General features: G+C 71.8%; 140 protein-coding genes, 4 tRNA genes and 1 pseudogene (1 of these 145 running past the window's edge). 64 read left to right on the forward strand and 81 right to left on the reverse strand.

The features are described 5' to 3' along the window. From ACIODU_RS22825 to ACIODU_RS22835, 3 genes are all read left to right on the forward strand, one after another. On the forward strand, positions 1-1,946 hold the 3' portion of the coding sequence (locus tag ACIODU_RS22825) for an FAD/NAD(P)-binding protein (protein ID WP_401769680.1). The gene continues 160 nt to the left of window position 1, outside the view; only the last 1,946 of its 2,106 coding nucleotides appear in the window; its start codon lies beyond the left edge, outside the window; it ends in the stop codon at positions 1,944-1,946. Between the two features lie 64 nt (positions 1,947-2,010). Beyond that, positions 2,011-2,484, forward strand: coding sequence for a DoxX family protein (locus ACIODU_RS22830; RefSeq protein ID WP_401769681.1), 474 nt, complete (start codon positions 2,011-2,013; stop codon positions 2,482-2,484). A gap of 235 nt (positions 2,485-2,719) precedes the next feature. Further along, entirely contained in the window at positions 2,720-3,457 is a 738-nt protein-coding gene (locus ACIODU_RS22835) for a DedA family protein (protein WP_401769682.1), read from the forward strand. Positions 3,458-3,508: 51 nt separating this feature from the next. Here the strand turns inward: ACIODU_RS22835 and ACIODU_RS22840 are convergent, their stop codons facing one another. Further along, positions 3,509-3,784, reverse strand: a complete 276-nt coding sequence (locus ACIODU_RS22840) for a DUF2277 domain-containing protein (RefSeq protein ID WP_401769683.1) — start codon at positions 3,782-3,784, stop codon at positions 3,509-3,511. Positions 3,785-3,879: 95 nt separating this feature from the next. Between ACIODU_RS22840 and ACIODU_RS22845 the strand changes: the two genes are divergently transcribed. Continuing rightward, positions 3,880-4,380 (forward strand): PaaI family thioesterase, encoded by a 501-nt coding sequence (locus ACIODU_RS22845; protein ID WP_356422603.1) that lies wholly within the window; start codon positions 3,880-3,882, stop codon positions 4,378-4,380. A gap of 22 nt (positions 4,381-4,402) precedes the next feature. On the opposite strand, the gene ACIODU_RS22850 is transcribed toward ACIODU_RS22845, so the two are convergent. Continuing rightward, positions 4,403-4,846 (reverse strand): helix-turn-helix domain-containing protein, encoded by a 444-nt coding sequence (locus ACIODU_RS22850; RefSeq protein ID WP_161308572.1) that lies wholly within the window; start codon positions 4,844-4,846, stop codon positions 4,403-4,405. A 143-nt stretch (positions 4,847-4,989) separates the two neighbouring features. On the opposite strand from ACIODU_RS22850, the gene sigJ reads away from it, so the two are divergent. After that, positions 4,990-5,925: an RNA polymerase sigma factor SigJ gene (gene sigJ / locus ACIODU_RS22855; RefSeq protein WP_401769684.1), complete on the forward strand. Its 936-nt coding sequence runs from the start codon at positions 4,990-4,992 to the stop codon at positions 5,923-5,925. 61 nt (positions 5,926-5,986) lie between these two features. On the opposite strand, the gene ACIODU_RS22860 is transcribed toward sigJ, so the two are convergent. From ACIODU_RS22860 to ACIODU_RS22870, 3 genes are all read right to left on the reverse strand, one after another. After that, positions 5,987-6,259, reverse strand: coding sequence for a DUF4873 domain-containing protein (locus ACIODU_RS22860; RefSeq protein ID WP_161308570.1), 273 nt, complete (start codon positions 6,257-6,259; stop codon positions 5,987-5,989). Between the two features lie 261 nt (positions 6,260-6,520). After that, entirely contained in the window at positions 6,521-7,642 is a 1,122-nt protein-coding gene (locus tag ACIODU_RS22865) for a hypothetical protein (protein ID WP_401769685.1), read from the reverse strand. Positions 7,643-7,914: 272 nt separating this feature from the next. Continuing rightward, positions 7,915-7,989: transfer RNA gene (locus ACIODU_RS22870), tRNA-Val, on the reverse strand. A gap of 197 nt (positions 7,990-8,186) precedes the next feature. Here ACIODU_RS22870 and ACIODU_RS22875 point away from each other — a divergent pair. The 4 genes from ACIODU_RS22875 to ACIODU_RS22890 all read left to right on the forward strand — a co-directional run bounded on the left by ACIODU_RS22875 (position 8,187) and on the right by ACIODU_RS22890 (position 11,546). Beyond that, positions 8,187-8,987 carry a DUF4097 family beta strand repeat-containing protein gene (locus ACIODU_RS22875; protein WP_401769686.1) on the forward strand — a complete coding sequence of 267 codons (801 nt, stop codon included), beginning with the start codon at positions 8,187-8,189 and terminating at the stop codon, positions 8,985-8,987. A 73-nt stretch (positions 8,988-9,060) separates the two neighbouring features. Beyond that, positions 9,061-10,425 (forward strand): hypothetical protein, encoded by a 1,365-nt coding sequence (locus ACIODU_RS22880; protein ID WP_356422594.1) that lies wholly within the window; start codon positions 9,061-9,063, stop codon positions 10,423-10,425. Positions 10,426-10,754: 329 nt separating this feature from the next. Continuing rightward, positions 10,755-11,306 carry a DUF4383 domain-containing protein gene (locus ACIODU_RS22885; RefSeq protein WP_356422752.1) on the forward strand — a complete coding sequence of 184 codons (552 nt, stop codon included), beginning with the start codon at positions 10,755-10,757 and terminating at the stop codon, positions 11,304-11,306. An 18-nt stretch (positions 11,307-11,324) separates the two neighbouring features. After that, complete coding sequence (locus tag ACIODU_RS22890) at positions 11,325-11,546, forward strand: zinc ribbon domain-containing protein (RefSeq protein ID WP_356422591.1); 222 nt, start codon at positions 11,325-11,327, stop codon at positions 11,544-11,546. 84 nt (positions 11,547-11,630) lie between these two features. Here ACIODU_RS22890 and ACIODU_RS22895 read toward each other — a convergent pair whose 3' ends face one another. The 3 genes from ACIODU_RS22895 to ACIODU_RS22905 form a co-directional block, all read right to left on the reverse strand. Beyond that, positions 11,631-12,515, reverse strand: a complete 885-nt coding sequence (locus tag ACIODU_RS22895; protein WP_401769687.1) for an HAD family hydrolase — start codon at positions 12,513-12,515, stop codon at positions 11,631-11,633. Continuing rightward, the gene (locus tag ACIODU_RS22900; protein WP_401769688.1) at positions 12,512-15,127 is read right to left on the reverse strand and encodes a phosphoribosyltransferase; all 2,616 of its coding nucleotides are present in this window, start codon (positions 15,125-15,127) and stop codon (positions 12,512-12,514) included. Before ACIODU_RS22900 ends, ACIODU_RS22895 begins: the two co-directional genes overlap by 4 nt. 92 nt (positions 15,128-15,219) lie before the next feature. Further along, the gene (locus ACIODU_RS22905) at positions 15,220-16,383 is read right to left on the reverse strand and encodes an HpcH/HpaI aldolase/citrate lyase family protein (RefSeq protein ID WP_401769689.1); all 1,164 of its coding nucleotides are present in this window, start codon (positions 16,381-16,383) and stop codon (positions 15,220-15,222) included. Positions 16,384-16,560: 177 nt separating this feature from the next. On the opposite strand from ACIODU_RS22905, the gene ACIODU_RS22910 reads away from it, so the two are divergent. Next, a complete protein-coding gene (locus ACIODU_RS22910) occupies positions 16,561-17,442 on the forward strand; it encodes a TerD family protein (RefSeq protein WP_401769690.1) in 882 nt (293 codons plus the stop codon). A gap of 53 nt (positions 17,443-17,495) precedes the next feature. Here ACIODU_RS22910 and ACIODU_RS22915 read toward each other — a convergent pair whose 3' ends face one another. From ACIODU_RS22915 to ACIODU_RS22940, 6 genes are all read right to left on the reverse strand, one after another. Beyond that, a complete protein-coding gene (locus tag ACIODU_RS22915; protein WP_356422577.1) occupies positions 17,496-18,236 on the reverse strand; it encodes a Tellurium resistance in 741 nt (246 codons plus the stop codon). A 205-nt stretch (positions 18,237-18,441) separates the two neighbouring features. Then, positions 18,442-19,590 carry a DUF475 domain-containing protein gene (locus ACIODU_RS22920; protein ID WP_356422574.1) on the reverse strand — a complete coding sequence of 383 codons (1,149 nt, stop codon included), beginning with the start codon at positions 19,588-19,590 and terminating at the stop codon, positions 18,442-18,444. Between the two features lie 50 nt (positions 19,591-19,640). Continuing rightward, positions 19,641-20,216, reverse strand: a complete 576-nt coding sequence (locus ACIODU_RS22925; protein WP_161310873.1) for a TerD family protein — start codon at positions 20,214-20,216, stop codon at positions 19,641-19,643. 181 nt (positions 20,217-20,397) lie between these two features. Continuing rightward, positions 20,398-20,973 carry a TerD family protein gene (locus tag ACIODU_RS22930; RefSeq protein ID WP_161310879.1) on the reverse strand — a complete coding sequence of 192 codons (576 nt, stop codon included), beginning with the start codon at positions 20,971-20,973 and terminating at the stop codon, positions 20,398-20,400. 166 nt (positions 20,974-21,139) lie between these two features. Continuing rightward, positions 21,140-21,628, reverse strand: a complete 489-nt coding sequence (locus tag ACIODU_RS22935) for a peroxiredoxin (RefSeq protein WP_401769691.1) — start codon at positions 21,626-21,628, stop codon at positions 21,140-21,142. A 119-nt stretch (positions 21,629-21,747) separates the two neighbouring features. After that, on the reverse strand, positions 21,748-22,185 hold the full coding sequence (locus tag ACIODU_RS22940; protein WP_161310881.1) for a DUF3052 domain-containing protein: 438 nt from the start codon (positions 22,183-22,185) through the stop codon (positions 21,748-21,750). A 392-nt stretch (positions 22,186-22,577) separates the two neighbouring features. Here ACIODU_RS22940 and aceE point away from each other — a divergent pair, with 392 nt between their 5' ends. Beyond that, on the forward strand, positions 22,578-25,322 hold the full coding sequence (gene aceE / locus ACIODU_RS22945) for a pyruvate dehydrogenase (acetyl-transferring), homodimeric type (RefSeq protein WP_356422568.1): 2,745 nt from the start codon (positions 22,578-22,580) through the stop codon (positions 25,320-25,322). A 193-nt stretch (positions 25,323-25,515) separates the two neighbouring features. Here the strand turns inward: aceE and ACIODU_RS22950 are convergent, their stop codons facing one another. Next, a complete protein-coding gene (locus ACIODU_RS22950; protein ID WP_401769692.1) occupies positions 25,516-25,947 on the reverse strand; it encodes a peptidase inhibitor family I36 protein in 432 nt (143 codons plus the stop codon). Between the two features lie 179 nt (positions 25,948-26,126). Next, positions 26,127-27,734, reverse strand: a complete 1,608-nt coding sequence (locus ACIODU_RS22955; RefSeq protein WP_356422562.1) for an MFS transporter — start codon at positions 27,732-27,734, stop codon at positions 26,127-26,129. 126 nt (positions 27,735-27,860) lie between these two features. On the opposite strand from ACIODU_RS22955, the gene ACIODU_RS22960 reads away from it, so the two are divergent. The 3 genes from ACIODU_RS22960 (at position 27,861) to ACIODU_RS22970 (ending at position 30,878) form a co-directional block, all read left to right on the forward strand. Beyond that, the gene (locus tag ACIODU_RS22960; RefSeq protein WP_356422559.1) at positions 27,861-28,517 is read left to right on the forward strand and encodes a TetR family transcriptional regulator; all 657 of its coding nucleotides are present in this window, start codon (positions 27,861-27,863) and stop codon (positions 28,515-28,517) included. Positions 28,518-28,692: 175 nt separating this feature from the next. After that, the gene (locus ACIODU_RS22965; protein WP_401769693.1) at positions 28,693-29,913 is read left to right on the forward strand and encodes an alpha/beta hydrolase; all 1,221 of its coding nucleotides are present in this window, start codon (positions 28,693-28,695) and stop codon (positions 29,911-29,913) included. A 56-nt stretch (positions 29,914-29,969) separates the two neighbouring features. Continuing rightward, complete coding sequence (locus ACIODU_RS22970; protein ID WP_401769694.1) at positions 29,970-30,878, forward strand: DUF4429 domain-containing protein; 909 nt, start codon at positions 29,970-29,972, stop codon at positions 30,876-30,878. A 472-nt stretch (positions 30,879-31,350) separates the two neighbouring features. Here the strand turns inward: ACIODU_RS22970 and ACIODU_RS22975 are convergent, their stop codons facing one another. Both ACIODU_RS22975 and ACIODU_RS22980 read right to left on the reverse strand, forming a co-directional pair. Then, positions 31,351-32,376 (reverse strand): aldo/keto reductase, encoded by a 1,026-nt coding sequence (locus ACIODU_RS22975; protein WP_401769695.1) that lies wholly within the window; start codon positions 32,374-32,376, stop codon positions 31,351-31,353. 6 nt (positions 32,377-32,382) lie between these two features. Beyond that, positions 32,383-32,847 (reverse strand): MerR family transcriptional regulator, encoded by a 465-nt coding sequence (locus tag ACIODU_RS22980; protein ID WP_401769696.1) that lies wholly within the window; start codon positions 32,845-32,847, stop codon positions 32,383-32,385. A gap of 87 nt (positions 32,848-32,934) precedes the next feature. Here ACIODU_RS22980 and ACIODU_RS22985 point away from each other — a divergent pair, with 87 nt between their 5' ends. Both ACIODU_RS22985 and ACIODU_RS22990 read left to right on the forward strand, forming a co-directional pair. Continuing rightward, entirely contained in the window at positions 32,935-33,432 is a 498-nt protein-coding gene (locus ACIODU_RS22985) for a GNAT family N-acetyltransferase (protein ID WP_401769697.1), read from the forward strand. Positions 33,433-33,449: 17 nt separating this feature from the next. After that, positions 33,450-34,268, forward strand: coding sequence for a serine hydrolase domain-containing protein (locus tag ACIODU_RS22990; protein WP_401769698.1), 819 nt, complete (start codon positions 33,450-33,452; stop codon positions 34,266-34,268). Positions 34,269-34,307: 39 nt separating this feature from the next. Here the strand turns inward: ACIODU_RS22990 and ACIODU_RS22995 are convergent, their stop codons facing one another. Then, positions 34,308-34,964, reverse strand: a complete 657-nt coding sequence (locus tag ACIODU_RS22995) for a pirin family protein (RefSeq protein ID WP_356422749.1) — start codon at positions 34,962-34,964, stop codon at positions 34,308-34,310. 75 nt (positions 34,965-35,039) lie between these two features. Here ACIODU_RS22995 and ACIODU_RS23000 point away from each other — a divergent pair, with 75 nt between their 5' ends. The 5 genes from ACIODU_RS23000 (at position 35,040) to fabF (ending at position 39,924) form a co-directional block, all read left to right on the forward strand. Further along, positions 35,040-36,221 carry a CdaR family transcriptional regulator gene (locus tag ACIODU_RS23000; RefSeq protein ID WP_161311900.1) on the forward strand — a complete coding sequence of 394 codons (1,182 nt, stop codon included), beginning with the start codon at positions 35,040-35,042 and terminating at the stop codon, positions 36,219-36,221. An 89-nt stretch (positions 36,222-36,310) separates the two neighbouring features. Then, a complete protein-coding gene (locus tag ACIODU_RS23005) occupies positions 36,311-37,252 on the forward strand; it encodes an ACP S-malonyltransferase (protein WP_401769699.1) in 942 nt (313 codons plus the stop codon). A gap of 14 nt (positions 37,253-37,266) precedes the next feature. Continuing rightward, positions 37,267-38,268, forward strand: a complete 1,002-nt coding sequence (locus ACIODU_RS23010; protein ID WP_356422535.1) for a ketoacyl-ACP synthase III — start codon at positions 37,267-37,269, stop codon at positions 38,266-38,268. 65 nt (positions 38,269-38,333) lie between these two features. Then, a complete protein-coding gene (locus tag ACIODU_RS23015) occupies positions 38,334-38,582 on the forward strand; it encodes an acyl carrier protein (protein WP_327236784.1) in 249 nt (82 codons plus the stop codon). Between the two features lie 79 nt (positions 38,583-38,661). Beyond that, a complete protein-coding gene (gene fabF / locus ACIODU_RS23020; RefSeq protein ID WP_356422532.1) occupies positions 38,662-39,924 on the forward strand; it encodes a beta-ketoacyl-ACP synthase II in 1,263 nt (420 codons plus the stop codon). An 83-nt stretch (positions 39,925-40,007) separates the two neighbouring features. Here fabF and ACIODU_RS23025 read toward each other — a convergent pair whose 3' ends face one another. Then, positions 40,008-40,883 carry an NAD(P)-dependent oxidoreductase gene (locus tag ACIODU_RS23025; protein WP_401769700.1) on the reverse strand — a complete coding sequence of 292 codons (876 nt, stop codon included), beginning with the start codon at positions 40,881-40,883 and terminating at the stop codon, positions 40,008-40,010. Positions 40,884-40,929: 46 nt separating this feature from the next. Then, positions 40,930-41,424, reverse strand: coding sequence for a DUF3145 domain-containing protein (locus tag ACIODU_RS23030; RefSeq protein ID WP_327236782.1), 495 nt, complete (start codon positions 41,422-41,424; stop codon positions 40,930-40,932). A gap of 355 nt (positions 41,425-41,779) precedes the next feature. On the opposite strand from ACIODU_RS23030, the gene ACIODU_RS23035 reads away from it, so the two are divergent. Together ACIODU_RS23035 and ACIODU_RS23040 are read left to right on the forward strand one after the other, a co-directional pair. Next, positions 41,780-42,775, forward strand: a complete 996-nt coding sequence (locus ACIODU_RS23035; protein WP_356422526.1) for a GDSL-type esterase/lipase family protein — start codon at positions 41,780-41,782, stop codon at positions 42,773-42,775. Positions 42,776-42,807: 32 nt separating this feature from the next. Beyond that, the gene (locus ACIODU_RS23040; protein ID WP_356422525.1) at positions 42,808-43,800 is read left to right on the forward strand and encodes an aldose epimerase family protein; all 993 of its coding nucleotides are present in this window, start codon (positions 42,808-42,810) and stop codon (positions 43,798-43,800) included. 94 nt (positions 43,801-43,894) lie between these two features. On the opposite strand, the gene ACIODU_RS23045 is transcribed toward ACIODU_RS23040, so the two are convergent. Next, positions 43,895-46,378: a glycoside hydrolase family 3 protein gene (locus tag ACIODU_RS23045; protein ID WP_401769701.1), complete on the reverse strand. Its 2,484-nt coding sequence runs from the start codon at positions 46,376-46,378 to the stop codon at positions 43,895-43,897. A gap of 148 nt (positions 46,379-46,526) precedes the next feature. Between ACIODU_RS23045 and ACIODU_RS23050 the strand changes: the two genes are divergently transcribed. Next, the gene (locus ACIODU_RS23050; RefSeq protein WP_356422521.1) at positions 46,527-47,111 is read left to right on the forward strand and encodes a TetR/AcrR family transcriptional regulator; all 585 of its coding nucleotides are present in this window, start codon (positions 46,527-46,529) and stop codon (positions 47,109-47,111) included. 123 nt (positions 47,112-47,234) lie between these two features. Then, on the forward strand, positions 47,235-48,518 hold the full coding sequence (locus tag ACIODU_RS23055; RefSeq protein ID WP_401769702.1) for a pyroglutamyl peptidase: 1,284 nt from the start codon (positions 47,235-47,237) through the stop codon (positions 48,516-48,518). A gap of 20 nt (positions 48,519-48,538) precedes the next feature. Here the strand turns inward: ACIODU_RS23055 and ACIODU_RS23060 are convergent, their stop codons facing one another. Beyond that, positions 48,539-49,447: an EI24 domain-containing protein gene (locus ACIODU_RS23060; protein WP_401769703.1), complete on the reverse strand. Its 909-nt coding sequence runs from the start codon at positions 49,445-49,447 to the stop codon at positions 48,539-48,541. Positions 49,448-49,561: 114 nt separating this feature from the next. On the opposite strand from ACIODU_RS23060, the gene ACIODU_RS23065 reads away from it, so the two are divergent. Continuing rightward, positions 49,562-52,141, forward strand: a complete 2,580-nt coding sequence (locus tag ACIODU_RS23065) for a M14 family zinc carboxypeptidase (protein WP_401769704.1) — start codon at positions 49,562-49,564, stop codon at positions 52,139-52,141. 134 nt (positions 52,142-52,275) lie between these two features. Here the strand turns inward: ACIODU_RS23065 and ACIODU_RS23070 are convergent, their stop codons facing one another. Then, positions 52,276-52,704, reverse strand: coding sequence for an organic hydroperoxide resistance protein (locus ACIODU_RS23070; RefSeq protein WP_356422510.1), 429 nt, complete (start codon positions 52,702-52,704; stop codon positions 52,276-52,278). Between the two features lie 79 nt (positions 52,705-52,783). After that, the gene (locus tag ACIODU_RS23075) at positions 52,784-53,824 is read right to left on the reverse strand and encodes an NADP-dependent oxidoreductase (RefSeq protein WP_401769705.1); all 1,041 of its coding nucleotides are present in this window, start codon (positions 53,822-53,824) and stop codon (positions 52,784-52,786) included. Positions 53,825-53,942: 118 nt separating this feature from the next. Between ACIODU_RS23075 and ACIODU_RS23080 the strand changes: the two genes are divergently transcribed. Then, the gene (locus tag ACIODU_RS23080; protein ID WP_356422504.1) at positions 53,943-54,377 is read left to right on the forward strand and encodes a MarR family transcriptional regulator; all 435 of its coding nucleotides are present in this window, start codon (positions 53,943-53,945) and stop codon (positions 54,375-54,377) included. Positions 54,378-54,424: 47 nt separating this feature from the next. Here ACIODU_RS23080 and ACIODU_RS23085 read toward each other — a convergent pair whose 3' ends face one another. Continuing rightward, complete coding sequence (locus ACIODU_RS23085) at positions 54,425-55,219, reverse strand: hypothetical protein (protein WP_401769706.1); 795 nt, start codon at positions 55,217-55,219, stop codon at positions 54,425-54,427. 183 nt (positions 55,220-55,402) lie between these two features. On the opposite strand from ACIODU_RS23085, the gene ACIODU_RS23090 reads away from it, so the two are divergent. The 3 genes from ACIODU_RS23090 (at position 55,403) to ACIODU_RS23100 (ending at position 58,922) form a co-directional block, all read left to right on the forward strand. Beyond that, entirely contained in the window at positions 55,403-55,978 is a 576-nt protein-coding gene (locus ACIODU_RS23090; RefSeq protein ID WP_356422498.1) for a hypothetical protein, read from the forward strand. 239 nt (positions 55,979-56,217) lie between these two features. Next, positions 56,218-57,261 (forward strand): rod shape-determining protein, encoded by a 1,044-nt coding sequence (locus ACIODU_RS23095; RefSeq protein WP_356422497.1) that lies wholly within the window; start codon positions 56,218-56,220, stop codon positions 57,259-57,261. Positions 57,262-57,371: 110 nt separating this feature from the next. Then, on the forward strand, positions 57,372-58,922 hold the full coding sequence (locus ACIODU_RS23100; protein ID WP_356422746.1) for a GAF domain-containing protein: 1,551 nt from the start codon (positions 57,372-57,374) through the stop codon (positions 58,920-58,922). Positions 58,923-58,961: 39 nt separating this feature from the next. On the opposite strand, the gene ACIODU_RS23105 is transcribed toward ACIODU_RS23100, so the two are convergent. The 7 genes and pseudogenes from ACIODU_RS23105 to ACIODU_RS23135 all read right to left on the reverse strand — a co-directional run bounded on the left by ACIODU_RS23105 (position 58,962) and on the right by ACIODU_RS23135 (position 65,266). Beyond that, positions 58,962-62,111: a ThuA domain-containing protein gene (locus ACIODU_RS23105; protein WP_401769707.1), complete on the reverse strand. Its 3,150-nt coding sequence runs from the start codon at positions 62,109-62,111 to the stop codon at positions 58,962-58,964. Positions 62,112-62,367: 256 nt separating this feature from the next. After that, the gene (locus ACIODU_RS23110; protein WP_401769708.1) at positions 62,368-63,207 is read right to left on the reverse strand and encodes a hypothetical protein; all 840 of its coding nucleotides are present in this window, start codon (positions 63,205-63,207) and stop codon (positions 62,368-62,370) included. A gap of 171 nt (positions 63,208-63,378) precedes the next feature. Then, positions 63,379-64,407 (reverse strand): LLM class flavin-dependent oxidoreductase, encoded by a 1,029-nt coding sequence (locus ACIODU_RS23115; protein WP_401769709.1) that lies wholly within the window; start codon positions 64,405-64,407, stop codon positions 63,379-63,381. A gap of 66 nt (positions 64,408-64,473) precedes the next feature. Further along, positions 64,474-64,566: pseudogene (locus ACIODU_RS23120) on the reverse strand (metallophosphoesterase); the annotation flags it as partial. A 308-nt stretch (positions 64,567-64,874) separates the two neighbouring features. Further along, positions 64,875-64,948: transfer RNA gene (locus ACIODU_RS23125), tRNA-Ile, on the reverse strand. A 167-nt stretch (positions 64,949-65,115) separates the two neighbouring features. After that, positions 65,116-65,188 (reverse strand) — tRNA-Asn (locus tag ACIODU_RS23130). A gap of 5 nt (positions 65,189-65,193) precedes the next feature. Then, positions 65,194-65,266 (reverse strand) — tRNA-Asn (locus tag ACIODU_RS23135). 210 nt (positions 65,267-65,476) lie between these two features. Here ACIODU_RS23135 and ACIODU_RS23140 point away from each other — a divergent pair. The 4 genes from ACIODU_RS23140 to ACIODU_RS23155 all read left to right on the forward strand — a co-directional run bounded on the left by ACIODU_RS23140 (position 65,477) and on the right by ACIODU_RS23155 (position 71,378). Beyond that, on the forward strand, positions 65,477-65,806 hold the full coding sequence (locus ACIODU_RS23140) for a YtxH domain-containing protein (protein WP_356422452.1): 330 nt from the start codon (positions 65,477-65,479) through the stop codon (positions 65,804-65,806). Between the two features lie 139 nt (positions 65,807-65,945). After that, positions 65,946-67,391, forward strand: a complete 1,446-nt coding sequence (locus ACIODU_RS23145; protein WP_356422449.1) for an FGGY family carbohydrate kinase — start codon at positions 65,946-65,948, stop codon at positions 67,389-67,391. 322 nt (positions 67,392-67,713) lie between these two features. After that, on the forward strand, positions 67,714-69,447 hold the full coding sequence (locus ACIODU_RS23150) for an ABC transporter ATP-binding protein (protein WP_401769710.1): 1,734 nt from the start codon (positions 67,714-67,716) through the stop codon (positions 69,445-69,447). Continuing rightward, complete coding sequence (locus tag ACIODU_RS23155; RefSeq protein WP_356422444.1) at positions 69,447-71,378, forward strand: ABC transporter ATP-binding protein; 1,932 nt, start codon at positions 69,447-69,449, stop codon at positions 71,376-71,378. The genes ACIODU_RS23150 and ACIODU_RS23155 overlap by 1 nt, the downstream gene beginning before the upstream one ends. Positions 71,379-71,436: 58 nt before the next feature. Here ACIODU_RS23155 and ACIODU_RS23160 read toward each other — a convergent pair whose 3' ends face one another. The 4 genes from ACIODU_RS23160 to ACIODU_RS23175 all read right to left on the reverse strand — a co-directional run bounded on the left by ACIODU_RS23160 (position 71,437) and on the right by ACIODU_RS23175 (position 77,791). Then, complete coding sequence (locus ACIODU_RS23160) at positions 71,437-72,681, reverse strand: RNA polymerase sigma factor (protein WP_401769711.1); 1,245 nt, start codon at positions 72,679-72,681, stop codon at positions 71,437-71,439. A gap of 297 nt (positions 72,682-72,978) precedes the next feature. Further along, positions 72,979-74,922 carry a DNA primase gene (gene dnaG / locus ACIODU_RS23165; protein WP_401769712.1) on the reverse strand — a complete coding sequence of 648 codons (1,944 nt, stop codon included), beginning with the start codon at positions 74,920-74,922 and terminating at the stop codon, positions 72,979-72,981. Between the two features lie 80 nt (positions 74,923-75,002). Continuing rightward, on the reverse strand, positions 75,003-76,289 hold the full coding sequence (locus ACIODU_RS23170) for an NAD(P)/FAD-dependent oxidoreductase (RefSeq protein WP_401769713.1): 1,287 nt from the start codon (positions 76,287-76,289) through the stop codon (positions 75,003-75,005). A gap of 131 nt (positions 76,290-76,420) precedes the next feature. Further along, complete coding sequence (locus tag ACIODU_RS23175) at positions 76,421-77,791, reverse strand: deoxyguanosinetriphosphate triphosphohydrolase (RefSeq protein WP_401769714.1); 1,371 nt, start codon at positions 77,789-77,791, stop codon at positions 76,421-76,423. Positions 77,792-78,190: 399 nt separating this feature from the next. On the opposite strand from ACIODU_RS23175, the gene ACIODU_RS23180 reads away from it, so the two are divergent. The 8 genes from ACIODU_RS23180 to ACIODU_RS23215 all read left to right on the forward strand — a co-directional run bounded on the left by ACIODU_RS23180 (position 78,191) and on the right by ACIODU_RS23215 (position 95,439). Next, positions 78,191-79,237, forward strand: coding sequence for a hypothetical protein (locus tag ACIODU_RS23180; RefSeq protein WP_401769715.1), 1,047 nt, complete (start codon positions 78,191-78,193; stop codon positions 79,235-79,237). A gap of 203 nt (positions 79,238-79,440) precedes the next feature. Further along, the gene (locus ACIODU_RS23185) at positions 79,441-80,892 is read left to right on the forward strand and encodes an amino acid permease (RefSeq protein ID WP_401769766.1); all 1,452 of its coding nucleotides are present in this window, start codon (positions 79,441-79,443) and stop codon (positions 80,890-80,892) included. Positions 80,893-81,006: 114 nt separating this feature from the next. Further along, complete coding sequence (locus tag ACIODU_RS23190) at positions 81,007-81,903, forward strand: DUF4132 domain-containing protein (protein WP_401769716.1); 897 nt, start codon at positions 81,007-81,009, stop codon at positions 81,901-81,903. Then, positions 81,900-87,008, forward strand: coding sequence for a hypothetical protein (locus ACIODU_RS23195; RefSeq protein WP_401769717.1), 5,109 nt, complete (start codon positions 81,900-81,902; stop codon positions 87,006-87,008). Before ACIODU_RS23190 ends, ACIODU_RS23195 begins: the two co-directional genes overlap by 4 nt. Next, on the forward strand, positions 87,005-88,165 hold the full coding sequence (locus ACIODU_RS23200) for an AAA family ATPase (protein ID WP_401769718.1): 1,161 nt from the start codon (positions 87,005-87,007) through the stop codon (positions 88,163-88,165). Before ACIODU_RS23195 ends, ACIODU_RS23200 begins: the two co-directional genes overlap by 4 nt. Next, the gene (locus tag ACIODU_RS23205; protein ID WP_401769719.1) at positions 88,152-92,669 is read left to right on the forward strand and encodes a DUF5682 family protein; all 4,518 of its coding nucleotides are present in this window, start codon (positions 88,152-88,154) and stop codon (positions 92,667-92,669) included. Before ACIODU_RS23200 ends, ACIODU_RS23205 begins: the two co-directional genes overlap by 14 nt. Next, the gene (locus ACIODU_RS23210) at positions 92,666-94,666 is read left to right on the forward strand and encodes a hypothetical protein (RefSeq protein WP_401769720.1); all 2,001 of its coding nucleotides are present in this window, start codon (positions 92,666-92,668) and stop codon (positions 94,664-94,666) included. Before ACIODU_RS23205 ends, ACIODU_RS23210 begins: the two co-directional genes overlap by 4 nt. Positions 94,667-94,749: 83 nt before the next feature. After that, entirely contained in the window at positions 94,750-95,439 is a 690-nt protein-coding gene (locus ACIODU_RS23215; protein ID WP_401769721.1) for a vancomycin high temperature exclusion protein, read from the forward strand. Positions 95,440-95,473: 34 nt separating this feature from the next. On the opposite strand, the gene ACIODU_RS23220 is transcribed toward ACIODU_RS23215, so the two are convergent. The 4 genes from ACIODU_RS23220 to ACIODU_RS23235 all read right to left on the reverse strand — a co-directional run bounded on the left by ACIODU_RS23220 (position 95,474) and on the right by ACIODU_RS23235 (position 98,535). After that, positions 95,474-96,226, reverse strand: coding sequence for a class I SAM-dependent methyltransferase (locus tag ACIODU_RS23220; RefSeq protein WP_356422410.1), 753 nt, complete (start codon positions 96,224-96,226; stop codon positions 95,474-95,476). Between the two features lie 80 nt (positions 96,227-96,306). Beyond that, entirely contained in the window at positions 96,307-96,792 is a 486-nt protein-coding gene (locus ACIODU_RS23225) for a gamma-glutamylcyclotransferase family protein (protein WP_401769722.1), read from the reverse strand. Between the two features lie 155 nt (positions 96,793-96,947). Continuing rightward, complete coding sequence (locus ACIODU_RS23230; protein ID WP_401769723.1) at positions 96,948-97,619, reverse strand: NADPH-dependent FMN reductase; 672 nt, start codon at positions 97,617-97,619, stop codon at positions 96,948-96,950. A gap of 196 nt (positions 97,620-97,815) precedes the next feature. After that, positions 97,816-98,535 carry a hypothetical protein gene (locus ACIODU_RS23235; RefSeq protein WP_401769724.1) on the reverse strand — a complete coding sequence of 240 codons (720 nt, stop codon included), beginning with the start codon at positions 98,533-98,535 and terminating at the stop codon, positions 97,816-97,818. Positions 98,536-98,787: 252 nt separating this feature from the next. Between ACIODU_RS23235 and ACIODU_RS23240 the strand changes: the two genes are divergently transcribed. Both ACIODU_RS23240 and ACIODU_RS23245 read left to right on the forward strand, forming a co-directional pair. Continuing rightward, a complete protein-coding gene (locus tag ACIODU_RS23240) occupies positions 98,788-99,525 on the forward strand; it encodes a hypothetical protein (protein ID WP_401769725.1) in 738 nt (245 codons plus the stop codon). A 142-nt stretch (positions 99,526-99,667) separates the two neighbouring features. Then, positions 99,668-100,342 carry a class F sortase gene (locus ACIODU_RS23245; protein WP_401769726.1) on the forward strand — a complete coding sequence of 225 codons (675 nt, stop codon included), beginning with the start codon at positions 99,668-99,670 and terminating at the stop codon, positions 100,340-100,342. A 59-nt stretch (positions 100,343-100,401) separates the two neighbouring features. On the opposite strand, the gene ACIODU_RS23250 is transcribed toward ACIODU_RS23245, so the two are convergent. Next, positions 100,402-101,181 carry a sulfite exporter TauE/SafE family protein gene (locus tag ACIODU_RS23250; protein ID WP_401769727.1) on the reverse strand — a complete coding sequence of 260 codons (780 nt, stop codon included), beginning with the start codon at positions 101,179-101,181 and terminating at the stop codon, positions 100,402-100,404. A 268-nt stretch (positions 101,182-101,449) separates the two neighbouring features. Here ACIODU_RS23250 and ACIODU_RS23255 point away from each other — a divergent pair, with 268 nt between their 5' ends. Further along, entirely contained in the window at positions 101,450-102,604 is a 1,155-nt protein-coding gene (locus tag ACIODU_RS23255; RefSeq protein ID WP_356422387.1) for an alkaline phosphatase PhoX, read from the forward strand. On the opposite strand, the gene ACIODU_RS23260 is transcribed toward ACIODU_RS23255, so the two are convergent. From ACIODU_RS23260 to ACIODU_RS23290, 7 genes are all read right to left on the reverse strand, one after another. After that, the gene (locus ACIODU_RS23260) at positions 102,574-103,629 is read right to left on the reverse strand and encodes a helix-turn-helix domain-containing protein (RefSeq protein ID WP_356422384.1); all 1,056 of its coding nucleotides are present in this window, start codon (positions 103,627-103,629) and stop codon (positions 102,574-102,576) included. The genes ACIODU_RS23255 and ACIODU_RS23260 overlap by 31 nt on opposite strands. A 556-nt stretch (positions 103,630-104,185) precedes the next feature. Then, positions 104,186-106,837: a pyruvate, phosphate dikinase gene (gene ppdK, locus ACIODU_RS23265; protein WP_356422738.1), complete on the reverse strand. Its 2,652-nt coding sequence runs from the start codon at positions 106,835-106,837 to the stop codon at positions 104,186-104,188. A 442-nt stretch (positions 106,838-107,279) separates the two neighbouring features. Continuing rightward, positions 107,280-107,972, reverse strand: a complete 693-nt coding sequence (locus ACIODU_RS23270) for an HAD family hydrolase (protein WP_401769728.1) — start codon at positions 107,970-107,972, stop codon at positions 107,280-107,282. 74 nt (positions 107,973-108,046) lie between these two features. Further along, positions 108,047-109,165: an ABC transporter ATP-binding protein gene (locus ACIODU_RS23275; RefSeq protein WP_401769729.1), complete on the reverse strand. Its 1,119-nt coding sequence runs from the start codon at positions 109,163-109,165 to the stop codon at positions 108,047-108,049. Between the two features lie 2 nt (positions 109,166-109,167). Then, entirely contained in the window at positions 109,168-110,163 is a 996-nt protein-coding gene (locus ACIODU_RS23280; protein ID WP_401769730.1) for an ABC transporter permease, read from the reverse strand. After that, positions 110,151-111,044, reverse strand: coding sequence for an ABC transporter permease (locus ACIODU_RS23285; RefSeq protein WP_401769731.1), 894 nt, complete (start codon positions 111,042-111,044; stop codon positions 110,151-110,153). The genes ACIODU_RS23280 and ACIODU_RS23285 overlap by 13 nt, the downstream gene beginning before the upstream one ends. Continuing rightward, a complete protein-coding gene (locus tag ACIODU_RS23290) occupies positions 111,044-112,210 on the reverse strand; it encodes an extracellular solute-binding protein (protein WP_356422373.1) in 1,167 nt (388 codons plus the stop codon). Before ACIODU_RS23290 ends, ACIODU_RS23285 begins: the two co-directional genes overlap by 1 nt. A gap of 317 nt (positions 112,211-112,527) precedes the next feature. Between ACIODU_RS23290 and ACIODU_RS23295 the strand changes: the two genes are divergently transcribed. Beyond that, entirely contained in the window at positions 112,528-113,295 is a 768-nt protein-coding gene (locus ACIODU_RS23295) for a GntR family transcriptional regulator (RefSeq protein ID WP_401769732.1), read from the forward strand. Here ACIODU_RS23295 and ACIODU_RS23300 read toward each other — a convergent pair. The 3 genes from ACIODU_RS23300 to ACIODU_RS23310 all read right to left on the reverse strand — a co-directional run bounded on the left by ACIODU_RS23300 (position 113,282) and on the right by ACIODU_RS23310 (position 116,157). Continuing rightward, entirely contained in the window at positions 113,282-114,922 is a 1,641-nt protein-coding gene (locus tag ACIODU_RS23300) for a hypothetical protein (protein WP_401769733.1), read from the reverse strand. The two genes, ACIODU_RS23295 and ACIODU_RS23300, sit on opposite strands and share 14 nt — an antisense overlap. Positions 114,923-115,117: 195 nt before the next feature. After that, positions 115,118-115,585, reverse strand: coding sequence for a GNAT family N-acetyltransferase (locus ACIODU_RS23305; protein WP_356422366.1), 468 nt, complete (start codon positions 115,583-115,585; stop codon positions 115,118-115,120). A gap of 98 nt (positions 115,586-115,683) precedes the next feature. Then, a complete protein-coding gene (locus tag ACIODU_RS23310) occupies positions 115,684-116,157 on the reverse strand; it encodes a GNAT family N-acetyltransferase (RefSeq protein ID WP_356422363.1) in 474 nt (157 codons plus the stop codon). A 968-nt stretch (positions 116,158-117,125) separates the two neighbouring features. Here ACIODU_RS23310 and ACIODU_RS23315 point away from each other — a divergent pair. Genes ACIODU_RS23315 through ACIODU_RS23325 form a run of 3 tightly spaced genes read left to right on the forward strand, consistent with a single transcriptional unit; the run spans position 117,126 to position 118,373 of the window. After that, a complete protein-coding gene (locus ACIODU_RS23315; RefSeq protein WP_401769734.1) occupies positions 117,126-117,953 on the forward strand; it encodes a helix-turn-helix domain-containing protein in 828 nt (275 codons plus the stop codon). Continuing rightward, complete coding sequence (locus ACIODU_RS23320) at positions 117,950-118,150, forward strand: DUF397 domain-containing protein (RefSeq protein ID WP_401769735.1); 201 nt, start codon at positions 117,950-117,952, stop codon at positions 118,148-118,150. The genes ACIODU_RS23315 and ACIODU_RS23320 overlap by 4 nt, the downstream gene beginning before the upstream one ends. A 22-nt stretch (positions 118,151-118,172) precedes the next feature. Further along, a complete protein-coding gene (locus ACIODU_RS23325; RefSeq protein WP_401769736.1) occupies positions 118,173-118,373 on the forward strand; it encodes a DUF397 domain-containing protein in 201 nt (66 codons plus the stop codon). Positions 118,374-118,393: 20 nt separating this feature from the next. Here ACIODU_RS23325 and dusB read toward each other — a convergent pair whose 3' ends face one another. Next, the gene (dusB, locus tag ACIODU_RS23330) at positions 118,394-119,575 is read right to left on the reverse strand and encodes a tRNA dihydrouridine synthase DusB (RefSeq protein ID WP_401769737.1); all 1,182 of its coding nucleotides are present in this window, start codon (positions 119,573-119,575) and stop codon (positions 118,394-118,396) included. 64 nt (positions 119,576-119,639) lie between these two features. Between dusB and ACIODU_RS23335 the strand changes: the two genes are divergently transcribed. After that, on the forward strand, positions 119,640-121,136 hold the full coding sequence (locus tag ACIODU_RS23335; protein WP_401769738.1) for an MFS transporter: 1,497 nt from the start codon (positions 119,640-119,642) through the stop codon (positions 121,134-121,136). Between the two features lie 61 nt (positions 121,137-121,197). Here the strand turns inward: ACIODU_RS23335 and ACIODU_RS23340 are convergent, their stop codons facing one another. Together ACIODU_RS23340 and ACIODU_RS23345 are read right to left on the reverse strand one after the other, a co-directional pair. Continuing rightward, complete coding sequence (locus ACIODU_RS23340) at positions 121,198-121,680, reverse strand: hypothetical protein (protein ID WP_401769739.1); 483 nt, start codon at positions 121,678-121,680, stop codon at positions 121,198-121,200. A 143-nt stretch (positions 121,681-121,823) separates the two neighbouring features. Next, on the reverse strand, positions 121,824-122,765 hold the full coding sequence (locus ACIODU_RS23345) for a helix-turn-helix transcriptional regulator (protein ID WP_401769740.1): 942 nt from the start codon (positions 122,763-122,765) through the stop codon (positions 121,824-121,826). Positions 122,766-122,866: 101 nt separating this feature from the next. On the opposite strand from ACIODU_RS23345, the gene ACIODU_RS23350 reads away from it, so the two are divergent. Together ACIODU_RS23350 and ACIODU_RS23355 are read left to right on the forward strand one after the other, a co-directional pair. Next, the gene (locus ACIODU_RS23350) at positions 122,867-124,366 is read left to right on the forward strand and encodes an MFS transporter (protein ID WP_401769741.1); all 1,500 of its coding nucleotides are present in this window, start codon (positions 122,867-122,869) and stop codon (positions 124,364-124,366) included. A 74-nt stretch (positions 124,367-124,440) separates the two neighbouring features. Next, on the forward strand, positions 124,441-124,755 hold the full coding sequence (locus ACIODU_RS23355) for an enoyl-CoA hydratase-related protein (RefSeq protein WP_401769742.1): 315 nt from the start codon (positions 124,441-124,443) through the stop codon (positions 124,753-124,755). Positions 124,756-124,902: 147 nt separating this feature from the next. On the opposite strand, the gene ACIODU_RS23360 is transcribed toward ACIODU_RS23355, so the two are convergent. Beyond that, positions 124,903-125,241, reverse strand: a complete 339-nt coding sequence (locus ACIODU_RS23360; RefSeq protein ID WP_161308939.1) for a MerR family transcriptional regulator — start codon at positions 125,239-125,241, stop codon at positions 124,903-124,905. 712 nt (positions 125,242-125,953) lie between these two features. After that, positions 125,954-126,241, reverse strand: a complete 288-nt coding sequence (locus ACIODU_RS23365; RefSeq protein WP_401769743.1) for a DUF6243 family protein — start codon at positions 126,239-126,241, stop codon at positions 125,954-125,956. Positions 126,242-126,475: 234 nt separating this feature from the next. Here ACIODU_RS23365 and ACIODU_RS23370 point away from each other — a divergent pair, with 234 nt between their 5' ends. Both ACIODU_RS23370 and ACIODU_RS23375 read left to right on the forward strand, forming a co-directional pair. Beyond that, the gene (locus ACIODU_RS23370; protein WP_401769744.1) at positions 126,476-127,519 is read left to right on the forward strand and encodes an aldo/keto reductase; all 1,044 of its coding nucleotides are present in this window, start codon (positions 126,476-126,478) and stop codon (positions 127,517-127,519) included. A 100-nt stretch (positions 127,520-127,619) separates the two neighbouring features. Continuing rightward, positions 127,620-128,204: a TetR/AcrR family transcriptional regulator gene (locus ACIODU_RS23375; protein ID WP_161308942.1), complete on the forward strand. Its 585-nt coding sequence runs from the start codon at positions 127,620-127,622 to the stop codon at positions 128,202-128,204. Positions 128,205-128,247: 43 nt separating this feature from the next. On the opposite strand, the gene ACIODU_RS23380 is transcribed toward ACIODU_RS23375, so the two are convergent. The 3 genes from ACIODU_RS23380 to ACIODU_RS23390 form a co-directional block, all read right to left on the reverse strand. Next, positions 128,248-129,147 carry a virginiamycin B lyase gene (locus ACIODU_RS23380; protein WP_401769745.1) on the reverse strand — a complete coding sequence of 300 codons (900 nt, stop codon included), beginning with the start codon at positions 129,145-129,147 and terminating at the stop codon, positions 128,248-128,250. A gap of 127 nt (positions 129,148-129,274) precedes the next feature. Beyond that, the gene (locus ACIODU_RS23385) at positions 129,275-129,481 is read right to left on the reverse strand and encodes a hypothetical protein (RefSeq protein WP_161308943.1); all 207 of its coding nucleotides are present in this window, start codon (positions 129,479-129,481) and stop codon (positions 129,275-129,277) included. 120 nt (positions 129,482-129,601) lie between these two features. Beyond that, positions 129,602-130,984 (reverse strand): glycine--tRNA ligase, encoded by a 1,383-nt coding sequence (locus ACIODU_RS23390; protein WP_161308944.1) that lies wholly within the window; start codon positions 130,982-130,984, stop codon positions 129,602-129,604. A 144-nt stretch (positions 130,985-131,128) separates the two neighbouring features. Here ACIODU_RS23390 and ACIODU_RS23395 point away from each other — a divergent pair, with 144 nt between their 5' ends. The 4 genes from ACIODU_RS23395 to ACIODU_RS23410 all read left to right on the forward strand — a co-directional run bounded on the left by ACIODU_RS23395 (position 131,129) and on the right by ACIODU_RS23410 (position 134,354). Continuing rightward, positions 131,129-132,103 (forward strand): metal ABC transporter substrate-binding protein, encoded by a 975-nt coding sequence (locus ACIODU_RS23395; RefSeq protein ID WP_401769746.1) that lies wholly within the window; start codon positions 131,129-131,131, stop codon positions 132,101-132,103. Next, a complete protein-coding gene (locus tag ACIODU_RS23400) occupies positions 132,100-132,897 on the forward strand; it encodes a metal ABC transporter ATP-binding protein (protein WP_356422326.1) in 798 nt (265 codons plus the stop codon). The genes ACIODU_RS23395 and ACIODU_RS23400 overlap by 4 nt, the downstream gene beginning before the upstream one ends. Before the next feature lie 2 nt (positions 132,898-132,899). Beyond that, on the forward strand, positions 132,900-133,841 hold the full coding sequence (locus ACIODU_RS23405) for a metal ABC transporter permease (protein ID WP_401769747.1): 942 nt from the start codon (positions 132,900-132,902) through the stop codon (positions 133,839-133,841). Positions 133,842-133,913: 72 nt separating this feature from the next. Next, the gene (locus ACIODU_RS23410; protein WP_356422320.1) at positions 133,914-134,354 is read left to right on the forward strand and encodes a transcriptional repressor; all 441 of its coding nucleotides are present in this window, start codon (positions 133,914-133,916) and stop codon (positions 134,352-134,354) included. An 88-nt stretch (positions 134,355-134,442) separates the two neighbouring features. On the opposite strand, the gene ACIODU_RS23415 is transcribed toward ACIODU_RS23410, so the two are convergent. The 4 genes from ACIODU_RS23415 to leuA form a co-directional block, all read right to left on the reverse strand. Next, positions 134,443-135,288, reverse strand: coding sequence for an isoprenyl transferase (locus ACIODU_RS23415; RefSeq protein ID WP_401769748.1), 846 nt, complete (start codon positions 135,286-135,288; stop codon positions 134,443-134,445). A gap of 79 nt (positions 135,289-135,367) precedes the next feature. After that, entirely contained in the window at positions 135,368-136,117 is a 750-nt protein-coding gene (gene recO / locus ACIODU_RS23420; protein ID WP_356422314.1) for a DNA repair protein RecO, read from the reverse strand. 46 nt (positions 136,118-136,163) lie between these two features. Beyond that, entirely contained in the window at positions 136,164-136,859 is a 696-nt protein-coding gene (locus tag ACIODU_RS23425) for a TerB family tellurite resistance protein (protein ID WP_401769749.1), read from the reverse strand. Positions 136,860-137,034: 175 nt separating this feature from the next. Then, positions 137,035-138,804 carry a 2-isopropylmalate synthase gene (gene leuA, locus ACIODU_RS23430; protein WP_356422308.1) on the reverse strand — a complete coding sequence of 590 codons (1,770 nt, stop codon included), beginning with the start codon at positions 138,802-138,804 and terminating at the stop codon, positions 137,035-137,037. A 280-nt stretch (positions 138,805-139,084) separates the two neighbouring features. Here leuA and ACIODU_RS23435 point away from each other — a divergent pair, with 280 nt between their 5' ends. Both ACIODU_RS23435 and ACIODU_RS23440 read left to right on the forward strand, forming a co-directional pair. Beyond that, complete coding sequence (locus ACIODU_RS23435) at positions 139,085-140,167, forward strand: M4 family metallopeptidase (protein WP_401769750.1); 1,083 nt, start codon at positions 139,085-139,087, stop codon at positions 140,165-140,167. Between the two features lie 100 nt (positions 140,168-140,267). Then, positions 140,268-140,534: a protealysin inhibitor emfourin gene (locus tag ACIODU_RS23440; RefSeq protein WP_401769751.1), complete on the forward strand. Its 267-nt coding sequence runs from the start codon at positions 140,268-140,270 to the stop codon at positions 140,532-140,534. Here the strand turns inward: ACIODU_RS23440 and ACIODU_RS23445 are convergent. The 4 genes from ACIODU_RS23445 to ACIODU_RS23460 all read right to left on the reverse strand — a co-directional run bounded on the left by ACIODU_RS23445 (position 140,508) and on the right by ACIODU_RS23460 (position 143,379). Further along, positions 140,508-140,993, reverse strand: a complete 486-nt coding sequence (locus tag ACIODU_RS23445) for a TetR-like C-terminal domain-containing protein (RefSeq protein ID WP_356422299.1) — start codon at positions 140,991-140,993, stop codon at positions 140,508-140,510. The two genes, ACIODU_RS23440 and ACIODU_RS23445, sit on opposite strands and share 27 nt — an antisense overlap. Before the next feature lie 92 nt (positions 140,994-141,085). Continuing rightward, a complete protein-coding gene (gene era / locus ACIODU_RS23450) occupies positions 141,086-142,057 on the reverse strand; it encodes a GTPase Era (protein ID WP_356422297.1) in 972 nt (323 codons plus the stop codon). 84 nt (positions 142,058-142,141) lie between these two features. Further along, positions 142,142-142,507: a cytidine deaminase gene (locus ACIODU_RS23455; protein ID WP_356422294.1), complete on the reverse strand. Its 366-nt coding sequence runs from the start codon at positions 142,505-142,507 to the stop codon at positions 142,142-142,144. 50 nt (positions 142,508-142,557) lie between these two features. Continuing rightward, positions 142,558-143,379, reverse strand: a complete 822-nt coding sequence (locus ACIODU_RS23460; protein ID WP_401769767.1) for a helix-turn-helix transcriptional regulator — start codon at positions 143,377-143,379, stop codon at positions 142,558-142,560. Positions 143,380-143,526: 147 nt separating this feature from the next. Between ACIODU_RS23460 and ACIODU_RS23465 the strand changes: the two genes are divergently transcribed. Together ACIODU_RS23465 and ACIODU_RS23470 are read left to right on the forward strand one after the other, a co-directional pair. After that, positions 143,527-145,020 (forward strand): MFS transporter, encoded by a 1,494-nt coding sequence (locus ACIODU_RS23465; RefSeq protein WP_401769752.1) that lies wholly within the window; start codon positions 143,527-143,529, stop codon positions 145,018-145,020. A gap of 206 nt (positions 145,021-145,226) precedes the next feature. Beyond that, positions 145,227-146,636, forward strand: a complete 1,410-nt coding sequence (locus tag ACIODU_RS23470) for a polysaccharide pyruvyl transferase family protein (RefSeq protein WP_356422290.1) — start codon at positions 145,227-145,229, stop codon at positions 146,634-146,636. Positions 146,637-146,664: 28 nt separating this feature from the next. Here ACIODU_RS23470 and ACIODU_RS23475 read toward each other — a convergent pair whose 3' ends face one another. From ACIODU_RS23475 to hrcA, 11 genes are all read right to left on the reverse strand, one after another. Beyond that, positions 146,665-147,024 carry an MmcQ/YjbR family DNA-binding protein gene (locus tag ACIODU_RS23475; protein ID WP_401769768.1) on the reverse strand — a complete coding sequence of 120 codons (360 nt, stop codon included), beginning with the start codon at positions 147,022-147,024 and terminating at the stop codon, positions 146,665-146,667. A 44-nt stretch (positions 147,025-147,068) separates the two neighbouring features. Then, a complete protein-coding gene (locus ACIODU_RS23480; RefSeq protein ID WP_356422287.1) occupies positions 147,069-148,358 on the reverse strand; it encodes a hemolysin family protein in 1,290 nt (429 codons plus the stop codon). Beyond that, positions 148,355-148,852 carry an rRNA maturation RNase YbeY gene (gene ybeY / locus ACIODU_RS23485; RefSeq protein WP_161312613.1) on the reverse strand — a complete coding sequence of 166 codons (498 nt, stop codon included), beginning with the start codon at positions 148,850-148,852 and terminating at the stop codon, positions 148,355-148,357. The genes ACIODU_RS23480 and ybeY overlap by 4 nt, the downstream gene beginning before the upstream one ends. 42 nt (positions 148,853-148,894) lie before the next feature. Beyond that, on the reverse strand, positions 148,895-149,926 hold the full coding sequence (locus tag ACIODU_RS23490; protein ID WP_356422284.1) for a PhoH family protein: 1,032 nt from the start codon (positions 149,924-149,926) through the stop codon (positions 148,895-148,897). 187 nt (positions 149,927-150,113) lie between these two features. Then, positions 150,114-151,235, reverse strand: coding sequence for a PfkB family carbohydrate kinase (locus ACIODU_RS23495; RefSeq protein WP_356422281.1), 1,122 nt, complete (start codon positions 151,233-151,235; stop codon positions 150,114-150,116). 238 nt (positions 151,236-151,473) lie between these two features. Then, positions 151,474-152,382: a ribonuclease Z gene (locus ACIODU_RS23500; protein ID WP_401769753.1), complete on the reverse strand. Its 909-nt coding sequence runs from the start codon at positions 152,380-152,382 to the stop codon at positions 151,474-151,476. Between the two features lie 5 nt (positions 152,383-152,387). Further along, positions 152,388-152,747, reverse strand: coding sequence for a histidine triad nucleotide-binding protein (locus ACIODU_RS23505; RefSeq protein WP_161307886.1), 360 nt, complete (start codon positions 152,745-152,747; stop codon positions 152,388-152,390). 79 nt (positions 152,748-152,826) lie between these two features. Continuing rightward, positions 152,827-153,576, reverse strand: a complete 750-nt coding sequence (locus tag ACIODU_RS23510; protein WP_401769754.1) for a 16S rRNA (uracil(1498)-N(3))-methyltransferase — start codon at positions 153,574-153,576, stop codon at positions 152,827-152,829. Further along, complete coding sequence (locus ACIODU_RS23515) at positions 153,573-154,649, reverse strand: nitronate monooxygenase (RefSeq protein ID WP_401769755.1); 1,077 nt, start codon at positions 154,647-154,649, stop codon at positions 153,573-153,575. Before ACIODU_RS23515 ends, ACIODU_RS23510 begins: the two co-directional genes overlap by 4 nt. A gap of 144 nt (positions 154,650-154,793) precedes the next feature. Beyond that, positions 154,794-155,933: a molecular chaperone DnaJ gene (gene dnaJ, locus ACIODU_RS23520; protein ID WP_356422271.1), complete on the reverse strand. Its 1,140-nt coding sequence runs from the start codon at positions 155,931-155,933 to the stop codon at positions 154,794-154,796. Next, entirely contained in the window at positions 155,934-156,950 is a 1,017-nt protein-coding gene (gene hrcA / locus ACIODU_RS23525) for a heat-inducible transcriptional repressor HrcA (RefSeq protein WP_356422269.1), read from the reverse strand. A gap of 186 nt (positions 156,951-157,136) precedes the next feature. Here hrcA and ACIODU_RS23530 point away from each other — a divergent pair, with 186 nt between their 5' ends. Next, positions 157,137-157,874: an MBL fold metallo-hydrolase gene (locus ACIODU_RS23530; protein ID WP_401769756.1), complete on the forward strand. Its 738-nt coding sequence runs from the start codon at positions 157,137-157,139 to the stop codon at positions 157,872-157,874. 30 nt (positions 157,875-157,904) lie between these two features. After that, positions 157,905-158,726: a DUF3097 domain-containing protein gene (locus ACIODU_RS23535; protein ID WP_401769757.1), complete on the forward strand. Its 822-nt coding sequence runs from the start codon at positions 157,905-157,907 to the stop codon at positions 158,724-158,726. A 19-nt stretch (positions 158,727-158,745) separates the two neighbouring features. Here the strand turns inward: ACIODU_RS23535 and ACIODU_RS23540 are convergent, their stop codons facing one another. Both ACIODU_RS23540 and hemW read right to left on the reverse strand, forming a co-directional pair. Beyond that, the gene (locus ACIODU_RS23540) at positions 158,746-159,888 is read right to left on the reverse strand and encodes a serine hydrolase domain-containing protein (RefSeq protein ID WP_401769758.1); all 1,143 of its coding nucleotides are present in this window, start codon (positions 159,886-159,888) and stop codon (positions 158,746-158,748) included. Positions 159,889-160,076: 188 nt separating this feature from the next. Beyond that, complete coding sequence (gene hemW / locus ACIODU_RS23545; RefSeq protein ID WP_401769759.1) at positions 160,077-161,309, reverse strand: radical SAM family heme chaperone HemW; 1,233 nt, start codon at positions 161,307-161,309, stop codon at positions 160,077-160,079. Positions 161,310-161,605 lie beyond the last annotated feature (296 nt).

A 161,605-nucleotide genomic window follows, 5' to 3' on the forward strand; every position in this document is an offset into this window, starting at 1 on the left:
CCGTGCCCGAACTCGCCCCGGACGTCCCGCTGACGGTGCACGTGGTCGACCCGGAGCCGCCGGGCGCCGGGCGGGTCTGGCGCACCGACCAGCCCGCCGAGCTGCTGATGAACACGGTCGCCTCGCAGGTCACGGTGTTCACCGACCCGACCGTGGCGTGCGAGGGGCCGATACGGCCGGGTCCGAGTCTGTACGAGTGGGCCGTGGACCGGCCCGGTGAGCGCCTCGGCCCCGACGACTACCCGAGCCGGGCGTCGTACGGCCGCTATCTGGAGTGGGCGTTCCGGCGTACGGCGGACCACGCCCCGGAGAACGTGACGGTGGTGGTGCACCGGGCGCGGGCGATCCGTCTGGATGACGACCTCACGGATCTGGCGGACCCGGCGGCCTCGACGGACGCGACGGACTTGTCCACTGCGAAGAACGCGGACGCGAACGTCCCGGGCGGCCCAGGACGCCCCGCCCTCCGCCGCCCCCGCCAGATCCTCACCCTCGACAACGGGACGACGCTCTCCGGGCTCTCCGCCGTGGTGCTCGCCCAAGGTCACCTACCGGTGATTTTCGGTCAGACCCAGGCCGTACTCGCGGAGTATGCGGAGCGTCACCGTCTGCGCTACGTCCCGCCCTCGAATCCCGCCGATGTCGACCTCTCCGGGATCGCTCCCGGCGCACCGGTGCTCCTGCGCGGGCTCGGCCTCAACTTCTTCGACCACATGGCGCTGCTGACGGCGGGCCGCGGCGGGATCTTCGCTCGCGACACCGAGGGTGTCCTCGTATACCACCCGTCGGGCCGCGAGCCCGAGTTGTACGCGGGATCGCGGCGCGGGATCCCGTACCAGGCGCGCGGGGACAACGCGAAGGGCCCTTCCGAGCGGCACCGCCCGCTGGTGCTGACGCCGGACGTGATCGCGGCGTTCCGCAAGCGCGCGGACGACGGCGACCGGCCGGACTTCCTGACGGAGATATGGCCGCTGGTCGCGAAGGAGGTGGAGGCGGTCTACTACGCGACGGTCCTGGCCACGGGCGCGGGCCCCGCCTCCCCCGTCCCCCTGCCCGCCTTCCTGGACCGCTTCCTCGTGGCGCCGCACGGCAGCCCGCAGGAGTCCGCCGTCCTGGAGGACGCCGGATTCGAGGCCGCCGCGCGCTGGTCCTGGGACCGGATCTCCCGCCCGTACGGCGGCCGGGTCTTCCTCGATCCCGCCGATCACCGCGCCTGGTTGCTGACCCATCTGCGCAAGGACGCCGCCGAGGCCGCGCTCGGCAATGTCGCGGGCCCGGTCAAGGCGGCCCTGGACGTCCTGCGCGACCTGCGCAACGAACTGCGGCTGATCGTGGACCACGCCGGCCTGTCCGGTTCCTCGCGGCGTGATCATCTCGACCGCTGGTACACGCCGTTGAACGCGTTCCTCTCCATCGGGCCGCCCCGCCGCCGCATCGAGGAGATGACCGCCCTGATCGAGGCGGGCGTGCTCGACGTGATCGGGCCGCGGATGAACGTACGGGTGCAGGACGGGGTGTTCGTGGCCGAGTCCCCCGAGGTGCCGGGATCGGCCGTACGGGCCACGACCCTCGTGGAGGCCAGGCTCCCGGAACCGGATCTGCGGCGCGGCTGCGACCCGTTGCTCTCGCGGCTGCTGAAGACGGGTCAGTGCCGGCCGCACACCGTCGGTGGTTACGAGACGGGTGGCCTGGATGTAACACGTCGCCCGTACCACCTGATCGACCGTCAGGGGGAGCCCCACCCGCGGAGGTTCGCGCTGGGCGTGCCGACCGAGGGAGTGCACTGGGTGACGGCGGCGGGCGCGCGGCCGGGTGTCGACTCCGTGATGCTCTCGGAGACCGACGCGGTGGCACGTGCCACCTTGGACATCCTGGTCAGAGGCGCGAAACAGGACGCGGCGCGAATTGATCGCCGCCCAAATGTTGAACTTGCAAGCATTGATTAGGGATACCTAACGTGAGGGAGCCACTCATCGGTCCAGACCATTGATCGAAGGAGTACAACCCCCCATGAATGCACGCCTCAACCACGCACAGCCCTACGCACTCGGACTGTTCCGGGTGGTCGTAGGACTCCTCTTCGCGTTCCACGGCGCGTCCTCGGTCTTCGGACTCTTCGGCAAGGACGCCACCTCGGCCGGTACGTGGCCGGGCTGGTACGCCGCCCTCATCGAGCTGGTCGGGGGCGCGCTGATCCTGCTCGGCCTCGGGACCAGGACCGCCGCGTTCATCTCCTCGGGCTCGATGGCGTACGCGTACTTCACCGTGCACCAGCCGGAGGCGCTCCTCCCCATCCAGAACCAGGGCGAGGGCGCGGCCATCTTCTGCTGGGCGTTCCTGCTGATCGTCTTCACCGGCCCGGGCGCCTTCGCCCTGGACCAGCTCTTCACCTCGCGCGGGTCCGGCGGCGCGGGTCGCGGATCCGGGTCCGGGTCCGGTTCCGGGGAGGAGCGGAAGGAACAGTCGGCGCCGGTGGCCGCCTGACCTCGTACCGACTTATCCCTTTCATGCGCTTTTGACGGTGCCCCGGCCTCCCCTGGCGGCCGGGGCACCGTCAAGGCCGTAAGAGCATGCTCCCGGGAAAGGCTGGAAATTCCGGGCGCCCCGGCGCGTCGGCCCGTACCCTTCAGGCGTACGCTGTATGGCTGGCAAGCTGCTCCTGTCTGCACTCCTGCGACTACGCGGCGTTGTTCACAGGATCGGGCGGGGAGTCGGAAAAGTGTTGGACAGTTTGGGGTCGCTGACGGGCAGCCCATGGATCTACGCCGTCGTGGCTCTCTCCGTACTCCTGGACGTGTTTCTGCCCGTCCTACCCAGCGGCGTGCTGGTGATCACGGCCGCGACGGCGGCGGCCGCCGGTACGAGCACGGTCGTCAACGCGGCCGACCAGGTGGCCCGCGTCCCGCGCGAGGTGCCCTCGCTCCTCATCCTGATGTTCTGCGCGGCGGGCGCGTCCGTCCTCGGTGACCTGGCGGCGTTCCGGCTCGCGTGGCGCGGCGGCGACCGGCTGGACCGGGCCATCGCGCGCTCCCGCCGGCTGACCACCGCCCAGAAGCGTCTCGGCGGCGCGCTCGGCGCGGGCGGCGGCATCCTGGTCGTCATCGCGCGCTTCGCGCCGGCGGGCCGCTCGGTGGTGTCCCTCGGCGCGGGCGCGGCGCACGGCAAGGTGAAGGAGTTCCTGCCCTGGTCGGCGCTGGCGGCGGTCGCGTGGACGGGGTACAGCGTGGGCCTCGGCTACTTCGGCGGCCAGTGGCTGGGCGCGAGCTGGGTGGGCGCGGCGCTGTCCGTACTGGCGCTGTTCGCGGCGGGCTCCCTGGCCGCGTACCTCATGCGCCGGCCGGCCCAGGAGGCGGCGGAGGCGAGCCGGGCGAAGGCGGCCCTGGCGGACCTGGCGGAGTCCGTACAGGTGCCGGTCCAGGCGCAGCCGGCGCCGTCCGAGCCGGTACCGGCGTCCTAGGGCGGCGGGCGCGGGCTCCTCTTGCGACTCGGGGGGCGGACGGCTCAGGGGTCAGGCGTCCGCGGTCTCCTTGACGGCCTCGGTGGCCTCGGTGGCCTCGGTGGTCGCCCGCTTGGAGCCGCCCCGGACCTCGATGCCATGGAGCAGCCTCGCCGTGGCCTCCGCGATCTCGTCCACGGCCTGCGCGAAGACCTCGCGGTTGTGGGCGGCGGGCTCACGGAAGCCCGACACCTTGCGTACGTACTGGAGGGCGGCGGCCCTGATGTCGTCCTCGGTGGCCTCTTCGGGGAGGACGGGCGGGCGGAGGGTCTTGATGCTGCGGCACATGCCTCCAGTGTGCCGCGTCCGGCCTTCCGGTGTCCCGCGTTCGGCGGCCGGGCGGCACTGGTCAGTCACAAAACCGAACTGATAAGTTCGCCCGCATGACTCTCCTCGACCCGGCCGATCCGCTGCACGGACCCGATCCGGTGACCGGACCCGATCCGGTGGATCTCGCCACCCTGACCGGCCTGGAACTCCTCCGCCGGGCCCAGAAGCGGCCCGACGCCGTGCCGTCCATCGGGCGGCTGCTGGGGATGACGTTCGACGAGGTCGAGGAGGGACGGGTGGTCATGTCCCTCACCACGCGCCCGGACTTCGCCAACCCGCTCGGCTCGGTGCACGGCGGTATCGCCGCGGCGCTGCTCGACTCGGTCGTGGGCTGCGCGGTGCACTCGACGCTTCCCGCCGGTGTCGGGTTCACGACGCTGGAGCTGAAGGTGAACTACATCCGTACGGTCGCCCTGGACGCGGGCCGGCTCACGGCGGAGGGCACCACGATCCACGTGGGCCGGCGCACCGCGACCGCCGAGGGCCGGGTCACGGACGAGCGCGGCAAGCTGGTCGCCCACGCGACGACGACCTGCCTGATCCTGCGCCCGTAGGGCGCCCCGGAGCGGGGACCGGTCAGGCCCGGACCGAGGGGATCATCCGGCGCGGGTCGATGGCCTCGCCGCAGTCGGGGCAGGACAGTTCGGGCGCGATGGTGTGCCCGCAGGTCTCGTGGCGCAGCCGTACGGGCGGGCCGTCGTCGCCCGCCATCCACCGGTCGCCCCAGGTGAGCAGCGAGACGATCACGGGGTAGAGGCCGACGCCCTTCTCGGTGAGCCGGTACTCGTACCGCTCCGGCCGTTCCTGGTACCGCACCCGCCGCAGCACCCCGTGCTCGACGAGCGTGCCGAGCCGCTCCGTGAGCACCGGCCGGGAGGCGCCGGTACGGCTCCGGAAGTCCTCGAACCGCCGTACCCCCGCGAAGGCGTCGCGCAGGACGAGCAGCGTCCAGCGGTCCCCCACCACGGACAAGGCCCGGGCGATCGAACAGTCCACCTCACCGATCTCGCTCCAGCGCATTCCCCGAGTGTAGAAGGACGGCACGCGCGGTCGGCCGGTCGCGCGCGGCCACTCGCGCACGCCCGCTCCCGCGCGGCCGGGATGTCACACTCCGGGGCGCCGGCGGCTCTCAGGACGGGAACGGAGCGAAAGAGGAGGCCACGATGCCCGACACGACGAACGAAGAGCCGCCGAAGGAAACCCCCTCCACGCCCACGGAGGTGTTCACCGACCACCGCGAACTGCTCTTCTCCCTCGTCTACAACATGCTCGGCAGCGTGGCCGACACCGAGGACATTCTCCAGGAGACCTGGCTCGCGTGGGCGTCCAGGAGCGCGGCCCCGGACGCGGCCCCCGTGGAGCATCCGAGGGCCTATCTCGTACGGATCGCGGTGAACGGGGCCGTGGCCCGCCGCGCGGCCATCACCAGGCGCCGTGAGACGTACGTGGGCTCCTGGCTGCCGGAACCCCTGGTCGCCACGCCTACGACGGACACCGGGGACGCGGCGGAGGCGGTCGAGCGCACCGAATCCGTCTCGCTGGCGATGATGGTGGTGCTGGAGACGCTCACCCCGCTGGAACGCGCGGTGTTCGTGCTGCACGAGGTGTTCGGCTACGCGCACACCGAGACCGCCGGCATCCTGGGCCGTACCCCCGCCGCCGTACGCCAACTCGCCCACCGCGCGCGGGAACACGTCCACGCCCGGCGCCCCCGCTACCGCGCCGACCCGAAACTGCGGCAGCAGGTCACCGAACGTTTTGTGGCCGCGGCCTTCGGCGGCGACCTGGCGGCGCTGCTGCGCCTCCTCGCCCCGGACGTCACACTCTGGAGCGACGGCGGAGGCAAGTCCAGGGCCGCGGGCCCCCGCCCGGTCCACGGCAGCGACAACGTGGCCCGCCTACTGGTCGCCCGCGCCACGCACGCGCCCGAGGACCTCAGCATCCGCTACCGGCGGGTCAACGGGGACCCGTCGGCGGTGCTGTTCAGCGGGGAGTCCCCGTTCGCGGTGCTGGTGGTGGACCTGACCCCGGAGGGGGACCGGGTGAGCGACATCTACAACATCACAAACCCAGACAAACTAACGACCCTGACCAACTGACCCAGAACCGAGGGACCCAGAACCAACCGAACCGGAACCGACCCAACCACAACCAACCGCACTAAAAAGGAATGACCCCATTCCCAGAAATCCGCAGCCTCCCGCTCCCGATGGCGGTGGTCGTGGCGACGACGACCCCTTCCTGCCCGTCGGGCAGCCGGATCGTCACGTCCCCGCTCTCCATGGCCGCGAGGAAGCCCTCCGCCACCTCCCCGGTCTGCGCACTGCCGCCCCACTGCCTGACGTCACCGCTCCGACTGCCGCTCAACGTCGCGACGACCTCGATGGCGGAGTCCCCGGCGATGAGGGTCGCGGGCCCCTGATAGTTGCTCATCCCCCCAGTGTGCGCCCCACCGCACCCACCCCCCGCCACCACGCACCCAAAAGCCCCCCGGCCCGGACGAAGCGTCCCATGGCCCGTCACCGGAGTCGCAGGACGCCAGGAGCGCGATCTTCGAAGATTTTGAGCAGCCAGTCACCGTCTCCGGGTAGCCGAGAGTCTCGCGAAGGCGTCGAGGTTTCGACCGAAGTAGCCCTCGGGACCGGAGGACACGCGCGGCTCCGCGCCGGACCATCAGCTGGTCTCTTGGGGCAATCAGCCATCGAAGCGGTTCCAGTCGACAGGGAGGTCGGCCAGCGGGTCCAGGGCGCTTCGGTGGGTGGCGCCGGCCCAGGCATCAAATGCTTCGCCATCCTCGCTGCTGACATGCATGACGAGGCCGGGGGCCACATAGAAGCGGGTGGGCGCCCAGGGCCAAAAGGGACGCAGGGGCACAAGGTGGAGGGCTTCCGTGAGTTGCTCGACCTGTGGTGCGGTGAGTCTGCGGGGCAGGGCGAGGTATTCGGCGCCCATGGAGGCCTCGAAGAGGGAGAACTGGATCAGGAAGCCGCTGAGCGGTTCCTGTTCGGCGATCGGCTCCTCGTCGAATTCACGGAACCAGACAGTCGGATCGGCTTCAGGTCCCTCAAGCGTCCACAGGAGTGACCAGAAGAAGCCTCCTTGGTTCTCGACGCCGAAGACGAGCATCTCCCCGAGGTGGTCGGTGGGCAGGTCTGGCTCGGGCAGGATCCTGTTCTGGATTCCGAGGGCACGCGGCCGCTGCTTCGCGAGCCGGTACAGCTGTCCCAGTCCACCGGGAAGGCGTGACGCGGAGTCACCGGTGGGCGATTCGGTGGCGTCCGCGGTGGGGTACCAGCCGGTGACGAACTGCTCGAGAGCTGCCGCACGGTCACCGTCCACATTCCCCAGCCACTCCAAGTCCGGCAAATGCTCAGGTGGAAGTGGTGGCCGTACTCGGTTGAGGAGTTCTCTGCTCAAGGGTGCCTCAAAGCGCAGCTCACAGTCGGTGAGAACACCGTCGGAGGTGCCGGCCTGGCTCACTTGAGCGGTGCCCAGGTACAAAACCTCACCTCCGACGCGGGCCGCGATGTGGATGGGCAACGAGCCTTCGTCCACCCCCCAGGGCACCCCCACGAGTCGCTCCGTGACCGGCGCCGGTGCGGGCCCGATCAAGCGGACCTCCTCAGCGTTCCACACACCGCTTTTGGCGCGTGCGTCACTCGCTTCCGCGATGATCACCATTCCGGCCGGGCCTATGACGACACTGGCACCGCCCACCGTGAAGCGCCTGGGTACTACCGAGCCGCCGACGAGCACGGGCACGTACTCCCGATCGAACACCAGCGCTGGAAGGACAGCGGGAACCTGATCATTCATTCGCGCATCATCCTCAAGGGCGCGGGGGTGGCCAGGACAGCAAGCGACTGTTCCTCGATGTCATCGAGCGCCGCGTACGCCGAGCCGGGTCGTACCGGGCCGCGATCCGCGCCACCGCCCCGCACGTCGGCGAGCGGGTCAGGAAAGTCCGGCCGGCAGAGCCCGGCAAACGCGTCCGGCACGTGAGTGGCACGACGTCGCGGCTCAGGAACGGACAAGCCCCAGGATCCCGGTTCCGTACCGGTGACCTGGGGCTTCGTCGTGCTTCTTGCTGGTGGGCGCGGACGGGTTCGAACCGCCGACATCTGCTTTGTAAGAGCAGCGCTCTACCCCTGAGCTACGCACCCGTGGATGAGGCAACAGCGTACATGGACAAGGGGGCCGGGCCGCAAACCCATTGGGGTCGGGCGCGGAGGGGACGGGGGGTGCGGGGGTTAGCCCCACCCTCGAGACGGTGGGCCGCCGGATCGGCTTGGGTGGGGTGGCGTTCGTACGGTGGGAGGGCAGGCCGGACCTGCGCAGGATCTATGGGGGGACGATCATTGTGGACGCTTTCGTTGACCGCGCCGACCGCCGCACCCGCCGGGGTGTTCGCGCGCTGCTCGCGGTCGGGGGCGGGGCGCTGCTCGCGCTCGCCGTCACCGGGTGCGGCGGTGGGTCGGACGTGTCCGACGCGCCCGTCGAGCACCGGTCGTTCGCCTTCTCCGGCAAGAAGCTGACCATCGACGCGGGGAACTCGTCGGTCACGCTCGTCCCCGCCGACGTGAAGACCGTGGACGTCACCCGGCAGGTCGACGGCTGGGTGTTCCTGGGGAACGGGCCCGACGCCGAGTGGCGGATGTCGGGCGGGACGCTCACGCTCCGCGTGAAGTGCGACGCCGTCGCCAGCGACTGCGAGGCGCGGCACCGGGTGAAGGTGCCGCGCGGCGTCGCCGTGAGCGTCGAGGCGGACAACGGGAAGGTCCTCGCGACCGGCTTCGACACCGCGCTGAGCCTGGTGGCGCGGAACGGCTCCGTGACCGTCCGGGACTCCGGGGGGACGCTCGACCTGGGCAGCGACAACGGCAGGATCGTCGCCGAGGGCGTCCGCGCCAGGACCGTCACCGCCAAGGCGGACAACGGCTCCGTCCACCTCGCCCTCACCGCCGTACCCGACTCCGTGGACACCTCCAGCGACAACGGCAGGATCGTCATCGATCTCCCCAGGTCGAAGACCGCCTACGCGGTGACCGCCGACAGCGACAACGGCAGGGCCGACGTCGACGTACCGACCGACAGGAACAGCACGCACGTGGTGAAGGCGCGCAGCGACAACGGACAAGTCACGGTCCGAAGCGCGAACTAACGGGCCCGTGTGTTCGTCCTTACCTGGTGGGAGAATGGACCAGGGCAGGGCGGACTCGGCACGGGAGAGGGATGTGACGGCGACACACGCGCAGCCGCACGTAAGAGCGAAGGCGAGTGCCGTCCGTGATGTCCTCACGGTGCTGCTGCTGCCGTTGCCCCTGGCGATCGCGATCCTGCCGGGGGCGTTCGCCGGCGGGGGCACGCGGCGCTGGTTCGGGGGCCGCGGCGAGAGCCAGCGGGCCGACGCGCAGGCGGCGAAGGACGCCGCCGCGGCCGCCTTCTACGAGCTGGACACCGCCCAGCGCGACCTGCGGATCTCCATCGAGACGATCACCGCCGTGGACAGCTCGCCCGGCGCGCGACGCGCCGTGAGCGACTTCACCGCCCTCGGCCACCGCATCGACGAGGTCAGCAGCGGCTACATCAGCGCGGTCGACGCCCACGACCTCGACCGGGACGACCTGGACCCGTCGAGCGTCGCCAAGGCGCGTACGGAACTGACGAAGGCCAAGGACGAGCTGGACCGGGTCAAGGGCGACCTCGACCGGTTCGAGCAGGGCCTCGGGCCCCTCCTGGACAAGGCCGAGACCCAGCTCGCCCGCCTCGCCCCCGCCGTGGAGCGCGCCCGGCAGGGTCTCCTCGCCGCCAGCAACGCGCTCGACGCCGTACGGGCCTCGGGCCTGCGCGCGGACGACCTCGCCGCCCGGCTCGCCCAGCTCGGCCCCGAGCTGACCAAGCTGAACCAAGGCGCCGGGCAGCACGGCGTCACGCAGACCCTCCAGCGCGCGGACCAGGTGCTGCGGGACGCCGAGGCGGTACGGGCCGAGGCGGACCGCCTCCCCGAGCGGGCCAGGGAGATAGACCGCCGGCTGGTGTCGCTCCGTACCCGCGCCCAGGCCCTCACCACCCGCTCGGGCGCCGTGGAGCCGGTCCTGAGCGAGCTGCGCCGCCGGTTCACCGCCGAGTGCTGGCAGGACCTCCAGCACGTCCCCGAGCACGCGGCGACCACCGTCCGCCAGGCCGAGGAGAAGCTCAAGGAGGCGGGCAGGGCGCGCGAGGAGCAGCGGTGGCCGGACGCGACGGCCCTGCTCGGTACGGTCAGGGCGCTGCTGAACAGTACGGACGAGGCGGTGTCGGCCGCCGGTGACCGGTTGCAGCGGCTGAACGCCGTGTCGAAGGACCCGCAGCACGAGATCGACCGCACCCGGTTCGCGATCCGTGACGCGCAGAGGCTGGCGATGGCCGGCCGCAGCGTGCCGGAGCCGCGCCACGCCCGGCCGCTGGACGAGTCCGTGGCCCGGCTGGACCGGGCGGTGGCGGGCCTGGAGGGCCGGCATCCCGACTACTGGCACTTTCTTACGGAGACCGAGGCGGTACGGCAGTCGGTGGCGCATGTGGTGGCCGACATCCGCGAGGAGCGCGGGGCGGGCGCCTGACGGGCGGCGCGCACCCGACACCGCCCGACTTGTGGGGCGGGTGGGGCGGGCGGATCGTGGAGGGAGAAAAGACACGATCCCCCTGGGTACGTACGGCCTGAAGGAGATCCCCCATGACTCTCCCCTCGCTCCGGTCCCTGCACCCACACGCGCCGCCGAGGTTCCGGAGGCCGAGGTCGGGGCCGCCCGAATCCCAGCAGCCGAGGTCCAGACGGCGCGGATCCCGGCAGCCCAGGTCCAGGCCGCCCGAATCCCCACAGCCGAGGTCCGGGCCGCCCCGATCCCAGCAGCCGAGGTCGGAGCCCCCCGAGTCCCGGCGGCCCAGCACGCTGCCGCTCCCGTCCCGGCCGCGGCGGCGCGTACGGATCGACGAAGCCCTCCCCGTGGATCACAAGCTCAACCAGGTCTACCGCGTCGGCGCCGGACTGATCGGCCTCGCGCTGCTGGTCTTCGGGATCCTCGGGCTGATCGACCAGCTCGGCTTCTTCACCACGGGCAGCGACACCGTCGCGGGCCTGAACACCAACGGCACGCTCAGCGTCATCTCCCTCTGCGTCGGTCTGATCCTCTTCGCGGGCATGGTGATCGGCGGCAACGTCGCCTCAACCCTGAACGCGTTCTTCGGCGTGGTCTTCATCGGCAGCGGCTTCGTCAATCTCGCGCTGCTCGACAGCGGCCACAACTTCCTCGCGTTCCGCATGCAGAACGTGCTGTTCAGCTTTGTGGTCGGCATCCTGCTGATGTTCTTCGGGATGTACGGGAGAGTCAGCGGCGGCCTCCCCCACGACAACCCGTACTGGCGGGCCCGCCACCCGGAACAGGCCGAGCGGGAACAGCGCCGGCGGGCCAGGGGCGGCCGGAACCGGGTGGGCGTGGGCTGACACCGATACCCTGGGCGCATGCCTCGCTACGAGTACCGCTGCCGCTCCTGTGGGACCACCTTCGAACTCCGCCGGCCGATGTCCCAGTCCGCCGCCCCCGCGATGTGCCCCGCGGGCCACGAGGACACCGTGAAGCTGCTCTCCACGGTCGCCGTCGGCGGAGCCGCGAAGGGCGGCGACGCCCCGGCCCCCTCGGCGGGCGGCGGGGGCGGCTGCTGCGGTGGCGGCTGCTGCGCCTGACGCCCCCGGGGCGGAGCCGGGGACTCCCCCGGGCCCGCTCCGGACACGGACACGCTCAGCGCCCCCTCGGCCCGCCCGGCCCCCTCACCCCGCCCGGCGCTCCAGCACCGGCCGCGGCCCCGCCTCCGCCGCCGCGAGCAGGCGGCGGAGGATCTCCTCGCCCGCCGCCACCCCCGCCTGCGGAAGGTTCTCGACGTGCGGGGCCGTCCAGCCGGAGTCGGCCAGTTCGCCGTGGCCCGGCCGCCAGCCGTGGTCGGCCGCCAGCAGCAGGTCCGCGTCGAGCAGCGAGTCCCCCGCCGCCAGGGTCAGTCCGGCCCCGGTACGGCGCGCCACCTCGCGCATCGCGGCGCTCTTCGTGAGCGGTCGCGGTACGGCGTAGATCTTGCGGCCCTGGAGGGACACCGACCAGCCGCGCGGCCCGGCCCACTCCGCCAGCGCCTTCACCCAGCCCTCCGGCAACAGCGTCCGGTCCACGACGAGATACGCGAACAGGTCTTCCGCGACCCGCTCCTTGAGGAGCCAGGCGGGATCGGACACGGCGAGCAGATGCGCGCGCACCTCCGCCAGGGACGCGCACTCGTCCGCCAGCCGCTCCGCGACCCGCGCCTGCCAGTCGGGGTCGGACACCCCGTCGACCAGCAGATGCCCCCCGTTGGCGCAGATGGCGAACTTCGGTGGGGGGCCGGGCAGTTGGACCCGGCCGTACTGCTCGCGGGTACGGGTCGTGGTCGGTACGAACACGGTGGTACGGGCGAGTCGGTCCAGCAGCCCGGCCGCCGTCTCCGTCATGTACGACAGCGGCTTGCTCCCGTAGACCTCGACGCAGAGCAGCCGGGGAGCCAGCGCGTCGGGCATCGTGAGCTGGAGGGCCCCGGTCGAGTAGATCAGGGTCCTGTCGAGGTCGCTGGCGACCAACGTGGCCGCGTTTCCGGGCGAGTTCACCACGGAGGACGTCACCGAGGCGTTCATCGCGCCGCCACCGCCGTACCGTCCGCACCCGTCGCGCCCCGCGTGAACCGCGGGTGGATCAGGCCGACACAGGTGTACGGCAGCCCCTCGACCTCCTCGACCGGTACCCCGCGCTGCTCGGCCAGGAGCCGGACGTGGTGGAGGTCCGCCCCCGCGCCGGTCCTCGCCAGGATCTTCCAGGGAACGCGGCGCAGCAGCACGCGCGTCGTCTCCCCGACGCCCGGCTTCACCAGGTTCACGTCGTGGATGCCGTACTCCTCGCTGATGCGCTCGACGGCCGCCCAGCCCTCCCAGGTGGGGGCGCGGTCCGCCGAGAGCAGTTCCTTGACCTCCGCGTCCACGGCGGGCACGACCTCGTCGAAGCGGGCCGCGACGCTGTCCAGGAAGAGCCCGGAGACGTCCGCTCCGGCGAGTTCGCGGTAGTACTTCGCGCCGTGGAAGTCGTCCGGCCCGACCAGGTCGGAGCGGAGGACCGTACGGGAAATCAGGCCGGAGACCGTCGAGTTGAGGCACGCGGAGGGGATGAGGAAGTCCTCCCGGGTGCCGTACGTCCGTACGCAGCCGCCCGGGTCCGCGAGGACGGCGATCTCCGGGTCGAAGCCCTCGAACGCCCGCAGCGCGTCGGCCAGTTCGCGTGTGATGGCGCCCTTGCCGGTCCAGCCGTCGACGAACACCACGTCGGCCGGGTCGTGGTGGGCGGCGAGCCAGCGGACGGCGTTGGCGTCGATGCCCCGGCCGCGCACGATGGACACCGCGTAGTGCGGCAGGTCCAGGCCGTGCCGGTGCTGGGCCCAGCGGCGCATCAGGACGCCGACGGGGGTGCCGGCGCGGGCCAGGGAGACCAGGACGGGGTGCGGCGAGCGCTCGGCGAGGACGGTCTCGGTGACCGTGCCGACGGCGCGGGCGATCCGGGCGGCCGAGGTCTCCAGGGCGGCCTTGAACAGTTCCTGGTACTGCTCGCTGGGCTGGTACTCGACGGGGAGGGATTCGGCGTAGTGCGCGCCACCGCTCTGTATCGCCTCTTCCCGCTCCTCCGTGGGGGCCTCCAACTCGACGTCGGACAGGTCCTGGAGGAGCCAGCCGACCTCGTCGGCCGCGTACGAGGAGAAGGCGGGGCCGCGCAGGGGCTCGGGCAGCATGGGGTGTTCCTGCCGTTCGGGGTGGTTCGTGGGTGGGGGGAGGTGGCTCGCGGGCGGAGTCGCAGACGCGGGGAGGTACGTGGGGACCACGGCCAGCACCACCCGCGGGACGTGCGCCGCGAGGCGGGCCAACAGGCCGTCGGGGGCGTGCAGTTCGGCGGAGTCGGCCAGGGAGTCGACCACCGCGACGACGGCGTCGAAGCCGCCGCCCGCGACGTTGTACGCGTACCGGTCGCCGCGTCCGTCGCCGTGCCCGGCGTCGCGTCCGCCGCCGGTCTCGCCGGTCTCGTCGCCCTCGCCTGCCGGGAAGGCGGCGGTGTCGTGCGCCGGGAAGACCAGCCGGGTCCGTATCGCGTACCCGGGATCGTCCACGGCCAGGACCGGCGAGCGGGTGGTCGTCGAGTACCGCACCTCGGCGGGGGCGGGCAGGATCCGCTCCAGCTCCCCGGCCAGCCGCAGCGGCGCGTACATCAGCTCTTCGAAGCCGAGGACGAGCACGTTCCCGGCGCCGCCCAGCTCGGCGGCGAGGGTGGCCGCCATGCCGGGCAGGGCGGTCTCCAGCCGGGCGCGGTGGGCGGGGGTGAAGCCGTGCCGGCCGCCGTCGGGCAGCCCCTCGGGCCAGCCGAGATCGACCCGGGTCACCGAGCGGCCCGGCACGGCGGCACCGGAGGCACCGGACGCGGCGCGAGACTCACCGGCGGCGGACCCGACGGCACCAGCCGCAGCCGCACCGGCGGCCCCCGCCGCCACCCCCGCCTCGTACTCCGCCACCAGCGCCTGCCCCTTCTCCAGCACGCCCTCCGGCAGCACCACCGTGCCCGAGGCCAGGGCGATCAGGTCGACCCGCGCCCCGATCTCCGCCGCGAACTCCGCCAGCCGCCCCCGGTCGGCGGCCGAGCGCATGTCGACCAGGGCCACGATCACGTACCAGGAACGGGGATAGCGCTCGTGCAGGGCCCTGATGGTGTTCAGGACGGTGTTCCCGGTCGAGAACTCGTCGTCCACCAGCACCAGCGGACCGTCCCCGGCGAACGCCTCGGGGTCCTCCGGCAGCAGCAGGTGCGAGGTCGCGTGCGAATGCGACTCCTCGAAGCCGCCCGCCCGCGCGACGCCCGGCACCGGACGGCGGGTGGAGTGCAGGTACGGCGCGTCCCGCACCCCGTCCGCGACCGCGTGACCGAGACCGGTCGCGGTCTCCGCGTACCCGAGCACCAGCGCGCGGGCGACGTCGGGGCCGAGGAGCGTACGGACCCGCTCGCCGAGGGCGACACCCGTGCCGTATACGAGTCCGGGGTGCTGCGGCACGTGTTTGCCGAGGACGTTCGAGACCAGGAGATGGGCCCGTTTCGGGTTGCGCCGCAGGGCCAGACCGAGCAGATCCCGCAGGGTCTCACCGCCCTCGGGACCGTCCCCGGCGCCGCCCGCGAGTTCGACTCCCAGCCGTTCGGCGACCCATGTACCCGACCACACCATTCCGGCGACCGCTTCCTTCCCCGTCGGACTCTCTGTCGGCGGACTCTCTGCCGGCTTTCCTGTCGGCACTTCCATCGTTTCGTACCGCCCGCTCACTCCGCGAGGCCGGCCGTGAGCAACTCCACGAAGCCGACGTCCTCGCGCGCGACACCGAAGACCTCGGCGCGCTGGAGGGTGCGTTCGGCCCACGCGCGGTGGGGCTTCACCTCGTTCATCTTGTTCGTGTACGCCGACCGCAGCACCCCGCCCCCGCCCCGCTCGGGCCGCAGGATGTCCTGCGCGTCCGAGAACTCCTCGTGACTGACGACCGACAGCGCGTGCACGGGCAGGACGTGCGAGGGGTGGATGCAGGTCTTGCCCTGGAGCCCGTTGGCCCGGTCCAGCTCGATCTCGCGCAGCAGCCCGTCCAGGTCGTGCTCGATCAGGGCCGTACGCAGCTCCTCGGCGCGCCCCTCCTGGAAGGGGCTGCGGCGCAGCTGGGGCTTGAACATGCGCTCCTGGGTCCTGAAGTACTCCCAGACCGGCCCGGTGACCGTGAAGCCCGTACCGTCCGCGCGGCCCAGGACGTTCACGACGTCCTCGATGATCCCGGCGACGATCCGTACGTCGTACGCGGTCATGTCGGGCGAGCGCCGGAGGCCGTACGCCGAGCAGAAGTCGGTGACGCCCAGGCGCAGTGCGAGGACCCGCTCGCGGTACTTGTCGACGACGCCCGCGATGCCGGTGAGCGTCTCGGTCCTGGTCTCCAGGTGGAGCAGCTCGGGGGATTCGAGGACGGGCATGGCGAAGAGCCGGTGGCCGGTGCGTTCCTCGGTGTCGGTGATCGCTTCCAGGAACGGGGTGCCGCGTTCGGCGGTGAACTTGGGGAGTACAAATCCGGACAGCAGCGCGGCGGCGGGTCCGATCCGCGCCACGAGGTCCGGAATCTGCTCCGGTTCGCGGACCCGGATGAAGAGCAGGGGCAGTTCTTCCCCGCGTGTGTCAAGATCGGCGAACTGCCGGACGAGGTTGTCCTCGCCGGCCTCGACCTCCGAGTCGTCGATGGAATCCTCCAGGCAGAGCACCATGGAGACCACTCCGGAGCGGTGCTGTTTGATCACGTCGTCGGCGAGGCGCGGGCGCGTCGCCGGGCTGTAGAGCGTCGCCCCGAGGGCGGCCGACATGATGCGGGCCGGGGAGTCGGCGGTGAACTCGCACGGCTCCTGATGGAAGAGGCCCTCGCGGGCAGTGGGCGGGATATGCCCGAAATGACGCATGTGAATCCCCCGTACTGCCGGTGTGGCCGGTTGGACATGTGGCCGGTAATAGTACGTATGGACAGGTGTCAAGAGTTCCCCGCGCGCGTGAAATCCAGGTAACCCGTCCGCTTCACCCCTGTGTCCTGGACATGGAGCACGGCCCCACGTTGTCCCTACTGCCCTGGGGAAGGCAGGATGACCCGCATGACGCACGCGATGCTGAAGGGCTCGAACGTCCCGCTCGACGCCACCGCCGTACGGGCCGTGCTGCGCTGGTCCCCGGGCACCGGAGTCCCCGACGTGGACGCCTCGGCCCTGCTGCTCGGGACCGACGGCCGGGTGCGTTCGGACGACGACTTCGTCTTCTACAACCAGCCCCGCCATCCGTCCGGGCTGGTCAGAAGGCTGTCCAAGAAGCAGGTCAGCGAGGGGCTGACCGATTCCGTCGAGGCGGACCTCGGCGCGCTCGACCGCACGGTGGACCAGGTGGTCCTCGCGGCGTCCTGCGACGACGAGGGGGAGGACGCGGGCACCTTCCGGCAGGTGCGTGACCTGCGGATCCTGCTGTACGACGCCCAGGTGGCCGACGGCGAGCCGCTGGCCGTGTTCGACGTGCAGCCGGAGACCGGCGACGAGACCGCCGTGATCTGCGGCGAGCTGTACCGGCGCGGGGACGGCTGGAAGTTCCGGGCGGTGGGCCAGGGCTATCTCAGCGGTCTGATCGGCCTGGCCACGGCGTTCGGCGTCTCCGTGGACGACACGGCCGATCCCGCCGACCCGGCCGCGCCCTCCCCCGACGACCAGGCCACCGCCGCCTGGCCCGGCCCGGGGCCGGTGACGGCCGTACAGCCGCCCGCCCCCGCCGCGTACGTACCGCAGCCGCCGCTGCCGTCCCAGCCGCCCGCGTACGGCTACCCGCAGCCCGCCGCGGGCGACCCGTCCGGCTACGGCTACCCGCAGCCGGCGGCGGCGCCGCGGCCGGCGTACGGATATCCGCAGCCCGCCGCGGCGGCCGCCCCGGCCCCCGACCCGAATTTCCGGCTGCCCCCGATGGGCCCCCAGTTCCTCGGCTCCTAGGAGCCGGGGAACACGCCCCGGGACGCGCCGGGGTCTCCGTACGGGGGCCACGCTCAGGTTTTCGTCTTGTAGCCGCGCCCCCATTGCAGCCCCCAGCCGTACAGCCGGTCCAGCTCCGCCTGGAAGCCGTAGACGAACTTCACCTCGCGCCGCACGATCAGCTCGCCCTTGACGGTCTCCAGGGAGAAGACCGCGCAGGAGCGGGCCTGCGGCGCGTGCTCGTCCAGTTCGATCTCGACGCGGGGGCCGTTGCTCGGGTAGAGCGTGATCGTGGCGTGCGTACGGTCGAAGGCCGGCGTCTGGTCGTAGATGTAGACGAACACCAGGAGCCGCTTGATCTCCTCGCGGTGATCGAGGTTGATGAAGATCGTCTCGCCCGAGGAACCGCCGAACCGGTCGTCCCCGCTGAGCTTGATGTACGGCGCCGCGTTGAGGTCGCCGAAGAAGCCGCCGAGCGGCTGGACCACGCCCTTGCTGCCGTCGGCCAGCTCGTACATGCAGCCCAGGTCGAGGTCCACGTTGACGAACCCCTGGGTGTGCGCCTGCACCACCTCGGGCTGGAAGAACTTCAAGGGGTGGCGCAGCAGCTGGCCGCTCTGCTTGGAGCGGCCGCCGATGTCGGAGGTGCGCATCCGCCAGGAGAGGTTCACCCGCAGATTGCCCGCCGCCGCGCCCTGCTTGGAGAGCGAGACCGACGGGCGGCGCTTGGTCAGTTCGATGGAGTTGGTGTGCGAACTCCCCGAATCGAACTGCGAAGCGCGTCCCCCCTGCCACAGGTTGTCCCAGAACGCCATGTCCCACCCCAAACGTCGTCGTCGACTCACCGGCACCGCACCGGACAACGGGGCGGCCGGGAGGCTTCCGCCTGCCGGCCGCCCCGTCCGGAGCGTTCCCTCGTACCCCGTCCTGTCACACCCGGCGGGCCCGGGCTCACCACGGGCTCACCGGAGCACGGTCCCGCGCGGGTCAGGTACGGATCAGATGCGGATCAGGTACGAATCAGACACTCACCGCGGTTTTGTCCCCGTCCGGATCCTTGCGGTCCTCGTCACCGCCCGCTGCCTCCAGCGCCCTGTTACGGCGCACGGAGGACCAGAAGGAGGCGGCGATCAGAACAATCCCGACAAGTCCGGTGATCACTTCGTTGATCGAGTGCTGGATGGTGACCAGCAGGATCACGGAGAGCGCACCGATCGCGTAGTGCGCGCCGTGCTCCAGGTAGACGTAGTCGTCCAGGGTGCCCTGGCGGACCAGGTAGACGGTGAGCGACCGGACGTACATCGCGCCGATGCCGAGGCCGAGCGCCATCCAGAAGATCTGGTTGGTGATGGCGAAGGCGCCGATGACCCCGTCGAACGAGAAGGAGGCGTCGAGGACCTCGAGGTAGAGGAAGAGGAAGAACGCGGCCTTGCCGGCCAGGCCGATCGCGGAGATCTCCTTGCCCTCGGCCCGCGCCTTCTCCTCCTCTTCCTGCTCGTGCTCCTCCTGCTCCTCCAGGCGGTTCTCGAAGAACGAGGAGAGACCGCCGACGACGAGGTACGTGATCAGGCCGGCGACCCCGGCGAGCAGGACGGTCGCCGCCTTGTCCTGCGTGCCGGTGCTGGTGTGGGCGTGGGTGGCGAAGGTCAGCGCGGTGCCGAGCAGGGCGATCAGCGCGACGCAGACGGACAGCATGTCGACCTTGCCGAGCTTGGCCAGCGGGCGCTCCAGCCAGGCGAGCCACTTGACGTCCCGGTCCTCGAAGATGAAGTCGAGGAAGATCATCAACAGGAACATGCCACCGAAGGCGGCGATGCCCGGGTGTGCGTCGGTGACGAGGTCCTTGTACCGGTCGGGGTCGTCGAGCGCGAGCTGGACGGCGTCGATGGGACCGACCTTGGCGCTGATGGCGACGATGACGACGGGGAACACCAGCCGCATGCCGAACACCGCGATGAGGATGCCCACGGTGAGGAAGATCTTCTGCCAGAAGGCATTCATCTTCTTCAGGATCCCGGCATTGACGACCGCGTTGTCGAACGACAGGGAGATTTCGAGGATCGACAGGATCAGTACGATCCCGAACGCCTCCCACCCCCACTGCCAGGCCGCGAAGGCCAGGCCGACCGCCGTGATGGCGAACGACCAGCCAAAGGTTTTCAGGATCACTGGCTACCCCATCTGGTTTAACGAGGTTTTCCCCCGCGCAGAGCTCTGCTTTACGAAACGTTGACCCCGAAGTCTAGAGCGATGCCCCGCAGACCGGACGCGTACCCCTGTCCTACCGCGCGGAACTTCCATTCCCCGCCGTACCGGTAGAGCTCCCCGAAGATCATCGCGGTTTCGGTGGAGGCGTCCTCGCTCAGGTCGTACCGGGCGAGTTCCTGCCCGTCCGCCTGGTTGGCCACGCGGATGAAGGCATTGCTGACCTGACCGAAGGTCTGGCCGCGATTGTCGGCGTCGTGGATCGACACCGGGAAAACGATCTTGTCGCAGTGGGCCGGCACCTTGGAGAGATCGACCAGCAGCGATTCGTCGTCGCCGTCCCCCTCCCCGGTCAGGTTGTCGCCGGTGTGCTCGACGGAGCCGTCCGGGCTCGTCAGGTTGTTGTAGAAGATGAACCATTCGTCGCCCAGCACCCGCCCCGACTGGCAGAGAAGTGCGCTGGCGTCCAGGTCGAAGGGCGCTCCGGTGGTGGAGCGCGCGTCCCAGCCGAGACCGACCAGCACCTGGGTGAGGTCGGGTGCGGCCTTGGAGAGGGAGACATTGCCTCCCTTGGCGAGCGTGACGCCCATGATGGTGAGTCCTCCCCGAGGTGGTGTGATGCGGTACTGCCTGCCATGACGCGCCTGACGTCATGCCCGTTCCCACCCTGTTCATGCCGTTCGGGCCAGACGTGTCCGGCGCCGCACGGGAGGGTGCGGCGCCGGACACGGGTGGAGCGGGTGGCCCGGACTGTTCGAAGGGCCGGACTGCTCAGACGTTGACGCCGAAGTCCTGGGCGATGCCGCGCAGGCCTGAGGCGTAGCCCTGGCCGATGGCGCGGAACTTCCACTCCGCGCCGTTGCGGTACAGCTCGCCGAAGACCATCGCGGTCTCCGTCGAGGCGTCCTCGCTCAGGTCGTAGCGCGCCAGCTCGCTGTTGTCGGCCTGGTTCACGACGCGGATGAACGCGTTGCGGACCTGGCCGAAGGACTGCTGGCGGCTCTCGGCCTCGTAGATCGAGACGGGGAAGACGATCTTGTCGACGTCGGCGGGGACGGCGGCCAGGTTGACCTTGATCGCCTCGTCGTCGCCCTCGCCCTCGCCGGTGAGGTTGTCACCGGTGTGCTCGACGGAGCCGTCCGGGCTCTTGAGGTTGTTGAAGAAGACGAAATTGCCGTCGGTGGCGACCTTGCCCTCGGCGTTCGTCAGCAGGGCGCTGGCGTCGAGGTCGAAGTCACCGCCGGTGGTCGTACGGACGTCCCAGCCCAGACCCACGGTGACCGCGGTCAGGTTGGGCGCGGCCTTGGTCAGCGAGACGTTTCCGCCCTTGCTGAGGCTGACTCCCACGAGTCCTCCCTATGTGTTCTCGGGGCCGGGCAACCATGGTCGGCGACTCACGCCGCGGGCCGCGCGCCCCCTGGAGCGTTGGCATCGGATCAACGACTGGATCCTAGTGACCGGTTCCCGGCGGCTGTGCGATTTCCCGGGGTCCTGACCGATTCACCGGACGGATTCAGAGGGCGTCGAGTGCCTGGACGTACTGCGCGAGGTCCCTGGCGTCCGGCAGACCGTTGACGATCTTCCAGCGCACCACGCCCTCCTTGTCCATGATGAACGTCCCGCGCACGGCGCACCCCTTTTCCTCGTCGAAGACGCCGTACGCCCGCGAGACCTCGCCGTGCGGCCAGAAGTCCGACAGCAGCGGGAACTCCAGCCCCTCCTGGTCGGCGAAGACGCGCAGGGTGTGGATGGAGTCGTTGGAGACGGCGAGCAGGACGGTGTCGTCGGCGGTGAGCGCGGGCAGGCCGTCGCGCAGGGCCCGCATCTCGTCCGTGCAGACGCCGGTGAAGGCGAAGGGGTAGAAGACCAGCACCACGTTCACGGCGTCGGCGTCAGCGCCGGCCTCGCGCCCGTGCCCGCACAGGTCGGAGAGCCGTACCGTCCGCCCGTGGTTGTCCCGCAGCTCGAAATCCGGGGCGGTGTCGCCCACCTCGATGGCCATGGCGTACAGCCTACGGACGCACGGGGCCCCCGCCGACCGGGGTCGGCGGGGGCCCTCAGGGCTGCCTCGAAGGCTGCTGACTGCTGCGGCTTGCGCGCTCGGATGCGGCGCTCGGAGTGTCAGCGCTTGGACTTCGCCGCCTTGGGCGTGACGAGCCTGCTGCCTGTCCAGTCCTTGCCGGCGCTCACGCTCCGGGTCTGGGACAGGCCCGCGGTCTGGCCGGCCTCGTTGATGTCGCTCGGCTCGACATAGCCATCACGGCCGGTCTTCGGCGTCATCAGCCAGACCGCACCGCCGTCCTCGATCAGACCGATGGCGTCCACCAGCGCGTCCGTAAGGTCGCCGTCCTCGTCACGGAACCAGAGCAGGACGGCATCCGCCACATCGTCGTAGTCCTCGTCGACGAGGTCCTGGCCGATGAGTGCCTCGATGGACTCGCGGAGCTCCTGCTCGACGTCGTCGTCGTAGCCGATCTCCTGGACCACCTGTCCGGGTTCGAACCCCAGCCTTGCGGCAAGGTTGGTCCGTTCCTCCGCGTGGTCCGCGGTCGCGCTCACGGATTGCCTCCTGATCATGTTTTGGGAAATGCGTCAGCCGCGCGCGTACGCGGGGCATTGGCCGTAGTCCACACGGGCGGGACGGATCGCGCAAGTACCCGGAGGTCGAGACCGCCGAAACGGTGACGTTCCGGGCCCCTTCGTCGCATCTCCTGCCACTTCGACACCGCTTCCTATGATGCCCGCCACACTTTCCGTCCTTCTTTGCCATGTTATGCCGGATCGGTACGCCATTCGGGTCCCGCTCATCGAACAGAACACGGGGACGGAGCGGGCGTAAGCTTGCGGTTCGACGGGTTACCCCACAGTAGAGATGACGTTTCCGCCGCCGCGGTACACGATGGATCGACCCCGTGCAGCGGCACGCCCCGACCGAACAGCGAAGGAACAGCGTGGCTTCCGGATCCGATCGCAACCCGATCATCATTGGCGGCCTTCCCAGCCAGGTCCCGGACTATGACCCCGAAGAGACCCAGGAGTGGCTCGACTCGCTCGACGCCGCCGTCGACGAGCGCGGGCGTGAGCGCGCCCGTTACCTGATGCTCCGGCTGATCGAGCGGGCCCGCGAGAAGCGGGTGGCTGTGCCGGAGATGCGCAGCACGGACTACGTGAACACCATCGCCACCAAGGACGAGCCGTTCTTCCCCGGCAACGAGGAGATCGAGCGCAAGGTCCTCAACGCGACGCGCTGGAACGCGGCCGTGATGGTCTCGCGCGCCCAGCGCCCGGGGATCGGCGTCGGCGGCCACATCGCCACGTTCGCCTCCTCGGCCTCCCTCTACGACGTGGGCTTCAACCACTTCTTCCGGGGCAAGGACGACGGCGACGGCGGCGACCAGATCTTCTTCCAGGGCCACGCCTCCCCCGGCATCTACGCCCGCGCCTTCCTGCTCGACCGGCTGAGCGAGGCGCAGCTCGACGCGTTCCGCCAGGAGAAGTCGAAAGCGCCGTACGGCCTGTCCAGCTACCCGCACCCGCGGCTGATGCCGGACTTCTGGGAGTTCCCGACCGTCTCGATGGGCCTCGGCCCGCTCGGGGCGATCTTCCAGGCCCGGATGAACCGCTACATGGAGGCGCGCGGCATCGCCGACACCTCCGCCTCGCACGTCTGGGCCTACCTGGGCGACGGCGAGATGGACGAGCCGGAGTCGCTGGGCCAGCTGTCCATCGCCGCCCGTGAGGGCCTGGACAACCTCACCTTCGTCGTGAACTGCAACCTCCAGCGGCTCGACGGCCCCGTCCGCGGCAACGGCAAGATCATCCAGGAGCTGGAGTCGCAGTTCCGGGGCGCCGGCTGGAACGTCATCAAGCTCGTCTGGGACCGCTCCTGGGACCCGTTGCTCGCGCAGGACCGGGACGGCGTGCTGGTCAACCGGCTGAACACGACGCCGGACGGCCAGTTCCAGACGTACGCGACCGAGACCGGCGCGTACATCCGCGACCACTTCTTCGGGGACGACCAGCGGCTGCGCGCCATGGTCGAGAACATGACCGACGAGCAGATCCTGCACCTGGGGCGCGGCGGCCACGACCACAAGAAGGTGTACGCCGCGTACGCCGCGGCCAAGGCCCACAAGGGTCAGCCGACGGTGATCCTGGCGCAGACCGTCAAGGGCTGGACGCTGGGGCCGAACTTCGAGGGCCGCAACGCGACCCACCAGATGAAGAAGCTCACGACCGCCGACCTCAAGGGGTTCCGCGACCGGCTGCACCTGCCGATCCCGGACAAGGAGCTGGAGGACGGCGCGCCGCCGTACTACCACCCCGGCAAGGACTCGGAAGAGATCCAGTACATGCACGACCGGCGGCGGGCGCTGGGCGGGTACGTGCCCACGCGGGTCGTCCGGGCGAAGCCGCTGGCGCTGCCCGAGGACAAGACCTACGCGGCGGTCCGCAAGGGCTCCGGGCACCAGTCGATCGCCACGACGATGGCGTTCGTACGGCTGCTCAAGGACCTGATGCGGGACAAGGAGATCGGCAAGCGGTTCGTGCTGATCGCGCCGGACGAGTACCGCACGTTCGGGATGGACTCGTTCTTCCCGAGCGCGAAGATCTACAACCCGCTGGGGCAGCAGTACGAGTCCGTGGACCGCGAGCTGCTGCTCGCGTACAAGGAGTCGCCGACCGGCCAGATGCTGCACGACGGCATCTCCGAGGCGGGCTGTACGGCTTCGCTGATCGCGGCGGGCTCGGCGTACGCCACGCACGGCGAGCCGCTGATCCCGGTCTATGTCTTCTACTCGATGTTCGGTTTCCAGCGGACCGGTGACCAGTTCTGGCAGATGGCCGACCAGCTCGCGCGTGGTTTTGTGCTGGGCGCGACCGCCGGCCGTACGACTCTGACCGGTGAGGGGCTCCAGCACGCGGACGGGCACTCGCACCTGCTGGCGTCGACGAACCCGGCGTGTGTCGCGTACGACCCCGCGTACGGCTTCGAGATCGCGCACATCGTCAAGGACGGCCTGCGCCGGATGTACGGCCCGGCCGTGGAGGGCGAGAGCCAGGACGTCTTCTACTACCTGACGGTCTACAACGAGCCGATCCAGCACCCCGCCGAGCCGGCCGACGTGGACGTCGAGGGCATCCTCAAGGGCATCCACCGCTTCAAGCAGGGCGAGCGGGGCGAGATCCCGGCGCAGATCCTGGCGTCGGGCGTGGCCGTGCCGTGGGCCGTGGAGGCGCAGCGGCTGCTCGCCGAGGAGTGGAACGTACGGGCCGACGTCTGGTCCGCGACGTCGTGGAACGAGCTGCGCCGCGAGGCGGTCGACGTGGAGCGGCACAACCTGCTGCACCCGGAGGAGGAACAGCGCGTCCCGTACGTGACGCGGAAGCTGTCCGGCTCGCAGGGTCCGTTCGTGGCGGTGTCCGACTGGATGCGGTCCGTTCCGGACCAGATCTCGCGCTGGGTGCCCGGGACGTACCAGTCGCTGGGCGCGGACGGGTTCGGCTTCGCGGACACGCGGGGCGCGGCGCGGCGCTTCTTCCACATCGACGCGCAGTCGATCGTGCTCGGGGTCCTCACGGAGCTGGCGCGGGAGGGCAAGGTGGACCGCTCGGTGCTCAAGCAGGCCGTGGACCGCTATCAGCTGCTGGACACGGCGGCCGCGGACCCGGGCCCTGAGGGCGGCGACGCGTAGCCCGTACGCGTGGCGAATACGCCGAAGGGCGGCGGGACTCCGGTCCCGCCGCCCTTTGTGTCGCCGAACCCGGCTTCCGTGCTACGCCGGGCGTTTCCCGCGAGCCGGCCCGGTCCGCGACCTCCGCGGCCGCACGAGCGGGGGCCCGCACCCTGCGGGTACCCCCGCTCAGCGACTCAAACACGCGTTCCCGTCAGGTCTCCCAGACCTTGAACGCCCGGACGCGGTACGGCGAGCGCGGCACCCACGTGCCGCCGCCGGGGTACGTCTCGAACTCCCCCGTCTCTCCGCACTCCGCGGACTGGTAGGTGGTCACGGGCCGTCCGGTGCGGTTGGCCAGCGAGGCGGCGGTGGCTCCCGGCGGGAGCGGTACGCAGCTGTCGATGTCGAGTCCCGACAGCTCGTGGATCCACCGGGAGCCGGTGAAGTCGTCCTTCCCCCAGAGGCACAACTCGCCCGCCGCGCAGGTCCCCAGGCGGGGTGGTGCGGCGGTGGCGCTGCCGGCGGGCAGCAGGGTGGCGGCGAGGAGCGCCCCCAGGGCGAACAGGCTGGTGCGTGTGATGGTGCTGAAGCGGTTGGTTCGGTTGGTTCGGTTGGTTCCGGTGCTTCCGTTGGTTCCGCGCATGCGGATCATCCCCCGTCGTCGTACGTGTTCGTGCCGGTCATCCGTACCCTGACCTGCGCGGGACCCGCCGGGGAAGGGGTCCGGGGGCGTACCACCCGGATAGGCGACGGCCCCGCCGGAAGGTTCCGGCGGGGCCGTGTGGGGAGCGGAATTGACGTCGGGTCAGCCTCGGGCTGACATCAGATGTGCACCCCCGCGTCGGCGGCGTCCGCGTTGACGCCCCGCTTCGTCAGCAGCGCGACGAAGACCGCCACGGCGCCGACGCCGGCGGCGACCAGACAGGCCAGCCCCATGCCGGACATGAAGGTGTCGTGCGCGACGGTGGTGATCTTCGCGGCGATCTCGGCGGGGGTGCCGGGCGCCACCGGGGGCACGCCGACCTGGACGGCCTCGGCCGCCTTGTCCGCCTGGTCCGGGGTGAGCGGCGGCAGGCCCGCGCCGGTCCAGTTGCCCGGCAGGTCGTTGGAGACCTTCGAGGCCATGACCGCGCCGAGCACGGCCGTACCGAGGCTGCCGCCGATCTGCATGGACGCCTGCTGGAGGCCGCCCGCGACACCGGACAGCTCCATCGGGGCGTTGCCCACGATGACCTCGGTCGCGCCCACCATGACGGGCGCGAGGCCCATGCCGAGCAGGGCGAACCAGATCGACATGACGAAGCTGCTGGTGCCTGTCTCCAGCGTGGACATGCCGAACATGGCGACGGTGGTGAAGATCATGCCGGCCGCGAGCGGGATCCGGGGGCCCACCTTGGTGATGACCACCCCGGCGAGCGGCGAGGCGACGATCATCATGCCGGTGAGCGGCAGCAGGTGCAGACCGGCGTCGACCGGGCTCATGCCGTGCACGTTCTGAAGGTAGAAGGTCACGAAGAACAGGCCGCCGAGGAAGGCGATGGCCATCAGCGCCATCAGCACGACACCGGCGGAGAGCGGTACGGAGCGGAACAGGCCGAGCGGGATGAGCGGTTCCTTGACCTTCGTCTCCCAGAAGGCGAAGAGCCCGAAGGCGACGAGGGACCCGATGATGAAGAGCCAGGTCCGGCCCGAGCCCCAACCCCAGGTCGGGGCCTGGATGATCGCCCAGACCAGGCAGAACATCGCGGTGGAGAGCAGCAGGATGCCGAGGACGTCGAACGACTTCGGCGCGTTCTCGGCGCGGTGGTCCTTGAGGATCACGATGCCGATGCCCAGGGCCACGACGCCCACCGGCACGTTGATGAAGAAGACCGACTGCCAGCTGACGTTCTCGACGAGCAGACCGCCGATGATCGGGCCGCCCGCGGTGGAGGCACCGATGACCATGCCCCAGATGCCGATCGCCATGTTCAGCTTCTCGGCGGGGAAGGTCGCGCGCAGGAGGCCCAGCGCGGCGGGCATCAACAGGGCGCCGAAGAGGCCCTGGAGCACGCGGAAGGCGACCACGAGCGCGATGCTGTGGGAGAGGCCGATGGCCCCCGAGGCGGCGGCGAAGCCGGTGACGCCGATGAGGAAGGTCTGGCGGTGGCCGAAGCGGTCACCGAGCTTGCCGGCCGTGATCAGGGCCACGGCGAGGGCGAGGAAGTAGCCGTTGGTGATCCACTGGACGTCCGCGAAGCTCGCGCCGAGGTCCTTCTGGATGGCCGGGTTGGCTATCGCCACGATGGTGCCGTCGAGCGCCACCATCATCACGCCGATGGCCACCGAGAAGAGAGTCAACCAGGGGTGGCCGCGCAGCCCTTTGGCGGGCGTCGATGCCGGGGGTTCCGGGGTCTGCGGCGCTGTGTCGACGGTGGTCTGACTAGTCATACCGAGAACGCTAGTGTCAGCCACTGACAGTTGACAAACCATTTCACAAGTCGGTAACTGTCACGTAGCTCACAGATACACTGAGCAGGTCAAAGCGGTGTGAAGCGGTGGAACGAGGACCAATCGGTGGTGCATGAAACGGTGACCGGGCATCCGGTCGGGCTGCGCGCCCGCAAGAAACAGCGCACCCGCGACGCGCTGTTGCGCGTGGCACTGGAACTCTTCACCGCCCAGGGGTACGAGCAGACCACGGTCGACGAGATCACGGACGCGGTCGAGGTCTCCCAGCGCACCTTCTTCCGCTACTTCGCCGGCAAGGAGGAGGTCGTCTTCTCCGTCGTACGGATGGTGGAGGGGCGGTTCGTCGAGGCACTGCGGGTACGGCCCGCCGCCGAGGGGCCGTTCGAGGCGATGCGCCGGGCCGTCACCTCGGCCTGGCTGGGTGTCGGCGAGGCGATCGAGGCCGTCGTCCCGGTCGAACTGCACATGCGCACGTACCAGCTGATCGAGTCGACGCCCGCGCTGCTCGCCGCGCACCTGCGGCGTTCGGCCGAGCTGGACGAGGAGATCGCGCGGCTGATCGCGGACCGCGAGGGGCTGGACGTGGACGCCGACCCCCGGCCCCGGGTGGCCGTCGCCGCGTTCACCGGCGTCATGCGGGTGACGGGGCGGCTCTGGGGCCAGGGCCACGACACGAGCGTGGAGTCGCTGGGCGCGCTGTCGGAGACGTACCTGGACCATCTGGGTCCGGCGCTGGCGGAGGACTGGCGGCGGCCGGCCTAGGGCCGATTCGACCTTACGGGACGTCATCTTCGGTGACTTGTACGCGTGTCGCGCGCCGGAGCGTACGCGCCGCGCGTACCCATGGTGACGTTACCGTCGGTTCATTCCTTCGTTGCGCGTGATGTGCCTCACCCTCGCCACGAGGGCACCTACGCGCGTCCTAGGCTGGTAGTTAGTGACTTCCTTCGAAACTGATCCTCCGTTGAGCGCCTGGCGCATGCTTCTCGCGCTCGCCGTCGTCTTCGTCCTCCTGGCCACCACCGGATGGACCGCGGTACGTCATCACCGCGGCCCCGGCGAGCCCCTGGAGATCGCCGTCTCCGCGTGGGAGCGGGGCCGTATAGGAGCACGGGACCTCCCCGACACGGACAGCTCGCCGAAGCGGATCGCGGCGTTCTTCACGTCGCTGACGGCCGTTCAGCAGACCGCGCTGGCGCGCAGATACCCGCTGGTCGTGGGCAATCTGAACGGTGCTCCGGTGACGTTGCGCTACCGCGCCAACCGGCTGGCGCTCCGTCAGGCGCGTGAGGTCGAGCGGCGCCGTACGCACGACGTCCGGCTGTCGCCCGACGGGCGCAGGCGGGCGGGGCGCACGATGAACCGCTACACGTCGATGCTGCACCCGGACCGGCGGATGCTCGCCTTCGACCCGTCGGGCAAGGGCCGCGCCGCCGAGGTGTTCGGCGACCTCGACCGCGCCGAGCGGGTGTCGATCGTGGTGCCGGGCGTCGACACGAACGTCCTGACCTTTGAACGGACCGAACGCAAGTACTCGGCGCCCGCCGGGATGGCCGGGGCGCTGTACACGGCCGAGCGGCTGGCGGATCCCACCGCCAGTACCGCGGTCATCGCCTGGGCCGACTACACCGCGCCCGCCGGTCTCGGCATGGACGCGGCCATCGGGAAGCTCGCGGAGGCGGGCGGCGTACGGCTCACCGCGCTGGTCCGGGCGCTGCCCGGCCGGTCGCCGGTCTCGCTCTTCTGCCACAGTTACGGCTCCGTCGTGTGCGGGGTCGCCGCCGACGACCTGCCGGAGCGGGTCACGGACGTGGCGGTCGCCGGGAGCCCGGGGATGCGGGTCGGCAACGCCGCCCAACTGCACACCACGGCCCGGGTGTGGGCCATGCGGGACCGCGACGACTGGATCCAGGACGTGCCGTACCTGGCGGTCGGCGGCCTGGGGCACGGCGCGGATCCGGTGAGCGGGCACTTCGGGGCGCGGATCCTGTCGGCGGACGGGGCGGTGGGGCACAGCGGGTACTTCGTGCCGGGTACGGAGAGCCTGGACAACTTCGCCGGCATCGGGGTCGGGTCGTACCGCGCGCTGCGGTGCGCCGCCACGGACGGCGACTGCCGGAGTGACCTCCTCCGGGCGGACGGGATCGGACGCGCGTAGAACTCCCCCCGCCGGTGCAGGCGACGCGGCGGCGCGCGGCGCCTACGATGTGCCGTATGGGTGATGTGCTGGGCGGAATTCATGCCACCTGGGAGTTCGAGAGCGATTCCGTGCTGGTCCGCTTCGAACGGGGGATACGGGCGCCGAAGCTCTTCCAGGCCCTCGGTGAACGGCGTGTGCCGCACGCGGCGTTGTCCTCGGTGACGCTCTCCCCCGGCAAGCGCGGGACGGTCGTGCTGCACGCGGTCCCGAGACCGGGCGCCGATCCCCTGATGGAGGCGGCGGCCGGGCAGCTCAGGGGGAGCAGCGATCCGTACCGGCTGGTGCTGCCGGCGGAGCGCGAGACGCTCGCGGAGTACTACGCGGACGAGTTGCGCGGGGCGCTGGCGGACGGGGCCGGGGCGCGGGAGCGCCTGGAGCCCGCCGAGCGGTTCCTGGTGGAGCCGCCGGAACGGCCCAGGACCTTCAAGGCGTTCGACGGCAAGGCCGTCTTCGACGGGGAGCAGGTGTCCTTCCGCTGGTCGTGGACGGGCGCGTCGTCCGCCAAGTGGAAGGCGGGCGACCAGAGTTTCGCGGTCAGGGACCTGCACGGGGTCGAGTGGCGCTCCCCCGAGGTCTTCGACGGCTACCTGCGGCTGCTGCTGCGCGACGGCCAGGGCGCGGAGCTGCCGCGGGCCCCGCAGCCGGCCCAGGCCGACCACGACCCGGCGGCGGTGGTCTTCGGCCTCGGCTACGGCCCGGTGCACGAGTCCCTCCCGTTCGCCGCGGCGGTCCTGCACGCGGTACGGGGCGCGGGGGCGGCCTCCGGGCCGCCCCGGATCCCGGTCCACGCGGCGGCGGCGTCCCGCAGCGACCCGGCGGACGTGGCGGAACGAATCCGCCACCTGGGCGAGCTGCACCAGGCGGGCCTGGTGACGGACGACGAGTTCAGCGCGAAGAAGGCGGAGCTGCTGGCGGAGCTGTAGGGGCCCGACGCCGCGCTGGGGGCCGGCCCATCCCCCCAACGGTCACGACCGCCGCCCGCCACCAGGACGCACGCGATCACGTCCGCCCACAGGACCGCGCCGACACCGGGACCGCCCGGCCGCCCGCCCCCGATCCCGCACAGGCACGACCGCCGACCCAGCACCTACGCCCCAGTGCCACCCGCCAGCAGGGCCGCGCCCGGCAGCGGGGCGACACGGCCACACGCCCCGGGGCCGGGCCGGCGTAAACCGACCTACGCAAGCGCGGCCGTACACAACCCGAACCGCGTCGGGGCGCACCGGCGTACGCCGACCCTCACGGGTGAACCGCGCCTCGGCGCCGGGGCCGCACCGGAGTCGCCGACCCACGCCGGCGCGACCGCCGGTCGGCGCCGCGGTCGTGCGCAATCCGAACCGTGCCGACGGCGTCGGGGTCGTGCCCGCGTGCGCCCCCTCCGGCCGGAGCCCGGGGCTACTCGCGGCCCGCTGAGACGAACGTCAGGTCTGCCGACCTGCCGCCCCTCACGCGGGACGCGATCGGGGCCAGGAGGTCCAGTTCGCTGTCCGTCAGGACCAGGCGGGTGGCGGCGGTGTTCTCCTCCACCCGGGTGCGGCTGCGGGTTCCCGGTATGGGGACCACCGTCAGGCCGTGGATCGCCGAGCGCTGCTGCGCCCAGGCCAGCGCGACCTGGCCGAGCGTCGCGTTGCGTCCCTCGGCGATCTTGCGTACGGGTTCCAGCAGCGCCGCGTTCGCGCGGGCGTTCGGGCCGTTGAAGCGGGGCTGACTGCGACGGAAGTCGCCCTCGCCCAGCTCCTGCTCCGCGTTGACGAACGCGCCTGTCAGGAAGCCGCGGCCGAGCGGGGAGTACGGCACGAGCGCCACGCCCAGTTCGACGGCGGCCGGCACGATCCGCTCCTCGATGTCGCGGCTGAACAGCGACCACTCCGACTGGAGCGCCGCGATCGGGTGCACGGCCTGCGCGGCGCGCAGCTCGTCCGCGGTGACCTCGCTCAGCCCGAGGTGCTTGACCTTGCCCTCGGCGACCAGTTCGGCCATGGCCGACACCGTCTCCTCGACGGGGACCCGCACGTCACGCCGGTGCATGTAGTACAGGTCGATCACGTCGACCCCCAGCCGCGTGAGGCTGCCCTCGACACACGCACGCAGGTACGCCCGGTCGTTGCGGATCGTCCTGGTCCCGTCCTCCGGGGACACGCCGAGCCCGAACTTGGTGGCCAGCACGATCTCGTCGCGGTGCGCCCGGACGAAGGGGGCGATGAACTTCTCGTTCTCCCCCTGCCCGTAGACGTCCGCCGTGTCGAACAGCGTCACGCCCAGCTCCAGCGCGCGCTCCAGCGTCGCCCGCGCCTCCGCCACGTCCGTGGTGGGCCCGTAGGTGTCGCTCAGGCCCATGCAGCCGAAGCCCTGGGCGCCCACCTCGGGGCCCGTGGTGCCGAGCCGTACCTGGGTCAGGGGTGTGATCGTGCTGTCGCTCATGGGTCTTCAGACCCTTTCCGGCGCCCGGCGGGCCCCCGCGTAGAAGCTGATCTTGTGGTCGAGTACGGCGACGGTGTCCTGGAGTTCGCTGATCCGGTCGATCACGTCGCGCCGGGTCCGCTCCAGCAGTTCCTGCCGTTCCTCGAACGTCTCCTCGCCTACCCGGATCAGCTCCGCGTACCGCACCATGTCCGCGACCGGCATGCCGGTCAGCCGCAGCTTGGTGACGAACTCCAGCCAGTCGAGGTCCTGGTTGGAGAACCGGCGCTGCCCGGTGTTCGACCGGTCGACGTGCGGCATCAGCCCGATCCGCTCGTACCAGCGCAGGGTGTGCGCGGTCAGGCCGGTGAAGGCGGCGACCTGGCTGATCGTGTAGCGGTCCTTGCCGTCGGGGCTCGGGTGGGGGCGGGGAGGCGCGGCGCAGACGTCGACAGGTCCTGTCACGGCGGGGCTGCTCTCCATCAGCGTCATGCGTCACACGCTAGAACCTTCGAGTGCACTCCAAGCAAGCGAATAATGCGACGAGATTCACGGCGGCCACGTCCTAGCATCGTCCGCATGACCCTCGCACGACCCGCCACCCCCGCCGACGCCGAGGAACTGGTCCGCCTCCGCACGGTGATGCTCGACTCCCTCGCCGGGGCCGGTACGGACCTCGGCTGGCAGCCCGTCGCAGTGGCGACGCTCCGGCGGAAACTCGCCGACCCTTCGGGCGATTTGGCCGCCTTTGTCGTAGATCGGCCGGACATCTCAGACGCCCCGGACACCCCGTACACCCCCCGCGCCCTCGCCGCGACGGCCGTCGGCGTCATCGAGCACCGCCTCGGCGGCCCCGGCAACCCCACCGGCATCAGCGGCTACGTGTTCAGCGTCGCCACCGACCCCGACCTGCGCCGCCGCGGCTACTCGCGGGCCTGCGTGGAGGCGCTGCTCGACTGGTTCCGCACGCGCGGGGTGCGGAAGATCGACCTGCGCGCGTCCCGCGAGGGCGAACCGCTGTACGCCTCGCTCGGGTTCGTCCGTACCCCCGACCCCGCCATGAGGCTCACGCTCTAGACCTCTACGCTCGTCGCATGCAGAGTCTGGCGTTGATCGACAACTGGCCCGTGCCGACCGCGGCCGCCGCCGTCGTCCGGGCGGACGGCACCGTCGCGGGGTCGCGCGGTCCCACCGCGCACCGCTTCCCCCTGGCCTCCGTCACCAAGCCGCTGGCCGCATACGCCGTACTCGTGGCGTACGAGGAAGGGGCGGTCGAACTGGACGAGCCCGCCGGTCCCGAGGGCTCCACCGTCCGGCATCTGCTCGCGCACTCCAGCGGCCTCGCCGCCGACGAGAACCGCGTGACGGCCCCGCCCGGCACCCGCCGGATCTACTCGAACGCGGGCTTCGAGGCGCTGGGCGACCACGTCGCCAAGGCCACCGAGATCCCGTTCGGGGAGTACGTGCGCCAGGCGGTCTTCGAACCCCTCGGTATGACGTCCACCACACTCGACGGCTCCCCGGCCAGGGCCGCCGTCTCGACGGTCGACGACCTGACGCGCTTCGCCGCCGAACTCCAGGCGCCCCGCCTGCTGGACCCGCGCACGGTGCTGGAGGCCATGACGGTCGTCCACCCGGGGCTGTCCGGCATCCTGCCCGGCTACGGGCGGCAGAAGAACAACGACTGGGGCCTCGGCTTCGAGATCCGCGACACCAAGTCCCCCCACTGGACGGGCGGTTCGTCCTCCCCGCGCACGTTCGGCCACTTCGGGGTGTCCGGTACGTTCCTGTGGGTCGACCCGGACGCGGGAGCGGCCTGCGTCGCCCTGTCCGACCGGGACTTCGGCCCCTGGGCGATCGAGTCCTGGCCCCCGCTCACGGACGCGGTGCTGGCGGAACTGCGCGCGGGCTGAGCGACGCCGGACAACGGACAACGGACGACAAAGCAAGTCCTAGCGCCCGCCCGACATCTCCCACAGCAGGACCTCCGCCGGGCCGCCCGTCACGTCCAGGCCCTCCGCGTCCGTGATCCGCGCCGAGTCCCCCGGGCCCAACTCCTCGCCGTCCAGGCGGACCCGGCCCCGTACGACATGGACGTACACGAACGCCGCGTCCGGTACGGCCGCGCGCTCGCCCTCCCGCAGCCGGCGCACGTGCAGCATCGCGCCGGCCTGCGGGAGGGCGTACGGCGTGGAGTCGGCGATGCCGCGCACGATCTCGTACCCGGGCTCCCCGCCCGGCTCCAGCGGCGCGAGCCACATCTGCACGAAGACCAGGGGCAGTTCCCCGTCGTTGCGCTCCACGTGCCGTACCCCGTCCGCCGCGCTGAGCCGCTGGACGTCCCCGGCCCCGACCACCGTGGCGTGGCCCGCCGAGTCGCGGTGGGTCAGCTCGCCCTCGGCGACCCAGGTGACGATCTCCGTGTGGCTGTGCGGGTGTTCGCCGAAACCGGCGCCCGGCGCGAGCCGTTCCTCGTTGCAGGCGAGCACCGCGCCGAAGCGCAGATTGTCCGGGTCGTAGAACCGCCCGAAGGACAGGGCGTGCCAGGATTCGATACCGGCGGAGGGATCGCCGCCCCGGTAACGCTCCTCTGCGCGCACGACTCGCATCACAGGTCCCACCGTAGGGGATGCCGGGCGCCCCGGCGGCTTCCTCACCCGTACCGATAAGGCAGTCTTGTCCCCGTGCCTGAACCAGCGAACGTAGCCCACTCCCACCCCGCCACACTGCGCCGCCTGGAGCAGTCGGCCGGGCGGCTCGCCGCGAACGCCATCGCGCGCATGGACGCGACGCTGCCGTGGTACCGCGCGATGCCGCCGGAGAACCGTTCGTGGATCGGGCTGGTCGCGCAGGCGGGCATCGCCGCCTTCACCGAGTGGTTCCGTCACCCGGAGACCCCGCAGGCCATCTCCACGGACGTGTTCGGTACGGCTCCGCGGGAGCTGACGCGGGCGATCACCCTGCGCCAGACCGTCGAGATGGTCCGGACGACCATCGAGGTCATGGAGACGGCGATCGAGGAGGTCGCCGCCCCCGGCGACGAGTCCGTGCTGCGGGAGGCCCTGCTCGTCTACGCGCGCGAGATCGCCTTCGCCACCGCACAGGTGTACGCGCAGGCCGCCGAGGCCCGCGGGGCCTGGGACGCGCGGCTCGAATCCCTCGTCGTCAACGCGGTCCTCTCCGGGGAGGCCGACGAGGGCGCGGTCTCCCGGGCCGCGGCGCTCGGCTGGAACGCCCCCGAACACGTCTGCGTCCTGCTCGGCACCGCCCCGGACGGGGACAGCGAGCTGACCGTCGAGGCGATCCGCCGGGCCGCCCGGCACGCCAAGCTCCAGGTTCTCACCGGGGTCCTCGGCGACCGGCTCGTGGTGATCGCGGGCGGGAGCGACAACCCGCTCCAGGTCGCCAAGGCCCTGATCGGGCCGTACGCGGCGGGCCCCGTCGTGGCGGGACCGGTGGCGCCCGATCTGCTGGCCGCGACGAAGTCCGCGCAGGCCGCCGCCGCCGGGCTCAAGGCCTGTTTCGCCTGGCAGGACGCCCCGCGCCCGGTCCTCGCCGACGATCTGCTGCCGGAGCGCGCGATCGCCTCCGACCCGGCCGCCCGGGACCAGCTGGTGGAGGAGATCTACAGACCGCTGGAAGAGGCGGGCTCGGCGCTGCTGGAGACTCTGAGTGTCTATCTGGAGCAGGCGAGCAGTCTGGAGGGCGCCGCCAGGATGCTCTTCGTCCACCCGAACACCGTGCGCTACCGGCTTCGACGAGTGACTGACGTCACCGGATGGTCACCTTCCGACGTACGGTCCGCGTTCACGCTCCGGATCGCCCTCATCCTCGGGCGCTTGGCCGAGCGGGAGGCGCAGTCCTAGACTTTTGTCGTACTCCAACAATTCCCCCGACGGTTCTTCGTCCCTGTCGTCACGGGCGGTGAAGGCCATCCACAAGAGAGAGTGTGAGGGTGCTCGTACTCGTCGCTCCCGGCCAAGGCGCACAGACGCCCGGCTTCCTGTCTCCCTGGCTCGATCTGCCCGGCGCCGAAGACCGGCTGCGGGCCTGGTCGGCCGCCATCGACCTGGACCTCGTCCACTACGGCACGAAGGCCGACGCGGACGAGATCCGCGACACGGCCGTGGCCCAGCCGCTGCTGGTGGCCTCCGCCCTGCTGTCGGCCCGTCAACTCTTCCCCGCCACCGGCGACCTGACGCGTGACGTCGGCGCGGTGGCCGGGCACAGCGTCGGCGAGCTGGCGGCCACCGCGCTCGCCGGTGTCCTCACCGACGAGGCGGCCATCACGCTCGTGCGCACCCGCGGCCTGGCCATGGCCGACGCCGCGACCGTCACCCCGACGGGGATGTCCGCGCTGCTCGGCGGCGACCCCGACACCACCGTGGCGCACCTGGAGAAGCTCGGGCTGACGCCCGCGAACGTGAACGGGGCCGGCCAGATCGTGGCCGCCGGCACGCTGGAACAGCTCGCGGCCCTGGAGGCGGACAAGCCCGAGGGTGTACGGCGTGTCGTGGCGCTCAAGGTGGCCGGCGCGTTCCACACGCACCACATGGCCCCGGCGTCCTCGGTGCTCGAAGAGGCCGCCCGCGCGCTCGACCCGGCGGACCCGGCCGTACCGTACGTCTCGAACAAGGACGGTCTGGTCGTCGCCACCGGCGCCGACGTACTGACCCGTCTGATCGGCCAGGTGGCCAGTCCGGTCCGCTGGGACCGGTGCATGGAGACGTTCCAGGAGCGGGGCGTCACCGCGCTGATCGAGCTCTGCCCCGGGGGTACCCTGACCGGTCTCGCCAAGCGCGCCCTGCCCGGCGTGAAGACCTTGGCCCTGAAGACCCCCGACGATCTCGACGCGGCCCGCACCCTGATCGCCGAGCACTCCTCCACGGCTGACTAAAGGAGCCAGAGAGCATGTCGAAGATCAAGCCCAGCAAGGGTGCTCCGTACGCACGCATCATGGGCGTCGGCGGCTACCGCCCGACCCGGGTCGTGCCCAACGAGGTGATCCTCGAGACGATCGACTCGTCCGACGAGTGGATCCGCTCCCGCTCCGGAATCACGAGCCGCCACTGGGCCTCCCCCGAGGAGACCGTGGCCGCGATGTCCATCGAGGCGTCCGGCAAGGCCATCGCCGACGCCGGGCTCAGGCCCGAGCAGATCGGCGGGGTGATCGTCGCCACCGTCTCGCACTTCAAGCAGACCCCGGCCATCGCCACGGAGATCGCCGACGCGATCGGCGCGGGCAGGCCCGCCGCGTTCGACATCTCCGCGGGCTGCGCCGGCTTCGGCTACGCGCTGACCCTCGCCAAGGGCATGGTCGTCGAGGGTTCGGCGGAGTACGTCCTCGTCATCGGCGTGGAGCGGCTCTCCGACCTCACCGACCTGGAGGACCGGGCCACGGCCTTCCTGTTCGGCGACGGCGCCGGCGCCGTGATCGTGGGCCCCTCGAAGGAGCCGAGGATCGGTCCCACGATCTGGGGCTCCGAGGGCGACAAGTCCGACACCATCAAGCAGACCGTGTCGTGGGAGGAGTACCGCCACGGCACGGTGGAGAAGTTCCCCGCCATCACGCAGGAGGGCCAGGCGGTCTTCCGCTGGGCCGTCTTCGAGATGGCGAAGGTCGCCCAGCAGGCCCTCGACGCGGCGGGCATCACCTCCGCCGACCTGGACGTCTTCATCCCGCACCAGGCGAACATGCGGATCATCGACTCGATGGTGAAGACTCTCAAGCTGCCGGACAGCGTCACGGTCGCCCGTGACGTGGAGACCACCGGCAACACCTCGGCCGCCTCGATCCCGCTCGCGATGGAGCGGCTCCTGGCGACCGGACAGGCGAAGAGCGGCGACACGGCGCTCGTCATCGGCTTCGGGGCGGGTCTCGTGTACGCCGCTACGGTCGTTACCCTCCCCTAGTCACGCCGGACCCTCCGGTACGTGTTCCCATATATCCCTCTGCTCAATATCGAAGGAGCGCCCACATGGCCGCCACTCTGGAAGAAATCGTCGAAGGTCTCGCCGAGATCGTGAACGAGATCGCCGGTATCCCGACCGAGGACGTCCAGTTGGACAAGTCCTTCACCGACGACCTCGACGTCGACTCGCTGTCCATGGTCGAGGTCGTCGTCGCCGCCGAAGAGCGCTTCGACGTGAAGATCCCGGACGACGACGTCAAGAACCTGAAGACGGTCGGCGACGCCGCGAACTACATCCTCAAGCACCAGGACTGACCGCACCGCGCGGCTGACGCCACCCGGTGGTGGCGCCGTATAAAATTCAGCACCCTCTACACGTGGAGAAAGAATTCCAGTGAGCTCGACCAATCGCACCGTGGTCGTCACCGGTATCGGCGCAACCACACCGCTGGGTGGCGACAGCGCATCGACCTGGGAGGGTCTGCTCGCCGGCCGCTCCGGGGTGAAGCCCCTGGAAGGCGAGCGCTTCGCCGATCTGCCGGTCCGTATCGCCGCCGTCGCGGCGGTCGACCCGGGCGATGTACTGCCCCGTCCGCTCGCCCGCAGGCTGGACCGCTCGGCGCAGTTCGCGCTGATCGCGGCCCGCGAGGCGTGGGCGGACGCGGGGTTCACCGCCCGTGCCGGTGACGACACCTCCGTCGACCCCGACCGGCTCGGGACCGTGATCGCCTCCGGCATCGGTGGCGTCACGACCCTGCTCGACCAGTACGACGTCCTCAAGGAGAGGGGCGAACGCCGCGTCTCCCCGCACACCGTGCCGATGCTGATGCCCAACAGCCCGGCCGCCAACGTCAGTCTGGAGGTGGGCGCCCAGGCGGGCGTGCACACCCCCGTCTCGGCCTGCGCCTCGGGCGCCGAAGCCGTCGGCTACGCGGTGGAGATGATCCGCAGCGGCCGCGCCGACGTCGTGGTCGCCGGTGGTACGGAAGCGGCCATCCACCCGCTGCCCATCGCCGCGTTCACGAACATGATGGCGATGTCGAAGAAGAACGACGACCCGACCGGCGCCTCCCGTCCGTACGACACGGGCCGCGACGGCTTCGTCCTCGGCGAGGGCGCGGGCATCGTCGTACTGGAATCCGCCGAGCACGCGGCCAGGCGGGGCGCGCGGGTCTACTGCGAACTGCTGGGCCAGGGCATCTCGTCGGACGCCCACCACATCGCGCAGCCCGAGCCGACCGGCCGGGGCATCGCGAAGGCGCTGGAGAACCTGCTGGCGTCCACGGACCTCAAGGCGTCCGAGGTCATGCACCTCAACGCGCACGCCACGTCCACCCCGCAGGGCGACGTCGCCGAGATCAAGGCGCTGCGCCGGGTGCTGGGCGACGACCTGGACCATGTCGCCGTGTCCGCGACGAAGTCGATGACCGGCCACCTGCTGGGCGGCGCGGGCGGTATCGAGACGGTGGCCACCGTGCTGGCGCTGTACCACCGCACGGCCCCTCCGACGATCAACCTGACCGACCAGGACGAGGACGTGGACGCGGACGTCGTCAAGGGCGAGCCGCGCGCGCTCCCCGGCGGGACGATCTCCGCGATCAACAACTCGTTCGGCTTCGGCGGCCACAACGTGGTCCTGGCGCTCCGTACGGTCTGAGTCCGTACGAGCGGCACGCACCGCCGCACGACGCGAGGCCCGTCCCCCGGGTGGGGACGGGCCTCGTCGCATAAGGACTCACGTCACTCGTCGAAGCTGGCGAAGTACGAGGCCGCCATGTCCTCCTCGCCGTGGCCCAGTTCCCTGGCGCGGCGGAAGCGCTCCGCGCACGCGGCCATGACGTCCAGGTGGACGCCCTCCGCCTCCGCCGCCTCGACGATCAGCCGGGCGTCCTTCGCCCCCGTGTTGACGGAGAAGCTGGGCGTGTAGTCCCCGTCGAGGATCATCTCCGCCTTGGCGTGGAGGTACGGCACGTCCATCGGGCCGCCCGAGGTGAGGTCCAGGAAGGCCCTCGGGTCGGCGCCGATCCCCTTCGCCAGGGCGAGCGCCTCGGCCGCCCCGTTGGTCAGGGTCAGGGTCCAGCCGTTGGCGACGAGCTTGAGGCGGGTCGCGGCGGCGGAGGCACCGTCCTCGCCCAGCCAGAGCGTGCGCCGCCCGATGACGTCCAGGACGGAGTCGAGGCGCTGCCGGTGCTCCCCGGGGCCCGCCACGAGGACCGCGAGCTGTCCGGCCTCCGCCGGGCCCTTCGTACCGACCACGGGCGCGTCGTAGAAGACCACGCCGTACTCCGCCGCGAGGGCCGCCAGCGCGGGCACGTCCGCGAGGCCGACGGTGGTCGACTGGAGCCAGAGGGTGCCGGCACCCAGGCCGGGCGCGGCGGCGGTGAAGGCGTCCCGGACGGCGGCCCCGTCGTACACGACGGTGAGAACGACGTCGGCGCCCATCACCGCCTCGGCGGCGGTGGCCGCGACCCGCGCGCCGTCGGCGGCGAGCGGCTCGGCCTTCGCGGGGGTGCGGTTCCACACCCGGACGTCGTGTCCCGCGCGGCAGAGGGTGCGGGCCATCGCGGAGCCCATGATTCCGGTGCCGAGGACGGCTACTGCGAGATGATCGGTCATGAGTCCACGGTAGGACCCCGGGAGACGCCCCGGTGCGCGGGAGCGCTCAGACGACCTGGTGGAGCCAGCGGACCGGCGCGCCCTCGCCCGCGTACCGGAAGGGCTCCAGTTCGTCGTCCCACGGCTTGCCCAGCAGCTTGGCGACCTCCGCCTCCAGCTGGGTCTCGCCCTGCCGGGAGCGGGCCAGCGCGGCGCGCAGCCGGTCCTCGGGGACCAGGATGTCGCCGTGCATGCCGGTGACCGCGTGGAAGATGCCGAGGTCGGGCGTGGCGCTGTAGCGCTCGCCCTCCGCCGTGGCGCAGGGCTCGGCGGTCACCTCGAAGCGGAGCATCTGCCAGCCGCGCAGGGCGGAGGCGAGCTTGGACGCCGTGCCCGGTTCACCCTTCCAGGAGAACTCGGCTCTCCAGGTGCCGGGTGAGGCCGGCTGCCGGATCCAGTCGAGCTGGACCCGCAGGCCGAGGACTCCGGCCACCGCCCATTCGACGTGGGGGCACATCGCGCGCGGTGCGGAGTGAACGTACAGAACTCCACGTGTCGTCACCGGGACCTCCAGTGTGGGACGAGGTTCGCCTTTCCCAGCGGCCTCAGTAAACAGCATCGGGAGTGAAACTCCACAAAAGGGACAGTATGTGACGTGAGGTAATTTACCGGAGCCACGCGTTCGGGGCCTCTGGTCCGACGTGGGAAAAGCTACCGTGCGGCGGGGTGCCCGGGGTGACGTACCGTCGGTCCTGGGCCCGATATGCGCGAAGCTTTCACTCGCCGGGGCCCGGGCCGGTGCCAGGCGCATGTGCCGGTGGTACGGGGCCCTTCCCGGCCCTCCCCGAGCGGCACGGAAGGACCGGGAGACGGTGGTGGAAGCGACGTCCGACACGAACCGACGGGGAGGACCGCGGATGCGGGAGAGCCGACGGACCGGGAGTGCGATCCCGGCGCGCCGCCGTACGGACGACGGGCGCGCGGGGCGCCGGCGCGGCGCCGGCCGTCCGCGTGTCGGCCGGCGTCCGCGTGTCCTGGTCGCGGCGGTGACCGCCCTGGTGCTCGCCGGTGGCGGGGCGCTGGCCGGCTGTGACGGGTCCGGCGGCTCGTCCGCCGACGGCGCGGCGGGCCGGAGCGCCCCGGCCCCCCGGCCGACGCCCCTCTGGGACCCCTCCCCCGACTCGGTGGCCGCCGTGGGCGACTCGATCACCCGGGGTTTCGACGCCTGCGCGGTGCTCACGGACTGCCCCGAGGCGTCCTGGGCGACCGGGACGGACGGCGAGGTCCGCAGCCTGGCCCAGCGCCTCCTGGGGGCGCCGGGCGCGTCGGGGCGCAGCTGGAACGAGGCGGAGACGGGCGCGAAGGTGTCCGACCTGCCCGCGCAGATGGCCCGCGCGGCCCGGCACGACCCCGGTCTGGTCACGGTCATGGTGGGGTCGAACGACGCCTGCCAGGACTCGGCCGCGCAGATGACCCCGGTGGACGCCTTCCGCGCGTCGTTCGAGGCGTCGATGGAGCGGCTGCGGGCCCGTGCGCCGCACGCGCAGGTGTACGTGTCGAGCGTGCCGGACCTCAAGCGGCTCTGGTCCACCGGGCGCGGCGACCCGCTGGGGCGGCAGATCTGGAAGCTGGGCATCTGCGCCACGATGCTGGGGGACGCGCAGGACGTCAGCGCGAAGGCCTCGGCCAGGCGGAGCCTGGTGTACGACCGGATCGTGGCGTACAACGGCGTGCTCAGGGACGTCTGCGCGGAGGACCGGCTGTGCCGGTACGACGGCGGGGCGGTCTTCGACTTCCGGTTCACCGTCGAGCAGCTGAGCCACTGGGACTGGTTCCACCCGAGCAAGGACGGGCAGCGCCGGCTGGCCGCGATCGCGTACCGGAACGTGACGGCGGCGCGACCGCCGGTCTGAGGGCGGGGCGGGACGGTCTAAGGTGCTTGACCGTGACTGCCATAACCACGGAACACGTCGGCGCGACCGACGAGGGCACGCCCGTCCTGCGCTGGACCCTCGAACGGGCCGGGACCCGGGTGCGCCTGCTCACGTACGGCGGGGTCGTGCAGTCGGTCGAGGTGCCCGACCGGCACGGGACGGTGGCCGACGTCGTGCTCGGCTTCCCGGACGTCGCGGGCTACCTGGGGTCCCGGGGGCCGTACTTCGGCGCGCTGGTCGGCCGGTACGCGAACCGCATCGCGGGCGGGGCCTTCACGCTGGACGGCCGGACGTACCGGCTGGCCCGCAACGACGGTCCGAACAGCCTGCACGGCGGTGAGCGGGGCTTCGACCGGTGGGTGTGGGACGCGGAGCGGGACGGCGACGGCGTACGGCTGTCGCGGGTCAGCCCGGACGGCGAGGAGGGCTTCCCCGGCCGCCTCGCGGTCAGCGCGGCGTACACGCTGGAGGCGGACGGCGCGCTGCGGATCGACTACCGCGCGGAGACCGACGCCCCGACCCCGGTCAACCTGACCAATCACACGTACTGGAACCTGGGCGGCGCGGGCAGCGGCCTCGCGACCGGGCGGCACGTGCTGCGGATCGCGGCGGACCGGATCACGCCGGTCGACGCCACGGGCGTGCCGACCGGGGAGCTGGCGCCGGTCGGAGGGACGCGCTTCGACTTCCGGGAGCCCCGGGCGGTGGGTCCGGGCTACGACCACAACTACGTGCTGGACGCGGACCGGAGCGGTACGGACGTGGCCGCCGAGCTCCACGACCCGGTGTCGGGGCGGGTGTTGACCGTGACGACGACCGAGCCGGGGATGCAGCTGTACACCGGTGACCACTTCGACGGGAAGCCGTACGGGCCCGGGGACGGGATCGCCCTGGAGACCCAGCACTTCCCGGACTCCCCGAACCGCCCGTCGTTCCCGGACACCGTGCTGAGGCCGGGTCAGGTGTTCCATTCCACGACGAGGTACGGGTTCTCGGTGCGCTGAGGCCGCACGACGGGGTACGTACGGCCCCGAGGCGGTGTCAGGTGCCGCCCCGGAGCCGTACGGTCAGTGTGCCCCTCCCCGCGGGCCCTTGCTGTCAGGGCCGTACGTCGATCGTCGTGGTGAGGCGGCGGTCGGCGACCGAGTGGGCCGCCTCGACCTCGTACGATCCGGGGAGCAGCGCCCAGGCGTCGGTCCGCTCGTCCCAGATCTCGAACGCCCGTCTCCGCAGCGGGACATGGACCTCGACCGTCTCCCCCGGACCCGCCTCGGCGGAGGCGAAGCCGGCCAGCCAGCGGGCCGGGCGCTCGGGGGTCCCCGGGGCTGCTCCCCCCGTCGGGGCCAGGTAGATCTGGACGACCTCGCGGCCGGTACGGACACCGGAGTTGCGCAGCCGGACCCGTACCTCGTCCTGGGTCGCGGCAAGCGTCTCGTACACCCAGTCGGTGTAGCCGAGGCCGTGTCCGAAGGGGTACGCCGGTGTCGTGCCGGCCTTCTCCCAGGCGCGGTAGCCGATGAACAGGCCCTCGTCGTAGCGCAGTTGACCATCGGTCGGGGTGGTCGCCGAGACGGGCGCGTCCGCGAGGGCCGCCGGCCAGGTGGTGGGCAGCCGGCCGCCCGGCTCCTCGGCGCCGAGGAGGACGTCGGCGAGCGCCGCGCCACCCTCCTGGCCGGGGAACCAGCTCAGCAGCACCGCCGCGACCTCCTCGCGCCACGGAAGCTCCACCGGGGAGCCGGTGTTGACGACCACGACGGTGCGCGGGTTGACGGCGGCGACGGCCCGTACGAGATCGTCCTGGCGGCCCGGCAGCCGCAGGCTCGTCCGGTCGAAGCCCTCCGACTCGACGCGGGTGGTGGTGGCCACGACCACCACGGCCGTGTCCGCGCCGCGCGCCGCCTCGACGGCCTCCGCGATCAACTCGTCCGGGTCGTACCGGGGTCCGAGGTGGAGGAGCGAGAAGGCGACGGCCCTGATCGGGGCGTCGGGGAGCGCGAAGACGGTGTGCAGCAGCGACACCTCGACCGGCTCGCCCGCCGTGAGCCCGGCGTGGGCGCGCTCCACCGGGGTGCCGAAGAACGCCTCGAACGGGTCGGCGGCGTCGCCCGGTTCCTGGGTCCCGTCGAAGAGCGTCACGCCGTCGACGGTCAGGACGAAGCCGCCGAGACCGCGCGTGCCGAAGGCGTGCTCGCCGCTCTCCCTCGGCACGAAGCGGCCGGTCAGCTCGACGGTGTGGAGCGTGTCGTGGGTGACGCCGTCGGGCAGGTCGCTGCCCGCCCACTGCACCCGGCCGCCGGGGACGCTCGACGTGCCGAGCACCCGGCCGTCCTCGGCGCGGCAGACGGCGGTCAGCTCGAACCCCTGGTCGGCGTCGGCGAGTTCGTCGCTGGGGTCGGCGCCGAGGGTGTAGGTGAGGGCGCCCTCGGTGAGGGCGGCGGTGAGTCCGTCGAGCGGGGAGACGACGTGGTGCGGGAAGACCACGGCGGAGCCGCCGCCGAGGATCCGGGCGTCGCGGGCGGCCGCGCCGCTGAGGGCGACCGTACCGGCGCGGGCCGGGTCGACGGGCAGGACGGGGTGGTCGCCGCGCACCTCGTTCCGTACGAGCACGAAGGAGCGGCGGGCGACCTCGCGGGCCAGCGCGTCGCCGTCCAGGGGCGCGGGGACGTCGGTGACGGCGGGGGGCGCGCCGTCGAGGGCGCCGACGCGGGCGGCGAGCCGCAGGACGTTCCGTACCGCCTCGTCGACGGCCGGTTCGTCCACCTCGCCGGCCCGGACGGCGGCGGCCAGCGCCTCGCCGTACACGGTCCGCGGCCCCGGCATGGCGACGTCGAGGCCGCCGAGGAGCGCCCCGGTGGTGGAGCGGGCGGCGAGCCAGTCGGAGACGATGAAGCCGTCGAAGCCCCACTCGCCGCGCAGCACCTCCTGCTGGAGGTAGCGGTGCTCGGTCATGGTCGCGCCGTTGACCTGGTTGTACGCGGCCATGATGCCCCAGGGGTGGGCGTTGGCGACGATGGTCTCGAAGGGCGCGAGGTACAGCTCGCGCAGCGGCCGGGGAGCGACGACGTTGTCGACGGTGAAGCGGTCGGTCTCGGCGTCGTTGGCCACGAAGTGCTTGACGGTCGTGCCGACCCCGCCGTCCTGGACGCCGAGCACGTAGCCGGTGCCGATCTCGCCCGTCAGGTACGGGTCCTCGCTGTACGCCTCGAAGTGGCGGCCCCCCAGGGGCGAGCGGTGCAGGTTCACCGTCGGGGCGAGCAGGACGTGCACGCCCTTGCGGCGGGCCTCCTGGGCGAGCAGCCGGCCGGCGCGCCGGGCCAGCTCCGGGTCCCAGGTGGCGGCGAGCGCGGTCGGTGAGGGCAGCGCGACCGACGGGTCGTCGGCGGTCCAGCGGACGCCCCGGACGCCGACGGGGCCGTCGGACAGGACGAGGGAGGCGAGTCCGATCTCGGGGAGCGCGGGCAGGGACCACATGTCCTGGCCGGCCAGGAGGCGGGTCTTGGCGTCCAGGCCGAGCTTGCCGAGCGCCGCCTCGACGGCGGCGGTGCGTGCCTGATCGGCCCGGGTCGTGGGGGCGCCTGCCACGGCCGTACCTCCTCGTCGAGTTCGGGTGGACGGTTACATGGTGACCCTGCATTCTGTAAGGAGGTAGGGTCCGTTATTGATTTGTGATATCCACCGTCGTGGGCCGTGCTGTCCGGACGGGGTACGGCGGGGTGGGAGGAGCGGGCCGATGGCGAGAGCCAGGAGCGGGGAGCGGCGGGCGGACATCCTGCGCGCCACCCTCGAAGTGATCGCCGAGCGCGGCTACCGGGGGACCACCCTGGGCGCGGTGGCCGAGCGCGTCGGCCTCACCCAGCAGGGCCTTCTGCACTACTTCCCGTCGAAGGAGGCGCTGCTCGTCGCCGTTCTGGAGGAGCGCGACCAGTGGGACACCGGCGGCGGGGGCCGGGGGCGGCGGGGCTGGCGGCTGGAGCTGCTGACGTCGCTGGTGGAGTACAACGCGATGCGCCCCGGGATGGTGCAGACGTTCTCGGCGCTGCTGGGCGAGAGCGTGACGGAGGACCATCCGGCGCGGGAGTTCTTCACCCACCGTTACGACCAGGTGCGGGGGAACATGACGGCGGTGCTGCGCGACGAGTTCGGCGACCGGCTGCCGGGCGGGCTCACGCCGGAGCAGGCGGCGCCGCTGCTGACGGCCGTCATGGACGGGCTCCAGTACCAGTGGCTGCTGGACCCGGAGTCGGTCGACATGCCGGGAGCGTTCCGGGACTTCCTGACGCTGCTGCGGGCCGGGGGGCCGGCGCCCGGTTCCTGAGCGGGGGTGCCGGCCGGGTATCGCCGGCGGGTGGTTCCGAGGGGTGTCATCGACCGGTTTCGCACCATGGTCATCCGGCCGCCCCGACGCGATACTTCCGCCATCCGACGGAAGGAGCACCCCATGAGGCTCAGGAGCCACACGCGCGTTGGTCTTGTCCTGCTCACCACGGCCGCGCTCGCCCTCGTCGTCCCCGCACCGTCCGCCCTCGCGCAGGCGCGCCCCTCGTCCGGCCAACAGCCGCCCGCCGCACCGGCGTTCACGGTCGAGGAGGCGCGGCTCGACCGGGCCGTACCGCAGGAGATCCTGCGGCGCAGCGGCTTCGACACGGTGGCGCCGGGGCTGGCGCGGGCGCTGGACGGGGCCCGGTCGTACGCCGCCGCCGAGCGGGTGGTCGTACGGCAGGGGCAGCGGTTGTGGCAGCGGGCGGTGGACCGGGTGCAGGGGCGGGGTCCCGCGCGGGGTGACCTGAGCCGGGACGACGACCGGCCGCTGTACTGGGCCCGGTTGGGAATGACCCGCGAACTGCGCGCCTGGCAGCCGGAGTTCCCGCTGTCCGACGCGGCGCGGACGCGGCTGCTCGGGGCGCTGGAGCGCGCGTCGCGCGGCCAGGACTCGATGGAGTTCTCCGGCAGGGACCGGCACGGCAGGGCGGTCAAGCGGATCGTGATGACCGGCTTCGACCCGTTCACGCTGGACCGGGACGTCCGGATCAGCAACCCGTCGGGGGCGACGGCGCTGGCGCTCGACGGCACGGTCGTCACGACGGCCGACGGGCCCGCCCGTATCGAGACGGCCGTCTTCCCCGTCCGCTGGGACGACTTCGCGGCGGGCACGGTCGAACAGGCCCTGCGCGGGCCGCTGTCGCGGGCCGACCTCTTCGCCACCGTCAGTCAGGGCCGGGTCGGCCGGATCGACGTGGAGCGCTTCAACGGCGCCTGGCGCGGCGGCTTCGGGGACAACGAGAACCTCTCGCGGACCGGTCTCGTCCCGGTCTCCGACCCGGCCTCGCAGCCGCAGTGGACGACGACCAGCCTGCCGTACGGCGCGATTCTCGCGGCGGGCACGGGGCGGTTCCCGGTGTACGACAACACGTCGGTGACGGAGGTGCCGGCGGGGGCGACCGCGCCGGTGGTACGGCCGGGCGGCCCGACCCCGGGCTCGGCGGCCCGCGCCGGGGGCGGCGGCGACTACCTGTCCAACGAGATCGCCTACCGGGCGACGCTGCTGCGCGACCGGCTGGGCCGGAACATCCCCGGCGGCCATGTGCACACGCCGGTCCTGGAGTTCGGGCCCGGGAACACCGACCCGGCGACGGGGACGGTGACCGACCCGCAGTTCGTGCAGAACCGGCTGGACATCGTCGCGCAGATCAGGTCGATCATCGTCGTGGCGGCGGGAGCGTAGACCGGGTCACGCGGACCGGGTCAGAACCGGGGCGGGGCCTGCGGCTCCTGTCCCGGGGCCGGGGGCCACACGGTCGTCGTTCCCGGGGCGGTTCCCGGGGTCGTTCCCGGAGCCGTACCCAGGACGAGCGTCGCGTCGGGGGCGGGCACGGCCCCGTCCCCGGGCGCCGGCTCCCTCTCCGGTGCGGTGTGCTCCGGTTCGGTGAGGTCGCGGGCCATCAGCGTCGCGCCCGCCACCGCGCCGGGCATCAGGAAAATCGCCACGACCGGGACCAGGAAGGCCAGCGTCAGCGGGACACCGAAGCCGAGAGTGAGCATCCGGCGGCCGCGGAGCAGCGCGAGGCGCTGCTTGAGGTCGACCCGCCGCCGCTGGAGGGCCACCGCGACCAGTTCCTCCGTCAGGAAGAACCCGGAGACGCAGAAGCCGATCGCGGGCACGACGGTCTGCCCGACGACGGGGATGAACCCGGCGGCGAAGAGCAGCACCCCGTACAGCGCCACCCGTACCAGGATCCGCACGCTGTCGCGGGCCGAGATCCACAGCTCGCGCCAGAGCGGCAGTCCCGACTCGGGGACCACGCCGCCCTCCGCCCGGTCGACGGCCTCGGACAGCGACTCGTAGAAGGGCTGGCCGACCAGGAGGGTCACCGCCGTGAAGGCGATGACCGCGAGGAAGAGGACCAGTGCGAAGAGGAGCACGACCAGGAAACCGCGGAAGAGGCCCTGCCACGGCGAGGACCAGTCGTCGGCGAAGGGGGTCGCCCAGGCCGTCAGGTCGTCCGCGCCGTAGCTGAGGCCGACGAGGACCGCCGCGTAGAGCAGGAGGGTGACCAGACCGGGCAGGAGCCCGAATCCGAACCACCGGCCGTGGCCCGCGACCCACCGCTGGCCCTTCATCAAGTAGCCGAAGCCCACACCGAGATCGCCCATGACTTCCACCCTACCGGCGCTTCCGCGACCCTCTTGTTGTCCGGGGCCGCAACCGGTAGACCCTGCGTCACCGATCACTTCCGTCCACGCGCGTACGCCTCCGGAGGCCCTCGCATGCGCATACCCAGACCGGCCCTGATCACCACCGCCGCCCTGACCGGCGCCCTGCTGCTCGCCCCGCCCGCCGCGTCCGCCGTCCCGGGCGACGGCGGACGGGCGAACGGCCGCGCCGAGGGGCCGCACCACGTCAGGGAGAGCGGGCGGGAGACCGCCCCGGGCGCCGCTCCCGCCACCCGTACCAGCGGCCTGCCTTCCGCCCTCACCGGCCCTGCGGCCTCGCGCCCGGAGGCCGGGTATCCCCGGCGTACGGTCCTCGACGCGCCGCCCGTGGACCCGGCCGACAAGTCGGTCAAGCTGGGCCTGGCGCCGTACCACTCGCTCGCCCCGCGCCTCAACGCCCTCCAGAAGCTGGGCGATCGGGTCAGCGTCGAGGTCGCGGGACGGTCGGCGGGCGGCCATGAGCTGTATCTCGTCACCGTCACCGCCCCGGAGAGCGCGGGTGAGGCCCGCGAGCAGGAGCGGATGCGGGAGCTGATCGAGAACTCCCCCGCGCGGGCCGCGCAGGACCGCCGTATCAAGTCCTCCTACAAAACACCGCTGTTCATCAACAACAACATCCACGGCAACGAGTGGGAGGGCACGGACGCGGCTCTCAAGCTGATCGAGGAGCTGGCGACGGCGCGGGACGCCCGTACCCGCGCTCTGCTGGCCACGAACCGCATCCACATCAACGTCACCGCCAACCCGGACGGCAGGATCGCCGGGACCCGGGCCAACGCGGACGGCTTTGACCTCAACCGGGACATGATCACGGCGTCACAGCCCGAGACCCGCGCGATCCGGCGGATCGCCGTCGACAAGCAGCCCGCCGTCATGCTCGATCTGCACGGGTACGTCAACGGCACCCTGATCGAGCCGACGACCCCGCCGCACGGCGAGAACTACGAGTACGACCTGTTCCTCAAGAACGCCTACGCCAACGCCCTCGGCATGGAGAAGGCGGTGAAGGACCTCGGCTACACGCCCGCGAAGGACGGCGTGGAGCCGCCCGTCATCCCCTTCCGGGACCAGGAGGAGGGCTGGGACGACTGGCCGCCGGTCTTCACCCCGCAGTACATGCCGTTCCAGGGCGCGGTCGCCTCGCACACGGTCGAGTTCCCGATGACCGTCAACAACCGGTCGTACGACACCCTGCCGGTCGAGGAGTTGCGCCGCCGGGCAGCCATCAACACGGACATCGCGGGCGCCGTGATGCGCGCGACCCTCACCTACACCCTGGACCACCGGACTTCGGTGATCGCGGACCAGATCGAGACGTTCCGGCGGGGCGCGGCGGGCGAGGCGCAGCGGCCCGTGTCGGAGGAGACCGTGCCGGGCGTGCCGGGCATCGGCCCCGAGGACGTGTACACCACCGACTTCCCCCGCGCCTTCGTGATCCCGGCCGGGAGCGGACAGCGCTCGGCGACCGCCGCCGCCCGGCTGGTGGACCACCTGACCGCCAACGACGTACGGGTCGAGCGGGCCACGTCCGGCTTCCGGGTCAACGGCCGTGCGTACCAGGCCGGTTCGTACGTCGTCGACCTGCACCAGCCGAAGCGCGGCATCGCGAACGTGATCCTCGGCGAGGGCCGGGACATCAGCGCGGACGTCTCCACGATGTACGACATCTCGGGGTGGAGCCTCGGGCTGCTGTGGGGCGCGAGCGTGGACACCGTACGGACGGTGGCGGGCGAACTGCGCGTCCCGGGGCGCCCGGTGACGGCCGCCTCCCCCACCGGTTCGGTGGCGCGCCACGGCGATCTGCGGCTGCGCCTGGACGACCCGAAGGAACTGCTCGCCCTCAACTCCCTTCTCGCGCAGGGGGTGAAGGTGCGGCGCGCGGCCGACGGGGCGGCGATCGTGCCGTCGTCGGCCCGCCGCCTCGCGACCGTCCTCGCGGAGCGCCACGGGGTGGTGTTCGCCGCGACGAAGGAGCGGGGGACCACGGTCCTCCACCGCACGCGGGTCGCCGCCTCGGTGACGGCCGGGGAGCAGGCCGCCCTGCGGGAGATGGGCTTCGAGGTGGTGCCGGTGTCGACCGCGATCCTGAACGCGGGCTTCGACTGGTCGTCGGCGGACGTGCTGTACGTCTCCACGGGGTTCCAGTACGGCACGCTCACCCCGGCCGCGCGCACGGCGCTGGACGGCTTCCTCGCCGGGGGCGGCGGGGTCGTCGGCCTCGGTTCCGGGGGTACGGCCCTGAACTCCGCGGCGGGGCTGCTGCCCGTGACGGCGGTCGCCGGGAACGGGGACGCCAACGGGGTGGTGCGGGTGGCCAACGCGGGAGGCGCGATCACCGGCGGCGCTCCGGCGCACACCTTCGTCTACGGGCCGCGCTGGTTCACGGCCCTGGGGGCCGGGGTGCGGACGGAACAGTCGTACAGGACCGGGAAGTTGCTGGTCTCGGGTCACTGGCGGGCGAACGAGAGCGGCGCGGGCGGCCCCGCCGACGCGGCGGGCCGGGCGTCGGTCGTGAGCGGGACGTCGGCGTCGGGCGCGGAGGTGGTGCTCTTCGGCACCGAGCCGCTGTTCCGCGACCACCCCAAGGGGGTGTTCGCGCAGGTGGGCCGGGCGCTGCTCGGCGCGGCCGGCTGACCGGGCCGCCGCCGGGGCCGTACCGGACACGCTGACGGACACGCGGGGCCCGTGTCCCCTGAGGGGATACGGGCCCCGCGCCGTGCCGCCTGCGACTACTGACTGCTGACGGCTGACTGCTGACTGCTGTGCGATCAGGCGACGGCGAGCGTCACGCTGATGTTGCCCCGGGTCGCGTTGGAGTACGGGCACACCTGGTGCGCCTTCTCCAGCAGGTCCTTGGCGGTCGCCTCGTCCACGTTCGGGATGACGGCGACGAGTTCGACCTCAAGGCCGAAGCCGCCGGCCTCGGTCTTGCCGATGCTGACCTTGGCGGTCACGGTCGAACCGGATATGTCGGCCTTCGCCTTGCGGGCGACGACACCGAGCGCACCCTGGAAGCAGGCGCTGTAACCGGCGGCGAAAAGCTGCTCCGGGTTCGTACCGGCGCCGCTGCCACCCATCGCGGTGGGCGGGTTGACGATCACGTCGAGCTGACCGTCGTCGCTGGAGACGCGGCCGTCACGGCCGTTCTCGGCGGTGGCGACGGCGGTGTAGAGAGCGTCGATCTTCTGAATGGTCATGCTGGGAAGGTTCCTTCGCTTGTACGCCGTAGCTCGCGCCCACGGACCACGACGGCCTGGGGTCGAGCATAGGGGGTCGTCAACGAGTAAGTCCGACGATCATCTTTCCAGTGTTCTCGCCGCGCAGGACGCCGAGGAACGCGTCGAAGCCGTTCTCGATCCCCTCCACGACGGTTTCGTGGTGCTTGAGTTGACCCGAGGCGAACAGCGGGCCGACTTCCTGGAGGAACCGGGGCTGGAGCTCCCAGTGGTCGGTGACGATGATCCCTTCGAGGCGCAGCCGCTTGGTGACGACCAGGGCCAGGTTGTTCGGGCCCGGCGTCGGCGCGCTGTTGTTGTACTGGGCGACCGCGCCGCACAGGACCGCCCGGCCGTGGGTCCTCAACGAGTTGATCGCGGCTTCGAGGTGGTCGCCGCCCACGTTGTCGAAGTAGAGGTCGATGCCGTCGGGGGCGGCGGCCTTGAGCTGCTTCCTGACGGAGCCGTTCTTGTAGTTGAAGGCCGCGTCGAAGCCGTACTCCTCCACCAGGAGCCTGACCTTGTCGTCCGTACCGGCCGAACCGACGACCCGCGAGGCGCCCTTGAGCCTGGCGAGCTGGCCGACCTGGCTGCCGACCGCGCCGGCGGCCCCGGAGACGAAGACCGCGTCGCCCTCCTTGAAGGCGCCGACCCCGAAGAGGCCCGCGTAGGCGGTGAAGCCGGTCGCGCCGAGGACGCCGAGGTAGGCGGAGAGCGGGGCGACGGACGCGTCGACCTTGACGGCGCGGCCCGGCTCGAACTCGGCGTACTCCCGCCAGCCCAGGTTGTGCAGCACGTGGTCGCCGACGGCGAACCCGTCGGCGCGGGAGGCGATCACCTCGCCGACCGCCTGGCCGGCCAGCGGCTCGCCCAGCTGGTACGCGGCCACGTACGACTTCGCGTCGTTCATCCGGGGGCGCATGTACGGGTCCACCGAGAAGTACAGGTTCCGGACCAGGATCCGGCCCTCCCCCGGCTCGGACACGGGTATCTCGCGCAGGACGACGTCACTGGGCCTCGGCCAGCCGTCGGGGCGGGCGGCGAGATGCCAGGCGCGGCCTGAGGTGGGAAGTGCGGTCCCTGATACGGGAAGTGCGGTCATGGGGCGGGGCCTCCTCGGTGGGTGCGGGTGGCGGGGAGCCGCAAGAAAAGCTTCACCACGTGAAAGAACCATGCCCGTAGATATTTCATGTTGTCAAGCAAATGGGTACGCTGGTCCCATGGCCACCACCCGCAGAGACCCGCTGACCCTCGAAGTCGTCGAACTCATCGGCACTGTCGTGGCCCGCTACTACGAGGAGTACGAGCACGCCGCGGCCCAGTACTCCCTCACCGGCGCCCAGGCGCGCGTCCTGGGACTCCTGTCCCTGGAGCCCATGCCCATGCGCCGGATCGCGCGGAAGCTGAAGTGCGAGCCGTCCAACGTCACCGGCATCGTGGACCGGCTCGAAGCGCGTGACCTGGTGGAGCGCCGGCCGGACCCGGCCGACCGCCGGGTGAAGCTCGCCGCGCCCACGGAGCAGGGGCTGGAGACGGCGGCGCGGCTGCGGGACTCGCTGACCTTCGCGCGGGAACCGCTGGCGTCGCTGTCCGCGGACGAGCGGCGGGTCCTGCGCGACCTGCTCAAGCGGATGCTGGGCGAGGACGTGGTCTGACCGGCGGGGTCACGCCCCGGGTCCGGCTGCCCGTCGCGCTCCGGCCGTCACACGCAGAACCACAGGAACCGGTCGCAGGTCTCGCTCGGCTCGGGCGTCGGTGACGGGGACGCCGAGGTCGGGGACGCCGTCGTGGGCCCGCCCGTGGGATCCGTCGGCGTGCCGGGACCGGACGCGGAGTCCGAGGGGTCCGGCGAGTCCGGTGCCTCGGTACGGGCCGACTCCGTGTCGCCGGGCGTCGGGGGCTCCGGGGCCGACGCCGAGTCGTCCGGGTCCGGGGACTCCTCGCGGCCCGGCTTCCCGCTGCCGTCCGGGCCGGGCGAGCCGCCCTTCCCCGTACCGCTGGACGCGACGGGACCGGGGTCGTCGGGTGCCACCGGCTTCGCCGTGCCGTCCGGGCGCCCGTCGAACTCGGTGGACGCCTCCTCCTTGACCGCCGAGGCGCCGTCGTCGCCGGGCGGCTCCAGCGCCAGCCGGGCCAGGCTCAGCGCCCCCGCCGCGAGGACCACCCCGAGCACGCCGACGACGACCCTGCGGCCGCGCTTGCCGCGTGCCCTGCGGGGCCCGGTGCGGGCCGGGGCCGAGCGGCGGCGGTCGCGGCGGTCGCGGTCGGGGTGCCGGCCGTCGGGGTGATGGCCCACAAGAGGCTCGATCTCACTCTCCGGCGCGTCCGCGAACTCTTCGTGACCCTGGTCGGCCCTGCCGTCCCGACCCGGGGAGCGATTCTGTCGCGGTGCGGGCGGTACGGGGGCGCTCTGCCGCAGCTCCTCGGCGGGGGTGCCGCATCCGGCGCAGGTCAGTGCGCCGTTGAGGTGCCGACGGCACTGATGGCAGTAGTCCATGGCGCCCGCAGATTATGCGGCGGTGGCGTGCCGTGGAGGACCCCGGCTGTGAAGATCTTGTAAGGGGTCGGCGGTTCCTGGTGTGTCATCCCGATTCGGGCGGGTGGCCGCGCCGGGCCGTGGGAGCGGTACGGGCGGTATGCGCCGCGCGGTGCGGTGGGACGTACCGGGCAGGATGGCCGTATGACGTCTGCCGGGCCGTTCGGGCCGCTCCAGTTCCAGCTCGTCCTGCTGCGCAGGATGGCCGACCACCACCCGGAGCTGGTCGCCGACGCCCGGCGCGAACTCGGCGTGTCCCTGGCCGACATGCGCGAGGCCAACCGCCGCTGGCAGGCGATGGTCCGCTCCCCGCGGGCCCGCGGCACGCTCTCCCGCTACCGCTCGGTGCTCGGACCGCCCGAGCGGACCTTCCCCCGCACGATCGGCGACCTGGAGTGCGAGGCCCTTCAGTGGCCCGTACCGCTCTGGCCCGACCTGCGCTTTGAGGCGATGGCCGGGCCGGGCGGGGCCGTATGGAACGAATGGCTGGTCCGTGCCCCGGGGGTGGCCGGGCCCGAGCCGCGTACGGCGGAGGACCTGCGGCCCTGGTCGTGCACGGTGGACGAGGTCGCGCGGGCCTTCCCGCCGGCCCGGCCGATGGAGGGCACCGCGCCGACCCGCCTGCGGCTGGCGTTCACCCTGCCCGGCGACCCGCCCGACGGCGGGGGCGCGGTCGCCGACTTCACGTGGGGGCTGCTCCAGGGCTGGACGAGGGACTGACCGGCCGCATGACACGGACCTGGCGTCCCGTCAGCTCCGTACCCCCGCCGGTCAACCGCCCGTCAGCCGCCCGTCAGCCGCCTGTTGAACCACCCGTCAGCCGCCCCGCCCGCCGCCCCTCAGCCGTCCGTACTCCTGACGGCTCATCCCAGCGCGCGCCCCGCTCCCCCGGGACGCACGATGCGAACAGGACCGGCGGCCGCCGGTGCATCAGATCAGCGCTCTCGGGAGATCCCGCGGTGACCGTCAGTCTTGAGCAGTTGCGCCGTTGCCACATCGCCGTCGACCTGGGGGCCGCCAGGACCCGGGTCTTCGTGAAGGGAGCCGGGCTCGTCGTGGACGAGCCGAGCGTCGCCGCGGTGAACACCCGCACCGGCGCTCTCATCGCCGTCGGCGCGCTCGCCGAGCAGATGACCGGCCGTACCCCCGGCTACATCCGGGTGATGCGCCCCGTACGGGGCGGCACCGTCGTCGACGTCGAGATGGCCCAGCGCATGCTGCGCCACCTCCTCGGCGACAAGCTCCGCCGCCAGCTGCGCCGCAAGCCCCGGCTGCGCGCCGCCGCGTCCACCCCGCACGACAGCGACCCGCTGGCCCAGCGCGCGGCCGTGGAGACGCTCGTCGGCCTCGGCGCGCGCCGGGTCGAGCTGGTCGACACCCTCATCGCGGCGGCCGTCGGCTGCGGACTGCCCGTGGAGCAGCCCACCGCCACCATGATCATGGTGTGCGGGGCGGCGACCACCCAGATCGCGGTGCTCTCGCTGGGCGCGATCGTCACGGCCCAGCGGATCCCCGTCGGCGGCAACGCCATCGACCACGCCGTGATCCAGCACTTGCGCCACCAGCACGAGCTGATGCTGCCCAGCCAGTCCGTACGCCCCCTCCAGCTGGCGCTCAGCGGCAACGGCCTCACCCCGGACGGACCCACCTCCACCGAGATCCACGGCCGGGACGTCGCCACCGGCATCGCCCGCTCGGTGCTGGTCGACACCGCCGCCGTACGGGACGCGATCTACTCCCCGCTGACCGCCGTGCTCGACGGCATCGGCAAGGTGCTGCGCGACTGCCCGCCCGATCTGGTGGCCGACCTCGCCGACCGCGGGATCATGATGGTGGGCGGCAGCGCGCTGCTCCCCGGCCTGGACGAGATGCTCAGGAACGCCACCGGCATGCCGGTCGCCATCGCCGAGCGCCCCGACATTTGCGCCGTGCTGGGCCTCGGGGCGATGCTGGAGGGCAAGATCCGGCCCATGGTCCTGAATCCGCTGGCCGACGCCCACTGAGGTGGAACGACGTTGCGATGAGTGAGGGTGGCGAGGGCGCGGAGACCCCCAGGCACACCGCCGGGGGCCCCGCCGGGGACACCGTCGGGGACACCGACCCCGCGGAGTCGATGCCCCGGCTGCCCATGCTGCTGGAAGCCGTCCTGGGCATCGGTACGGATCTCGAACTGCGTGCCACCCTCCAGCACATCGTCGCGACCGCCACGGAGCTGATCGGGGCGCGGTACGGGCTCCTGGCGGTGGCGGATCCCGGCGGCGGCACGCTCGCGGACCTCTTCTCGGCCGGCCTGAGCCCGGCGGAGCACGAGAGCGTCCTGCGGATCCCGGGCGGCAGCGCCGGCCTGCTGGGCGTGCTGTTCCGGGATCCGCAACCGCTGCGGCTGGACGACATGGCGACCGATCCGCGCGCGCTCTGGGTGCCGCACTCGGATCCGGAGCATCGCAGGTTCCTCGGGGTCTCCATCCAGGTGGACACCGAGATCTTCGGCAGCCTGTGCCTGACGGCCAAGGAGAGCGGCCCCTTCACCGAGGAGGACCAGGCGCTGCTCCAGGTGCTCGCCGCGCAGGCGGGGATCGCGATCGGCAACGCGCGGCTGTACGGGACGGCCCGGCAGCGCGAACGGTGGATCGAGGGCGCCGCCGCCGTCACCACCGCCCTGCTGACCGGCGAGAGCGCGGCCGACGCCCTGATGACCGTGGCCGAGTCGGCCCGCGCGCTCGCCGACGCCGACGCCGGGGTGGTGCTCCTGCCCACCCCCGAGGGCGGGATGGAGATCGTCACGGCGTCGACGGACAACGACCCGGCGGGCATCCTCGGTACGACCATCGCGCCCGGCGCGCCCGTCCTGGTCCAACTGCTCGGCGGTGAGCCGGTGTTCATAGAGGACTCGGCGACCGATCCCCGGATGACCACGCACGTGCGCTCGCGCTTCGGGCCCAGCATGATGCTGCCGCTCCAGAGCGGCGGGAAGCTGATCGGCACGCTGGCCCTGCCGCGCCGCCGGGGCGGACGCCCGTACACGGCGGAGGACAAGCTGCTGGCGACCCAGTTCGCCTCGCAGGCCGCGCTCGCGCTGGTGCTGGCGGACGCCCAGCACAACCGGGAGCAGCTGGCGGTGTACGAGGACCGCGACCGGATCGCCCGTGACCTGCACGATCTGGTGGTCCAGCGGCTCTTCGCCACGGAGATGATGCTGGAGTCGACGCGGCGGCGGGCGGCCACGACGGAGCTGGACGTGCTGCTCGGGCGGGCCGTGGACGAGCTGGACTCGACGATCCAGGAGGTACGGACCGCGATCTTCGCGCTCCAGCAGCCGCCCGCCGACGCCCCGACCAGCGTCCGGGGCAGCGTGCTGCGCGAGACGGACGGGGCGGCGGTCCTCTTCGGCTTCCGGCCGTCGGTGCGCTTCACGGGCGCGGTGGACACGCTGGTGAACGAGGCGGTGGGCCGGCGGCTCCTGGCGGCGCTGCGGAGCGCGCTGGCGGCGGCGCACCGGCGGGTGGGGATGACGGCGATGGAGGTGGAGGTGGACGCGACGGTCCGGCTGCCGGACGGGCACGGGGGCGTACGGCTGCTGGTGACGGACAACGGGGTGCGGGAGGACGGGGAGAGCGGCGGTACGACGGTGACGTGGCAGGCGGCGCGGACGGACACGCTCTAGGGACCGTCCGTTTCGAACGGTCCCTGGAGCGTGCGCCGGTCAGTTCTTCAGGGGTGCCTCTCCCGCCGCGTACCGGATCCCGCCCAGCAGCAACTGCTGGAAGAGGGGATCGGCGTACGACTCCTGGGTGTGGCCGAGTCCGGTGTAGAAGGACCGGCCCTCGCCCTGCGCGTGGTACCAGGTGATGGGGTGGTCCCCGCTCATCTCCCCACCGCTGTACGTGCTTTCGTCCAGGCTCTGGAGCACCGTGACGTCCGCGCGCGGATTGGTGCGGTAGTTGTACCACTCGTCGGTACGGGACCAGGTGGCGTCGAGGTGCGAGGTCGCGGGGTGCGTCCTGTCCTCGTTCTTGACGGTCGCCTGCTGGATCGCCGGGTGGCTCTTGAACCAGGCGCCGACGAGCTTCCCGTACGCGGGCGACTCGTACTCGGCGTCGGCGGCCGCGTGGACGCCCACATAGCCGCCTCCCCCGTCGACGTACCCCTGGAGCGCGTCCTCCTGCGCGTCGGTGAGCATGTCGCCGGTCGTGGAGAGGAACACCACGGCCTCGTACCCGGCGAGGTTCTCCGGGGTGAAGGCGCCGCCGTCCTCGGTGGCGGTGACGGTGAAGTTGTTGCCCTCACCGAGGGTTTCGATCGCCGCGATCCCCGCCGGGATCGAGTCGTGCCGGAATCCGGCCGTCTTGGAGAAGACGAGCACCTGGTACGGATCGGCTTCGGTGGTCGCCGTCGTGGTGAACGTGAAGGCGTCCACGTCGAAGAGGTTCCCCTGGCCCGTCGGGCCCTTGAAGACGAGGAACAACTCCGTCGATCCGGAAGGCGCGTTGCTGAGCTCCGCCGTCACGTCGGCGAAGTTGTCCCAGCCGCCGGTCGGTGCGACGGTCGCCGTGCCCAGCAGGGTGCCGGTGGCCGACCCGGCCCGTACCTCGATCGTCCCGCCGACCCCGCCGGAGGAGACCCGGGCGGTGAAGGCGGAGGCGTTGTCGAGCGCGTACGGCTTGAAGGAGATCCAGTCGCCGTTGTCGGTGAAGCCGACGGTGTTGCCGCCCTCGGCGCCGCCGTGGGCCGCGACCTCAAGGCCGTTCTGCGCCGAGAAGTGCTCCGCCTGCCGGTGCCGGGGCTGGAGGATGCTCTGGCTGTGCGCGGTCAGGCCGCCCGCGTCCGTGTACTCGGCGTCGAAGACCCCGTAGAGGTTTGCGGCGCTGTCGTGCTCGCCGTCGGCCGGGACGACGAGGGAGCCGGTGCAGCCGTCGGCGGCGGTGATCTGGTGCTGGTGGCTGTCGTGCCCCAGCAGGTAGGTCACCTTGACCTTGGCGCAGTCGATCGGGCCGTCCTCGGGGTCACTGCCCTCGACGGAGAACGGCACGGTGTCGCCGAACGAGAACAGCTCGCCGTTGGCGGGCGTGACGAGCTTGACGGTGGGGGCGGTGTTGCCGACCGTCACCACGAGGCTCGCGGTGCCGGTGAGTCCTTCCGGGTCCCTGACGGTGAGCGTGGGCCGGTAGGTGCCTGTCTCCGTGTACGTGTGGCTGGGGTTCGCGTCCGTGGACGTGGCGCCGTCGCCGAAGTCCCAGGCGTAGGTGAGCGCGCCGCTCTCGGGGTCGGAGCTGCCCGCCGAGGAGAAGGCGACGGCGAGCGGCGCCTGCCCGGAGGTCTTGTCGGCGGCGGCCTTGGCGACCGGGTTGCGGTTGCTGCCGGCGAGGTATTCGACGCGGTAGAGCGCCTGGTTGCCGGAGCCGGTGCCGTAGTCGAGGACGTACAGCGCGCCGTCCGGGCCGAAGGCCTGGTCCATGACCTGCGTACCGGTCCAGGGGAAGGTGTCGATGGTTCCCGGGGAGCCGTCCGCCTTGACCTCGATCGGCTTGATCCACTTGCGGCCGTACTCGGCGGCGAAGAAGCGGCCGTCGAGGGACTCGGGGAACTTCACGTTCGAGTCGAGACCGGCGTCGAAGTTGTATACGGGCCCGCCCATCGGGGACTCGGAGCCGCCGCCGAACTCGGGCGGGGAGCCCGCGTCACCGCCGTACTTGATCCAGGCGGCCTTGGGGGCGGGCAGCTTGTCGAGGCCGGTGTTGTGGGGGGAGTTGTTGGTGGGGCCGCCCGCGCAGTCGTACTTCGCGCCCGAGGGGCCGCTGGGGAAGGTGTACTCGCTGTACGTCTCCGCGGCGGTGTTGGTCCCCGTGCAGTACGGCCACCCGAAGTTGCCGGGGCCGGTCAGGCGGTCGAACTCGACCTGGCCGCTGGGTCCGCGCTCCGCGTCGGTGACGCCGGCGTCGGGGCCGTAGTCGCCGACGTAGACCGTGCCGGTGGGCTTGTCGACGGATATCCGGAAGGGGTTGCGGAAGCCCATCGCGTAGATCTCGGGGCGGGTGTTCGCGGTGCCCGGCGCGAAGAGGTTGCCGTCGGGCACGGTGTAGCCGCCGTCGGCGGTGGGCTTGATCCGCAGGACCTTGCCGCGCAGGTCGTTGGTGTTCCCGGAGGAGCGCTGGGCGTCGAACTGCGGGTTGCGGTCGGCCCGTTCGTCCAGCGGCGCGTACCCCTGCGACTCGAAGGGGTTGGTGTCGTCGCCGGTCGAGAGGTACAGGTTGCCCTGCGCGTCGAAGTCGATGTCACCGCCGACGTGGCAGCACTGGCCCCGGTCGTTGGCGACTTCGAGGACGACCTTCTCGCTGGCGAGGTCGAGGGTGCCGTCGGCCTTGAGGGTGAACCGCGAGAGGTTCAAGTGCCCTTTGAACGGGGCGAAGTCGGCGGCGGTGCCGGTCACCGGGGCGTCCCCGGCGGGGGTGTCCAGCTTGGGCGAGTAGTAGAGGTAGAGGAAGCGGTTGTCCGCGAACCCGGGGTCGGCCGCGACGCCCTGGAGACCTTCCTCGTCGTGCGTGTACGTGTCGAGCTTGCCCGCGACCTTGGTGTTGCCCTCGGCGTCGGTGAGCCGGACCGTACCGTCCCTGGCGGTGTGGACGACCGACCGGTCCGGCAGCACGGCGAGCGACATCGCCTCGCCCAACTCGGCCGCTCCGGTGGCGAGTTGGACTTGCTGGTAGTCGGAGGCGGGGATGTCGGCGGGAGCGGGGGCGTCGGCGTGTTCGTGGGCCGGGTGGGCGGTCGCGGTGGCGCTCATGGCGACCGAGCCGCCGAGCGCGAGGGTGAGGGCGACGAGGAGTCTGGACCACACGGGGGGCCGTACTGGCATCGTGTTCCTTCCTGACCTGCTGACTTGCGGTGGGGGGAATGCGTCAGGCAAGGCGCGCGCCGTCGCGCCGTGCTACGGGTGGGGCAGGGGTCCGTTCGTGGGGGTGTCGGGAGCCCTGGTTCCGCGGTAGGCGTTTTGCATGCTGGCAACGTGGAATTAATTTGTCAAGGACGTATCAAAATCCCGGACCGGCCACCGAACGACCCCTGAATCCGGCCAAGTTGGCCCCCCCGGGGGCCCGGACCTGCGAACACGCTCAGGGGGTGCGGCCCCGCAGGAGATCGTGCAGGGAGGCGGTCATCCGCGCGACGAACGCGTCCTGGGTGCCGCTGTCCACCGACTCCAGGGAGAGATACGGGTTGAGATCCTCCAACTCGACCAGCAGCAGCTCCCCATCGGGCGCGCGGCAGGCGTCGACCCGCTGGATCCCGTGCTCCAGGGCGTTCCACTCGACGAAGCGGCGCGCGAAGGCGAGATCGTCCGGAGTGGCGTCGTACGGCACCAGCTCCCAGCGCCGCGCGGGGTCCGGTGCGTGGAGCGCGTACTGGAAGTCGTGGTCCACGAAGTAGAACGAGACCTCGTACCGGAACGGGATCAGGGGCTGCACCAGTACGCCGCCGAAGGCGATCTCCGCGAGCCGCTCCGCCGGGACGGTCTCCATCCCTATCGAGTCCGCGCCCGCCTCGGGCTTGACCACGTAGGCGGGGGCGTCGGGCAGCCGGTCAAGGTCCTCGGCGCGGTCGACGGTCGGGATGACGGGGTACCCGGCGGCGCTCAGCTCCACGAGGTACCGCTTGCCGATCATGTCGGCGCGCCCGGTCAGCGGGTTGTACACCAGGACCCCGTCGGCCGCCGCGCGCTCGCGGAAGTGGTCGTACTGCGCCTGGTAGTGCAGCACGGGTCCGCTGTTGCGGACGACGACCGCGTCGAAGGACCCCATGAGGCGTACGGCGTCGAGGGGGTGGCAGAGCGCGAGGTCGAAGTCGCTCCGCAGCCGGGACGACAGCCGGATGTCCTCGTCGCAGTAGCGGCGCCCCTTGGCCTCGTAGGCGAGGTCGGTGACGTAGAGGAGGCGGGGCGGGTTTTCGGGGCGCATGGGCGGGTCCGGTCTCGGGGGTGACGGCCGGCCCCTTCCGTACGGGCCGGAGAGGGGCCGCTTGCTTCCGCCAGACCTTACGGCGCGGGGCCCGCGCGGCCCACAGGTGCGGTGCCGGTGCCAGTGCCGGCCGGGGTCAGGACCAGCCGGGGTCAGGGCCAGCCGACGGTGTCAGCGCCAGCCGAGGGCGGGGGCGGGCGCGACGTGGGTGAGGACGTTCTCCAGGACGTGGCTGTTGTAGTCGACGCCGAGCTGGTTGGGCACGGTCAGCAGCAGCGTGTCGGCCTCGGCGATCGCCTCGTCCTCGGCGAGCTGCTTCACCAGGACGTCGGGCTCGGCGGCATACGAGCGGCCGAAGATCGCGCGCGTGGTCGCGTCGATGTTGCCGATCTGGTCGGCGCTGTCCCCGTCGCCGCCGAAGTACGCGCGGTCCTGGTCCGTGGTGAGCGTGAAGATGCTGCGCGACACGGAGACACGCGGCTCACGCTCCCAGCCGGCCTCGGCCCACGCCTCGCGGTAGGCACGGATCTGCGCGGCCTGCTGTACGTGGAAGGGCGCGCCGCCCTCGTCGTTCTTGAGGGTCGAGCTCATCAGGTTCATGCCGAGCTTGGCCGCCCACACCGCGGTGGCGTTGGACGCGGCACCCCACCAGAGGCGATCCCGCAGGCCCTCGGAGTGCGGCTCGACGCGCAGGAGCCCCGGCGGATTGGCGAACATGGGCCGCGGGTTGGGCTTGGCGAACCCCTTGCCCTCCAGCACGGACAGCAGCACCTCGGTGTGCTTGCGCGCCATGTCGGCCTCGGTGTCGTCGCCGCTGGGCGCGTACCCGAAGTAGCGCCAGCCGTCGATGACCTGCTCCGGGGATCCCCGGCTGATGCCGAGCTGGAGTCTGCCCCCGGAGATGAGGTCGGCGGCCCCGGCGTCCTCGGCCATGTAGAGGGGGTTCTCGTACCGCATGTCGATCACCCCGGTACCGATCTCGATCCGCGACGTCCTGGCCCCGATCGCGGCGAGCAACGGAAACGGCGAGGCGAGCTGCCGCGCGAAGTGATGAACCCGGAAGTAGGCCCCATCGGCCCCCAGCTCCTCCGCCGCGACGGCGAGGTCGATCCCTTGCAACAGCGAGTCCGCGGCCGTCCTGACCTGGGAGTACCTGGTGTCGGACCAGTGCCCGAAAGACAGAAATCCAATGCGCTTCATGCCCGTACGAACAACACCCACTTTTAGTTGATTCCTCAATCAACCCCCTGATCCACCCCGACGCACCCCGGCCCGCCCGTACGGCATACCGACGCTGCCGGGGTTGGCGACGAGACGGCCGTGCGCGAGGCGTACGAAGGGCATGTGGGTGTGGCCGCAGTTGAGGCCATGAGGCAGGCAGCCGAGGGGGTAGACCCCGAGTCGAGCGATCCGGTCCCGATGCGAGGGTTCATCGTCCCGCCGAAGGACTGAGCGACAGCGGAGCCCCGTCCATCGGACGCCGGTGGGCGCGGCTCTGGCGTGTCATCAGTTCGATTGGGGGGCAGGGCGGGGCCGTCGCGGGCGTCGGGCGCCTGGGCCGGTGGGGGGTGCGGGGGAGAGCTTCGGCGTGTCTGCCGGGGATGAACGGGGGGTGTGTGCATCCTGGTAGTGCCTGGTCGAAACGATCCTGCGCGCAGGGTGCGGGGTGGGGCGGGTGGGACTCGAACCCACGGCCGACGGATTATGAGTCCGCTGCTCTAACCGGCTGAGCTACCGCCCCTTACGGCGCGTCGCGCACATTTGTGCGCGCCCGTCAGCCGCAGCATAGCCGCTCATACGATCTCCTGCCTCGGATGGTCGGCAACGCCTGACCTTGAGGACCGCGTTCGGCGCCGAGCGGTTCCGGGGAAACGAAAAAGGACCCCAAAGGGTCCTTTTTCTTCGCTGCTCCCCCGGCTGGACTCGAACCAGCAACCCTCCGGTTAACAGCCGAATGCTCTGCCAATTGAGCTACAGGGGATCGCGCTCCCCCGACTGGACTCGAACCAGTAACCTGCCGGTTAACAGCCGGCTGCTCTGCCAATTGAGCTACAGGGGATTGCTGTGTTTGCACCGAACGCACCTACCCCGGGCGTCCCGGGCGGCGCACGCTCGCTGCGACACATACATTAGCGCAAGCAGGGGGGTGCTCCGCCAATCGGTATCCCCGGGGTCACGTCGGGTGATGCCAGGTCCTGGCGGGGTACGCGGTAGACAGGGCCCGACGGTCCGACGCTGGGGACTTTGACGCTAGGGAAGGGTGGCAGCCATGCGGTACCGCCTCACGTTCATCGCTGGAGTGGCTTTCGGGTACGTGATCGGCACGCGGGCCGGGCGCGAGCGCTACGAGCAGCTCAAGAAGTCGGCACGTCAGGTGTCGCAGAACCCGGCCGTACGCAACGCCGCCGAGACCGCGAGCACGGTCGGGCGGGAGTACGCGGGCAAGGCGTACCACTCGGTCAGCGCCGTCGTCGGCGACAAGGTCGGGGACAGGATGCCCGGCTCCGTCGCCTCGCGCGTGCGCTCGCTCCGGGAGCGCAGCCAGAACGGCCGCGCGAACGGGACCGGTCAGGACGACTGGGGCAGCAGCGCCACCTGAGGGGAGGGTGGAGTGAGGGGTGGCCCCTGCCGGTGAGGCCTGTCGGCGGGGACGGGCGGGGCCGCCCTCGGCCGCCCCCTCATACCCGGCGCGTCCCGGGATCGTCCCCGGCGGTGCTCGTGGGGCAGAATCGGGTGCCATGGGAATAGTCGCCGGGTTGGACAGTTCGTCCGGGTTCACACGCATCGTCGTCTGTGACGCGGACACGGGCGCCGTGCTGCGCCAGGGTTTCGCCGCGCACCCCGTCGAACCCAAGGCCACCGAGGTCGATCCGCAGGCCTGGCTGCTGTCGCTCGGCGAGGCCGCGTCCGGCGGGTTGCTGGAGGGGGTCCAGGCCATCGGCGTGGCCGCGCAGCAGCACGGCATGGTCGCGCTGGACCGGCAGGGCAATCTCGTACGGCCCGCCCTCCTCAGCAAGGACAAGCGCGCTCAGGTCGCCGCCGCCGATCTGGTCGACGCCCTCGGCGGCCGGCAGGCGTGGGCCGAGGCCGTCGGCTCCGTACCGCAGCACGCGCAGCTGATCTCCAAGCTCCGCTGGATGGCGCGGGCCGAGCCCGAGGCGGCGCAGCGCACCGCGCTCGTCCTCCAGCCGCACGACTGGCTCGTCTGGCAGCTCCTGGGCCGGCCCGCCCGCAGGACCACCGACCGGGGCGCGGCCTCCGGCACCGGCTACTGGTCGGCGCGGACCGGCTCGTACCGTCCCGATCTGGTCGAGCTGGCGCTGGGCCACCAGGCCGCCCTGCCCGAGGTGCTCGGCCCCGCCGACTCCGCCGGCACCACCCCGGAGGGGCTGCTGATCTCCGCCGGCACCGGCGAGACCATGGCCGCCGCCTTCGGCCTGGGCGTCGGGGTCGGGGACGCTGTCGTGTCGCTGGGCGCGTCGGGGTCGGTGATGGCCGTCCACCACGAGGCGCTGGCCGATCCGTCCGGGATGATCACGTCGTTCGCGGACGCCACGGGGATGCACCTCCCGGTCGTGCACACGCTCAACGCGGTACGGGCCCTGCGGGGCACGGCGGAGATGGTGGGCGCCGGCGACCTCGCCGAGCTGTCCGCCCTGGCGCTCAAGTCCACGCCCGGCGCCTCCGGGCTGGTGATGCTCCCGTACCTGGAAGGCGAGCGGACCCCCCAGCTGCCGCACACCGCGGGCACGCTGACCGGGCTGCGCCGCGAGTCGATGAAGCCGGAACACCTGGCGCGGGCCGCCTTCGAGGGCATGCTCTGCTCGCTCGCCGACGCGATGGACGTACTGCGCGGGCGCGGGGTGGAGGTCCGGCGGGTGTTCCTGCTGGGGGCGGCCGCCGAGCTGCCCGCCGTACAGGCCGCGGCTCCGGCGATCTTCGGCGCGCAGGTCGTCGTACCGCAGCCCGCCGACTACACCGCGCTCGGCGCGGCCCGTCAGGCGGCCTGGGCGCTGGGGGTCTCGCGGGGGACGCTGGACCCGCGCACCCCGCCACTCTGGCAGGGCGCGGCGGCGCAGGTCTTCGAGCCGGGCGAGGACGCGGCGGTCGGGACGGCCGTACGGCAGCAGTACGCGGCGACGCGCGAGCAGATCCACCCGGGCGCGTTCGGCCCGGGAATGTGACGGGCGTACGAAAGGCGCGGGACCGACGTACGAAGGGCGGGACCGACGTACGGAAGGCGCGGGACCGACGTACGGAAAGCGCGGGACCGACCCGTTCGTGCGGGACCCTTCTGGTACGGGGTGACCCCGCCGCTCCCGTACGGGACCGGCGCCCGGCGCCTCCCGGTGTGAGACAGCGCACACTTGGCGCCTCCCCGTACGCCACATGCCCAGTACAGCGCGCTTCTTGACCCGGCCTTGGACGTAAATCCATACGGTTCCGCCGCCCGGGTGTCGCAAGATGGGTCCGACCCCCGATCTTGCCGACTCCGAGAGACTCCGCGTGCTGCTACGACTTCTGCGTACCCATCTCGCCCCGTACAGAAAAGCGATAGGTCTGCTGATCGCGCTCCAGCTGCTCCAGACCGTCGCCACCCTCTACCTGCCCACGCTCAACGCGGACATCATCGACAACGGTGTCGTGAAGGGGGACACGGGCTACATCCTGCGCTTCGGCGGGATCATGATCGCCGTCAGCATCGGCCAGGTGATTTGCAACATCGGCGCGGTCTACTACGGCTCCCGTACCGCCTCCGCCCTCGGCCGGGACGTCAGGGCCGCCATATTCGGGCGGGTGCAGAGCTTCTCCGCCCGCGAGGTCGGGCAGTTCGGGGCCCCGTCGCTGATCACCCGTACCACCAATGACGTCCAGCAGGTCCAGATGCTGACGCTGATGTCGTTCACGCTGATGGTGTCGGCGCCCATCATGTGTGTCGGGGGCATCATCATGGCGCTCGGCCAGGACGTGCCGCTGTCGTCCGTCCTGCTGGCCGTCGTGCCGGTGCTCGGGATCTCGGTGAGCCTCATCGTCAAGAGGATGCGGCCGCTCTTCCGTACCATGCAGACCCGGCTGGACTCGGTGAACCGGATCCTGCGCGAGCAGATCACCGGCAACCGTGTGATCAGGGCGTTCGTCCGGGACGACTACGAGAAGAAGCGCTTCGGAGAGGCCAACACCGAGCTGACCGACGTCGCGCTGTCGACCGGCCGGCTGATGGCGCTGATGTTCCCGACCGTGATGACGGTCGTCAACGTCTCGTCGATCGCGGTCGTCTGGTTCGGGGCGCACCGCATCGAGAGCGGCGGGATGCAGATCGGCGCGCTGACCGCGTTCCTCGCCTACCTGATGCAGATCGTGATGGCCGTGATGATGGCCACCTTCATGTTCATGATGGTGCCGCGCGCCGAGGTGTGCGCAGAGCGCATCGAGGAGGTGCTGGACACGCGGTCCAGCGTCGTACCGCCGGAGGCTCCCGTGACGGAGCTGCGGCGGCACGGTCATCTGGAGGTACGGAGCGGCGAGTTCCGGTTCCCCGGGGCCGAGGAGCCGGTGCTCAAGGACGTCTCCCTGGTGGCACGCCCGGGTGAGACGACCGCCGTCATCGGGTCGACGGGCAGCGGCAAGTCGACGCTGCTGAGCCTGGTCCCGAGGCTGATCGACACCACCGGCGGGGAGGTGCTCGTGGACGGCCAGGACGTACGCGGCCTCGATCCGGCGCTGTTGGCGAAGACCGTGAGCCTGGTCCCGCAGAAGCCGTACCTCTTCTCGGGGACGGTGGCGACCAATCTGCGGTACGGCAAGCCGGACGCGACCGACGAGGAGCTGTGGCACGCGCTGGAGGTGGCGCAGGCCAAGGACTTCGTCTCCGCGCTGGACGGCGGCCTGAACGCCGCGATATCCCAGGGCGGTACGGACGTCTCCGGCGGACAGCGCCAGCGCCTGGCCATCGCCAGGACGCTGGTGCAGCGCCCGGAGATATACCTGTTCGACGACTCGTTCTCGGCGCTGGACTACGCGACGGACGCGGCGCTGCGGCGCGCGCTCGCGCGGGAGACCGCGGAGGCGACGGTGGTGATCGTCGCCCAGCGGGTGTCCACCATCCGTGACGCGGACCGGATCATCGTCCTGGACGAGGGCCGGGTGGTCGGCAGCGGCCGGCACCACGAGCTGATGGCGGGCAACGAGACATACCGGGAGATCGTTCTCTCCCAGCTGACCGAGGCGGAGGCTGCCTGATGAGCGGTCCTGGCGGACGCATGATGATGGCCGCGGGCCCCACGCAGCGGTCCATGGACTTCAAGGGATCGAGCAAGCGGCTGCTGAGGCTCCTCGCCGTGGAGAGGACCACCCTCTGGTGGATGCTCGGCGCCGGTGTGCTGAGCGTCGCCTTCTCCGTGACGGGCCCGAAGATCCTGGGCCGGGCCACCGACCTGATCTTCGCGGGGGTGGTCGGCGGGCAGATGCGGGAGGGCACCACCAAGGCGCAGGCCGTCGACTCGCTGCGGGACAAGGGCGACAACGGTCTTGCCGACGTGCTCTCGGGGGTGGACTTCACCCCGGGCCACGGCATCGACTTCGACGCGATCGGCGAAGTGCTGCTCGTGACGCTGCTGATCTACCTGGGCGCCGGGCTGCTCATGCTGGTGTCCACGCGCCTCTCGATCCGGGTCATCAACGGCACGGTCTTCCGGATGCGCGAGGCCGTGCAGGCGAAGATGTCGCGGCTGCCGCTCTCGTACTTCGACCAGCAGCCGCGCGGTGAGGTGCTCAGCCGGGCGACGAACGACGTCGACAACATCTCGCAGACCATGCAGCAGACGATGGGGCAGCTGATCAACTCGCTGCTGACGATCGTCGGCGTGCTGGGGATGATGTTCTGGATCTCGCCGCTGCTGGCCCTGGTGGCGCTGGTGACCGTACCGGTGTCGATCTTCGTGGCGACGCGGATCGGCAAGCGGTCGCAGCCGCACTTCGTGCAGCAGTGGAAGGTCACGGGCACGCTGAACGCGCACATCGAGGAGATGTACACCGGGCACGCGCTGGTGAAGGTCTTCGGGCGCGCCGAGCAGTCCGCGGAGGCGTTCCGCGAGGAGAACGACAAGCTGTACGAAGCCGGGTTCAAGGCGCAGTTCAACAGCGGGATCATGCAGCCGCTGATGCTCTTCATCTCGAACCTGAACTATGTGCTGATCGCGGTCGTCGGCGGGCTGCGGGTCGCCTCGGGCACCCTGTCGATCGGGGACGTACAGGCGTTCATCCAGTACTCGCGGCAGTTCTCGATGCCGCTGACGCAGGTCGCCTCGATGGCGAACCTGGTGCAGTCCGGGGTCGCCTCGGCCGAGCGGATCTTCGACCTGCTGGACGCGCCGGAGCAGGAGCCCGACACCCCGGCGGTGGAGCGGCTGCGCAAGGAGTCGCTGGGCCGGGTGGCGCTGGAGCACGTGTCCTTCCGGTACGACCCCGAGAAGCCGCTGATCGAGGATCTGTCGCTGTCGGTGGAGCCGGGTCAGACGGTGGCGATCGTGGGACCGACGGGCGCGGGCAAGACCACGCTGGTGAACCTGCTCATGCGGTTCTACGAGGTCACCGGCGGGCGGATCACGCTCGACGGGGTGGATGTGGCGCGGATGTCCCGGGAGCAGCTGCGCTCCGGGATAGGCATGGTCCTCCAGGACACCTGGCTGTTCGGCGGGAGCATCGCCGACAACATCGCGTACGGATCGTCCCGTGAGGTCACGCGCGAGGAGGTCGAGGAGGCCGCGCGGGCCGCGCACGCGGACCGGTTCGTCCGGACCCTGCCCGACGGGTACGACACCGTCATCGACGACGACGGTACGGGCGTCAGCGCCGGCGAGAAGCAACTGATCACCATCGCGCGGGCGTTCCTGTCCGACCCGGTGATCCTGGTGCTGGACGAGGCGACCAGCTCGGTCGACACCCGCACCGAAGTCCTCATCCAGCGGGCGATGGCGCGCCTGGCCCACGGCCGTACGAGCTTCGTCATCGCGCACCGGCTCTCCACGATCCGGGACGCCGACGTCATCCTCGTCATGGAGAACGGCTCGATCGTGGAACAGGGCACGCACGACGAGCTGCTGGCGGCGGAGGGGGCGTACGCGCGGCTGTACGCGTCGCAGTTCGCCCAGGCGGTCGCCGAGGTCGACTGAGGCCGACGTCTCCATCGACGCGGCGCCGCACCCGGGTTGACGGGGTGCGGCGCCGCTGTCAGTCCAGATAGCCGCGCAGCTGGTCCGCGTAGGTGTGGTTGCGCAGTTTGCCGAGGGTCTTCGCCTCTATCTGGCGTATGCGCTCCCGCGTGACGCCGAAGAGGCTGCCGATCTCCTCCAGGGTGCGGGGCCGCCCGTCGTCCAGCCCGTACCGCAGCTGTACGACCTTGCGTTCGCGCTCGCCGAGGGTGGAGAGGACCGCGTTCAGGTGCTCGCGCAGCAGCAGGAAGGCGGCGGACTCGACGGGGGACGCGGCGTCGCCGTCCTCGATCAGGTCGCCGAGCGCCACCTCGTCCTCCTCGCCCACCGGGGTGTGCAGGGAGATGGGCTCCTGGGCGAGGCGCAGCACTTCGCCGACGCGCTCGGGCGAGACGTCCAGCTGGGCGGCGACCTCCTCGGCGGTGGGCTCGTACCCCCGCTCCTGGAGCAGCCGCCGCTGGACGCGGACGACCCGGTTGATCAGCTCGACCACGTGGACGGGGACCCGGATGGTACGGGCCTGGTCGGCCAGCGCCCGGGACATGGCCTGGCGGATCCACCAGGTCGCGTACGTCGAGAACTTGAAGCCGCGGGCGTAGTCGAACTTCTCGACAGCCCTGATCAGTCCGAGGTTGCCCTCCTGGACGAGGTCGAGCATGGTCAGGCCGCGGCCGATGTAGCGCTTGGCGACCGAGACGACGAGGCGCAGGTTGGCCTCGATCAGCCGGCGCTTGGCCATCCGGCCCATGACCACGAGGCGGTCGAGGTCGTGGGCGAGGCGGGAGTCCAGGTCGGTGGCGGTGCCGAGCTTCTCCTCGGCGAAGAGGCCGGCCTCGACGCGGCGGGCCAGCTCGACCTCCTCGGCGGCGGTGAGGAGCGGGATGCGGCCGATCTCGCGGAGGTACTGGCGGAACAGGTCGGAGGTGGGGCCGCTGTCGGCGCGGCTGCCCCGGCGGGGCTCGGGCACGTCGTCCACGGGGTCCTCGGTGAGGGTCTCCACGACGGTCACCCGGCCCTCGGCGTCGGACTTCCCTCTGGTGAGGTGGAGGCTGTCGGGGTGGAGGGTGCGGACCACCTCGGGGTGGTGCGCGACGCGGTTCTGGGGCGGGACGGCCGGGGAGAGGGGGACCGGCGGTGACAAGGGCGGGACCGCCGCGGACAGGGGCGGGACGGCCGGTGACAGGGGCGATTGGTCGGTCAGGTACGCCGTGAGGTCTGTGGTCAGCGTCAAGGCCGGGCTCACGGACTGGGTCTGGGTCTGCACGGGGGGCGACCTCCAGGGTGATCACTGCCGGTTCGGGGGCGTGCGGCAGCGGGACGCAAACGGCCGGGCCGCATCCGTCCCGTACACGATGAGCGGATCCCGCGGGGGGTGCGGCGCCCGGCGCGCGTGGCCGGGCCGCGCCCCGGGGACTCAGGCACCGCAACCAGTGTGGGGTACGACACATCGCCGCCACGAGGGGCGTGCGGTGTTTTTCTGAGTCCCGTGCGTGACCGGGCCGTTACGGAAGGGTGTCGTCCGGGATGACGGCGGGCGGGCCGGGTCAGGGCCGCCGGGTCGTCAGAGCGCGGCCGCGCCCTGGTTGCGCAGGGACTGGCCGTACTGCTGGAGCACCCACAACTCGTTCTGTACGGCGGCGTAGTGCTCCGGGTCGGAGTGGGTGCCGAGGCGGGTCAGGGTGCCCGTGACGTCGCGGATCCGCAGGTCGACCGCGCGCAGCCGGACCTGGACGAGCTGCTCCCCCGCGTAGGTCTCGTCGATCGTCTTGCCGTGGAAGACCTCGACCGCCAGCTCCGTGACCATCGCGCGCACCGCGTCGTTGGGCGCGGCGTCGCGGACCCGGGCCAGGTACTCGAAGGGGGCCCCCACGCCCTGTTCGGCGCCGCCCGCGTCCTCGATGGCGCGGCGCACGGCCGCGTACGGCTGGGCGGTGAACTCGTCGCCGCCGTACGCGTCGAAGGCCGGGGAGACCAGTTCCGGCCGCTGGAGGGCGAGTTTGAGCAGCTCGCGCTCGGTGCGGTGGGCGGGGCTGCGGAGGTTCAGCGCGGGTCCTGAGGGGCCTCGGCCGACCGCGCCCTGGCCGTCGTGGGACCCCTGCGCTCCCCGGGGACCCTGCGGGCCGTTGCGCCGGGCGCCGCGCTCGGGGGGCGCCGCCGGGCCGCGTCCGCCCCGGTCGCGCGCCCAACGCGCCACCTGCGCCACCCGCTTGACCACGAACTGGGTGTCCAGGATGCCGAGGATCCCGGCGAGCTGGACGGCGACCTCGTGCTGCGACGCGCCGTTCTTGATCCGGGCCACGATCGGCGCCGCCTCGTCCAGGGCGGCGGCGCGCCCCGCCGGGGTCTCCAGCGCGTACCGCGAGACGATCTGGCGGATCGCGAACTCGAAGAGCGGTGTGCGCGGTTCGACCAGGTCCTGGACCGCTTCGTCGCCCTTGGCGAGGCGCAGGTCGCAGGGGTCCATGTTGTCGGGGGCGATGGCGATGTACGTCTCGGCGGCGAACTTCTGGTCGTCCTCGAAGGCGCGCAGCGCGGCCTTCTGGCCCGCCGCGTCCCCGTCGAAGGTGAAGATCACGCGCGCGCTGCCGTTGTCCATCAGCAGCCGTCTGAGGATCTTGATGTGGTCGGCCCCGAAGGCGGTGCCGCAGGTGGCGATGGCGGTGGTGACGCCGGCCAGGTGGCAGGCCATCACGTCCGTGTACCCCTCCACCACCACGGCCCTGCTCGCCTTGGCGATGTCCTTCTTGGCCAGGTCGACGCCGTACAGCACCTGGGACTTCTTGTAGATCGCGGTCTCGGGGGTGTTGAGGTACTTCGGGCCGTTGTCGTCGTCGCGCAGCTTGCGCGCGCCGAAGCCGACCACCTCGCCGGAGATGTCCCTGATGGGCCACATCAGCCGGCCGCGGAAGCGGTCGATCGGGCCGCGGCGGCCGTCCTGGGAGAGACCGGAGAGCAGCAACTCCTTGTCGGTGAAGCCCTTGCCGCGCAGATGGCTCGTGAGGTGGTCCCAGCCGGCCGGGCTGTACCCCACGCCGAAGTGCTCGGCCGCCGCCTGGTCGAAGCCGCGCTCGGCGAGGAACGTGCGGCCGATCTCGGCCTCGGCGCCCGACAGCTGCTCGGCGTAGAACAGCGCGGCGGCCTTGTGGGCCTCCACCAGGCGGGTGCGCTCGCCGCGCTGGCCCGCCGGGTTGTAGCCGCCTTCCTCGTACCGCAGCGTGATGCCCGCCTGGGCGGCGAGGCGCTCGACCGTCTCGGAGAAGGAGAGGTGGTCGAGCTTCATCACGAAGGCGATGGTGTCCCCGCCCTCCTGGCAGCCGAAGCAGTGGAAGAGGCCCTTGCTCGGACTGACCTGGAAGGAGGGGGACTTCTCGTCGTGGAAGGGGCAGAGCCCTTTCAGGTTTCCGCCGCCCGCGCTGCGCAACTGGAGGTATTCGGACACGACGGCGTCGATCGGGACCGCGTCCCGAACCGCCTTCACGTCGTCATCGTTGATCCTGCCGGCCACGCGTGGATTCTACGGTGGCGCTACGACACCGGCGGACAGGGCGGTCCGGGGGCCGGTCGGGGGCAGGACCTTCGCGGGCGTCAGGTGCCGTCGGCGGCCAGCGAGGCGAGCGGCACCGACGGGTCGGCGAGCGCCTCCGGGTCCAGCCGGGCGCCGGAGCGGATCAGGCGCTGGATGTCCTCGGTGACGTCCCACACGTTGACGTTCATCCCGGCGAGCACCCGGCCGTCCTTGGTCCAGAAGGCGATGAACTCGCGCTTCCCCGCGTCGCCCCTGACCACCACCTGGTCGTACGAGCCGGGCGGCGCCCAGCCCGAGTACTCCAGGCCCAGGTCGTACTGGTCGGAGAAGAAGTACGGGATCCGGTCGTACGTGACCTCCTGGCCGAGCATCGCCCGCGCGGCGGCGGGCCCGCCGTTCAGGGCGTTGGCCCAGTGCTCGACGCGCACCCGGTCGACGGGCAGGCCCTCGCCCCAGCCGGAGACCGGGAACGCGGCCACGTCCCCGGCCGCGAAGATGTCCGGGTCCGAGGTGCGCAGCGAGGCGTCCACGGCGATGCCGCCGCCGGTGGCGCGGTCGGCGAGCGTGAGGCCGGCCGCCTCGGCGAGGGCGACCCGCGGGGCGGCGCCGATCGCGGCGAGCACGTCGTGGGCGGGGTGCTCCTCCCCGTCGTCCGTACGGGCCGCCAGGACCATGCCGTCCTGGCCGACGATCTCGGTGAGCCGTACCCCGAAGTGGAAGCGGACTCCGTGCTCGCGGTGCAGGTCGGTGAAGAGCTGGCCCAGCTCGGGGCCGATGACCTGGTGCAGCGGGGTGGCCGCGGACTCGACGACGGTGACCTCGGCGCCGTACTCCCGGGCCGCCGCGGCGACCTCCAGGCCGATCCAGCCGGCCCCGGCGATGACGAGGTGGCCGTTGTCCCGGCCGAGGGCGGAGAGCACCTGGCGCAGCCGGTCGGAGTGGGCGAGGCGGCGCAGGTGGTGGACGCCCGCCAGATCCGTACCGGGGACGTCGAGGCGGCGCGGTTCCGAGCCGGTGGCCAGCAGCAGCTTGTCGTAGGGGACGGACGTACCGTCGCCGAGGTGCACGCAGCGGGTGCTGCGGTCGATCGAGGTGACCGTCTGGCCCAGGTGCAGCTCGACCTGGGACCGCGCGTACCAGGCGGGCTCGTGCACGAAGACGCTGTCCCGCTCGTCCTTGCCGGACAGATAGCCCTTGGAGAGGGGTGGGCGCTCGTAGGGATGGTCGCGCTCGTCGCCGATCAGGATCACCCGGCCGGTGAAGCCCTCCGCCCGGAGGGTCTCCGCGGCCTTCGCCGCGGCGAGCCCGCCGCCGACGATGACAAATGTCCGATGTGCGTCGACCACTTGAAGCCTCCTTTTTGCTCAGCCGCCATCTGCGAGCGTCCCGTACGGAGCGTAATGGGGGAAGAGGGGGCGCGCCGGTGCTGTGCGGCGGGCGGGGGGTACGGGGCCCCGTCCGCCGCGCTCCTCCGCCGTCAGCGCCCTCTTCTGTGGAGGCCGCTGTACAGGCCGCTGTGCAGGGAGCGCGCCGCCGCGTCCGTGAGGGAGGCGATCTGGTCGACGATCACCCGCTTGCGGGCCCGGTCGTCCCCGGCCGTGTCGAAGAGCGCGCGGAACTGCGGGTCCAGCCCCTCCGGCGCGCCGGCCGTGAGCGCCTCGGCCAGCTCGGCCAGGACGATCCGCTGGTCGGCGCGGAGGGTCTCCTGCTCGGCCCGCTGCATGACGTAACGGTCGGCGACGGCCTTGAGGACCGCGCACTCGTGGCGCGCCTCGCGCGGGACGACCAGCTCGGCGCCGTACCGGGTGAGCGGGCCCGTACCGTACGCCTCGCGGGTGGCGCCCTCCGCGGCCAGGCAGAAGCGGCCGATGAGCTGGCTGGTGGCGTCCTTGAGGCGGCCCTGGGCGACGGCGGAGCCGTCGTAGCCGTGCGGCCACCAGCGCTGTCCCATGAGGCGGTCCAGCGCGGCGGACAGCTCGGCCGGGTCGGTGTCGGCGGGGACGTACCGGCCTATCGCGACCGCCCAGATCGAGTCGCGCTCGGTCGCGGAGGAGAGTGCGGCCGGGTCCACATGGCCGGCGTGCAGCCCGTCCTCGAAGTCGTGGACCGAGTAGGCGACGTCGTCGGACCAGTCCATGACCTGCGCCTCGAAGCACGTACGGCCCGCCGGGGCGCCCTCCCTGGCCCAGGCGAAGACCGGCAGGTCGTCCTCGTACACGCCGAACTTCGCGGAGGCGGGCTCGGTGGGGTGGGCGCCGCGCGGCCAGGGGTACTTCGTCGCGGCGTCCAGGGCGGCCCTGGTCAGGTTGAGGCCGACGCTGACCGGCTCGCCCGTCTCCTCGGACACGACGAACCGCTTGGGCTCGATGCGGGTCAGCAGGCGCAGCGACTGCGCGTTCCCCTCGAAGCCGCCGCAGTCCTCGGCGAAGTCGTTGAGGGCCTGCTCGCCGTTGTGGCCGAACGGCGGGTGGCCCATGTCGTGCGACAGGCAGGCGGTCTCGACCAGATCCGGGTCGCAGCCGAGGGCCGCGCCCAGCTCGCGGCCCACCTGGGCGCACTCCAGGGAGTGCGTGAGGCGGGTGCGGGCGCTGGCGTCCCAGTCCTGGTTACGGGTGCCCGGGGTGACCACCTGCGTCTTGCCCGCCAGGCGGCGCAGCGCCGCGGAGTGCAGCACGCGGGCGCGGTCGCGCTGGAACGCGGTCCTGCCGGGCCGTTTGTCGGGCTCCGCGGCCCAGCGCTCGGTGGCGGCGCTGTCGTAGGGGGTCGAAGGGGTGGAGGGGACGGAAGAGGTCGAGGGGGTCGAGGGGGCCGGGGAGTGGGACGAGGTCGTACCGGTGGTGCCTGCCATGTATCGAAGGTAACCGGAGGGACCGACAGCGGGTCCCCCCGGGCCACGGCATATCGCCCGGACGGCCCGATCGGGGTGGAAATGGAATAGTGAGTGGATTTCCCCAATGCGGCGGTGTGCATTGTGCGCACATTGTGGGCGAGTTGCGATTCTTAATTTGCGAAAAGATTCCGTAAGGGCTCGAACACGCCGTGTAGTGTGCAATGGACCGCGGTGGGGGCTGCTTCATGGAAAGCCTCACGCTTCACGGGAAAGTCCCGTGGAGGAAGGGGGATCTGTGGAGACGATGTTCGCTGCCGCGTTACAGGCCCGCCCGGCACGTCCCGCGGGCCGTGCGCCCCGTACCACCGCTGTGTCCGCGGCTCCCGTCCGCGGCACCGGCGTCGCGAGGGGCTGAGCGTGGCGGACGGCGACTGGCGCCCGGTGATGCATCCGGCGGGCGCCGACACCGAGTTGAGGGTGGCCCTGGAGGAAGTCGCGCTGGGCCGGTGGATGTCCATGCGGACGCTGCTCGCGCGTACGGACACCTCGCGCTCCTGGGCGACCTGGACGTACCGCAGTCAGGTCCTCGCGGCCTCCGCCGCCGGCACCGACGTCGTCGAGGCGTGGGCGGACGACGAACCCGACGCCACCGCCACGGTGATGCTCGCGCGCGTCGCGTCCGAGCGGGCGCTCCGGGCGTTCCGGGGCGGGTATCCGAACGCGGACGGCCTGTGGCACACGGCCCTCGGCGCCTGCCGTACCGCCGTACACGCGGCGATGGACAACCCCGTGCCCTGGACCTGCTTCCTGGCCCTCGCCGTCATCGACGAGGACCAACAGGCGGGCGAGCACCGGGTGAAGGCCGCCGACCCCATGCTGCCGGCCGGACCCTGGGGGCTGTTGCGGCGGGCGGACGCCCTGGACCCGTACAACCGCGAGGCGTACCACCGGATGCTCCAGTACTGGCTCAGCCGGCCCGACGCCGCCGCGGTCAGCCACGCGGACGGCTACGCGCGGTGGGTGCTCAGCCGGGCGGAGCAGCCCGCGGCGGCGGCGCTGCTGATGCTGCCGGTGTACGTACGGGTCGAGCGGTGGCTGCGGCTTCCCAGGGAAGCGCTCGACATGCACTGGCTGAACAGTTACGCGATCCAGGACGCGCTGTCCGCCTTCCACGGATGGTTCGCCCTCCGTACGGAGGGCGAGCGTTCCGTACAGGACCTCAACTACCTGGCGCACGCTTTGTGGGCCGGACAGCAGTACGAGGAAGCGGGAAGGGTGTTCCGGGCGATGGGGCGTCACGTCACGCCGCGTCCCTGGCAGTTCCGGCTGGCCGACCCGGGGGACAAGGACGCGCTCCTCGATCACATCACGCGCTGCCGCAGCCAGTGCCTGGGTGTCGCCGGGTCGTCCGCGCGGACGGGACCGGCGCGGTTCGGCAGACACCGGCACCGGCCGGCCACCTGACCGGGGCCGTCCGCCCCCGTTCTTCCTCGCCCCCCTCCGTTCCCGGCACCCCCCGACCCCCCACCACCACGGCAGAAGGACGACCGTTGTCTTCCTCGACAGGCACCTCACCGACCGGTTCGCCCGCCGGCACCTCCCGGACCTCCGCCCTCGGCGACCGGGGCGACCGGGGCGACACTCCGGACGCGCAACGCCTCAAGGAGTTGGGCTACCAGCCCGTTCTGGCCCGGCGCATGGGCCCGTTCGGGAACTTCGCCATCAGTTTCAGTGTCATCTCCGTGTTGACGGGTTGCATGACCCTCTACGGATACGGCATGGGCCACGGCGGCCCCGCCGTCATGATGTGGGGCTGGGTGGGCGCCGGGGCCATGGTCCTGGTCATCGGGATGGCGCTGGCGGAGGTGACCAGCGCGTACCCCACCTCGGGGGCCATGTATTACATGGCCCGCATCCTCGGCGGACCGCGCTGGGGGTACTACACCGGGTGGATCAACCTGCTCGGCATGCTGGGCGGTCTGGCCGGCAGCGGCTACGGCGCCGCGGCCTTCCTCGGCGCGCTGCTGAGTCTCCAGACGGGCTACGAACCCACACCCGGCTCGACGCTGCTGATCCTCGCGGTCATCCTGATCGCCGTCGCGGCGATCAACCTGTGCGGGGTGCGGATCGCCGCCTTCTTCAACGACCTGAGCGTGTGGTGGCACCTGGTGGGCATCGTGACCATCGTCGGCACGCTCTGGATCCTGCCCGACAGCCACCAGTCGCCCAGCTTTGTCTTCGGTGAGTTCGTCAACGACACGGGCTTCTCGAATCCGCTGTACGTGTGCGCTCTGGGCCTGCTGCTCACCATGTACACCTTCACCGGGTACGACGCCTCCGCGCACCTGTCGGAGGAGACCACCCGGGCCGCCGTCTCGGCGCCGCGCGGCATCATCAAGTCGATTGTGTGGTCGTGGATCGGCGGATTCGTCCTGCTGGCCGGCCTCACGTTCGCCGTCCAGGACTACGCCGCCACCCAGGCGACCGAGACCGGGGTGCCGCCGGCCCAGATCCTCATCGACGCGCTCGGCACCGACGGCGCGACGCTGATGCTGCTCCTGGTGATCGGCGCGATGTTCTTCTGCACGATCGCCGTGACCACGTCGGGTTCGCGGATGGTCTTCGCCGTCAGCCGCGACGGCGAACTCCCCTTCTCGCACCTCTGGCGCCGCGTCAGCCGCCGCACCCTGGTGCCGTACTGGGCGGTGTGCATGACGGTCGTCGCGGCCTTCGCGCTGACCCTGCCGTCGCTGTGGTCGGCCACCGCGTACGGCGCGATCACGGCGATCAGCGTCGTCGGGATCACGCCGGTGTACATCATCCCGGTCTTCCTCAAGCTCGTGCGCCCCGAGCGGTTCACCCCCGGGCCGTGGCACCTGGGCCGCTGGAGCAAGCCGGTGGGCTGGACGGCGGTGGTCTGGGTGGCCTTCTGCACGGTGCTGTTCTGCCTGCCGCAGAGCTACCCCGTCACCGTCGACACGATGAACTACGCGGTGGCCGCGCTGGCCGGGGCGCTGCTGCTGGCGACGGTGTACTGGCCGTTCGCGCGCCGCGTCCAGGAAACCCGTACCCACACCCACTCGCCCCGGGACATCCAGCAGATGGAGGACATCGTCTGACGCGGGGACACCTCGGAATTCCCCCAGCTCACCGGCTCGATCGGGCCGTTGTCAGACCCCCCGCCTAACGTGGTGATCAGTTCGAGAACCAGAAGGTCGGGGAGGGGTCCTGCCATGGGTTGGATCGAAACGGCGGGCGGGTACGCCGTCTCGCTGGAGGGCACGCGGGTGCTGTGCCGCAATGCCGCCGGCAGGGCGCTGAAGCAGGTGCCGCCGAAGCTCAAGGACGACGTCGAGGTGGTCCGGCTGCGGCAGTTGGCCGAGTGGCTGGCACGGCACGAGAGCGAGTGCCGGGAGCAGGTGGACGCCTGGCTGGTGCGGTCGCTGCCGGTGCCGGTCGCGCTGCTGGCGCGGGTGTGGCCGGACGCGGCGTGGCAGGCGGCGCTGCGCGATCTGGTGGTGGCGCCGGTGGGCGGGGACGGGGCGGCGGACACCGCGCGCGCCGGGTTCCTGCGGGACGCGGACCCGGTGAAGGGGCTCGGGATCGTGGATCTCGACGGGGACTCGGTGTGGCTGGACCCGGCGGAGGTGACGTCGGTGCTGATCCCCCATCCGGTGCTGCTCGAAGACCTGGCGGAGCTGCGGGAGTTCGCGGCGGAGCTGAAGGTCGAGCAGGGCGTGGAGCAGCTGTTCCGCGAGGTGTGGCAGCGGCCGGCGGGGGCCGGCGGGGCGACCAGCGCGGACACGGCGTGGAGCGCGTACGCGAACGGAAAGTTCGCCCAGTTGCGGCACGCCACCGGGCGGGCGTTGACGCTCGGTTACCGGGTGCGGGGCGGCCAGGCGCTGTGCCGGCTGGTGGAGGACGGGCGGCAGTTGGAGGCGGCGTACTGGCTGGGGGGCGACTACCCGGACGCGGAGGCGCGGACGGGGGCGCTGGAGTGGCGGGACGGGACGGGGCGGCGGCTGCCGCTCGGTGACGTGGGGCCGGTCGCCTGGTCGGAGGGGGAGCGGATGGCCGCGCTGGTGTTCGCGGGGCGTGTGGTGGAGAGCGAAGAGGAGGGGGCGCTGTGAACGGGGGCGCTGGGAGCGGGGCGTTGGTGAGCGGGGACGTGGTGCGTGAGGGCGTGGCGAGCGGGGGCGTGATGACTGACGGGCGGGTGCTGGAGGCGGGTCCGGTGGAGGCGGGTCTGGCGGCCGCCGATCTGCTGGACGCCGGGGCGGTGCTGCCGCTCGGGGCGGAGGGCGGGGCCGCGCCGGGCGATGTGCTGACGGCGCGGGCGTACGGCCATCCGGTGCTCGACGGGCGCACGGTGGTACGGCTGGTGCCCGGCGCGATCGGGGCCGCCGAGGATCTCTCCGTCGAGTATCTGGGCTTCTCCGCCGCGGAGGTGGCCGAGGTCGGCCGGGTGAAGCGGCAGTCCCTCGGCTTCCCCGCGTGGGCGCTGGTGAACGACCCGGGCAACGGGCATCACGCGCTCGCCGTGGTCAAGGAGATGGAGCGGCTGGCGCGGCTCGTGGCCACCAAGCCGGGGCTGGCCAAGGAGGGGTTCGACGAGATCGGGGAGCGGCTCGACCGTTCCGTACCGCACTTTCTGCCGACCTTCTACGAACAGGTGGCACGGCTCTTCCTGGCCGTGGAGTCCACGGCGCAGGCGGCGACGTTCTTCGGCAAGGCCAGGACGGCCGAGCAGCGGTACGCGCTGGCGGTGGACGAGGAGCGGCTGCGGGAGGTCTTCCTGGAGTTCGCCGCGGCGGGCGCGCTCAGCGGGAAGGCGCTGCGTGAGCATGCCAGGGGGCTGGCGGTACGGCTGTCTCCCGAGGAGGCGCACGCGCAGTTCAGGACCCTGTCCGTGGAACGGTGCGCGGCCGGGCTCGCCCCGTACGCGGGGATGCTGGAGGATCTGCGCCGGCTGTCGAAGGGCGCGGGGCTCGACGCGCGCGCCGAAGAGCGGTCCCTGCTCGCGGAGATCATCCACACGGGCGCGATGAACCGCGCGGCGGTGAGTTTCTGGCAGGCCGCCCTGCCGGCCCTGTCGGAGGTGGCGACCGGGGACCGGGCCGTGCGGGAGCGGCTGTTGACGCTGATGCCCGCTCCGGGCGGCGACGCGGCGGCGTTCGACGAGTCGTGGCTGGCGCTGCTGGAGCGGTGCGGCGCGGTGGACCTGCTGCTGGACGGCTCGGTCCCGGCGGCCGGCTGGGTGTCGTCCTGGGCGGCCCACCGGCAGCGTGGCTGGGGGCAGACCCCGCGGCTCGCCGCCGAACTGACCCTGGTGGAGCGGCTGGTGGACCGGCTGGTCGCGGACGCGGTGCCGGTACGGCTGGGCAGCGGGAGCGGCTGGCGGACCGGAGTGGACCTGGATCTGCTGGACGCCTGTCTGTCCTGGGGCGTGCCGGTCGAAAATCTCTCCGACGAGGGGAGGGAGGTGCACCTGGGCAGTTGGGTGTCCGACGAGCGGGAGGGCCGCAGGGATCTGCTGGCGGTGACCTCGGAGGCGCGGTTCACCGGGGCGCTGCGTGCCGCCGTGGAGCAGGAGGCCGGCCGGGGCGGCGGGCCCGACGTGCTCGAATCGATGGCCCGTCACCCCGCGCTGCGTACGGTGCTCGCGGGTTGGCTGGAGGAGCGGGCCGACGACCTGGGCCGGCCGTTCGGGCTGCCCGAGCTGAACGACAGGCTGCACCGGTTGTCGCGCTTCTCGTCGCCGTCAGTGCTGGCCACCGCGCCGGCGGCGGTCCGGCGGATCGCGGCGGTGTCCCCCGCCCCTGCCCTGGCCAGGACCCTGCGCGCCGGGATCCTCGACGAGCTGGGCCACCGGGGGTTGGAGGAGGCGCTGCCCCATCTGGGGAAGGTCACGAAGAACGCGGCACCGGGCGGCAGGGTCAGGGCGGGCGCGGACGCGCCGTACCGGCTGACGGACGCCTGGCCCGCCCTGCTCGTCCGGGTCGGCCTCCAGGTGGCGGCCGTCGGTCCCGACGAGGTGCTCGACCGGCGGACGCTCACGCTGCCCGCCGTCTCGAAGACCACGTGGGACACGACGCAGCTCGCGTACGTGGACGGTCAGTGGCTCGTCGTCAACGGATGGGGTGACGACCGGCGCGGGGTGTGGTCGGGCCGTCCCACCGAGATCTTCAAGCCCCAGGGCCCGATCCACGGCCAGGGCAACGGGGGCGGCACGCCCTCGCTCCCCCTGGCCGACGGCAGCCGGTGCTACGGCGGCCGGCCGGTCCGTCCGGGCGACATCTCGTTCGCGGACGAGTGCAGGCCGGTCGCCTCGGACGGCATCTCCGTCTGGGTCCTGCACGAGGACCACTGGTGGGAGTACGACCCCGTGTCGGCCCGCCGGGGCCGCGTCTCCGTGCCGGCCTTCTTCGCGACGGCCCTGACCGGCGACGCGATCCGGCTGCGGGAGAGCGCCTGCCACCTGCTTCCCGTACGCCCCGGCCTGGAGTCCTCCCCGTTCGGGACGAAGGACGGGCTGCTGGGCTGGTACGTGACGTACGACCCGGACGGGCGGACGCTGACGGCCTGTTCGGTGGACGGCAGCCGCGGCCCGGACGTCCCGGAGCACGCCGGAATCCCACTGCCGCCGCTGCGGCTGCCGGGCGGAGCCGTCCTGCACCCCCGGGAGAAGGCGGCATACGGCGGGGCGCAGATCGAGCTGTACGACAGCGAGGGGATCTGCCTGGCGCACCACACGACGGGCGGCACGGAGGGGCCGTACGGCGCGGGCACCCCGCTCGTCCCGCCGACGTCGCACTGGCACGCGCTGCGGCCCCGCGACGAGCGGGGATCGGCCGCGCTGCGCGCGGTGACGGACGCGGACGCGGAGGCGCTGCTGTCGGCCGTCGCCGATGGTTCGGAGCCGGAGGCGGCGGTGCGCGCGCTGCTGCCTGAGGTCACCCACCCCGGGCTGGTGGCGGGGGTGGCCGGCGTGGTGAGGGAGGCGGCCCGGCACGCGGAACGCCTGGCGAAGCTCGGGGAGCGGGCGGAGCGGGGTCCCGGGGCGCTGGCGGCGGACGGGCCGACGGTGCGTCATGCGTACGACAAGGTGCTGGAGCCGGCGTTCGAGGGCCTGGCGCCCGACGGGTACTACTTCGGCTACCGGAACAATGCCCAGAACTCGACGGCGATCTTCGACCAGATCGGGCGGGTGTCGGCGCTGCTCGCGGCGGACGGCGTCCCGGGGCGGCGGACCGAGACCACCGCCGAGAGCGGCGGCTGGGTGCCCGTGTACGGATCCACGCTGGTGGCGCTCGCGGTCCGGGCGGCCGTACCGGTGACGCCGGAGCCGCATCGGGAGGCGCTGTTGGAGCTCCTGGACGCGGCGCTGGCCGTACGGGTGGGCGGGGAGGACGCCGGATCCGGCAAGGGCTCTCCCGGCGGGGACGTTCCAGGCGAGAACGATGGCGCCGCGATCATGGTCGATCCGCGGGGGCGGCTGCGGATCGTGGAGCTGCGGATGCCGGTCGGCCCCGAGGAGGACGCGGACGAGGCCGACGACAACGGCGACGACCGCGACCGGCTGCGCGGCGAGGTGCGGCACGCGGGCGCGCGGCGGCTGCTGATCATGGGGTGTTCGCGGGCCGACGTGAAGGAGCAGTTCTGGCAGTGCCTGGAGTACGACCCGGCCGGCGTCTTCGGGGCCTGGGAGGGCACCACCGTCACCCGGTCGCAGGTGCTGGGGGCGGCGGACGACCCGGTGCGGGCGCCGGCGGTGCGCCGTCTGGTGGAGGCGGTGCGTGAGCGTGGACCGCTGCCGTACCGCCCCGAGCAGGGAGTGGAGTTCGCGGAGCGGGTGGGGATCACCCCGTCGGCGGGCGTGCTGTTCCAGCTCGGCTGCCCGGCGCTGAACCGCTACCGGATGGACCAGGTGCCCGCCGAGTACCTGGAGCCGCTGGAGGTGAAGAAGCCCGAGGTGGAGTGGGCGGTGTCCCTGCTGAGCGCGCTGGGCAGCGAGCGGCGGCGGTCGTTCACCGCGCTGCTGCTGCCGGCCGACCCGGAGCGGGTGGCCGATCTGTGGACGACCGGGTTCCCGGTGGAGCCGCTGGTGGGCGAGTGGATCGCGGCACGCGGCAAGCGGCGGGTCCTGCCTCCCGCCGTGATCCGTGCGGTGGCCGCCGAGTTGCACGCGAGCCAGGCGGTGGACGCGGTGCTCAACCCGGCGTGGCAGAGCGAGCTGACGGGCCGTACGGAACAGCGCCTGGTGGAGGGCGAGCTGGCACCGGTCGACGCGGCGCGGCTGCTCACCGGGGACACGCTGGGCAGCTGGGTCGAGGCGCTGCGCTGGCTCGCGTACCGGCTTCCGTTCGGCGATCCGCTGCGGGCGGTGCTGCCGGAGACGGTGCTGAGGCTGCGCGAGCGGCTCGCCGACCCGGGTCTGCTGATGGACCTGGGGGTGGACCGGGACTCCGCCTACGACCCGGTGTCGCCGCGTCTGCGGGAGGCGTACGGACTCGCGCCGAAGAGGGCCGCCGACGACCCCGAGCTGTTCGAGCTGTCGGCGGCGCTGGTCCTCAAGCCGACCCGGTGGGGCACGGGTGAGGAGATATGGGTACGGCCTTCGGCCGTCCTGCCCGAGCCGGGGACCGGTGGCGGGGGCGCCGACCACCCGGACCTCAAGCTGCTGGTGGCCACGGCGGGGAGGGCGTCGGCACTGGAGGCGCTGCTGGCTGTCCTGAGCGACGAGTTGCTGGCGCTGGTCTCGGCGGACGGCCCGGCAGGACCGGCACAGAACCCGCAGCTGAGCGCGGAGGGCCTGGTGGCCGAGGTCGCGCTCCGGTCCGGGATCTCGGAGGACGCGTCGGCCCTCTACCTGATGCTGCTGGCGCTGCCCGATCCGACGGACCGGAACCAGGCGGCGTGGACGGGGTGGAAGCCGGCCCGGCTGAAGAGGGCGCGGGCCGAACTGGCGGCCACGGACCTGGTGGTGGAGGGCAAGCGGGCACGCGCGGGACGCACGCTGTTCCTGCCCGGCGGCTGGCTGGAGGAGAAGGACGCGCCCCGGCTGCCCGTGGAGAGCTGGAAGACGGCGCTGCTGCCGTGGGACAGGCCGGGCTTCGTGGTGCCCGACCTGCCGGTGCCCGCGCTGTTCGAGGCCGCGTGGCGGCGGGTGGGCGACGGCGACGTGCCGGCGTTCGAGGAGTTCAAGGGCCGTGGCGGCCGGGGAGGCAGACGATGAGGGAGCAGACCGTACCGGCGGCGAGGGCGGGCGGCGCCCGGCAGGTGGAGCTGCCGGAGGACCGCTTCGCGGCGGAGCTGGCGTTCCTGGCGTCGTACGACAACGGCCCGCGGCCGCCCGGCTGGCGGCTCACCCCCCGCGCGGTGGTGCTGTTCGTGTGCGGCACGGACGGCGAACAGCTCAGGGCGCCGGACGGCGGGAAGCTCGCGGTGTCCCGGAAGTTCGTGGGCGAGCGCTCGCTCGTGGAGCGGTGTGTGGTGACGCTCGCGGGCGAGCGCGGGCTGCTGCTCGTGGGCGAGCCCGGTACGGCCAAGTCGATGCTCTCCGAGCTGCTGTCGGCCGCCGTGTGCGGTACGAGCACGCTCACGGTGCAGGGCACCGCGGGCACCACGGAGGACCAGCTGCGTTACGGCTGGAACTACGCGATGCTGCTGGCCAAGGGCCCGAGCCGGGACGCGCTGGTCCCCTCCCCCGTCCTGCGGGCCATGACCCGGGGCGCGGTGGCACGGATCGAGGAGGTCACGCGCTGTCTGCCCGAGGTGCAGGACGCGCTGGTCTCGCTGCTCTCCGAACGCCGGATGTCCGTGCCCGAACTGGCGGGCGGGGAGGACGGCGACAGCACGGTGCACGCGGCGCCCGGTTTCACGCTGATCGCCACGGCCAACTTGCGCGACAAGGGCGTCTCCGAGATGTCCGCCGCGCTGAAACGGCGCTTCAACTTCGAGACCGTGGGCCCGATCGACGACCTGGACGCGGAGACGGCGCTGGTACGCAGCCAGGCGACGGCGGCGCTGGTGCGGGGCGGGGCGGAGTTCTCGGTGGACGACACCGTGCTGGAGGCCCTGATCACCGCGTTCCGGGACCTGCGGACGGGGCGGAGCGCGGAGGGCTGGGAGGTGGAGCGCCCCTCGACGGTCATGTCGACGGCGGAGGCGGTCCAGGTGGCCACGGCGATGGGCCTGGGAGCGGCCTACCTCGGCGACGGCCGCGACGTGCTGCGCATGCTGCCCGGCCACTTGCTGGGCACGGTCCAGAAGGACGACCCGGCCGACCACGCGAGGCTGCTCGGCTACTGGGACGGCCCGATCCGCCGCCGCGCGGAGGCGGGGGCGCCGCTGTGGAGGACGTTGTGGGAGCTGCGCGATGAACTGGGGTGAGGGGGCGGGACCCGGGGAGGCGGCCGGGGCGTTCGGCGGGCTTGAGGAAGCGGCCGCGCCGCCCGGCGAGGCGTTGGAGCGGCTGGCCGACTGTACGGAGCCGTACCTGATCGGGGTACGGCACCACTCCCCCGCGCTGGCCGCGGCCGTACCGGCGATGCTGACGCAGGCGGCGCCGGAGGTGCTGTTCGTCGAACTGCCGGAGGAGTTCGCACCCTGGCTGCCGCACCTCGCCGACCCGGCGACGGTCCCGCCGGTGGCCCTGGCGGGCGGCCGGAGCGACGGAACGGGCGGCGGGCTGGTGTTCCTCCCGTTCGCGGAGTTCTCCCCGGAACTGGCGGCGATCCGCTGGGCGCGGGAGGCGGGGGTGGAGGTGGTCGCCTTCGACCTGCCACTGGGCGCACGGGAGGAACGGGTCCGGGGCGGCGGCGCGGAGGGGGACGGCCAGGGCGGGGCGGGGGTCCCGGGTGGCGGTAGCGCGGACGGGGGCAGCCATGGCGGGGCGGGGGTCCCGGGCAGCCGTGGCGGGCGCGCCGAGGACGGCAACACCCGGGTCCCGGCCGACGGCGGCGGGGCGCGGGTCCCTGGCATCGGTGCGGAGAAGGGCGACCGCGGCGGGGCGCGTACGCCGGTCGTCGGCGCGGACGGAGATCGGCAGGTCAGGACGCGGGCTCCGGCCGGTAGCGGGACGGAGAGGGACAGCCCCGGTGCCACGGAGGCGCCCGGCGGCGGTGACGGGGAGGGAGACGGTCCGACGCCGACCCCGGCCAACGGGGGCGCGGACGGGGGCGGTCGCGGGGCGTTGAGTGCCGCGTTGCGGGCGCGGGTCGGGGGGCGGGGCGGGGACGACCTGTGGGATCGGCTGGTCGAGACCATGGCCCCGGGCTCGGGGCCGGAGGCTCTGCGGCGGGCCGCGCTGTTGGTGGGCTGGGCACTGCGGTCGGACGCGGGTGCGGTCGACCCGTACGACCTCCGCCGGGAGGCGAACATGCGCCGCCACCTGGCCGAACGGGCGGGCCGTCGTACCGCTGCGGTGATCGGGGCCTTCCACGCGCCCGCGCTGGTGCGGGGAGGGGCGGAGGAGGCGGCGGCCCAGGCGGGCCGGTCGGTGGGGGCCGACGTGGTCCCGCCCGTGGAGGCCGACGTTCCGGTACCGGCAGGCGTCGACGTGGCGTGTTCCGCCGAGGACGACCTGGCCCAGGCCGAAGGGGCCGACACCTCACGACCTGCGGGTGCCGGCGCGGCGCGGCCCGCGGGGGGCGGCGCGGCGCGGGCCGGCGGGGGCGGCGTGGGGCGGGTTGTGGGGGGTGGCGCGTCCGCGTCCACCACGCGTGGGGGCGTGGTCACCTCGCTCGTGCCGTACTCGTACGCCCTGTTGGACGAGCGGTCCGGGTATCCGGCCGGGATCAGGGATCCGGAGTGGCAGCGTGGCGTGCATCTCGCGGCGGGCGATCCGGTGCTGCTGGACGACCTGTTGACGGCGACCGCCGTACGGATCTGTGCGGCCGTACGGGACGGCGGTCACCCCAGCGGGCCCGCCGATGCCCGTGAGGTGGTCCGGGTCGCCCGGGACCTCGCGGCGCTGCGCGGGCTTCCGGCGGCCGGGCGGGGCGAGTTGGTGGAGGCGGCGCAGACCGTCCTCACTCAGGGGCAGTTGTACGGGCGCGGCCGCGTCGTGGCCGCCGCCATGGAGAAGGTCCTGGTCGGGACCCGGCAGGGACGACTCGCGCCCGGGACACCGCGTTCGGGGCTCGGACCGTCCGTCGAGACGCTCCTCGGCGGGCTGTCGCTGCCCACGCCGACCGCACCGGCCCGCCGGGAGTTGCGCCTGGACGCGCACCGCAGCGACCTCGACCGGCGCCGGGAGCTGACCCTGCGCCGGCTCGCCGCCTGCCGCGTCCCGTACGGGGAGGAGGGCGGGGTCGCGGGAGTGGGCGACGCCGCCCCGCTGACGACACGGTGGACGGTGGCCTGGTCTCCGTCGACGACCGCGATGCTCGATGTCACCGGTGTGCGCGGAGTGACGCTGGAGCAGGCCACGGAGGGAACACTGCGGCAGCGGCGGGCGAGGGAGCGCCTGCTCGGCGGCCCGACGGCCCCGGAGGTGCTGGCCGGGCTGGAGGAGGCGGCGCGTTGCGGACTCCCCGACCTGGCCGGGGAACGCCTCTCGGAGACCGCCGAGTTGCTGCCCGCCTCCGGGACGCTGCCCGAACTGCTGTCCGGGCTGGCCCTGTTGGACCGGATCAGGTCCGGTCATCTGCCGGGCCTGCCCGACGGTTGGGAACGGGCCGGGCTCACCGAGGCGTACGACGACCTCACCGCCGCGGGGGTGCGCGCGCTGGACGGGCTGGCGGGTTCCACCGACGCGGAGGACGCGCGGGCGCTGGTCTCCCTGGCGGGCCGGGCCGCGGCGGCGCTCGGTGGCGGTCTGCGGCTCGATGCCGCGCTGGTCCGGCTGGAGGCCGACGCAACGGCGTTGATCAGGGGCGCGGCGGGGGTGGCCCGGGTGCTGCTGGGGAGCGGGGACGCGACGGAGTTCGGGGTCCGGCTGGCGTCCCGCGTGGACGGCGCGACGACGTCCGCACTCCGGACGGACCTGGGGGGATTCCTGCGCGGGGCGCTGCTCGCGGCGGGTTCGCTGATGGAGACCGGTCCCGCTCTGGACCCCCTGATGGAGCGGGTCGAGGCCCTCCCCGACCGGGACTTCCTGGACCGGCTGCCCGCCCTGCGGGCAGGTTTCGACACGCTCTCCCCGGCGGCGAGAAGCCGCCTCCTGGCCACGGTGGAAGACCGCACGGGCCTGGCGGCGGGCACCTTGCCGGGCCCGATGACGGATCCGACGCTGCTGGCGCTTCTGGCGTCGGCAGACCTGGCGGGCCGGGAGGCCCTGACAGCAAGGGGGTTGGTCCCGGACCTGGCGACCGTCCTGAGGGCCGACGTGCGGACCCCGTCGGAGACGGACCTGGCGACGGGCCTGACGACGAGCGCGGAGACGGGCCCGCCTGGGGACGCACCACCGGCCGCGCCGAGCGGCGCCGTTGGCGCGACGGGCGGTGGGGCGACGGCGGCGGAAGGACGAACGCGGCTGCCCGGCCGTGCGGGCGATGGCGACGGCGGCGAGGCGCAACTGGTCGCGTCCGAGCCGCCCACGGCAGAGCGGACCGGGGAGGAGCCGACGGCAGCAGGTCCGATCACGGTCGTCGCGACAGCTGTGGCCCCGAGCGCCGGGGCCGGGCCCGTGGGGGGCGAACCCATCGGGACCAGGGCTCCTGCGGGCGGGGACATCAGTCGCGTGGTCGCTGTCGGCGGGGGCGGCGTCGCTGGGCGGGGGGTTGGTGGCCGGAGTGGTGTGGGGCGGGATGTGGGGGTGGGGGTGGGTGTGGTCGCTCTCTCCGCCGGGGAGCGGTGGCGGTTGTTGCTCGGGCGGGGGCGGGAGTTGCGGGGTGGGGCCGGGCGGGTCGGCGCCGCGTTGGACGAGTTGTACGGCTTTGGGCGGGGTGAGGGGGCCCGGGGCGAGGACGGGCGGGGTGGTTCGCGGGGCGGGGACGGGGCGCCGTACCCCGATGTGCGGTCCTGGTCCGAGGAGTTGACCGCGCTGTTCGGGCCCGGCGTCCGCGAGGAAGTGCTCGCCGCCGCGGCCGACGCCGGGCGGATCGACGCCGCCATGGAGCTGGACCCCGCCGCGGCCCGCCCCTCCGTGGAACTGCTGCGGACCGTCCTGTCGTACGCGGGCGGCCTCCCCGAGCTCCAACTCGCCCGGCTCCGCCCCCTGGTGGCGAAGCTGGTGGCCGAGTTGACCGAGGCGCTCGCCAACCGGCTGCGCCCCGCGCTCACCGGCCTCTCCCATCCGCGCCCCACCCGCCGCCCGGGCGGCCCGCTGGACCTGGCCCGGACCATCCGCGCCAACCTGGCGACCGCCCGCCGGGACCCGGACACCGGCGCGTTGACCGTGCTGCCCGAGCGGCCCGTGTTCCGTACCCGCGCCCGCAAGACGGCCGACTGGCGGCTCGTCCTCGTCGTGGACGTGTCCGGCTCGATGGAGGCCTCGACGGTCTGGGCCGCGCTCACCGCCGCCGTGCTGGCGGGGGTGCCCGCGGTGAGTACGCACTTCGTGGCGTTCTCCACCGAGGTCGTCGATCTCACCGACCAGGTCGACGACCCCCTGAGCCTGCTGCTGGAAGTCAGCGTCGGCGGCGGGACGAACATCGCGCTGGGGCTGCGCCACGCCCGGCAGCTGGTGTCGGTGCCGTCCCGCACGCTCGTGGTCCTGATCAGCGACTTCGAGGAGGGCGGCCCGGTCTCGCCGCTGCTCGCGGAGGTACGGGCCCTGGTCGACGCCGGGTGCCACGTGCTCGGCTGCGCCTCGCTGGACGACGAGGGCAGGCCGCGTTATTCGACCGGGATCGCGGGCCAGTTGGTCGGGGCCGGCATGCCGGTCGCGGCGCTGAGCCCACTGGAGCTGGCCCGCTGGGTCGGCGAACGCGTAGGAGGTGCGCACCGATGACCCCATCCGCTCCGGTACTGCCACCGGTTGCCGCCGACGTGGCGGCCGCCGCGCTCGATCTGCTGCCCGTACGGCTGCGCAAACGCGTGGACGGGGCGGTGGCGAAGGCGGCCGGCTGGCCGGTGGAGGCGACGGAGGACGGCGTCCTGGTCCGGGTCGCCGAGGACACGGTGGTGACGCTCCGGGTCACGGCGGGGATCGTCGCCGAAGCGGCGGACGCCGTGTGCGGCTGCCTGTTGGCGCCCGCCTGCCTGCATCGCGCGGCCGTCCTGTCGAGCGCGCCCCTCGCGGTGGAGGCGGAGGCCGCGAACGGGACGGTGGGCGAGCCGCCCAGGACGCGGCCGGGGCCGGTCGCGGGTCCGGGTGCGGGTGCGGAGACGGGGACGGGTCCGGGTCCGGGTCCGGAAACTGGGACGGGTGCGCGTCAGGGGGACGCCGTATCGGGCGCGCCCGGCCCCGGTCCCGCCGCCAACGCCGCCCCCGTGGCGCTCACCCCCGTACAGTCGACAGCCCTCGACTCGCTGCGGGAGGCCGCGACGGCCCTGCTGGTCGCCGGTGTCACCGGATCCGGTGCGGTGCACCGGGCCGAGTTGCTCCACGCCGCGCACTCCGCGCGGCTCGCGGGGTTGCACCGTCCTGCCGCCACCGCCGTGCGCGTCGCGCGGCGGCTGGGTGAGGCCCGTTCGGACGACCCGGCGTTCCGGCTGTCCGATCTCTCCGCCGATCTGGTGGAGTTGCTGGATCTGGTACGCGGACCGGCGGCGGCCCTCGCCCCGGCGCGCCGGAGTTATCAGCCCGAGGGCCCGCTCCGGCTGCACGGGCTCTTCACCGAAGCGGTGGTGACCGCGTCCGGCTACGCGGGCGCCACGGTCTACGCCCTGGCCCCCGACGGCAGGCTCAGGACGCTCTCCGACGTGGCTCCGGGCGGTCCGGAGCGGGCGCTCCAGGCGTCGGGGTCGCCCGTGCCCGGCGGCTGCGCGCTGGGGCTGCGTGACCTGGGCGACGGCGGTGGGGTCATCCTCACCTCGCCGACGGTGTCGCCGGACGGCCGGATCGGTGGCGGCGGACAGGTACGTTCGGTACGGGCGACGGGCGCGGGGTGGCACGAAGCGCCCCTGGCCGCGCTCTGGGAACGGTCGCCCGCCGCGCAACTCGCTGCGGCCCTGCGCTGGTCGGCCGAGCCGGCCGACGCCCGGGCGGCGGGCGGTGATCTGCTGTTCCTGGACGGTACGGTCACGGACGCGGGCTTCGTCGTGTCGGGCGGCCCGACCCTCCGCCTGGCCGCCCCGGACGAACGCCCCGACCTCCCGTACGCCGACAACCTCCGGCTGCTGTCCTCCCGTCCGGGCCTCACGCTCCGATTGATCGCCCGCGCGGTACCCGACCGCCCCGACCGGGTGCACGTCCTGGCGGCGGCCTGGCGGGGCCACGGCGACGGAACCGTACGCACGGATCTGGGCCTGCGCCTACTGAACCGTTCACACCTCGGGGCGGTGGAGCCGGCGCCGGTTGCGGTGGCCGCGCCGGTTGATGGGGGTGGGCCGGTTGGTGAGGGTGTGCCCAGGCCCGGGAGGGGGGCGGTTGGCGAGGGGGGACCAGGCGTGGCGACGCCGGGTGGAGTGGGTACGCCCGCTCTGGTGCGCGTCGTTGATGCGGTGCCTGTTGGGCGTCCGCTTCCCGCGTTGCCGGTTGAACTCGACCTGTTGCGGCGGGCGGTGGAGCGTGTGGTCGCGGGTGGGCGGGCGGTGGCCGCGGCGGCGGGGGACGGGGACCTGACACGGCGGCTGCGGGCCGTTGGGCTCACCACCGGTGCGCAGCGCGTCCAGGCGCTCGCCGAAGCGGCGGCGGACCGGCGCCACGACGTGCTGGGGCGGTTGCTGCCCGCCGATCCCGCGAACTTCGCGCTGGCGTGGCTGGCCGCCGCCGTCTACGCGTCGGCGGCGGCCGAGTCCCTGCTGCTCGCCGCCTGGGCACCACCGGAACCGGCCGCGAACTGATCGGCGCCGCCGATCGTCCTCCAGGAAGGGGAACGCGCAGACGAACGACCGCACAGCACCGCACGATCCAGTCAGGGAGACCCATGCCACTGCCGAAGCTGCCGCGCACCCGCCGCGGCCAACGTCTCGCCGTGCAGGCCATGATGGCGGCATGCGTGCTCGCGCTGGCACCGGTGACCTGGATGTACACGGCCGCCGACAGCCACATCCGTACGGTCGCTGACGTCCCGGCCACGGACGTCGCCGTCGTGTTCGGCGCCGGGCTGCGGGAGGGCCGGCCGTCGCCGTATCTGGCCCACCGCCTCGACACGGCGGCCGAGTTGTACCGTACCGGCAAGGTACGGGTCGTACTGGTCACCGGCGACAACAGCCGGGTGGAGTACGACGAGCCCGACGCGATGCGCACGTACCTGACCGGGCACGGCGTGCCGGACGGGCACATCGTCAGCGACTACGCGGGGTTCGACACCTGGGACTCCTGCGCCCGGGCGAAGAAGATATTCGGGGTCGACCGGGCGGTGCTGGTCACCCAGGGCTTCCATGTCCGGCGGGCCGTGGCCCTCTGCCGTTCCGCCGGGGTCGACTCGTACGGAGTCGGGGTCGACGAACGGCACGACGTGACCTGGTACTACGGCGGCGTACGCGAGGTGTTCGCGGCGGGCAAGGCGGCCCTGGACGCCGCGCTGCGGCCGGACCCCCACTTCCTCGGGCCGACGGAACCGGGGGTGGCCGAGGCACTGGCGTCGGCATCGGCGTCGGCGTCGGCGAAGTGAGGTCAGCGCCGGTGGAGGGAGGTGACGTGAACCCTCAGGTGGGCTTGCGCCACACGGAGATGTGCTTGCCGGAGTCCTCGGTGAACGGCGCCCCGTCCCAGTCCGCGACACGACGCTCCAGTTCGAGCCCGGCGATCCGTGCCATCAGGTCGAGCTCCGCCGGCCAGGCGTACCGGTGCCGGGAGTTGTCGCGGCGGTAGCGGACGTCGTCGCCCTCACCGTCGCCCTCGCGGGAGAAGTGGTGCGAGACGAGGATCTGCTCGACCAGGTCGAAGGTGTCGAAGCCGAGATGCCGTTCGGAGACGTCGAACGGCACCGCGACCTGTCCGGGCGGCAGGAACCGCAGCGGCGGCACCCCCAGCTCGATGACAAACCGGCCGCCGGGCTCCAGATGACGTGCGGCGTTGCGGAAGCACTCGACCTGCTCGTCCTGCGTGAGCAGGTTCGAGATGGTGTTGTAGACGAGGTAGACCAGGGTGAACCCGCCGGGGACGACGGTGGTCGCCATGTCCCCGATGGTCACCGGGAGCGTGTCCTCGTCCACCTTGCGCCGCAGCACCGCCGCCATGTGCTCGGACAGTTCGATGCCCACGACCGGTACGCCGCGTTCCCGGAGCGGGACACCCACGCGGCCGGTCCCGATCGCGAACTCCAGTGCCCGGCCGTCCCCGGCCAGCTCGGCCAGGAAGGCGACGGTCGGTCCGAGAACGGCGGGCGAGGACGTTTCGGTCTCCCCGGCGTCGTAGCGGTCGGCGGTCTCGCGGCTCCACAGTTCACTACTCGTCACGGGCGATCACTCTGCCGGGTGCCGAGGGGCGCTGTCGACACCATTATCGGCCGCGCCGATCACAGGGGCCGGGCGCGTTCTCACGGTCCGGGCGGACTGTGGGTGACATGCGCGATCCAGTCACCGCCCGGGATCGGACGGCCCGCCGCTCTCAGCTCACGGGCCACGCGCGGCGCGGCGAAGTACACCCACGCCCGGACCGTGGTGCCGTCCGCGCACCGCACGTCGCGGGGCACGCGCTCGTACAGGTTGCGGGAATCGCCCGGCGCCACGTACTCCTCCAACTCGTCCAGGACGGCGAGCAGTTCGCGGTACGCCCCCGGCCCCGCGCCCGGTCCCGGCTCCGGCAGCGCCGAGACGATCTCCCCGACGATCGCCGCTCCCGGAGTCTCGATCGCGTACGGGTAGCCGGGGCCGTCGTACAGCGCCGCGTTCTCCAGCCGGGCCGGCTCCTCGCCGGTGGTACGGCCGCGAAGGAAGAGTGCGTAGTTGCCCTCGCCCGGCCGCAGGGTGCCGTACACGAAGAAGGGCAGTTCTTTGCCCCGGCGGTGGTCGGGCGGTGACACGGGGGGCGGCTCCTTCGAGGCGGGCGAGGAGGGGAAGGGACGAGGGACGGGACAGGTCGATTGCACGGCACCGACCCACCGGCGTACCGGTGGTTCTACCGCATCCGGCCGCCCCGGCCCTCCCCGCCCCCAGCGGGCAGCAGCCGATCAGCGCGTCATTTCCCGTACGGACGGGCGGACTTGGCGTCCCGGAGGGCGAGGCCCCACCAGGCGAGCTGGTCGAGCATCGCGGTGGCGGCGCTCTCGGCGGCGGACGGGTCCTTGTGCCGGCCCTCGTCGTCGAAGTGGGCGCCCGCGTTGTGGAAGGAGACCGTGTCCCGGACGGTCACGGCGTGCATCTCGGCGAAGATCTGGCGCAGTTGCTCGACGGCCCGCAGACCGCCGGAGATTCCCCCGTACGAGACGAACCCGACCGGCTTCGCCTGCCACTCGCCGTAGTGCCAGTCGATCAGGGACTTGAGGGCGGCGGGGAAGGAGTGGTTGTACTCGGGGGTGATGACGACGAAGGCGTCGGCGTCGGCCAACCGGGGGCTGACCTTGGCGAGTTGGGTCTGTACGGCGGAGCCGGGGCGGTAGGAGAGCGCGGTCGGCAGGTCGATGTCGGCGAGGTCGACCAGATCGGCGGAGAAGCCGGTGTGCCGGTCGGTCCGGCTCAGGAACCAGTCGGCGACGACCGGGCCGAAGCGGCCTTCGCGGGTGCTGCCGAGAATGACGGCGAGCTTGAGAGGGGCGGTCGGGGTCGATTCGGAAGCGGCGGAAGTGGTCGGATCGGAAGTGGTGAGTTGCGCCGTGGCCTGCGCTGAGGGCTGCGCTGTGTCGAGGTTCATGGGACGAGCCTCGTCCCTGAACCTTGGTTGAGGTCAAGCGGACTCACGCGGTCGTACGGTGCGGGCATGACGTTCCCGGCATCTCGTCCGCTCGTCGAGATCGACGGCCGGCCCGCCACCGCCCCAGCACGCCCTGGGTGACGGACGCGCACAAAGGGGTGGAGGGCGAACCCATCCGGCCGCCACCACGGCCGGATCACGACACGTGCAGCCAGATGCGGAGTGGGCCCAGCGCGTCGAAGCCGGTGGCGAGCGCGGGGGCGAGATCGTCGCCCTGTTCGTAGCCGACCAGAGCCAGGCCCGGGTGATAGTCGGCGGCGGCCGTGACCACCGAGGACCAGACGGCGCCCACCACCGCGCTGTCGGCGGCGAAGAGGTTGGAGACGCCGACCACCCCCGCCCCCTCGTTCAGGACCACGCCCCCGGCCAGGTCGTCCCCGTCGCGGAAGGCCAGCACCAGCACGGTCGGATCGTCCAGCAGGACGGGCCGGAACACGTCCGGGGTGTCCTCGCCGCCCGCCCACGCCGCCTGCCACTCACGCAGCCGCTCCGCCGTCAGCACACGTTCGGCGGGCAGGCCCGGCCACTCGGGTACGGGCCGATCGGCCGGACGGTGGATCCACCGCGCGTCCACGATCCCCGAGAAGCCGTCCGAGGCCAGGTCCAGCACGGCGAAACTGTCCTTGACCGAACACCCGGTCGACCCCCGGTCCACCGACGGGAGGAAGTCGGCGGGCGCCGCGTCGGGGCGCAGCGTGACGGCGTCCGGGTAGTACGGCGGCGTCCGGCGCGGGCTCCACCACGCCCGCTCGCCGAACACCCCGGCGATCCCGTGGGACCGCGCGACGGACGCGCACCAGTCGGCGTTGTTCCGGGCGGCGATGGCGCTGAGCGAGGTCATGTCGGTCGTGTTCATCGAGCACAGCGTGACAGCCTCCGGGATCCTCCGCACGTGAGTAAGGCCGCGTGGCGTCACCCGTTCGGCGCGGGCGGGCGGCCGGGCCGGCGACGTGGCCGCCGCTCCCGTATGACCTGCGACAACACCCTCCCGCGGTGGACGGAAGCGGTCCGGGTACGGCGAATCTGATCGGCCATCAGCAGGCGTGCGCGCCGGGCTGCGCCTTACCTCGGAGAAGAAGACCGTCCCGCGCCGCTCCGGAGGACCGCCATGCGCACCACCGCCCGCCTGCTCACCGGCACCGCGCTGGCGGCCGCCGCGACCGTACTGTCGGCGGGAGGAGCGGCCGCCGCGTTCGCGAGCGGTGGTACGGCTCCGGCCGCGCTCGCGGCGCCCTGCGAAACCGTGGACACACGGCTCGGTACGGAGGAAGCGCGTACGGAGGACACGGGTACGGGCGCCATAGGCGCGGCGGACGCAGACGCGAACGTAGACGAAGACGAAGACGCAGACACAGCCGAGCCGCTCGGAACGTACGGCGTCCCCATGAAGTGCGAGACCGGCGCGGCGGCCACCGGGGACACCCCCGCCGACCGGAACGAGTCGGCCGACCTGGACCGCGATCTCGACCTCGGCCTGGACCTCGACCTCCACGAAGACCTCGGCGAGCCCGACGGCCCGGCCGGCGCGGACCCGGCCGGCGACGACCCGGACGGCCAGGACCGGGGCGGCCACGAGCAGGGCGGCCATGAGCAGGGCGGCCACGACCCCGGCCGCCACGAGCCGGACGGCCACCAGCCGGAATGGGAGCACGGGCGCGACGACCCGGGCCGGGAGGGCCACGAGCCGGACGGCCGTACGCCCCGGGGCCACGTGAACACCGGTGCCGGCGGCAGCGTCGCCCCCGACACCACCCAGATCGCGGCGGGCGCGGCCGTTCTGGCCGTGGCCGCCGTCGGCGGGGTCACGCTCCTGCGCCGCCGGGCGAGCGGCGCGCAGGGCAGCTGACAGGGCCGGTCTCCACCGCCCCGTACCCCCGCCCCCGTCCCCGCCCCCGTCACGCTCATCGCTGACGGGGGCGGGGGCACCTTCATCCGGAGCAGCCTCGAGACGTCGGAAGAACGAGCCGGAGGACCGGAGGACCCGTTCCATGAACGCGCAGGTCAAGGGCCAGTTCTGGCTGTTGGTGGTCGCCGTCTTCGCCGGGGTCTGGCTCATCAGGAACGGCTCCGAGCCGGTCACCCCACCCGCGCCCCCGCCCTCCGAGGCCTTCGCGGCCGGCCCGGGCCCGGGCTCGTCCCCACCCCCACCCCCACACCAGAGTCAGCGACCACCGGGGCCCGACCGGACCACCCCAACATCCCCCCTCCCGCCCTCCGCCCCCGAACGGCTGCGCATCCCCGCCCTCCGCGTCGACACCCCCCTGACCGACCTCGCCCTGACCCCGGACGGCAGCCTGGAGGTCCCTCCGGCCGACCACGCGAACCTCGCCGGCTGGTATCGCGACGGCCCCTCCCCCGGCGCCCAGGGCACCGCAATCGTCGCGGGCCACGTCGACAACGCGCGCGGCCCCGCCGTCTTCTACGCCCTGGGCTCGCTCAGGAAGGGCCACCGGATCGAGGTCACCCGGCAGGACGGCCGTACGGCGGAGTTCACGGTCGACGCCGTCGAGGTCTACCGGAACGAGGACTTCCCCGACCGCAAGGTGTACGGAGCCGCCGACCGGCCCGAGCTACGCCTGATCACCTGCGGCGGCGGCTTCTCGAAGCGAACGGGCTACCAGGGCAACGTGGTGGCGTACGCGCACCTCACGAACACCCACTGACCTCACGAGCACCCACGAGCACCCACCAGCACCCCCCGCACCCCGGGCCCCGTCCCCCCTCACGCCGTCCACTGGTCGAACGCCAACTTCGCCACCAGCGAGAACACCACCACCAGCAGCACCCCCCGCACGAACTCGCTGCCCTTCCTGAGCGCCATCCGCGCCCCGAACATCCCGCCCGCCAGGTTGAACACCGCCATCAGCCCGGCCAGCTGCCACATCACCGTGCCCTGGTACGCGAACATCGCGAGCGCCCCGGCGTTGGTGCAGACGTTCACGATCTTCGCGGTCGCCGACGCGGTCACCAGGTCCAGGTGGAGGACGGCGGTCAGCGCCAGCACCAGGAACGTTCCCGTACCGGGCCCGAAGAGCCCGTCGTAGAACCCGATCCCCCCGCCGACCAGCACGATCGCCGTGACGGTACGCCTCCGGGTGACCGGTCCCCCCGCCTCCGCGCGGCCGAAGGAGGGCCGCAGCATCACAAAGGCCGCCACCCCCAGCAGCACCACCATGATCACGGGCCGCAGTACGTCACTGCTGATCCCGGCCGCGAAGAACGCCCCGGTCATGGAGCCCACCAGCGCCGCGCCCCCGATCCTGACGGCGGTCCGCACGTCGACCGGCGCCTTCCGGAGGTACGTCACCGCCGCCCCCGAGGTGCCGACGATCGCGACGGCCTTGTTGGTCCCGAGGATGTGCGCGGCCGGGACGTGCGGCAGCCCGAGCAGCATCGCGGGCAGAAGCAGCAGCCCTCCCCCGCCCACCACGGCATCGATCCACCCGGCCCCGGCGGCGGCGAGGCAGAGCAGAAGCAGCGTGGTCACGGATATGTCAGGCACGCCCGCGACCTTACGACGCGGACGGAAGCGCGACACCGCCCGGGTGCGCCCGCCCCCATCAGAACACGGGTCGAAGGCGCGTCGAAAGCCGGTGGGAGGCCGACAGGAAACTGATCGAACGCCGGTCGAAGACCGGACGGGCACCGACCACTGCACCTCAACTCCCGTTCAGCGCAAGGTCATTCAGAGCACCTAGAATCCGTCGGCGTGCGACCCCGCGTCGCCGGCCGGCGTCACGGGGCGGTACGACACCCCCATGGAGCGACCAGTGGAACGTCGCAGTTTCCTGCGCGGAGCCGTCATCGGCACGTCGGCCGCCGCTCTCGGCGGCACCTTGTGGCGCGGGGCCGCCTTCGCCGCGCCCGCCCAGCCCGGCGCCGGGCCCTACGGAGCCCTCGGCGCGGCGGACGGCAACAACATCCGGCTGCCCGCCGGGTTCACCAGCCGCGTGATCGCGCGGTCCGGGCAGCAGGTGTCCGGTACGTCGTACACCTGGCACAACGCGCCCGACGGCGGGGCCTGCTACGCGGACGGCACCGGCTGGATCTACGTCTCGAACTCGGAGATCGACCCCTCCGGCGGCGCGGGCGCGGTCCGTTTCTCCTCGACCGGGGCGATCACCGGCGCGTACCGCATCCTCTCCGGAACGCACCAGAACTGCGCGGGCGGCAAGACGCCGTGGAACACCTGGCTCTCCTGCGAGGAGGTCGACCGCGGTTATGTGTACGAGACGGATCCGTGGGGGGTGAAGGCGGCGGTACGGCGGGACGCGATGGGCCGGTTCAAGCACGAGGCCGCCGCCGCCGACCCCGTACGCCGGACGATCTACCTCACCGAGGACACCACCGACGGCTGCTTCTACCGCTTCACGCCCACGACCTGGGGCGACCTGTCGGCGGGCCGCCTGGAGGTGCTCGTCGCGGGTACGGCCACCAGCGGGCCCGTCACGTGGCGGACCGTCCCCGACCCGAGCGGCGCCACCGCGACCCGTAACCAGGTGTCGGGCGCCAAGCGGTTCAACGGCGGCGAGGGCTGCTACTACGCGAACGACACCTGCTGGTTCACCACCAAGGGCGACAACCGCGTCTGGCAGTATAACGCGGCCGCCTCCACCCTCGAACTCGCCTACGACGACTCGCTCGTGTCCGGTACGGCGCCGCTCACCGGCGTCGACAACGTCACCGGGTCGGCGTCCGGGGACCTGTTCGTGGCGGAGGACGGCGGGAATCTGGAGATCTGCGTGATCACCCCGGACGACGTCGTCGCGCCGTTCCTGCGGGTCGGCGGACAGTCCGCCTCGGAGATCACCGGGCCCGCCTTCTCCCCCGACGGCAAGCGGCTGTATTTCTCCAGCCAGCGCGGTACGAGCGGGAGTTCGTCGGGCGGCATCACCTATGAGGTGACGGGTCCGTTCCGGGCGTAGCACCCGTCGGCGGAGGCGCCGCCCCGCAGGAGGGCGGCGCCCAGGGGGGTCAGCGTGTGCAGTACGGAGCTGCCGTGCCGCAGCGTGACGACCAGGCCGGCCTCCCGCAGGACGGAGGCGTGCTGGCTCGCGGAGGCGAGGGACACCGCGGTTCTGCGGGCCAGTTCGCTGGTGGTGCATCCGTGTTCGATGGCTTCGAGGACGGCGGAGCGGGTGTGGCCGACGAGCCGGCCCAACGAGAGGCGTGCGTCCGGCCGTTCGTGGGGCACCGGTACGTCGGAGTGCGTGACGGGATAGACGAGGACGGGCGGCAGCGCCGGGTCGTGGAGGACCACCGGGGTACTGCGGCAGAAGAAGGACGGTTGGAGTCTTAACCCCCTTCCGTTTAAATGCAGTTCGCGGTCGACCGGGTAGTCCGCCTCCAGGACCGGGGCGCGCCAGCGCAGCATCGGCGGGAGCGTGGCGAGCAGTTCGTCCGCGCCCCCGTCGAGCAGGGCCCGGCCGCGCAGCGCCCGGTCGGCGTCGGCCCTGGCCCTGATGTGCGGCCAGTACGGCTCGACGGCGGCCCGGTGGTAGGCGCGCAGCACCTCCACGAGGCGGGCCAGCGGGGCCGGTTCGCCGTCGGCGAGGTCGGCGAGGCGGGTGGAGTCGGTACGCCGTGCGGGATCCTTGCGCGCCGGGCGGGCCTTGCGCGCGCCCCGGCCCGTGGCGAGCAGGGCCAGTTCGGCGCGGATGCGCTCGGGGGTGGTGGCGCGCAGGGCCTCCAGGCCGGCGTCGAGGCCGTACCGGGCCTCGGACGGGGTCAGGAAATCGGGGAAATAGCCCCGCTGGGGAACGAGCGCGGAGAGCAGCCGTGTTTCACCATTCAACCGGCTGCGGGTTTCCGTTCGCCATTCTCCGAAGACGAGCGGGCCGCGCCGATCCCGTATTCGGTGAAAGCTGAGAATCGTTTCCCACAGGGGGTCGGGTCCTCCGGCCATCCGGACGCCGCCGAGATCTTTCCCTGTGAAATGAATACGCAGCACTCAAATCCCACCCGTTCACCGCTGGTTGCATCCGCAATTATCCCCATCACCGAGTATGCACGCCATCACAGGCGGTCACCACGGAGTTTCAGCCACAGTTGAAACCTATCGCGGAGGTGCGGTCCCAAGCGAAAAGCTATACCCCGTCGGGCATGAAACCTGAACGAGCGTAAAGCGCAGTGAAGGCCGTGGGGGGCTTTCTGCGCTCGGCGGCGGTCGTTCGCGGTTGCGGCTCCATGTCCGGCCCGGGTAATGGAGCGCGGTCTGTGGGTGGGGATCCGCAGGCCGCGCTCCGCCCGCTGTTGATTTCCATGGTTCCTCGATAATTCTCCGCGGCGGCGAAGAAAGATGACGCGGCCATGACGAGAGTATGGCCGCCGGCCGTACGCGGGGCCGGGGCGCACGACGAAGGGGCGGGCGTCTCCGCACGGGACGCCCGCCCCTTCTCTGTGCCCCGGAACCGCCCCCCGGGTCGGCGAGGGTGGGTGAACCGACGGGCGGTTCCGGTGTCCTGGGGTGTGCCTGAGGGTCTGGGAAGATGTCGGAAAGCAGTCCGTTACCGGGAGTCACTCCCGGCCGAGGCCGCCGCCGCGCGCCCCGCTTCGAGACGGGCGACAGGGATACGGAACGGCGAGCAGGACACGTAGTCCAGGCCCACCTCGTGGAAGAAGTGCACCGACTCAGGGTCGCCGCCGTGCTCGCCGCACACCCCCAGCTTGAGGCCGGGACGCGTGGCGCGGCCGGCCTCGCACGCGCTGCGGACGAGCGCGCCGACCCCGTCGCGGTCGATCGTCTCGAACGGGGAGACCCCGAAGATGCCCTTCTCCAGGTACGCGGTGAAGAAGCTCGCCTCGACGTCGTCGCGGGAGAAGCCCCAGACGGTCTGGGTGAGGTCGTTCGTACCGAACGAGAAGAACTCCGCCGCCTCCGCGATCTGCCCCGCCGTCAGCGCGGCGCGCGGCAGCTCGATCATCGTGCCCAGCGCCAGGCGCAGTTCGACCCCCGTGGCCCGCTCGACCTCCGCGATGACCAGCAGCGCCTCGTCCCGGACGATCTCCAGCTCCTGGACCGTACCGACGAGCGGGATCATGATCTCGGCGCGCGGGTCGCCCTTGGCGAGGGTCCGCGCGGCCGCCGCCTCGGCGATGGCCCGTACCTGCATGGCGAACAGTCCCGGGATGACCAGCCCGAGCCGTACCCCGCGCAGCCCGAGCATCGGGTTCTGCTCGTGCAGCTTGTGGACGGCCTGGAGCAGCCGCAGGTCGTTCTCGTTGTGGTCCTGGCGGGCCTCGGCGAGCGCGACCCGTACCGACAACTCCGTGATGTCCGGCAGGAATTCGTGCAGCGGCGGGTCCAGCAGCCGTACGGTGACCGGCAGTCCGTCCATCGCCTCGAACAGCTCGACGAAGTCCTTCTTCTGGAGCGGCAGCAACGCCCCCAGCGCGGCGTCCCGTTCGTCGTCCGTGTCGGCCAGGATCAGCTTCTCGACCATCGTCCTGCGCTCGCCGAGGAACATGTGTTCCGTACGGCACAGGCCGATGCCCTGGGCGCCGAAGCGGCGCGCGCGCAGGGCGTCCTCGGCGTTGTCGGCGTTGGCGCGCACCCGCAGCCGGCGGCGCCGGTCCGCGTACGCCATCATCCGGTGGACGGCCTCGACCAGTTCGTCGGCCTCGTCGGCGCCCGCGTGCATGCGGCCCTCGAAGTACTCGACCACGGGCGAGGGGACGACGGGCACCTCGCCCCGGTAGACCTTGCCGGTCGAGCCGTCGATGGAGACGACGTCGCCCTCCTCGATGACGAGCGAACCGGCCGCCATCCGGCGGCGTTTGGTGTCGACCTCCAGCTCCTCGGCCCCGCACACACACGTCTTGCCCATGCCCCGGGCCACCACCGCCGCGTGCGAGGTCTTGCCGCCCCGCGAGGTCAGGATGCCCTCGGCGGCGATCATGCCCTCCAGGTCGTCGGGGTTGGTCTCGCGGCGGATCAGGATGACCTTCTCGCCGGAGCGGGACCACTTGATCGCGGTGTACGAGTCGAAGACGGCCTTGCCGACGGCCGCGCCGGGCGAGGCGGCGATCCCGCGCCCGAGCAGCTCTCCGTGCGAGTCCTCGGCGAAGCGCGGGAACATCAGCTGCGCCAACTGGGCGCCGTTGACGCGCTGGAGGGCCTCGGCCTCGTCGATCAGTCCCTGGTCGACGAGCTGGGTGGCGATCCGGAAGGCGGCGCCCGCCGTGCGCTTGCCGACGCGGGTCTGGAGCATCCACAACTGCCCGCGTTCGATGGTGAATTCGATGTCGCACAGGTCCCGGTAGTGGGTCTCCAGGGTCTCCATGATCGCCATCAGCCGGTCGTACGACTTCTTGTCGATGGTCTCCAGCTCGGCGAGGGGGACGGTGTTGCGGATGCCCGCGACCACGTCCTCGCCCTGCGCGTTCTGGAGGTAGTCGCCGTACACCCCCTGGTGCCCGCTGGCCGGGTCCCGGGTGAAGGCCACGCCCGTACCCGAGTCGGGGCCGAGGTTGCCGAAGACCATCGAGCAGATGGTGACGGCGGTGCCGAGGTCGCCGGGGATGCGCTCCTGGCGCCGGTAGAGCTTGGCGCGGTCGGTGTTCCAGGACTCGAAGACCGAGCGGATCGCGAGGTCCAGCTGCTCGCGCGGCTCCTGCGGGAAGTCCCGCCCCGCCTCGCGCGAGACGATCTTCTTGAACCGGCCGACGAGCGCCTTGAGGTCCCCGGCGTCCAGATCCACGTCGGTGGCGGCCTTCTTGGCGTGTTTGACCTCTTCGAGCGCCTCCTCGAAGAGGTGCCCGTCCACGCCGAGCACGGTGGCGCCGAACATCTGGATCAGGCGGCGGTACGAGTCCCACGCGAAGCGTTCGTCCCCGGACTGGGTGGCGAGGCCGGCGACCGAGTCGTCGGAGAGCCCGACGTTCAGGACGGTGTCCATCATGCCGGGCATGGAGAACTTGGCGCCGGAGCGCACGGAGACGAGCAGCGGGTCGTCGGACTGGCCGAGCTTCTTCGCCATCCGCCGCTCCAGGGCGTCGAGATGGGCGCTGACCTCGTCGCGCAGGGCGGCCGGTTCCGTACCGCACCCGAGGTAGACGTTGCACGCCTCCGTGGTGATGGTGAAGCCCGGAGGGACGGGCAGCCCGAGGTTGGTCATCTCCGCGAGGTTGGCACCCTTGCCGCCGAGGAGGCCCTTCATGTCCTTGTTGCCCTCGGTGAAGTCGTAGACGTACTTCTCCGTGCGCTCGCCCTGCTCGGGAAGAGCTTCGTGATCTTCGTTTTCCGACACGGGTCTCGACTCCTCGACGACGCGGTGGCTGCCTTGACGTGGAGGGAACATACCCAGATCGAAGGTGTGGGGGTACGTCCACCTGAGCGTCGTACGGCTTTAACCACCCGTCCGCCAGCAGATCGAAAGCGATCCGCGGAACGCGCCCCCTCCCGCGCCCCTTCACCCTCCGAAGCGGGCATGACCCGCCCATGACCTGTTGCGCTCATACGAGCGATGCTCGGATCGTTTGAGTTCGGGAAGTGAACACGGAAGGGGTGGCACGGGGTGCCACCCCTTCCGGAAGTACAGCCACCTGCGGCGATCTTGATTTCGCTCTTCTGAGCGAGCGCCGCATCAAACGTGGCAAGAATCACTCTGTCCGAGAGCCGTGCGAACCCCCGTCGGGGGCGTTTCCGGCCGCGCAGCCACGCAGCACCTCCAGATCCACGTCCTCCAGGCTCCGCGCGAAGTACCGCCCGGCCGCCGGGGGCACCGGCAGCAGCGACGGCACCACCAGGACCGCGCACCCGGCCGCCTGGGCGGAGGCGCTGCCGTCGGGCGAGTCCTCCACCGCCACGCACGCCCCGGTCGGCACGCCGAGGCGGTCGGCCGCCTCCTGGTACGGGTCGGGGTGCGGCTTGGTCCGTACGGTGTCGTCGGCCGACAGCGTGAAGGCGAACCGCACGTCGGCGAGGGCCCCGCCGACCACGGAGTCCACGACCGCCCGCGGTGACGCGCTCACCAGGGCGAACGGCACCCCGGCGCGCTCCAGCTCGGCCAGCAGCCGCCGGGCGCCGGGGCGCAGCGGGGCGCCCTCCTCGACGCGCCGGAAGAAGGACCCGGCCAGTTCGTCCGCGACGCGTCCGGCGTGGCCGGTGCCCGCCACCCGTACGAGATGGGCGGCGGTGTCCTGGACGGCCCGCCCCACGACCTCGGGCGCGTCGGCGTCACCGAGGCGGTGGCCGAGCCCGGAGGCGACCTCGGCGGCCGTCTCCCACCAGAGCACCTCGGTGTCGACGAGGGTGCCGTCCATGTCGAAGAGGACGGCGGCGGGTGACGACACGGGGGAAGGGGCGGGCGAGGTGGTGGCCGGAAAGGCGGCCGGGGGAACGGCCCGTGGTGGTGGGCCCGGCGTGCTCACGCCGCCTTCCCGGCGGCCGGGGTGGCCGACGCCGCCACGACCAGGACCGGCCGGTCGGCCGGGCGGACGGACGCCCGCACCCCCGGCACCAGCTCGCCCGCGTCACGCGATGCCACGTCGGCCTTGACCGTGCCGCCGCCGGGCAGGTCGAGCAGGACCCGGGTCACCGAGCCGAAGAAGGACGCGGAGACGACCGTTGCCGTACCGTCCGGGTCCACCGTCGCCGTGACGTTCTCGGGGCGCAGCAGGACCTCCACCTCGCGCCCGGCCGGAATCTCGCCGTCCACGGGCAGGACGCTGCCCGCGACCTCGACCCGGCCCCCGTCGGTGAGCCGCCCGGGCAGCCGGTTCATCGTGCCGACGAACTCCGCGACGAACGCCGTCGCGGGCCGCTCGTACAGCTCGGAGGGTGCCGCGCACTGCTCCAGCTTCCCCGCGTTGAGCACGGCCACCCGGTCGGCCATGGACAGCGCCTCCTCCTGGTCGTGCGTGACGAAGATGGTGGTGATGCCCAGCGACAGCTGGAGCCGGCGGATCTCCTCGCGCAGCGAGAGCCGGACCTTCGCGTCGAGCGCCGACAGCGGCTCGTCCAGCAACAGGACACGCGGGCGCAGGGCCAGCGCGCGGGCGAGCGCCACGCGCTGCTGCTGGCCGCCGGACATCTGGTGCGGGAAGCGGCCGGCGTGGGTGGGGAGGCCGACCAGTTCGAGGAGTTCGTCCGCGCGCCGGTGGCGCTCGGCCGTCGACACCTTCCGTACCCGCAGGCCGAAGGCCACGTTGTCGCGGGCGTTGAGGTGCGGGAAAAGGCTGTACGACTGGAACACCATGCCCGCGTCACGGCGGTTGGCCGGCACCCCGGTGATGTCCTTGCCGTCCACGAGCACCTCGCCCGCGTCCGGGTGTTCGAAGCCGGCGAGGACGCGCAGGGCGGTGGTCTTGCCGCAGCCCGACGGGCCCAGCAGGGCGAGGAGTTCGCCCGGCCTGGCCGTCAGGTCGAGCCCGTCGAGGGCGACGGTGGGGCCGAACTCCCGGCGCAGGCCCCGGAATTCGACCAGGGCGCCGGGAGCGGCCGGCTCCTCGGGCCGCTCGGCGGTCGCGGTGGACGTGGAAGACATGACTACTCCTTGGCGGCGGACGAGGCAGGCGAGGCGGACGGGGCGGTGGGCGAGCTGCCGGTCCCGGGCACGGAACCGCCGGCGGGCGCGGACCCCGCGGCGGCGGCGACACCGGCGCCGGCCCCCGAGCGGGACCCCACGCGGGACAGCACCAGCAGCAGGAGCCAGGTGATCAGCAGGCTGAGCAGGGACACCGCGACCGAAGTCTGCGCCTCGGAGCCGGAGATCGAGACGATCCACACCGCGAAGGGCCGGAATCCGAGCAGCGCGGCGATGGTGTACTCGCCGAGCACCAGCGCGAGAGTCAGGAAGGACGCGCTGGCGAGCGCGGAGCGCAGGTTGGGCAGGATGACCCGCAGGACGGTGTACGGGATGCGCGCCCCGCAGTTGCGGGCGGCCTCCACGAGCGTCGTCACGTTGATCGCGCTGAGCCCGGCGTCCAGCGAGCGGTAGACGAACGGCAGCGCCAGCACGGTGTACGCGAAGACGAGCACCAGCGGGAACGACTCGTCCTGCACGGCGATGAACGTCTGGTAGAGCGGCGTGGTGGACAGGTGGTCCGGGCCCCAGCGCAGCACGGTCGTGATCCCGCTGACCAGCGCGATCGGCGGCACCACCAGGGGCAGCATGCAGACGACCTCGACGACGGACCGCAGCCGGGGCGCGCCGAGCCGTACCGCGATCAGCGCGGGCACCGTCAGCAGCAGGACGAGGGCGATGGTCGCGGCGGCCAGGCCCAGGGAGAGGAACAGGCTCTGGGTGAAGCCGTCGGCGGACAGGATGCCGGTGTACGCGTCGAACGACACGCCCTGTCCCGGGGTGTGGACGGTGAAGACGAACGAGGCGAGCAGCGGGACGACGAAGTAGACGCCCGCGACGGCCAGGACCACACCCCGCCAGATACGGCGGCGGGGGCGCCGGGCCCGTACCGTACCGCCCCCGTCGGACGGCGTGTCGTCGCGCGGGGCGGCGGTCGCGGTGGGGGTCAGTGCAGCCATCGGGTGCTCCGTCGCTGGAGGGGCAGATAGACCGCCATGACCAGGCCGGCGATCACGATCATGTCGAGGCTCAGCGCGAGCGCCACGTTCTCCTGACCGACCTGGACGTTGCCGGACAGCGCGTCCGCGATCTTGAGGGTGACGAGCGGGACGGATCCGCCGACGAGCGCGGCGGCGGTGGCGTACGCCGCGAAGGCACTGCCGAAGAGCAGCACGAACCCGCCGAGCAGGGTGGGCGCGAGGACCGGCAGGCCGACGTGACGCCAGAACTGCCCGTCGGTCGCGCCGGCGTTCTGCGCGGCCTCGCGCCACTGCGGGCGCAGCCCGTCCAGCGCCGGGACGCTGATCAGGACCATCAGCGGGACCAGGAAGTAGAGGTAGATCACGGACAGGCCGGTGAAGGAGTAGAGGTTCCAGCCGAGCGAGTCGAGGTGCACCAGCTCGGTGACCACACCGGAGATGCCGAGGGTGGCGACGAAGGCGAAGGCGAGCGGGATGCCGCCGAAGTTGGCGAGCACCCCGGACGCGGTGAGGACGGACTCGCGCAGCGCGCCGCCGCGCGAGGTGACGACGGCCTGGGCGATCAGCATGCCGAGGACGGTGCCGACGAGGGCCGTGAGGGCGGACAACTCCACACTCCCCGTGAGGGAGTTGAGGTACGGCCCTTGCAGGGTCGTGCTGATGTTCTCGCCGGTCAGCGAGGTGGCCTTGCCCGGCTCCTGGTGCGTGACGGCCCCGTACAGCAGGGCGCCGACGGGAAGCCCGAAGCACAGTCCGGCGAAGACGAGCAGCGGCAGCGTACCGAGCCAGGCGCGCGGCGCCCGCCGCCGACGGCGTGTGCCGTCGGCGGCGCCCGGTGCGGGCAGGGTCTGGGTGGGCATCAGGAGACGGCCTTGTCCCAGTTCTTGGCGAGGACGGCCTTGACGGCGTCGAGGTCGGCGGACTTGGGGAACGTCGGCGTGCCGGCGACCTGGGGGAGGTTGGCGACGAGGGTCTTGTCGACCGTACCGTCGGCGGTCATCGAGGGCAGCAGGACCGGCCGGGCGAAGCCCTTGAGCCACAGGTTCTGGCCCTCGGCGCTGTACAGGTACTCCATCCACAGGCGGGCGGCGGCCGGGTGCGGCGCGTCCTTGTTGATGGCCTGGGAGTAGTACTGGGCGTAGACGCCGTCCGTGGGGACGGAGACCTTCCAGTCGAGGCCCTTGGACTTGAACTCGCCCGAGTAGCTGGCGTTCAGGTAGTCCCAGTCGATGGAGATGGGCGTCTCGCCCTTCTCGACGGTCGCCGGGGTGGACTCGACGGGGATGAAGTTGCCGTTCTTCTTCAGCTTGCCGAAGAAGTCGATGCCGGGCTGGATGTCGGTGAAGGAGCCACCGTTGGCGAGGGCGGCCGCGTACACGCCGCCGAAGGCCGAGCCGGACTTGTTCGGGTTGCCGTTGAGGGCGACCTTGCCCTTGTATTCGGGCTTGAGGAGGTCGGCGAAGGTCGTGGGGCAGACCTTGATGCGCGAGGCGTCGCAGCCGATGGAGATGTAGCCGCCGTAGTCGTTGTACCAACGGGCCTGCGCGTCCTTCTGCTCGGCCGGGATCTTGTCGTACGAAGCGACCTTGTACGGCGCGAAGAGGCCTTCGGCGGCGCCGCTCTGGTTGAACGGGACACCCAGGTCGACGACGTCGGGGGCGCGGTCCTGGCCCTTGCGGGACTTGACGGCGTTGATCTCGTCGGCGCTGGCGGCGTCCGGGGTCTCGTTCTTGATCTTGATCTTGTACTTGGCTTCGAAGGCCTTGATGATCTCGCCGTAGTTCGCCCAGTCCGGCGGGAGCGCGATCGTGTTGAGCGTCCCCTCCTTCTCGGCGGCGGCGACGAGGTCGTCCATGCTGCCGAAGTCGGCCACGGAGGTGGCGGCCCCGGCCTTGACGCCGCCGGCCGTGGTGGCGTCGGCGGTGTCGGACTTGGCGCCACAGGCGGTGAGGGCGGTGAGCGCGGCGGTGCTGAGCGCCACGGCGGCTATCAGCCTGCCGTGGGGACGGACGCGGAGTCGGGTCACGCTGGGTCTCCCGGGGAGCGAGGGTGGGTCTCACTTGTTCATACAAGCTGGCATCAGTTCGCACGCTTCAGATGTCCCGTGAGTGAACGTCCGGTGGCCGCGGCCACACGACCCGAGGAAGAGACAAATACCCATAACGACCTGATCACGGTCGCGAGGGAGACACTTTTCGGGACCTAACGAGCCATCTCCTCCCTGGACACGCGGGTTTCACGTGCGGTTAGAGTGAAGAGCGGGTGCGCGACGGGTGGGCGCACCTGCGCACAGTTCGTAGAGCCCAGCTCACTGGGTACAGCTCATCGACCGAGGGGGCAGTCGTGCCGGGTTCGCGCTATCTGGAGATCGCGGAGGCGCTGAGGCAGGCGATCCTGGCGGGTGAGCATCCCGTGGGGGCCCGGCTGCCGTCGGAGAGCGACCTGGCGGCCCGCTGGTCGGTGTCGCGCGGGACGGTACGGCAGGCCGTGGGCCTGCTCGCCTCGGAGGGCCTCATCGGCTCCCGGCAGGGCGCGAGACGTGTCGTACTGCGGCAGGAACTGCGCCACAGCTTCCAGCAGTTGAACAGCTTCGCGCAGTGGGCCCACGCGATGGGCCGCGAACCGTCCAGCCTGATCCTCAGCCGCGACACCCGCCCCGCGAACCCCGAGGAGGCGGCGCGGCTCGGGACCACGCCGGGGGCCGAGGTCCTGTACGTGCTCCGCCTGCGGCGCCTGGACGGCGAACCGGTCCTGGTGGAGCGGACGGCGTACACGGACTGGGTGGCCCCGGCCGTACGGGAGTTGCCCGACGACTGCGTCTCGATCATGAACAGCATCGCGGAGAACGCGGGCATCGTGGCGCACTACGGCGAGCACCTGATAGACGCGGTGGCGGCGGGCAGCGAGGACGCCCGCCTCCTCCGCGTCCGCCGCGGCAGCCCCCTCCTGCGTCAGCGCTACCTGACCTACACGGCGGCGGGCCGCACGATCGAGTGGACGGACGACCGCTACCGCGCGGGCACGGTGGCCTTCAGCGTCTCCAACTCGGCGGCTGCGGCCCCGCTCGCCCGGACGGCGGGGCCGGACATGCCGTTGGCTACAGAGTCCTGACCTGCGGTGCGTCGCCGCCGGTGGTCACGGAGATGACTCCGTCGACCTGGAGGTCGCCGTGGACGCTCAGGCCCTTGGACGCCTTGCTGATCCAGACGGAGCCCGTCTTGCTGTAGGTGACCTCCAGGCCGTCGGCGAAGGTCACCCACTTCTCGAAGTTGTTCATCCCCTGGAACACCATGCGGTCGGGAAGAGTGACGAACAGCGGCCGGCCTTCGTGGCTCAGCTTCATCCCTCCCGCCACGGTGAAGTGCCCCCGCACCTTCCCCTCGCCGGTGACCAGGTCGTCCAGATCGGCCTTGCCGGCCTTGAGGGTGCCCCATTCGTTCTGGCCGTCGGCGAAGACCCGTACCCCCGACTTCGGGAAGTCGATCCAGCCGTCGGTGCTGTCACGCCCCTGCACCCACTTGGTGTTGACACCGTTCACGTCGGCCTTGTCGGCGTGGAGGTTCCCCCAGTCCCGCCCGGACCCGTGGAAGACGTTCAGCCCGGTGTCCGGGAACTCGATCCACCCGTCGTCGGCGTCACGCCCCTGCACCCACTTGGTGTTGACGCCGTTGACGTCCGCCTTGTCGGCGTGAACGGTCCCCCATTCCTTCTGCTGCCCGTGGAAGACGTTCAGCCCGGTGCCGGGGAACTCGATCCAGCCGTCGCCGTCACCACGCCCCCGCACCCACTCGGTCCTGACCCCGTCCACGTCGGCCTTGTCGGCGTGAAGCGTTCCCCACCCCCCGCTGCCGTTACGGACCTCCGCGCCGTCCGCGGAGAAGGTGACGCGGCCCTGGTCGACCGTGCCCTCGACCCACGGCGTACGGGTCCCGCTCGCGAACTCGGGGACGAGCGCGTGAACGGTGGTGGTGAGGAAGTACCCCTGCTCGGGCTGCCCCGTACCCCGTACCCCGGCCACCAGGGTGTACGTGGTGCCCCGCTTCGGGGGGACGATCGGCGACCACATGTAGGGCTGTTGCGTCACCGGAGACCCCGCGGCCGCCGCCGTCCCGACCAGCGTCTCGTTGCCTTCCGGATCGCGGATCCAGTAGTCGAGGTGGTCGGGCCCGTCCCATTTCAGAACGACGTTGCCGCCCGCGTCCACATCGGCCAGCGAATTCTTCTCCGGACGGAAATTGCGCGGAATCCTCGGGGCGGCCTGCTTCACCACCCCGAGCGTGGTGGTGAAATGATCCCGCCGCATCGGTACGTTGTCGTCACCGCCGCCGGACTTCTCCAGTATCCGTAACCGGATCAGCCCCTCCGTACCGGAAACCGGTATGCCGTCCAGTTTCAGCACCAACGACTGGTCGTACGGCAGGGTCAACCGGCCGCCGCCCCCTTGGGGGTGGTGGGCCCGAAAGCGCCCCAGGGCGGCGTCCCAGCTGAAATCGGGCGCGGGCTCCAGCCACGCCGTGTAGTCCGGGTCGGCAGTCGCAGTGATCACCGTGGGATCGTCCGTCAGGTCTGACGGACCGGTGCCGACCGGTATCTCCACATCGATGTACTCCCACCACACGTCGGACTGGTGGGTGTTGGAGACGATCACGTACACCGTCCCCACGGACGGCGCGCCGGGCTGCGAGGCGGGTAGCGAGGTCGGATCGGTGACGACGGCGTAGTGCAACAAGGACGGCACGGACAGGACTCCCTTGCTCGGCGTTCGATGACGGCGGGTCCGGGCCCGAAGCCGGCAGACCCGGCAACAGCACTGTCCCGCCCCCCACCCACCGAATCGCCTTTCAGGGACATCTGACGCAAAGCTCTGCCCCGCTGTCCGGATCGCCGACGCCCCGCCCAATCCGGACGAACACGTTCAGTCCACCCCGGCCACTCAGTCCCCTCGCGGCTCGTCGAGCACCAACCTGACGTGCTCGAACCCGTCGTACCAGACCGTGTCGGTACGGCGGAAGCCGAGCCCCTCCAGCAGCCGCACCGAGCCGGTGTTCCCGACGAACGAATCCGCGTACAGGGGGCGGGTCTTCTCCTGCTCCAGGAACAACGCCACCGCCCGCGACCCGATCCCACGCCCCCAGTACCGCCTGCCCAGCCAGTACCCGAGGGAGCGAGCCCCCTCGTCCCACCAGGCCAGCACGTTGCCCGCCAGCTCCCCGTCCACGGTGACGGCCTGCACGAAGCCCGTGGGATTCCCCAGGACGTTCGTCGTCCAGTGGGCCATGAAGACGTCCCGTTCCCGGGGCGGAAACTTGGACCGCCGCAGAGCCTCAGGATCGTGCTGCTGCACGAAGAACTCCTCCAGATCGCCCGGCCCGACGTCCCTCAAACGCACCTGCTCAGTCATACCGGCGGAGTATGGCACCAGCCACTGACACCCCGGCGGGCCTGCGGCTTTTCTCGGATGCCACCCCCGCGTGCCCGACGGCCACGCGGGCGCCGAGCTCACCGACCCAACTCCAGCTCCCCGACGCGCTCGTCACCGCTCGTCTCCCCGGTCGGCCGAAAGCCGAGCCCCAGGTAGAAGCCCTCAGGGCCGTCGTCTCCGGGATGCCAGGTGACCGTCAGACGGTCCCCACCCCGGCGGCGGATCTCGGCGCCCACAGCCTCCACCGCGAAGCGGCCGTAACCCCGCCCCTGTTCGCCGGCGGCGATGTTGAGGCGCCACAGCCCCGAGCGGATGTCCTTCCCGGTGCCGTCCCCGGCGAAGTCGATGTCGAAGAACGCCATCAGGAACCCGACAATCCGGTCCCCGTCCAGAATCAGTCGCGGCCACGCGACGCCCGGGTGGACGTACGCCTCGGCCAACGACTTCACCACCGGCGCGACCAGATGCTCCTGATCGGGCCGGACCTTCACTGCGATCGCGTCCTCGAAGTTCGCGGCGGTCACCTCGGCGAGGCGGAGAATGGTCGTCATACGGAAACCGTAAGCACGTGCTTCAAGTGGTTTTCCGGGCGGCGAACAGGCCCTTGGAACCGGCGCGTTCGCCGCTCAGCGGCGAGTCCCACGAGGGGTCGTGCCACGATCTGTCCGTCGGGCGGACGAGCAGATACTCCGCGACACCGAGGGCTGAGGCCGGGGGGACCCCCACCGCCGTGAGCGCCGCGCTGATCCTCGCCGGTGCGCCCTCCGGAACGTCCGGGTCGTTGAGAAGGGGCAGGATCAGCAGGAGGCGGGCGTCGGTCCTCGTACCCCTCGATCAGCATGCTGTAAGCCTGACACCTGCTACTGACAACGCCCGGTGAGATGTCAGGGGGCCTCTCCACTCTCCTCCCATGGACGTGGACGATCTTGCGTGGCAGGCGGGCAACTGTCGCGGTATCGCCAAGCCGAGGCCCGCCCCTCTCGGTGAGAACGGGTACTCCCTGGAGCCGCCCTTTTAGGAGTTGCCCCGCGCGGACGGCTCCTTGTAGTCGGGGCAGAGGGAATTTCCGCATTCGCAGGGGGGCCAGCGGAGGGCGGAGCCCGGGATTAGGTCCGCGCCTTCCGCGCCTTCGGCGGTGGGGTCGGACTTTGGGACGATCAGGACGCCGTCCTTGCCGAATTCCTCTGTCAGCCGCGCGAGAACTCGTCGTGCGTTGCTCTTGTCGTTCATTCCGCCAACCGCCTCAGTCCATGGAGCACTCGCTCCAACAGTTCGTCCGTCACCGGGGCGTAGGCCGCCCCGCCGTCCGGTACGAGGCGATGGAAACCCCGGCCGTCCACGGTGGCCTCAAGCTGGGCCGATCCGTCGGGGGCCGGGGGTTCCAGGGCTCGGTCACACATGGGGGTTGGGCCCTCCGTCATCGCTTCATCACCGTCTGTGCAACAAGAATCGGTGTCTGCGGCTAGGCTCAACAGGGGGTAGCCCTTGACGGTCCGAGCGTAAAGAGCGGTGATTTCTGATGCCTGGCAAAGAGTTGGACCCGTACACCAGTCCGGAGGCGTTCCTGGGTGCGGAGTTACGTCTCCGTAGGGAGGCGCGGGGATGGAGCCAGACGAAATTGGCGTCGGTGGCGCATATGACGGGGAGTCGTATCGCTCAGATCGAACTCTGTTTGGTTCCGGCGACCTTGGCCAATGCGACGGCGCTTGACGTCGCGTTGGAGACTGGTGGGTTGTTCGAGCGGCTGCACCGGTTCGCTATCACGTCCTACGTGTTCCCGGACTGGGTGCAGCGGTACGTGGACCTGGAGAGGACTGCCACCTCCATCAGCGTCTATGCGCCAACGGTCGTACCCGGCTTGTTACAGACGGAGGGATACATGCGGGCCCTCATGCGCGAGGGTCGCCCTCGGGACCGCGAGGACGAGGTGGAGAGCCGCTTCCAGGCGCGCCTCCAGCGACAGGAGATCATCCGGCGAGCGAAGCCTCCGGCTCTCTGGTTCATCCTCGAGGAGGAAGTGCTCCGGCGCCCTGTCGGCGGAACCGAGGCCATGGTCGAGCAGCTCAAGTACCTCGCTGAACTGGCCGAGAACCCGGCGGTGGTCATTCAGATCATCAGGACGGGCGTGGGCGCGCACTCGCTGCTGGGTGGGGAACTTTATCTGCTGGACCACGCGGACAAGCCACGAGTAGCGTACGTCGAGGCAACGTTCACTGGGCAACTCCTAGAGGATCCCGACCGGGTCACGGAGTACGCCGTAGCCTACGATCTGTGCCGGACCAGAGCGTGCGACCGCTCGGAGTCTGCCCTTCTGATCCGTGCCGCGATGGAGGATTTGCAGCAATGACCACCACGCGCCGCGACCTGTCGACCGCACATTGGCGAAAGAGCAGTTACAGCAACGCCTCCGGCGGGGCGTGCCTGGAAGTGGCCGATGGCTTCGCCGGGGTCGTGCCTGTCCGCGACAGCAAGAACACCGATGGCCCCGCGCTCACGCTCTCCGCAACCGCCTGGGCCAAGTTCGTGACCCACGTCGCCCGCTGACACGCGAGAGGAGACGCAGCTCATGAGCAACGTCCGACCCGATCTCAGCACCGCCCAGTGGCGCAAGAGCAGCTACAGCAGCGGCGACGGCGGGGAGTGCCTCGAAGTGGCCGATGGGTTCGCCGGGGGCGTGCCTGTCCGTGACAGCAAGAACCCCGGCGGGCCCGCCCTCACGGTCAGCGAAAACGCCTGGGCCACGTTCGTGGCCCACGTCGCCCGCTGAGGCGCACGCCAACCACCGCGTCAGCCGCCGGACGTGTCCACTTCCGCGTCCGCGCTCACGCCCGAGCAGTCGTACGGGTCCTTGAGCCAGCCGTCCGGCAGGACCACCCGGTTGTTGCCCGACGTGCGGCCCCGGGGGCCATCCGCGCCGTCCGGCCACGGCTGGTCCAGGTCCAACTCGGAGAGCAGCGCGTCCAGTTCGGCCAGGGACGAGGTGATCGCCAGGCGGCGGCGCATCTCGGAGCCGACCGCGAAGCCCTTCAAGTACCAGGCCACGTGCTTGCGGAAGTCGATCACGCCGCGTGCCTCGTCGCCGATCCACTCCCCCAGCAGCTCCGCGTGACGGAGCATCACGACCGACACCTCGCGCAGCCCGGGGCGCGCCGGGGCCCCCGTACCCTCGAAGGCGGCCACCAGGTCGCCGAACAGCCACGGCCGGCCCAGGCAGCCACGGCCGACGACCACGCCGTCGCAACCGGTCTCGCGCATCATCCGCAGCGCGTCGTCCGCCGACCAGATGTCGCCGTTGCCGAGGACCGGGATCTCCGGCACGTGCTCCTTGAGGCGCGCGATCGCGTCCCAGTCCGCCGTACCGCCGTAGTGCTGCGCCGCCGTCCTGCCGTGCAGGGCGATCGCCGTGACGCCCTCCTCGACCGCGATCCGCCCCGCGTCGAGGTAGGTGATGTGGTCGTCGTCGATGCCCTTGCGCATCTTCATCGTGACGGGGAGGCCGCCGGCGTTCGAGACCGCCTCGTGGAGGATCGCGCGCAGCAGGGGCCGCTTGTACGGGAGCGCCGAGCCGCCGCCCTTGCGGGTGACCTTGGGGACCGGGCAGCCGAAGTTCAGGTCGATGTGGTCGGCCAGGCCCTCGTCCACGATCATGCGGACCGCCTTGCCGACGGTGACCGGGTCGACTCCGTACAACTGGATCGAGCGCGGCGTCTCCGACGCGTCGAAACGGATCAGCTGCATCGTCTTCTCGTTGCGTTCGACGAGCGCGCGTGTGGTGATCATCTCACTGACGAACAGCCCCTTGCCCCCGCTGAACTCACGGCACAGCGTCCGGAAGGGCGCGTTGGTGATCCCGGCCATGGGCGCGAGCACCACCGGCGGACGCACTCCGTACGGGCCGATGACCAGCGGAGACAGCGTCGCGGACGCCGGGGCGGAGGGAGACGCGGACGGGGACAGTGCTGCGGTCATTCCACCATTGTGGCCCACGCCCCCCTCCCCGCGAGAATGGTTAGTTAGACGTACTATCGTGCGCATGCCCGAGCTCAGCCGCCGGCGGCGGACGCTGGTGCTGGTGATCTGCTGCATGAGCCTGCTGATCGTCAGCCTCGACAACACCATCCTGAACGTCGCGCTGCCCACGTTGCAGAAGGAACTGCACGCGTCGGTCGCGGGGCTCCAGTGGACCATCGACGCGTACACGCTCGTCCTGGCCTCGCTGTTGATGCTCGCGGGTTCCACCGCCGACCGGATCGGGCGGCGCAAGGTCTTCATGACCGGGCTGGTGATCTTCACGGTCGGCTCGGCGCTCTGTTCCGCCGCGCCGAACCTGGAATCGCTCGTGGCGTTCCGGATCCTCCAGGCGGTCGGCGGCTCGATGCTCAACCCGGTCGCGGTGTCGATCATCACCAACACCTTCACCGAGCGGCGGGAGCGCGCCCGGGCCATCGGGGCGTGGGGCGCGGTGGTCGGGATCTCCCTGGCGCTGGGGCCGATCATCGGCGGGCTGCTGGTGGACACCATCAGCTGGCGGGCGATCTTCTGGCTGAACATCCCGATCGGGATCACCGCGCTGATCCTGACCTGGCGGTACGTCCCCGAGTCCCGCGCGCCCAAGGCCCGCAGGCCCGATCCGGTGGGCCAGCTGCTGGTCATCGGGGTGCTCGCGACCCTCACGTACGCGATCATCGAGGCGCCCAAGGCCGGCTGGACCTCGCCGGAGATCCTGTCCTTCGTGGGCTTCTCGATACTGTCGCTGATCGCGCTGATCCTGTACGAGCCGAGGCGCGACGAACCCCTGATCGACCTGCGGTTCTTCAGCAGCGCGCCGTTCAGCGGGGCGACGCTGATCGCCGTGTGCTCGTTCGCCGCGCTGAGCGGGTTCCTCTTCCTGAACACGCTCTATCTCCAGGACGTACGGGGACTGTCGGCGCTCAAGGCCGGGCTGTACATCCTGCCGATGGCGGCCATGACATTCGTGTGTGCGCCGGTGTCGGGGCGGCTGGTGGGCAACCGGGGGCCCCGGCTGTCGCTGCTGGTCGCCGGGATCGCGATGACGGCGAGCGGGGTGCTGTTCGCCGTGTTCGAGGCGGAGCAGCACACGCCGCTGCTCTTCACCGGGTACGTGATCTTCGGCATCGGCTTCGGCATGGTGAACGCGCCGATCACCAACACCGCCGTCTCCGGCATGCCCAACGCGCAGGCGGGGGTGGCCGCGGCCGTCGCCTCGACCAGCCGTCAGATCGGGCAGACGCTGGGAGTCGCGGTGATCGGGGCCGTACTGGCGGCGGGGGTGTCGCTGTCGGTCACGGGCCGGATGGCCTCGGCGGCGGAGAAGCACAACTTCGCGGACGCGAGCCGGCCGGCGTGGTGGATCATCACGGGGTGCGGAATCGCCGTGCTGCTGGTGGGGATGCTGAGCAGCGGGCGGTGGGCACGGGGGACGGCAGCGCGCACGGCGCAACGGCTGGACCCGGCGGGGGCCCAGGCGGCGGAGGCGGGCGGGATGTCGTCCCCGCCGGCTCGGTCCTGACGACGGGGCGGCACGAGGGCGGCATCCGGACCGACGAGGGCTTCGCCCTCCGGACGGCCTGTCAGTCTCCCGACGCCCCGAAGAAACCGACGTGGGAGGGCTCGTCGCCACGGTTCTTGTCGTCACGGTTCTTATCGCCACAGTGCTCGTCGTCACGGTGCAGGAGCACGTAGAAGCCGGTCCAGCGCACCGTGTGCTCGCCGAGCAGACTCGTGTTCCGGTCGCCCGGGCGCCGAGCCCGTATGAGCGCGTCGGACCGGTCGATCGCGTCCTCGTACTGCTGGACCGTGGGCCGATCCGTACCGAAGTGGGTCAAGAGCCGAGCGAGAGCCAGCGGCCGTACGGTGAAGCGGTCCGCCGCGCGGGACTCCCTGGGCGGCTTCGTGGATTCCACGACGCTGCGAACGTCCAGAATCGAGTGTGTTCCCTCTTCCTCCATGAACTCGTCGTCGGCGTACAGCTCCTCGATCGTGCTGTACTCCTCGCCGTCGCCGTACTCCTGCGCGAAGACCTCTTCCTGGAGAGCCGCCAGGCTCGCGCCCACGCTCCCACGGTACGGAGTCACGTAACTCCATCCGCTGGCACCCATCCGTCGAACCCCCTCCGCCGCTTTATCGAGTCACCACGCTCAACCTAGCCGTGGGCACTGACAACGGAGGTGTCAGAAGCACGTCCGGAAGCGGCTTCTCAGATCGCCGCCGGCTGCCGCGCCTCAAGTGTCTTCAGCAGGAGCAGCTTCTCCAGGCGGGCCTGCGACTCGTCGTCCTCGGGGACGTAACTCACCAGCCGGGGGCCGGACGTCGGGCCGAGCCAGAGGTTCGTGTGGACCACGTTGAGCCTGCCGACCTGGGCGTTCACGAAGCGCTTGCTCCGGCCCGTGTTGCCGATCACCTCGTGCCGCTCCCAGATCTCGCAGAACTCCGGCGAGGCGTTCCGCAGCCGCGCGAGCAGGGCCTTCCAGGGCGGCTCGGCGAGGTGCTCGGCCATGTCGGAGCGGAAGCGGGCCACCAGGGTCTGCTTGGTCTCACGGGGGCTGGTGAGGGCGGCCTGCCACTGCGCGTTGGTGAAGGCGAGCCAGAGGCAGTTGCGGTCCTCGGGCGGCAGGGCGTCCAGGTCGCACATCATCACGGAGTACGTGCGGTTGTACGCGAGGATGTCGTACCGGCTGTTCTGCACACAGGCCGGGAACGGCTCCAGGCGCTCCAGCATCCGCCGTACCGACGGGGTGATGGTGGGGCTCGGCGCGCCGGGCGCGGGGTCCACGGCGCCGGCCAGGGCGAAGAGGTGGGAGCGCTCGCTGGGGTCGAGGAGCAGGGCGCGGGCGAGGGCGTCGAGCACCTGGGCGGAGACCTGGATGGGCCTGGCCTGTTCGAGCCACGTGTACCACGTGACGCCCACGGCGGAGAGCTGGGCGACCTCTTCACGGCGCAGTCCTGGCGTACGGCGGCGGACGCCGCGCGGCAGGCCGACCTGTTCGGGCATGATGCGCTCGCGGCGGCTGCGCAGGAAGCCGGCCAGTTCGTGACGGCGGATGTCGGGCTCCCGGAGGGCGGGGCCGGCGGGGGCGGATCCGCCCGGTACCGCTGCCTGGGGGGTCACTGTGCCGGGTTCCTGCACCATCGTTGCCATTCCTCCAGGTTGCAGGAGGGCTCAGCCCATTGCCAGGTACTCCTTGTACCAGGATAAAGACACTCTGGTACCAGGCTTCGTCCGGGGTGACTCTGGCTCTCGTGAGTACCGCATCCCGTCCTCAGTCCGGCGTTCCGGCCCCGGCTCCTTCCGTTTCCTCTCTCCCCGCTTCTTCCTCCCTCCCCGCTTCGGGACCCGCTCCGGCCGTCCATGACCACGGTCCGGTCCTCGGCACCCTCGGTCTCTTCACCGTGCTCCTCGGAGCGGCCCTTCCCCTGATCGACTTCTTCATCGTCAACGTCGCCCTGCCGACCATCGACAAGGACCTGTCGGCGGGCCCCGCCCTGCTCGAACTGGTCGTGGCCGGTTACGGAGTCGCGTACGCCGTCCTCCTCGTCCTCGGCGGACGGCTCGGCGACACGGTCGGCCGCAGGCGCCTGTTCATGGCCGGCATCGCGGCCTTCGGCATCACCTCGCTGGCCTGCGGCCTGGCGCCCAACGCCTGGACGCTGGTGGGCGCGCGGGTCGCCCAGGGCGCGGCGGCCGCGCTGATGCTGCCGCAGGTGCTGGCCACCATCCACGCGACGACGGCCGGGGAGCGGCGGGCGAAGGCGATCAGCCTGTACGGCGCGACCGCGGGGCTCTCCATGGTGGCGGGCCAGATCCTGGGCGGCGTGCTGGTGGCGGCGGACATCGCGGGCAGCGGCTGGCGGGCGATCTTCCTGGTGAACGTACCGGTCGCGCTGGTCGGGCTGTTCCTGGCGTTCCGTACGGTGCCCGAGACGAAGTCGCAGAAGCCCGCGCCGATCGACGTACCGGGCACGCTGCTGCTGACCACCGCGCTGGTGACGCTGCTGGTGCCGCTGACCGAGGGGCGGGCGGCGGGGTGGCCGCTGTGGACGTGGATCACGCTGGGGGTCTTCCCGGTGGCCACGGCCGCGTTCCTGTGGGTGGAGCGGCGGGAGGACCGGCAGGGGCGGATACCGCTGCTGCCGCCGAGCCTGTTCCGGCTGGTGTCGCTGCGGCGCGGGGTGGGACTGACCGTGCCCTTCGCGATCTGCTTCGGCGGGTTCATGTTCGTGCTGGCGATCGCCCTCCAGCAGGGCCTGCGCATGAGCGCCATCGGGTCGGGGCTGGCGCTGGTGCCGCTGGCGGTGACGTTCTTCGCGGCGTCGCTGGCGGGTCCGCGGCTGCTCGGGCGCTTCGGGACGCGGGTGCTGACGGTCGGCGCGGCGATCCAGTTCACCGGGCTGGGGCTGCTGGCCCTGCTCGTCTGGCGGGACTGGCCGTCGGTCGGGGCGCTGGACCTGCTGCCGGGGGTGGCCGTGGCCGGTCTGGGCGGCGGCCTCCAGCTGCCGAACCTCTTCCGGATCGTGCTCTCGGACGTGCCGCCCGAGCGGGCGGGGGTGGGCAGCGGCGTGATGGTCACGGCGCAGCAGGCGTCGCTGGCGCTGGGGGTGGCCACGCTGGGGACGCTGTTCCTGAGCCTGACGGACTCCGACGGCATGGGGGACGCGCTGACGGTGACGCTGGTGGCGATGATGGGGCTGATCCTGCTGACGGGGCTGCTGAGCTTGCGGCTGCCGCGGACGGTGAGCTGAGGGCTTGGGGTTGGGGGCTGAGGGCTCGGGGCTGAGGGCTCGGGGTTGCGGACCAGCCGCGGCTGCTGGAGGGCATGTCGCCGTTCACGTACATGCTGATCCGCCTGAGCAAACTCCCCGCGCTCACCGTGAGCGCGATTCGCGGACGGGTACGGGGAGCGGGCAGCGAGTTCGTCCTCGCCACCGACATCCGGTTCGCGAGCCTGGAGCGGGCCGTGCTGGGCCAGTTCGAGATCACGGGCGGCGGTCATCCCGGGCGGTGGCGCCGTCGCGCGGCTGCCGCGCCCGGTGGGGCGGGGGCGGGCGCTGGAACTCGCCACCCGGCCCGGCCTGTTCTCCGCCGCGCCGGCCACTCCCGAGGTGCAGGAGTGGGCGAGGCAGGCGTTTGAGAACGGTCTCCAGAAGGACGGGCCTTTCGGGGCGAACCTCGCGGAGTACTCGGCGAGGTTCGCCCGGAAGCGCTGAACCGGCGGGACTCCGGATCATGGAGCGGTGGCGGCGGCCGGGAGGTCACGGGTCGCCGCCGCCGTCTCGTCTCAGACTGCGGTCTTGGGGTCCGTCGGCTGGGCGGTGCGCCGGTACTCGGCGTTGATGCGCCGGGCTTCTTCCAACTGGTCTTCGAGGATGACGATGCGGCAGGCGGCCTCGATGGGGGTGCCCTGGTCGACGAGCTCCCGGGCACGGGCGGCGATGCGCAGTTGGTAGCGGGAGTAGCGGCGGTGTCCGCCCGCGGAACGGAGCGGGGTGATGAGGCGGGCTTCGCCGATGGCGCGGAGGAAGCCCTGGGTGGTGCCGAGCATCTCGGCGGCCCGGCCCATGGTGTAGGCGGGGTAGTCGTCGTCATCAAGACGGCCGAACGAGTCGTCCGCTGTCATTGCACCTCTCTCATGGCACGCGTGGAGGGGCCTTGGTGCCAATGGCACCAAGGCCCCGAAGGAACTGCTACACCATCTGCCGGCCTCAGTCGTGCGCCGGCCTTCTGTGTCCGCACACCCACCCGGGAGAGGATGGGAACTGCGGGGATCGCGGTTGCTTGACCGGAGACCACCTCACTATCGATGTCCTGCGGTACCCGGGCCCTGTGAATCCGCCCGGGCGATCCTGATGGCGCTCGGCCCCTCCGTTCTTCCCTCTGGGATCAGTTACTTGCCTACTGCTACTTGCACTTGCCTACTGCTGTCGAACCTCCCGGTGCGCGCGCCCGCAGCCGACGCCTTCACCGAGGTACTGCTCATCCACTCTCACTGCTGGGGTACTGCTCACGGCGGCCCCTGATCACCTCGGGCCACCCGGTCCGGTCGTCAGCCTCGTCACCGTCCTGCGAACGCTGGCTTCGCGACTCCACCACCGAACCGTCGTGCGTACCGCAACTGCTGTACCGCTGACCGGCAGTTCGTGTCTGCCAGGCCTTGCTGTCCTTCTGGCTACGAGAGAAACCATAACCACACCAGCACCCAATGTCTACTCCAGCCGACATAGATTTCCGCGTGTCCGGCCATGAGACAACCAGGGGCCGCCGGGCCGGGAACGACGAAGCCGACCTGCCCTGTCGTGCCGGGCAGGTCGGCGTCATCACCGGACGCTGGATCAGGACGCGGGCGTACCCGTCGTCCCGTCCGCCGCGCCGGCCTCGCTGTCGGCGGCGGCACTGATGGTGCCGGGGGTGCCTTCGGTGCCTTCGGTGTCTTCGGTGTCGGTCTGCTGGTCGTCGTCGCCGCCGGCGCGCTCGCGCATCTTGCGCAGCAGCTCCTGCTTCTGGTCGGCGGCGATCGCGCGGTCGGCGTTACGGGCGGGGCCGTTGCCCTGCTGGTCGGCGCGGGACAGCTTCTTGCGCTGTCCGCCGACGCCGAGAAGGTTGTTGCGGCTCTTTGCCACGGGGTTCTCCCGAAGTGATGTGAGGTGATCTGCGGAATCGTCGGTGGGGGGCGGGCCGTGGCCGCCGCGCTCTCACTCGTAGATCTGGAAGAACATGCCCGTGACGCTACCACCGGGTGGGGGGCGGTCGTCACGCGGTTATTCACCCACATCGGCCGAAACCCCCGAGGGGATCCCTCGAAGTAGTGAATGACAGTTATTGAAATCTGTCATCGGTCATGCCAAGCTTGAAGCATGACATCTTCCGAGAAGGTCCCCACGACCAGCACTCCCGTCCCCACCCGCGCGCTCGGTTCGACCGGCCCCCGGGTCTCCGCGCTCGGCCTGGGCGCGATGGGCATGTCCGCGGTGTACGAAGGGGGTGACCGCGCCGAATCCATCGCCACGCTGCATGCCGCGCTGGACGCCGGGATCACCTTGATCGACACGGGCGACTTCTACGGCATGGGCAGCAACGAGATGCTGATCAACGAAGCGCTGCGCACCGCCCCCGCCGGCGCCCGTGAGCGCGCGGTGATCAGCGTGAAGTTCGGCGGCATGCGCGACCCCGACAACGGCTGGGGGCCCATCGACGGCCGCCCGGCCGCGGTGAAGAACTTCGCGGCGTATTCGTTGCAGCGCCTCGGCACGGACCACATCGACGTCTACCGGATCGCGCGCGTCGACCCCGCCGTGCCCATCGAGGAGACGGTCGGCGCCATCGCCGAGCTGGTCCAGGCGGGCCATGTGCGACACGTCGGCCTCTCGGAGGCGGGCGCGGACACGATCCGCCGGGCGGCGTCCGTCACCTCGATAGCCGACCTCCAGATCGAGTACTCGCTGATATCGCGCGGCATCGAGGACACGATCCTCCCGGCCGTCCGGGAGCTGGGCATAGGCATCACGGCGTACGGCGTGCTGTCGCGCGGCCTCATCAGCGGCCACTTCACCCCGGACCGCGAGCTGGCGGCGACCGACTTCCGGGCGATCAGCCCCCGCTTCCAGGGCGACAACCTCCGCCACAACCTCGATCTGGTCGAGTCCCTGCGCAAGGTCGCCGAACAGAAGGGAGTCACGGTCGCGCAGATCGCCATCGCCTGGGTGCTGTCGCGCGGGGAGGACATCGTGCCGCTGATCGGTGCCCGCCACCGCGACCGGCTGGCGGAGTCCCTCGGCGCGCTGGACGTGACGCTCGACGCCGCCGACCTGGCCGCGATCGAGCGGGCCGTCCCGGTGGGCGCGGCCCGGGGCGACCGGTACCCGAGCGCCCAGATGGCGCATCTGGACAGCGAACGCTGAGCGGCGGGCGGGGCACGGACCGGACACCGGCCCGGCGGGGTGGGTGACGGGTAATGTCCATGGGTAAGGGCCGCCGCACCAGCCAGAAAGGTCGCTCCCGATGACCACCGAGACCCTGACCGCCGAGCGCATCCTCGAAGCGACCGAAGAGGTCCTGCGCCGTTACGGTCCGGCGAAGGCCACGGTCGTCGACGTGGCCCGGCTGCTCGGGGTGAGCCACGGCAGCGTGTACCGCCATTTCCGTACGAAGGCGGCGCTGCGCGAGGCTGTCACCCAGCGCTGGCTGGAGCGCACGGAGATCACGCTGGAGGGCATCACCGACGCCACGACCCCCGGGGGCGCGGAGAAGCTGCGCGGCTGGCTGCTGGCGCTGTTCGAGGCCAAGCGGCACAAGGCTGGCGACGACCCGGAGCTGTTCGCCACGTACAACACGCTGGCCCGGGAGAACAGCGGGGTGACGGAGACGCACCTGTCGATACTGACCGGCCAGCTCACCCGGATCGTCGAAGAGGGCGTGCGCGCGGGCGAGTTCACCGCCCCGGACCCGCAGCGGGTGGCCGTCGCGGTCTTCGCGGCGACGGCCCGGTTCCACGACCCGACGTACGCCCCGGAGTGGCAGAAGCCGTCCATGGACGACGAGTTCAGCGCGGTGTGCGACCTGGTGGTCCGGGGCCTGCGGACCTGATCGGGTCCGCTGGGCAAGGGGTACGGGGTGCTTCGTGCTGGGCTCAGTGTGGCGTGAGTCGGGCGACCTTTCCGGTCTCCAGGGCCGTCCAGATCGCACCGTCCGGTCCTTCTGCGATGCCGTGTGGTTCGGAGGAGGGGCTGGGGAGGTCGTACTCGTCGATCCGGCCGTCGGGGGTGATCCGGCCGACGCGGTTGGCGCCCCATTCGGTGAACCAGCAGTCCCCGCCGGCGTCGGTGGTGATCGCGTGGGGACGGGCGCCGCGATCGGGCAGGGCGAACTCGTCGGTCTTCCCGTCCGGGGTGATCCGTCCGATCCGGCCCGCGCCGATCTCCACGAACCACAGGGCGCCGTCGGCCCCCGCGGTGATCCCCACCGGGGCGGCGTCGGGGGCGGGGAGCGGATGGACGGAGATGTCGCCGCCGAGGTCGATCGCGCCGATCGCGTTGGCCTGGTTCATCGTGAACCACAGCCTGTCGTCCGGGCCCGCGGCGATGGCCGAGGCAAAGGCCCCCGACACCGGGAGGGGGAACTCGGTCACCTCACCGCTGGTCGTGATGCGGCCTATGCGGTCGGCACCGGCCTCGGTGAACCAGAGCGCGCCGTCCGCCCCGGCCGTGATCCCGAACGGGCCGGCGTCCGGGGTCGGCAGGGGGAACGACGCGATGTCCCCGGTCGTGGTGACGCGGCCGATCCGATGGCCGCGGAACTCCGTGAACCACAGGGCGTCATCGGGTCCGGCGGTGATGATCGACGGTCCGGAGGAGGCGGGTTCGAGGGGGTGGGTGGTGACGTCACCGCCGGGGGTGATCCTGCCGATCGCTCCCTGGTGGACCATCGTGAACCACAGCGCGCCGTCGGTGCCGCAGGTGATTCCGTAGGGCCCGGCGTCCTTGCCGGACACGGGGAATTCCGTGATCGACACGGCGGGAGGACGTGGCATGGGCGGGCTCCTTCGCAGCGCGTCCGGGGAGATCGGCGACTGCGGATGCTACCCAGCCCGCTCCGGTCACCGCCTCTGGTTAATCCCGTCGCAAGCGGCCTGAGCCGGTGTCAGTCCTTCGCCGGTGTCAGTCCTTCGCCGGGTTCACCGTGGCCTGGTGAGCCTCCGTCAGGTGTTCCTCGGCCTTGAGCCAGGGCAGGAACTGCGCGTTGATGCGCCAGTCGCAGGTGTCGCATATCAGCGAGCGCTGGACACCTGACTTCTGGACACGTACGACATGCTCGCGTCCGTGCTGGTCCCATCGGCGGACGGTGCTGGTGGTCGTGGACGGCATCCGAGCCTCCTGTTGTGACGCGTGGGGCGTGGGGCATGGGGCGTTGGCGTACCGCCAGTGTGCGACGAAGCCCCCGGCTCCGTAACGGAACCGGGGGCTTCGAGCCGGGAACGTGATGCGTCAGCAGCCGAGGAGACGGCCGCCGAGGTACGCCTGGATCTGGTCCAGGGAGACGCGCTCCTGCTGCATGGTGTCGCGCTCGCGCACGGTCACCGCGTTGTCGTCCAGGGTGTCGAAGTCGACGGTGACGCAGAACGGCGTACCGATCTCGTCCTGGCGGCGGTAACGGCGGCCGATGGCGCCCGCGTCGTCGAACTCGATGTTCCAGTTGCGCCGCAGGTCCTCGGCGAGGCCCTTGGCCTTCGGCGAGAGCTGCGGGTTGCGGGACAGCGGGAGGATCGCGACCTTGACCGGCGCGAGGCGCGGGTCGAGGCGGAGCACGGTGCGCTTCTCCAGCACGCCCTTCGCGTTGGGCGCCTCGTCCTCGTTGTACGCGTCGAGGAGGAAGGCGAGCATCGCGCGGCCGACGCCGGCGGCCGGCTCGATGACATAGGGGGTCCAGCGCTCGCCGGCCTCCTGGTCGAAGTAGAGCAGGTCGTGGCCGGAGGCCTTGGAGTGCACGGTGAGGTCGTAGTCGGTGCGGTTGGCCACGCCCTCCAGCTCACCCCACTCGCTGCCGCCGAAGGAGAAGCGGTACTCGATGTCCACGGTGCGCTTCGCGTAGTGGGCGAGCTTCTCCTGGGCGTGCTCGAACCAGCGCATGTTCTCCTCGCGCAGGCCGAGGTCGCGGTACCAGTTCCAGCGCTGCTCCATCCAGTACTCGTGCCACTTCTCGTCCTCGCCCGGCTTGACGAAGAACTCCATCTCCATCTGCTCGAACTCACGGGTGCGGAAGATGAAGTTGCCCGGAGTGATCTCGTTCCGGAAGGACTTGCCCATCTGCGCGATGCCGAAGGGCGGCTTCTTGCGCGACGTCTGGAGGACCTGGCCGAAGTTGGTGAAAATGCCCTGCGCCGTCTCGGGGCGCAGGTAGGCGACCGAGCCGGTGTCCTGGGTCGGGCCGAGGTGGGTGGAGAGAAGGCCCGAGAACGACTTGGGCTCGGTGAAGGTGCCCTTGTTGCCGCAGTTGGGGCAGTTGATGTCGGCGAGGCCGTTCACCGGCGGCTTGCCGTGCTTCTCCTCGTACCCCTCCTCCAGGTGGTCCGCGCGGTAGCGCTTGTGGCAGGAGGTGCATTCGGTCAGCGGGTCCGTGAAGGTCGCGACGTGGCCGGACGCCTCCCAGACCTCAGTGGCAAGGATCACCGACGAGTCGATACCGACGACGTCCTCGCGCGAAGTGACCATGGAGCGCCACCACTGGCGCTTGAGGTTTTCCTTCAGCTCGACTCCGAGCGGCCCGTAGTCCCAGGCGGCCCGCTGACCACCGTAGATCTCACTGGACGGGTAGACGAAGCCACGGCGCTTGCTCAGGTTGACGATGGTGTCGATCTTGTCGGCGGCCACGGTGCTCTCTTCATTACGACGGCGACGAACGGCGAATGCCCCAGATTAGCGGCGGCCGCACCCCCTGTATCAAATCGGTGTGCGGGAACGGCCGGGAGCGCACCTTGTTGACAATCGTTTCCACTTTTGTTGAAAATGACTGTCATGAACGTGCGACGCCTGATACCCACCGCCGCCACGGCCGGAGCGGTCACGCTCGGCCTGCTGGCGCTCTCCGCCTGCTCCTCCTCCGACACGGCCGGGAGGAAGGGCGACGGCAGGCTGGCGGTGACCGCGTCGTTCTACCCCATGCAGTTCCTGGCCCAGCAGATAGGCGGCGATCATGTCTCCGTCACGACGCTGACCAAGCCGGGCACCGAGCCGCACGACCTGGAACTGAGCCCCCGGGAGACCGCCCGGCTCAGCCAGGCCGACGTCATCCTGTACCTCAAGGGCATCGCCCCCGCCGTGGACGACGCCATCGGCCAGTCCGGCGCGCGGCAGATCGTCGACGCGACGTCGCTCACGGAGATGGAACACCACGGCACCGAGACCGGCCACGCCCACGAAGGGGACGAGGGCCACGGGGACGAGGACCATGAGGAGGAGTCCGCGGACGGCAACGACCCGCACATCTGGCTGGATCCGGTGAAGTACGCCGAGGTCGCGAAGGGCGTCGGCGCCGCCCTGGAGAAGGCGGACCCGGACCACGCCGCCACGTACCGTACGAACACCGGCACCCTCGTCGGAAAGCTCGGCGCCCTCGACACCGCCTTCGAGCAGGGCCTCGCCCACACCGCCACCAGGACGTTCATCACCACCCACGCCGCCTTCGGCTACCTCGCCGAGCGGTACGGCCTGGAGCAGGAGGCCATCGCCGGGGTCGACCCCGAGGCGGAGCCGAGCCCCGCGCGCGTGAAGGAGCTGGGGACCATCGCCCGGCAGGACAAGGTCAGCACCGTGTTCTTCGAGACGCTCGCCAGCGACAGGACCGCCAAGACCATCGCCGGGGACACCGGCCTGCGGACCGACGTCCTGGACCCGCTCGAAGGCATCACGGCGAAGTCCAAGGGATCGGACTACCTCCAGGTCATGAAGGCCAACCTGACCGCGCTCCAGAACGCGCTGGGCGCCAAGTGAGCGCCCCCGGCACGTCCGACAGCCCCGGCACCCCCGCCGCCCCCGTCATCGCGCTCCGGGGCGCGACAGCCACCCTCGGCGCCCGCCCCGTGCTGCGCGGCATCGACCTCACCGTGCACCACGGCGAGGTGGTCGCCCTGCTCGGCGCCAACGGCTCCGGCAAGTCCACGGCCGTCCGCGCGGTGATCGGCCAGGTCCCGCTCACGAGCGGCGAGGTCTCGCTCTTCTCGACGCCCCTGCGCCGCTTCCGCGACTGGTCGCGCGTCGGATACGTACCGCAGCGCACCACGGCGGAGGGCGGCGTGCCCGCGACGGTCCGCGAGATCGTCGCCGCCGGCCGCCTGTCCCGTACGAAGCTGAAATGGCCCGGCCGGGCCGACCGGGCGGCCGTCGAGCGCGTCATCGAGCTGGTGGGCCTCGCGGACCGCGCCAAGGACTCCGTGAACGCGCTGTCCGGCGGCCAGTACCAGCGCGTGCTGATCGCCAGGGCGCTCGCCTCCGAACCCGAACTCCTGATCATGGACGAGCCGATGGCCGGCGTCGACCTCGCCAGCCAGGAGATCCTCGCGGCGACCCTGCGCGAACAGGTCGCGGCCGGTACGACAGTGCTGCTCGTCCTGCACGAACTGGGCCCGCTGGAGCCCCTGATCGACCGCGCGGTGGTGCTGCGCGAGGGCTGCGTCCTGCACGACGGCCCGCCGCCCCCGGCCCTCGGCCAGCACGCCCTCCCGGGCCACGACCACGTCCACCCCCACGCGGCCGGCGAGCCGCTCCGTACAGGACTGCTGAGCTGACCATGGAAATGCTCCAGGCCCCCTTCATGCAGCGCGCGCTGATCGCCGCCGTGCTGATCGGCGTCACCGCCCCCGCCATCGGCATCTACCTCGTACAGCGCCGCCAGGCGCTCATGGGCGACGGCATCGGCCACGTGGCCCTCACCGGCGTCGGTCTCGGCTTCCTGCTGTCCTGGAGCCCCGTCTGGACGGCGACGCTGGTCTCGGTGGCCGGCGCGATCACGATGGAACTGATCCGGGCGTACGGCCGCACCCGCGGCGACATCGCGCTCGCCATGCTCTTCTACGGCGGGATGTCCGGCGGGGTCCTGCTGATCAACCTCGCGCCGAACGGCTCCAACGCCAATCTGCTCTCGTTCCTCTTCGGCTCGCTGTCGACGGTCTCGTCCCAGGACGTGGTCTCGATCTCCGTCCTCGCCGCCTTCGTGGTGCTGGTGACGGTGGGGCTGCGGCGCCAGCTCTTCGCGGTCAGCCAGGACGAGGAGTTCGCCCGGGTGACGGGGCTGCCGGTACGGACCCTGAACCTGCTGGTGGCCGTCACGGCGGCGGTGACCGTGACCGTCGCGATGCGGGTCGTGGGGCTGCTGCTGGTGAGCGCGCTGATGGTGGTGCCGGTGGCGGCGGCCCAGCAGGTCACGCGGTCGTTCGCGGTCACGTTCGTGCTCGCCGTGGTGATCGGGACGACGGTCTCGGTGGGCGGCACGGTCACGTCGTACTACCAGGACGTGCCGCCGGGAGCGACAATCGTATTGCTGGCCATCGGGCTGTTCGTGGTCCTGACCGTCCTGGCCACTCCGCTGGCGAGACGGCGGGCGCGGGCCGTGAGTGGTGGTCCCGGCGGTGAACAGCCCGAACCGGCCACCGAACCGTCCGTACCGGCCACGGAACCGTCCGTACCGGGTCTCCCCGCCGCCCGGCGGGCCGGTGATGACCTCGCGGTGTGAGCGCGAGCTGGCAGAATGGCCCGACGTAAGCGGGCGACGCCCGGCGGTACGGGCAGAGGCAAGGAGGCACCTGTGACGACTGCGACCGGCGATGGAGCGGGCACGGCCCCCGTGCGCGGCCGATCCACCCGCCAGCGGGCCGCGGTGGCGGCGGCGCTGGACCAGGTGGACGAGTTCCGCAGCGCGCAGGAGCTCCACGACATGCTCAAGCACCGCGGTGACTCGGTCGGCCTGACGACCGTCTACCGCACCCTCCAGTCCCTCGCCGACGCCGGCGAGGTGGACGTCCTGCGGACGAACGACGGGGAGTCGGTCTACCGGCGCTGCTCGACCGGCGACCACCACCACCACCTGGTGTGCCGGGTCTGCGGCAAGGCCGTGGAGGTCGAGGGGCCCGCCGTCGAGCAGTGGGCGGAGACGGTCGCCGCGCAGCACGGCTACGTGGCGGTGGCGCACACGGTGGAGATCTTCGGCACCTGCGCGGAGTGCGCGGCGGCGGCGGTCAAGAACTAGACGCCTCTCACGACCGGAACAGAGCCCGGGGACGCCGTACAGGCCCAGGTCCATGGGCCCGTACGGCGTCCCCGCGCCGGTCCGCCGCTCAGTTGTCCCGCGGCTCCTCGATCTCGTCGTCCTCGCCCGTCGACAGGTTGGGCAGCGCGCCGCCGAACCGCCGGTCCCGGGAGGCGAATTCCAGACAGGCCCGCCACAGGTCCCGCCGGTCGAAATCGGGCCACAGCACGTCCTGGAAGACCATCTCGGCGTAACTGCTCTGCCAGATCAGGTAGTTGGACGTACGCTGCTCACCGCTCGGGCGGAGGAAGAGATCCACGTCCGGCATGTCGGGGTAGTAGAGGTACTTGGCGAAGGTCTTCTCGTTGACCTTCGACGGTTCGAGCTTGCCCGACGCGACGTCGGCGGCGAGCGCCCGCGCCGCGTCCGCGATCTCCGCCCGTCCGCCGTAGTTGACGCAGAAGTACAGCGTCATGGCGTCGTTGTCCTTGGTCTGCTCCTGCGCGACCTGGAGCTCCTGGACGACCGACTTCCACATCTTCGGCATCCGGCCGACCCAGCGGATCCTGATGCCCAGCTCGTCCATCTCGTCGCGGCGGCGGCGGATGACGTCGCGGTTGAAGTTCATCAGGAACCGCACCTCGTCGGGGGTGCGCTTCCAGTTCTCGGTGGAGAACGCGTACAGCGAGAGGTTTTTGACGCCCATCTCCAGGCAGCCCTTGAGGACGTCGAGCACCACCCCCTCGCCGACCTTGTGCCCCTCGGTGCGCGGCAGGCCGCGCTCCTTGGCCCAGCGCCCGTTCCCGTCCATCACGCACGCCACGTGCTTCGGCACCAGCTCGCTCTGGATCTGCGGCGGTACCGCGCCGGAGGGGTGCGGCTCCGGCGTCTTGTACTCGCGGCGGGTACGTCCCAGGATTCCGCGTCGTGCCATGCGCTCTTGTCTCCTCGTGCTGCCGTGCTCTTCGGTCTTCTCTACGCACTCGTCACACTGTTCGTACGCTGCGTACTGTTCAGTTCTTCTCCACGTACCGGAGCGAGCGCAGACCGCGCTCCAGATGCCAGTGCAGATAGGCGGACACCAGCCCGCTGCCCTCCCTGACATGGCGTGCCTCGCACGCGTCGGCCGTCTCCCAGTCGCCGGTCAGCAGCGCGCTGAGCAGGAGGACGGCCTCCGCAGAGGGTACGACGCTGCCCGGCACCCGGCAGTCGCCGCATATCACTCCGCCCGCCGCGACCGAGAAGAAACGGTTCGGCCCGCCCAGCCCGCACTTCGCGCAGTCGTCGAAACTCGGCGCGTAGCCGTTGACCGCGAGGGAGCGCAGCAGGAAGGCGTCCAGGATCAGGTGCGGGGCGTGCTCCCCTCGGGCGAGCGTGCGCAGCCCGCCGACGAGCAGCAGGTACTGCTGGACGGCCGGCTCGCCCTCGTGGTCCGTGAACCGCTCCGCGGTCTCCAGCATGGCCGTGCCGGCGGTGTAGCGCGCGTAGTCGGTGACGATGCCGCCCCCGTACGGAGCGATGGTCTCGCTCTGCGTGCAGAGCGGCAGCCCGCGCCCTACCAGCTCGCCGCCGCGCGCGAAGAACTGCACGTCGACGTGGGAGAACGGCTCCAGCCGGGCCCCGAACTTCGACTTCGTGCGCCGTACCCCCCGGGCGACGGCCCGGACCCGTCCGTGGCCGCGGGTCAGAAGCGTGATGATGCGGTCGGCCTCACCGAGCTTCTGGGTGCGCAGCACGACGCCGTCGTCCCGGAACAGACTCATGCGCCCCATTGTCCCGCATGGCCGGCGCGCTCCCCCACGCCCGCCGTCAGGACGGCGTGCGGGCCGCCGCCAGCAGCAGTCTCTCCGTGTCCGCCACGCACAGCCGCAGCGCGCGGCCGACCGTGGACAGCACCTCGCGCTCCGCGGGGATGTACGGCCCGTCGGCGAGGGCGATCCTGGCGCCCTGGACGAGGATCGACTCCCGGCCCGCCGGGGCCAGGTGCGGGGCCAGCGGCTCCAGCGCCTCGTGCAGCTCGATGGCGAGCGCGGCGCCGCACGGTCCCGGGTCGATGACGAACCGGCCGGTGTCGGCGGCCAGCGCCTCCACCAGCTCCGTCAGCCGCTCCTCCGTACAGTCGTCGAAGCCCGCCGCGCGGACCGCGTGGACGGCCGTCTCGCGCACGGTGGAGGAGGAGGTGCCGCCGGCCACCAGGACGGCGAGCGCGACGGTGTGGACGGCGTCGCGCAGCATCGCCGAGAAGCGGACCGTGGTGGGGTGGTCGAGCGTGTCCGTACCGAAGTGGCCGTGGCAGGCGGCGCATTCGACGACGGGACCGGCGGTCCCCCGGTTCAGGAGCGGCACGCCGACGACCGTGAAGCGGCGACGGCCGGTACGGCGGCGGTAGTTGCGGTCGCCTCCGCAGCCGGGGCAGAAGAACTCGCCGTCGCCCACCGTGTTCCAGGACGTACGAATGCCACAGATGCGCACTTTTCGGCCACTTGATCCCTGAGCTGGCAGCACGTCGCGCACCTCCGTAACGCTCCGGCAACATTGCCGCGTTGACGTGATGTTAGCCACATCTGGGAAGCGGCGTCAGCACCCCGGCGCGAGATCGCCGTGAATGGCTGAACCCCGCCCACCGGTTCGGGCGGGCGGGGTCCGCGAAACCTCAGGTCAGCGGGGTCCGGAGGACGGATCAGCGGGTGGCGCGGTTCACCGCGGAAATGACCGCCTTGAGTGACGCGCGGGTGGTGTTCGCGTCGATCCCGATGCCCCACAGCACCTTTCCGTCGATCGCGCACTCGATGTACGAGGCGGCCTGCGCGCTCGCGCCCTCGCTCATGGTGTGTTCCTGGTAGTCCAGCACCCGGGCGTCGATGCCGATGCCCGCCAGCGCGTCGACGAAGGCGGAGATCGGGCCGTTGCCGGTGCCGCTCAGGACCGTTTCCGTACCGTCCACGGCGGCCCGCACGGTCAGCGTGTCCTGTCCGTCGGTGCCGGTCGTGGTCTGGCCGGAAGTGAGCTGGATCCGGCCCCAGGGGTCGTCGGCGTTGGGCAGGTACTCGTCCTGGAAGACCGACCAGATCTGGCCCGGCGTGATCTCGCCGCCCTCGGCGTCGGTCTTGGTCTGGATGATCCGGGAGAACTCGATCTGCATCCGGCGCGGCAGGTCCAGCTTGTGCCCGTTCTTGAGGACGTACGCGACACCGCCCTTGCCCGACTGCGAGTTGACCCGGATGACGGCTTCGTACGAACGCCCCACGTCCTTCGGGTCGATCGGCAGGTACGGCACCGCCCACTCGATCTCGTCCACCGTGACGCCGCGCGCCGCCGCGTCCGCCGCCATGGCGTCGAAGCCCTTCTTGATGGCGTCCTGGTGGGAGCCGGAGAAGGAGGTGTAGACCAGGTCGCCGACGTACGGGTGGCGCGGGTGGATCTCCATCTGGTTGCAGTACTCGCTGGTGCGGCGGATGTCGTCGATCTGCGAGAAGTCGATCTGCGGGTCGACGCCCTGCGAGAAGAGGTTCATGCCGAGGGTCACCAGGTCGACGTTGCCGGTGCGCTCGCCCTGGCCGAACAGGCAGCCCTCGATCCGGTCGGCGCCCGCCATCAGCGCCAGTTCCGCGGCGGCCACGGCCGTACCCCGGTCGTTGTGCGGGTGTACGGACAGGCAGACGAACTCGCGGCGGGACAGGTTCCGTGACATCCACTCGAAGCGGTCCGCGTGTGTGGACGGCGTCGAACGCTCCACCGTGGCCGGCAGGTTGAGGATGATCTCGCGGCCGGCCTCCGGCTGCCAGACGTCCATGACCGCCTCGCAGACCTCCAGGGCGAAGTCCAGCTCGGTGTCGGTGAAGATCTCCGGCGAGTACTGGTAGCCGAAGATCGTCTCGGGGCCGAGGATCTTCTCCGCGTACTCCATCACCAGCCGCGTCCCGTCCACGGCGATCTGCTTGACCTGCTCCTTCGTCCCCCGGAAGACCACCCGGCGGAAGGTCGGCGCGGTCGCGTTGTAGAGGTGCACCGTCGCCCGGTGGGCGCCGCGCAGGGACTCCACCGTGCGCTCGATCAGCTCCTCGCGCGCCTGCGTCAGTACGGAGATCGTCACGTCCTCCGGGATCGCGCCCTCTTCGATGATCGACCGTACGAACGCGAAATCGGTCGCACCGGACGCCGGGAAGCCGACCTCGATCTCCTTGTAGCCCATGCGGACCAGCAGGTCGAACATCTCACGCTTGCGCGCCGGCGACATGGGGTCGATCAGGGCCTGGTTGCCGTCCCGCAGGTCCGTGGAGAGCCAGCGCGGCGCGGTGGTGACCCGCTTCTCGGGCCAGGTGCGGTCCGGGATGGCCACGGCCTCGTACGGGCCGTACTTGTGGACCGGCATTCCGGAGGGCTTCTGGGTGTGGGTCGCGTTGGTCAGGGGCGTGGGGCGACCGACAGAAGTGACGGAGGGGTCAGACATGGCGCAGGGGCTCCTCGTGTGTCCGCTGGGACGGCCGACGGGGCGGGAAAACCGCAACACCAGACTCCGCGGGGAGGGGGTCGGCCTGCGACTACAGACCCTCGCCGCGGCAGCTAAGGAGAAGCAGCCCGAAACGCATGATGCGTGGCACTGTAGCCGAGCCCGGGCGCCCGGGACCGTCCGTATCAGTATGCGGGACCGAATACCGGCAGATCGCTGCATTTCAGCCATCATGGTGACTTTGAGTGACAGAGCCGCTACGCGGTGCCACATTCGTCTTATGGATGCCACCGGCTCAGCCGCCCCCCACGCCGTCCCCCACCCCGTCTTCTGCACGATCGTGCCGCCGCACGTCCTCGACAAGCTCGCCAGGTCCGACGACCCGGCCCTCTCCGGACCCGCCCGGCGCACGCTGGAGGCGGACTCCGCGCGCCGTACGCGCCGCGCGCTCACGACCACCCTGGGGGCGCCCGCGGCCTCCGACGCGCCGACCGGCCGGCCCGCGCGCACGATCCACGACTGCGGACACCGTACGGCCCTGCCGGGCAGGAAGGTCAGGTCCGAGGGCGACGAGCCCGGCACGGACGCCACCGTCAACCGCGCGTACAACGGGCTCGGCGCCACGTTCGAGCTGCTGCTGTCGGCGTACGGACGGGACTCGCTGGACGGCGCCGGGCTGCCGCTCGTCGCGAGCGTCCACTACGACCGGGAGTACGGCAACGCGTTCTGGGACGGCGAGCAGATGGTGTTCGGCGACGGGGACGGGGAGATCTTCCTCGACTTCACGCTGCCGGTCGACGTGATCGCGCACGAACTGGCCCACGGCCTGACGCAGTACACCGCCAACCTCAGCTACTACGGCCAGCCGGGCGCCCTCAACGAGTCCGTGTCGGACGTCTTCGGCTCCCTGGTCAAGCAGTACACCCTGGACCAGACCGCCACCGACGCCGACTGGCTCATCGGCGCCGGGCTGCTCGCCCCGCGCGTCACCGGGGTCGCCCTGCGCTCGATGAAGGAGCCGGGCAGCGCGTACGACGACGACGTCCTCGGCAAGGACCCGCAGCCGGGGTCGATGGACGACTACGTCCGTACGGGCCGCGACAACGGCGGCGTGCACATCAACTCCGGCATCCCCAACCGGGCGTTCTGCCTCCTCGCCACGCAGCTCGGCGGGAAGTCCTGGGAGCGGGCGGGGCAGATCTGGTTCGACGTGCTGACCGGCGGCGACCTGGAGGTCGACGCGAACTTCACCGACTTCGCCCGGCTCACGGTCGCGGCGGCCGGCGCCCGCTACGGGGACGGCACGGCGGAGCACGAGGCCGTGGTCAAGGCGTGGGCGGAGGTGGGGGTCCCGACGGCGTGAGCCGGAATCCGTACGGCGTGAGCCCGCCTCCCACGAGCCGGCGTCCGCGCGCTCGTGCGTCGCCCTCCCGCGAACGGCCGGGGTGCGTTAGACAGGACCCATGTGGATCGACGTACGGCGCACAGGCGGCTTCGCGGGCATCGAACGCAGGGCCGGGATCGACATCTCGGCCCTGCCCGACGCGGCCGATTGGCGGGCCCTGGCGGAACAGGCGGCCGCGGACGCCCGGGAGGCGCCGGGGCCGGTGGTGCCCGACGGTTTCAGCTATACGGTCACAGTCGACGGCCGGGTCTTCCACTGCGCGGACCCGCACCTGTCCGAGGCGCAGCGCACGCTCGTCTCACGCGTCCTCAAGGAAGGCGCCTGAGGCGGTCGCCGCCTCGAAGGTGTCGCCCGCGCCGACCGCGAAGTCCCGTACGGCCGCGTCCAGGAAGGCCCGGTGGCCGTAGCGCCCCGGCAGGTAGCCGGTCCGCTCCAGCTCGGCCATGCCGTGCAGCAGGCACCACAGGCGGCGGACGAGCAGCCCCTCGTCGGCCGGCCGGAACCGGCCCGCCGCCACGGCCCGCTGGATCGCGCCGTTCGGCACGCGGAGCACGTACAGACCCATCTCCCGGTGCGCGACGCCCGGTTGGAAGCCGGACAGTCCGGAGCCACCGAACAGGACGGCGTAGACGTCGGGTTCGGCGAGGGCGAACTCCCGGTACGCGCGGCAGAGCGCGAACAGCTCGGCGACCGGATCCTCCTCGTCCTCACCGACCTCTCGGAGCCGTTCCAGGAAACGTGCGAACCCCTCACGCAGGACACCGGTGTGATCAGTGGTCGACACGACAAGAAGAATAACTGCGTGACGGGGCCATCACGGAGTGTCGGCCGGACCGAAGAGGCGTCGGGCCGGACCGAAGTGGCGTCGGCCCGACCTCAGAAGCCCAGCTTGCGCAGCTGCTTCGGGTCGCGCTGCCAGTCCTTGGCGACCTTCACGTGCAGGTCGAGGAAGACCGGCGTACCGAGCAGCGCCTCGATGTGCTTGCGCGACTTGGTCCCGACCTCCTTGAGCCGCTTGCCCTTCGGGCCGATGATGATGCCCTTCTGGCTGGGCCGCTCGATGTAGACGTTGGCGTGGATGTCGAGCAGCGGCTTGTCCGCCGGGCGGTCCTCGCGCGGCAGCATCTCCTCGACGACCACCGCGATCGAGTGCGGCAGCTCGTCCCGTACGCCTTCCAGCGCGGCCTCCCGGATCAGCTCGGCGACCATCACCATCTCCGGCTCGTCCGTGAGGTCGCCCTCGGGGTAGAGCGGCGGGCTCACGGGGAGCAGCGGGACGAGGAGGTCGGCGAGCAGGCCGACCTGCTGGTCGCCGACCGCCGACACGGGGACGATCTCGGCCCACTCCAGGCCGATCTCCTTGCCCAGCTGGTCGATGGCGATGAGCTGCTCGGCGAGCGTCCTGGACTCGACCAGGTCCGTCTTGGTGACGACGGCGACCTTCGGCGTCTTCTTGATCCCCGCCAGTTCCTTGGCGATGAACCGGTCACCGGGGCCGAGCTTCTGGTCGGCGGGCAGGCAGAAGCCGATCACGTCGACCTCGGACCACGTCGCGCGCACGATGTCGTTGAGGCGTTCGCCGAGGAGCGTGCGCGGCTTGTGGAGGCCGGGGGTGTCGACCAGGATCAGCTGCGCCTCGGGGCGGTGGACGATGCCCCGGACGGTGTGACGCGTGGTCTGCGGCCGGTTCGAGGTGATGGCCACCTTCTGACCGACCAGAGCGTTCGTGAGGGTGGACTTGCCCGCGTTGGGGCGGCCGACGAAGCAGGCGAAGCCGGCCCGGTGGGGGGCTTCCGCTGCTCCGGCTGCCTCGGACGGAGAGGGGGTACGAGCGCTCATGGCGCCCATTCTCCCCGATCGTTCACGCCCCGCCGACCAGATCCACGCCGATCCGGCCGGGGACGGCCCGGGCGGCGGCCCGCCGGGCCCCCGTCAGCCCGCCTGGACGGTCGCGCGCGGGACCCCGTCGGGGCCCGCCAGCAGCACGGGGGTCAGGTCCCCGCCGAGGTCCCGTACGGCGGCGCGATCGTCGTCCGCGACGGCGGCGGCCTCGGAGACGACCGCCGCGGCCTCCAGGGAGCCTGCCCCGCTGGCGACGGCCATCGCGACGGCCGTCCTGAGGGCGCTGAGCTTGAGGGAGGGCAGGTCGACCGTCCCGGCGACGTACGTCCTGCCGGTGTCGTCCCGTACGGCCGCGCCCTCGGCGACTCCGTTGCGGGCGCGGGCGCTGCGGGCCAGCGTGATGATCTTGCGGTCCTCGGGGTCGAGTGCGGGACCGGGGCCGGTGCTCTGCGTCATGGGGTGAGCATAGGAGCCGTACGGCGGCGCCCGCGACGGCCCCCGGCCGGTCAGACCGCCAGCGGGTACAGCGAGCCGCGCCGGCCCTCCGGGCTCGCCAGCCACTCCAGCTTCGCCGCCGTGTCCGTCTCGGGCAGCGGGGTCTGGAGGACGATCGCGAGGTCGGGCCTGGCGGGCACCCTGAGGTGCGTGGACTCCACGTACAGCGTGCCGACCACCGGGTGCTGCAACTCCTTGCGGACCTGCCCGGCGGGCGCGATGTCCCGCTGGTTCCAGAGCACCGCGAACTCCTCGCTGGACGCCATGACCTCCTCGACCACCGCCTGGAACCCCTCGTCGTCGGGGCACTCCGAGCAGGCCGCCCGGAACTGCGCCACGACGAGCGGCGCGATCCTCTCCCACTGCTTGTTCCGTGCGCGGTAGATCGGGTCGGTGAAGAACGTGATCAGGCAGTTCCGGGGACTCCCCGCCCGCATCCCGAGCACCGCGCCGGCCGCCTCGTTGAACATCACCGTGTTCCAGTAGCAGTCCATGATGTGCGCGGGGTACGGCATCCACGCGTCGATCATCCGCCGCAGCCCGTCGCACATGTCGGCGGCCGCCGGATGCACCTGCGGCGCGGGCGGGTTGAGCCCCGCCAGGACGTACAGGTGACGGCGCTCGATGGCGGTCAGCCGCAGCACCCGGGCCACCGAGTCGAGGACCTGCGGCGAGACGGTGATGTCCCTGCCCTGTTCGAGCCACTGGTACCACGAGACCCCGACGCCCGCGAGGACGGCGACCTCCTCGCGCCGCAGTCCCGGCGTACGGCGCCGGGCCCCGCCGTCCGGCAGCCCCGCCTCGCCCGGGGTGACCCGGGCACGCCTGCTCATCAGGAACTCGCGCAGCTCGCCGAGGCGACGCGTCCTGCCGGTCTCCGTGGTCACGAAGAACTCCCCCCGCCCTGCTGCCTGGTGGTCCCGCCAACAGGATAAGTACCCGCTCCCCACGGCTATTCCGGCGACCGCAGGCTGGGGCCCATGCCGACCGAGACCTCCGCCCCGACCCCGCCGGACAGCCCGGGCACCTCTGCCCGGGCCGCCGCCACCGCTCCCGGCCGGGCCGCCGCCCCGCCCGCCGTCCCCGCCTTCGACCACCCCCCGGCGCCCGCGCCCGCGCGGCTCACCGGCCGCGCCAGGCTGATCCTCTTCGTGCTCTGCGCCGCGCAATTCATGGTGGCGCTCGACTTCTCCGTACTGAACGTGGCCCTGCCGGTCCTCGGCGAGGACCTGGGCATGAGCCGGTCCGCGCTCCAGTGGGGCGTCACCGCGTTCGCCCTGCCGTCCGGCGGCTTCCTGCTGCTCTTCGGGCGGATCGCCGACCTGTACGGCCGCCGCAGGCTCTTCCTCACCGGCCTCGCCGTCTTCGGCTCCGCCTCGCTGCTCGCCACCCTCGCCTGGAGCCCGGAAGTGTTCCTGGCGGGCCGGGCGCTCCAGGGGCTCGGCGCCGCCGTCATCGTGCCGACCGGGATGTCGCTCCTCACCACGACGTTCCCCGAAGGCCCGCAGCGCGACCGGGCGCTGGGCATCAGCGGGACGCTGCTCTCGCTGGGCTTCACCGTCGGGATGGTGCTCGGCGGGGTGATGACGGACACGCTGGGCTGGCGGTCCACCATGGGGCTGCTGGCGGTCGCCGCGGTGCTCGTGCTCGCCCTGGCGCCGGGGCTGCTGCCCGAGTCCCGTACCCCCGAGCGGCCCCGCCTCGACGTCCCCGGCGCGGTGACCGTCACCGGCGGTCTGCTCGCGCTGATCTACGCCCTGTCGACCGCCGCCGAGCGCGGCTTCGGCGGCGCCGACGTCCTGGCGGCGCTCGGCGCGGGCGTGGCGCTGCTGGTGGCGTTCGCGGTGGTCGAGTCCCGCAGCGCCGCTCCCCTGGTCTCGCTGCCGATGCTGCGGCGGCGGACCGTGGCGTGGGGCAATCTGGGCGGCCTGGTCACCTTCTCGATGATGAGCACGGTGGTGTTCGTCCTCACCCTCTACTTCCAGGAGACCCTGGGCCTCAGCTCGTTCGAGACGGGTCTGGTCTTCGGGTTCCAGGGGGTGATGTCGGTGGTAGCGGGCATGCTGGCCCCCCGCGTGATCGGCCGCCTCGGCGCCCGCCGGACGCTGGTGGGATCCCTGCTCGGCCAGGGGGTGTTCACCGCCGCGCTGCTGGGCATCGGCGCCGCCTCGGGGGTCCTCCTGGCCACGGTGGCGGTCTCGCTGGCGAGCATGTGCCATCTGGGCGCGATCATCTCGTACGGTCTGACCGTGACGTCCGGCGTCCCGGACGGGGAACAGGGCCTCGCCACGGGCCTGGTGACCACGACCCAGCAGGTCGGCCTCACCATCGGGATCCCGCTGCTGGGCGTCCTCGCCACCACGCACGGCGGGTTGTACGACGGGGTCAGGCTGGTCCTCGCGGCGGACGCGGCGATCGTGGTCGCGGTGGCGCTCCTGGTGGCGGCGGGCCTGCGCGGACGCCGTGCGGCGTGACCGCCCGGCCGTCCCGAGGATCGGCTGTAAAGGAGCGCGAAGGGCTCTACCCAAAGCACTCCATAACGTGAAATATTCTGGCCTTCCCTTGTTTGACCTGGGGTATCGTCCCGTTCACCCCCTGTTCAAGGTTTCCTTGACCGGCGCCGCGAGCAGCGTTCGCTCTCCCCCCTCCGCCGGTGAGCCGAGCAAGAGAGACAAGGCCCATGAAGCGCATACTCATCCGCTCCGGCAAGAGCCCGTTCCGTGTCGCGTCGCGCGAGGAGTTCCTGCACCAGGATCTGATCGGCACGAACTCGGGCAACCTGCTGTTCAGCGACGCCACCCACAAGATCCTGCTCACGGAGCACACCGAGATCACGTCCAACGGTCTGCCGACCGACACGAGCGCCGCGCGGGCGAAGGAGATCAACGAGCGGTACGACGTCTTTGTCGTCCCGCTCGCCAACGCCTTCCGCCCCTCCTTCAAGACCTCCCTGGACCGGCTGTCCACCCTCATCGAGCAACTCACCATCCCGGTGGTGGTCCTGGGCGTCGGGGCCCAGGCCAACGAGAAGTTCGACGTCAAGCGGCTGGGCCCCATCGAGGCGTCCGTGAAACGGTTCTGCCGGGCGGTGCTGGAGAGATCGGCGTCCATCGGCGTCCGGGGTGAGCTGACCGCCTCGTACCTCCACAACCTGGGCTTCTCCGAGGACGAGGTCGACATCATCGGCTGTCCCTCGATGTTCCTGTACGGGGAGACGTTCCCGGCCCTGAGCCGTCCCGGCACGATCGACGCGGCGTCCCGGATAGCGATCAACCTGTCGCCCGGGGCCGTCTCGGTGGGCGACGTGGCCGGGCTCGCCGACCACGCGTACCGGCGCTTCCCCCACCTCACGTACTTCGCGCAGAACATGACCGACGCCCAGCTGCTCTTCTGGGGCGACACCTCGGAGGCCTCGGGGAACGACGACGCGCTGCCGCGCCGGCTGTCGCACCCGCTGTTCCAGGAGAACAAGGTCAGGGTCCCGCTGGACCCGAGGACGTGGCTGGAGGAGCTGTCCACGTTCGACTTCGCGTACGGGACCCGCATCCACGGCAACATCGCGGCGCTCCTGTCCGGCACCCCCGCCGTCGTTCTGGTCCACGACTCACGGACCCTGGAGCTCTGCCGGTACTTCGGCATACCGCACCGGATGCTCCGGGGGCTGCCCGGCGACATCCACCCGGCGGACCTGTACGAACAGGCCGACTACCGGCCGCTGGTGGACGGGCACCCGGAGCGCTTCCGCCGCTTCCGGGAGTTCCTCGACCGGAACAACCTCCAGAACACCTTCACCCACGGGGACGGCGGCGCGGCCTACGAGACCCGTCTCGCCGCGCTGAAACTGCCGTCGCCGATCGGCGTGTGGGACGGCTCCGACGACGGGGCGTTCCAGTACCGCATCAGCCGGCTGCACGAGCGGGCGGAGCGGAGCGAGCGCGCCGTGACCTCGCTCACCAAGCAGAACAAGGAACTCCAGAAGCTGGTCGCCGACCTGGAGAAGCGGCTGTCGGGCGTCGAGCGGCGGGCGGCGGTACGGATCGGCCCGGCGATACGGCGCCGCGTCCGCCGCGCCAAGACCGACAACGCGTAGCGGGGGGCGGCCGTTCCAAAGCGGCCTCTCAGGGGCGGTCGAGCCGGAGCCGGTCCGCCCTGGGCAGGCCGGCCACCACCAGGTCGTACGAGTCCTCGATCAGTTCGCAGACCATCCGGGCGGGCAGGCCGGCGACCGTCACCGTGTTCCAGTGGCGCTTGTTGAGGTGCCAGCCCGGGACGATCTGCGGATGGGCCGCCCGCAGCCGGACCGCCTCCTCCGGATCGCACTTGAGCGAGACCTTGAGCGGGCTCTCCTCCGGCGCGCAGAACGCGAAGATGCGGCCCCCGACCCGGAACACCGTCAGGCCGGGGCTGCCCGGGAACGGGACGTCGTGCGACGTCCCGTTCAACTCCAGGCAGCAGGCCCTCACGTCGGCCGCCGTCATGTCCCCGGCCGCCGCACCGGCGGCCACGGGCTCCCCCGGTGCCGTCACGGATGCGGCTGCCGCGCGGGCTCCGGCTCCGCCAGGACCGTCACGATCTTGTTGCGGCGGCCCGCCGGGGACTCCGCCGTCAGCCGCAGCGTCCGGCCGTCCGGCAGGTCGACCTCGGCGCTCGCCCCGGCGATCGGCACGCGGCCCAGCGCCTTCGCGAGCAGCCCGCCGACCGTCTCCACGTCCTCGTCGTCGAACGCGTCGAGCCCGAACAGCTCCCCGAGGTCCCCGATGTCGAGCCGGGCCGTGACCCGGTAGGAGCCGTCGCCGATCTCCTCGACCGGCGGCAGCTCACGGTCGTACTCGTCGGTGATCTCGCCGACGATCTCCTCCAGGATGTCCTCGATCGTGACGATGCCCGCCGTACCGCCGTACTCGTCGATGACGACGGCGACATGGCTGCGCTCCTGCTGCATCTCGCGCAGCAGGTCGCCCGCGTTCTTCGTGTCCGGGACGAAGGCCGCCGGGCGCATCGCCGTGGAGACCAGGTCGGCCTCCGAGTCCCGGTTGATGTGGGTCTTCCGCACCAGGTCCTTGAGGTAGACGATGCCGACGATGTCGTCCTCGTTCTCCCCCGTCACCGGGATGCGGGAGAAACCGGAGCGCAGCGCCAGGGTCAGCGCCTGACGGATCGTCTTGGACCGCTCGATGGCCACCAGGTCCGTACGCGGCACCATCACCTCGCGCACGAGCGTGTCGCCCAGCTCGAAGACGGAGTGCACCATCCGGCGCTCGTCGTCCTCGATCAGGGACTCCTGCTCGGCGAGGTCGACCATCGCGCGCAGCTCCGCCTCGCTGGCGAACGGCCCCTTGCGGAAGCCCTTGCCGGGGGTGAGCGCGTTGCCGAGGAGGATCAGCAGTTGCGGAACCGGGCCCATGATCCTGGCGAGCGGCAGCAGGACGTACGCGGACGCCGTCGCCACGTTCAGCGGATGCTGGCGGCCGATCGTGCGCGGCGAGACGCCCACCGCGACGTACGACACCAGGACCATGACGCCGATGGCGACGACCAGCGCCACCCACGTGTCGTCGAACCCGTTGAGGCAGACGTACGTGACCAGCACCCCGGCGGCCATCTCGCAGGCGACCCGCACCAGCAGGGCCACGTTCAGGTAGCGCGTGGGGTCGGCGGCGATCTGGGCGAGCTTCGCCGCGCCCCGCCGCCCGGACCTGACGGCCTCGGCCGCCCGGAAGCTGGAGACCCGGGCCAGGCCCGCCTCGGCCGACGCCGCCAGCCAGGCGACGACGACCAGGGCGACGGCCCCGACGATCAGTTGCGCGGTCACGAGACGGTCGGGGCGGGCGAGGGCCCTTCGAGCCCGTGCTCGGCCCGCCAGCCGTCGACGATCGCGGCCTGGAGGCCGAACATCTCGGCCTTCTCGTCCGGCACCTCGTGGTCGTACCCGAGGAGATGCAGCACCCCGTGGACGGTGAGGAGTTGCAGCTCCTCGTCCATGGAGTGCCGCGTCGGCGCCTCCTCGCCCTGCCTCTTGGCGACCTCGGGGCAGAGCACGATGTCACCGAGGAGCCCCTGCGGGGGCTCCTCGTCGTCCTTGACCGGCGGACGCAGCTCGTCCATCGGGAAGGACATGACATCGGTCGGACCCGGCAGGTCCATCCACTGGAGGTGCAGCTGCTCCATGGCGGCCTCGTCCACCACGATCACCGACAGCTCGGAGAGGGGGTGGATTCGCATCCGGGTGAGCGCGTAGCGGGCGACGTCGAGAATCGCCTGCTCGTCGACCTCGGTGCCTGACTCGTTGTTGACGTCGATCGACATGGTGCGGTGAGACTCTCCCGATTAGTGCCGCGCACGCTTCGTTCAGCGGTGCTGTTCGTTGCCGTTGCGGCTGTCGTACTGCTCGTAGGCGTCGACGATACGGCCGACGAGCTTGTGCCGTACGACATCCTCCGACGTCAGCCGGGAGAAGTGCACGTCCTCGACGCCTTCCAGGATCTCCTGGACCTGCCGCAGACCGCTCTTCGTGCCGCCCGGGAGGTCGACCTGGGTCACGTCACCGGTGATGACGATCTTCGATTCGAAGCCGAGGCGGGTGAGGAACATCTTCATCTGCTCGGGGCTGGTGTTCTGCGCCTCGTCCAGGATGATGAACGCGTCGTTGAGCGTACGGCCCCGCATGTACGCCAGCGGCGCGACCTCGATCGTGCCCGCCGCCATCAGGCGGGGGATCGACTCGGGGTCGAGCATGTCGTGCAGCGCGTCGTAGAGCGGGCGCAGGTACGGGTCGATCTTCTCGTAGAGCGTGCCCGGCAGGAAGCCGAGCCGCTCCCCCGCCTCGACGGCGGGCCTGGTCAGGATGATGCGGCTGACCTGCTTGGACTGGAGGGCCTGCACCGCCTTGGCCATGGCGAGGTAGGTCTTGCCGGTACCGGCGGGGCCGATGCCGAAGACGATCGTGTTCTTGTCGATCGCGTCGACGTACCGCTTCTGGTTGAGGGTCTTCGGGCGGATCGTGCGTCCACGGCTGGACACGATGTTCTGCGTGAGCACCTCGGCGGGGGTCTCCTCGCCGTCAGCCCCGCCGCTCTCGCTCGCTCTGAGCATGGCGATGGAACGTTCCACTGCGTCCTCCGTCATCGGCTGACCGGTGCGGAGCACCAGCATCATCTCGTCGAGCAGGCGCTGGACGAGCGCGACGTCCGCCGCGCTGCCTGTCGCACTGATCTCGTTTCCCCGGACATGGATGTCTGCGGCCGGGAACGCCTTCTCGATCACACGCAGCAGGGAATCCCTCGAACCCAGGACCATCACCATCGGGTGGCTGTCGGGGACGGTGAACTGGGCACGCGCCTGCGCCGGTGCGGGGGTCGGGTCTGTAGGTGTCTGAGTCATGGGCCGGCACTGTGGCCTGCGCATACCTCCCGTTGCAGGGTTCTCGCCACTCGACAACCTCTGGACCACCAGCCTACGACTCCGCACCGACAACACCGTAGGACTTTTCCGCGCGCCTTCCCGCGCCCTTGCGGCGCGCCCCCGCCGCGCCCCCCGGGGGCCCGCACCGGCCCGCCCGCCGGCCGGATCAGCCGACGCGGCCGAATCCGATGGTCGGTACGGCCCTGCGCAGCGGCCACGGCCTGCTCGGCGCGGGCAGCAGGCCCTCCAGGAAGCCGTACCGCCGCAGCGCCGCCGGATCCTGGTCGGGGACCCGCTGCACCGACCGCCACCAGGTCGCCACCTCCGACCAGCCGGGCGCGGAGAGCGACCCGCCGAACTCCTGCACCGACAGCGCGGCGGTCAGCCCGGCGAAGGCCAGCCGGTCCGCGAGCGGCCAGCCGGCGAGCGTACCGGTGACGAACCCGGCCACGAAGACGTCCCCCGCGCCCGTCGGGTCCAGGGCCTCCACCGCGATGGCCGGGACCTGGGCGCTCTCGCCGGTGCGCCCGTCCACGGCGTACGCGCCCTCCGCACCGAGCGTGACGACGGCGAGCGGCACCTTCTCGGCCAGCTTCCAGGCGGCCTTCCTGGGGTCGTCGGTGCGTGTGTAGCGCATCGCCTCCTGGGCGTTGGGCAGGAACGCCTCACAGTGCTCCAGGTCCACGAGCCCGGCGAGGTCCCAGCGGCCGGAGTCGTCCCAGCCGACGTCGGCGAAGATCAGCGACCCGTGGGAGGCGGCCCGGCCGATCCAGGGGTCGCCCCGGCCCGGCAGCAGGGCGGCGATGGCGGCCCGGGCGCGCGGCGGGCACTCGGGCAGGGCGCCTTCGGGCGGCGGGGCCTCGTGGCCGTGCGAGACCATCGTCCGCTCGCCCTCGTACGCCATGGAGACGGTCACCGGCGAGTGCCAGCCGGGGACCTTGCGGGAGCCGGACAGGTCGATGCCCTCGCCCTGCTCCAGCGCGTCCCAGCAGTACTCCCCGTAGTGGTCGTCGCCGAAGGCGGCGGCGAGCGAGGTGCGCAGTCCGAGGCGGGCCAGGGCGGTGGCCATGTTGGCGATCCCGCCGGGGCTGGAGCCCATCCCCCGCGCCCAGGACTCGGTGCCGCGCACGGGGGCGGCGGCCAGGCCGGTGAAGATGATGTCGAGGAAGACCGTGCCCGTGAGGTAGACGTCGCACCGCGGATCGTCCGGGGCGCGCAGTCCGCCCAGCGGGTCGACGGCGGCGGTCCGGTCCTGCGGCTCTCCGTCGGGTGGGGTGAATGTGGTCACGGCGGGCTCCCCGATCGCGTGCGGATCAAGACAGTCTGCCCGATGCGCGGCGTGGTGGCAGGTCGGCAGGTCGGGGGGCCCTTCCGTGTCCCGGGCGGCCGGACGAACCGTACGTTTCAGGCCGTCCGGATCGGGTCGGCCGGCATCTTCGCCCGTCCGTCCTGACCGGGTCGGGCGGCGTCCTCGCCCGTCCGTCCTGACCGGGTCCGGCGCCGCCTTCGCCCGTCCGCCGCCCGGGTCAGGCGCGGCGCGGGGGCAGCGGCACCCGCACCAGGTCGGCGGCCACGGTCACTTCGCCCGTGAAGCCCGCCGCCCGCGCCTGCCGTTCGAACGCCTCCGGGTCCCCGTACCGCTGCGAGAAGTGGGTGAGCACCAGGTGCCGTACCCCCGCGTCCCGCGCCACCCGCCCCGCCTGGCCCGCCGTGAGGTGGCCGTGGTCGGTGGCGAGCGTCTCGTCCTCGTCCAGGAACGTCGACTCGATCACCAGCAGGTCGCACCCCTCGGCGAGCGTGTGCACGCCGTCGCAGAGCCGGGTGTCCATGACGAAGGCGAACCGCTGTCCGGTACGGATCTCACTGACCTCGTCCAGCGTGACCCCGCCCAGGACCCCCTCCCGCGCGAGGCGGCCGACGTCCGGGCCCGCGATGCCGTGGGCGGCCAGCCGCTCCGGCAGCATGCGGCGCCCGTCGGGCTCGGTGAGGCGGTAGCCGTACGACTCGACGGGGTGCGAGAGGAGTCGCGCCTCCAGCGTGTACGCGTCGGTCCGCGCGAGGACTCCGTCGCCGGTGACCGGCGCCTCGGTCAGCCGGACGGTCTCGCGGTAGGCCGTCGCGTACCGCAGCCGCTCGAAGAAGTGCTGTCCGCTCGCCGGGTAGTGCGCGGTGACCGGGTGCGGCACCCGGTCGAGGTTGATCCGCTGGATCACCCCGGCCAGCCCGAGCGCGTGGTCGCCGTGGAAGTGCGTGACGCAGAGGCGGTTGATGTCGTGCGCCGCGACCCCGGCCCGGAGCATCTGCCGCTGGGTGCCCTCGCCCGGGTCGAAGAGCAGGCCCTCGCCGTCCCAGCGCAGCAGATATCCGTTGTGGTTGCGGTGGCGCGTGGGCACCTGGCTGGCGGTGCCCAGGACGACCAGTTCTCGTACGGACAAGGCGCTTATCCAGGAGGCCAGTTGAGGCCCCGGCCGCCCAGCAGGTGGGCGTGCGCGTGGAAGACGGTCTGGCCGGCGCCGCTGCCGGTGTTGAAGACGATCCGGTAGCCGGTGGAGTCGGCGCCCTCCTCGGCCGCGACGGTCCCGGCCTCGGTCAGCAGGTCCGCGGCGATCCCCGGCTCGGCGGCGGCCAGCGAGGCCGCGTCGGGGTAGTGCACGCGGGGGATGACGAGGATGTGGGTGGGGGCCTGCGGGTGGATGTCCCGGAAGGCGACGGTGGTCGCCGTCTCACGGACGACGGTGGCCGGCACGTCCCCCGCCACGATCTTGCAGAACAGGCAGTCGGCCTGTGGTTCTCCGGCCATGGTCCTGGCCCTCCTCGAATGCGGCGACGACGGTGGTGACGGTGATCACACGATCACGATCGGTCCATGTTAGGGGGTGTCAGGACCAGCGGCCGGTGCGGGCCATCACCACGGCCACGGCCGCCGTCCCCGCCGTGGACGTACGGAGCACGCTGTGGCCCAGCCGGTACGGCTCCGCACCCACCGCCGCGAAGGCCGCCAACTCCTCGGGGGACACGCCCCCTTCGGGCCCGACGACCAGCACGACGGAACCCTCGCGGGGCAGTTCGGCCGCGGCGAGCGCGGCGCTCGCCGCGTCCCGGTCCTCGTGCAGGACGGCCGCGAAGTCGGCCGTCGCCAGCAGCGCGGCGACCTGCTTCGTACTCATCGCGTCCGCCACCTCGGGGAACCGCACCCGCCGCGACTGCTTCCCCGACTCCCGCGCCGTGGAACGCCACTTGGCGAGCGCCTTCGCGCCCCGCTCCCCGTTCCACCGCGTGACGCACCGGGAGGCCGCCCACGGGACGACGGCGTCCACGCCGGTCTCCGTCATGGTCTCGACGGCGACCTCGCCCCGGTCGCCCTTGGGCAGGGCCTGTACGACGGTGATGTGCGGGGTCTCCGGCGGTTCGTCGGTGTACGAGTCGAGCTGGACGATCAGCCGGTCCTTGCCCTCCGTCCCGAGGACCACGGCGTCCGCCCAGCGGCCCCTGCCGTCGGTCAGGACGACGTCCTCGCCGGCGTGCAGCCGCTTCACGGACACGGCGTGCCGCCCCTCGGAGCCGTCCAGGACGAACCGCCCGGCCGGTCCCGCGCCGAAGCCGTCGACCACGAACACCGGGGCGGTCACGAGGCGTTGCCCGGCCGGCCGAGTCTCGCGCCGGCCACCTCGAACTCGGTGACGAGGACGTTGACCAGCGTCGCGGCCGGCAGGTCGCGGGCCAGCCGGTGGCCCTGCCCGGCCCACAGCGCCATGCCCTGCGCGTCACCGGCCTTCGCGGCGGCCTTGCGCAGCCCGGCGGTGACGTGGTGCACCTCCGGGTAGGCGGCCGGGGCGTACTTGCCGTGCTCGCTCATGAAGCGGTTGACGAGGCCCCGGGCGGGGCGGCCGGAGAACGCGCGCGTCAACTGGGTCCGCGCGAACAGGGGGTTGGTCATGGCGTCCTTGTGCAGCGCGCTCGCCCCGGACTCCGGGCACACCAGGAACGCGGTGCCGAGCTGCGCCGCCTCCGCGCCCGCCGCCAGCACCCCGGCGACCTGGCCGCCGCGCATGATGCCGCCGGTCGCGATGACCGGGAGGTCGACGGTCTCCTTGACCAGCGCGAGCAGGGCGAGCAGCCCGAGGCCCACGCCGTCGTTCTCCGGGTCGTCGCGGTGGGTGCCCTGGTGGCCGCCGGCCTCGATGCCCTGGACGCAGACGGCGCCGGCGCCGGACCACTGGGCGGTCTGGGCCTCTTCGGGCGTGGTGACGGTGACGACGGTGAGCGTGCCGACCTTGGCGAAGGCGTCGAGGGTCGTACGGGTGGGGCAGCCGAAGGTGAACGAGACGACCGGGACCGGGTCGTCCAGCAGGATCGCCAGCTTGGCCTCGTACCCGTCGTCCCGGCCGCTCTCGGGGTCGCCGAGCGGGGTCTCGTACCAGGTGGCCTCACCGGCGAGCTGGTTGCGGTAGACCTCGACGGCCGCGGCGTCCGCGTAGTGCGGCTGGGGCATGAAGAGGTTGACGCCGAAGGGGCGCGAGGTGAGACCACGCAGGTGCTTGATCTCCTCGTACATGACATCGACCGATTTGTACCCGGCGGCGAGGAACCCGAGCCCGCCGGCGTCGGAGACGGCCGCGGCGAGCTGCGGGCAGGAGGCACCGCCCGCCATGGGGGCCTGCACGATGGGGTACCGGCAGAGATCGGTCAGTGCGGAGGACATGCGAAGCATGGTGCCATGCCGCTCGCCGCCCGGGAGATCCGGGGGCGCGGCCCGCGGCCGCGGTGTGTCCTCGATCGCCGGACGGGCTCGATTTCAGCCCGCCCGGCGATCAAGGACAGCATCAACGCTGATCAAGGACGTCCGTCAACGACCGTTGAACGCGTCCTTCAGGCGGGAGAAGAGGCCCTGCTGGCCCGGCTGGAACTGGCCCAGGGGCCGTTCCTCGCCGCGCAGCACCGCCAGCTCCCGCAGCAGCCGTTCCTGCTCCGCGTCCAGCTTCGACGGGGTCGTGACCTCGACGTGCACGATGAGGTCGCCGCGCCCGCCGCCGCGCAGGTGCGTGATGCCCCGCCCGTGCAGCGGGATCGACTGCCCCGACTGCGTGCCGGGCCGTACGTCGATGTCCTCCACCCCGTCCAGCGTCTCCAGCGGGCACTTGGTGCCCAGGGACGCCGCCGTCATGGGGACGGTCACCGTGCAGTGCAGGTCGTCGCCGCGCCGCTGGAACACCGCGTGCGGCAGCTCGTGGATCTCCACGTACAGGTCACCGGCGGGGCCGCCGCCGGGGCCGACCTCGCCCTCTCCCGCGAGCTGGATCCGCGTGCCGTTGTCGACGCCCGCCGGGATCTTGACCGTGAGCGTGCGGCGCGAACGGATCCGCCCGTCACCGGCGCACTCGGGGCACGGCGTCGGCACGACCGTACCGAAGCCCTGGCACTGCGGGCACGGCCGCGAGGTCATGACCTGGCCCAGGAAGGACCGCGTGACCTGCGAGACCTCGCCGCGACCGCGGCACATGTCGCAGGTCTGCGCCGAGGTGCCCGGCGCCGCCCCCTCGCCCGAGCAGGTCGTGCAGACCACGGCCGTGTCGACCTGGATGTCCTTGGTGGTGCCGAAGGCCGACTCGTTGAGGTCGATCTCCAGCCGGATCATCGCGTCCTGGCCCCGCCGCGTCCGCGAGCGCGGCCCGCGCTGCTGCGACGTACCGAAGAACGCGTCCATGATGTCCGAGAAGTTGCCGAAGCCACCGGCTCCGAAACCGCCCGCGCCACCGGCGCCGCCGCTCGCCGACAGCGGGTCCCCGCCGAGGTCGTAGACCTGCTTCTTCTGCGGGTCCGACAGCACCTCGTACGCGGCGTTGATCTCCTTGAAGCGCTCCTGCGTCTTGGGATCGGGATTGACATCCGGGTGCAGCTCGCGGGCGAGCCGCCGGAATGCCTTCTTGATCTCGTCCTGAGACGCGTCGCGGCGCACGCCGAGAACGGCGTAGTAGTCCGTGGCCACTTACGACTCCGCCAGGATCTGTCCGACGTAACGTGCCACTGCGCGTACCGCTCCCATCGTTCCGGGGTAGTCCATGCGGGTCGGTCCGACCACGCCGAGTTTGGCGACTGCCTCGTCGCCCGAACCGTAGCCGACCGCGACGACGGACGTGGAGTTGAGGCCCTCATGGGCGTTCTCGTGCCCGATACGTACGGTCATGCCCGGGTGCTCCGCCTCACCCAGCAGCTTGAGGAGCACGACCTGCTCCTCCAGCGCCTCCAGCACCGGCCGGATGGTGAGCGGGAAATCGTGCCCGAAGCGGGTGAGATTGGCCGTACCGCCGATCACCAGCCGCTCCTCGGTCTCCTCGACCAGCGTTTCGAGCAGGGTCGCGAGCACCGTCGTGACGACCCCGCGGTCCTCCTGCTCGAACGAGTCGGGAAGATCCTGCACGAGCTGCGGGACGTCCGAGAAACGGCGTCCGACGACCCGGCTGTTGAGCCGGGCCCGCAGGTCCGCGAGGGCGGTCTCCCCGAAGGGCGCGGGGCAGTCGATCATGCGTTGTTCGACCCGGCCGGTGTCCGTGATCAACACGAGCATCAGCCGGGCGGGGGCCAGGCCGAGCAGCTCCACGTGCCGCACCGTCGAGCGGGTCAGCGAGGGGTACTGCACCACGGCGACCTGCCGGGTCAGCTGCGCGAGCAGCCGTACCGTACGGCCCACGACGTCGTCGAGGTCGACCGCGCTGTCCAGGAAGTTCTGGATGGCCCGGCGCTCCGGCGACGACAGGGGCTTGACCCCCGCCAGCCGGTCCACGAAGAGCCGGTAGCCCTTGTCGGTCGGGATGCGGCCGGCGCTGGTGTGCGGCTGGGCGATGAAGCCCTCGTCCTCCAGCACCGCCATGTCGTTGCGGACCGTCGCCGGAGACACGCCGAGCTTGTGCCGCTCGGTCAGCGCCTTGGAGCCGACCGGCTCCTCCGTGCCGACGTAGTCCTGGACGATCGCGCGGAGCACTTCGAGTCTGCGTTCACTGAGCATCGCGCACACCTCCCGCTGTCGTCCGTCGGATCCGGCTTGGCACTCACCCGGAGGGAGTGCCAGCATTCCCCCCGACAGTGTACGGCTGTGGGGTACGCCCCTAGCAAGGGTGACCGACCACGCTACCGCGCGGGGCGGCGCGCCGTGAGCCCGGCCGGCGCCCGGTATCGGCGCTAGCGTCGTCGTATGGACATCCCCTGGGAAGAGCGCGGGTGGGAGCGGCTGTCGCCGCGGGCGGGCCGGTGCCGGCTGCCCGGGTGGGACGCGACCGCCGGACTCGTGGCCGGTGACACCGGCGTCCTGCTGTACGACACGGGCTCGACGCCCCGGGAGGGCGCGGCGCTGCGGGCGGACGTGGCCGCGCTGCTGGGCCCCGGGCGACCCGTCACGCACGTCGCGCTGAGCCATCCGCACTTCGACCACGTGCTGGGGACGGCGGCGTTCGCGGAGGCGGAGGTGTACGGGGCGGTGGGCGTCGCGGAACTGCTGGCCAGGAGCGGTGGCGCGCTGTACGAGGACGCGGTGCGGGAGGGCGTGGACGCGGCGGAGGCGGCGGAGGCACGTGACGCGCTGGTCCTGCCGGGGCACGGGGTGTCGGGCGAGCTGACCCTGGACCTCGGCGACGCGCGGGTGCTGCTGGCGAACGTGGGGCCCGGCCACACGGCCCACGACCTGGCCCTGCTGGTCCCGGCCGGGGAGGGCGCCGCGCCGGTGCTCTTCTGCGGGGACCTGGTGGAGGAGTCGGGGGAGCCGCAGGCGGGTCCTGACGCGATCACGGCCCGGTGGCCGGCCTCCCTGGACCGGCTGCTGGCGCTGGGCGGGGAGGACGCGGTGTACGTGCCGGGGCACGGCGCTGTGGTGGACGCGGCGTTCGTACGGGCCCAGCGGGACGCGCTGGCGGTACGTTTCGGCGTGTCGCTGTAGCGGGCCTCCCGTCCGTTTATCGTCTTGGCCATGCGCAGCTACAGCCCCGACCTCACCCCTCCGTGGAAGAAGCCGACCCCGGCGCCGGAGGTGCCGGCCGAACCGGATCTGGTGGTCGAGGAGGTGGTGACCGGCTTCTGCGGCGCGGTGATCCGCTGCGAGAAGACGGCGGAGGGGCCGACGGTGACCCTGGAGGACCGCTTCGGCAAGCAGCGGGTGTTCCCGCTGGCGGTCCGGGGCTTCCTGCTGGAGGGCCGGGTGGTCACGCTGGTCCGCCCGACGGCCGGGGGTCCGGTACGGCCGTCCCGTACGGCCTCCGGTTCGATCGCGGTCCCCGGGGCGCGCGCCCGGGTGGCCCGGGCCGGGCGGATCTATGTGGAGGGCCGGCACGACGCGGAGCTGGTGGAGCGCGTGTGGGGCGACGATCTGCGGATCGAGGGGGTGGTCGTGGAGTACCTGGAGGGCGTGGACGATCTCCCGGCGGTGGTCGGGGAGTTCGCCCCGGCGCCGGACGCGCGGCTGGGCGTCCTGGTCGACCATCTGGTGCCGGGTTCGAAGGAGTCCCGGATCGCGGCGGCGGTGACGGGCGCGGACGTCCTGGTGGTGGGCCACCCGTACATCGACGTGTGGGAGGCCGTGAAGCCGTCCTCGGTGGGCATCGCGGCGTGGCCCCGGGTGCCGAGGGGCGAGGACTGGAAGACGGGCGTGTGCCGGGCGCTGGGCTGGCCGGAGAACACCGGGGCGGCCTGGCAGCACATCCTGTCCAGGGTGCACTCGTACCGCGATCTGGAGCCGGCGCTGCTGGGGTCGGTGGAGCGCCTGATCGACTTCGTGACGGAACCGGCGGCCTGAGCGCCGGGCGTCCGCGAACTCAGGCCCCCGCCGCCGCGTACCGCCAGAAGTCGCGCATCAGGGCGGGCGGGGTCGGACCGGACATCGCCCGCTGGGTGAGCAGGATGCTCACCGCGCCGGTCGACGGGACGACGTGCGCGGCGGTGCCCGTACCGCCGACCCAGCCGTACCGCCCCGGTACGTTCCACGGGTCGACGGACTTCACGTCGACCGAGCCGCCGTAGCCCCAGCCCTGCCCTTCCAGGAAGAGCTCACCGGCGGCGCGCTGGTCAGGGGTCAGGTGGTCGGTGGTCATCAGCCGCACCGACTCGGTGGACAGCAGCCGCTTGCCGTCCGCCGTGCTTCCGCCGCCGAGGAGCAGCCGGGCGAAGGCGTACCAGTCGTCGGCGGTCGAGACGAGCCCGCCCGCGCCGGAGGGGAACGTCGGCGGCTCGTCCCACTGGCCGCCGGGGGCGTCGATCAGGGTGAGGTCGTCGCGGTAGTAGCTGGTGAACCGGTCGCTTCCGCCGGGCGGCAGGGAGAAGCCGGTGTCGTGCATGGCGAGGGGCTCGAACAGCCGCTCGGCCAGGAACTCGCCCAGGGGCCGTCCGGCGACGCGGGCGATCAGGACGCCCTGGAGGTCGGAGCAGATGTTGTAGAGCCACGCCTCGCCCGGCTGGCGCAGCATCGGGACGCGGCCGAGCCTGGCCATCCACTCGTCCGGCTCCGGGACGGCCTGCGGCTGGGGCGGCCCTTGCAGCATCTCGCTGAAGAGCAGCGCGACGGCGGGCAGCGAGAAGTCGTCGGGGAAGCCGTATCCGGCGCGGGAGGAGAGCAGGTCGGCGACGGTGATCGGCCGGTCGGCGGGCACGACGTCGTCGACGGGACTGTGGGGCGTACGGACGACCACGGGCTCGGCCAGCTCGGGCAGCCAGCGCCGGACCGGGTCGCCGAGGGCGATGAGTCCGTCGTCGACCAGCATCATGACCGCGGCGGCGGTGATCGGCTTGGTGATCGAGGCGATACGGAAGATCGAGTCGGGGGCCATCGGAGCGGTGCCCTCGATGTCGACGGCCCCGGCGACGGCCACCTCGACGTCTCCGTCCCGGGCCACCAGACCTACGGCGCCGGGTACGGTGCCGTCCTGGACGCGGGCGAGCAGCAGGTCGTGCAGCGTGGTCATGGGCTCCACCTCTCCGGAATCACGGTTCGGCAGGGGGGACTGCCCCCGTACCGAAAACTCATCGGACCCGCTGTCCAGCCCCCCGGCTGGTCCACCGGGTCCAACCGGTCCAACCGGCCCACCGGGTCCACCGGGTCCACCCGGCCCACCGGGTCCGCCCGATCCACCCGGCCCACCCGGCCCACCCGCTAGTCCACCAGATCCCGTACCACCGCGTCGGCCAGCAGCCGGCCCCGCAGGGTCAGCACGCCCCGGCCCTCGTCGTACGGCCCCGGCTCCAGCAGGCCGTCGGCGACCGCGCGGGCGGCGGCGGCGCGGCCGGCTTCCGCCAGCAGCGAGAGCGGCACTCCGTCGGACAGCCGCAGTTCCAGCAGGATCCGCTCGACCCGGCGGTCCTCCGCCGTCAGGATCTCCCGGCCCGCGCCGGGCGAGCGGCCCTCGGCGAGCGCGGCGGCGTACGCGCCCGGATGCTTCACGTTCCACCAGCGGACCCCGCCGACGTGGCTGTGGGCGCCGGGCCCGGCGCCCCACCAGTCGGCGCCGCGCCAGTACAGCTCGTTGTGCAGGCAGCGGCCCGCCTCGGTCGTGGCCCAGTTCGACACCTCGTACCAGGAGAACCCGGCCTTCGCGAGCACCTCGTCCGCGATCAGGTACCGGTCCGCGTGCTCGTCGTCGTCGGTCATCGGGACCTCGCCGCGGCGGATGCGGCGGGCGAGCCGGGTGCCCTCCTCCACGATGAGCGCGTAGGCGCTGATGTGGTCGGGGCCCGCGCCCACGGCGGCGTCGAGCGAGGCGCGCCAGTCGTCGTCGCTCTCGCCGGGGGTGCCGTAGATCAGGTCGAGGTTGACGTGCGCGAACCCGGCGGCGCGCGCCTCGGCGACGCACGCCTCGGGGCGGCCGGGGGTGTGCGTGCGGTCCAGGACCTTGAGGACGTGCTGCCGGGCGCTCTGCATGCCGAAGGAGATCCGGTTGAACCCGCCGGCGCGCAGGGCCGCGAGGTATTCCGGGTCCACGGATTCCGGGTTCGCCTCGGTGGTGACCTCGGCGTCGTCGGCGAGCCCGAACTCGTCGCGCACGGCGTCGAGCATCCGTACGAGGTCGCCGGCGTCCAGGAGGGTGGGCGTACCGCCCCCGACGAAGACGGTGCGGACGGGGCGGGGGTCGTCGCCCAGGACCTTCCTGGCCAGCCGTATCTCGTCGACGAGGGTGTCGGCGTAGTTGTCCCGGGACGCCAGCACCCCGCCGGTGCCGCGGAGCTCGGTGGCGGTGTAGGTGTTGAAGTCGCAGTATCCGCAGCGGGTGGCGCAGTAGGGGACGTGCAGGTAGAACCCGAGGGGGCGCGTGGCCGCGCCGTCGAGGGCGTGCGGGGGGAGGGCGCCGGTCTCGGGCACGGGTTCGCCGTCGGGCAGTACGGAGGGCATGCCCCCAGTGTCGCGTACCTCGGGCGGCGCCCGCGTTGCGGCCGACATTGTCCTACGCCCCGGTGGGCGGCGCGGCTTCCTCGCTTGTCCTCCGTCGCCGGACGGGCGTCTGCGCCCATGTGGTGGGCGCGGCTTACTGATGTCCTCAATCGCCGGACGGGCTTGATGGTGCCCGCTGCGGGCCGGTGGGCGAGGTGCGGGTTGTCGCCGGGGGCCGGTCAGGGGTCGTGTCCTGCACTGCATGTTTTACGTCGCGTGCGCGCCCTTGTTTTGTTTGACGGTAGCCATGCGACACA

The sequence above is a fragment of the Streptomyces sp. NPDC088261 genome (genome assembly GCF_044740805.1).
Lineage (GTDB): Bacteria > Actinomycetota > Actinomycetes > Streptomycetales > Streptomycetaceae > Streptomyces.

What these genes read in the sequence shown, in the direction of transcription:
- ybeY (WP_161312613.1), bottom strand. Translation starts at nt 148,852, where the DNA reads ATGTCGATCGACGTCAACAACGAGTCAGGCACCGAGGTCGACGAGCAG.
- ACIODU_RS23455 (WP_356422294.1), bottom strand. Translation starts at nt 142,507, where the DNA reads ATGACGCAGAGCACCGGCCCCGGTCCCGCACTCGACCCCGAGGACCGC.
- ACIODU_RS22925 (WP_161310873.1), bottom strand. Translation starts at nt 20,216, where the DNA reads ATGGGCGTCACGCTCGCCAAGGGAGGCAATGTCTCCCTCTCCAAGGCC.
- ACIODU_RS23515 (WP_401769755.1), bottom strand. Translation starts at nt 154,649, where the DNA reads ATGTCCTCCGCACTGACCGATCTCTGCCGGTACCCCATCGTGCAGGCC.
- ACIODU_RS22985 (WP_401769697.1), top strand. Translation starts at nt 32,935, where the DNA reads ATGACCCTCGCACGACCCGCCACCCCCGCCGACGCCGAGGAACTGGTC.
- ACIODU_RS22905 (WP_401769689.1), bottom strand. Translation starts at nt 16,383, where the DNA reads ATGCGTCATTTCGGGCATATCCCGCCCACTGCCCGCGAGGGCCTCTTC.
- ppdK (WP_356422738.1), bottom strand. Translation starts at nt 106,837, where the DNA reads ATGAAGGGCCTCCTCGGCGGCAAGGGTGCCAACCTCGCGGAGATGACC.
- ACIODU_RS23065 (WP_401769704.1), top strand. Translation starts at nt 49,562, where the DNA reads ATGCGCATACCCAGACCGGCCCTGATCACCACCGCCGCCCTGACCGGC.
- ACIODU_RS23275 (WP_401769729.1), bottom strand. Translation starts at nt 109,165, where the DNA reads ATGTCTTCCACGTCCACCGCGACCGCCGAGCGGCCCGAGGAGCCGGCC.
- ACIODU_RS23540 (WP_401769758.1), bottom strand. Translation starts at nt 159,888, where the DNA reads ATGACCACGCTGCACGACCTGCTGCTCGCCCGCGTCCAGGACGGCACC.
- ACIODU_RS23415 (WP_401769748.1), bottom strand. Translation starts at nt 135,288, where the DNA reads ATGGCACGACGCGGAATCCTGGGACGTACCCGCCGCGAGTACAAGACG.
- ACIODU_RS23190 (WP_401769716.1), top strand. Translation starts at nt 81,007, where the DNA reads ATGGGTTGGATCGAAACGGCGGGCGGGTACGCCGTCTCGCTGGAGGGC.
- ACIODU_RS23440 (WP_401769751.1), top strand. Translation starts at nt 140,268, where the DNA reads ATGTGGATCGACGTACGGCGCACAGGCGGCTTCGCGGGCATCGAACGC.
- ACIODU_RS23110 (WP_401769708.1), bottom strand. Translation starts at nt 63,207, where the DNA reads ATGCGCCCCGAAAACCCGCCCCGCCTCCTCTACGTCACCGACCTCGCC.
- ACIODU_RS22865 (WP_401769685.1), bottom strand. Translation starts at nt 7,642, where the DNA reads ATGAATGATCAGGTTCCCGCTGTCCTTCCAGCGCTGGTGTTCGATCGG.
- ACIODU_RS23280 (WP_401769730.1), bottom strand. Translation starts at nt 110,163, where the DNA reads ATGGCTGCACTGACCCCCACCGCGACCGCCGCCCCGCGCGACGACACG.
- ACIODU_RS23240 (WP_401769725.1), top strand. Translation starts at nt 98,788, where the DNA reads ATGCGCACCACCGCCCGCCTGCTCACCGGCACCGCGCTGGCGGCCGCC.
- ACIODU_RS23505 (WP_161307886.1), bottom strand. Translation starts at nt 152,747, where the DNA reads ATGGCCGGAGAACCACAGGCCGACTGCCTGTTCTGCAAGATCGTGGCG.
- hrcA (WP_356422269.1), bottom strand. Translation starts at nt 156,950, where the DNA reads ATGCTCAGTGAACGCAGACTCGAAGTGCTCCGCGCGATCGTCCAGGAC.
- ACIODU_RS22970 (WP_401769694.1), top strand. Translation starts at nt 29,970, where the DNA reads ATGGGTGATGTGCTGGGCGGAATTCATGCCACCTGGGAGTTCGAGAGC.
- ACIODU_RS22900 (WP_401769688.1), bottom strand. Translation starts at nt 15,127, where the DNA reads ATGGTGTGGTCGGGTACATGGGTCGCCGAACGGCTGGGAGTCGAACTC.
- ACIODU_RS23230 (WP_401769723.1), bottom strand. Translation starts at nt 97,619, where the DNA reads ATGAACCTCGACACAGCGCAGCCCTCAGCGCAGGCCACGGCGCAACTC.
- ACIODU_RS23055 (WP_401769702.1), top strand. Translation starts at nt 47,235, where the DNA reads ATGAGGCTCAGGAGCCACACGCGCGTTGGTCTTGTCCTGCTCACCACG.
- ACIODU_RS23215 (WP_401769721.1), top strand. Translation starts at nt 94,750, where the DNA reads ATGCCACTGCCGAAGCTGCCGCGCACCCGCCGCGGCCAACGTCTCGCC.
- ACIODU_RS23310 (WP_356422363.1), bottom strand. Translation starts at nt 116,157, where the DNA reads ATGACGACCATTCTCCGCCTCGCCGAGGTGACCGCCGCGAACTTCGAG.
- ACIODU_RS23090 (WP_356422498.1), top strand. Translation starts at nt 55,403, where the DNA reads ATGACGTCTGCCGGGCCGTTCGGGCCGCTCCAGTTCCAGCTCGTCCTG.
- ACIODU_RS23100 (WP_356422746.1), top strand. Translation starts at nt 57,372, where the DNA reads ATGCCCCGGCTGCCCATGCTGCTGGAAGCCGTCCTGGGCATCGGTACG.
- ACIODU_RS23335 (WP_401769738.1), top strand. Translation starts at nt 119,640, where the DNA reads ATGCCCGAGCTCAGCCGCCGGCGGCGGACGCTGGTGCTGGTGATCTGC.
- ACIODU_RS22915 (WP_356422577.1), bottom strand. Translation starts at nt 18,236, where the DNA reads ATGGCGTTCTGGGACAACCTGTGGCAGGGGGGACGCGCTTCGCAGTTC.
- ACIODU_RS23535 (WP_401769757.1), top strand. Translation starts at nt 157,905, where the DNA reads ATGCGCAGCTACAGCCCCGACCTCACCCCTCCGTGGAAGAAGCCGACC.
- ACIODU_RS22990 (WP_401769698.1), top strand. Translation starts at nt 33,450, where the DNA reads ATGCAGAGTCTGGCGTTGATCGACAACTGGCCCGTGCCGACCGCGGCC.
- ACIODU_RS22860 (WP_161308570.1), bottom strand. Translation starts at nt 6,259, where the DNA reads ATGAGCAACTATCAGGGGCCCGCGACCCTCATCGCCGGGGACTCCGCC.
- ACIODU_RS22995 (WP_356422749.1), bottom strand. Translation starts at nt 34,964, where the DNA reads ATGCGAGTCGTGCGCGCAGAGGAGCGTTACCGGGGCGGCGATCCCTCC.
- ACIODU_RS23470 (WP_356422290.1), top strand. Translation starts at nt 145,227, where the DNA reads ATGAAGCGCATACTCATCCGCTCCGGCAAGAGCCCGTTCCGTGTCGCG.
- ACIODU_RS23205 (WP_401769719.1), top strand. Translation starts at nt 88,152, where the DNA reads ATGAACTGGGGTGAGGGGGCGGGACCCGGGGAGGCGGCCGGGGCGTTC.
- sigJ (WP_401769684.1), top strand. Translation starts at nt 4,990, where the DNA reads ATGCCCGACACGACGAACGAAGAGCCGCCGAAGGAAACCCCCTCCACG.
- recO (WP_356422314.1), bottom strand. Translation starts at nt 136,117, where the DNA reads ATGAGTCTGTTCCGGGACGACGGCGTCGTGCTGCGCACCCAGAAGCTC.
- ACIODU_RS22980 (WP_401769696.1), bottom strand. Translation starts at nt 32,847, where the DNA reads ATGACGCTGATGGAGAGCAGCCCCGCCGTGACAGGACCTGTCGACGTC.
- ACIODU_RS22955 (WP_356422562.1), bottom strand. Translation starts at nt 27,734, where the DNA reads ATGACTAGTCAGACCACCGTCGACACAGCGCCGCAGACCCCGGAACCC.
- ACIODU_RS23380 (WP_401769745.1), bottom strand. Translation starts at nt 129,147, where the DNA reads ATGCCACGTCCTCCCGCCGTGTCGATCACGGAATTCCCCGTGTCCGGC.
- ACIODU_RS22890 (WP_356422591.1), top strand. Translation starts at nt 11,325, where the DNA reads ATGCCTCGCTACGAGTACCGCTGCCGCTCCTGTGGGACCACCTTCGAA.
- ACIODU_RS23320 (WP_401769735.1), top strand. Translation starts at nt 117,950, where the DNA reads ATGACCACCACGCGCCGCGACCTGTCGACCGCACATTGGCGAAAGAGC.
- ACIODU_RS23245 (WP_401769726.1), top strand. Translation starts at nt 99,668, where the DNA reads ATGAACGCGCAGGTCAAGGGCCAGTTCTGGCTGTTGGTGGTCGCCGTC.
- ACIODU_RS23070 (WP_356422510.1), bottom strand. Translation starts at nt 52,704, where the DNA reads ATGACCATTCAGAAGATCGACGCTCTCTACACCGCCGTCGCCACCGCC.
- ACIODU_RS23035 (WP_356422526.1), top strand. Translation starts at nt 41,780, where the DNA reads ATGCGGGAGAGCCGACGGACCGGGAGTGCGATCCCGGCGCGCCGCCGT.
- ACIODU_RS23315 (WP_401769734.1), top strand. Translation starts at nt 117,126, where the DNA reads ATGCCTGGCAAAGAGTTGGACCCGTACACCAGTCCGGAGGCGTTCCTG.
- ACIODU_RS23435 (WP_401769750.1), top strand. Translation starts at nt 139,085, where the DNA reads ATGGATGCCACCGGCTCAGCCGCCCCCCACGCCGTCCCCCACCCCGTC.
- ACIODU_RS23465 (WP_401769752.1), top strand. Translation starts at nt 143,527, where the DNA reads ATGCCGACCGAGACCTCCGCCCCGACCCCGCCGGACAGCCCGGGCACC.
- ACIODU_RS23075 (WP_401769705.1), bottom strand. Translation starts at nt 53,824, where the DNA reads ATGACCGCACTTCCCGTATCAGGGACCGCACTTCCCACCTCAGGCCGC.
- ACIODU_RS23140 (WP_356422452.1), top strand. Translation starts at nt 65,477, where the DNA reads ATGCGGTACCGCCTCACGTTCATCGCTGGAGTGGCTTTCGGGTACGTG.
- ACIODU_RS23490 (WP_356422284.1), bottom strand. Translation starts at nt 149,926, where the DNA reads ATGACTCAGACACCTACAGACCCGACCCCCGCACCGGCGCAGGCGCGT.
- ACIODU_RS22830 (WP_401769681.1), top strand. Translation starts at nt 2,011, where the DNA reads ATGAATGCACGCCTCAACCACGCACAGCCCTACGCACTCGGACTGTTC.
- ACIODU_RS23145 (WP_356422449.1), top strand. Translation starts at nt 65,946, where the DNA reads ATGGGAATAGTCGCCGGGTTGGACAGTTCGTCCGGGTTCACACGCATC.
- ACIODU_RS23405 (WP_401769747.1), top strand. Translation starts at nt 132,900, where the DNA reads ATGGAAATGCTCCAGGCCCCCTTCATGCAGCGCGCGCTGATCGCCGCC.
- ACIODU_RS23360 (WP_161308939.1), bottom strand. Translation starts at nt 125,241, where the DNA reads ATGACAGCGGACGACTCGTTCGGCCGTCTTGATGACGACGACTACCCC.
- ACIODU_RS22895 (WP_401769687.1), bottom strand. Translation starts at nt 12,515, where the DNA reads ATGAACGCCTCGGTGACGTCCTCCGTGGTGAACTCGCCCGGAAACGCG.
- ACIODU_RS22840 (WP_401769683.1), bottom strand. Translation starts at nt 3,784, where the DNA reads ATGTGCCGCAGCATCAAGACCCTCCGCCCGCCCGTCCTCCCCGAAGAG.
- ACIODU_RS22935 (WP_401769691.1), bottom strand. Translation starts at nt 21,628, where the DNA reads ATGGCCATCGAGGTGGGCGACACCGCCCCGGATTTCGAGCTGCGGGAC.
- ACIODU_RS22910 (WP_401769690.1), top strand. Translation starts at nt 16,561, where the DNA reads ATGACCCGCATGACGCACGCGATGCTGAAGGGCTCGAACGTCCCGCTC.
- ACIODU_RS23175 (WP_401769714.1), bottom strand. Translation starts at nt 77,791, where the DNA reads ATGGCAGGCACCACCGGTACGACCTCGTCCCACTCCCCGGCCCCCTCG.
- ACIODU_RS22975 (WP_401769695.1), bottom strand. Translation starts at nt 32,376, where the DNA reads ATGAGCGACAGCACGATCACACCCCTGACCCAGGTACGGCTCGGCACC.
- leuA (WP_356422308.1), bottom strand. Translation starts at nt 138,804, where the DNA reads ATGTCTGACCCCTCCGTCACTTCTGTCGGTCGCCCCACGCCCCTGACC.
- ACIODU_RS23530 (WP_401769756.1), top strand. Translation starts at nt 157,137, where the DNA reads ATGGACATCCCCTGGGAAGAGCGCGGGTGGGAGCGGCTGTCGCCGCGG.
- ACIODU_RS23355 (WP_401769742.1), top strand. Translation starts at nt 124,441, where the DNA reads ATGTCGCCGTTCACGTACATGCTGATCCGCCTGAGCAAACTCCCCGCG.
- ACIODU_RS23080 (WP_356422504.1), top strand. Translation starts at nt 53,943, where the DNA reads ATGGCCACCACCCGCAGAGACCCGCTGACCCTCGAAGTCGTCGAACTC.
- ACIODU_RS23025 (WP_401769700.1), bottom strand. Translation starts at nt 40,883, where the DNA reads ATGACCGATCATCTCGCAGTAGCCGTCCTCGGCACCGGAATCATGGGC.
- ACIODU_RS23155 (WP_356422444.1), top strand. Translation starts at nt 69,447, where the DNA reads ATGAGCGGTCCTGGCGGACGCATGATGATGGCCGCGGGCCCCACGCAG.
- ACIODU_RS23345 (WP_401769740.1), bottom strand. Translation starts at nt 122,765, where the DNA reads ATGGCAACGATGGTGCAGGAACCCGGCACAGTGACCCCCCAGGCAGCG.
- ACIODU_RS23325 (WP_401769736.1), top strand. Translation starts at nt 118,173, where the DNA reads ATGAGCAACGTCCGACCCGATCTCAGCACCGCCCAGTGGCGCAAGAGC.
- ACIODU_RS23200 (WP_401769718.1), top strand. Translation starts at nt 87,005, where the DNA reads ATGAGGGAGCAGACCGTACCGGCGGCGAGGGCGGGCGGCGCCCGGCAG.
- ACIODU_RS23015 (WP_327236784.1), top strand. Translation starts at nt 38,334, where the DNA reads ATGGCCGCCACTCTGGAAGAAATCGTCGAAGGTCTCGCCGAGATCGTG.
- ACIODU_RS23060 (WP_401769703.1), bottom strand. Translation starts at nt 49,447, where the DNA reads ATGGGCGATCTCGGTGTGGGCTTCGGCTACTTGATGAAGGGCCAGCGG.
- era (WP_356422297.1), bottom strand. Translation starts at nt 142,057, where the DNA reads ATGGGCGCCATGAGCGCTCGTACCCCCTCTCCGTCCGAGGCAGCCGGA.
- ACIODU_RS23115 (WP_401769709.1), bottom strand. Translation starts at nt 64,407, where the DNA reads ATGAAGCGCATTGGATTTCTGTCTTTCGGGCACTGGTCCGACACCAGG.
- ACIODU_RS23475 (WP_401769768.1), bottom strand. Translation starts at nt 147,024, where the DNA reads ATGACGGCGGCCGACGTGAGGGCCTGCTGCCTGGAGTTGAACGGGACG.
- ACIODU_RS23305 (WP_356422366.1), bottom strand. Translation starts at nt 115,585, where the DNA reads ATGACTGAGCAGGTGCGTTTGAGGGACGTCGGGCCGGGCGATCTGGAG.
- ACIODU_RS22845 (WP_356422603.1), top strand. Translation starts at nt 3,880, where the DNA reads ATGACTCTCCTCGACCCGGCCGATCCGCTGCACGGACCCGATCCGGTG.
- dusB (WP_401769737.1), bottom strand. Translation starts at nt 119,575, where the DNA reads ATGACCGCAGCACTGTCCCCGTCCGCGTCTCCCTCCGCCCCGGCGTCC.
- ACIODU_RS23370 (WP_401769744.1), top strand. Translation starts at nt 126,476, where the DNA reads ATGACATCTTCCGAGAAGGTCCCCACGACCAGCACTCCCGTCCCCACC.
- ACIODU_RS23375 (WP_161308942.1), top strand. Translation starts at nt 127,620, where the DNA reads ATGACCACCGAGACCCTGACCGCCGAGCGCATCCTCGAAGCGACCGAA.
- ACIODU_RS23050 (WP_356422521.1), top strand. Translation starts at nt 46,527, where the DNA reads ATGGCGAGAGCCAGGAGCGGGGAGCGGCGGGCGGACATCCTGCGCGCC.
- ACIODU_RS23105 (WP_401769707.1), bottom strand. Translation starts at nt 62,111, where the DNA reads ATGCCAGTACGGCCCCCCGTGTGGTCCAGACTCCTCGTCGCCCTCACC.
- ACIODU_RS22850 (WP_161308572.1), bottom strand. Translation starts at nt 4,846, where the DNA reads ATGCGCTGGAGCGAGATCGGTGAGGTGGACTGTTCGATCGCCCGGGCC.
- ACIODU_RS23460 (WP_401769767.1), bottom strand. Translation starts at nt 143,379, where the DNA reads ATGAGCAGGCGTGCCCGGGTCACCCCGGGCGAGGCGGGGCTGCCGGAC.
- ACIODU_RS23235 (WP_401769724.1), bottom strand. Translation starts at nt 98,535, where the DNA reads ATGAACACGACCGACATGACCTCGCTCAGCGCCATCGCCGCCCGGAAC.
- ACIODU_RS23285 (WP_401769731.1), bottom strand. Translation starts at nt 111,044, where the DNA reads ATGCCCACCCAGACCCTGCCCGCACCGGGCGCCGCCGACGGCACACGC.
- ACIODU_RS23010 (WP_356422535.1), top strand. Translation starts at nt 37,267, where the DNA reads ATGTCGAAGATCAAGCCCAGCAAGGGTGCTCCGTACGCACGCATCATG.
- ACIODU_RS23385 (WP_161308943.1), bottom strand. Translation starts at nt 129,481, where the DNA reads ATGCCGTCCACGACCACCAGCACCGTCCGCCGATGGGACCAGCACGGA.
- ACIODU_RS23210 (WP_401769720.1), top strand. Translation starts at nt 92,666, where the DNA reads ATGACCCCATCCGCTCCGGTACTGCCACCGGTTGCCGCCGACGTGGCG.
- hemW (WP_401769759.1), bottom strand. Translation starts at nt 161,309, where the DNA reads ATGCCCTCCGTACTGCCCGACGGCGAACCCGTGCCCGAGACCGGCGCC.
- ACIODU_RS23085 (WP_401769706.1), bottom strand. Translation starts at nt 55,219, where the DNA reads ATGGACTACTGCCATCAGTGCCGTCGGCACCTCAACGGCGCACTGACC.
- ACIODU_RS22950 (WP_401769692.1), bottom strand. Translation starts at nt 25,947, where the DNA reads ATGCGCGGAACCAACGGAAGCACCGGAACCAACCGAACCAACCGAACC.
- ACIODU_RS23395 (WP_401769746.1), top strand. Translation starts at nt 131,129, where the DNA reads ATGAACGTGCGACGCCTGATACCCACCGCCGCCACGGCCGGAGCGGTC.